General features: G+C 41.4%; 190 protein-coding genes, 2 pseudogenes, 1 riboswitch and 4 other annotated features. Of the genes and pseudogenes, 143 read left to right on the top strand and 49 right to left on the bottom strand.

Annotated features, from left to right (window positions below):
• Positions 1–252 precede the first annotated feature (252 nt).
• The 6 genes from DRW41_RS11080 to DRW41_RS11055 all read left to right on the top strand — a co-directional run bounded on the left by DRW41_RS11080 (position 253) and on the right by DRW41_RS11055 (position 5,008).
• Positions 253–603, top strand: a complete 351-nt coding sequence (locus DRW41_RS11080; RefSeq protein ID WP_115452044.1) for a DUF805 domain-containing protein — start codon at positions 253–255, stop codon at positions 601–603.
• A gap of 203 nt (positions 604–806) precedes the next feature.
• Positions 807–1,041 (top strand) — a binding site (T-box leader).
• A 75-nt stretch (positions 1,042–1,116) separates the two neighbouring features.
• A complete protein-coding gene (locus DRW41_RS11075; RefSeq protein WP_115452043.1) occupies positions 1,117–2,787 on the top strand; it encodes a glutamine--tRNA ligase/YqeY domain fusion protein in 1,671 nt (556 codons plus the stop codon).
• A 258-nt stretch (positions 2,788–3,045) separates the two neighbouring features.
• Complete coding sequence (locus DRW41_RS11070; protein WP_115452042.1) at positions 3,046–3,450, top strand: hypothetical protein; 405 nt, start codon at positions 3,046–3,048, stop codon at positions 3,448–3,450.
• 210 nt (positions 3,451–3,660) lie between these two features.
• Positions 3,661–3,939 carry an ArsR/SmtB family transcription factor gene (locus DRW41_RS11065; protein WP_115452071.1) on the top strand — a complete coding sequence of 93 codons (279 nt, stop codon included), beginning with the start codon at positions 3,661–3,663 and terminating at the stop codon, positions 3,937–3,939.
• Between the two features lie 68 nt (positions 3,940–4,007).
• On the top strand, positions 4,008–4,391 hold the full coding sequence (locus DRW41_RS11060; protein ID WP_115452041.1) for a VOC family protein: 384 nt from the start codon (positions 4,008–4,010) through the stop codon (positions 4,389–4,391).
• Between the two features lie 119 nt (positions 4,392–4,510).
• Positions 4,511–5,008, top strand: a complete 498-nt coding sequence (locus DRW41_RS11055) for a GNAT family N-acetyltransferase (RefSeq protein WP_115452040.1) — start codon at positions 4,511–4,513, stop codon at positions 5,006–5,008.
• 657 nt (positions 5,009–5,665) lie between these two features.
• Here the strand turns inward: DRW41_RS11055 and DRW41_RS11050 are convergent.
• Together DRW41_RS11050 and DRW41_RS11045 are read right to left on the bottom strand one after the other, a co-directional pair.
• Complete coding sequence (locus DRW41_RS11050) at positions 5,666–6,124, bottom strand: hypothetical protein (RefSeq protein WP_115452039.1); 459 nt, start codon at positions 6,122–6,124, stop codon at positions 5,666–5,668.
• A gap of 2 nt (positions 6,125–6,126) precedes the next feature.
• Positions 6,127–6,915: a hypothetical protein gene (locus DRW41_RS11045; protein WP_115452038.1), complete on the bottom strand. Its 789-nt coding sequence runs from the start codon at positions 6,913–6,915 to the stop codon at positions 6,127–6,129.
• Positions 6,916–7,174: 259 nt separating this feature from the next.
• On the opposite strand from DRW41_RS11045, the gene lepB reads away from it, so the two are divergent.
• Positions 7,175–7,714 (top strand): signal peptidase I, encoded by a 540-nt coding sequence (gene lepB, locus DRW41_RS11040; RefSeq protein ID WP_115452037.1) that lies wholly within the window; start codon positions 7,175–7,177, stop codon positions 7,712–7,714.
• 113 nt (positions 7,715–7,827) lie between these two features.
• Here the strand turns inward: lepB and DRW41_RS11035 are convergent, their stop codons facing one another.
• Positions 7,828–8,679 carry an STAS domain-containing protein gene (locus tag DRW41_RS11035; protein ID WP_115452036.1) on the bottom strand — a complete coding sequence of 284 codons (852 nt, stop codon included), beginning with the start codon at positions 8,677–8,679 and terminating at the stop codon, positions 7,828–7,830.
• A gap of 263 nt (positions 8,680–8,942) precedes the next feature.
• Here DRW41_RS11035 and DRW41_RS11030 point away from each other — a divergent pair, with 263 nt between their 5' ends.
• From DRW41_RS11030 to DRW41_RS10965, 14 genes are all read left to right on the top strand, one after another.
• Complete coding sequence (locus DRW41_RS11030) at positions 8,943–9,461, top strand: nucleotidyltransferase domain-containing protein (protein WP_115452035.1); 519 nt, start codon at positions 8,943–8,945, stop codon at positions 9,459–9,461.
• A 230-nt stretch (positions 9,462–9,691) separates the two neighbouring features.
• A complete protein-coding gene (locus DRW41_RS11025; RefSeq protein ID WP_115452034.1) occupies positions 9,692–10,024 on the top strand; it encodes a metalloregulator ArsR/SmtB family transcription factor in 333 nt (110 codons plus the stop codon).
• Complete coding sequence (locus tag DRW41_RS11020) at positions 10,011–10,709, top strand: SRPBCC domain-containing protein (RefSeq protein ID WP_181884511.1); 699 nt, start codon at positions 10,011–10,013, stop codon at positions 10,707–10,709. Before DRW41_RS11025 ends, DRW41_RS11020 begins: the two co-directional genes overlap by 14 nt.
• Positions 10,710–10,995: 286 nt before the next feature.
• Positions 10,996–11,676 (top strand): response regulator transcription factor, encoded by a 681-nt coding sequence (locus tag DRW41_RS11015; RefSeq protein WP_115452032.1) that lies wholly within the window; start codon positions 10,996–10,998, stop codon positions 11,674–11,676.
• A gap of 94 nt (positions 11,677–11,770) precedes the next feature.
• Positions 11,771–12,688 (top strand): ATP-binding cassette domain-containing protein, encoded by a 918-nt coding sequence (locus tag DRW41_RS11010; protein ID WP_115452031.1) that lies wholly within the window; start codon positions 11,771–11,773, stop codon positions 12,686–12,688.
• Positions 12,681–13,427, top strand: a complete 747-nt coding sequence (locus tag DRW41_RS11005) for an ABC transporter permease (RefSeq protein ID WP_115452030.1) — start codon at positions 12,681–12,683, stop codon at positions 13,425–13,427. Before DRW41_RS11010 ends, DRW41_RS11005 begins: the two co-directional genes overlap by 8 nt.
• Before the next feature lie 20 nt (positions 13,428–13,447).
• Positions 13,448–14,356 carry a sensor histidine kinase gene (locus DRW41_RS11000; RefSeq protein WP_115452029.1) on the top strand — a complete coding sequence of 303 codons (909 nt, stop codon included), beginning with the start codon at positions 13,448–13,450 and terminating at the stop codon, positions 14,354–14,356.
• A gap of 348 nt (positions 14,357–14,704) precedes the next feature.
• Complete coding sequence (locus tag DRW41_RS10995; protein ID WP_142752224.1) at positions 14,705–15,082, top strand: prenyltransferase/squalene oxidase repeat-containing protein; 378 nt, start codon at positions 14,705–14,707, stop codon at positions 15,080–15,082.
• Between the two features lie 83 nt (positions 15,083–15,165).
• On the top strand, positions 15,166–15,513 hold the full coding sequence (locus tag DRW41_RS10990) for a hypothetical protein (RefSeq protein WP_142752223.1): 348 nt from the start codon (positions 15,166–15,168) through the stop codon (positions 15,511–15,513).
• A gap of 18 nt (positions 15,514–15,531) precedes the next feature.
• Positions 15,532–16,524, top strand: a complete 993-nt coding sequence (locus tag DRW41_RS10985) for a prenyltransferase/squalene oxidase repeat-containing protein (RefSeq protein ID WP_181884510.1) — start codon at positions 15,532–15,534, stop codon at positions 16,522–16,524.
• A 5-nt stretch (positions 16,525–16,529) separates the two neighbouring features.
• Complete coding sequence (locus DRW41_RS10980) at positions 16,530–16,895, top strand: DNA ligase LigA-related protein (protein WP_115452026.1); 366 nt, start codon at positions 16,530–16,532, stop codon at positions 16,893–16,895.
• A 100-nt stretch (positions 16,896–16,995) separates the two neighbouring features.
• Positions 16,996–17,234: a binding site (T-box leader), on the top strand.
• Between the two features lie 40 nt (positions 17,235–17,274).
• Positions 17,275–18,939 carry a glutamate--tRNA ligase gene (gene gltX / locus DRW41_RS10975; protein ID WP_115452025.1) on the top strand — a complete coding sequence of 555 codons (1,665 nt, stop codon included), beginning with the start codon at positions 17,275–17,277 and terminating at the stop codon, positions 18,937–18,939.
• 236 nt (positions 18,940–19,175) lie between these two features.
• The gene (locus DRW41_RS10970) at positions 19,176–19,607 is read left to right on the top strand and encodes a DUF2185 domain-containing protein (RefSeq protein WP_222928843.1); all 432 of its coding nucleotides are present in this window, start codon (positions 19,176–19,178) and stop codon (positions 19,605–19,607) included.
• Positions 19,608–19,967: 360 nt separating this feature from the next.
• Positions 19,968–20,183, top strand: a complete 216-nt coding sequence (locus DRW41_RS10965; RefSeq protein ID WP_115452023.1) for a hypothetical protein — start codon at positions 19,968–19,970, stop codon at positions 20,181–20,183.
• 43 nt (positions 20,184–20,226) lie between these two features.
• On the opposite strand, the gene DRW41_RS10960 is transcribed toward DRW41_RS10965, so the two are convergent.
• Positions 20,227–20,811, bottom strand: coding sequence for a YitT family protein (locus DRW41_RS10960; protein ID WP_115452022.1), 585 nt, complete (start codon positions 20,809–20,811; stop codon positions 20,227–20,229).
• A gap of 262 nt (positions 20,812–21,073) precedes the next feature.
• Here DRW41_RS10960 and DRW41_RS10955 point away from each other — a divergent pair, with 262 nt between their 5' ends.
• The 14 genes from DRW41_RS10955 (at position 21,074) to DRW41_RS10890 (ending at position 29,871) form a co-directional block, all read left to right on the top strand.
• On the top strand, positions 21,074–21,460 hold the full coding sequence (locus tag DRW41_RS10955; RefSeq protein WP_115452021.1) for a MerR family transcriptional regulator: 387 nt from the start codon (positions 21,074–21,076) through the stop codon (positions 21,458–21,460).
• An 87-nt stretch (positions 21,461–21,547) separates the two neighbouring features.
• Positions 21,548–22,843 carry a hemolysin family protein gene (locus tag DRW41_RS10950; protein WP_115452020.1) on the top strand — a complete coding sequence of 432 codons (1,296 nt, stop codon included), beginning with the start codon at positions 21,548–21,550 and terminating at the stop codon, positions 22,841–22,843.
• A 231-nt stretch (positions 22,844–23,074) separates the two neighbouring features.
• Positions 23,075–23,737: a GNAT family N-acetyltransferase gene (locus DRW41_RS10945; RefSeq protein WP_115452019.1), complete on the top strand. Its 663-nt coding sequence runs from the start codon at positions 23,075–23,077 to the stop codon at positions 23,735–23,737.
• Positions 23,738–23,794: 57 nt separating this feature from the next.
• Positions 23,795–24,319: a GrpB family protein gene (locus DRW41_RS10940; protein WP_115452018.1), complete on the top strand. Its 525-nt coding sequence runs from the start codon at positions 23,795–23,797 to the stop codon at positions 24,317–24,319.
• A 77-nt stretch (positions 24,320–24,396) separates the two neighbouring features.
• Entirely contained in the window at positions 24,397–24,630 is a 234-nt protein-coding gene (locus tag DRW41_RS10935; RefSeq protein WP_115452017.1) for a YczI family protein, read from the top strand.
• 70 nt (positions 24,631–24,700) lie between these two features.
• A complete protein-coding gene (locus DRW41_RS10930) occupies positions 24,701–24,946 on the top strand; it encodes a hypothetical protein (protein ID WP_115452016.1) in 246 nt (81 codons plus the stop codon).
• 181 nt (positions 24,947–25,127) lie between these two features.
• Positions 25,128–25,625 (top strand): DinB family protein, encoded by a 498-nt coding sequence (locus DRW41_RS10925; protein WP_115452015.1) that lies wholly within the window; start codon positions 25,128–25,130, stop codon positions 25,623–25,625.
• A 56-nt stretch (positions 25,626–25,681) separates the two neighbouring features.
• Positions 25,682–26,206 carry a GNAT family N-acetyltransferase gene (locus DRW41_RS10920; protein WP_115452014.1) on the top strand — a complete coding sequence of 175 codons (525 nt, stop codon included), beginning with the start codon at positions 25,682–25,684 and terminating at the stop codon, positions 26,204–26,206.
• A gap of 155 nt (positions 26,207–26,361) precedes the next feature.
• On the top strand, positions 26,362–26,676 hold the full coding sequence (locus tag DRW41_RS10915) for a putative quinol monooxygenase (RefSeq protein WP_115452013.1): 315 nt from the start codon (positions 26,362–26,364) through the stop codon (positions 26,674–26,676).
• A gap of 57 nt (positions 26,677–26,733) precedes the next feature.
• Positions 26,734–26,982: a binding site (T-box leader), on the top strand.
• Positions 26,983–27,037: 55 nt separating this feature from the next.
• Entirely contained in the window at positions 27,038–28,036 is a 999-nt protein-coding gene (locus DRW41_RS10910; RefSeq protein WP_115452012.1) for a tryptophan--tRNA ligase, read from the top strand.
• Between the two features lie 62 nt (positions 28,037–28,098).
• The gene (locus DRW41_RS10905; protein WP_115452011.1) at positions 28,099–28,551 is read left to right on the top strand and encodes a hypothetical protein; all 453 of its coding nucleotides are present in this window, start codon (positions 28,099–28,101) and stop codon (positions 28,549–28,551) included.
• A 67-nt stretch (positions 28,552–28,618) separates the two neighbouring features.
• A complete protein-coding gene (locus tag DRW41_RS10900) occupies positions 28,619–28,894 on the top strand; it encodes a hypothetical protein (RefSeq protein ID WP_245959408.1) in 276 nt (91 codons plus the stop codon).
• 56 nt (positions 28,895–28,950) lie between these two features.
• A complete protein-coding gene (locus DRW41_RS10895) occupies positions 28,951–29,358 on the top strand; it encodes a DUF4830 domain-containing protein (RefSeq protein WP_115452009.1) in 408 nt (135 codons plus the stop codon).
• A 45-nt stretch (positions 29,359–29,403) separates the two neighbouring features.
• Positions 29,404–29,871, top strand: a complete 468-nt coding sequence (locus DRW41_RS10890; RefSeq protein WP_115452008.1) for a VOC family protein — start codon at positions 29,404–29,406, stop codon at positions 29,869–29,871.
• Between the two features lie 18 nt (positions 29,872–29,889).
• Here the strand turns inward: DRW41_RS10890 and DRW41_RS10885 are convergent, their stop codons facing one another.
• A complete protein-coding gene (locus tag DRW41_RS10885) occupies positions 29,890–30,429 on the bottom strand; it encodes an HXXEE domain-containing protein (protein WP_115452007.1) in 540 nt (179 codons plus the stop codon).
• Positions 30,430–30,561: 132 nt separating this feature from the next.
• The gene (gene shc / locus DRW41_RS10880; protein ID WP_115452006.1) at positions 30,562–32,466 is read right to left on the bottom strand and encodes a squalene--hopene cyclase; all 1,905 of its coding nucleotides are present in this window, start codon (positions 32,464–32,466) and stop codon (positions 30,562–30,564) included.
• Positions 32,467–32,576: 110 nt separating this feature from the next.
• Here shc and DRW41_RS10875 point away from each other — a divergent pair, with 110 nt between their 5' ends.
• The 15 genes from DRW41_RS10875 to opuFB all read left to right on the top strand — a co-directional run bounded on the left by DRW41_RS10875 (position 32,577) and on the right by opuFB (position 44,115).
• Positions 32,577–33,713, top strand: coding sequence for a DUF2515 family protein (locus DRW41_RS10875; RefSeq protein WP_115452005.1), 1,137 nt, complete (start codon positions 32,577–32,579; stop codon positions 33,711–33,713).
• Between the two features lie 125 nt (positions 33,714–33,838).
• Positions 33,839–34,267 carry a hypothetical protein gene (locus tag DRW41_RS10870; protein ID WP_115452004.1) on the top strand — a complete coding sequence of 143 codons (429 nt, stop codon included), beginning with the start codon at positions 33,839–33,841 and terminating at the stop codon, positions 34,265–34,267.
• 77 nt (positions 34,268–34,344) lie between these two features.
• Entirely contained in the window at positions 34,345–34,797 is a 453-nt protein-coding gene (locus tag DRW41_RS10865) for a hypothetical protein (RefSeq protein WP_115452003.1), read from the top strand.
• A 125-nt stretch (positions 34,798–34,922) separates the two neighbouring features.
• Complete coding sequence (locus tag DRW41_RS10860; protein ID WP_115452002.1) at positions 34,923–35,405, top strand: GNAT family N-acetyltransferase; 483 nt, start codon at positions 34,923–34,925, stop codon at positions 35,403–35,405.
• Between the two features lie 224 nt (positions 35,406–35,629).
• The gene (locus DRW41_RS10855; protein WP_115452001.1) at positions 35,630–35,965 is read left to right on the top strand and encodes a 2Fe-2S iron-sulfur cluster-binding protein; all 336 of its coding nucleotides are present in this window, start codon (positions 35,630–35,632) and stop codon (positions 35,963–35,965) included.
• Between the two features lie 201 nt (positions 35,966–36,166).
• Positions 36,167–36,604 carry a MarR family winged helix-turn-helix transcriptional regulator gene (locus DRW41_RS10850; RefSeq protein WP_115452000.1) on the top strand — a complete coding sequence of 146 codons (438 nt, stop codon included), beginning with the start codon at positions 36,167–36,169 and terminating at the stop codon, positions 36,602–36,604.
• 55 nt (positions 36,605–36,659) lie between these two features.
• Positions 36,660–37,601, top strand: coding sequence for a ring-cleaving dioxygenase (locus DRW41_RS10845; RefSeq protein ID WP_115451999.1), 942 nt, complete (start codon positions 36,660–36,662; stop codon positions 37,599–37,601).
• Positions 37,602–37,625: 24 nt separating this feature from the next.
• Positions 37,626–38,639, top strand: a complete 1,014-nt coding sequence (locus DRW41_RS10840; RefSeq protein ID WP_115451998.1) for a pirin family protein — start codon at positions 37,626–37,628, stop codon at positions 38,637–38,639.
• A 242-nt stretch (positions 38,640–38,881) separates the two neighbouring features.
• Positions 38,882–39,346, top strand: a complete 465-nt coding sequence (locus DRW41_RS10835; protein WP_142752221.1) for a hypothetical protein — start codon at positions 38,882–38,884, stop codon at positions 39,344–39,346.
• 66 nt (positions 39,347–39,412) lie between these two features.
• Positions 39,413–39,898: a tetratricopeptide repeat protein gene (locus tag DRW41_RS10830; protein WP_115451996.1), complete on the top strand. Its 486-nt coding sequence runs from the start codon at positions 39,413–39,415 to the stop codon at positions 39,896–39,898.
• Between the two features lie 48 nt (positions 39,899–39,946).
• Complete coding sequence (locus DRW41_RS10825; protein WP_115451995.1) at positions 39,947–40,228, top strand: CPCC family cysteine-rich protein; 282 nt, start codon at positions 39,947–39,949, stop codon at positions 40,226–40,228.
• A 124-nt stretch (positions 40,229–40,352) separates the two neighbouring features.
• Positions 40,353–40,781, top strand: coding sequence for an NUDIX hydrolase (locus DRW41_RS10820; protein ID WP_115451994.1), 429 nt, complete (start codon positions 40,353–40,355; stop codon positions 40,779–40,781).
• Positions 40,782–40,815: 34 nt separating this feature from the next.
• Positions 40,816–41,292 (top strand): DinB family protein, encoded by a 477-nt coding sequence (locus DRW41_RS10815; protein WP_115451993.1) that lies wholly within the window; start codon positions 40,816–40,818, stop codon positions 41,290–41,292.
• 350 nt (positions 41,293–41,642) lie between these two features.
• Entirely contained in the window at positions 41,643–42,602 is a 960-nt protein-coding gene (opuFA, locus tag DRW41_RS10810) for an osmoprotectant update ABC transporter ATP-binding subunit OpuFA (protein ID WP_115451992.1), read from the top strand.
• Positions 42,595–44,115 (top strand): osmoprotectant update ABC transporter permease/substrate-binding subunit OpuFB, encoded by a 1,521-nt coding sequence (gene opuFB, locus DRW41_RS10805; protein WP_115451991.1) that lies wholly within the window; start codon positions 42,595–42,597, stop codon positions 44,113–44,115. The genes opuFA and opuFB overlap by 8 nt, the downstream gene beginning before the upstream one ends.
• Positions 44,116–44,536: 421 nt before the next feature.
• Here the strand turns inward: opuFB and DRW41_RS23615 are convergent, their stop codons facing one another.
• From DRW41_RS23615 to DRW41_RS10785, 4 genes and pseudogenes are all read right to left on the bottom strand, one after another.
• Positions 44,537–44,764 (bottom strand): superoxide dismutase family protein, encoded by a 228-nt coding sequence (locus DRW41_RS23615; RefSeq protein WP_181884509.1) that lies wholly within the window; start codon positions 44,762–44,764, stop codon positions 44,537–44,539.
• Entirely contained in the window at positions 44,721–45,173 is a 453-nt protein-coding gene (locus DRW41_RS23610) for a superoxide dismutase family protein (protein WP_115451989.1), read from the bottom strand. The genes DRW41_RS23615 and DRW41_RS23610 overlap by 44 nt, the downstream gene beginning before the upstream one ends.
• 639 nt (positions 45,174–45,812) lie before the next feature.
• The gene (locus DRW41_RS10790; RefSeq protein WP_115451988.1) at positions 45,813–47,360 is read right to left on the bottom strand and encodes an erythromycin esterase family protein; all 1,548 of its coding nucleotides are present in this window, start codon (positions 47,358–47,360) and stop codon (positions 45,813–45,815) included.
• Between the two features lie 245 nt (positions 47,361–47,605).
• A pseudogene (locus DRW41_RS10785) lies at positions 47,606–47,748 on the bottom strand (GMP reductase); the annotation flags it as partial.
• Positions 47,749–48,018: 270 nt separating this feature from the next.
• On the opposite strand from DRW41_RS10785, the gene DRW41_RS10780 reads away from it, so the two are divergent.
• Entirely contained in the window at positions 48,019–48,474 is a 456-nt protein-coding gene (locus tag DRW41_RS10780; RefSeq protein WP_115451987.1) for a GNAT family N-acetyltransferase, read from the top strand.
• Between the two features lie 96 nt (positions 48,475–48,570).
• Here DRW41_RS10780 and DRW41_RS22975 read toward each other — a convergent pair whose 3' ends face one another.
• Both DRW41_RS22975 and DRW41_RS10775 read right to left on the bottom strand, forming a co-directional pair.
• The gene (locus DRW41_RS22975) at positions 48,571–48,729 is read right to left on the bottom strand and encodes a hypothetical protein (RefSeq protein ID WP_181884508.1); all 159 of its coding nucleotides are present in this window, start codon (positions 48,727–48,729) and stop codon (positions 48,571–48,573) included.
• On the bottom strand, positions 48,726–49,355 hold the full coding sequence (locus DRW41_RS10775; protein ID WP_115451986.1) for a DUF2269 domain-containing protein: 630 nt from the start codon (positions 49,353–49,355) through the stop codon (positions 48,726–48,728). The genes DRW41_RS22975 and DRW41_RS10775 overlap by 4 nt, the downstream gene beginning before the upstream one ends.
• A gap of 188 nt (positions 49,356–49,543) precedes the next feature.
• On the opposite strand from DRW41_RS10775, the gene DRW41_RS10770 reads away from it, so the two are divergent.
• The 3 genes from DRW41_RS10770 (at position 49,544) to DRW41_RS10760 (ending at position 51,191) form a co-directional block, all read left to right on the top strand.
• Positions 49,544–50,023, top strand: a complete 480-nt coding sequence (locus DRW41_RS10770) for a MarR family transcriptional regulator (RefSeq protein ID WP_115451985.1) — start codon at positions 49,544–49,546, stop codon at positions 50,021–50,023.
• A gap of 76 nt (positions 50,024–50,099) precedes the next feature.
• On the top strand, positions 50,100–50,645 hold the full coding sequence (locus tag DRW41_RS10765) for a DUF1697 domain-containing protein (RefSeq protein WP_115451984.1): 546 nt from the start codon (positions 50,100–50,102) through the stop codon (positions 50,643–50,645).
• Positions 50,646–50,768: 123 nt separating this feature from the next.
• Positions 50,769–51,191, top strand: coding sequence for a VOC family protein (locus DRW41_RS10760; protein ID WP_115451983.1), 423 nt, complete (start codon positions 50,769–50,771; stop codon positions 51,189–51,191).
• A 789-nt stretch (positions 51,192–51,980) separates the two neighbouring features.
• Here the strand turns inward: DRW41_RS10760 and DRW41_RS10755 are convergent.
• The gene (locus DRW41_RS10755; RefSeq protein WP_115451982.1) at positions 51,981–52,259 is read right to left on the bottom strand and encodes a hypothetical protein; all 279 of its coding nucleotides are present in this window, start codon (positions 52,257–52,259) and stop codon (positions 51,981–51,983) included.
• A gap of 60 nt (positions 52,260–52,319) precedes the next feature.
• Complete coding sequence (locus DRW41_RS10750; RefSeq protein ID WP_115451981.1) at positions 52,320–52,754, bottom strand: hypothetical protein; 435 nt, start codon at positions 52,752–52,754, stop codon at positions 52,320–52,322.
• A 273-nt stretch (positions 52,755–53,027) separates the two neighbouring features.
• Here DRW41_RS10750 and DRW41_RS10745 point away from each other — a divergent pair, with 273 nt between their 5' ends.
• From DRW41_RS10745 to DRW41_RS10735, 3 genes are all read left to right on the top strand, one after another.
• Positions 53,028–53,243, top strand: coding sequence for a hypothetical protein (locus DRW41_RS10745; protein ID WP_115451980.1), 216 nt, complete (start codon positions 53,028–53,030; stop codon positions 53,241–53,243).
• A gap of 279 nt (positions 53,244–53,522) precedes the next feature.
• The gene (locus tag DRW41_RS10740; protein ID WP_115451979.1) at positions 53,523–53,999 is read left to right on the top strand and encodes a GNAT family N-acetyltransferase; all 477 of its coding nucleotides are present in this window, start codon (positions 53,523–53,525) and stop codon (positions 53,997–53,999) included.
• Positions 54,000–54,140: 141 nt separating this feature from the next.
• On the top strand, positions 54,141–54,494 hold the full coding sequence (locus DRW41_RS10735) for an acylphosphatase (RefSeq protein WP_115451978.1): 354 nt from the start codon (positions 54,141–54,143) through the stop codon (positions 54,492–54,494).
• 197 nt (positions 54,495–54,691) lie between these two features.
• On the opposite strand, the gene DRW41_RS10730 is transcribed toward DRW41_RS10735, so the two are convergent.
• The 3 genes from DRW41_RS10730 to DRW41_RS10720 are packed head-to-tail and all read right to left on the bottom strand — an operon-like array spanning position 54,692 to position 58,446.
• Positions 54,692–55,450: an ABC transporter ATP-binding protein gene (locus DRW41_RS10730; protein WP_115451977.1), complete on the bottom strand. Its 759-nt coding sequence runs from the start codon at positions 55,448–55,450 to the stop codon at positions 54,692–54,694.
• A gap of 5 nt (positions 55,451–55,455) precedes the next feature.
• Positions 55,456–57,759, bottom strand: coding sequence for an ABC transporter permease (locus tag DRW41_RS10725; protein WP_115451976.1), 2,304 nt, complete (start codon positions 57,757–57,759; stop codon positions 55,456–55,458).
• Between the two features lie 54 nt (positions 57,760–57,813).
• A complete protein-coding gene (locus tag DRW41_RS10720; protein WP_115451975.1) occupies positions 57,814–58,446 on the bottom strand; it encodes a TetR/AcrR family transcriptional regulator in 633 nt (210 codons plus the stop codon).
• 293 nt (positions 58,447–58,739) lie between these two features.
• Here DRW41_RS10720 and DRW41_RS10715 point away from each other — a divergent pair, with 293 nt between their 5' ends.
• The 3 genes from DRW41_RS10715 to tyrS all read left to right on the top strand — a co-directional run bounded on the left by DRW41_RS10715 (position 58,740) and on the right by tyrS (position 62,120).
• Positions 58,740–59,237, top strand: coding sequence for a DinB family protein (locus tag DRW41_RS10715; protein WP_115451974.1), 498 nt, complete (start codon positions 58,740–58,742; stop codon positions 59,235–59,237).
• 353 nt (positions 59,238–59,590) lie between these two features.
• A complete protein-coding gene (locus tag DRW41_RS10710) occupies positions 59,591–60,454 on the top strand; it encodes an aminoglycoside phosphotransferase family protein (protein WP_115451973.1) in 864 nt (287 codons plus the stop codon).
• Positions 60,455–60,613: 159 nt separating this feature from the next.
• Positions 60,614–60,855: a binding site (T-box leader), on the top strand.
• Positions 60,856–60,905: 50 nt separating this feature from the next.
• A complete protein-coding gene (tyrS, locus tag DRW41_RS10705) occupies positions 60,906–62,120 on the top strand; it encodes a tyrosine--tRNA ligase (RefSeq protein WP_115451972.1) in 1,215 nt (404 codons plus the stop codon).
• A gap of 60 nt (positions 62,121–62,180) precedes the next feature.
• On the opposite strand, the gene DRW41_RS10700 is transcribed toward tyrS, so the two are convergent.
• A complete protein-coding gene (locus DRW41_RS10700) occupies positions 62,181–62,813 on the bottom strand; it encodes a LysE family translocator (RefSeq protein WP_115451971.1) in 633 nt (210 codons plus the stop codon).
• 291 nt (positions 62,814–63,104) lie between these two features.
• Between DRW41_RS10700 and DRW41_RS10695 the strand changes: the two genes are divergently transcribed.
• From DRW41_RS10695 to DRW41_RS10680, 4 genes are all read left to right on the top strand, one after another.
• On the top strand, positions 63,105–64,553 hold the full coding sequence (locus DRW41_RS10695) for a right-handed parallel beta-helix repeat-containing protein (protein WP_181884507.1): 1,449 nt from the start codon (positions 63,105–63,107) through the stop codon (positions 64,551–64,553).
• A 207-nt stretch (positions 64,554–64,760) separates the two neighbouring features.
• Positions 64,761–65,555: a helix-turn-helix transcriptional regulator gene (locus tag DRW41_RS10690; RefSeq protein ID WP_115451969.1), complete on the top strand. Its 795-nt coding sequence runs from the start codon at positions 64,761–64,763 to the stop codon at positions 65,553–65,555.
• A 167-nt stretch (positions 65,556–65,722) separates the two neighbouring features.
• Positions 65,723–66,103 carry a VOC family protein gene (locus DRW41_RS10685; RefSeq protein ID WP_115451968.1) on the top strand — a complete coding sequence of 127 codons (381 nt, stop codon included), beginning with the start codon at positions 65,723–65,725 and terminating at the stop codon, positions 66,101–66,103.
• Positions 66,104–66,124: 21 nt separating this feature from the next.
• Positions 66,125–66,538 (top strand): VOC family protein, encoded by a 414-nt coding sequence (locus tag DRW41_RS10680; protein ID WP_115451967.1) that lies wholly within the window; start codon positions 66,125–66,127, stop codon positions 66,536–66,538.
• Positions 66,539–66,683: 145 nt separating this feature from the next.
• On the opposite strand, the gene DRW41_RS10675 is transcribed toward DRW41_RS10680, so the two are convergent.
• From DRW41_RS10675 to DRW41_RS10660, 4 genes are all read right to left on the bottom strand, one after another.
• The gene (locus tag DRW41_RS10675; RefSeq protein ID WP_115451966.1) at positions 66,684–67,376 is read right to left on the bottom strand and encodes a hypothetical protein; all 693 of its coding nucleotides are present in this window, start codon (positions 67,374–67,376) and stop codon (positions 66,684–66,686) included.
• Positions 67,377–67,580: 204 nt separating this feature from the next.
• Positions 67,581–68,219: a hypothetical protein gene (locus DRW41_RS10670; protein ID WP_115451965.1), complete on the bottom strand. Its 639-nt coding sequence runs from the start codon at positions 68,217–68,219 to the stop codon at positions 67,581–67,583.
• A 634-nt stretch (positions 68,220–68,853) separates the two neighbouring features.
• A complete protein-coding gene (locus DRW41_RS10665) occupies positions 68,854–70,104 on the bottom strand; it encodes a glycosyltransferase family 2 protein (RefSeq protein ID WP_181884506.1) in 1,251 nt (416 codons plus the stop codon).
• Positions 70,104–70,871 (bottom strand): WecB/TagA/CpsF family glycosyltransferase, encoded by a 768-nt coding sequence (locus DRW41_RS10660; protein WP_115451963.1) that lies wholly within the window; start codon positions 70,869–70,871, stop codon positions 70,104–70,106. Before DRW41_RS10660 ends, DRW41_RS10665 begins: the two co-directional genes overlap by 1 nt.
• A 394-nt stretch (positions 70,872–71,265) precedes the next feature.
• Between DRW41_RS10660 and wecB the strand changes: the two genes are divergently transcribed.
• From wecB to DRW41_RS10545, 23 genes are all read left to right on the top strand, one after another.
• Entirely contained in the window at positions 71,266–72,414 is a 1,149-nt protein-coding gene (gene wecB / locus DRW41_RS10655) for a non-hydrolyzing UDP-N-acetylglucosamine 2-epimerase (RefSeq protein ID WP_439330867.1), read from the top strand.
• Between the two features lie 288 nt (positions 72,415–72,702).
• Positions 72,703–74,343: a glycosyl hydrolase gene (locus DRW41_RS10650; RefSeq protein WP_115451962.1), complete on the top strand. Its 1,641-nt coding sequence runs from the start codon at positions 72,703–72,705 to the stop codon at positions 74,341–74,343.
• 706 nt (positions 74,344–75,049) lie between these two features.
• The gene (locus tag DRW41_RS10645) at positions 75,050–75,796 is read left to right on the top strand and encodes a YveK family protein (protein ID WP_115451961.1); all 747 of its coding nucleotides are present in this window, start codon (positions 75,050–75,052) and stop codon (positions 75,794–75,796) included.
• Positions 75,786–76,493: a CpsD/CapB family tyrosine-protein kinase gene (locus DRW41_RS10640; protein ID WP_439330866.1), complete on the top strand. Its 708-nt coding sequence runs from the start codon at positions 75,786–75,788 to the stop codon at positions 76,491–76,493. The genes DRW41_RS10645 and DRW41_RS10640 overlap by 11 nt, the downstream gene beginning before the upstream one ends.
• A gap of 97 nt (positions 76,494–76,590) precedes the next feature.
• The gene (locus tag DRW41_RS10635) at positions 76,591–77,355 is read left to right on the top strand and encodes a tyrosine-protein phosphatase (RefSeq protein WP_115451960.1); all 765 of its coding nucleotides are present in this window, start codon (positions 76,591–76,593) and stop codon (positions 77,353–77,355) included.
• Between the two features lie 345 nt (positions 77,356–77,700).
• The gene (locus DRW41_RS10630) at positions 77,701–79,521 is read left to right on the top strand and encodes a polysaccharide biosynthesis protein (protein ID WP_115451959.1); all 1,821 of its coding nucleotides are present in this window, start codon (positions 77,701–77,703) and stop codon (positions 79,519–79,521) included.
• A 327-nt stretch (positions 79,522–79,848) separates the two neighbouring features.
• On the top strand, positions 79,849–80,964 hold the full coding sequence (locus DRW41_RS10625) for a DegT/DnrJ/EryC1/StrS family aminotransferase (RefSeq protein ID WP_115452067.1): 1,116 nt from the start codon (positions 79,849–79,851) through the stop codon (positions 80,962–80,964).
• The gene (locus DRW41_RS10620; RefSeq protein WP_115451958.1) at positions 80,964–81,662 is read left to right on the top strand and encodes a sugar transferase; all 699 of its coding nucleotides are present in this window, start codon (positions 80,964–80,966) and stop codon (positions 81,660–81,662) included. The genes DRW41_RS10625 and DRW41_RS10620 overlap by 1 nt, the downstream gene beginning before the upstream one ends.
• A gap of 19 nt (positions 81,663–81,681) precedes the next feature.
• Positions 81,682–82,518 (top strand): hypothetical protein, encoded by an 837-nt coding sequence (locus DRW41_RS10615; protein WP_115451957.1) that lies wholly within the window; start codon positions 81,682–81,684, stop codon positions 82,516–82,518.
• A gap of 57 nt (positions 82,519–82,575) precedes the next feature.
• Positions 82,576–83,313, top strand: a complete 738-nt coding sequence (locus DRW41_RS10610) for a glycosyltransferase family 2 protein (RefSeq protein ID WP_115451956.1) — start codon at positions 82,576–82,578, stop codon at positions 83,311–83,313.
• Positions 83,314–83,349: 36 nt separating this feature from the next.
• Positions 83,350–84,516 (top strand): nucleotide sugar dehydrogenase, encoded by a 1,167-nt coding sequence (locus tag DRW41_RS10605; RefSeq protein WP_115451955.1) that lies wholly within the window; start codon positions 83,350–83,352, stop codon positions 84,514–84,516.
• A 58-nt stretch (positions 84,517–84,574) separates the two neighbouring features.
• Positions 84,575–85,615: a glycosyltransferase family 4 protein gene (locus DRW41_RS10600; RefSeq protein WP_115451954.1), complete on the top strand. Its 1,041-nt coding sequence runs from the start codon at positions 84,575–84,577 to the stop codon at positions 85,613–85,615.
• Positions 85,616–85,713: 98 nt separating this feature from the next.
• Positions 85,714–86,793 carry a glycosyltransferase gene (locus DRW41_RS10595; protein ID WP_115451953.1) on the top strand — a complete coding sequence of 360 codons (1,080 nt, stop codon included), beginning with the start codon at positions 85,714–85,716 and terminating at the stop codon, positions 86,791–86,793.
• Between the two features lie 20 nt (positions 86,794–86,813).
• Positions 86,814–88,064: an O-antigen ligase family protein gene (locus DRW41_RS10590; RefSeq protein WP_181884505.1), complete on the top strand. Its 1,251-nt coding sequence runs from the start codon at positions 86,814–86,816 to the stop codon at positions 88,062–88,064.
• 10 nt (positions 88,065–88,074) lie between these two features.
• Positions 88,075–89,085 carry a glycosyltransferase family 2 protein gene (locus tag DRW41_RS10585; RefSeq protein WP_181884504.1) on the top strand — a complete coding sequence of 337 codons (1,011 nt, stop codon included), beginning with the start codon at positions 88,075–88,077 and terminating at the stop codon, positions 89,083–89,085.
• Positions 89,086–89,749: 664 nt separating this feature from the next.
• Positions 89,750–90,838, top strand: a complete 1,089-nt coding sequence (locus tag DRW41_RS10580) for a polysaccharide pyruvyl transferase family protein (RefSeq protein ID WP_115451950.1) — start codon at positions 89,750–89,752, stop codon at positions 90,836–90,838.
• Positions 90,839–90,892: 54 nt separating this feature from the next.
• Positions 90,893–92,416, top strand: coding sequence for a lipopolysaccharide biosynthesis protein (locus DRW41_RS10575; protein WP_115451949.1), 1,524 nt, complete (start codon positions 90,893–90,895; stop codon positions 92,414–92,416).
• 84 nt (positions 92,417–92,500) lie between these two features.
• Positions 92,501–93,847, top strand: coding sequence for a glycosyltransferase family 2 protein (locus DRW41_RS10570; protein WP_115451948.1), 1,347 nt, complete (start codon positions 92,501–92,503; stop codon positions 93,845–93,847).
• 523 nt (positions 93,848–94,370) lie between these two features.
• A complete protein-coding gene (galE, locus tag DRW41_RS10565) occupies positions 94,371–95,414 on the top strand; it encodes a UDP-glucose 4-epimerase GalE (protein WP_115451947.1) in 1,044 nt (347 codons plus the stop codon).
• Between the two features lie 675 nt (positions 95,415–96,089).
• Complete coding sequence (locus DRW41_RS10560) at positions 96,090–96,908, top strand: alpha/beta fold hydrolase (RefSeq protein ID WP_115451946.1); 819 nt, start codon at positions 96,090–96,092, stop codon at positions 96,906–96,908.
• Positions 96,909–97,186: 278 nt separating this feature from the next.
• Positions 97,187–98,203 (top strand): asparaginase, encoded by a 1,017-nt coding sequence (locus DRW41_RS10555; RefSeq protein ID WP_115451945.1) that lies wholly within the window; start codon positions 97,187–97,189, stop codon positions 98,201–98,203.
• A 74-nt stretch (positions 98,204–98,277) separates the two neighbouring features.
• Entirely contained in the window at positions 98,278–98,622 is a 345-nt protein-coding gene (locus tag DRW41_RS10550; RefSeq protein WP_115451944.1) for an ASCH domain-containing protein, read from the top strand.
• A gap of 3 nt (positions 98,623–98,625) precedes the next feature.
• Positions 98,626–99,066 carry a hypothetical protein gene (locus DRW41_RS10545; protein ID WP_115451943.1) on the top strand — a complete coding sequence of 147 codons (441 nt, stop codon included), beginning with the start codon at positions 98,626–98,628 and terminating at the stop codon, positions 99,064–99,066.
• Positions 99,067–99,501: 435 nt separating this feature from the next.
• Here the strand turns inward: DRW41_RS10545 and DRW41_RS22970 are convergent, their stop codons facing one another.
• A complete protein-coding gene (locus tag DRW41_RS22970; protein ID WP_181884503.1) occupies positions 99,502–99,642 on the bottom strand; it encodes a hypothetical protein in 141 nt (46 codons plus the stop codon).
• Positions 99,643–99,800: 158 nt separating this feature from the next.
• On the opposite strand from DRW41_RS22970, the gene DRW41_RS10540 reads away from it, so the two are divergent.
• From DRW41_RS10540 to DRW41_RS10520, 4 genes are all read left to right on the top strand, one after another.
• Positions 99,801–100,784, top strand: coding sequence for a restriction endonuclease (locus DRW41_RS10540; protein ID WP_115451942.1), 984 nt, complete (start codon positions 99,801–99,803; stop codon positions 100,782–100,784).
• Positions 100,785–100,870: 86 nt separating this feature from the next.
• Positions 100,871–103,444: an AAA family ATPase gene (locus DRW41_RS10535; protein ID WP_181884502.1), complete on the top strand. Its 2,574-nt coding sequence runs from the start codon at positions 100,871–100,873 to the stop codon at positions 103,442–103,444.
• 13 nt (positions 103,445–103,457) lie between these two features.
• The gene (locus DRW41_RS10530; RefSeq protein ID WP_181884501.1) at positions 103,458–104,489 is read left to right on the top strand and encodes a 5-methylcytosine restriction system specificity protein McrC; all 1,032 of its coding nucleotides are present in this window, start codon (positions 103,458–103,460) and stop codon (positions 104,487–104,489) included.
• Between the two features lie 553 nt (positions 104,490–105,042).
• Positions 105,043–107,226, top strand: coding sequence for a beta-propeller domain-containing protein (locus DRW41_RS10520; RefSeq protein ID WP_115451938.1), 2,184 nt, complete (start codon positions 105,043–105,045; stop codon positions 107,224–107,226).
• A gap of 175 nt (positions 107,227–107,401) precedes the next feature.
• On the opposite strand, the gene DRW41_RS10515 is transcribed toward DRW41_RS10520, so the two are convergent.
• Positions 107,402–107,719, bottom strand: a complete 318-nt coding sequence (locus tag DRW41_RS10515; RefSeq protein WP_115451937.1) for a hypothetical protein — start codon at positions 107,717–107,719, stop codon at positions 107,402–107,404.
• Positions 107,720–108,355: 636 nt separating this feature from the next.
• Here DRW41_RS10515 and DRW41_RS10510 point away from each other — a divergent pair.
• From DRW41_RS10510 to DRW41_RS10495, 3 genes are all read left to right on the top strand, one after another.
• A complete protein-coding gene (locus DRW41_RS10510) occupies positions 108,356–112,108 on the top strand; it encodes a PDDEXK-like endonuclease domain-containing protein (RefSeq protein WP_115451936.1) in 3,753 nt (1,250 codons plus the stop codon).
• A gap of 838 nt (positions 112,109–112,946) precedes the next feature.
• Positions 112,947–113,372 (top strand): GNAT family N-acetyltransferase, encoded by a 426-nt coding sequence (locus DRW41_RS10500; protein WP_115451934.1) that lies wholly within the window; start codon positions 112,947–112,949, stop codon positions 113,370–113,372.
• 83 nt (positions 113,373–113,455) lie between these two features.
• Entirely contained in the window at positions 113,456–114,664 is a 1,209-nt protein-coding gene (locus DRW41_RS10495) for a CAP domain-containing protein (RefSeq protein ID WP_115451933.1), read from the top strand.
• A gap of 485 nt (positions 114,665–115,149) precedes the next feature.
• Here the strand turns inward: DRW41_RS10495 and DRW41_RS10490 are convergent, their stop codons facing one another.
• Positions 115,150–116,046, bottom strand: a complete 897-nt coding sequence (locus tag DRW41_RS10490; protein WP_115452066.1) for a glycerophosphodiester phosphodiesterase — start codon at positions 116,044–116,046, stop codon at positions 115,150–115,152.
• An 855-nt stretch (positions 116,047–116,901) separates the two neighbouring features.
• Here DRW41_RS10490 and DRW41_RS10485 point away from each other — a divergent pair.
• From DRW41_RS10485 to DRW41_RS10465, 5 genes are all read left to right on the top strand, one after another.
• A complete protein-coding gene (locus DRW41_RS10485) occupies positions 116,902–118,602 on the top strand; it encodes a sensor histidine kinase (RefSeq protein ID WP_115451932.1) in 1,701 nt (566 codons plus the stop codon).
• The gene (locus DRW41_RS10480) at positions 118,565–119,317 is read left to right on the top strand and encodes a response regulator transcription factor (protein WP_115451931.1); all 753 of its coding nucleotides are present in this window, start codon (positions 118,565–118,567) and stop codon (positions 119,315–119,317) included. The genes DRW41_RS10485 and DRW41_RS10480 overlap by 38 nt, the downstream gene beginning before the upstream one ends.
• Positions 119,318–119,454: 137 nt before the next feature.
• Positions 119,455–120,708 carry an ABC transporter substrate-binding protein gene (locus tag DRW41_RS10475; protein WP_115451930.1) on the top strand — a complete coding sequence of 418 codons (1,254 nt, stop codon included), beginning with the start codon at positions 119,455–119,457 and terminating at the stop codon, positions 120,706–120,708.
• A 68-nt stretch (positions 120,709–120,776) separates the two neighbouring features.
• Positions 120,777–121,724, top strand: a complete 948-nt coding sequence (locus tag DRW41_RS10470) for a carbohydrate ABC transporter permease (RefSeq protein ID WP_115451929.1) — start codon at positions 120,777–120,779, stop codon at positions 121,722–121,724.
• A gap of 17 nt (positions 121,725–121,741) precedes the next feature.
• Positions 121,742–122,569 carry a carbohydrate ABC transporter permease gene (locus DRW41_RS10465; RefSeq protein WP_115451928.1) on the top strand — a complete coding sequence of 276 codons (828 nt, stop codon included), beginning with the start codon at positions 121,742–121,744 and terminating at the stop codon, positions 122,567–122,569.
• A gap of 123 nt (positions 122,570–122,692) precedes the next feature.
• Here the strand turns inward: DRW41_RS10465 and DRW41_RS22960 are convergent, their stop codons facing one another.
• Entirely contained in the window at positions 122,693–122,881 is a 189-nt protein-coding gene (locus DRW41_RS22960) for a hypothetical protein (protein WP_181884500.1), read from the bottom strand.
• Positions 122,882–123,426: 545 nt separating this feature from the next.
• Here DRW41_RS22960 and DRW41_RS10460 point away from each other — a divergent pair.
• Positions 123,427–125,151 carry an amylo-alpha-1,6-glucosidase gene (locus DRW41_RS10460; RefSeq protein WP_115451927.1) on the top strand — a complete coding sequence of 575 codons (1,725 nt, stop codon included), beginning with the start codon at positions 123,427–123,429 and terminating at the stop codon, positions 125,149–125,151.
• 418 nt (positions 125,152–125,569) lie between these two features.
• Entirely contained in the window at positions 125,570–125,764 is a 195-nt protein-coding gene (locus DRW41_RS10455) for a hypothetical protein (RefSeq protein ID WP_115451926.1), read from the top strand.
• A gap of 156 nt (positions 125,765–125,920) precedes the next feature.
• Here DRW41_RS10455 and DRW41_RS10450 read toward each other — a convergent pair whose 3' ends face one another.
• A complete protein-coding gene (locus DRW41_RS10450; RefSeq protein ID WP_115451925.1) occupies positions 125,921–127,330 on the bottom strand; it encodes a sigma-54 interaction domain-containing protein in 1,410 nt (469 codons plus the stop codon).
• A 405-nt stretch (positions 127,331–127,735) separates the two neighbouring features.
• On the opposite strand from DRW41_RS10450, the gene DRW41_RS10445 reads away from it, so the two are divergent.
• The 7 genes from DRW41_RS10445 (at position 127,736) to ebgA (ending at position 138,056) form a co-directional block, all read left to right on the top strand.
• Complete coding sequence (locus DRW41_RS10445) at positions 127,736–128,515, top strand: SDR family NAD(P)-dependent oxidoreductase (RefSeq protein WP_115451924.1); 780 nt, start codon at positions 127,736–127,738, stop codon at positions 128,513–128,515.
• 25 nt (positions 128,516–128,540) lie between these two features.
• Positions 128,541–129,926 (top strand): aminomethyl-transferring glycine dehydrogenase subunit GcvPA, encoded by a 1,386-nt coding sequence (gcvPA, locus tag DRW41_RS10440; RefSeq protein ID WP_115451923.1) that lies wholly within the window; start codon positions 128,541–128,543, stop codon positions 129,924–129,926.
• Between the two features lie 72 nt (positions 129,927–129,998).
• Positions 129,999–131,567 carry an aminomethyl-transferring glycine dehydrogenase subunit GcvPB gene (gene gcvPB, locus DRW41_RS10435; protein ID WP_439330865.1) on the top strand — a complete coding sequence of 523 codons (1,569 nt, stop codon included), beginning with the start codon at positions 129,999–130,001 and terminating at the stop codon, positions 131,565–131,567.
• 284 nt (positions 131,568–131,851) lie between these two features.
• Positions 131,852–133,144 carry an ABC transporter substrate-binding protein gene (locus tag DRW41_RS10430; protein ID WP_115451922.1) on the top strand — a complete coding sequence of 431 codons (1,293 nt, stop codon included), beginning with the start codon at positions 131,852–131,854 and terminating at the stop codon, positions 133,142–133,144.
• A gap of 76 nt (positions 133,145–133,220) precedes the next feature.
• Positions 133,221–134,147, top strand: a complete 927-nt coding sequence (locus DRW41_RS10425) for a carbohydrate ABC transporter permease (protein ID WP_115451921.1) — start codon at positions 133,221–133,223, stop codon at positions 134,145–134,147.
• Positions 134,144–134,974, top strand: a complete 831-nt coding sequence (locus DRW41_RS10420) for a carbohydrate ABC transporter permease (protein ID WP_115451920.1) — start codon at positions 134,144–134,146, stop codon at positions 134,972–134,974. Before DRW41_RS10425 ends, DRW41_RS10420 begins: the two co-directional genes overlap by 4 nt.
• Positions 134,975–134,993: 19 nt before the next feature.
• The gene (gene ebgA, locus DRW41_RS10415; protein WP_115451919.1) at positions 134,994–138,056 is read left to right on the top strand and encodes a beta-galactosidase subunit alpha; all 3,063 of its coding nucleotides are present in this window, start codon (positions 134,994–134,996) and stop codon (positions 138,054–138,056) included.
• Between the two features lie 177 nt (positions 138,057–138,233).
• Here the strand turns inward: ebgA and DRW41_RS10410 are convergent, their stop codons facing one another.
• Positions 138,234–138,878 carry a 2OG-Fe(II) oxygenase gene (locus tag DRW41_RS10410; protein WP_115451918.1) on the bottom strand — a complete coding sequence of 215 codons (645 nt, stop codon included), beginning with the start codon at positions 138,876–138,878 and terminating at the stop codon, positions 138,234–138,236.
• Positions 138,879–139,473: 595 nt separating this feature from the next.
• Here DRW41_RS10410 and DRW41_RS23925 point away from each other — a divergent pair.
• The 10 genes from DRW41_RS23925 (at position 139,474) to DRW41_RS10365 (ending at position 150,822) form a co-directional block, all read left to right on the top strand.
• Positions 139,474–139,632 (top strand): ADP-ribosylglycohydrolase family protein, encoded by a 159-nt coding sequence (locus DRW41_RS23925; protein WP_281272302.1) that lies wholly within the window; start codon positions 139,474–139,476, stop codon positions 139,630–139,632.
• Positions 139,623–140,324 (top strand): ADP-ribosylglycohydrolase family protein, encoded by a 702-nt coding sequence (locus DRW41_RS10405; protein ID WP_281272301.1) that lies wholly within the window; start codon positions 139,623–139,625, stop codon positions 140,322–140,324. Before DRW41_RS23925 ends, DRW41_RS10405 begins: the two co-directional genes overlap by 10 nt.
• A 111-nt stretch (positions 140,325–140,435) precedes the next feature.
• Entirely contained in the window at positions 140,436–141,257 is an 822-nt protein-coding gene (locus DRW41_RS10400) for a hypothetical protein (RefSeq protein WP_115451917.1), read from the top strand.
• Positions 141,244–141,867 (top strand): hypothetical protein, encoded by a 624-nt coding sequence (locus DRW41_RS10395; RefSeq protein ID WP_115451916.1) that lies wholly within the window; start codon positions 141,244–141,246, stop codon positions 141,865–141,867. The genes DRW41_RS10400 and DRW41_RS10395 overlap by 14 nt, the downstream gene beginning before the upstream one ends.
• 313 nt (positions 141,868–142,180) lie before the next feature.
• Positions 142,181–143,956, top strand: a complete 1,776-nt coding sequence (locus DRW41_RS10390; RefSeq protein WP_181884499.1) for a J domain-containing protein — start codon at positions 142,181–142,183, stop codon at positions 143,954–143,956.
• Positions 143,941–145,422 carry an AAA family ATPase gene (locus DRW41_RS10385; protein ID WP_115451914.1) on the top strand — a complete coding sequence of 494 codons (1,482 nt, stop codon included), beginning with the start codon at positions 143,941–143,943 and terminating at the stop codon, positions 145,420–145,422. Before DRW41_RS10390 ends, DRW41_RS10385 begins: the two co-directional genes overlap by 16 nt.
• A gap of 22 nt (positions 145,423–145,444) precedes the next feature.
• Positions 145,445–146,509: a nucleotide exchange factor GrpE gene (gene grpE / locus DRW41_RS10380; protein ID WP_115451913.1), complete on the top strand. Its 1,065-nt coding sequence runs from the start codon at positions 145,445–145,447 to the stop codon at positions 146,507–146,509.
• Positions 146,510–146,529: 20 nt separating this feature from the next.
• Positions 146,530–148,266 carry an Hsp70 family protein gene (locus DRW41_RS10375; RefSeq protein WP_115451912.1) on the top strand — a complete coding sequence of 579 codons (1,737 nt, stop codon included), beginning with the start codon at positions 146,530–146,532 and terminating at the stop codon, positions 148,264–148,266.
• An 8-nt stretch (positions 148,267–148,274) separates the two neighbouring features.
• Positions 148,275–149,522, top strand: coding sequence for a tetratricopeptide repeat protein (locus DRW41_RS10370; RefSeq protein WP_115451911.1), 1,248 nt, complete (start codon positions 148,275–148,277; stop codon positions 149,520–149,522).
• A 139-nt stretch (positions 149,523–149,661) separates the two neighbouring features.
• Positions 149,662–150,822, top strand: a complete 1,161-nt coding sequence (locus DRW41_RS10365) for a J domain-containing protein (protein ID WP_181884497.1) — start codon at positions 149,662–149,664, stop codon at positions 150,820–150,822.
• Between the two features lie 246 nt (positions 150,823–151,068).
• Here the strand turns inward: DRW41_RS10365 and DRW41_RS10360 are convergent, their stop codons facing one another.
• Entirely contained in the window at positions 151,069–152,121 is a 1,053-nt protein-coding gene (locus tag DRW41_RS10360; protein ID WP_115451909.1) for an SEC-C metal-binding domain-containing protein, read from the bottom strand.
• Between the two features lie 292 nt (positions 152,122–152,413).
• Between DRW41_RS10360 and DRW41_RS10355 the strand changes: the two genes are divergently transcribed.
• The 6 genes from DRW41_RS10355 to DRW41_RS10330 all read left to right on the top strand — a co-directional run bounded on the left by DRW41_RS10355 (position 152,414) and on the right by DRW41_RS10330 (position 163,028).
• Positions 152,414–155,629 (top strand): TcaA NTF2-like domain-containing protein, encoded by a 3,216-nt coding sequence (locus DRW41_RS10355; RefSeq protein ID WP_115451908.1) that lies wholly within the window; start codon positions 152,414–152,416, stop codon positions 155,627–155,629.
• Positions 155,630–155,641: 12 nt separating this feature from the next.
• Positions 155,642–157,591: a dynamin family protein gene (locus tag DRW41_RS10350; RefSeq protein WP_115451907.1), complete on the top strand. Its 1,950-nt coding sequence runs from the start codon at positions 155,642–155,644 to the stop codon at positions 157,589–157,591.
• On the top strand, positions 157,588–159,369 hold the full coding sequence (locus DRW41_RS10345) for a dynamin family protein (RefSeq protein ID WP_115451906.1): 1,782 nt from the start codon (positions 157,588–157,590) through the stop codon (positions 159,367–159,369). The genes DRW41_RS10350 and DRW41_RS10345 overlap by 4 nt, the downstream gene beginning before the upstream one ends.
• A complete protein-coding gene (locus tag DRW41_RS10340) occupies positions 159,369–159,788 on the top strand; it encodes a hypothetical protein (RefSeq protein WP_115451905.1) in 420 nt (139 codons plus the stop codon). The genes DRW41_RS10345 and DRW41_RS10340 overlap by 1 nt, the downstream gene beginning before the upstream one ends.
• 255 nt (positions 159,789–160,043) lie before the next feature.
• A complete protein-coding gene (locus DRW41_RS10335) occupies positions 160,044–160,952 on the top strand; it encodes a nuclease-related domain-containing protein (RefSeq protein ID WP_115451904.1) in 909 nt (302 codons plus the stop codon).
• Positions 160,953–161,759: 807 nt separating this feature from the next.
• Positions 161,760–163,028 carry a LysM peptidoglycan-binding domain-containing protein gene (locus tag DRW41_RS10330; protein WP_115451903.1) on the top strand — a complete coding sequence of 423 codons (1,269 nt, stop codon included), beginning with the start codon at positions 161,760–161,762 and terminating at the stop codon, positions 163,026–163,028.
• A gap of 141 nt (positions 163,029–163,169) precedes the next feature.
• Here the strand turns inward: DRW41_RS10330 and DRW41_RS10325 are convergent, their stop codons facing one another.
• Positions 163,170–164,378 carry a hypothetical protein gene (locus DRW41_RS10325; RefSeq protein ID WP_115451902.1) on the bottom strand — a complete coding sequence of 403 codons (1,209 nt, stop codon included), beginning with the start codon at positions 164,376–164,378 and terminating at the stop codon, positions 163,170–163,172.
• Positions 164,379–164,588: 210 nt separating this feature from the next.
• Here DRW41_RS10325 and DRW41_RS10320 point away from each other — a divergent pair, with 210 nt between their 5' ends.
• Together DRW41_RS10320 and DRW41_RS10315 are read left to right on the top strand one after the other, a co-directional pair.
• Positions 164,589–165,794, top strand: a complete 1,206-nt coding sequence (locus DRW41_RS10320; protein WP_115451901.1) for a hypothetical protein — start codon at positions 164,589–164,591, stop codon at positions 165,792–165,794.
• A 389-nt stretch (positions 165,795–166,183) separates the two neighbouring features.
• A complete protein-coding gene (locus DRW41_RS10315) occupies positions 166,184–167,248 on the top strand; it encodes an SLC41A family transporter (RefSeq protein ID WP_181884496.1) in 1,065 nt (354 codons plus the stop codon).
• 197 nt (positions 167,249–167,445) lie between these two features.
• Here DRW41_RS10315 and DRW41_RS10310 read toward each other — a convergent pair whose 3' ends face one another.
• The 3 genes from DRW41_RS10310 to DRW41_RS22665 all read right to left on the bottom strand — a co-directional run bounded on the left by DRW41_RS10310 (position 167,446) and on the right by DRW41_RS22665 (position 169,240).
• Positions 167,446–167,841: a secondary thiamine-phosphate synthase enzyme YjbQ gene (locus tag DRW41_RS10310; RefSeq protein WP_115451899.1), complete on the bottom strand. Its 396-nt coding sequence runs from the start codon at positions 167,839–167,841 to the stop codon at positions 167,446–167,448.
• A gap of 96 nt (positions 167,842–167,937) precedes the next feature.
• Entirely contained in the window at positions 167,938–168,798 is an 861-nt protein-coding gene (locus DRW41_RS10305) for a DMT family transporter (protein WP_115451898.1), read from the bottom strand.
• A gap of 133 nt (positions 168,799–168,931) precedes the next feature.
• Positions 168,932–169,240 (bottom strand): hypothetical protein, encoded by a 309-nt coding sequence (locus tag DRW41_RS22665; RefSeq protein ID WP_142752218.1) that lies wholly within the window; start codon positions 169,238–169,240, stop codon positions 168,932–168,934.
• 38 nt (positions 169,241–169,278) lie between these two features.
• Between DRW41_RS22665 and DRW41_RS10300 the strand changes: the two genes are divergently transcribed.
• The 6 genes from DRW41_RS10300 to DRW41_RS10275 all read left to right on the top strand — a co-directional run bounded on the left by DRW41_RS10300 (position 169,279) and on the right by DRW41_RS10275 (position 175,892).
• Positions 169,279–170,919 (top strand): helix-turn-helix domain-containing protein, encoded by a 1,641-nt coding sequence (locus DRW41_RS10300; protein WP_115451897.1) that lies wholly within the window; start codon positions 169,279–169,281, stop codon positions 170,917–170,919.
• An 85-nt stretch (positions 170,920–171,004) separates the two neighbouring features.
• Entirely contained in the window at positions 171,005–172,456 is a 1,452-nt protein-coding gene (locus tag DRW41_RS10295) for an aldehyde dehydrogenase family protein (protein WP_115451896.1), read from the top strand.
• Between the two features lie 27 nt (positions 172,457–172,483).
• A complete protein-coding gene (locus DRW41_RS10290) occupies positions 172,484–173,362 on the top strand; it encodes an NAD(P)-dependent oxidoreductase (protein WP_115451895.1) in 879 nt (292 codons plus the stop codon).
• 16 nt (positions 173,363–173,378) lie between these two features.
• On the top strand, positions 173,379–174,572 hold the full coding sequence (locus tag DRW41_RS10285; RefSeq protein WP_115451894.1) for a M20 family metallopeptidase: 1,194 nt from the start codon (positions 173,379–173,381) through the stop codon (positions 174,570–174,572).
• Positions 174,573–174,611: 39 nt separating this feature from the next.
• A complete protein-coding gene (locus DRW41_RS10280; protein ID WP_115451893.1) occupies positions 174,612–175,430 on the top strand; it encodes a DUF3100 domain-containing protein in 819 nt (272 codons plus the stop codon).
• Between the two features lie 6 nt (positions 175,431–175,436).
• Complete coding sequence (locus DRW41_RS10275; RefSeq protein ID WP_115451892.1) at positions 175,437–175,892, top strand: hypothetical protein; 456 nt, start codon at positions 175,437–175,439, stop codon at positions 175,890–175,892.
• 916 nt (positions 175,893–176,808) lie between these two features.
• On the opposite strand, the gene DRW41_RS10265 is transcribed toward DRW41_RS10275, so the two are convergent.
• From DRW41_RS10265 to DRW41_RS10235, 7 genes are all read right to left on the bottom strand, one after another.
• Positions 176,809–177,885, bottom strand: coding sequence for a Ger(x)C family spore germination protein (locus tag DRW41_RS10265; protein WP_115451890.1), 1,077 nt, complete (start codon positions 177,883–177,885; stop codon positions 176,809–176,811).
• On the bottom strand, positions 177,872–178,951 hold the full coding sequence (locus tag DRW41_RS10260) for a GerAB/ArcD/ProY family transporter (protein ID WP_181884495.1): 1,080 nt from the start codon (positions 178,949–178,951) through the stop codon (positions 177,872–177,874). Before DRW41_RS10260 ends, DRW41_RS10265 begins: the two co-directional genes overlap by 14 nt.
• Complete coding sequence (locus DRW41_RS10255) at positions 178,944–180,248, bottom strand: spore germination protein (protein WP_115451888.1); 1,305 nt, start codon at positions 180,246–180,248, stop codon at positions 178,944–178,946. Before DRW41_RS10255 ends, DRW41_RS10260 begins: the two co-directional genes overlap by 8 nt.
• Positions 180,249–180,486: 238 nt before the next feature.
• A complete protein-coding gene (locus DRW41_RS10250; protein WP_439330864.1) occupies positions 180,487–181,899 on the bottom strand; it encodes a PQQ-dependent sugar dehydrogenase in 1,413 nt (470 codons plus the stop codon).
• Between the two features lie 313 nt (positions 181,900–182,212).
• Positions 182,213–182,929, bottom strand: coding sequence for a hypothetical protein (locus DRW41_RS10245; RefSeq protein WP_115451887.1), 717 nt, complete (start codon positions 182,927–182,929; stop codon positions 182,213–182,215).
• A gap of 144 nt (positions 182,930–183,073) precedes the next feature.
• Entirely contained in the window at positions 183,074–183,814 is a 741-nt protein-coding gene (gene tatC / locus DRW41_RS10240; RefSeq protein WP_115451886.1) for a twin-arginine translocase subunit TatC, read from the bottom strand.
• Positions 183,815–183,894: 80 nt separating this feature from the next.
• Positions 183,895–184,095: a twin-arginine translocase TatA/TatE family subunit gene (locus DRW41_RS10235; protein WP_115451885.1), complete on the bottom strand. Its 201-nt coding sequence runs from the start codon at positions 184,093–184,095 to the stop codon at positions 183,895–183,897.
• 415 nt (positions 184,096–184,510) lie between these two features.
• Here DRW41_RS10235 and DRW41_RS10230 point away from each other — a divergent pair, with 415 nt between their 5' ends.
• Positions 184,511–185,956 (top strand): alkaline phosphatase PhoX, encoded by a 1,446-nt coding sequence (locus DRW41_RS10230; protein ID WP_115451884.1) that lies wholly within the window; start codon positions 184,511–184,513, stop codon positions 185,954–185,956.
• An 84-nt stretch (positions 185,957–186,040) separates the two neighbouring features.
• Here the strand turns inward: DRW41_RS10230 and DRW41_RS10225 are convergent, their stop codons facing one another.
• Positions 186,041–186,220 carry a hypothetical protein gene (locus DRW41_RS10225; protein ID WP_115451883.1) on the bottom strand — a complete coding sequence of 60 codons (180 nt, stop codon included), beginning with the start codon at positions 186,218–186,220 and terminating at the stop codon, positions 186,041–186,043.
• Between the two features lie 652 nt (positions 186,221–186,872).
• Here DRW41_RS10225 and DRW41_RS10220 point away from each other — a divergent pair.
• Entirely contained in the window at positions 186,873–187,700 is an 828-nt protein-coding gene (locus DRW41_RS10220; RefSeq protein ID WP_115451882.1) for a histidinol-phosphatase, read from the top strand.
• 113 nt (positions 187,701–187,813) lie between these two features.
• Here the strand turns inward: DRW41_RS10220 and DRW41_RS10215 are convergent, their stop codons facing one another.
• Positions 187,814–188,842, bottom strand: a complete 1,029-nt coding sequence (locus tag DRW41_RS10215; RefSeq protein ID WP_115451881.1) for a PTS sugar transporter subunit IIC — start codon at positions 188,840–188,842, stop codon at positions 187,814–187,816.
• Positions 188,843–189,163: 321 nt separating this feature from the next.
• Positions 189,164–191,763: pseudogene (locus tag DRW41_RS10210) on the bottom strand (cation-translocating P-type ATPase).
• An 85-nt stretch (positions 191,764–191,848) separates the two neighbouring features.
• A riboswitch (yybP-ykoY riboswitch) is annotated at positions 191,849–192,014 on the bottom strand.
• A 441-nt stretch (positions 192,015–192,455) separates the two neighbouring features.
• Between DRW41_RS10210 and DRW41_RS10205 the strand changes: the two are divergent.
• From DRW41_RS10205 to DRW41_RS10165, 8 genes are all read left to right on the top strand, one after another.
• Positions 192,456–193,661: a quaternary amine ABC transporter ATP-binding protein gene (locus tag DRW41_RS10205; RefSeq protein ID WP_115451880.1), complete on the top strand. Its 1,206-nt coding sequence runs from the start codon at positions 192,456–192,458 to the stop codon at positions 193,659–193,661.
• A gap of 4 nt (positions 193,662–193,665) precedes the next feature.
• Positions 193,666–195,393: a glycine betaine ABC transporter substrate-binding protein gene (locus tag DRW41_RS10200; protein WP_115451879.1), complete on the top strand. Its 1,728-nt coding sequence runs from the start codon at positions 193,666–193,668 to the stop codon at positions 195,391–195,393.
• Positions 195,394–195,809: 416 nt separating this feature from the next.
• Entirely contained in the window at positions 195,810–196,781 is a 972-nt protein-coding gene (locus tag DRW41_RS10195) for an ABC transporter ATP-binding protein (protein ID WP_115451878.1), read from the top strand.
• A gap of 13 nt (positions 196,782–196,794) precedes the next feature.
• The gene (locus DRW41_RS10190; RefSeq protein WP_115451877.1) at positions 196,795–197,796 is read left to right on the top strand and encodes an ABC transporter ATP-binding protein; all 1,002 of its coding nucleotides are present in this window, start codon (positions 196,795–196,797) and stop codon (positions 197,794–197,796) included.
• Between the two features lie 132 nt (positions 197,797–197,928).
• Positions 197,929–199,647 (top strand): peptide-binding protein, encoded by a 1,719-nt coding sequence (locus DRW41_RS10185; protein ID WP_245959406.1) that lies wholly within the window; start codon positions 197,929–197,931, stop codon positions 199,645–199,647.
• 153 nt (positions 199,648–199,800) lie between these two features.
• Positions 199,801–200,766, top strand: a complete 966-nt coding sequence (locus DRW41_RS10180) for an ABC transporter permease (protein WP_115451875.1) — start codon at positions 199,801–199,803, stop codon at positions 200,764–200,766.
• 112 nt (positions 200,767–200,878) lie between these two features.
• Complete coding sequence (gene opp4C / locus DRW41_RS10175; protein ID WP_115452063.1) at positions 200,879–201,697, top strand: oligopeptide ABC transporter permease; 819 nt, start codon at positions 200,879–200,881, stop codon at positions 201,695–201,697.
• Between the two features lie 836 nt (positions 201,698–202,533).
• Positions 202,534–203,079 (top strand): competence protein ComK, encoded by a 546-nt coding sequence (locus DRW41_RS10165; protein WP_115451873.1) that lies wholly within the window; start codon positions 202,534–202,536, stop codon positions 203,077–203,079.
• Positions 203,080–203,209: 130 nt separating this feature from the next.
• Here the strand turns inward: DRW41_RS10165 and DRW41_RS10160 are convergent, their stop codons facing one another.
• From DRW41_RS10160 to DRW41_RS10150, 3 genes are all read right to left on the bottom strand, one after another.
• On the bottom strand, positions 203,210–204,382 hold the full coding sequence (locus tag DRW41_RS10160) for a hypothetical protein (RefSeq protein ID WP_115451872.1): 1,173 nt from the start codon (positions 204,380–204,382) through the stop codon (positions 203,210–203,212).
• A 12-nt stretch (positions 204,383–204,394) separates the two neighbouring features.
• Positions 204,395–205,258, bottom strand: a complete 864-nt coding sequence (locus DRW41_RS10155) for a hypothetical protein (RefSeq protein WP_115451871.1) — start codon at positions 205,256–205,258, stop codon at positions 204,395–204,397.
• Between the two features lie 301 nt (positions 205,259–205,559).
• Positions 205,560–206,492, bottom strand: coding sequence for a DUF3298 and DUF4163 domain-containing protein (locus tag DRW41_RS10150; RefSeq protein ID WP_115451870.1), 933 nt, complete (start codon positions 206,490–206,492; stop codon positions 205,560–205,562).
• Positions 206,493–207,023: 531 nt separating this feature from the next.
• On the opposite strand from DRW41_RS10150, the gene DRW41_RS10145 reads away from it, so the two are divergent.
• The gene (locus tag DRW41_RS10145) at positions 207,024–208,115 is read left to right on the top strand and encodes a transglutaminase domain-containing protein (RefSeq protein ID WP_115451869.1); all 1,092 of its coding nucleotides are present in this window, start codon (positions 207,024–207,026) and stop codon (positions 208,113–208,115) included.
• 232 nt (positions 208,116–208,347) lie between these two features.
• Here the strand turns inward: DRW41_RS10145 and DRW41_RS10140 are convergent, their stop codons facing one another.
• The 3 genes from DRW41_RS10140 to DRW41_RS10130 all read right to left on the bottom strand — a co-directional run bounded on the left by DRW41_RS10140 (position 208,348) and on the right by DRW41_RS10130 (position 209,883).
• On the bottom strand, positions 208,348–208,797 hold the full coding sequence (locus tag DRW41_RS10140) for a GNAT family N-acetyltransferase (RefSeq protein ID WP_245959405.1): 450 nt from the start codon (positions 208,795–208,797) through the stop codon (positions 208,348–208,350).
• 78 nt (positions 208,798–208,875) lie between these two features.
• On the bottom strand, positions 208,876–209,379 hold the full coding sequence (locus DRW41_RS10135; protein WP_115451868.1) for a DinB family protein: 504 nt from the start codon (positions 209,377–209,379) through the stop codon (positions 208,876–208,878).
• Positions 209,380–209,502: 123 nt separating this feature from the next.
• Positions 209,503–209,883, bottom strand: coding sequence for a hypothetical protein (locus tag DRW41_RS10130; protein ID WP_115451867.1), 381 nt, complete (start codon positions 209,881–209,883; stop codon positions 209,503–209,505).
• Positions 209,884–210,095: the final 212 nt, after the last annotated feature.

The following is a 210,095-nucleotide window of genomic DNA, read 5'->3' as shown; positions in this document are numbered from 1 at the left end:
TTTTTTTTAAAATTTGATCTATTACTTATTCCGGAAGGATGATCACCTCGAAACCTATAAACCTCCCGAATGGGGATTTGTTAATCAATTCATGGCATTATGATACATAGAAATACGAATGCAAAATAAGGGACTATGGATTGGCTATTAAAGCCCCATTTTTTTAAAACTTTTCCAACAGTTCCCGTATATTCGAGTTAATCGTAGGATGGTATGCTATGTGGTATTGATATAGAAAAGGGTGGAGAAAAGATGGAATGGTTCTTGAAGGTTCTAAAAGACTATGCGGTGTTCAAGGGAAGGGCGAGAAGAAAGGAATACTGGATGTTTACCCTGATAAGCACAATCATCGTTATTGTTCTTTCGGTGATTGAAGAGCTTCTAGGCTTGGGTGGTATCCTTTCAGGCCTGTTCTCACTTGCTATCATTATCCCGTCCCTTGCTGTAACGGCAAGAAGGCTGCACGATACTGGCAGAAGCGGCTGGATGATGCTACTTGCACTTATCCCGTTAATTGGTGGCATCATTCTTCTTGTTTTCGCAGCACAGGACAGCAAGCCTGGTACAAACCAGTACGGTCCAAATCCAAAGGAATTTGCATAAGATTTAGGGTAACGCGATTCATGCGTTGCCCTTTTTTAACGTTTAATCAAGTAGCATTCCAATATTAAAGAATATTTGCGAAAGCAAATTATTTTTCGAGAATCGGGAACTTTAAAGAGAAAATGTGTAAGATAATAAATAGTTAATCTTTACAAAAACAACGGCCCTTGCTATTATATTGGATAATTTATAAACCAAATACGGTAATCGCGATGACGAGAAGAGTAGATAATACGGATTCTTCACAGAGAGCTCCGGGCGCTGAAAAGGAGTAAGAATTGTTTATCGAACCAAGACTCTGAGCATTCACATTGGTGACAGGAGCTCCTGTTATAGAGCTAGGGTATACGTATCGAATGATGCCGTACCCGAAGAGGATAATATGGAGACATATTATCGAACTGGGGTGGCACCGCGAATCGTAATCTCGCCCCCAAGGCTGAATGGTCTTGGGGGTGGGATTTTTTTATTTGAAAAAAACAAAGTTTAACTTTTTAAAACGGAGGGATACCAATGAATAACGATCAAACCTACAATAGCCTTGAAAAAATTGTGGACGAAGATGTTCGGAATGGTGCGTATAACAGGAATGTTTGCACAAGGTTTCCGCCCGAGCCAAATGGTTATCTTCATATTGGAAGTGCCTATGCAATCAATATGAACTATGCGATTGCTAAACGATTTAATGGGGAATTCAACCTTCGCTTTGATGATACGAATCCTTTAAAAGAAGACATCGAATATGTGAATTCAATTATTGAGGATATCAATTGGCTGGGCTATTCCCCAGGCAATCGAATATTCTATGGCTCGGATTATTCGGATGAGTTATTTAACGCGGCAATTCAGTTGATTGAAAAGGGCAAAGCCTACGTTTGTGAATTATCCCCCGAAGAAATAAAGGATTTCCGAGGGACTTTAACTGAGCCAGGTAAAAACAGCCCGTATCGAAACCGGCCAATTGAGGAAAATCTTGATCTATTTTTAAAAATGAAAAATGGGGAATTTCCGACCGGTTCAAAAGTGTTAAGGGCAAAAATCGATATGGGTTCGCCAAATATGAACTTAAGGGATCCGATTCTTTATCGGATCATACACGCAAGCCACTATAGAACAGGGACCGATTGGTGCATCTATCCGATGTATGATTTTGCCCATCCAATACAGGATGCGATTGAAGGCGTTACCCATTCATTGTGTTCCATTGAGTTCAAGGACCATCGCCCGCTATACGAATGGGTTCTAAACGAACTAGGAGCAGAGGAACCACCAAAACAAAGGGAATTCGGGAGAGTGAATATAACGGGTGTTGTCACAAGTAAACGGTATTTGCGGGAGCTTGTAGCGGGAAATTTCGTTGATGGTTGGGATGACCCAAGGCTGCCAACCTTAAGGGGCCTTAGAAGGAGAGGCTTCACGCCGGAAAGCATCCAATCTTTTGTCAATGACATCGGCTTTGTGAGGCACCAGAGCACAGTCGACTTTGCGATGCTTGAAAGCATCCTGCGCAGCCAGCTAAAAACGGTGAAAAGTGTAATGGCTGTCCTAAATCCCCTTAAAGTTACGATTACAAATTATAATGAAACTCAGGCCGAACTTTTACCGATTGAAAACAATGGAGAGAATCCTGAACTGGGCAGAAGGGACGTTCCTTTTACAAAAGTACTTTATATTGAAAAAGACGACTTCATGGAAGTTCCTGCAAAAGGTTATAAAAGATTGTCTCCAAATGAGGAAGTTCGCTTAAAAGGCGCCTACATTATTAAGTGCAACGAAGTGATCAAGGATGAGGATACAGGGGAAGTAATTGAACTTCTTTGTACGTACGATCCAATAACGAAGAGCGGAACTGGTTTTAAAGGAAGGAAAGTGAAGGGAACGATCCACTGGGTATCAGCCGAAAATTGCGTTTCCGCTGAAGTAAATTTGTTCGATCAATTATTTGAAAATGAAGAGATCGTAAAGGATCCCGAAAAAACGTGGAATGAAAAAATGAATCCAATGTCAAAGGTTGTCCTGAAAACTTGCAAAATAGAATCCTCTATCCTAAACGCAACTATGGAGGAAAGGTATCAGTTTTTCCGGCACGGTTACTTTTGTTTAGATAAGGACTCAACGGACACCAAGTTAATTTTTAATCGAATCGTCTCACTGAAGGATTCCTGGAAGGGAAAACAAGGGTAAAAAGGTGCACTGAGCAATGAAGCAGGGGACATATCCTCTGCTTCCTTTTTTTACTGGATTTACCGACCCTTGCTTCGTTAATGATGCGCCAAAAGGACTAACGCTTCCTTTTGTTGAACTAATAGAGGAGAGACAAGTCGATAAATGAGGAAGCGGAGGTGAACCCCCTTTTTTGGCTGCTATGGATACAGGAGATCCTTAACAGGAAATTGAATTGCCAAGTTTAATTTTAGACAATAACGAAAGTGAGGTTTTACAATGCTTGAATTACAGAACCGTTTAAAGGAATTCACCGAAGTGCATGATCAATTTATCAGTGATTGGAACCATGCGATGAGTTCAGGTGATACGACTGCAGTAAATAGAATGACTGACGATTATTATGTTGCTTTTTTTAGAATTGGAAATGAAAAACCGATTATATTTTCCAAACAAGATGCTGTAAATGGTATGGAACAATCGGTTAAACACTTTTTTGGTGCAAATAAAAGGTTTGAAAACAGGGTTATTCGACTCAAGGATAACGAAAATGCCGCCGTTTTTTACGAACAGCTTATTGTAAAAAATAAGGAAGTATTGGCAAGACTGTTTACCATTGAAAATTGGCAACTAATTAACGGAAAATGGATGATAATAAGGGAAACGGAAGAACAAATTAAATAGTTTTGCATCAATCAATGTTATCGCTAGAAAGCCAAGCCGCCGACCACCTTATCGAAGCAGAGAAAATACATTGTCATACAAGAGGGGGGCAGAAATTTGCTGCCCTTTTCAATGAGAAGCGGGGGTTCTCCGCTTTTTTTCTTTCCTAACTTGCAACCATACAGTTGCCTGTGATTGACACGCAACCTTCAAGTTGCTTATACTCAATATATGAATAGGGATAAAGACGCTGTATTCAAAGCACTTGGAGACTCAACACGTCGGCTTATTTTAGACGAATTATCCGAACGCAACGAGTTGACGTTGTATGAACTGACGGTACGTCTTATTATGAAGCATGGCCTTTCCATTTCTCGGCAAGCGATAGCCAAACATCTTTCTGTATTGGAAGAGGCTGGGCTCGTAAAATCAAAGCGAAAGGGAAAATATCGAGTCATACTCTTTAACAACGAACCACTTAAAGATTTGCTGAAGGGATGGGTAGAATAATTCCAACAGGACTTCTACAGTAGGGAGACTTATGTCATTTCGTCACAACTCAAAGGAGGCAACAAAGTATGAAAATCATTGTTACAAGCATTTTCGTCCAAGATCAAGACAAGGCCCTGGAGTTTTATACAGAAAAGCTTGGGTTTGTTAAAAAGACGGATGTTCCCGCCGGCAAATATAGATGGATCACACTCGTTTCTCCAGATGATCAAGATGGTACCGAGCTTTTACTCGAACCGAACGAACATCCAGCCGCCAAGGAGTTTCAAAAAAAGATATTCGCCGATGGCATCCCGGCAACAATGTTTGGGGTAGCCGATGTTCGCAAGGAATACGCTCGATTAACGGAAAAAGGCGTGAAGTTTACAATGGAACCCACAGAAATGGGGCCAGTCACAATCGCTGTCCTGGACGACACATGCGGCAATCTTATCCAGATCGCCCAAAAATAAATCATTTTTCATTAAACCAACTGGCTGTCCTTAGGACGGCTTTTTTTGTGCTGCTTAGTTGAACAACCAGCTTTTGAAAAGGATAATAAACTTATCGATAGGAAAGGGGTTTATGCCGAATGATTTCCTTAAGAAATGTTCAACCTACAGATTTAGAGCAGCTTTTAACTATTGAGAACGAAGGGTTTTCAAAAGAGGAAGCGGCCACGAAAGATGCATTTGTTGAGAGGATTCGGTTGATACCTGATACATTTATTGTCGCTGAAAGGGAAGGGGAAATCCTTGGATATATTAATGGCCCCATAATCAATCAACCTTACATAACCGACGACCTTTTTGAAAAAATCACAGGGAATCCGAAAAGAGGAGGCTTTTTGAGCGTTTTAGGATTAGCTGTTTCCAAACAGGCAAGGAACCAAGGCATTGCAAAAATCTTGATTAATAAAATGGAAGAGCTTGTAGAAGAAAATGAACGAGAAGGAATCACGTTAACATGCAAACAGGATTTGGTTCCGTTTTACGAAAGATATGGATTTGTTAACCAGGGCCTGTCCGAATCACAGCATGGAGGAGTACGCTGGTTCAACATGGTCAAATTAAGGGAGAATGGGGATTGATGGTTACTCCTGGGTAGTAAAGCAAGGGACAATCAAAGGTCAAAATCGGGTTTGGTTATCAGAAAAAGCTTAGATATGTGACAACCGCAAGCCAAAATCGGGTTTGGTTGTCAGGTAAAGCCCTGATATCTGACAAGCGGATGCGAAAATCGGGTTCAGTTGTCAGATAAACCTCTGATATCTGACAAGCGGATGCGAAAATCGGGTTCAGTTGTCAGATAAACCTNCAGAAAAAGCTTAGATATGTGACAACCGCAAGCCAAAATCGGGTTTGGTTGTCAGGTAAAGCCCTGATATCTGACAAGCGGATGCGAAAATCGGGTTCAGTTGTCAGATAAACCTCTGATATCTGACAAGCGGATGCGAAAATCGGGTTCAGTTGTCAGAATAAACCCGGATATGTGACAACCGAAAGCCAAAATCCGGGTTGGGTTGTCAGAATAAACCCGGATATGTGACAACCGAAAGCTAAAATTCGGGTTGGGTTGTCAGAATAAACCAGGATATATGACAACCGCAGGCGAAAATCAGGTTGGGTTGTCAGAATAAGCCGGGAAATGTGACAATCGCAAGCCAAAAACGGATTTGGTTGTCAGAATAAGCCAGGATATGTGACAACCGCAATCCAAAATCGGGTTTGTTTGTCAGATTAAACCCTCATTTTACTTTCGCCACCCCCATGGCAAAGTGGCTAAACAAAATATTCTCCACCATCTCTCCTTGAGATTCTTCACAGTCAACGATCAAAATGATTTCGGAATGGAACCCTTTCAGCAGCCTGCGTCTCTTTTTTATAATTAATTCCGTAAAAAGTCGGATTGCAAACCCAATCAAAAATCCAACAGCCGCGCCGATCAGCCCCCAGTAGATAGGCCCCCAGGCCAGCTTGAACCCAATACTGGCGCCGACTACGGAAAATGCAGTAGCAAGTGCGGCTCCAATATCAATCAATGATGTCCCATCCGAACGGTGCAGATTATCAAAAACCTTCCGCTCCTCTTTCCTGTTATCTAGAGGGACTACAAATATGTTTTCCTGTTTTATCCCTTTCTTCTCTAAAGTGGCAAGAGCCATTTCAATATGGACGGTATGCTCAAATGTAGAAAAAAGCTGCATTGTTAGTTCACCTTTAGTCCTTTTAAAACTCGAAAAGATGGCGACTGATATTTCTCTCTAAAAAAGCCTCTTTGCTCTTTATCGTATAACTTGTTGTTCTCAACTGTGTTGATATATGCGTCGAAAAGCGCAAACCCATATAGTGAAGGAAAAAATAAAAGCCACTCAGGATTTACAACTGCTGTAGCTTTGTCTATTTCGCCTAAAAATAAAAGGGAAATCGCCTCTAGGCCGCGCGAATAGTAAAAAAAGACAACAGTCCAAATAATGACAAAAAAAGATGCCACAATCCGATGTATATAAAGCTGTCCCAAACCCGGAACAAAAAGTGACCAAACAACAGCCATGACAGGGTTCCTTTTATCCAAGTAATTAATTTCCATTGCACCAATGCTAAAGGAATTAAATTTATGTTCCTCACGATCTGCCAATACAAACACTTTATTCAAATCAACAGTCGTTCGATAGCTATCCCAGATTCCGAATATATAGACCGGGATATAAATCAGCAGCCATCGTGTATCCAAAACATCTTTAGCTTTGTCAATTTCACCTTGAAAAGAGTACACCATTGCAAAATTAAGATTCGATTGTAAATTAATCACGACTTCCCAAACAAATAAAACGAATCCCCGCAAGTATTTTGACAAAAGAAGATGGCCAAAACCGGGGAACGCAGCACTCCACCAAGCCACAATATACGGGTTTCTAAGATGGATTTGGGTTGTCCCAAGAATGCTAACGTGAGCCCGATACCGTCTTGCCGTGTTGTCATTGCTATAATTATTCATCATTTCCACCTTGATACTTCATTGGATATGATTAGTATTCAACATAATGTCTAGGTTAATACTTCAGGGATTACTTATAGTAACGCGTTATTCCTATGGCCGCGACTGGTCCTGGGAAAAGAGTTATTACACGGTATCCGAAGAATTTTAAGGAACTATTGAATGGGACTAAAAACTTATCACTGGTTTAATGAATTTTCTGTATTTTATGGTAAAATTAAGTTACTGATTCAAGCAAAAAAGTAAGGGAGGATGAAAAATGCCTAAGAAGAAGAGTGGAGCGTATGAATGGATTAAATCGATACTAGTCGCACTTTTGATAGCTTTTATTGTCCGGTCTTTTTTCTTTACCCCCATTATCGTAGACGGGGCTTCGATGAACCCTACCTTACAAGATAAGGATCGTATGATTGTAACAAAAATTGCGGAACCAAAAAGATTCGATATCGTAGTGTTTCACGCTCCTGACGGCAGGGAGTATATTAAACGTGTCATAGGGCTTCCTGGAGACAGGATTGAGTACAAAAATGATGTTTTGTATATAAACGGGAAGGCGTATAAAGAACCTTACTTAGAAAAATTTAAGAAAGAAATAATTGGAGCAAGCCTGACAGATTCTTTCACTTTAAAGGAAACAGCTGTAGAGGCCGATACGGTCCCAAAAGGCCATTTGTTTGTAATGGGAGACAACAGAAGGTACAGCACTGACAGCCGCAGCATTGGTGCGATTCCGATGGAAAAGGTGGTAGGAACAACAAAACTTGTTTTCTATCCGGAAATTAAGATTATAAAGAACTAAATTAACCCATTTAAATAATCGGGGCTTTGATCCAAAAGGATTAAAGCCCTTTATTAAATTTTTACATTGAAATTGAATAGGGCCCAACTCTGGGCCCATTCTCCTTGCTACCTCTATTGCCTGACCAACTGTAATTCCTTAAATGCTTGATGCAGATTGGATTTAACCGTTAATTGATTAAGACTTAACCCCAGACTCACAATCGTTTGGGCTACCTCTGGGCGTATCCCGGTAAGGATCGTTTTTACGCCGATAAGCGATAAAGCACTTATTACCCTTAGCAATTGATCGGCCACCATCGTATCAATAATTAGTACCCCTGACACATCCAATATTAAATGCTGTAAATTTAATTTGTTTGCCTGTTCCAGTGTCTTTTCCATCAACAGTGCAGCTCTTTCCGTATCGATATTGCCGATCAGTGGAAGGACGCCTACTCCTGGTATGAGTGGAACAATTGGGACTGACAACTCCATAAAGGCCTTTTTGGCATTGTTTAAGGATTGTTGGAAATGATGGACGAAAGTTAAGCTGAAGTAATAGACTGCATGATCAAGTAAAGGGTCTATAATCGAAATGATTTTAAAAATACAGTCAGCGGACAGGTCCATGTCTGAGTTGGATTCCTGTATAAATTTCCAAATAACTTTCCTGTAATCGCTGGAGTCTTTTAACGCCTCGTCCAAAGGCGCCCCAAGATTAAAAATAAAACTACCCGCTCTTTCTCCCCATTCCTTTACCCGATCAATGGATAATTGTTCATCATTGTTATCAATAAGGGCTCGTCCAAAAATCTCGATAAAGTCTGCCCTGACCTGCATAATTTGCTGTTCAATCTTTTGAAATTCTCTTTTTTGTTCAGGAGTCAGCTGTAACTTTGAAAATCTTATATTATGTACTTCTTCAGCGATGTCATATTTATTATTAACAATGGCCTCTCCCAAAAGTGCTAAACGATCGCTCATGTCTTCCCCCTATAAAATAATCTGGAAATAATCTGATTTTTATTATTGCATATCAAGCTTAATTTTACGAATATAAAGAAAGTGGGAATCTTGTTAATGAAGTATCTCGATTTATGGTAATCCTTAACCAACGGATGTTGGTTTCAGGAAGGATCAGGCATCAATTTTGTTGAATTCCTTATTGAACAAACAGGGAGGTTAGAGGAATAAGAAACGTACTGGTGCAGACCCATAAATGAAAAAAATAGGAGCAGGGGGTTCAAATGACAACAGATCAACATTTAAAGATATTGGCTGAGATTAGTGGAATTTCTGAGGCAATCGGAATTGAATTTTGGTTGCGTGGAGGATGGGCTATTGATTTTTTACTTGGTAAGATAACTCGTCCACACGATGATATTGATTTAGTAACGTGGATAAAAAATCGACAACGTTTAGAAGATGAACTTGTAAAAGCTGGTTATGAGAAGACATTCGTAAAAGAGGAATTTCGTGATAGGCAGTCTGATTTTCGAAAGGAAAATGTTGAAATATCCTTTTGTTATTTATCCCGTTCGGAAGATGGAAATCTTATTATGAATGGCTTACCCGAATGGATATGGAGACCAGACTCATTGCTGCCACAAACATTTATTTTAAACGGAATATCAGCTCACGTATTGAATCCAAAACAGCTTTTGGAAGAAAAAGTGGTCTATGAACAAATTGGTCGAACACCACGAAAAAAAGACGCAGAAAGCAAAAAGATTTTACACCGAATAATAGATGGAAAATATATTTAATTTAAGAATACGGAAATGTAAAGTAATGGGGTGCTTAATCCAAGGGGGAGTAGGCACTTTTTTATTTTCTTAAAAATCATGCTGTTAAAATACAACCTTTTGCTTATTCGGCTAACGGAAGGGAGGTTAGAAAGAATAATTTTCAATATTTTATAAAAAAAGTATTGAAAACGGTAACAAATAAGTTTATATTTTATATAACCCTTAGGTTATATGTTGGGAGGGAGGGAATGATGATGCCAGATGTCTATCGTGCTTTAGGAGATCCTACCCGCCGTCGTATAGTAAGCATGCTTAAACAAGGAAGCAAAACCCAAAAGGAGATAGTTGAAGCATTCGATATCTCTCAACCAGCCATTAAGAAGCATTTAACCATTCTGTTGGAGGAAAAAATTATTTCGGAGAGATTAAAAGGGAAGTACCGTATCTATTCGCTAAACACCAATTCTTTGCAAATAGCCTACCAGGATATGCTTCAATACATCGCAGAACTGCTCGATGATCAGCTCGTAAGTCTAAAAGATTATGTTGAAAGAGGAGAGATTCGAGATGAACAAGATTAAGGATTCCGTCAAAAGAGAAATCGTTATTAATGCTACTTTAAAGGAAGTATGGGATGCTTTGACTCAACCTGAGCATTTAAACCGTTGGTATACAAAAAATGCGGAAATAGATTTTCGTATAGGTGGAAGAGGTTACATGAACCATGGTTGGGGAGCAACAACGGATGGGGTATTCACGGAAATTGATGCCATGAAACGCTTTGTAATTCAAAGTATGGATGGTGATTTTACTACTATCACAACATTAGAGGAAGTTGAAAATGGTGTTAAGGTGAGTATTGAATATCAAGCTTCCTATTTAGGTGAAATGTCCCAAGCTATAAAAGAAAATATGTTGTTTGGTACAGGTCAATTCTTAGAAAATCTGAAGAGTGTCTATGAAACAGGTGAGGATATACGTGCAAAGTTGTGGACAGGATGGATTGGTATTACACACACAACTAACGAGGGTGCTGCAGGGACAAAAGTATTAAAGGTAAAGGAAGGTTCAGTAGCTGCAGCTGCTGGGATTGAACCTGAAGACATTATAAAGGAAGTCGATAGAGAAGAAATCACAGGGTATGAATCATTTGAAAGGGTATTAAACAAAAAAGCTGTTAATCAAACTGTTACCTTAACCATAGAAAGAAAAAGTGAAAAATTACAATTAAGCTGCCTTGTGGATGCTTATCCTGTACCTTATTAACATACCATGAAGTCATAGATAAACATTTTCTTCAAGTATCGAGTGCGTTAATCTTAGGATTAACGCCTTTTTGTTGAAGATATTATTCGCAGGATTTCAACTAACTTGAAAGGATAGATTGTTGGACATAACACGAAACAAAAGGGGGAATGGGGATTCGTGTCCCAATGCCCCTTTTTTTAGGTTGTTGCAAGCAAGAGAAAATTAAGTGGCTACTAAGCTATAATTATTTATAATCAATAAAAATAGTACAAAACGCTACTTATTTAAAAAATGGGTGATAAATATGTATGAAGGTAAACGGATTTTAATTATTGAAGACGATCAAGAGATTAGTAGACTGCTAAGTGTAATTTTGGCAAGATCGCGTATGGAACCGGTCGCGGCTTATTCGGGTACAGAAGGTTTGTTGCAGCTGCAAACTAATACGTTTGATTTAATTTTATTGGATTTGATGCTGCCGGGCAAAAGCGGGGAGGAACTGATAAAAGAAATCCGAGAAAAGAGTTCCATCCCGATTATTGTCATTTCAGCCAAAGTCGATCTTGAGAATAAAGTGAACGTATTGAAAATGGGTGCGGATGATTATATAACCAAACCGTTTCATCAGGAAGAAGTGATGGCCCGGATAGAAGTCCAATTACGAAAAGCAAGTTCCCAACCGGAGCAGTTAGCGGAAATAGGATGGCGTGAGCTTAAGATCAATACGGAAAAACGCACTATAACGTTAAAAGAGAAAGAGCTGCAGCTAACAAATGCCGAGTTTGATATTTTAACTTTTTTCATGAACAATCCCGAGCGTGCGCTTTCGAAAAAGGATATCTATGAAAGCATCTGGAAAGGGACGTATTATGGAGATGATAACACGATAAGCGTTCACGTTTCTAACCTCCGTAAGAAAATTTCCGAAATTACGGCTGAAGAATATATTAAGACCATTTGGGGAGTAGGTTTTATGCTAATCTGACTTCTTTACGTATTCTTTATGTTTTGCTTAAAGGATTTTAACGACTTCTAAGCTACACTGGAAATAACAAGGGATTAGCGAAGGAGTCGAAAAGATGAATACGATTATTCAGACGTATCAATTGACGAAAAAGTTTAAAGAAGATGAGGTCCTAAAACCACTTGATTTTTCAGTTAAAAAGGGAGAAATCTGTGCGCTGATTGGAAAAAATGGCGCGGGTAAATCAACGTTATTCAAAATTCTTGCAGGCCAACTATTCCCGACAACTGGAGAGATTCAGCTTTTCGGGAAATCTAGTAAAGAGAGCGAGAATGAGAAAAAAAGAATGGGTTTTATGATTGAAACACCTGCATTTTTCCCGGACTTTACCGCAGTTCAAAATCTGGAATATTTCCGGATTCAACGGGGGGTCGTTGAAAAGAAACGGATTTATGAAGTCCTGGAAATTGTCGGTTTGGCAAATGAAAAGAAAAAACAATTTAAAGATTATTCCATGGGGATGAAACAGCGGTTAGGCATAGCCCTTTGTCTCTTAAGCAACCCCGATTGTTTAGTTCTTGATGAGCCAATCAATGGGTTGGATGTCGAGGGGATTATGGAAATCCGCAGATTATTGCTGAAGCTCAATCAGGAAAAAAATATAACGATCGTCATTTCCAGTCATATTTTAACGGAATTGAAGTTGTTGGCGACTCGGTTTGTTTTTATTAAAGATGGTGTAATCGTCGATGATTTAAGCAAGGAGGCTCTGGAAGAGAAGAGCAGGAAACAAATTCTCCTAACGGTTGATGATTCAGTGAAAGCGGCACAATTATTGGAACGAGCCTATGCAGATATCCAGTTCAAAGTCCTTCCTAATCAAGCCATCACGATCCAAAATCATGTAGAGAGCAGTGGAAAGATCAACCGCCTTTTAGTTGATAATGGTGTGATGGTGAAGGAGTTTCGGATTGAAGCTCTAAATCTAGAGGAATACTTCTTAGGATTAGTGGAGGGGAATAAACATGATTAATTATCTGAAAAGCGAAAGTTATAGACTGCTGCGTAAAAAAGGCCCGCATCTAACAAGTATAATATGTTTCGCTCTGATTGCCGCTGCAGCCGCCGTGCTTTATTTTTCTGGACAGGCGGATCCGAATTTTCGTTACGCAACCAGTAAATTTTTCTATTCAAATGCGATAGGTGCCGGAATAATGATTATAATCGTAGGGCTAGTTTATAATTCATTTCTTACTGGCAAAGATTTGACTCTAATGAAGCAATCGATTTCTTTCGGTATTTCTCGAAATACTATCTTCTGGTCTAAGTTAATCCTGACGTTAAGTTATTTTCTGCTCATCTGTGTCGTTGGGATAATTTTGATGGCAGCATTAGGTGAGAACTTATTTGCTGGGGATAATCAGGCGATAAGAAATTTTCTACTCGCGTGTGTCAATATGGCACCACTTGTCCTGAGTGGATTTTTCCTAACGCATACGTTGAAGATGCTAAGGGTTGGAGATGTTTACATTATTATCGTGCTGTTCTTTATTTTTGTACTATCAGGGAACATGCTGCGGGTTTTCCAGCCAATTTCAGGCTTAAACGAGTTATATAAATATGCACCGAATACATTGTTAAATGATAACTTAATGGGTTTTTTAGATGACACTGTCCGATTCGATTACAAATATTGGTGTGTAGGCATCGTAATTTCAGTGATTTCTTTACTCATTGGAGCAAAAAAGTTCGCAAATAAAAACATCGATTGATGGAGAAGGGATGACTGAAAGTGAGCAGCTGGCTGATTATCATGATTTTGGTTTCCCTACTGATTGTTGCCGTCAGCATGCTTCTGCTTTTCCATTGGGATGTCAAAAGGATGACAAAACAATTAGAGGAAATCAGTAAAAATTTCGGGACCAATGAATTAGTTCGTACAAATACTCATAATAAAAACTTGGCACGATTTGCTTCGAAAATCAACCAGCTGATTCACTTATTCAAACAGAACCAGCAGTCCGTCGAAAGAAGAGAAATGGAACTCAAGCAAGAAATCACAAATATCTCCCATGATTTACGAACGCCTTTAACATCGATCAAAGGATTTTCAGAGCTATTAACAGATCCGTCCATATCTGAAGCCGAAAAGAAAGAGTTTTTAGATATTATTCAGAAAAAAATCGATAACCTCACGATGATTGTAGATTTATTTTATGAACTCTCACAGCTCGATTCCTCGGACAAGAAATTAACCATTGAAAAGCAGTTTCTAGATCAAATTGTTGTGGAAACTATGCTAATGTTCTATGAAGAATTTGAGAAAGGGCAGTTAGAGGTACAAATGGATGAAGGCACTGTACCTGCTGTCCTTGCTGACAACAAAGCAACCGTTCGGATCGTAACCAACATTATTCAAAATGCTTTAACGTATGCCAAAAGTTATTTGAAAATTAGTTTTGAAGAGAGAGAAGAATATATTTGGTTAAGGGCAGTAAATGATGTTGAGGCCATTAATGCAACGAAACTCGAACGGATTTTTAATAGGACTTTCAGGTTGGATTCCAGTCGATCTGGTACTCATCTTGGATTAGGGCTTCATATTGTTCAGCAACTTGTTACCAAACAAGGAGGAAAAGTGGCTGCGAATGTCCATGAAAATGAATTTATTTTAGAAGTGTCGTTTAGAAAGTGGGATTAGGCAGGTTTTGATAAACAGATTTTAACTAAGGAGCGCTTTAGTCCACGAAGGATTAAGGCCTTTTTTATTAAAAATGGGAAAGTTATTGGAGATATGCGAAACAAAGGGGAAAGCGGGATTCAAGTCTACTGCTAGGCATATGAGTCCAAAGATGCCTTATGTTTGGACAGCCTAACCGGATTTTGGCCTTCGGTTGTCAGATATCCGTGCTTATTTGCAATCAAGTGGAAATCAAAAGGAAATCACCGCTTTTTGTCGAATTACCCTTGATAACAAATAAATTAAAGGAAATGAATTATGGTCCAAACCTTATCATTTGATAATTTTCAAAAAGCCAAAAGTTATTTAATGAATCACGGAAGAGATTTGGAACAGGAGCTGTTCCGTTTTCATTTTGAGAATGGAAATCGCCAAAATGTAATCGAACTAGTACAGAGGTACCAAGGTGAAAACGGCGGTTTCAGGAACATGGGTGAAGGCCATTCGACGATTCCGAATGGAATGGATACAAACATGGCATATCAGTACCTTAGCGATGTTGGCGCTACAACGAGTGACGAGGTTGTCCAAAAAGGCATTCAGTACATAATCGATTCATATGATCATGAACTGGGCTGCTGGCATCCGAGGCCTAACGCGAGAAGTAAGGGGTGGACGGATAATCCGTGTGCCGAGCTAGCAGGCTTCCTGTATGAGTACCGTGAATTGGTTCCTGAGGATTTTTAAGTGTTGTAACCGAAAACGCCATTGCCAATATGAGCACCATCCAAACCTCGGAAGAACCGAGGCAATTTTACTTCCTCGAAGCCATGAGTTTACTACGCTTGGCATTAAGAATAGATGAACCATTCAAGTCCATTATTTTGGAAAAATTAAACCAGGATATCATAGAAATCATCGAAACAGATTCAAGTAAATGGTCAACTGTCTATTGCGCGAAACCCTTCTTCTTTGCTTATTCACCTAAGAGCCCTTTGTTTCTCTCAATTAAAGATTATGTTATCAGAAGCTTGGAAAATGAAATCAACAACCAAGCAGATGACGGGCATTTCATTTTGAATTGGAATGCTGATGAAGACTCCGCGAAAATTTGGAAAAGCATTTGGACAATGGATGTTTTGAAAGCTTTGAAAAATCATAAATTGATAGACTTGTAAAAGGAGAGGTTTTCAAAAGTGAGTACATTACTTGAAACCAGTTTTGAAAAAGCAAAAGTTTTCATAAACTCAAAAGCACGGGGGCTAGAACGTTCCCGTTTTGAATTTATATTTGAAAATGGCCGCAAGGAAAACGTCCTGACGGAACTAAAAAAATTTCAAAATGAAGACGGCGGCTTCGGACATGGCATTGAACCCGACTTTTGGCTTCCGAACTCATCTCCAATGGCAACTTGGGCAGCGGGCCAGATTTTGATGGAAATTGGCGCGGATAAAAATAAACCAATCGTTCAGTCGATGGTTTCGTATTTAGCCAATTCAATTGATAACGAAACTGGAATGTGGCGTTCAGTTCTCCCCGAAAATAATGAATATCCCCACGCACCCTGGTGGCATTGGCATGAGGGAGTCCAAGAAAATTGGTCATTTAATCCAAGTGCCGAACTCGCAGCGTTTCTTGTCCATTGGTCGGATGAGGAAAGTGAAGCGGCGGAACTCGGATGGCGTGTTATTAGAAAAGCAATAGACCATTTAATGGGCAAAAGTGAAATGGACAGGCATGAAATCAACAACTACCAGGCGTTGGTGGAAATAATGAAACCCCGTCTGGCCACTTTTGAGTCGAAAATCAACCATTCCTTGAATGAAGTATCCGAGCAAGTGATGGTCCTAGCAGAGAAATGTGTTAACAAGGATGTATCTACATGGACCGAGGGCTATCAACCACTGCCGCTGGACTTTATCAATGATCCATCTGACCGTCTATGTGAACGGTTAGGCACACTGGTTGAAGAGAATTTTGACTTCTATAAAAGGCAAGCTTCCGACGAAGGGATATGGGACATCTCATGGAACTGGGGGAGCTATCCTGAAGAATATGAAATCGCACGGGGATTTTGGAAAGGGATTCTAGCTGTTAACAGGTATAAGCAATTTAAGGCGTTTGGTTATTTAAAGCCGATGGATTCCAAGAGAGAAATACTTTTTATCAAACCAGGAAGGATAAGGTGAAGTAGATGAAGATTTCGACGGTTGCCATAAAGCATGAAACCCCTATAGAGACGCTTCATCGCTATCAAAGAAGTTTTCTAGTCCATTCCTTTCTATACTATAAACTTGATGAATCAATCATTTCTGATAAGGATTATGATACGAGATGCCGTGTAATGAATGGGATTATGCACAATTATCCTGATCTTGCGGAAATAAGTGATTACTGCGAGTTATGCAAGCCGTGTGCGGCAACGGGAAGTGGGTACTACATTAAGGACTATCCGCCCGAGACAATTGAAAGGGCTTTCCAGCTTTTATTTCAGATTAAAAAGCCGAATATGAGCTATTCTCAATTTGTTTCAAAATGGGGGTATCAAGTCATTGGCTGAAAACACAGCAAAGACCGCAACGATAAATGTAAATTCGGATGCAAATATTGACAATTTGAATATAGTGTATTAATGTATCACTAATTAAAACCACATATTGTAAAACGCGATGAAGAGGAAGAGTAATTAATCACTCGATTAGTAGAGAGCCCATGCTGCTGGAATTGGGTATTCGAGCTTAATGAAAGAAGCCTTGGAGCAGTTGGCCGAAAGAATGGAGTAGGCCTGCCGGGAATTTCCCGTTAAAGAAGTGAGCAGCAGGAAATGAATTGCTGCATAATGAGCGGGTTTTTTAACCAATTTAGGTGGTATCGCGGAAGCAAGCCTTTCGTCCTTTATAAGGATGAAGGGCTTTTTATTTTTTTGAGGGGGATTTACTATGTCAAATAAGAGCATGGCAGAACTGTTATTTCCAGATGTCCAACAGCTTCCTGCGGATATATTCTCACAGTATCCGAAAAGAAATTTGTCTTCATCTGCTATGGTAACACGCTTTGCACCAAGCCCAACAGGTTCATTGAATATTGGCGGGCTTTATGCAACATTAATTTCCGAAAGATTAGCCCACCAAAGCAATGGAGTCTTCTTCCTTCGAATTGAGGACACGGATAAAAAGCGTGAGATAGAAGGCAGCATGGAAAACATCATTAATTCTTTGGCGTATGCCGGGATTGATTTCGATGAAGGTCCCGTCCTTTCCGGTGGCGAAAAGGGGACTTACGGACCGTATAAACAAAGCTCCCGGATTCAAATCTACAAGGTATTTATTAAGCATTTAGTCCGAAATGGATTAGCCTATCCTTGCTTTTGTGATGCAGACGATTTACAAAAAATTAGAATAAGCCAGCAGAACTTAAAAGTAACAACAGGCTATTATGGCGAATGGGCTAAACATCGGGACATTTCTTTTGACCAGGCAAAAGAGGAGATGGTAAATGGAAAACCGTTTGTTATCAGGCTTAAATCTCCCGGTTCATCAGAAAGGCGAATTACATATCACGATTTGGTGAAAGGCCCGATTGAATTCCCTGAAAATGACCAAGATATTGTCATCATGAAAACAGATGGATTACCAACCTATCACTTCGCCCATGCCATAGATGATTATCTGATGGGCACAACCCATGTCATAAGAGGCGATGAATGGCTTTCTTCAGTGCCGATCCATCTTCAACTGTTTGAATTCCTGGGTTTTAAAACACCGGAGTACGGACATATTGCTCCTATTATGAAGCAAGTCGGAGCTTCAAAACGGAAATTCAGTAAACGGAAGGATCTGGACGGCACCGCTGAGTTTTACAAAGAACAAGGGTACCCAGGAATCGCTATAAGTGAATACTTCATGAACCTTATTAATTCTAGCTTTGAAGAATGGAGGATGGCAAAACCACATAAATCATTCAAAGACTTTAGTATCTCTACCAATAAAATGAATGCCAGCGGCGCCTTATTTGACATGGATAAACTAAACGACATCAGCAAGGATGTGATTTCCAGGCTGACGGGCAGCCAGGTATTTGACCATATATACACGTGGTCAAAGAAATTTGATCCTGAATTTTATACTGTAATTGGCGAAAATGAGGAGTACACTGTAAACATTCTCAATATAGGCCGAACAACCGATAAGCCAAGAAAAGATTATTCAAAGTGGTCAGATGTGAAGCAACTGATTGCTTTCTTTTACGACGAATTGTTTGAAAAGGATATACAGAGTGGCTATAAGGTACCCGCAAATGTAACTGTAAAGGCTGCGAAAGAAATCGTACGGGGTTTCATTAAAACTTACAAGTTCAATAATGAAAAGGACGCCTGGTTCCATGGAATAAAGGAACTTGCCTTGGAGCTCGGATACGCAAAGGATATGAAACAATATAAAGCCAGTCCTGACAATTTCAAAGGGCATGTTGGCGATGTAGCAATGGTTATCAGGGTAGCTCTAACTAACAGAACCAATACTCCTGATTTGTTTGATATTATGAAAATAATGGGAGAAAAAAGGGTCCTTTTAAGAATGCGGAGGTTTTTAGGCGAATCCATTTAATAGTGTCCAAATTTCCAAAATGAAAGGATACATTAATGGCAAGTAAGTCCCAAGCTGACTCATGTTTGGACAGCAAAGTGAATTTTTCAGGAATGTGTGTCCAAAGATACCCGATGTTTGGACAGCAAAGTGAATTTCCACGGGATGTAGGTCCAAAGTTGCCACATGTTTGGACAAAGAATCTAAAATTCATAGCATCTAATTCCAAAGCAGTTCCGTTCCATTATTTTTGCAGAGTGAAACCAGCCATCGATTGCCGGAGGACAGGCAGGCTGAACATAAACTTAAACGAAAGGGTAAACCAAATGTCCGGTTTTAAAAAGAAATACTTTATACCTGGGGAAAAAATTGAAAGGTTAATTGAATCCAACGAAGGCTGTATTGCTACCGACAGAATTACGGTGGACGGGTGCAAAGTTGGTTTCATGTACAGGGAAGAGCCTTACCAGAATGGAAATCCGGATAGCGGATGGAGATTCATGGCCGGGGATGAAAGTGACGAGTATATGGATAATCCCGAATACCATGCGGTTTATCAACTGAACACGATTTGTAATTTCGACCGGGAAATAATACCATTGCTGAAATCAGCTACAGGGACGGCTTATATCCGAGATGAAAACGGGAAGCTTGCCCTTGATGATGAGTGGGAAGGAATAGAAGAATAATCTTTCTATGCCACGAAGGGAGGAGCTCCTCTGAAAATAGGAAGGGTCTTTGTACTGTTTTTATTATCAATTTCACTGATTGGTTGTGAGAGAAAAGAACAAAGTTTTAAGAAAGCAATTCCGGATGAAAGAATTGATTTTATCGTTCATCACGAGAAAGTTGCACATGGAAAAGTTCTGTTTTATGTACCCAATTTAAAGGGAGACCAGCCCGCCAAGGCGAGCTTTGAAGCGATATTTATTAAAAAAACCCTTTTTGGATGGGAGCCGACCTTTGATAGAGGCGGCACATCTGGAACTTTAGAGCAAAATCTATATAGCCAATATCTTCAGAAGGACAGTCCCAAATCTCCATTCCCGATGTTATTTGGAGAAATAACGGATCCGAAAATTGAAAAGCTTAAGATTGAAAACGGGAATGGTCTAAGTATTTTAGAGCCTAAAATAGTCACGAAAAATGATAAAACATTCTGGTTTGTGTTTGTGGAAGAACCGCATGAGACAGAAACCTACATTATTAAGGGATACACTGCAGATGGTCAATTAGTTGAGACTGTCACACAAGAATTAGATTAGGAAGCCGCACTTCAGCCCGCCTGAAGTGCCTTTTTTCATAAATTCACGGATTTACCATCCCGCTGTTTTTCCAGGTACAAAGACTTGTAGACAGTCCCACGAATATGATTGTTACACAGGATAACAAAAAGGTATCTTTTGAGATTAATAGTCCACCCAAAGAAATGACAAGGGAATCGATGAGAAAGATCATAATTCCAACGTTGATGTTAAACAACTTGGACAAAAATTGAGCCAGCAAATCTGTACCCCCTGTGCTTGTCTCATAGCGGAGCATAATTCCTATACCTGCCCCGACAAAAATCCCTCCAACGATCGAACTTAACACAGGATGGATAAATGGTGGGCGAGAAGCAGAAAACAAATCGATAATAAACGATGAGAAGAGCATCCCGTGAAGGCTATTATAAAAATAACTTCTGTTCATGAACCATGCCAGTGTAAAAATGGGAATGCTTAGAATAATGATAGAAAAGCCCGCGTCAGTCCCAGTCAAATATTTAATAATGAGCCCAATTCCAATGATTCCTCCATCAAGCAATTCAAACGGGACAAGGAAAAAATTGATTCCGATAGATAAACAGCAACTCCCAATAAAGATCACGACCATTTTTTTAAAAAAGTACATAATAAGCCATCTCCAACTTTGGACATGTACATATTATATGTTCCTTCATCCTAATTCTTTCTTGAATTGAAACCTGCAGTTGCTGAAATAAATGATCCTATCACATAACAGAATGCAATCTTTAAAGATTTCGTGGGGATTAGGTTAAGCAATTCCGCTAAAAGTTGTTTTTAATTGCTGGCATAAGTTCTTCCGTGTATAATCAACCCATAACCATAACGTTATAGTTTGGAGGGTTTAGCTTGGGGCCGAGAAATTAAAGATTGGTGAATTAGCTCAATTAACAAATGTTACTAAAAGAACCATCGATTATTATACAAACATGGGCCTTTTAAAAGCAGAACGTTCCAGTTCGAATTATCGATACTACGACCGTAATACAATTGGACGAATTGAGCTTATTGAACAGCGGAAAAAGCAAGGTATGTCACTCGATGAAATTAAGAAGGAAATTATAAGCAAGTACTCTGAGGAAGTTGACATCCTTGAACTTCGATTAAAAATTAAGCACCTGGACGAAGATGTAACAAAGGTTATTTCTCAGCTTCAGGAATCCGATGAAGTTAAGCCCGAGGATATAAAAAAGAGCCTATCCAAAGAAAGCATTTCTTTAATGCAGTCGTTGCTCTTATTGCTCAATATCACTTAATGGGCAATCATGCCATGCCTGGCATTAGGCCAAAGTATATTCAAGTACATTAGGAGGTGTATGTCTTACTTCTTGTAAGACTTTTCGTTGACGACAATTAACTTACTGCTCATTGTTTTATTGATTGCTTTAACCGCATTCTTCGTTGCCACGGAATTCGCTATTGTAAAGGTAAGATCATCTAGGATTGACCAGCTCATTGCCGAGGGCCGCAAAGGTGCTACAGCAGCAAAAAGGGTGACAACCCATCTTGATGAGTATTTATCCGCCTGCCAATTGGGAATTACCATCACAGCGTTGGGACTCGGCTGGCTTGGGGAACCGACTGTGGAAAAAATATTGCACCCCGTTTTCGAGTATTTCCATCTAAACGAGGCCATCACCGGGATTTTATCTTTTGCAATTGCCTTTGCGCTTGTTACGTTCTTGCACGTAGTTGTTGGAGAACTTGCCCCTAAAACGGTGGCCATTCAAAAGGCCGAAACAGTCACTCTTGCATTTGCCGTGCCAATCATTTGGTTCTACAAAATCATGTATCCGTTTATCTGGGTATTGAACGGTTCGGCCCGTGTCATTATCGGTATATTCGGCTTGAAGCCGGCATCTGGAGATGAAACCGCCCATTCAGAGGAAGAGCTCAGAATTTTATTGTCCGAAAGCTATAAAAGCGGTGAAATTAACAAAAATGAATTGAAATACATGAACAACATCTTTGAATTTGATGAAAGACTTGCTAAAGAAATCATGGTGCCCCGAACGGAAATAGTGACAATATCGGTTGAGGACTCTTTTGAGGACATAAAGAATATTATCCAAACCGAAAATTACACACGCTATCCCGTCGTTGATGGGGACAAGGACCATATCCTGGGTTTCATTAACGTGAAGGAATTTTTAACAGCAAACTTCACAAAGCAACTAAATCCAAAGCAAATGAACCTTAATATGTTCATAAACCCAGTCATATACGCCATTGATACTATACCGATCCATAACTTGCTCATAAAAATGCAAAAGCAGCGAACGCACATTGCCATTCTTATCGATGAATACGGCGGTACATCAGGGCTTGTCACGTTTGAGGACATTATTGAAGAAATTGTGGGAGAAATCAGGGACGAGTTTGATGAAGATGAAATTCCAAACATTCGAAAACTAAGCGAGGATCATTACATTTTTGATGCCAAGCTTTTAATAGAAGATGTGAACAAACTGCTGCTTACAAACTTTTCTCATGAAGACGTTGATACCATTGGAGGCTTGTTCTTGTCACAAGATGCCGACACAGAAATCGGAAGTGAAATTGAAGCTGAAGGATTCAATTTCAAGGTTATAGAGATGGATGGCCATCAACTTCGCTATCTGGAAGTTGTGAAAATATAGGTAAATAGCCGGTTGGACAGCGTAAATCAACAACATTACGCTGTCTTTTTTATGATTAAGGAAACTCCGCCCAACACATATTTGCCTCGTGTGATTTCCCGAAGAAAGCGCGGATACTTTAGATTTCTACTTTAAAGCTCATTCAACATGTGATTCGTCTTAAGAAGGATAAAGTCAATTTTTGTTGAAATCCTTATAAAGCTAAAGAACGGCTGGACGGAGAGAAGAATAATGAGGACAACTGATTTTCCCAATGTTTACAATAAAAACAATTTAAACCTGATTCAATTTGATAAAGGTGATACCCCTGGATTAATTGCATTATCCGCATCTGTAGGATGGGATTATGATGAATATGAAATTGGGACAGTTATGACATCTGGCAAAATATTTGGCCATAAAAATGGTAAAGGGGAAATTGTTTCTAGTTCCGCAATTATCCCATATGATAATAAGTTGGCTTCAATTGGGATGGTAATAGTTAATAAAGAATATCGAGGACTCGGTTTGGGAAAGGATGCAACACAAAAATCCATCGATTCCGTTTCACCGGACAGTTCCATCATGTTAATTGCAACTGAAGAAGGACAACCCCTTTATGAAAAAATGGGCTTTAGAACAGTCGGACATGTTCAAAAATTTTTGTGTGATAACTACGTAACTCCGAAATCTTTAAAACCCAATGGTGTTACCATTGTAGATTACGATGAAAATGACTTTAGTGAGGTCTTAAATTTAGATAAAGCCGCTTTCGGGGATATAAGAAGCAACTTTCTTCATCACAGGATCCATCAATCTAAACAATGTCTAGTAGCGAAAGATAACAAAGGAACCATTGTAGGTTATGGAATATCTATTTTGGGGTCAGTAAATAGCAAAAGCCAGGTTTGTTGAAGAAAGTTTTTATTTTGCTATCTAGAATTTATCATCGTTTGGATAGGTGGGACATATATGGATAAGCCGACGGTGCATCTTAGTGTTTATAATCCAAATTGGGAAAAAGAGTATCAATACGAGAAAAATAGAATCCTCAATGTGTTAGGTGATACGGTTCTTGGAATCGAACATATTGGAAGCACTTCTATTATGGGATTAGACGCCAAGCCGATAATAGATATAATGGCAGGAGTACAAGATTTGGCGGAAGTATCTGACTTTATTAAGCCTTTGAGTGAAATAGAATATGAATATGTCCCTAAACCGGAGTTTAAAGATAGAAGGTTTTTTAGGAAAGGATTATGGGGGCAAGGCACTTGCCATCTGCATATCTGTGAATTCAATCGCAGTGAATGGATTGAAAAATTGTTATTCCGTGATTACCTAAGGTTACACCCGAAAGTGGCCGAGGAGTATGCCATATTAAAAAAAGAACTCGCCTCCAAATATAAGTTCGATAGACCAACTTATACAAAGAGAAAAGAACCGTTTATAAAAACGATCATCGAAATAGCCAGGCATGAATTACATAGTATATAAAAAGCAAGTAAAGGGAGCTGGAGAAGTTCAACCAAATAAAAGTGGTTCCAAGGCATCTTAAGTTAGGGGGATTTAAGTTGTTAAAACTTTTGAGAATTATTTTTTCAGTCATCGTTATTTCACTCGCGGGCTATGGATTGATTAACGAAAATTTTGAGTTTCAACCAGTTATGATGTTGTTTTTAAGTTTAGTGATGTTGTTAATGGGAATAGAAGAATTTCAAAAAGGGAAAAAGGGTACTGGATGGTTAAGTATTGGTGTATTTATATTTATTTTATTTGTTTCAATGAAGGGTTTTATATTGAATTAGCGGCTGCGATGTTCCAGGCTGGACATCCACCTTTTTTTTGAATTCCTTATTGAATGAAGGGGTGAACCCATTGAAAAAATTAAACTTATTGGATATTGCAGCTTGGATTTCTACAGGAGCTTTTGTCATTCTAACGGTTTTATACAGTACGAACTTTCCTGAACTTTTGCCATTCTGGAGAATTGCCCTCATACTTTCTTTCGCTTTAGTTGGCATTAGGAACTACAAAAATAAGAATAAGAATGGACTAATCATGATAGTTATCTGTTTCGTTTTATATGTTTTAATGGACTGGGTTTTCGGGGTTTTTAAATAATTACTTATTCAACGGTTGCTTTTGTCCAAGAAGGATTTAGGCGCTTTTTTGTTTAGTTCCTAACTCAACGTTGCAAGAAACTTGAAGAAGGTAATTGTAATCGAAAATTGAATAATTAAATACATAAACAAAAAATGTAATAGTTTTGATTTGGGTTAATTAATACAAAGGAGAAATTAATTTGAGGGAACTTAAATTGATTAATACTTACAAAAACGAGCTTCAAAAATACTCTTTGGAACAGCTAAGATATAAATCTGAAGAAGCGGTTTGGTCTATTGGACAAATGTATGACCATTTAATCCTCGTTGCCCATGAGTATCTAGACAATATGGAAACATGTGCCACGTTAAATGAAGAACAGCCCCACGGGAAAACGGAGTTTGGTGAGCATTTATTTATGATTAGAGGGTTTCCACCAATTAAAATTAAGTTGCCGGATGAACTAAATACTCCGCCCAATAATTCAGATAGCAATGACGTTCTTATCAGCAGATTGGATCAAGTAATTCTTAGGTTGAATCAATGGGAATCGAAAGTGGATCATATAAACCCAAATTATAAAGTCGAACATGGAGGGTTTGGATGGCTGAATGCAAGGGAATGGTATGATTTGGTTGGTATGCATTTTCGTCATCACTTGCGCCAAAAAGATGAGTTAGAACAAAGTCTTGTTTAGTTTTGTTTTTAAGTTGAAAATTAACGCATTTGAATGCTGGTTTAAGGAGTGGTGGAATGTTTCCTTTACTTGTGACGAAACGATTAGTGTTAAGGGAATTAGTTGAAAATGACGCTCCAGCAATCTTAAAGTGTTTTTCGAATGAAGATGTATTACGTTATTATGGCCAGAAACCGCTAACAAGTATAGAGCAGGTAAAACAAGTCATTAAAAATTTCGCAGGTCAATTCAAAGATAAAAGTGGTGTGAAATGGGGCATTGAACTGAAAGAAACAGGTGATATCATTGGTACGATTGGTTTACAGGAGTGGTCTATTGAACATAAAAGAGCGAACATAAGCTATGCACTTTTCCCTGAAAATTGGGGTAATGGATATGCTAGTGAAGCTGTTGAAAAAGTGATTTCCTATGGGTTTCAAGAACTTGGATTAGAGCGGATAGGTGCAGTTGTTTTTGTTGAAAATAAAGTTTCGAGTAAGTTATTGATAAAATTAGGTTTTGAAAAGGAAGGTACGCTCAAAAAGTATATGTATCAAAATGATATACCATATGATACGGATGTTTACTCACTGTTAAAGTGAAAAAACAAGAAGTAAATTATTTAGTTATTGACCTAAACCAGGCTAGGAAGAAAACTATTGGGTAGCTTTAGTCCAAGAAGGATTAAGGCGTTTTTTTGTTGAATTCCTTATTAGCTACGGCCCAGGATTCCGTGACAAAATTAAGGAGGACCATAATGAGTAAATTCAGCTTGTTTGGTAAGTTTACCGTGCGAGAAGGCGAACGTGACACAATGGTTGATATTTTGTTGGAAGCAGCAGAATCAATGAAGAAACTAGAGGAATGCGAGATCTATCTTGTGAATATTTCTGAAAGTGAACCAAATTGTGTGTATGTTTACGAGGTGTGGAGCGATGAAAATGCCCATCAAGAGTCCCTAAAGCTTGAAGCTACCCAGACACTAATAAGTCGTGCGAAGCCACTTATTACTGGAATGGAGAGAATTATCACATTGATTACAAAAGGTGGGAAGGGAATTTCATCTAATTAGAATTTAATCTTGCCTTGACCTTTTTTTATCCATATTTTAGAATAAATTTAATTAAATATGTAAGCGATGAAGAAGAAGAGTAAGCATTAAGAACGGTTCAGAGAGCTGATGGTTGGTGAGAATCAGTGCGGAATTATTGCTGAATGGGCTTCTGAGCTTCTGAACTGAAACATATAGTAGGTTTAGCGGAATGTCTTACCGTTAAAAGAGACTAAGTATCGAGACACATTGACTGTTTCAGTACGGATAAGCGCGTTTGCATTTGCAAACGAATAAAGGTGGCACCACGGGTTACTCGTCCTTGTTTTTGGGGACGGGTAACCCTTTTTGTTTTTAAATTCATTCATAAGTGGAGGTTCTTATGAGAAAAACAATTTTGACTGGAATAAAACCAACAGGACAAATTCATCTAGGAAATTACATTGGGGCAATCAAGCCAGCATTGGAACTAGCCAAGCTAGAGGATTATAAAGCAGCATACTTTGTTGCCGATTATCATGGGCTTACTAAAATTCATAATGCTGAGGAGTTCAGGCATTTATCATATGGCATAGCAGCAACATGGTTGGCCTTGGGACTTGATCCCGACAAGGTAATCTTTTATAGACAGTCTGATGTTCCCGAGATTTTTGAATTGAACTGGATATTGAGCTGTTTTACATCCAAGGGTTTAATGAACAGGGCTCATGCATATAAATCGATTGTTGACAGCAATAAAAAGTCGGAAAAAGACATGGATTTTGGTGTGAATATGGGTTTATTTAATTACCCAATTCTAATGGCCTCTGATATTTTGATGTTTAAAACCGAAGTGGTTCCTGTAGGGAAAGACCAAGTTCAGCATGTGGAAATCGCCAGGGATATTGCCGAAAGTTTTAACAATAACTATGGTGAAACATTCGTGTTGCCAGAGTACAAAATACAAGAAGAAACGGCTGTATTACCTGGATTAGACGGCCGGAAAATGAGTAAAAGCTATAACAATACAATCCCGCTTTTCGAAGAACCGAAAAAATTACAAAAACTGATAAATAAAATCAAAACGGATTCATTGCCGCCGGAGGCTCCTAAAGATCCAGATACATCTGTTCTATTTATGCTATATAAAGAATTCGCTTCTTCGGTTGAGGTTGAAAAGATGAAAGAGCAATATGAAAAAGGCATTGGGTGGGGTGAAGCAAAAAAGGAATTGTTTAACGTAATGAATCGATTCATTGAAGAACCACGGGAGAAATATAATGAACTAATGTCCTCTCCAGAAACTATAGATAAAATATTGAAGGAGGGGGCTGAAAAGGCGAGGTCAATTAGTGCTCCATTCTTAAAAGAAATTAAGAGTAAAATTGGGATTTATGCATAGAGATAGAATAATGCAGTTTGAAAGAACGAAATTTTAAAAACCATTTTTTTGGGTGAGATACTATGATTTTGACCTGGCAACCAAACTGGTATGAATTAGACCAAACTGTAATTATAGGTGACATTGATTACTTCTATCTAAATAAAGAGGAAAAAACATTTGCAAATGATTTGATTTCCTCTGCAGACAAAGAAGTTCGCGGGGAAATTATACAGATTACTCATCGTGAGCTAGGAGAATTGTTGGGGGTACTAACGATTGGCTTAAGCTATAAATTCTTTTTAAAAGATGGCACATTCATTCATGTGGATGCGGAAGAGAATATAGGTGAGATTGAGTATCCAAAAGATATTAAAGTAAATGATTGGATATTAAAAGTGGAATTAAATGTTCTTGAGGCGACAGGTTTGTCATCCCTGGAGAGAGCAAAGAGAACAATGAAACACAAACAATTAAGGCTGGAAAAGGAAAGAAGAGAAAGGTATAAACTCTTATTGAACATTGATTATTTATAATACTTTTTCAAAACGGATGCGGTGGTCCATGAAGGATTACCGCATATTTTGTTGAACTTCTTATTATATGTTTGCTAAAAAAGTAACTATGGCAAAGGGGGATGAAATGAACCTAAAAACGTTTTTACTTAATTTTGTTTTTGTTTATGTATTAATCAGTCTTCCTTCCATAGTAGGTATAGGCTATGTGATTGATTGGGTTCCAGAGGCAACTTTATTTAAACAGTTCAAGGGATATGTTATAGACGGACTTCTAAATAATTTTGTTATAAAAAATGTTATAGCGATTATTGTAGGTTTTGTTGTTACTTTGATTATTTTTAAGAGGCAACAAACAAAATGAATTGAAATTTTGGATTTGGTTATTTGGCTTCAGGTAATTTTAGGAGGTGAGCTGTAATGAGAATTATTAAATTTATAATGATAGTTATTGGATTGTTTGTAATTTCTGGTTGTGGTCAAGAAAGTGTTAATGAACAACATCAACAATATTTATCAAACAAAGGGTGGAAAATTAAAAAAATTATCGAAGTAGATACCTTTATTTTAGATACTCCAACTGAACTTCTAACTAATTTTGAAGCAAGTGGTATTACTTTTTTAAATGAATATCTGGGTGAGGAAGTTACACAATATACATACGAATTAAAGGAAAAGGATATTGAAGGAGAACGTTTGAAAGCAATAATATATGAAACAAAAGAAGAGATTATTGGAGGTTATGGAGTGCTTCCCAGTTGGACACCAGGTATATTTAATTTGGATGATAAACAACGTCTAATAAATGAAGAAATGGTTAAACAGTAATAAAATTCTAGGTTGGTAGTTTTTCGTAACAAGGGGGTTTTGTTTTTGATTAAAGGGTTATATGAAGCACATTTACCTGTTAGTAATCTTGAAAACTCTATTGAGTTTTATAAAAAATTAGATTTAGAAATTGCATACGAACAAGAAAACTTAGTATTTTTTTGGATTGAAAAAGGAAGAAGTTGGTTGGGGTTGTGGGAGACAGATAAAGTTAATACACCTTACCATCCTTCATTAAGACATGTAGCTTTACAAATTGATAGAGAAGATTTGGAAAATATAAAGGGATGGTTAGAAGAAAGAGGAATAGCTGTCTCTACTAACTTTGGATTCCCTCCCGAAAACCAACCCTTAGTATTACCTAATAATCCACAAGCTCATGCAGCAATTTATTTTAAAGATCCTGATGGTAATAGTATTGAATTGATTGCTCCTTTAAGGTTAGATTTTCAAGAAGAATTTAAAATGATGACTTTAGAGGAATGGGAACAAAAAACCAAGCATGAGAAGTAAGGTACTTAACTTTAGGTGTTACCGAATAAAATAACGGCCCAAAAGATTACCAACCAGGAAAACCAGGATCATGATTAAACTGACCGGAAGACTAATAAATATCAAATGCCAGTCCAACTGTCCAGACTCGACTAAAGAAGAATAGGTAACGAGGCAGTAAGGGATGAGGAGGAACAGGGAAGTTATGATGCCCGGCGTGTAGCCCCTGAACATAATGGTTTGAACAATATGCATGAATGACTGCAAAACAAATAAATTAAGAATGGCTGTAAATAAAAGAAAACCCCCTCCGCTAGATGAGGAATGGGCGGTCATCACTGCAGTGAATGAGATAATCAGTAAAATCCATGTAGCCGAAACAGCAAGCTGGGCAGCGGTCGAGCCTAGTTTTTCTCTCATTTTTAATGTTCGTTGGACGAAGTTCGCTTTCGAATCTTTGTGTGCAGCCATGGAAGATTCGATGGTTATGATCTCTTCTAAGTCATGGAAAATAAAAAAAATGGGAAACAGCCAGATTAATGTTTTAAGATCCAATAGTTGGTGGAGTACCCCTAGCATCTTTAGCCAGCCTCCTTTGCGAAAATTCCTTTTTCTCCAAGGCTACCGTCTGTTGTGGTTTGTTCATTTTACGGGACAGGATCGTAAAATATGCCAAAGGCCACTCAAGAGATTCTTTGAATCCACACATCTTTATTTAAAATCCTTATGCGGCTTTTCCGTTAAGAGCTGCCCGTCAGCTAATTTTTGATAATGGGCCAGGGAAAGCAATGGAAAAACATATTCATAACAATGATAATTGAGATAAAAGGATCCTGCCATTCCCCTTCCTTTTGGATAGGTTGCCGTCCAGTCTTTTTCCTTCTTATCCACTAAAAAAGCTGCGCCGTTTTCAATTTCAGGCGTAACTCCAGTTGCGGCCGAGATGAGTGTGTCGAGGGCCCAAGCGGTATGAGTGCGGGTGCTTTCGCCCAACGGCACATAACAATTTTTGATATCACTTTTACAGGATTCTCCCCAACCCCCATCGGGATTTTGAATGCTCCGCAACCAAGCTAGAGCCTTTTGAATAGCTGGATGATTCGGTGAAACCCCAACTGCAATCAGTCCCGTTACGGCCGCCCATGTGCCATAAATATATACGCCCCAACGCCCAACCCAGGAACCATCTGAATTTTGATGCCGCAACAGCCAACGAATCCCATCTTTCACCATGGGATGGTGAAGATCCAAATGGGTATAGTTTCCGAAGAACTCCAAAGTCCTTCCCGTTAAATCAACTGTCGACGGGTCGATCAATAAATCTTTACCACCCTCTATCGGTAACAAATTCAAAATTTTCTTATCCACATTCTTTTCGAATGCCGCCCAGCCTCCGTCCTTGTTTTGCATGGAAATGAGCCAGTTTACTCCACGATCCCACGCCTGCCGGTACTCCGCTTGCTCCGTGGCCAAAGTACGAATCGCCCTCAGTGCAGCTGTTGTGTCGTCAATATCCGGGTGGATTGTGTTCAGGTCCGCAAACCCCCAACCTCCCGGTAACAGGTCCGGTTCATGAATGACCCAATCCCCATATTTTAGATGCTGGCGGGAGAGAATGTATTGATTTGCCTTTTGAATCGTTTTGGATGAATAGGGAACTCCTGATTCTTGCATGGCGTAACTAAGTAAAGTCGTATTCCAGACGGTAGCCGTCGTGTACTGGCAGTGAAGTTCCCCGTCGATCCGGCAGGCCATTGCTTTTAAACCTTGTACGGCACGAGTAATCACCGGATGTGTAGTCGGATACCCCCTCGCCAGTAAGGCAAAAATCATTAGAAAAGTAGTGCTGAAATAATTTAAATAAGTGCCGTCCGGCTCGATTCGGTCCAGCATATATTTTTCCGCCCGATACAATGTCAATTCGCGCAGGTTTCCATGGTATTTCAAACCTTGAATCCCTTGTTTTATCCATTTGATCACCGAGCGGGCCTCTTCTGATTGCTCCTCTGTGAAAAAACGGACATCTTTTCTTTGAAACAAATCGGACAGATTGGGCGATCGTTTCGTCCTTTTACGAAAATTAGTATTGGCGAGAATTAAAAAAGGGATGATGTTCGCTCTTCCGTATACGGAGAGGTCAAAAAGATTGATAGGAAAGGAGTCTGGTAAAAGCATCACTTCAATGTTAATGGGGAAGTGCGGCCACTGGCATTGCCCTGTCATGGCCAACATGAGTTTCAAAAACATATGCACTTCCGTAGCGCCTCCATTGGCCATAATGAACCTTCTTGCTGCCTGGATTTCCTTATCCTTTCGATCCCGGTAACCAGAATAAAGAAGGGCATAATAAGCTTCCACTGTGGCTGTCAGATTTCCTTTTTCCTCATCATGAAACAGCTTCCATGACCCATCTTTCTGCTGTTTTCCGGCGATACGCTTCACCAATTCTTTTATGAAATCCTCATCACTTATTTCCAATGTCCGTAATAAGATAATCATACTACAGTCCGATGCGATTCCGGTCTCGAAAGGATAACGCCAGGCCCCGTCCTCTGATTGGTCCAGGACGATCTGATTGGCGATTCTGTTCATTTCCTTATATACCCGATGCCTCATAGTACCCGTCCTCTCCCAACGATTCATCTTTGTATTCATATTCAGTGAACAATATGAATATGAATTCCGTGGGATGACCGTACACTCAACATGATTTTTGATAAAGGGTGATGCCGTTTTTGCTGGACTCTTTCTCAGATGTAAAAAAAGAATTAAAAAAGAAGATGAAAAAGGAATCTTCCGGCCTTCTGCCCTTTTTATCGGAAAATGATAAACAATGTATTCACCTTATAAGAGAGCAGACAAGACAACTTAACCAAAACAATGTAACACGGACGCAAGCTTATTTTCAGTTTTACCTTCAGCACCCTGAAATCCATTGGGCCTTACTCGGTCATATGGTATCGCGAAACGTCGGATGGAACATGACCGATTTAAAAGGGGAATTGCTGACAAAACTGCTGCCTGAAAAAGATCAAAAAGCTATTTTTTTCTTTTTGGAACGCGGCAGTTGGTTGATTTTTCAAGATGTGTTTCCTCAATTTTTGGTTTATGACCTGAGTTTGAGGAGAGGGCGAGACATGTTTCATCTCTTACCTTTTCTTCATACTTCCACCTTCATGGAAACGATGTGGCGTTATTTTTGGCGCAGTGGGGATAGCTATACATTGGCAATTGGGACGGTAATAAATGAACAAAGCTATTTGGAAAAAAGATTGATTCAAAATACTCATTTCCAAAATACCGTAACAGGTACGGTTAGTTTTAAAATGTATGACTTTTTACGGCTCAATAACATTCTATTTCCCTACTGCTTAGGGGAGAAAAGGGAGAAAGCTTCACTTACGGGTGCCACCTCACGTTATTTCACCTCGCTCCACGAAAGAATTTTATTCGGAAAAGAATTGTATTCCCTTCTTTTTCAGCGTGAAAGGATTCTGGAGGGGGTCTTAAAATGGACGCTTGAGCACCCTCACACGGGTTCACGGAAAGATTATTGGCCAGATTTGTTTAATGATGTAAAAGAATCTTCTCCCCGATCCATTTATAAACGGCGGGTCAAGAATTGCGAGTTGAGAAAGGGTGCCGAGCGGCTGTACAGCCCGCCTTTAAAATACGCCTGGCCGAATATCCCTCATGAAGATGCGACGAGCGGAGATTGGTATGAGGATTGGCATGTGCTGGATTATATTCATAAAGAAGTCAGTTTGGATGGAGAGATTTTATCTAATTACTGCAAAACCCTTGAAACAATTGAACTTGCGGTTATGGCGAAAGAAGCCATTCTATTCAGAGAAGAAGAATAACCAATACGTTACGAAACAGATGCGGTGATCCATGAAGGATTACCGCATATTTTGTTGAACTACTTATTTAACAAAAAACAAAGGGTTTAATTTGTGAAGTATGAAAACATGGGGAGGAAGTTTTCGTGCACCCAATAAGCGTAATAGAAGTTTCATTGTCATTTATTTTTGTCATTGTAACTTTTGGTATTGCGCTTTTATTCCCAAAAAAGTATAAGAAATTAACCTTAATGATCGCATCCCTTTTATCTGTACTTTTGCTTTTATACTTCACTATTCGTCCTTTTTGGATTGATTATCAAGTTTCAAAAAAGATGGACCTGCTAAATCAATATCTAAGAGAAGAATATCCCGACCAAGAATGGTCCATTACCCGGAGGGAAGGCAGACAGTATAACCCCTATCATTTGGACGTCGAATTTATGAACGAAAAAGGTTGGGTATACACCTATTCATTGGTAAATGAAAAGAATATTTGCCAAAGTGCTTGGGCCCCTCAAAATGGTAAGTTACCCAGAGAAGGGAAGCATTTTGAAAGTAAACCTTGTGAATAGTAGATATTTATATTCCTACATTACTAATTTTAGTGTTTGGGAAATCCGTTAGGTATAGAAAAATTAGGTGGTGTACTATGATTTTGACTTGGAAACCGAACTGGTATGAATTGGACCAACCTGTAATCATTGGTGATATAGATTACTTCTATCTGGATAAAGGTGAAAAAATGTTCGTAAATGATTTGGTTTCCTCTGAAGACAAAGAGGTTTGCGGGGAAATCATCCAGATCACTCATCGTGAGCTAGGCGAACTGTTGGGGATACTGACGATTGGCTTAAGCTATAAATTCTTTTTAAAAGATGGTACATTCTTTCAGGTAGATGCGGAAGAAAATCCAGGTCAGATTGAGCATCCAAATAATATTAAAGTAAATGATTGGATATTTAATGTGGAGTTAAATGTATATGAGGAGACGGGTTTGTCATCTCTGGAGAGAACGAAAAGAACAATGAAACACGAACGATTAAGGCTTGAAAAGGAAAGAAGAGAAAAGTATAAACGCTTATTGAACATTGATTATTTATAATGCTTGTTCAAAACGGCTGCGGTGATCCAAGAAGGATTACCGCCTATTTTGTTGAACTTCTTATTAAACGGGTTGTAGATGAAGGGTCCCAATCAATTATCCATTCTTCATTGGGAGGGGAATGTATGAATGGTATAACCTTGCAAAAATTTGATTCAACTGATTTTAATAATTACTTCCTGCTTGTCTCGAATGAACAAGTAATGAGTATGATTACGGAACGTTCAATCCCATTGGAAGAAGCGCAAGGAAAATTTCAAAAGATACTAAAGCGAAATGAAAACTATAAAACATTCGGCTCTTATAAGGTTTATAACCACACAAATGAATTCATTGGACTTGGCAGTTTAATTTTGAATGAAGAAAAGAATGATGAAGCGGAAATAGGATACATGCTACTTCCACAGTATTGGGGAAAAGGTTACGGTAGTGTGATTGCAGAGGCATTAATAAATAAAGCCAAAAATACAGATGTGAATCGTTTAACAGCAATCATAGATCCTAAAAATAAATCCTCAAGAAAAATATTATTAAAAAGTGGATTTCATTCAGAAAAAATATGTGAGATAGAAGGATTACCAGGGGAAATATTGAGTCGGGCAATATAACCAAAAGTGAGGCAAAGGTTAACGGCTGCTTTGATCCCGGAAGAATCGAGGAGCCCAATAATATTATTGGTATGGTTGGTAACTTGGAAAACGGATAGGATATTGATATAAATTAGGTTGCCCGTTCGGGTGGTCTTTTTTAATGAAAGATTTATTTATAAGACCCCTTTTTAGGGGGCATATTAATAAGCATTAATTTACCATATTAAATATGGAGGTATATGATGCCCTATGTAACGGTATTAGGTAAAGGGAAGTTTGAAGTCGAGACGGGAAAAAAGTTAGTTTTGGCTCTGGAGGAAAATGGTATACATATACTTCACCGCTGTGGAGGAAAAGCAAAATGTACAACTTGCAGAGTAGAAATTTCATCAGGTGAATATTTGGAAGTAACCGAAATTGAAAAAGAAGCCTTTGCCAAAAAAGATATTGACTATCAATTGATAGATGATTGTTTACGGTTATCGTGTCAAATCCGTGTGATAAGCGATATTACGGTTCGCCCCATCATGACAGTTGACAATTCCGGACTTGACGCAGGTCCGAGACCGAATGACTGAATCCAGGAACTCTAGTTATATGCAGCCATTAAGAGTTTGGAAAGAGAATCGGTTAACAAACTGGTTCTCTTTTCTGTTATTAAAAGAAGGTCTTCATCAGGAAATCCTGCGATTTCAACAATGTCTCGAATTCAGGATATTTTTCTTGTGTTTTTATCACTTGATGTGTAAACTGATGGAGACGAGAGGAAGTGAGTCATATTGAGAAAAAGTACCCTTGGTTCACTCATTTGGTTGCGGATTGCCCGTTTTACCCATCAAAGTAATTTACTATCAAATGATTTCTTAAAACAGTTCGGGATAACGGCTGCACAGTTCGATGTATTAAACCAGATTTCGACTTATCAGCCGATCACCCAAAGTCAGCTGGCTGTAAAATCGACTGTATCGGAGGGTGGAATTTCACGGATGCTCACCCGCCTTGAGCAAGAGGGGTATATACAGCGTAAGCAGGACTGGAAAACCAAATGGATTACCCTTTCTTCAAAAGGGGAAGCGAAAATGCATGAAGTATTTGAACATCAGCTTGCCTTCCAAACTTCGATTGTCAATGAATGCTTGACAGAGGAAGAGCAGAAAACACTCTATATGCTGATGACAAAATTACAAAAACATACCGAAAATAAAATAGGAAATTAGGAAATTTTTTTAGTCTATCGCTTGATTAGTAAACAGAAAAAAAGGAGGAATAGCTTTGTATAAAATCCCAGGACACCATCACATTTCAATGATTACAAAGAACGCAAGTAAAAATAATCATTTTTACCGGCATGTGCTTGGCATGCGTCGTGTAAAACTAACAGTGAACCAAGATGAGCCATCGATGTATCACTTATTTTACGGAGATAAAACAGGCAGCCCGGGTACTGAACTATCATTCTTTGAAATCCCGCCAGCTGGCCGTACACACCGGGGAACAAATGCCATTACTAAAATCGGTTTACTTGTACCATCGGAAGCTAGTTTATCCTATTGGAAAGCACGTTTTGAGGAACATGGTGTGTACCATGGTGAGGTTACAACGTATGCCAATCATCGAGCTTTACACTTTGAGGATCCTGAAGGTTTACGTATGGTCCTTCTTGTTTCAAACGGTGCAAAGGTTGAGCACTGGGAAACATGGGAGAAATCCGATGTCCCTGCCGAGCATCAAATCCAGGGAATGGGTTCAGTGGAAATAACGGTACGAAGACTTGAAAAATTGGCAAGCACACTTACTGACATGTTTGGCTATACCGAAATTAGCCGCACCGATGACGAAGCGATTTTTCAATCAGTCAAAGGAGAGATTTTCGGAGAAATCGTCGTGAAGTATTTGGATGGCCCTTCTGAACGGCCAGGCCGAGGCAGTATTCATCATTTGGCGATTCGTGTAAAAAATGATGGGGAGCTCGAATTTTGGGCAGACCAAGTACGGGCGCGCGGATTCCATTCATCCGGCATCGTGGATCGCTACTACTTTAAGAGCCTCTATTTCCGTGAATCAAATGGAATTCTATTTGAAATCGCAACCGATGGACCAGGCTTCACAATTGATGGAGACATCGAAACACTGGGTGAAAAATTGGATTTACCGCCATTTTTAGAAGAGCGTAGAGCTGAAATTGAAGAAAGTCTACAACCCATTGAAGATTAACTTTTTAAAGGGAGTGAAATAAAAGTGACTAGCAAAATCATGAAAATACAAAAATTAGGATTTCCGTGGGAAACAGAAGATCCGTTCCTTATGACAGTCCATCATAAAGATGCATATCCTCCAGGAAATGAAGAGCAGGGCCCTAACGTTTCATTGGAAGGCAGAAATCTTGGCCAGGACTTTACGTTGCAAGATGGTTTTAGAATGTACCATGGCACAACCGTTCCGGGATTCCCTGCGCATCCCCATAGAGGTTTTGAAACCGTAACTGTCACTTTTGAAGGTTTAATTGATCATTTTGATTCGTATGGGTCCACAGGACGATTCGGGAACGGCGATGTTCAATGGATGACAGCCGGAAAGGGCTGCCAGCATACTGAAATGTTTCCTCTCGTCAATCAGGACAAAGGCAATCCACTTGAATTCTTTCAGATTTGGCTGAATCTGCCCTCAAAAAATAAATTCGCCGAACCTGAATATAAAATGTTATGGGCTGAGGATATACCCGAAGTACAATCGGCTTCTGCCAATGGACAGAAAACGACTGTTAGAGTAATTGCCGGAAAAATGATGGGCAAGTCCAGTTTAGAACCAAATTCTGCTTCCTGGGCAAACGATAAAAATAACCATGTGGGGATTTATGTTATTCGTATGGAGCCGGAGGCAGACTTCACCCTGCCGTCCGTTTCAGCGACAATGACCAGAAATCTATACTATTATAAGGGAGATAAACTTCATATAGACGATACAACTGTTGAAACATACCATCGTGTAAAACTTGCGGGTGACCAGGAAATCACGATTACAAATGGATCATCCGAGAGCTATATGCTGCTCCTAGAGGGTGAGCCGATACAGGAACCTGTCGTTTCTTATGGACCGTTTGTAATGAATACCGAGCAGGAAATCCGCGACGCATTCAACGAGTATCAAAAAACACAATTTGGAGGCTGGCCGTGGGGCCGTCCGGATCCAGTGAATAGGCGTGACTCAGGAAGATTCGCACGCCATGCCGATGGAAGAGTTGAAAAAAGGTAACCAATTAAATAATTGATTCCCTACCACTACGTTTATAGAGTAAGCATCCAAATGAACCGTTTGGATGCTTTTTTCATTCTATACTTATAGTAATTAACTCCAGTAAGGTCGATTCTTTCCAAGATTGTAATCATTGCGCGGTCTTTTTTTCCTTGTTAAATAAACCGATTTTGCTGAAGAAGGACTTTAATAATAGATTGGAGAAGAAAACGTATATGGTTATTTGGCGAAGAGGTGAAAATTTGAGTATTACTAAAAGAACATCTATTGTTTATCCATTACTAGTAATCTTTTTATTGTTTGGTTGTTCCAACGATAGTTCCCTTGAGGATAAAATCGTGAAAATTCTTAAGGAAAGTGATAATAGGGATTATGAAAGAGTTATCGATTATGACATCAAAGGGGATTTTATTGTTGTAGTCTATAAGAGTAAAGGCCATGAACAATTAAATATCGGATTTATCAAGATGAACAACGGTAACTTCGATTGGGAGATAGGTATGAGCGGTCCAAAATTAACAGGTGGTGATATTCATATCTCAGACCCAATCGTAGTGAGTGTTATTATCCCAAAAGAAACTGGCATTAATCATGTAAAAGTTTTTGGGGAATATACAAAACAAATAAAGTACTCCAAAGAAATTAGTTATTGGATCGCATATACGAATAAATCACCAAGCAGCTTAGACGTTGAATATATAAAATAGCTGCAATCTTATTAACGTGTGAGTTTAGAAGACCAAACAGACAAAAAGCATTGGAGAGAAGAATGAATGGAAATGGAATTAGAAAAGGCTGTTGCTTTACGGAATAGTGGACATCATAAAGAATCCAATGAATTACTTGTGAAATTGGTGCAGGAGTTCCCTAATGATGCAACAATTAACTATCAATGCGCATGGAGTTTTGATTTATTGGGAGAAGAAGCGAAGGCCGTACCCTTTTATGAAAAAGCGATCCAATCAGGGCTGCCTTCAAAGGAATTGGAAGGAGCGTTATTAGGGTTAGGGAGTACATATCGGACATTAGGCGAATATGAAAAGTCAAATAGTATATTTCTAAAGGGAATTGAAGCATTCCCAGAAAACAGGGCCATTCAGGTATTCTATTCGATGACCTTATACAATTTAAATGAACACAGCAAAGCAATGGAGCTGTTGCTGAAATGCCTCATTGAAACAACAAACGATGAAGAAATCACAAAATATAAAAGAGCACTTGATTTCTATTTAGATAAATTAGATGAGATTTGGAAGTAATTTGTGAGTACTTAAGCTTTAGAAGAATAATTCAAAAGGGAGTGCGGTATGAAATATACTTGTCCTTGCTGCGGATATAAAACATTAGACGAAGAGCCGCCTGGAACATATGACATTTGCGGCATTTGTTTTTGGGAAGATGATGGCGTTCAGTTCAATGACCCGGATTATGAGGGAGGAGCAAATGATGTTTCATTAAGACAGGCACAACAAAATTACACTAAATTCGGGGCGTGCCAAGAAGACTGTATTCAATTTGTTAGAAAGCCGACCAAGAAAGATGTAAGAGACTCCAATTGGAAACCATTAATTTATCGTACTTTTTATTAAGCTTAGGATAAGATTGTGATATTTTCCTGTAAACTCTCTGTGCTTTAGTCCAGGAAGGATAAAGAACCTTTTTGTTGAATTTCTTTAAAAGCTCAAATTTGCTTTTAAAAGGTGGAGGTATTGAATGAAGAAAGGACAGATTCGTCCAATTGCTATTTGTGTGTTCAGAAAAGAGGATTCAATACTGGTTTGTGAGGGCTTCGATGAGGTAAAAAAAGAATATTATTATCGACCAATTGGAGGAGGCATCGAGTACGGCGAAACAAGTTCTAATGCATTGAAGAGAGAAGTGCTTGAAGAGATTGGGGCAAGCATTACAAACATCAACTTCCTCGGGACAGTGGAAAATATATTTACGTTTAACGGTGACCTTGGACACGAAATAGTCTTTGTATATAATTCCGAATTTGTTGAAAAGTCCTTTTATGAGAAATCTTCTTTTGTAGGCTACGAGGATAATGGGGCAGCCTTCTCATTGTATTGGAAGCCAATAAGCGATTTTACAAAACATAAATTAAGGCTGGTTCCAGAGGGATTATTGCCTTTACTCTAGATTGCATAATTTGGTGTGAAAGGAGTGTAAAAAAGTGGATGTATTCTTAACTCAGTATGACTGGATCAAAAGGACAAGGGAATCATTATTTCGTTATTGTGAAACCTTACCGCCATCAGATTATGTTAAAGAGCTCGATAACTTTGGGGGAGATTCTATTCGAAATCTACATTCTCATGTAGCCGATTGTTATCGGGTATGGTTGGGGAGCCGTGCTCTTGGTAAATCACATCAAAAAATTAAACCAGAATCTATTAACAACGTACTGGAAATGCGCGAGGTTTTTAGGAAAATTGATATCCTGGTTGGGGAATACCTTAATGAATTTAAAGGTAAATGGGATCAAACTATTCCTGTATCCTTTCACAGTGGTGACAGCGCTGAGATAACCGCATTATGGCTTTTTACGCACACGATCACACACGAGTTTCATCATAAAGGACAAATTGTAAAAATAGGCCGACAACTGGGGTATATACCGCCGGATACGGATCTTATTGAAGCATTTTGAGTAAAGGTAAGTAGCTTCCTTTTGTTCAAAATAAATGCTAAAGTTGAAGATCAAGCTGTCATTTCGGCAGCTTCCAGAAGGATTAATGCTTATTTTTTAATTACAAACGGGAGCGTAGTTTTAGAAAAATTACGGTCCTTTTTTGTTGAACTTCTTTTTGAAGAAGTGGTAGGTTTGTGAAAGTAGGACTACATAAAATAGAACACTCTTTATGCCAAATTGAAATGGAGTTAGGGAGAAACTATCTATTAGTGAAAAAACAGCTGTCTTATTGTATCCCCAATTCAGCGAATCGAAGACCCTGAGGATCTAAGACAGCTACATAAGGCATACCTACAAGGAGAAATAAGATGATTCGATTTGAACAGGTTTCAAAAGAATATACCAATGGAACGTATGCAGTGAATTCCTTGGATTTCGAGATAAGAAAAGGCGAATTTTTTGTTCTCATTGGCCCGAGCGGATCAGGGAAAACCACTACCTTAAAGATGATTAATCGGCTCATTAGCCTGACAAGAGGAACGGTTTGGATCCATGACAAGAAAATCAGTGATTATGATATTAATGAGCTCCGCTGGAATATTGGATACGTGCTTCAAGAGATTGGCCTGTTCCCGCACATGTCAATTGCCGAAAATATCGCAGTCGTTCCAGAGCTATTGCATTGGGATAAACAGAGAATCGCAAATCGTGTGGATGAGTTGCTTACTTTAGTAGGGCTTGACCCTGGCTCCTATCGAAACCGAAAACCGAGTGAACTATCAGGCGGTCAGCAGCAACGAATTGGAGTAGTACGGGCCTTGGCGGGAGACCCGGAGATTCTTTTAATGGATGAACCGTTCAGTGCCCTTGACCCCTTTAGCAGGGAAAAACTTCAGGACGATCTGCTTAACATACAGCGTAAAATTAAGAAAACGATTGTTTTCGTTACCCATGATATGCGAGAAGCTTTAAAATTGGGCGATCGCATTTGTGTGATGAAGGAGGGGGAAATTGTCCAAATCAGCACACCAAACGAACTTTTAACCAACCCAGTGAATGATTTTGTAAGAGAATTTGTAGGAAGCGGACGTAACTTGACAATTAAGCTAGAAGATTTGATCATACCTATTTCGCAATGGGCCGAAACACAATCTGACGAGAACGCGATTTCCATTTCCGCTGATTTAGATGAGGTGCTGGAGGAATTGATGAATACCGATTCTTTGCCAGTAAAACACAATGGAGAAGTAATTGGAATAGTAAACAGACAGCATGTGCTGAAATATTTAGCGGATTATGTGAGGAAAGGCGGGCGGGAACATGAATAATTTAATGCACGCTTTTACCGAACGGAAGGGGCAGCTTTTACATGCTTTGCTTCAGCATATTGAAATATCGCTGATTGCCCTGTTTTTCGCTATATTGATCGCTCTGCCATTAGGGATTTATCTAACCCGAAAACCAAAAATTGCCGAATATATTATCGGTTTTACCGGCGTCTTACAAACGATCCCTTCCCTGGCCCTCTTGGGATTGCTCATTCCGGTGTTTGGAATCGGCACAATACCTGCCATTTTCGCATTAGTCGCTTACGCATTACTACCATTATTACGAAACACTTATACAGGAATTAAAGAGGTAGATCCATCTATACGCGAGGCAGCACGTGCAATGGGAATGAATAGACGAAAAAGCCTTCTTAAAGTCGAAATTCCATTGGCTATGCCGGTCATCATGGCAGGTATTCGCACGGCGACCGTATTAATCATAGGTACTGCAACAATTGCCGCTTTAATTGGAGCGGGTGGATTGGGCGATATTATCCTTCTTGGAATTGACCGAAATGATTATTCACTTATTGTTTTAGGTGCAATCCCTTCTGCATTATTGGCTATCCTATTTGATGGCTTGCTTCGTCAATTTGAAAGACTTTCTTTTAAAAAATTAGTGGCCGGGGTCGGTACTTTTGCTTTGGTAGCCTTGCTTATCATAGCATCAACATTCTTTAAAGGAGGAGAACAAAAAGATCTCGTCATTGCTGGTAAATTAGGGTCAGAACCTGAAATATTAATCAATATTTACAAGCTGCTCATCGAGAATGATACAGACTTGCATGTTGAATTAAAGCCGGGACTTGGCGGTACATCTTTTGTATTTAACGCATTAAAATCCAAAAGTATTGATATCTACCCTGAATTCTCCGGAACAGTCATCGCCGAGTTTCTAAAAGAGCAGCCAGTAAGTACGGATAGTAAAGAAGTATACCAACAAGCCAAAGACGGGGTTTCGAAAAAGCTGAATATGTCGTTGCTGGAGCCGACTCAATATAATAATACCTATGCACTGGCAGTTCCTGAACAATTTGCGGAGCAATATAATTTGCAAAAGATTTCTGACCTGGTTAAAGCCCAGGAGCAAATCAAAGCCGGATTCACTCGCGAGTTTACGGACAGAGAAGACGGATATCCCGGTCTAATGAAAAAATACAACGTAAAATTCAACTCTTTGACTACCATGGAGCCCAAGTTGAGATACAATGCCGTCAAAAGCGGCCAAATCAATCTTGTAGACGCCTATTCTACTGACAGTGAGCTGGAACAATACAATCTCAGGGTTCTTGAGGATGATAAACATTTCTTCCCGCCCTATCAAGGAGCACCTTTATTACGAAAAGAAACGGCAGACCAATATCCTGAGATTGTAACAGCACTAAATAAGCTTGCCGGAAAGATAACCGACGATGAAATGCGGAAAATGAATTATGATGTAGCTGTAAAGGGGATGAAACCTAGCAGTGTAGCAAGGAACTTCCTGAAAAAAGAAAACCTAATAAAAGAATAAGTGTAAATCTGATTACTTTTGCATTGTTTAGGAGTCTGTTTCTGCAGACTCCCTTTTTTATGACACCAGTCGCGAAAGAAGAAATGATAAATTATGTAGGGGAGTGAAAAAAGGAAATAGGGGTTGGAGAAGTGTTGTAATAAACGGCAGTCTTTTTTCAGCTTTAGGAATACCAATCTATCTTATCGTTCGAGCCATTTTGATTATAAAGTTATCGGGTATCTGATTTGTGTTGTTTTTATCAATACTGGTTCATTTGAATGTTTGAAGACATCACCGCACACTTGACCAGAAAATTTTACCATTTCGCCTTTCCCAAGGAGGAAAATATCGGTTGCGGAGTTTTGTGAACAAGAAAAAAACTGGTTGAAATTAGAGAAACCCTACACAACTTAGTATAGGGTTCTTTTACTATACTTTATTATTTGTTATCTTCATCTGTACTCAAAATTACTCCACATGCTTGTCTGTCCCCTGCATCCCCAGTTTTCAACGTTGCTTCATCAGGACCAGGTTTTCCGTCTGTTTGATAGCGATCAGGTATATTGCCGAAGTTATCAGGATTTGCATGGACGATTACAGCCAGTTTTTCTTTTTTCAGTTGATCAATGGTTAGGCGATCGAACGTTGGAATATGAAGCAGTACCATCCTCGTTAACATAAAGGGAAGGCATATCCCCAGCATGTCCGGAGTGCATTTTGTCATCTGGATTAAAGTGTCCGCCGGCTGTTGTGAACGGACCTTCCTTGGCATCGCGTTCACAGATACCCTTTTCATGGATATGAAAACCATGGTGCCCCGGCTCTAGACCGTCTATATTGGCGACAATCTGAACATGATTGTCATGAGCAATAAAGCTTACTGTACCAACAGTTTTATTTTCAACATCTTTTAGTTCTGCTTTAGCTTGTGGTTGTTCCTCTGTGCTTACGCTCTTCTCAGTTTTACCTCCAGTATTTGTCTTTCGTTCTCCATCCGATTTTTCTCCTGCAGCACATCCATTCAGCACCATCATCACAGAAATTGTTAGTAAAAGCTTCGTCCAAAATTTACTCATTTTATGCTCCCTTCTGTATTTATTGAATGTTCCAACTATACTATCAGGAGTAAATAGTTATATAAAGTGAAGTGCTGTGAAAATTAAAGAATTCATTCTTTTGGTCTAGAAGGTCACAATTTTTATGAACCTTCCTTCCTGCTCATCTAGATAGTAATGTTGAATGGCACCTAAAAACTCAATTTAAAATGAATTTATTGCCACTAAACTAGATGCTTTTTATTCCAGTGCATTAATGAGGGGAATCGACCAAAAAATATATTTCGAAAAAATTGATTGTGCCAATAGAGGCGACGAAGAAGCTACGAAAGAATTTTTTGCAACTACTATGAAGCCAGTGAAATTTGAAGAGAACACTGTGTTTGTCTTAGGAGATAACTGGGGAAGAAGCATCGATAGTACAAATTAAGGGTATTGCCGCTGGATAATTTTGAAGGTATTTCACTTATCTGGCTAGCCAGTACTTAAATATCCGCCATAAGAAACAATCGAGTGTTTAGATTTTAGAAGAATTAAGGCAGCTTTTGTTGAATTTCGTATTAAGCTAAAAGGTGCTTTATCCATGAAGGATTAAGCACCTTTCTGTTGAATTTCGTATTGAGCTTAAGTGGCAGGTTTTTGAAACGCGTTCAAGACACTTTATGAGACTTTACTGTAATGATCACTTTTACTCTTATTATGTTTTATTTTTACCCTCCAAAAAATCAATGCGGCCGAAATAAGGGTGATAAATAATCCAATAGCTATTAAATACGCATTATCGCCAAGTAAAGACTTTACTTCAGATTCAGCAGCTTCGCCCGCAGGTAAAGGTATAGGTTGTACTATAGGCAAATCACTTTTATAGATGGTTTCAGCAGCATTCGTATCCTCAATATTAATGATCCCATCGTAGAATTCTTTGGGAATGACCTTGGTAAGTTCTTGAGTTTTGTATAACATAGCCCCGATTAAATGCATTGAATGTTCTGTCGATAACCAACTTTCTAAATTACGATCTGTTGATGCGGTATTAAAATCTAAGAAACCTATAGGATAGCCTGTTTCCTTGAACCAAGAACTGAATATCTTCTCTTTCGGCTCAGCCAATTCTATTATACCTAGGTCCCTTCCCCAACTAGTCTCCCCAACTGTAACGAGACTACCTTTATAAAAGTCGAAGCCTAAGGAATAGTATTCCTTTTTAAATTCATCTTTAAGCAGGCTTCCCATATTGGAGATATTGGCCATTTGAAAGTGATTACTGATATGCCCGTTGTGAGCCCAGAGCATTATTTTATCATTCTTATAATATTCCTTTTCATAATTATGGATCCACTTTACATTGTCCGCCATACTAGCGTCCCGAAGACTAAATGATTTACGAAAGGTTTCCCCTGATACGTCAATATCTTTATTCTCAATAGGTGAAGAGATTTCATCAAGATGAAGGTTTTGATAAATGATTTCTAATTCCCTGCGGATAATTTCATATTCTTCTTTAGAGGACCGGGAAACGTAAGTATCTTTATTGGTTTCAAAGGCGTTAACCAGTTTTTCTAATAAAGGTTCTGTATATGACTTTTCATATCGAGGGTATAGATAACTGAAATCGGATGGAAGTTCACTCGTAGGATCGACTTTTTCTAGATACGCCTGAATATTAGGAACAGTACTGTTAACGCCTTGCATGTCAAATCCATAAAATCGGATCTTTTCGATATTAGCAGGATTTTGATTATACTCCTTCATCCAATCGATCATATCCGCGACTTCTTGAGTTGACCAGGTCCAAAATCTCATTGCGGAAATAACTTCTTCCATGCTGCCAGTACCGGTTAAAATGTAATTATTTATTACTTTATGGATTCCAAATTCGGCCTCAATCGCAAACGCTCGATAACCCAATTCTTCTACTAAGAATTCGTACATTCTGTGCTTCATTTGAAAAAATTCCTTAGTACCATGAGTGGCCTCGCCCATACCCAGGATTTTAACGTCCTTTAATATTTTCTTTAACGGCTGCAAATCTTCAAAGCCATTCCCAGCTTGAGTGGTCTTCAAAGGAATAAGTATTTCTTTCAGTTTTGGGCTAATAGAATTTGGATCAAAGACAGATTCAGCTTTTGAAATAGTAGGATGAAATGATCCCGCAAAAAAAACTACTATAGCCAATAATGATGAAAATAGCTTATTGAAAATTTTCATACCATTCCCCCATGGATAAGATTAATTTCTTCTATACGTCTTAACTCTATATTACCAAATTCCTGTATTTGTAAAAATAGATATTATTTGTAATTTTCGAGGTTCTTGATCACTATTTTCACAGCATATTGGGATTTAGTTATTTGACCGCTTTGTAATGAATAAGGGTAACAGGGTGATTAATAAATACAGATAGATACAGAAAAGCAGTGGATTCAAATCGCATCCACTGCTTACTATTTTCCTTAATAGACTCTATCACCATTAAAAATCGAATATTCTTTACAATCGCATAGTCGACATTTCGGATGGCGGATAGCTTGTTGCCTCCAGCATACGAAATCGATGATTGAAGGTCTTGCTCCATCTCAACGAGAGTGTCCTTGATCCCTCATTGACATTAAAAAATACGAAATCCGTTCCAATTTTTCAGTCATCTTCAAAGTAAATGATGTAGAGAACATGGATAATAAGGAATTTTATAAAAAATAATAGTATAATTAAAAGGTCTAAAACTTATCGTTATTTTTAGGCAATAGTTTTTAGAGGAGGCGTTCCATTATGGAAAACAATAGAACTTTAATAAGAAACGATTTTAAGGGGATAACGACTAATTAAAATGTATTTAGCGTTTCCCCGAATTTGAAAGGGGAAAAATATGAGTACAGAAAATGTGAGAATCGTAGAATTAAATTCAGAAAACTGGTATGACTGTTGTAAATTAGAGGTATCAATAGAACAAAAAGAATTCCTTGAACCCAATGCTATATCAATAGCCCAGTCAAAGTTTGAGCCTACATTAAGGCCATATGCTATTTATTCTGGAGAGAAAGTAGTGGGCTTTTTGATGTACAATTCTGTTGAAGAAGAACTTGATGCTTATTGGGTGTATAGAATAATGGTGGATAAGGAATTCCAAGGTAAGGGTATCGGTAAAGCTGCAACAAAGTTAATGATTTCAGAGATGGCTAAATTACCGAATGCGAAAAAAATAGTTGTAGGTTATCATCCTGAAAATTTGGGAGCACATAATTTATACTTGAGTTTAGGATTTATTGATCACGGTGATAGGTTTGGCAAGGAAATGGAAGTAATAAAAAATATTACCAAGTGATAAGTTGCTAAAATATTTCAAGGACCATTTTACAGAAGAAACGTATCTAATTAACAGAGCTCCCAGTTTGTTAGAGGAAAAACCAGGAGCTTTGTTTTAATTCTCAATCGTTTTATTCTTTTGTAATAGTGATAATACTATTATGAAAATTAATCCGAAACCTGATCCTATGATAACTCCTGGAGCAGGATTATCTAGGGACAAACCAACACCAAACCCAATTAATAAACAAGCAATAAATGACCAAAATTTCATCTTTTTTCTCCTCCCTCTTGTTTAAGAAAAGGTTTTTGCACTTCTTTTATTTTCCCCCACGGCTTTAAATATGAAATTATTACTAAAAATATAATGAAGGAAAAAGAGATTGCGATACCAATGAATAACATTCCACGACTGTTGAGGTATAAAGGATTATTTAAAGGATGGATAGTGTTAACGAAAATATCTCCTGCCGTTTCATGAATCCAAATGCGCATATACGTTGAACCAAACAAAATGGCTATAAAAGTAACTCCAAGTTTAGCCATAATCCAATAGTATTTTGTCACCCCCCAATGTGTACGAACTGCTAACCAAATTCCGGTGAAAAAGGAGCCGATTCCACCTGGAATGATTAAAAACCAATCAAAGAATTCTATAAACAAATGTGCTGCATATATATGTTCTCTTTTAGTGATAAAATTGGTTGACATAGCCAATAATGTAGTCCCAAGCATACCCCCTATAAAAATAACTACAAAGAAAATATGTGATATTAACCACCAATTTTTTTGATTCATATTTAATTTATTACTCTTCTTTTTTCCAATCCAAATTGGGATAATAATAAGCAATACAAGCAATAATGTTGTCCCTAAAAATACACCTGCATCTTTACTCACGTTCAACTTCCTCTCATGTGTATTTGATAAGATTGGACCTATCTTTGCTTTAGAATCCTCATAACCAATATGAAAACTAAACTTTATTTTCGAAATAAGTTAATGGAATCTTTTTTGATTGATGATAAAATATAATTAAATTTAATTTATCTCGCGAGATAAGATAATTATAATTGGGGGTAGAAAATATGTCAACAACCAATGAAACATCACGAAAGAAATTAGTAAATGCTCTAAATGAAGAATTGAGAAATAATAGTTCAGCTACAATTTTGTTTCATCAATCAATTGCCAACAAGTTAGGACTAAACCCAACTGATCATAAATGTCTAGAAGTTATATTGAAGAATCAACCAATAACAGCTGGAGAGCTTGCTGAGATAACGGGTTTAACGACAGGGACAATTACTGGAGTGATAAATAGGCTTGAAGGAGCAGGGTATGCTTTCAGGGATAACGATCCACAAGATAAGAGGCGTGTAATTATTAGTGTAAATCAAGATAAAGCAAAGGAAGAAATAGTTCCTCTATTCAGTTCTTTTAGTGGAGAAATCTATAAAATGTTATCTGAATATACGGATCAGGAACTTCAATTAATTCTTGATTTTATAAAAAGTAGTAATCGGGTTCTTCTCGAAATGAAAGAGCGTATGTCGAACACCTACTGATGACCTTGACCACGAAATAGTCTTTGTATGATAAGGATTGTTGCTTTATAAGTTAAAAGGCGAAAGGAAGATGGCTATGGTCTATATCGCCCTTCTTCGGGGAATTAATGTGGGTGGAAAAAATAAAATTGACATGAAGTTGCTTAAACAAACGTTTGAACAAGCAGGAATGACCGAAGTCGTAACATACATCAATACGGGGAATATTATTTTTTCATACAAAGGCCAATCAAAGACGGAGCTATCACGTATTTTGGAAGAAGCGATACATGTTGATTTCGGATTGCAAATTAAAGTATTAGTTCTTAGCATCGCTGATGTAAGAGGGATTATTAACGCTATTCCCGACACGTGGAAAAATGACAAAGATATGAGAAGCGATGTCATGTTTTTATGGGATGAAATTGATGATGAAACTGTACTTGAGAATTTAGTCATCACCCCGAATATTGACAAGGTGATGTATGTACCCGGCGCGATTCTATGGTCCTGTGACAAGGAAAATGTTACAAAAAGCGGAATGGCCAAGATAATCGGATCAAAGTTTTACAAACAAGTTACTGTCCGGAATGTTAATACTGCTCGTAAGATATATGAACTCATGCAGTCTCAAAACAGTTAGATTGCTGATGAAAACATATGGGAACTAAACTTGACCTTAAAATTAGTGAATAGGATAGTTTAAATTTTTTATGTGTCAGCTAATTGAAGAAGGCTTTTTATACTATTTTAGTGGGAGGGGAATATGAAACCACGAATTTCGGTAATTACATTGGGTGTGGATGATTTGGAAAGGTCATTGAAATTTTATCAAGAAGGACTTGGGCTATCAACACAAGGTATTGTAGGTAAAGAATTTGAACATGGTGCTGTCGCCTTTTTTGACTTACAAGCAGGTTTAAAGCTAGCTCTTTGGAATAGAAAAGATATTGCCCATGATACTAAGCTTAATCAGACTTTGCCAAGCCCAACGGATTTTACTATAGGTCACAATGTAAGTAGCAAACAGGAAGTAGATACGGTTATGGAACAAGCAAAGAAAGCTGGTGCTACTATTACAATACCCGCAACTAAAACTTTTTGGGGTGGTTATTCAGGCTATTTCCAAGACCCGGATGGGCATTTGTGGGAAGTAGTTTGGAACCCAGAATGGGAGATTAAAGATTAGGTTCTGAGGAATTTTATATTTCAGAGAAAGGTGAGGGTATTTAGTGAGGCATAGGAAAATCACTCCGGAGGAATGGGAGAAGAATCGGGAAGCTCATTTTCGAGCTTTTATGATTCGGTTTAAGAAAAGAAGCCGGCGGGCTCATTTGTCGGTTGTGCGGGATAATGCAGATATTAAAATTGCAAGCAAAGGACAAGAAGAAAAATAAATCTTTTTGAGGTTAAAGGAATTTTGACAACCCAATCGGATTTTCGCCCGCGGTTGTCAGATATGTAGGCTTATTCTGACAACCCAACTGGATTTTCGCCCGTGGTTGTCAGATATCCAAGCTTATTCTGACAACCCAACCGGATTTACGCCTGCGGTTGTCAGATATCCGGGCTTATTCTGACAAGCCAACCGGATTTTCGCCCGCGGTTGTCAGATATCCAAGCTTAATCTGACAACCCAATCGGATTTTCGCCCGCGGTTGTCAGATATCCAAGCTTATTCTGACAAGCCAACCGGATTTACGCCCACGGTTGTCAGATATCCAGGCTTATTCTGACAACCCGCCCGGATTTTTGCCCGCGTTTGTCAGATATCCAGGCTTATTCTGACAACCCAACCGGATTTTCGCACACGGTTGTCAGATATCCAGGTTTTATTGATAAACGGGAAACGCCAAATCATTATAAAAATGATTGGTCCTATCCAGTTTGTTGGTGGAACGGTAAAAATGGATTAAATCGAGAAGCATTTATGATACTATTTCCTAATGCAGTAAAATAAATCACGCCTGTTTACCACTCAAAATAAAAATACTCTTATTAATACAGCTATTACCCAATATGGAATTAGGAAAATTCCGTACGTCATCAATAGCTCTTTATAACTAAATTGATTTTTAAAACAGTGAATGAGCATGGGTATGGAAGCAACGGTGTTAAATACAAAGGAACCCATAACAGCACTTTCCAACCAGTCATTTTTATCAGAAGACATGTAAAACCCCAATGCCATCGCACCCCATAAAAGTAAATGCAAGGGTAAAAAATTCTTATTATAGCTGTAAAGATGGTTAACCATGGGTTCCCTCCCCTCGAAGAAACCTTCCCCATGCGACTGCCTCACGCATATATAATTGAATTACTCCTCGAATTCCACATCATTTTGAATAACATCTGCTTTTCCCTTTGTCTCTAGAAATTCAGTCAATTCCTTCACAGAGGATTTGGACAGCTTAAACATCCCGCCATCGGCAGCATCCAAACTCTCCATATAGCTTTTCCCGTCGGAAGTGATCCATAATTCGTAGCCCTTATAATCTCCCTCTTTTGACATGATATTGATTGTCAAAGACGGCTTAGTCCGTATTAGTTTATCTTCATCCATTTTCTTTGCATCATGAACGGCATCGACAAAAACACGTTTGTCTTCTTTGTGCAACAACACGTCAACTTGTTGGTTTTTTACTCCGTTTTCCCAATAGTTAACATCGACCTCTACAACATTGTCAACTCCGCTGGTGAAAACTGCAAACAAAAATGTAACGATACGTAATAAAAAGAAAAAGTGTAACATAAAACTCTCTCCTTAACAGCGCTGCTTTAATTGTGTGCGTTCTGGTTGAGATAAATCATTATCTCAATACCCTAATTATTGGACAAGATATCATTCATACTTTTTGAAGGTTTATTTCCAAAATGGTGCTCGTGGATAGTTAAATGAATTGTAAGTCGAACAAGTTCTGCTACTTCCTCCTTGTAAATTTTCCACTTTGGGACAAAATATGGTACGGGACAGTGCTGGTAAAAATTTTGCGCTTTCCTATAAAAAGTGAGGGAGTGAAATACAGTGGCTGATAACAACGAGGACAAACGTAAGACTAATGATAGCGGGTCAATCGCATTTAATGTAGGCGTGGTTCCCGGGGATACAATGGCTGCCGCACTTGATCCATTTGGTTCCGTTGCAGGTGCTCCTACAGGCCAATCGCTGGAAAACAGGTCAGGTGTAGGTATTGTTGACGCAAACGAGGATGGCTCCAAAACACAAAATACTAATGAATAAAGCCATCCTTTAACCGAGCGGCTATAGCAGACTGTGGACTTCCAAATTGGGAGTCCATTTATTTTATAAATATTTTATTAATTCCAGTATTATTTAAAGTATCGAATTTCATATTGAAATCAGCTAAGGATTCAATAGTAAAGCTCAACACGGGCGTCGATCCAAGAAGGATTAACGGCCTTTTTTGTTGAATTCCTTAATGAACAAACTGGAGAATACTTCATAAATGTTTAAATTAATCGGTGGTTTGAAAAAATTTGTACCTTAATGAGGTGTAAAATGGAAATCGTGATGTTGCGTGACGTAATCGAGGAGGACCTGGAGATTTTTTTTGAACAGCAGATGGACACGACCGCTAATTTCATGGCCGCCTTTACTACAATGGACCCGTCTGACAATGTCGCTTTTAAGGCACATTGGGAGAAGATTTTAAACAATGAGGCGATTATAAAAAAGACGGTCATGTATGGCGGAAAAGTGGCAGGATATGTCTCAAGCTTTGAACAGTTCGGTGAACGGGAAGTCAGCTATTGGATTGGACGAGAATACTGGGGGAAAGGTGTAGCGACAGAGGCACTCTCTCAATTTCTGGATTGTATAACCATTCGCCCTCTTTATGCACGTGCGGCGAAGGATAACATTGCTTCCATTCGCGTATTAGAAAAGTGTGGATTTGAAATAAAAGGAGAAGACAAGGGATACTCCAATTCAAGATCTGAGGAAGTTGAAGAATTTATCCTGAAATTGTCTCAATAAAAAGCAGTTGTGGGTTCAACAAACGGAGACCTTAGCTCAGATAACCGCCCCCCTTAGAAGGCGGTTATCTTTATACTTAGAATCAACCTAATGGTTAAATAGCCAAAAGCTTCAAAATCGGCCATAAAAGGATGGGGAAAGATGAAAGTTTTAAAAAAACTAAGAGATGGATATGTAATTAGGCATGCAAATAATGTTAAGTTACCGCAATTTCCTTCAGGTAATAGGATCAGAAAGAGAATAGTTTTTTCGGGAAGAGTGCAAAAAGTAGGATTTCGCCTGGAATTATTTCGTATTGCCGAAAGATTGGACTTAACCGGGTGGGTAAAAAATTTAGAAGATGGAAGTGTGGAAGCTGAATTACAGGGGGAAGAATCGAAAATTCAGTTCTTGGTAAATTGCATGCAGTCATTGAAACGTGCATCAGTCAAGAAAGTGAATATAATTGATGTGCCTGTTAATGAAGATGAAGAAAACTTTACAATAGTGAGATAAGGTTTGGCTCTTTCTCGTCAGACATCAACCACTCTTTGACATTCTACCGGAATCTTCTTGATTTGAAGAGACATTCGTTTTCGGGATAAAGGAGAACCAGAACTTATTGAACACCGGCACGGGAACTCAATGAATAAATATACGCATACAAAAAGATGTTTGTGGTTCAATGAAGACTACAAACATCTTTTAAAAGGTTATATTCCTATTTCCAACATTTTTGAAGTTACCTTCTCGACCCTGTCCTCTATATCCAAACCATTAAACTTCGGCAGTTTCATTTCGCTTACGATTTTTCCGTCACGCATAAACAGTATACGTTCCGTCCTAGCTGCCACCTTTGCGTCATGGGTTACAATCATAACTGCAGTACCTTCTGTGTTAATTTCCGATAAAATATCCATAATCTCTTGCGCGGACTTTGAGTTGAGCGCCCCTGTAGGCTCATCCCCGAAGATGATTTTCGGATTGTTCATTAGCGCTCTGCATATTCCCGCACGCTGAAGCTGTCCTCCCGAAACTTGGGTGATATCACGCTTTTCAAGCTCTGAAATGCCTACTCTTTTCATAAGGCTTTTTGCCTTCTGCGCAATTGTTTCGGTGTTCTTTCTATTATCCTTTATTGACGGTAGGATGATATTATCAAGAATGTTCAAGTTTTTTAACATCGTCGGCTGTTGAAAAATAAATCCCATTTCTGTTCGGCGTATATCTGAAAGTTGCTTCTCTCCGATGGCCGATAAATCTTTGTTGTCAAAAACGACTGTTCCGCTATCAATACGATCCATCCCACTGAGTGCAAACATTAGCGTCGATTTTCCAGAGCCAGAAGATCCCATAATAGAAACGAACTCGCCCTCGTTAATTTCTACAGACACTCCGTCGAGGACATTGCGCTGCTCAACTCCCTCTCCGAAGGACTTTACAATAGAATCCCCATTAATAATCTTGTTCATATCTCCTACTCCTTTATATTTTCGGATATGTTTATTTGCCCTGTTCGTGTTGTGCCAATCACTGTTGCAAAAAGCACCACGCATATCATCATCAATGGACTTATCAGATACGCAGATAGCGGATTGACTTCGAAGTTAAACGTTGATGCCCCAAACGAGGAGATTACTGCACCCGCAAGCATTTCTCCAAGTGTGTTTGCCAAAAGTGTGCCAAGGAAAATTCCGATGATCAAAACGAAAACCGAGCGGGATACATATTGCACCTTAATATCCGAGTTTGTAAAACCGAACGCCTTCATGACGGCAATGGAATACCTGTCCTTTGCAATAAGCATTTTCATAAACAACAAGGTAACCAGAACCGTAATAACCAGCGCAACAGCAATTGCAGCGTAGGAAGCCATTTCGACGGAACTTATTGTCGAGCCGAAAGTCTGTAGAACAAATTCATCAATATCGGATGTCTTAGCAAAATCAAATTTTTCCGAGTATCCTAAAACCTTGCTGTCAATGAGGGATTTATCTGAAAGTTCAACACAAACGATGGTCCATATGACGTTCGCCGAATTGTCGGTGAATACAGCCTTTGCGGTTTTGCCACCGTTCGTTACATCGGAGTATATTCCTGTAACCGTGAGATTTTTCTCTTTCCCTTCAATCACCAGCGTAATGACATCACCGACCTTTTTACCCATCTCATCAGCATATATAGTCGACAGTGAGATTTCGTTTTCTGCAGCCGGTGCTCTCCCCTCAGAATACTCGATAGGAAATGCCGAATGGTCACCGAGTTCGACTTTCATGTTTTCCTCTGACCCATTGGTTTTTACTTTAAAAGTCTTAGTTGTCATAACGACATATTTTGAAACGTCACTGTCGCTTTCAATCGCCTTTACAATTTCATCGGTTTTGTCAGCTATACTGGTCTGAATCCGCAAATCATAGTTCCCAATCCCCATATATTCGATGAAGTTTTTAGACGAAATCGTGTTGTACAGGTTCTGAGGAACAATAATAATAAATGCTGAAATCACCAGGACTACAAGCATTGTGGCATAAAGTCTTTTTCTTGCGAGAACATCCTTAATTCCGAGAAAAACATTCGTGCTAAACAGTCTGTTTCCAGTTAAAGTAAAACGCTTGGCACCAGCTCTCTTTTCCTGGGAAGTACCAAAACGTATAGCTTCAGCAGCGGATATTTTCCGAAAACGTCTTAAGACTAGGTTTACATAAGTAACAATTGCAAGAAATACAAGGAATATGCCAATGACTCCCAAAACCATGGCAAAAGAAGAATTTTCGCTTTCGCCCATATAAAGCCGTATATTCTCAAGAAGCATACCTTGGAAAATAAGCGAAAGAATAAACCCAAGAATGCTGCCTGCCGCGGCAATTGCTGCATATTTCGCAAGATATATCTTCTTTATATCGGAAAGGCGGAGCCCAATTGCTTTCATCACGCCAATTTCACGATAGTCGTCTTCAATTTTTGCAAGGAGCGTAAAGCGTATGCTCATAAATGCAATTGCAATGACAAGTGCGCTTACAAGAAGGATAACCGAAATCATCATCCCGTCTGAAATGGCGTTCATCGTTTTGAAAAGCGAATAGGTAACCGTGGGTCCGTTCGCTTCAAGGCCTGCTGAAGCATAAGCTGTTTCAAATTCCCCTATCGCCGAGAAATCCTTTAATCGGAACTCAATCAGGTATTCGATACTGCCAAGGTCTTTGATTTCCGCAAAATCATTTTTGCTTACAAGAAATCTCTTTGATGCGGAGAGTGATGAATTCATAGTCGAATCACGGAGAAATCCCGCAACGGTAAATTCCTTCCCGCTTATTACGGCCTTGTCACCGATCTTTGTAGTTTTGTCCTTCATATAAGCTACTGGAACATAGATCTTGCCGTCAGATACGTTGATGATGTTCCCATTAAGATCAAGTAGATAGTCGAACTTTTCGTTCTGTATGCTGAAGCCGTTATCCTGAACACTATTCGCAAGCGAATGATCGCCTAAAATAATCTGCGAGCCATCCATGCCTAGAAACTCAACTACCTGATATTCTTCGACGCTGTTATTTTGCTCAGCAAAGGATGCAAGCCGATCCATATCGATTTCACCCGAGTGCATCTGCATAAAATGTGGCGTTTCCGCCTTTTCCATAAGAGTATCCAGCGCTCCCGTTAGATTGATTACGAGAATCGCTGCGAGTGAAACAAGCATAGCTGCTGCTGCGACAAATATCATGGTAGTCAGGGTAATCGCTTTACTCTTTAACATGTCGTTACGAATTATTCTGTAATACATAAGCCACCTCTGTTTTAAGCTATTTGCCCATTAACAATAAGAGTATTCTGAGTTCTATTCTTCGCCGCCAAACATCTTCAAAACTTCCATCAAACTCCCATTTTCAGCTCCAAGAAGCCTTTCTGCATTGAAAATAAACGCATGTATGCGCGAAGCACGCTGCTCGGCGGTCATTTCAACCATATCGTCGTCAAAAACAGTATTCATGTAGGTCACAATCATTTCCATGCACTCGTATGGGTACGGTGTTTGGAAAATCCCCTGTTCAATGCCATCTTGGATAATTTCGGCCATAATAGGCGTAATGCCGTTAATAATGAACTTTTTTATTTTCTGATGCATAAGAGCGTTCTGTGGCTTATGAATGTGATCCATTATTTCCTTGCTGCTTCCACCCTTTAGGTTCATGGAAATTACGACACGAATGATCCGTTCGATTATGGGGATGCGTTTGTCCTTGGAAGTTTCCTTTGCTACACCTAAAAGATGGTTACTATAGCGGTCGATCAGCGCATCCATAAGATCCTCTTTCGACTTAAAATGATAGTAAAGCGTCCCGCGGGCAATTCCAACCTTATCGAGAATATCCTTTGTTGTTGTCCCGTCAAACCCCTTTTTACCGAAAAGCTCATCCGCTGCATCCAGTATTTCGTTCCTGCGTTCCTCGGCCTTTTTAACAACTCTCATCCTCATGCCCCCTAATTATTGACCGACTGTCAGTCGATTTAAGAATAGCATTCTATTTTAATTAGAAGTGTTAAAAATGTGTAAAATTTTATCAATTTTACAGAAAAATACCTTACATTCGAAATGAATACTTGACCATTTTCCTTTGCCCAAGAAGGATTAAGGCAGCTTTTTGTTGAATTATTTTTAGTTAAAGTGGAGTATTAGTCAAAACTGTCAATTCCGAAAAACTTAATAGTATCGAAAAATCAAAGATTTGAAAGATTACACTAAACAGTGAGGAGATTGATCGTATGCAAGTTGTAACCAAAATGTTTTTAGAACATCTCGACATGCATTTTCATGAGAATGAGTGGTTTGCATCCATGGATCAGGCGCTTCATGGAGTCACCGCAGCTGAGGCAGCATGGACAAGTTCGGGAACCAGCAATTCGATTTGGCAGATTGTCAATCACCTGATATTTTGGAATGAAGACGCAATCCACCGAATTAAAGGCACAGAGAACCCGCATAAGCCAGAAGACAATGAAGAAACTTTTGGAAATCCGGGGAATCCAGAAGACGAAAACGGGTGGGCTCAGACAGTGCAGCGCCTTAACGAAGTCATGAACAAAATGAAAACGGTCATTGCGGACCTTGACGATGAAAAATTAAAAGCTCCTTATGCAGCTAACAGGTACTCGATTGAGCGTTTACTCAGCAATATCATGATGCACGATACGTATCATCTCGGCCAAATTGTTCTGTTGAGAAAGCTGCAATCCTCTTGGGGTGGCGTAGATTGGTCCTAAAGCACAGCGGCCTTCCCCGCCTTAATTGGGAAAAATGCAAAGACCGTTAAGAAATGTAATTATCCAATTACTGAAAGCGTTGATCTTAGAAGGATTAACGCTTTTATGTTTTTCCCGCCAGGACAAAAAGGAAAAAACAAGTTGTTTATCGAATAAAGGGAAGGATGAGGAAATTAATAGGAGATATCGATTGCCATAGGATTATCCTATTAAGCAACTCCAGGCGCCAAAGTGCTCATCGTTTTTTTGAAAGGGAAGGATACGACGGCTGCGTAAGTAAGGGGTTTAAAAAATATTTATAATGAGCTATTTAGGTTGGATGCTAGCTTCATTAAAAGATAGGGAGAGTTTTAATGCTAAATCGCGTCATTCAACAATTCAAATTACATATTCAATCAATAAACGAAGTAGAAGATTCCCATAGTTCCACAGTCTATAAATGTAATTTGCCAAAAGGTGAAACTGTTTTTGTGAAAATTCCCTATACGAAATTAAAATTTCAGCGTGAGTTAGAGGCCTATGAAATTTTGAGGGGAAGGGTTTCGATACCGGAATTACTCGACGTTTGGCCTGGTGATGGGGAGTGTCCGGGCGCCTTTTTATTGTCCGAGTTAAAAGGAAAACCGTTGATACCTGATACTTCGCACACCGTAGCCTATCAAGTTGGGGTCCTTCAAGCAGGGATGCATTCGGTACAGCCGCCTGTCGGGAAAGAGTTGACCGGTATAAAAAACGAATTTACCGACTGGTCTAACTTCATTGAACGGCAATTTTACAGTTTTGCCGCAGATGTAAAGGACGTATTGGATTCGCGACTATACGAACAAGCCATTACTAAATTTGAAAAAATCAAGGGCCAGCTACCGTCTCCGGATGGACCAAGTTTTGTACATATGGATTTCCGGCCTGCCAATATCATTGTTGATGGCGATAAGGTTTCCGGAATCATCGATTTTGAGAGTGTCCGGTTTGGCTCGACAGAAATTGATTTCACAAAACTGTATCGTGATTATTTGAGCTTCGATTCTGACTTGTATAAGTCTTATCAAGAAGGATATAACAGTGTCAGGCCATTGATTGATTTGGAAATCGTGCTGCCTTTTTATCAATTCACAGATGCTTTCAATAGTATCGGCTGGTGCAAACGCCGGGGGATTGAGAAACATGCTGTGTTTTTGGAAAAGAATTTATCGCTTTTAAAGGGTTTTTTACAATAAATCACCAGTGGGCAGGCTAGTCTACTCTACTCAAAAAGTACCTTGATTCAAAAATATCAGTGGGACGTAATATTATCTAAGACTTCCTTAAAGGGTAAGAAATAACCTTTTGACATTTTAAGGTATTACGTTATAATGATGATAATTTAACTGAAAACTTTAAAAGCGATGATAAGAAAGAGTAACATAAGCAGAAGCAAACAGAAAGCTGCCGGATGATGAGAGGCGCGTGCGGAGTTTATGCGAATACGTCTTTGAGCTGTGTACCGAATCTTAGTAGGCTACACCGGGGTTGCTGCCGTCATCACAGCAAGGGTATCGCGAATCGCCGTACCAATCGAGGGTAACTGTGTGAGCAGCTATTAAATAAAGGTGGTAACACGTATATAAGCGTCCTTTAGGTTTTTTACCTAAAGGGCGTTTTTTATTTGATTTTAAAGGAGAGATAGGGATGTTTCTAGTACCGGAAGAGCAATTGCCAATCATTTTAAAGGGAGTTCAAACAGTCGTTGATGAAAGAGAATTAAAGGATAAATTACAATACTCTTACGATACCCGCAAGCCGCTTATTGTAAAATTGGGACTGGATCCTTCTGCTCCCGATATACATTTGGGGCATGCAGTGGTACTTCGCAAAATGAAACAATTGCAAGATTTAGGGCATCAAATTGTTATTATTATCGGGGATTTCACTGGGCGCATAGGTGATCCAACGGGCAAATCGAAAGGCCGTGCCGCACTTTCAAGTGAACAAGTAAAGGAAAATGCAAAAACGTACTATAATCAAATTTTTAAAATATTGGATGAAAATAAAACCATTGTTCGTTTTAATAGCGAATGGCTTTCAGCATTAAACTTTGAGGACGTTATTCAGTTAGCAAGTTCTATTTCTGTTGCCCGGATGTTAGAACGGGATGACTTCCAAAAGCGCTACAAAAATGAAGTACCAATTAGTTTGCATGAATTCTTTTATCCGCTCATGCAAGGATATGATTCGGTTGAAATAAAAGCGGATATTGAGTTGGGCGGTACAGACCAAACGTTCAATATTTTAATGGGGCGCCAACTTCAGAAGCATTTTGGCCTCGAAAAGCAAATTGCTTTGTTTATGCCATTGCTAGAGGGGCTTGATGGTATTGAAAAAATGAGCAAGTCTTTAGGCAATTACATTGGCGTAAATGAAGCACCGGAAGTGATGTTTAAAAAGGTCATGGAGGTGCCGGACTCATTAATCATTAAATACTTTGAACTGGCGACAGATGAGCATCCATCCAGGATTGGGAAGACCCAAGAGCGTTTAGAACAAGGTGAAAATCCACGGGATATTAAGCTTGAACTTGCAGAGATTATTACGACACTATACCACGGAGAGGAGGAGGCGGAAAAAGCGTTTGATTTTTTTAAAACTGCATTCCAAAAAAGAGAAATTCCAGAAAACATACCAATGCTGACATTAACTTTAGAACATCAGACACTTGAACAAGTAATTCCGTTATTAATTGAAAATCAGCTTGTTAAAAGCAAAAGCGAGTTCATCCGTTTAATTTCACAAAATGGGGTTTCGCTTAATCAGCAGAAACTTCGAAAAGAAGACCTGGTAAATGTGATTCAATCAAAAGACGTTTTGCAAATAGGAAAGAAGCGATTTATACAATTTATGAGATAAGATGTCCTCAAACAAAAAAGCCCCTTGATTCGGGAAAATTCAAAGGGGCTTACTTATACATTAATTGTGCGCTTTCTCCAAGGCCAGTTTAATGCCAAAGCCAATCAAGATGGTGCCTGTAATGCCTTCAATGATACTTTGCGTTTTGGGCTTTTTCATGAAAACACTGATATGATTAATCAAAGTGACATAAATCAAGAACCATACGGCGGTCAAGACAGTGTATGTTATGCCCATGATTAAAAACGGAATAAAGGTGCCGCTGCCTGGATGAACGAATTGCGGCAAAAGGGTCAGGAACAGGACAGCCACTTTTGGATTGAGGATATCCGTCAGGAACCCTTGCTTAAAACACGATTTGTTCTCATACCTAGTGTTGGTGACCGCTTCAAGACTGGCTGTTTCATCCTTTTTCCTCAAGGACCATAATGCTTTGACGCCCAGGTAAATTAAATAAACCGCGCCGACGTATTTGAGAATCGAAAACAAAATGGCCGATTTCATAATGAGTGCTGAAAGCCCCAAGATTGCGGCGGAAGTGTGGATGAGAAGGGCGACACAAGTGCCGGTAGCCGTCTTAAGCCCGCCGACTTTCCCCGCAGTAATCGTATTTTTCGTCACAACCGCAATATCCGGACCAGGCAAAACAATCAAAAACAAACTCATAATCAAAAACAGAAAGAAATTATCCACGAAATCAACCCCGATCCATATAAAATCTTACTCCGTATTATATAGGAATCGCGTACAGTGTGGAAGCCTGAAACAGGGGACGTCCCCGCCGTTTCACACCAAAGTATTTACATAAAGAAACAAGTAAATCCACTTCCAAATCACCTTGAAGGATTTAATCGTTCGTCCAAATACCAAAAACATTATATAATATTCTAATTGGTCGGAATCTGCCGTGATAAAAGCGAAATAAAGATTCTCCAAAAATTTTTTACAAGGATTAAAATGGGTTCGTTAAAAAGGAGTAAGAAGGTGCAGCAACTAAAAGTTCAGTTTTCAAGAATGGGTATTCTTTTCATGCTTTTCTTCTTGATTGTTCCCACTGTTTTAACCGGGACTAGTGATCCCGCTTTGGAAAATAATAAGAATGGATTAAATCATCTTTGGAAAAAGAAAATACCGGATCTTGATAATAGCGAAATGATATATGTTGTGGCTGATAAAAATAAGGCTAAAACTGATAGGACCAAACAACTAAAAAAGGCTTTAAAGCTTGGAGCTGGAAAAGTCATCGTTTTGCCACCTGGCAGCTCATTTAAAATCAGCGGTTTAGTCGTACCCGACAATACTACGATAATTGGGTATGGGTCAAAACTATACAACGATAAAAAACATCAACCCCTTTTGACAATTGGCAATGGGGTAAAGTTATACGGGATTGAGCTCCAGGGGGCGGGCAATACAAAAGCCGATCCAAAAGGAGTCGGTATAAGGATTCGGGGAGCAAATGCATCCAACTATGTCAAAAACATTGTTATAGAAGATTGCTTTATTCATGATATTGGTTTCTATGGTATTCTTGCTAAATTTGCAGATAATGTAAGGATTTCAAATACAGTTATCCGTGATATTGGTTTTGCTGGAGTGGGCGGATTGTCTGTCAGTAATATGCATATTAACAAGAGCCATATAAAATCTATCTCACCAGGGAACAAAGGAAATGCATACGGAGTCTTTTATTCACGAAAGGGTGCAGAGAACAACGTAAAGGCACACCCCAGAAGCACAAATAGTTCGGTGACGAATAGCATCATTGAGGACATTCCGTTGTGGGAGGCACTTGACACCCATGGCGGAGAAAATATTACGTTCAACAATAATACGATACGAAATACGAAGGTTGGCATTGCATTTGTTAACGCAACAGGGAAAGGTGGGAAAGAGCTATTTGGTTCCCAAAAATGCACGGCTAAAGGCAATCGAATTGAAGGAATTGGCAAGGGATATGGGATCGTTGTGGCTGGAACGCCATCTGATCACAGTAGCGGCTGTACCATCGAAGGAAACCGTTTACTAAAGACGGGCCAGCAGGGGAATGGCAGCTCTGGTGCAATCCAGGCTTCCTATACGAAGGGTTTGGTTATAAAAAAGAATACATTGGTAAATTCATACGCAAATGGTGTCCACCTTTATACTCATAATCAGCAGTTTTCAGTTACTGAAAACAGGGTGGAGGATGTACAGGATAATTTGTATAAGACGCCTTCTGCCATTGCCTTACGTTCTGGCCATAATTCCGGTACAATTGCCGGCAATAATCTTATCAAAAAAAATCCAAAATTAAACCGCTTCGTATCCATTCGTGGAATCAATATAACCACAAAAACAAATATGAACCTCGTCATAGCCAGGAATACAAATAACTATGTTCTTCCTATAGCAGGAGGAACAGGTGACCATGTACAATACTTGTCAGAATAAACTCTTTATCAGGTTACAGTTAAAAGCCAGTCTATATAGGGAGTTGCCTTAAAAAGGCAGCTCCTTTTCTATTCCCAGTGAGTAAGTATTACAAGCGGTTTATTCCTCTTTTTGTTTTTTCCCAATAACACTAGGAGGATAGTTCAAATGAATAACGAATACTTCTTTTAGGAGATATTTAACGCCATATCCAAAAGTGAGGTAGTGATGACTAGGCAAATTGAAATTACTGAGGCAATCAACTATATTCAAACGCACCTGTATGATGAAATAACCCTCGATAAATTGGCCAGCCATGTGGCGTATAGTCCCTTTCATTTCAGCAGGATTTTTAAACAGGAAACGGGCTTGCCGCCTTTGTATTTTGTTTCCTCGATGCGCTTGCAGCGGGCAAAGGAGTTATTGCTTAACACAAATATGTGTGTCCGCGATATTGCCCTGGAGATCGGGCAGCAAAGTTTAGGGACATTTACGACCCGGTTTACGAACAGCGTCGGGGTAACGCCAGCCAATTTCCGCAATACCCAGGAGGAAGCGGAAACCCTTCTGAACTCGCTCCAGCAGCTGGGTGGAACAACAGGCTTTCAACATAGTGCGAAAAATCCCTTATCTGTAAAAGGAACCGTCTTTACGGATGAGGAGTTTGAAGGGGTCATCCTGGTAGGCTTATTTCCAAAGCCCATCCCGGAAGGCATGCCGCTTTACGGCACTCTTTTGTTTTCGCTTGGTGAATTCCAGTTTAAAAACGTAAAACCCGGCCTATATTATTTGTTCGCCACATCTGTTTCATGGGGAATGAATGCGCGGTCCGTCCTGATTCCCCACACAACGTTAAGGTACAAGCCGACAGGTTCCATACAGGTCAACGGGAATGAGCAAGTCCCGCACCAGGATCTACACCTCCGAGCAGCCCAACTAGACGATCCCCCAATTCTCATCTCGATTCCCAGATTGATGAATAACTTCCTTCAACGAACTAAGACAGCAATCCATGAGAAATAAAAACATATTGACAGTGATAATATTGGTATAAGATTGTCCAAAATGAAAACGAAAGGTGGCCAATATGTATAGTTAATGCCTTTGAAAATGTCGCATGATGTGAAGGGGAAGGCAGTTTGACTCAAAAAATCCAAATTAAAAACATTTAAGGAAAGAGGTTGAAAAATATGTTTAACACGGTTGGCCAGATCATGCTGTATGTAAATGACCAGGATGGAGCGGTGAAATTCTGGACCGAAAAGGCGGGATTTGTCGTAAAAGCAGACGAAACGAACGGCCCAATGAGATGGATTGAAATTGCTCCAGCGGAAGACGTCCAAACAACAATTGTCCTCCACAACAAGGAACTTATCGCCAAAATGGAGCCTGAATTAAATCTTGGCACACCTTCATTAATGTTCTTTACTGATAATCTGGACAACTTATATGAGAACCTATCATCGAAGAACGTTACCGTAGGGGAAATCGTAAAAATGCCTTCAGGCAGGGTATTCAACTTTGCGGATGATGAAAGCAATTATTTCGCGGTAATGGAAAAAACCAAATAAAAAATAATGGAGGGATAAAAAGTGGGAGTCCAATCAAACCAAATCTTTGTCAACCTGCCAGTAAAAGACCTGAACAGATCAATCGAGTTCTACAAGCAAATCGGCTATGAATTCAATCCTCAATTCACCGATGAAAAAGCAACCTGCATGATAATCGGCGAGAACATCTATGCAATGCTTCTCGTCCAGCCATTCTTTCAGTCGTTTACGAAAAAGGAGCTGCCAGATCCAAACGAAACGACAGGGGTGATCATTGCCCTTTCAACTGAAAGCAGGGAGCAAGTAAACGAAATAGTCGACAAAGCTGTAGCGGCCGGTGGTAAAGAAGTAAGCGAGCCGCATGACCAGGGATTCATGTATTACCGAAGCTATCAGGACCCGGACGGACACTATTGGGAAATCATGTATATGGAATCACATGCAGTGAACGATTAAAAAGGGGACAATGAAGGAGTGAAGCAGGGGACGGACCTCTAATGCTTCACTCCTTTTTTACTTCGTAATAATGGTAATCCTTTAAATCAGGCCTTACGTAATGCCCTATATTTCATTTCGAATCGGTCCACAATTAAATTCCGGTTTAAAAATCCGCATTAGAGTGAATTAAGTAGCATATTTCTTTTGACTTTTCTATAACTTGGATTTCCCCCTCCAATTTTTCTATTAAGTCATTAATTTCCTCAAAAAATGAAGCAATGTATTTTCCTATAGTGTATTTTGAGGCTTTTCCAAGTACAAAACCTATGGGCCCTCCTCCTAATATTGCGATATTTGCAACATCTAGTGATTTCTTTTCTTTTCTTAACAAATTTTCTTTTTCATTTCTAAGATTGTCTAAACTCTGCTTTAAACTATTTACTTCTAAATTCAAACTGGAAATACAACGCGCAATCCAATAATGGAAATCTTCTTTGCTCTTCAATGATAACCAGCAATAACCGATAAATAACTCAACTATTGCTTTTTCATTTTGTCTTTTTGAACCATTCAATGTTCCAGCTTCAATTATCCCTAGAGCGTCAATAAAACATCTCATGGCACTTTTTATATTTTCTTCTCTTTCTCTCTCTGTTCGATGATCTTTAACCGCATCACTTAGATAGATATTGGCACTGTACAGAGGACCCTTTTGTAAGGCATCAATGCCCTTTTCCAATTCATTTAATTTTTCTAAATTTGCAGCTAGGGCTGAGTTTAAAAGTTCGAACTGCCTATCTCCATTTAATTTTCGAATAAGAGCGGCAAATAGTGAAAAAATCATTGTTGGCTCCATAATACAAGGTGTCCCCCCTTATCCCTCGTGATTAACAATATATTAAATATCGTCATAATAATATTTGTTGTTTAATGTATCTCAAGAATACGAAATGATAGGTGTATTGGTATGCCTTTTGTAATTTTCAAATTCAACTGACATATCGAATCTCCATTATTAAAGGATATTTTGGACAAAAAAAGAGGGGTATCTCCCTCTCGTTTACTCTGTATCGATTTCAAGTTTTGCTTTTTTGAATGCTTCATCCTCTGGAATCATGACATTCAGCTTCTCCCAAATGGATGAAAATTCAACTGCATTATCTCTAAGTGACTTACTAAATGAATCAAGTGAACCGGATGGGTCCTCGGCCATTTCGGTGTGGGCCTTATAAACTGTGTACATATCTAAAAGCATATCATGAAGCTTTTCGTATTTTTTTGGAGGGTCATTTAGTTTTTTCATCAATCCTTTAACATGTTCATCATTTACGATCAACCCTGCTATTTCAGCTGCATGGTGCTTTCTTGCGGCAGCCAGCGATATATTGAAGTCAGATGAATAATTGACTTTTCCATCCAGGACATATTGATCATCATAGATCGTATCTCGCCATACCGATACGTAAGTGTTTGTCACTTCTTCGGCAGTAGCCCCGCCACTGATCATTGAGTAAGCGGCATCCCAATAATTCTTGGCGTAAGCAAATTCGTCTTTTTCTTTTGCGGAAGCCTGGTACGAGTTGTACCCAAAAAAACCTCCTGCAATCACAACAAGCGCTAATATTGCCAGCAGAATGATGGATTTTGATTTGCTTTTCTTTGGTTCCGTGCTTTCCTGGAGCATAGATTCAGTTTCCATGATGTGTTAACCCCCACCTACTCTTTCTTTTTAAATGCGATTTAAATATTAACATAAATGGAAAGAAGTGCTTGACGAAATTTGTCGAATTTTAAAAAGGTAAAATTTTCCGGTGTAATCAAATTCAATATCGTTTAGTAGGGAACTCGTTAAGACATCGCCGTACTCCTAATGACTCGTTACCAAAGATGAAATACTCGACGGCCGCCAGCAGGCTTAGTGGAGCTCCCGTCATTAATAAAATTTACGTTTCAGATTCAGATTGATGAAGTTCCACTTCAAGTCCGCTCATGTCCTGGGCTATGCCAGTCCCTGGAGAAATACAATTGACTAGTTCGTATAATTGCCATTTCTCATGAAGAATCTCAAGTGCAAGCGGAAGGACTTCATTCTTTTTTTCATCCAGGAAATGGATATTTCCAGAACCCAGCCTTAAAACCCTTCAGTTTGCCCGAAACCTTTATCGATTAGAGCAAAAATCCACTTTCTAACTCAAGACTAAATAGACTATCCAAGCCTAACTGCCTGTGCTCTGTTCAATTCCAAATAAAAAACCCCACTCCGGCCAATCGGCCAAAGTGGGGTTCCTTTAAAAAATATTCTCACGCAAGCATCAAAGCCGGAACCGTAAAACCTACATCCCAGCCCCAGGCGCCTGCATATCATCAAGCTCAATCCCGCGTGAATGCTTCGTCGGATTCCAGCTCTTGTTCTTGAACGTAAGCAAGCTCCACACGAACAACGGAATATAGCTCAAATTAAACAGGATCATACTCACAAAACTGCGAACAAAACTCACCTTCTGCAGCGAATCCTTCACAATCGTAAACGCCACATAGTAGAACTGGAACACAAGCATCGTCAGCCAGATATACCAAGGCATAATCGGATTGAACCAGCCAGCGTCCATAAAGATCGACATATAAATCACAGCCGCCGTCACCGTATTCAGCACAATCTTACCAGGGTTCAACAAATACAGCACCCCGTCAAACGCCTTAATATCGAGACGTGACAAACTCCTCCACAAAAGCTTCGGCGTATACTTGAAGCACACATCCCAGTGGCCTCTGGCCCAGCGCAAACGCTGCACACATGAAGCAATAAAGCTTTGAGGCTTCTCATCAAACACCCTCGCGAAGTGGCACCAATGCGCTTTTTCACCTCGTAATAGGCACTGCATCGTAAACTCCAGATCTTCCGTCAACGAACGCGCTGACCAGCCAACCTCGTTAAAAAGCTTCGTTTCGACAACGAAACCAGTCCCGCCGACCGCATTTCCAAGGCCGATGTGGCTTTTTGCCAACTGCCAGGCCCGGTTCATATAGAAATAACTCGCCGCATACGACAGGCTCACCCAGTTATCGTTCGGATTTTTCGAATCCAAGTAACACTGGATCAATCGGTGGCCCGCATGCAAATGATTATTCATTTCCTTCAAAAAGTTCGGGGACACCAGATTATCCGCATCAAAGAACGAAACCCCGTCAAAATCAGTCACCAAACGATCGCCATACGTATCCACCGCATACTTAATCGCATACGGCTTCCCCTTAGGCTCGCCAGGCAAATACGTGTGCTCAAGCACCGTCGCGCCCAACTCCCGCGCAATCTTCGCTGTATTATCATCACAATTATCCGCAATCACACAAACCTCGTACAACTCTTTCGGATAATCAAGCGACTTCAAATTCTTCACAAGCTGCCCAATCACGCTCTCCTCATTATGAGCGGCAACCAGCAACAAGAAACGCTTCTTTGGGGCGAACTCCTTCAGCTTCTTCGGTTTCTTGAACCCCCAGAAGCTGATCACCAGCCAATACGTCCAGAAAAACAACAACACATACTGTAAAGTATCAATAATAACAGGAACCGCTGTCTCCATCATGAACCCCTCTCAACTGTATTCTTTTCTATATCTGTATCCTCATTCCTAAAAAACGCGCCCAAAACCCGCAGCCCAAACCAGGCGACAGGCACCAGCTTGTGCAGCCGCGAAGGATTCGAAAGCATCCGGTACCCCCACTCAAGCCCAAGCCTTTGCACCCAAACAGGAGCACGCCGCTCTCTCCCCGCAATCACATCAAAACTCCCGCCAACACCCATCACCACACGCGCACCCAACCGGCGCTTATACCGCTGAATAAACAAATCCTGCCGCGGAAACCCAAGCCCAACCAACAATAGGTCCGGACCGAAAGCACGAATCCGCTCGACAACTTCGTTTTCTTCATTTTTGGAAAAAAACCCATGGTGATAGGCGAACGACACAAGCGGAAATTCCGCTTGGAGCCTCGCCGCCGCGTCCTGGATGGCAGATTCCCGCGAACCGAGCAGGAACACCCGTATCCTCCGGTGCTCGTTTTCGCGAAGAAGCGCCCAAATCAGGTCATAGCCAGTGACACGCTCCGTTAGCACGCCGCCGGCCACCTTGCCGGCAAGCAAAATCCCCACTCCGTCCGGGGTTAAAAAATCCGCACCGTCCGCAATCTCTTGCAGCTCCGGGTCCCGGAGGATTTTCCCGGCAATTTCGGCGTTCACCGTCATCACATGGAACGGCCCGCCGTCGGGGGCCGCGAGTTTTTCGGATAATAGTTCAGTCGTCTCGGAAAAATCCTTGTCGGAGAATTCCAAAGAAAAAATCCGCGTCATCAAGCGGACCCCCTTTCCAATCTATTTTTTGTTTTGAAGATTCAAACGAATTAGGTCTATCGTCTGACAAACCACATATTAAATTATATTACGATATTATTACAAACACGATTGTGTTTATTTCCTATCAAGGAAATTGTTGTATAAATAAAGCGATTTTAAGGAATTTGGAAAAATGTTTCAGTATTAACATTGTAAATTTTGTTATATTTTAAAAATAATAAAATAGGAAATAGGGCTCATATGCCTCCCGCCATGAAAACAGGTGGAAAAGTATGAGGGATGCCGGTTCAGTTGAAACTACAACTAACCTGCCGAGATCTTTTGCCCGGCATTTAAGGTGAATAGAACATTGAGTGGAGAGATGGAGTTGTCAAACGAGAAGTTGAAGATCATGACTGTATTTGGAACAAGGCCGGAAGCGATTAAAATGGCGCCACTGGTGAAGGAGCTCGAAAGAACAGCGGAAATTGAATCGATTGTTACCGTTACCGCCCAGCACAGGCAAATGCTCGACCAGGTGCTGGACATTTTTCAAATAACCCCCGACCATGACCTGAATATAATGAAGGAACGTCAAACGCTTGCCGGCGTCACTGTAAGGGCGCTTGAGGGGCTGGACAGCGTCTTTAAGGAAACGAAGCCGGACATGGTGCTCGTTCACGGCGACACTTCCACGACTTTCGTCGCGAGCCTAGCCGCTTTTTACAACCAAATCCCGATCGGCCATGTCGAAGCGGGCCTCCGCACGTGGGACAAGTATTCCCCGTACCCTGAAGAAATGAACAGGCAGTTGACCGGAGTAATGGCCGATCTGCATTTCTCGCCGACAAGCCAGTCCCGGCAAAACCTGACCGAGGAAAACAAGAAAACCGATACCATTTTCGTAACCGGCAATACAGCGATTGACGCGCTTAAAACGACTGTGAAAGAAACGTACGCCCATCCAGTCCTTGAAAAGCTCGGCACTGACAGGCTCGTCCTTATGACTGCGCATCGCCGCGAAAACCTTGGCGACCCGATGGAAAACATGTTCCGCGCCATCAGCAGGCTCGTTGCCGAACACAGTGACATCCAGGTTGTATACCCGGTACATATGAACCCGGTCGTCCGCGAAACCGCCAACCGGATCCTCGGGGACAACCCGCGCATCCATTTGATCGAGCCGCTTGATGTAATCGATTTCCACAACTTCGCGGCTCGCGCGCACCTGATCCTGACGGATTCAGGTGGCGTGCAGGAAGAGGCGCCGTCATTGGGTGTGCCCGTCCTCGTGCTGCGCGACACGACCGAGCGGCCGGAAGGAGTGAAGGCCGGTACTTTGAAGCTAGCTGGAACGGACGAAATGACCATTTACCGAATGGCAAACGAACTGCTTTCCGACGAAGCGGCCCACGAGCAAATGGCAAAAGCATCAAACCCGTACGGCGACGGACACGCCTCCGCCCGGATTGTCGAATCAATACTGTATTACTTCGGTCTCAGAAACAAACGCCCGGAAGACTTCCAAGTGGAAACTGGAGTCCAGCATATTCAGCAATAGAGATTTAAGGTTAATCATGGAGCAATCGGTCAATAGGGTCGTTCTAAGGAAGGATTGCCAGGTTCAAAATGGAGGAATAGGTTAATAGGAGTAAGCTGTCCAAACTCCGGCAGTTCCGCACAATGGGGCGTGTTCATAAAATCAGAAATCGGTTTATAAATTTCGAAACCGGTTCAAAAAAGCATTAACCCGGTTCATAAATTCACAAAATCGGTTCATAAAAGCTAGCACCTGCTAGCATAATCACTAAAAAATATAGAGAAACCACATCTGGGGAGAGCACTACGCATGAAGAAACTACTGATCATATTGGTATGCCTCTCTGTGCTTGGCGGCGGCGCTTACTGGTTCGTTTCGCAACCGAATAATGCCCAAAACATACGGGAACAGGCATCAATTCAAGCTACAGCAAAGCCAGCGAAAGAAAAGCCGTATGTGGAAGAGTTTACCGGCGGGGATTTTTATGTTCTTTGGAAAAATGAGCAGAAAAGCCGGTCGCTCCACCCGGACAATGTAACCACGCTAACTACAAGCGAAACGACTGCCACCTATACAAACAATTGGAACGGCTTTCAGTTGAGCTTCCCGAAGGAGTGGGAAATCGACAGCCGCCAGGCACCCAATTACACAAGGCTGTTTACGAAAGATTTCCGGATTGACCTGACCGTGCAAAACGTTGACAAAGCGTGGACCTCGCCGGTTGGCTACATCACAAAGACTATTGAAACGCTCAAGCCGAACATTACCGCCGACAAACGGTGGTGGAAGCAAGGCTTTGCCGCGAGACAAATCGATTATGCCAGGCCGGCCATTCAGGGAATCGACCATGACATGAACCGGTACAGTTATCTGTTCTTAACAAGAGGGAACCGGGTGTTCACTTTTCAGCTCAAAACGGACGAGAAGCATTTCGAACCGATGAAGGCCGCGCTCATCCAAATGGCATCAACCTTAAAAACTGTTTCTCCAACCCAGATGGACCTGAATACGGTGATCAAAGCGAACCCACCCAACCCGGAAGTCAGGCTCAAACACAAATATGATTCGCTCATCATCCCGAAAAACCATTTCGTCATGGGCGCGTACATGCCAAAATCGAGGGACATTGACGCCCTGAACGAATACCTTGAAAACCCGCTCGGAGCGCAAATGTTTTATAAACCGATCGACAGCAGCTATGACGAATACACGAAAGAGCTGCTCGACGGAGACAAACTCCCAATCGTTACCATTTTATTTGAAAAAGCAAATTCAAGCACAAATGCCGATGTCGTCGAAAATATCATCAATGGCTCCTTTGATAAAAACCTGCTCACCTGGGCGAAAACCGTCAAGAGCCTAAAGGGGCCGGTCCTGTTCAGGCTCGGCAACGAAATGAATGGTGACTGGTCCGCGTGGTCCCACAAGAACACATACAACGACCCGGACCTATACAAGCTCACCTTCAGGCATATCGTCGAACTGTTTAAAAAGAACGGAACGGACAATGCTTACTTTGTCTGGAACCCGAACCATGTGTCATCCCCGTACTTCGAATGGAACGAAGCGCACATGTACTTCCCGGGTGACAAATACGTCGATTTCGTCGGCATGACATCGTACAACTTCGGCAAAACCCAATGGAACAACTACCAATACATCGACACGCTTTACGGCGACCTGTACTGGGAATACTCCCGTTCCTATTACGGTAAACCGCTCATGATAGGGGAGTTCGGAACAGTCGAAACCGGCGGCAACAAAGCCGAATGGATCACAACTGCATTCGAAGAAATCCCACGCACTTACCCAAATATAAAAATCGCTGTCTGGTTTGACCAGGCACATGGCCCATTCGATTTCCGCATCCGCACATCGCCTGCAAGCGCAGAAGCATTTAAAAAAGGAATGGCCCAGCCGGCGGTGGTGAAGGGGCTAAATTACAAATAGGTTAGTTGGTATCAAAAAAAACTGCCCAGACACGATGCTGGGCAGTTTTTGTATAGTCCGCTAATTCACTCTATACCGGCTCGAATAGCTCTTTATAGATAAAAATCGGCGAATCCATGAATCTTTTATTTACTGATAAAAGGGTTCTGTTTGCTGATAAAGACTTTCCGAATACTGATAAAAGGGGCTCATCCGCTGATAAACAATCTGCATCCGCTCGTACACAGTCAGTTTTGTGCTTCGAAGGTTTTGCTTGCAAGCCAACACGGCCCTTGGTTAATCAACTGCAAGCGCAATTTGGAATCATCTGATCAAATACAGCCAAGTACATACCGTTTAGGGGTGCGATTGGCTCTGCTCTTCGGGGGTCCAAGGACACCCTGAATTAACAAATATCCTGGTAGTCATATAAGGACAATTTACCGATACAATATAGTAACGCCAAAAAAACCCGCTATCGCTCGCGGGTTTTTGCATGCTTAAAAACCTATAAAATTTTTTATCACCCCATTTTCAAAAAATAAAACACCCAAAATCTAGAAAAGTATAAAATTTCCTACATTTTTTGGCAGAATTGTGGTTTAATAGTCTCAATGGAAACTTTTCAAATAAGTAGAAAATCCACCATTTTAAGACATTAGTCACATATTTATACCGATTTGGTTTATATAATGAAGAAAGTTTTACAAGAAAGCAGGAGGACTTCATGGAAGAAACAATTAGTTTGAAAGAATTGCTTGAAACATTAAAAAAACGACTTGGGCTAATCCTGACCATAACTTGCATAGCCGCCATTATCAGCGGTATAGTCTCATTCTTTATCCTGACGCCCATTTACCAGGCCTCTACCCAAATCCTCGTAAACCAGAATAAAAGTGAACAGGCAGTCTACAATTATAGCGAAGTGCAGACGAACCTTCAGCTTATTAATACGTACAACGTCATCATTAAAAGCCCTGCAATTCTCGACATTGTCAAAGACAATCTTAAACTCGGTGAAACGGTGAACTTGAATGAAAAAATCACTGTCGGCAGCGAAAAAGATTCCCAAGTCGTCAACGTGTCCGTCCAGGATCCAGATCCGGTGGTGGCTGCGAGAATCGCCAATGAAACCGCCTCTGTGTTTAAAGAAGAAATCGTAAAAATTATGAACGTCGATAACGTCAACATTCTCGCGAAGGCTGAAGTAAAAGAGAACCCGGAACCAATTAAGCCGCGTCCACTCCTCAATATTGCAATCGCAATTGTCGTAGGTTTAATGGCAGGCGTTGGCCTTGCGTTCCTTCTGGAGTATTTCGACAACACTATTAAAACCGAACAGGACATTGACCGTATCCTCGGTTTGCCAGTGCTTGGCGTGATTGCGACGATCGATAATGACAAAATTATCGAGATGAAAACAAAGCGGACTGAGCGGAGAACAAGAGCAAGAGGTGAAAAAGTTGGCATTTAGAAAAAAACACAAAACATTGGCGGCGCCCAATCGGGTCATGCTTGTCACCTTATTTGACCCGAAATCAACTATTTCCGAACAATACCGGACAATCCGGACAAATATACAGTTTTCATCAGTCGACCGCGAAGTACGGTCGCTGATGGTCACGTCATCTGGACCTTCCGAAGGGAAGTCAACAACGGCGTCGAACCTTGCTGTCGTTTTCGCGCAGCAAGGGAAAAAGGTCCTGCTTGTCGACGCCGATATGAGGAGACCGACTGTGCATTACACGTTTAACCTGCCAAATACATTTGGAATGACAAACGTCCTGACAAAGCAGATTTCGTTTTCTGAAGCTGTCCGGAATACTGATGTGGAAGACTTGTATGTCCTCTCTAGCGGCCCTATCCCGCCCAACCCCGCGGAACTATTAGGCGCGGCAACAATGGGACAGCTTTTTGAAGAGGCGCTTGAAATGTTCGACTTGGTCATTTTCGACACGCCTCCGGTCTTAGCGGTAACCGACGCACAAATTCTCGCCAATAAGTGTGATGGCACCCTGCTTGTCATATACAGTGGGAAGACTCAAATCGAGCTTATTACGAAGGCAAAAGAATTGCTCGATGCAGCACAAGGCAAGCTACTGGGAACAGTCCTAAATCATAAGGAAATCAAGTCTAATGACTATTACTATCAATACTATGGAGGCAAATAACACCTTTCGACAAAAACTCCCCCTTTACGCTTTAACGTAGTGCTGATAGTATTAAAAGCACACAGATTGGTAAAATTTTGGGAAGATGGTGGGTACAATGGTGGATGTTCATTGTCATATTATACCGGATGTCGATGACGGTGCTAAGGGTTTACAAGAGTCCATTGCAATGGCAAAAGCCGCGCTAGGACAGGGCATCAGGAAAATCATCGCTACCCCCCATCACCTTAACAGCCACGATGTAAATCCAAAGAACTCCATCCTCGAAAAAACACACCAGCTAAATGATGCGCTTCAAAAAGAAGGAATCGATCTGAAGGTACTACCCGGGCAGGAAGTCCGGATTTATGGGGAACTACTAGATGGAATTGAGAACGGGGAAATCCAGCCATTGGCTGGTTCGGAGTATATATTGATAGAATTCCCTGCAAACCATGTGCCTGCTTATACGGAAAAGTTGTTTTTTGACTTGCAGTTAAAAGGATACGTGCCGGTAATAGCACATCCTGAGCGGAACCAGGAACTGATCGAACGCCCGGAAGTTCTTTACCAGCTAATTAAAAAAGGTGCGCTTTCCCAGATTACAGCCGCAAGCGCTGCTGGTTCATTCGGCAAAAAAATTCAGAAATTCTCCCTCCAGCTGTTGGAGTCTAATCTTACTCATTTTGTCGCTTCCGATGCGCATAACTCAACAAACCGTGGCTTCATGATGGACAAGGCATATAGCACCATCAAGACTGCTTACGGAATGGATATAGTTTTCATGTTAAGGGAAAACGCCGAACTTCTGGCTGAAGGCAAGCACCCCCACCGCGAAATTCCGGTACGGATAAAACAGAAAAAATTCTTTGGTTTATTTTAATTAACGTCAGACATAGGCTTCTAATATGGTCCATACTTTCTGCCGGGGCCAGCGTGTCCCGGCCGGCGAGGCTTTCCTGTCCGTTATACCTGGAGGCACTCGGCCATGCAGTGGGAGGACTTCCCTCCTTAGACGCATGTCGTCAATTGCATGGTGTGAGGGCGGGTTAGATGCCCACTTATTTATATTGTATCGGTAGATGTCTAATGAAAGGATAGGGTAGTTAACACTGTTTACACTATTTTTTCATTAGATATTTATTTTTTAAGCTTACTTGGAAAAATTTACTAAAATTACATACTTTCGTATAAAGAGAAATAATTTAGTTCGAAAGGGGAAAATGACGTGGCCTTTAAATCCCGCCTTGCATTGCTGGTCCTGATTGATTCCATCCTAGTCCTGTCAGCCGTTTACGTAAGCTATATCCCGCTCCATCCGTCGCTTGGCATAACTTCATTCGGGATCGTGTCCACAAGTGCAATCACCATGCTAATCTGCCATCATATCTTTTCTTTTTATTACGGTCTTTACCAAAAGGCATGGGAATACGCCAGCATCGGGGAACTGCTTGCGATTGTAAAAGCGGTCACCTTTTCTGTTGTGGTGACAGGTCTGACTGAACATTTTGTCTACAACGGGGTCATGTTTAGGGGATTGGTAAGCACATGGATGGTCTACATCTTGTCCATAGGCGGTTCACGCTTTGTATGGCGGACGTTCCGTGATGCCTACTTCCACCGGAATAAAGGGAAGAAAAAGGCATTGATTGTTGGCGCTGGATCAGCGGGGCGAATGGTCGCCAGGCAGCTCCAAAAGAGCCAGGAGGCGGAACTGTGCCCGGTCGCGTTCATTGATGATGATCTTAGGAAACAGAAACTTCACTACCTTAATATCCCGGTAATTGGCGGAATACATTGCATCGAAAGTACTGTCACAAAATTGGGTATCGACAATATCATTATCGCGATTCCTTCATTAAGCAAGGCAGAACTGAACAAAATTTTCACCGAATGTTCCAAGACGAAAGCGAAAACGCAAATCCTTCCGAAGCTTGAGGATTTAGTGACTGGGAAAATCTCAGTTAGCCACGTAAGGGACGTAGAAGTTGAGGACCTGCTTGGCCGCGAGCCTGTAAAGCTGGATATGGAGAAAATCTCAAGTGATATTTCTGGTAAAACTGTCCTTGTTACAGGTGCCGGCGGTTCGATTGGTTCGGAAATCTGCCGTCAGATTTCCAGCTTTTCCCCTGCTAAAATTGTCCTCCTTGGCCACGGGGAGAACAGTATCTACCTAATTGATATGGAATTGCGGAGTAGCTACGGTGAGAAAATTGAAATCGTCCCGGTCATCGGTGACATCCAGGATCGGAATAGGATGTTCAAGGTAATGGAAGTACATAAACCAGATGTTGTTTATCATGCTGCGGCACATAAACATGTACCGTTAATGGAGTACAACCCTCGGGAAGCAGTCAAAAACAATGTCTTTGGTACTAAAAATGTTGCCGAGGCGGCAGACACATTCGGGGTAAAAACATTCGTCCTTATTTCTTCCGATAAAGCGGTCAATCCAACAAATGTTATGGGATCAACAAAGCGGATTGCGGAAATGGTCATTCAAAAGCTTGACCAGGAAAGTGAAACAAAGTTTGTGGCTGTCCGGTTTGGAAACGTACTCGGCAGCCGTGGAAGCGTTATCCCTTTGTTCAAAAAACAAATCCAAGCAGGCGGCCCGGTAACTGTTACCCATGAGGACATGACTCGTTATTTCATGACCATCCCGGAAGCCTCCCGCCTTGTTATCCAGGCAGGAGCTCTTGCTAAGGGTGGAGAGATATTTGTCCTGGACATGGGTGAACCGGTAAAGATTGTAGACCTTGCCAAAAACCTGATCAAACTGTCGGGCTATACTATAGAAGAAATCGGGATTAAATTCTCTGGAATCCGTCCAGGGGAAAAGATGTTTGAGGAGCTTCTTAATGAAAAAGAGGTATATCCAGAGCCGATTTATCCAAAGATTTTTATTGGGAAAGCTTTATTGGAGCAAGAAGAGGAAATTCAGTACCTTCTTGAACGGTTTAACCACTTCACATCTAATGAAATAAAAGCCTTTGTAATCAATCTCGCCAACAGGAAAAAGAACAGAATTTTTACGATAGCGAAATAGCTGCTTTTTAAAACACATCTCTCACTCAAAACCTATAGGTGGGAGATGTGTTTTTGTGTATAGGCCTTATTGTAAATTTTTAAGGCGGATTGAAAAAGTTTTACATAAATAGGAAGAAACTCGGTTAAGAATGGTTCTCTGGTGTTTATTTATCTTGTATTTACTTGGTAAGTTGAATTGGTATTACGAGGGATGTATAAGAAATAGATAACAATTTTGGTGGTTTAGAAGTTAGTAGGAATTAGAAATGAATATTCCAAGTAAGTTCTAATCTTCTAAAATATTTACAAACACGGGAAGGAAGTCTAGAAGATGGAGTCGACAAAAGTGAAGGAAAAAATATTCCTCTCCTCACCTCATATGAGTGATGAAGGTTATGAGATGCAATATATAAAGGAAGCTTTTGATACAAACTGGATTGCACCTCTTGGTGAAAACGTAAATGGTTTCGAAAGAGAACTGGTTGAGAAAGTTGGCTCGAAAGCGGCTGCGGCACTATCTTCAGGAACGGCTGCTATTCATTTAGCGCTCAAAGCAGCAGGAGTTGGGGAAGGGGATATTGTTTTCTGCCCAACACTTACTTTCTCTGCTACTGCAAACCCAATCATCTATCAAAATGCAGTTCCTGTTTTTATAGATAGCGATTATGAAACTTGGAACATGAGTCCTAAAGCTTTGGAAGAGGCATTTAAGAAGTATCCAGAAGTAAAGGCAGTTATTATTGTTCATCTATATGGCTTGTCCGCTGATATAGATAAGATTATGGATATTTGTAAGAAACATAATGTAGCGGTTATAGAAGATGCTGCTGAGTCATTGGGTACTTACTATAAAGGTAAGCATACTGGGACATTTGGTGATTATGGCATCTTCTCTTTTAATGGAAACAAGATTATCACTACTTCCGGTGGCGGAATGCTTGTTTCAAATAATGAAGAGAGAATTGCGAAGGTAAGATTTTGGTCTACCCAATCTAGAGATCAAGCAAGACATTATCAACATAGTGAATTAGGTTTTAACTACAGGATGAGTAATGTTGTTGCTGGGATTGGCAGAGGGCAGCTTAAGGTTCTAGGTCAAAGAGTAATTAAAAAGAATTACTTATTTGAGTTTTACAAGAGAGAGTTAAGCGAGCTTGATGGTGTTGAGTTCATGCCAAGCAATGATTGGAATGAGCCTAATTATTGGTTAAGTACAATGACTTTGACCGGTAGAGTGAGACCTATTGATGTATTTGAAGCATTGGAAGCTGAGAATATTGAGTCAAGGCCATTTTGGAAGCCAATGCATATGCAGCCGTTCTTTGAGAAGTATGATTTTGTTGGAACTGATATAGCAGAGAAATTATTTGAGAATGGTGTTTGTTTGCCGTCTGATACGAAAATGACGGATGAGGATTTAGTGAGGGTTTGTAGGATTATTAAGGGGTTGTGGTTACAGTAATGAAGAATTTAAAAGGTGGTATTTATAGAAGATTTATAAAGAGACCGATGGATTTTATCTTATCTTTAATTGCTATCGTTATTCTTAGTCCGTTCTTCTTAGTTGTTACTATTCTTGTGAGAATGAAATTAGGGAGTCCAGTGATTTTTAAGCAAAAAAGGCCGGGGTTAAATGAGACAATCTTCACAATGTATAAGTTTCGAACGATGACGGATGAGAGAAATGAGAATGGAGAATTGCTTCCTGATAGTGTTAGGTTGACAAAGTTTGGCAGATTTTTACGTTCTACTTCTCTTGATGAACTACCGGAATTATTTAATATTGTTAAAGGTGATATGTCAATAGTAGGGCCTAGACCACAACTTGTACGGGATATGCTGTTTATGAATTACAAACAGAGAGAGAGACACAGTGTATTACCAGGCTTAACTGGATGGGCACAAGTTAATGGTCGTAATGGTATTGCTTGGGAGAAAAAAATAGCTTTGGATCTTGATTATGTAAATAGAATTACATTTTTAAGAGATTGCCAGATTATATTTATGACAGTAAGTAAAGTATTTAAAAGAGATGGGATTAGTGCAGAAGGATTGGATACTGCAGAAGATTTTGGTGATTATTTACTTAGGAAGAAGAGGATTACTAAGGATGAGTATTCAGCTGCCATGGAAATGAGTAGGAAAATAAGCATCAGTTAAGGTAAGGTGAGATATCAGTATGAATGGTTGGAAGTATTATAATCATGCAATAATTTCATCAAACCCACCACATGTAAACCCGGATATTAAATACATTAATGATGGTGTTATATGGAAAACAGGTGAAGGTCTGTCTTTGTTTGCACGTTGGACAACGGATTTTGATTGCGGGTATGAAACTGAATGGTGGTACTGTATAAAAGATGACGAGATGGATATTAGTAAACTAAACAAAAAAAGAAGGTATGAAATAATTAGCGGCTTGAAAAATTTTGATGTAAGAGTAATTTCACCAAGAGAGTTTTCAGAAGAATTATTTTCAGTGTATCTTAATGCTTTTAACAACTATGTTAATGCAGGAAGAGCAATGACTAAAGAGCTTTTTTTATCACAGTGCATTAAAGATGATGACAATCCTAAAGTGGAATACTATGGTGCTTTTGATAAAGAAGAAGGTAGTTTAGCAGCTTATGCTTTGAATCATGTATATGATGACTATGTTAATTTAACAACAATGAAATTTGCGCCTAAATATTTGTCTAAAAAGGTATCCGCTGCTTTAGTTTACACAATGCTTTATAACTATCTAAATACTCAAAAAAAGAAATATGTTAATGATGGAGAACGGAGCATCCGTCACATTACAAATTTTCAAGAATATCTGGTTAAATATTTTGGATTTCGTAAGGCATATTGTAAATTACATGTTCAGTATAGAAACACATTTAAAATGGCTATTTATTTACTTTACCCTTGGAGAAACCTAATAAAAAAAATGGCAGTTAGTTCAGTAATCAACAACATCAGTGCAATTTTGGAAATAGAAAAAATAAGAAGAAGTTTCAGTGGGGAATGAAATATCAAACATATTTATGAAAACATATAGAAAGTTTTGGAGTGGGGAGAATAAACAATGGATGATTTAGTATCAATAATTACTCCAGTATATAATTCTGAAAAATATATTGCAGACACGGTAAAGAGTGTTGTAGCTCAAACTTATTCTAAATGGGAACTGCTGATTGTTGATGACTGTTCCACTGATAATACAAGAGAAGTAGTTAACGATTTTAAAGATCAACGAATTAAGTATTTAAAATTAAACATCAACTCGGGGGCGGCTGCCGCAAGAAATGAAGCACTTCAAAGAGCAAAAGGGAAATATATAGCCTTTTTAGATGCTGATGATATGTGGAAACCAAATAAATTAGAAAAACAGTTAAAATTTATGATTGAAAATAAAATCGGATTTTCATTTACAGGATACGAAATATTAAGAGAAAAAGAAAATAAAGTCATTAAGGTTCCATCTACGCTTAACTATAGTCAATTTATGAAAAATACTATTATTGGAACACTAACAGTAATGATAAACACTGAGTTAGTTGGTGAAGTTAGATTAGTTAATGTTAAAAAAGATCATGATTCAATGACATGGGCGAAACTTCTCAGAGACGGGCACTTGGCATATGGATTAAATGAAAGTTTAGCATATTATAGAAAAGTTGTAGGTTCTATTTCAAATGATAAATTTAAAGCTGCTAAGAATCATTGGAATAATTGCAGAAACATTGAGAAATTATCCTTACTGAGATGCATATACTTTTTCTTTTTCTATGGAATAAATGCAGTTAAGAAACATTATCTCTAGGCATTTCTGGCTTAAGATAAGATGGAGGAAGTTTTTGTGAAAATTACAATCACAGGAATTGGGTATGTAGGCTTATCTAATGCAATTTTATTATCTCAACATAATGAGGTCATTGCCCTTGATATTAATAAAGAAAAAGTAGATATGATTAACAATAAAAGATCTCCAATAATAGATAATGAGATTGAAGAATATTTAGCCACAAAGGAACTGAACCTAACAGCAACAATAGATAATTATAAGGCATACAAAGATGCAGAGTATGTAATCATATCAACCCCAACAAATTATGATCCGAAAAAAAATAATTTTAATACTAGAACAGTTGAAGATGTTATTGCCGATGTATTATCAATTAATCCAGAAGCTGTTATGGTAATTAAGTCAACCGTTCCAGTAGGTTATACAGAGAAAATAAAGGAAAAGTTTGAAACAAAAAACATTATTTTTTCACCAGAGTTTTTAAGAGAAGGAAAAGCGCTTTATGATAACTTGTATCCTTCAAGAATTGTAATTGGCGAACAATCATATAGAGCTAAAGTGTTTGCAAATTTATTAGTAAAAGGAGCTATCAAAGAAGATATTCCCATCCTATTTACAAATTCGACGGAAGCAGAAGCAATTAAACTGTTTGCAAATACCTATCTTGCCATGAGAGTCGCCTTTTTTAATGAGCTAGATTCATATGCGGAGGTTAGAGGATTAAATACTAAACAAATTATTGATGGTGTTGGACTCGATCCTCGAATAGGTAATCATTATAATAATCCTTCTTTTGGTTATGGAGGCTACTGTCTTCCCAAAGATACAAAGCAGTTATTAGCTAATTATGCAAATGTACCAAATAATATAATGACTGCAATTGTTGAGGCAAATAGAACTAGAAAAGATCATATTGCTGAGATGATTATAAACAGGAACCCTAAGGTTGTTGGTATTTATAGACTTACTATGAAAACAGACTCTGATAATTTTAGGCAGTCAGCAATTCAAGGTGTAATGAAACGTATTAAAGCAAAGGGAATAGAAGTAATAGTGTATGAGCCGACTCTATGCACAGATAAATTCTATAATTCCTGGGTAATAAACGATCTTGATGAGTTTAAGACAGTTTCAGATGTGATTATAGCGAATAGATTTACCCCCGAGATGGAAGATATTGCTGATAAGGTATATACAAGGGATTTGTTTGGAAGGGATTAATTTTAAGCTAGTTTAGTTCGTATTTTATTAATAAAATAATGGGGGTTTTTATGTTTCTATGTACAAAATAGGAGTGTGCGGTCATTTTGGTAATGAAAAAAATCTCCTTAATGGTCAGACAATTAAGACTAAATTGATAACTGAAGAATTGAAAAGACATTTTGGAAGTCATAAACTAAAGACGATTGATTCTCATGGTTGGAAGCGTAATCCAATTAAATTAATAATAAAGAGTTTTTTATTAATGGTAAATTGTCAAAATATTATAATTATGCCGGCAAATAATGGATTAAAGGTTTTTGCACCTTTATTTTTTCTGTTTAAAAAATTCTTTAATAACAAGAAATTGCATTATGTGGTAATAGGAGGCTGGTTACCTGAACTGTTGGAGAAGAACCCCAGTTTAAAAAATATATTACAAAAATTTGATACCATTTTTGTTGAAACGTATAAAATGATTGAGGATTTAGATAAATTGGGTTTGAAAAATATTGAATACCTTCCAAATTTTAAAAGGTTAGAAATTCTTGAAGAAAACGAATTAGAATATAACCTTGAGGAACCATATAAACTTTGTACCTTTTCAAGAGTTATAAAAGAAAAAGGTATTGAAGATGCGATTGAAGCAGTAAAAAAATTAAATAGAATATTTGATAGAGAAATTTTCATATTGGACATTTATGGTCAAATAGATGAAAAATATATGGAAAGGTTCGAAAAACTAGAGGAGAATTTTCCAAGTTATATCTCATATAAAGGTATGGTAAATTTTAATGACACTGTAGATATTTTAAAAAAATATTTTGTATTGTTATTTCCAACACATTTTAGAACAGAGGGGATTCCTGGTACTATCATTGATGCTTACGCTGCTGGAATACCGGTTATTGCTTCAAATTGGAATTCTGCGGAAGAAATAATAATTCAAGATCAAACTGGTTATATTTATAATTTTATGCAAACCACAGAATTGGAAGAAATCCTTTATCAAATTGCTAAAGAACCTTTACGGACTAATAGTATGAAAAAAAAATGTTTAAAAAGAGCTAAACAATATTCATCTAAAAAAGTAATCGGAGAGTTTGTCAAACATTTATAATTAAAACAATATAAAGTGTGCCCTTTGCTATAGTACACGTAGTAGATTTTCCATATCAGAATAAAATAGAAATATTGTTGTAGAAAGGTGTACTTTTTATGGAATCGAAAAAAAGAGTGATACAAATAATACCTTATTTAGGTCTTGGTGGTGCAGAGATAATGGTAGAGCATCTGTCAGTTGCACTAGCATCAAATAAAATGGATATATTGGTTGTTAGCCTATATGAATACCACTCTGCTATTACAGAAAGATTAGAAGATCAAAAAATACCTATTCTTTTTTTAAACAAGAAAAAAGGTTTTGATTTCAAGGTCTTTTTTAGACTATATAAGTTATTGAAGGAAAAAAAACCTGACGCCATTCATACGCACCTTTTTACAATGCCCTACGCAATTCCTGCAGCATTTTTTGCGAAGGTACCAATAAAAGTTCATACGGTACATAATATTGCAAAGGAAGAGGTTGGAAAATTCGGAAGGAAAATTAATTGGTTTTGTTATAAATTTATGAAAGTTATTCCAGTCTCTATAAGTCCTATTATAAAAAATTCCATAATCCAGGAATATCGACTATCGGATAATCAAGTACCCATGATTTATAACGGAATAAATTTAGAAGAGTGTATTGAAAAAAATGAATATGGAGAAAATAATCGTTTGATTAAAATCCTTCATATCGGTCGCTTCTCAGAGCAAAAAAATCATATAGGATTGATTAATAGTTTCAAACTTGTCCATGAAAAAGCACCTAACACTGTATTAAAATTGATAGGTACAGGAGAATTAGAAAAACGGATTAGGGTGAGAGTAAAAGAATTAAATTTAGAATCCAGTGTTGAATTTTTAGGTTCAATTTCAAATGTTTACCCGTATTTAAACGAGGCGGATATCTTTGTCCTTCCATCTCTTTGGGAAGGTATGCCAATTTCATTGATAGAGGCAATGGGTACGGGGGTTCCGATAGTTGCTACTGCAGTAGGTGGTATCCCAGATATGATAGAGGATAATAAGACAGGATTACTGGTTGGTATAAACGATGGCAAAATTTCAGAAGCATTACTAAAATTAATTTATGACATTACTCTTCAAGAAAAATTGGGAATTGCTGCAAAGGTAGCATCAAGTAGGTTTTCATCAAAAAAAATGGCTATCAAATATGAAATGTTATATAAATAAAATCTATTATGCCTACCATAGTGAAAAATAAAGATGAGAATGATTGGGGTGATCTCACTATGATAAAAGCATATCGAATATACTCAACGAAGAATAACGGAATGGATAAAAACAATAAAATTAGTATTAGAACTCAGTTGTTAGCATTTTATCTTTTCCTTGCACCGCTAGACTTCCTATCGGTAGTACCAGGAGTATCTTTAGCAAGAATATTAATTTTTCTACCTTTGGTAGGTTCATTAATATACCTCAAATATGTAAAAATTAGAATAGATCGATTTTTTGCAGTACCGTTATTTTATTTAATAATAATTACCTTAACAAGTTACTACAGTTATGATGTTGCATTTACTCAGCAAAGAATAATTACTATTGTTTTAAATATTACAGTTATTCTAATTTTATCTATGTTTACCTATAACCATAGAGAACTTGCACTAATAAAAAAGTCTTTTGCTTTTAGCGGGTGGCTTACCGTAGTATTGATGTTATTTTACGCAGATAGAAACATTATTGGAGGAGAAAGGCTTACTATAGCAATTAATGGTGTCTATCAGGATCCAAACTATTTAACTGGTTTCTTTATATTTCCTATTATATATTATTTAGATGATTTTACGAAAAAAAAGAATAAACTATCAATAATAAAAATGATTGTCTTTCTAGTTTTTGTTCTTCTAACAGGTTCGCGCGGAGGGTTAATGGCAATTATTGTTTCTATTTTATTCTATAGTTTAATGCGGATGAAAGATGTAAAAAAAAGATTTTCATCAATAGCAATCTTATCGGTACTTATTTCAATCTTAGGGTTAATCTTTAATTTTGTTTTAAATATGATGCCGGAATCAGTTGCAAATAGATATGATATCGCTTTTACTCTAAGGGATGGAGGAGCGGACAGATGGGAAATTTGGGAAAGCGTTATTAATAACTACCGGCAATCTCCAATTTTTAATCAAATTTTTGGATGGGGTGCAGGAACAATTCGTTATTTCACATATAACGGAAATGTTGCTCATAACATTTGGGTAGAATCATTAATGGAGATTGGAATTTTTGGAGTCTTCATTTTATTTGTATTTTATTTATTATATTTTAAAAAGTCATATAATCTAGGAGCGTATGTTGTTGCTTCAAGCTTTTTAGGATATATGATTATGGGTTTGTCTATGTCTTTATACTCTTATAAACCAATTTGGAATATCTTACTGCTTATTATCATTTTAAAAAATAGCGGTTTTAAAAAAGACACATTACAAACTGATAAATAGAGGTGTTTCAGTGAAGGTTAGCATAATTATCCCGGTATTTAACGTTGAAAAATATCTTAAGAAATGCATAGATAGTGTGATAAAACAAAGTTATAAAGAAATCGAAATAATATTAGTTAATGATGGATCCACCGATGCAAGTGGAGAAATATGTGATGAGTATGCTTTAAAAGATAGAAGAATAATTGTAATCCATAAAAAAAATGAAGGTGTATCTTCCGCAAGAAATACAGGTTTAGAAATTTCAAGTGGTCAATATATAATGTTTATTGATAGTGATGATTATATAGATTTAAAAATGGTTGAAATACTACTTTCTTCAATTTTGAAAGATAATTCAGATTTAGTAATGTGTGGCTATATTATAGTTAGTTATGGAAAATTCACAAAAATTGAATGCAAAGAAAAATTATTGAAAAATAAGCAATTAATTTGTGAATATATTGCAGAAAATTATTTGCCTGGTTGTGTTAACTCCCCTTGTAATAAATTATATAAACGAAATTTAATAACTCATTATTTTGAAGAAAATCAGTTTTTAGGCGAAGATTTATTATTCAATTTAGATTATTTAAAATCATCTAATACCATGAGTTGTATTGATGAATGCTTATATTATTATAGGAGAGAAAACTATGAATCGCTTTCACTTCGTTTTCAAGAGGATTTATTAATGACAACACAGCAGCTCCATAGTCGATTAATTTGTTTCCTAAAGGAAAGTGCCAACAAAGAAATTAATTATGACGCTATTAATATTTATCTGTTTAAAACAACAATAAGCTATTTGGTTGGCCTAGTGAATATCTCCCAGAATTCATTTGAATATAAAATTAAATTAATTAAGAATGTATGTTTAAACAATGGATTACGAGATACTATGATGTCAATAAACAAAATGTCTAAAAAGTACTTATTTCTTAGACTGCTTATTTATAAGCAGTTGCCCATTTCAATATTTTCTATAGTAAAGTTATGGGGATTATTTAAAAAAAGTGAATTTAAAACCCCAAGTTTTTAAAAACTTATTATTATTGAATCAGTTTCATAATTGTCTTTCATTAAAACGTGTATGACAACACCTGGTATTAAATAGTGTTTTTGGAAATATTGAGTTGGTTATACATTAAATTTTACCTAAAATTAAGTAATGGGCATAAAATGCTATTGTGTAACTTCCGATTTTAAAAAAGAAAAGGTAAATATTTCTGGTAGGTGGAGTCGTTACACAAAAGCGGGCCCAAATTAATATGGAGCTTCGCTTTTTTATTAGGGCGTTACCTAAGACTGTTCATTTTGAAAACTCTTTATATTGGCCGTCACTCGTCAACAGCAGGTTCTTTCTGTATAAAAGGATTTCTACTTTCCAGTCCTTTGCCGGTGATAATCTTATATTCGGCATAGGGATTTTCCGCTTTCTCAAGTCGTAAAAGTTTGTTTGACCATTTATTATTTCGACATTTTGGAAGTTACTATTATCTATGCCTTATAGGCTTGAGTTGAAATTAATGATGTTAATTAATTTAACACTATTTAAATTGAAATGGGCATTTGATGTAACTACCTAGGACATAAAAAAATATAGAATGTAAATTAACGTTAGTAATTATAAATATAGAAAAAATATATTGAGTATGCTAATAAATATGTTAATTTTTTTATATAGTAATTAAAGGGCTGATACTATGAAGAAGGTTATGGTGTATGCATATACCACCTTTAATTTGGGTGATGATTTATTCATAAAGATTTTATGTCAAAGGTATCCCAATACCAATTTTGTTTTATATGCTCCAAGAGACTATAAACTCTTATTTAAAGACGTAAATAATTTAACTATTTTCCCAAATGATTCTCTTATGGTTAGAGGAATTAACTTCGCCGTAAATGCAGTATGTAGAAGTGATTTTTTTGTTCGTAAAGTTATCGCCAAAAGTTGTGATATTGGTGTTTTCATTGGTGGGTCCTTATTTATTCAGGGAGAGAACTGGAGAGAAGGCTTAAAAAATATAAAAAATATGAGAATTGAAAATAAACCATTTTTCCTTTTAGGGGCAAACTTTGGGCCTTATAAGGAAAAGGATTATTTTTTAGAATATAAGGCCGTTTTCGAGGAATTCACTGACATATGCTTTAGAGAAAAGCATTCATATAAAATGTTTGACCAATTAAGTAATGTTAGGATGGGAGATGACATCATATTCCAGTTGAAGAGGGAGGAAACTGAAAAGCAAGATAATAATATTTTAATTTCGGTTATAAAGCCCTCTGTCAGAAAATATTTAGCCAATTATGATGAGATATATTATAAAAAAGTAAAAGATATAGCAGTTTATTTTATTGAAAAAGGATATAGAGTTACTCTAATGTCCTTTTGTGAACTTGAGGGGGATAATGAAGCAGTCAAAACAGTAATGAATTTAATTCCAAAGACTTATTTAAAAAATATAACTACCTTTTTGTATAAGTTAGATATTGAAAAAGCATTAAAAGTTATAGCAAATTCAAGTTTTATTGTTGCGACAAGATTCCATTCTATGATCCTAGGTTGGATTTATAAGAAGCCAGTATATCCAATTGTTTATAGTGAGAAAATGACAAATGTTATGAAGGATATTGGATTTAAAGGTTTGTTTACGGACTTTGAAAACATATATAGTCTTGAGCCAAAGCAAGTTTTTGAATCTATGAAAACAAATTTAATAGATGTTTCAAACCAAGTTATTAATTCAGAAAGACATTTTGAAAAGTTGGATAAATACTTAAAAAAATAAAAAATAGCTTTAATAAGTTTTCCGTTATGTTTTGACCCTCTAAAGGAGTTTTTCATGAGAGCTAAACGAAGTTTTCTCAATTTATTTACCGGTATAGGAAGTCAGATTATTACAATAAGCCTAGGGATTTTTATCCCTAGGCTTTTATTGGTTAACTTTGGGTCGGAAGTAAATGGGTTGGTCGTATCAATTAGTCAAATAATAGTCTATTTTTCTTTATTGGAAGCAGGTGTCGGTGCTGCATCTTTACAAGCATTATATAAACCTGCTGCAGATGGGGATAAAAACAGTATAAATGAAATATTAGCTGCAACTTCTAGTTATTATAAAAAAACAGGGATTTTTTATTTTTTTGCTGTTATATTACTGTCTGCAATATACCCAATGGTAATTCATTCTAATATAAATAAGGCTACCGTAATGTTGGTTATATTGTTCACTGGATTGGGTGGAGCGTTTAACTACTATTTTCAAGGTAAATACAAAATTCTACTTATGTCTGAAGGAAAAAATTATATAATTACTTCTATATCTACAATAATAAATATACTAAGTAACTTAGCGAAAATTGTATTATTATTATTGGGATTCAATATGATTGCAGTTCAAGCCTCTTTCTTTATTTTAACATTAGTACAAATTTTAATTTTCATTATGTATATTAATAGAAATTATAATTGGATTAATCTATCTGCAACTCCAAACTTTAAAGCAATTTCACATAAAAATTCTGCTCTAATTCACCAAATTTCATCATTAGTTTTTAGTAATACTGATGTTCTCATTCTCACTCTGTTTAGTAATTTAAGAATTGTAAGTGTTTATGTATTATATAATATGGTTTTTACTATGGTTGAAACAATAGCAAGTACGGTAAATGGAAGTATTACCTTTTTATTAGGCCAATCTTATCAAAATAATAAAAGTAAGTTTATGAGGTTATTTAACACATATGAAGTTTATTATATGGCGTTTGTATTTTCTTTATTTACTATCACCTATATTTTAATTTTGCCATTTATGAAATTATATACTTCTGGAATAGATGATATAAATTATATCGATAAATGGTTACCTGTTTTATTTATTTCAATAAAATTATTAATAAACGCCCGCTCAGCTTGTAATAATATTATAAATATAGCAGGACATTTTAAACAAACTCAAATTCGTTCTATAAGTGAAACTATAATTAATATAGTTCTTTCTATTGTATTTGTAAATTTACTGGGTATATATGGGGTTTTGTTAGGGACCCTTGTAGCGGTAATTTATCGAACAATTGATATTATTATTTATACAAATAAATATATATTAGGGAGAAACCCATGGGTAACTGTTAGAAGATGGTTAACTAATGTTGGGTGTTTCATAGTTTTAATTAATATTAGTAATGGAATCAATATAAATCCCACTTCATATAAAACTTTCATTATCTTTGCAGTCATCTTAACTGTAATATTACTACCCATCTATTTTATATTTATTTCAATATTTGAAAGAGAAAGTTTCAGGTATACAAAAAGTTTTTTTTATAAGCGTTTAATTAAAAATAATGTACAGTCATTAAAACATTAGATCTCTTGTTTTGAAAGGGGTAACGATTAACTAATAAGTTTAAAAAATTTAATTTTTAAACTTATTTTACTTGGAGGCAATTATATGAAGCTAGGTAGAGATAGTGAACATGCATATTGTTACTCACTATTTAATTTATTGAATGAAAATATAAATAATTTTAAAATGGAAACATTTGAATATGAAAAATTAGTGGAAATAATTACTGATTTTTTCAATAAGTGTGACGTTCATAGAAAAGGTGAAAATAAATATTTAAAAACCCTATCACAATTAATTTTTCAATTTCTCGAAGGAAAAGTTTCAGAAGATGTTCTTAGATTTTATTTAGAAAAACAATTTGATATAAGAAAAAGTAAAGAATTAGATAATTTAATAATAAATATTAAACATGTCCTTAAGAAAAAAGGTCAAGTATATACGAAAATGACCTTTTCTAACACTTTTAATTACCCAAAGGTCAGTATAATTATTACTACTTATAATAGAAAAAATTATCTTGTTCAAGCATTAAATAGCTTGTTGTCTCAAGACTACCCAAATTTGGAGATTATTATTATTGACGACAATTCTTTGGATGGTACTGAATTAATGGTGAAAGAGTATTTTTGTAATGAACCTCGTGTTATTTATATAAAAAAAGAAAAAAATTGCGGACCAGGCAATAATCGAAGAGAAGCTTTTGAATTATTTGGAAATGGTGAGTATATATTATTCTTGGATGATGATGATTATTTAGTGGATATGAACTATATAAGTAAAGCAATAAAATTTCATATTGATCATCCTGAAGTATCCTTTGTTGCAGCCAATGTTTTTCTTGAACGCACTATAAAAAAACAATTAGAGATATCGATTTTAGGCTTGGGTAAAATAGTTAATAAAAATAACTATCTATTAAATTTTGAGAAGAAAGGTTATCCTAAACCTGCTTCAACTTTAACTACTGTCTTTAAACGAGATTGTCTCGTTGAGATGGGTATATTAAATATGAATATGGTAAACGATGCATCAATCTATTTACGTTCATTATTAGTAGGACATGCGGGTTTTATTGATTCGATTGTTGGAGTATATAGAATTCATGGGGAAAATATTACTTTTAATCTTAGTAGAGAGTTTTTAATTCAAAATTTAAATGAAAAAATCATTATAAAAAATATGGCAGTTGATCAATATGGTTATGATTTAAAAGACATGAATGATTGGTTAGATTTTAATGCATATAAAACTATTTCATATTATTTATCAAATTCTGCAAAAAGAACTGACGACTTTAAGTATATATATAATTGGGTAAGAGAAAATCGCCCTGGGATTTATGGGAAATTAAAACGTGAATTTCAGTTAGTCCCTTTTAAAAAATTTTTATTAAGATTTAAATTAGTAATAAGAATGAGAAAGAAGTTAAATATTTTCTTTGAAAATTAAGTGGTAAGGTTTTGGATTTACCTTATTTAGGTATATTGTTTTTGGCTGGAGGGCAACGCTTGAGTAGTAATGTTTCAAAGAGGTGTTTCAAGATTAGATTAGCCTGTCATCCTATAGGATTAAATCGAATAAAATTGACTTTATTTAGATTAATAATTAATCACTAGTGTTGAAACAAATAGTTTACAGTTTAATAATTTATTCTTGTTTTTAGTCAAAAAAATAAAAATCTAATCATAGGTGGTTCTTTCGATATTGGAAAATATATACAACTATCCCTGTGCAACAACGACGATTGTTGTATAGTAATAGAAGGAGAGGGTGGTTCCAAAGGTTGGTTTATGGGCAAAAATCTAAGAGTGAATCAACAACCTTCGCTTCCACATGTAAAAAGTACCAGGATCTAACCTAAGACGCCTAGAAAAAAGCCTACAGAAGTAAGTGGGTTGCTAGGTTTAATATAATTATTATAAAAAGGAAGAAGACATGGTCTTCTTCCTTTTCACGTAAAGGCGGTATTTTTATGGCTATACTCATTACTGGTGGTGCAGGGTATATCGGCAGCCATACAGCTTTGGAATTGTTGCAAGCAGGTCAGGATATTGTTATTGTTGATAATTTTTCAAATAGCAAAATAACCTCTCTTTATGAAGTAAGAAATTTAACGGAGAGAGAATTTAAATTCTATGAGGTTGACCTTCTTAACAGGGGCGATTTAGAGGCCGTATTTCAAGAGAATCAAATAGATGCAGTTATTCATTTTGCGGGATTGAAAGCAGTGGGGGAATCTGTTTCCATCCCGCTTTTTTATTATCAAAATAATATAACGGCTACGCTTAATCTTTGTGATGTTATGAAGAAGAATGGAGTAAAAAAACTTGTTTTTAGCTCATCTGCTACGGTTTACGGGATTCCGGAAAGAAACCCAATTACCGAAGAATGTTTGCTTGGAGCAATGAACCCATATGGCCGGACGAAGTTGATGATTGAAGAGATTCTCCGTGATATATATATTTCTGATCCTAGTTGGAGTATTTCTTTGTTGAGATATTTTAATCCGATTGGAGCCCATGAGAGTGGCCGACTTGGTGAGGATCCTAACGGAATTCCAAATAACCTAATGCCGTATATCACTCAAGTTGCTATTGGTAAGTTGCAGGAGCTGCAGATATTCGGGAATGACTATCCGACAGTAGATGGTACAGGTGTCAGGGACTATATCCATGTAGTCGATCTAGCTTTGGGACATTTGAGGGCTTTAGGACAAGTAATGGAAACAACGGGTATCGAGGCATACAATTTAGGAACCGGTAAGGGTTACAGTGTCCTTGAGCTTATTTACGCTTTTGAGAAAGTCACAGGGGTTCATATCCCTTATAAAATAGTCGATAGAAGGCCTGGTGATGTTGCGGTCTGTTATGCTGACCCAACTAAAGCTCGAGTTGAACTTGGATGGAAGGCAGTCAAGGGAATTGAGGACATGTGCCGTGATGCCTGGATGTGGCAGCAAATGAATCCAAATGGGTATAAGTTAACTGAGAAAAAAGAATTGATCAAGAAATTTTAAGAAGGTAAGTTTATGCTAAGTCTTATTTCCTGATAAGCTATTCGAGAAACAGGATTTCTAACTCCTTTTTGGCCCGGACACAACGGCTAAACAATTCGATGATTACGCCCTTGGCTAGGAGTGATCAACCTATATGCAGTTACGCGAATACTATTCGCGGGAGAAAATAAATGTATTGAATATGGTGGGGAATATCATATGCTTGATTGTGACTTCAGGAAAAGAAAGCTAAGTGGATCACTATTAAAGGATATGTATGCATCTTCGGACAGAAGTCGTTTTGCATTGAATATACTCACTCCATTAATTGAAAGCGTTGTAAGTAAACGTGAGTTTATTAAAATTCCTTCTGACACTCAAATCAACCATTCACTGAGGGCAGTATTTGGGTAAACAGCAGTAATTAGATGCGGTAAAAAATGCATGTTAGTCCGTGAAATCAAATAGGGACTACACTTCTCTAATAGACAGAGTTCAGGTGATTTTTTCAAAAAAGAAATGAACGGTGCGAATTCGTTCCAATCGAATTTATCGCTTCCCTAATAGGAGATTGCTTCAGTCAGGCGGGCTATGCCTTCCAATTCATCAAGGGTTTCAGAGGCGGCCTGGGAATTTTTTGATATAACGAGTAATAGGATGATGGTAGGTAAGAACTTAATATGGAGGGATAAACCAATGGCTGATCGTTATATCGAGGTTGGGCCCGGGGTGGAATTGTTTGTGCAGGATACAGGGAATGGGGATCCGATTGTCTGCATTCCAGGTTTCACGTTTACGACTGAAGTCTTTTCAAAACAAGTGGCCCATTTTTCAAAAACAAACAGGGTGATTGTTCTTGATCCGAGAAGCCATGGCCGTTCGACGGTTTCCCTTCATGGCAATGATTATGTTACCCATGGAGAGGATTTGGCGAAGGTATTGGATGCGCTGGACCTGGAACTTAAAAATGTGACGCTCATGGGCTGGTCGTTCGGGTGTCTGGCAGTCTGGGAATATATCAGGCAGAAGGGGACGGATAACATCAAGGCCATGATATTTGTGGATATGCCTCCGAAATCCCTGTCCATTCATGAGAATGAAGAGTGGGTGGAGGGCAAGCTTGACGATCTGGCAGCGGCGTACAATACATTTTTGCGGACTCCTGCAGGGCAAAGGGAGTTCATCACTGGTTATACGACTGGCGTGATGGTCCAAAGAGAGCTGAACGAGGAAGAATTGACCTGGATTGTGGAGCAATCGATGAAGACTCCATACTATATTGCGGCTAATTTGTTTGCAAGCGGAGTGTTTTCCGATTACCGGGAGGAAGCAAGGCAGGCGGGAATGTCCGTGCCTACGCTCATGGTTGTGGCAGAACACTGGGGGGAAACGGCGAGGGCATATATGAACAAGCTCGCTCCTGCTACAGAGGTACAGGTCCTGGGCGGGCACATGATGTTCTGGGAGCATAGTGAAACATTTAACGCACTTGTTGATGAGTTTTTGAAAAAATGAAAAAGGAAGCTTTCAAGATATCCATCTGACCTGGTAGGAGCCCCCGCCAGAACCGCTGTATAGGTTCTGACGGGGGCGTTTTGGTGTGCAGGGAGAACGGCGTGTATTTGAAGTTTGTCTATGGAAGGCGGGCATGGTGTATGGGCCAATTTTTCCCCAAAAAAGCCCTTAAAAAATGAGGGGGAATTTACATGTTTTCCATTATAATAGAGTTGGGTTTTTTATACCGTACATATTGAATTCGAAAAAGTTCTTTAAGTAAGAGGAGATGTAGGAAGATGAAGGCAGAAATCTTAGTGGAAGAATCAAGGGCAGGGTTACTTGAAAATGTTCATATCGGAATGATTTGCGGGGTAAACGAAAGGCTTGAAACGATTTTCCATGTAGGGGATGATCATCACTATACTTATTACCGGTCTGCTGCCAAGCCCATTCAAGCATTGCCTGTGTTTTTATCAGACATTATAACGAAATATGGGTTGACGCGGGAAGAAGCTGCTTTGTTTACAGCATCGCACAGAGGGGAACCTTACCATATTGCTGCCCTTGAATCGATGTTAAAGAAGTTGCCTGTTTCTGAGGATGAACTATTTTGTCCTTGTTCTTATCCCTTAAATACTGCGCCAAGGGAAGAAATGATTTGGGCAAATAAGGGGAAGAGGAGACTTTACCATAACTGTGCGGGTAAGCATATGGGGTTTGTTGCCGCTTGCCGTGAGCTTGGCTACCCGGTTGAAGGGTATTGGGAAGTGGGCCATCCCCTTCAACAGCAGATTATGTTGATCCTCTCTGCCTTATCGGAAATACCCGTTTCTGAGATTGTTGTTGGAAAAGATGGCTGCGGGGTACCTGTTTTTGCAGTCCCGCTAAAAAATATGGCTGCCACTTATTTGAAATTAGCATGCCCTGATTTAATTGAGGATCCTTTGTTGCAAAAAGCTGTGAGGGATATGACCCCGGCGATGAACGAATACCCTCATATGGTTGCTTCAGAGAAATTTATTTGCTCCGTCCTGCTGCAAGATCAAAACATTGTTGCGAAGGGGGGAGCGCAGGGTGTCTACTGCTTTGGTTTGAAAAATCAAAGAATTGGATTTGCCTTAAAAGTTTTAAATGGTTCAGAAGAGGTTTGGCCAACTATTGTTGCATCTATCCTTGAGCAAATTGAGTACGACAATAAAGATACCATCGCGAGATTAAGAAGCTTGAAACCGTCTGTGGTTATGAATGATTCAGGTGAAGCGGTCGGGGAAGTTAAAGAAAGGTTTTCACTGATTCCAGCAAAAAGTTTTTAAAGAACCGTCCCTGTGGAACTTCTTTTTCAATCTATGATACATTATAGATTAGCTAAAGGATGGGAGTTTTTAAAATGACAGAACAGAACAATGCTTTGCCGCCAAAAACGTGTGAGATTGAGCGTCTTATCACAATGGAAGATGACATCAATAAAGTGCTGGAAGGCAAAAAAACGGCTACGCGCCGTAACGGCCGTTATGCTGATGTAGGCGAAATCATGGAGTTAAAAGGAAAGAAATTCGTTGTGGATAATGTCTATTCCCAATCACTTGGAGAATTGACAGACGCGGATGCCGAGCGCGAAGGCTTTGAAAATGTAGAAGCGTACAAGCAGTCGATCCTATCTTATCATCCGGGAATGCCATGGCTTCCGCAAATGCGCGTCTGGGTGCATGAATTCAGTCCTGTTGAAGAATAAGAAATGGATTTAGTGTACCGAATCATTATTTATCTTCACGTCGCAAGTGTGATTGCGTCAATTGGGCCGTTCTTTATTTTGCTGCCCATTGTGAAAAAACTTCCTGATGCTGTGGGGAAAGAGCTGGAGGCCTATTTGGCTTTGTTGAAGTCAGTCGTGCGGCTGTCCAAGCACGCCGGCCATGTACTGATTGGAACAGGAGTGCTGCTCGTCATCCTCGGCCCCTGGACATGGAAGACGCCGTGGATTGTTGGAACCCTGGGGCTGCTGTTCGCCTCCCTCTTTTTCCTGGGACGGGCATTCTCGCCAACACTTCGGAAATTTGCCGAAGAAGGTGCAAATAAACGAGCACTTGCCGCAAAACTGAAGCGCACCATCTGGATCTACATCATTTTATTAATGGCGATGCTCTGGTTCATGGTCGTGAAGCCGAAGTTGTGGTGAACCGTACATTTGTCAATTCTTGTTTCACACCATACTAATAGTGACAGGCAGCATTTGCCTGTCACTTCAGACTGTAGATAAACTCAGATTTTCGAGTTTTTCTATAGTCTTTTTTTATTTAACATATAAATTGAAGTAACAGTGCGTCCGGATTTCCACTCCGGGTGGACGCTTTCCGCGGGCGGGGCCGAGCCGCTTCCCTCGCTACGCTCAGTCCAGGGTCTCGGCTATCCCGCTATTCCCGCAGGAGTCGCCACCCTCCGTTCCAATCAACTTACATTCCCTTTATATTATAGAACACTATATATCAGGTGATGAGCCATGATGACTAAACACCAAGCCAATGAACCTGCACAATTTGAAGTGTTATGTAACGGATGAGCGAACTAAACAATTTGTCTATGGTTCATTGATTGTGCACTTAGCACTTCACCATTAAACCGCTCCTGCCTCCGCTGTTTTTGCGAAAAGAAACACGGCGGCATTCCGTCCAAATCCTCCAGCTTCTCCAAAGGTCATTTCCAATCCTGGCTGCAAAGAGATAAGTGAACAACTCGGCGAAACCCGGATCTTCATTTATCATGTAGGCTATCATGTCCGTGATAACATCTTCCCTGTAAAAACTGTTTAATAATCAAAAATTGAAGGGTTTTCCATGAAAGAAATAGAAGTTATGATGATTGAAGTTTTTTGTGAAATGTTGATAGATTTACTTAATTGAAGAGGTGAATAATTTGAAAAAGTGGTGGATGGTTCGCGCAGGGGATTACAATGAACTTATTCCTACATGGAAAGAGCAGGGGCTGGCTTCGATTGGATGGCCTCAATTAGGGAACCCAAGATTATTTTCTTCTAAGGAAGATTTGGAAAGAAAAGCTCAAAAGATTTATTCAGATTCTAAGCCAAACTCGATAAGAAGTTGGGTAGGCCAGGTGTGGAGGTTTAGCAGAGAAATTCGTCCAGGTGATAGAGTAATTACTTACTCCAAAGAGAAAAGAGAGTATCTGATTGGTTCTGTCCTAGAGGGGCACTTTTTTGACAATCAAATAGGGGATCCGGATTATCCAAATCATCTAAGGATAAAATGGGAGAATCAAACTGTTTCAAGAGATTTACTTTCCCAAGCGGCTAGGAATAGCTTGGGTTCGGTGCTAACTGTCTTTAGGGTTGATGATTGGGGCAGCGAATTAGAAAAGTTGTTAAGAAATCCTTCATTGACTCCCGACTTAACCCCGGATGATGAAGAAACAGAAGAAATAGTAGAGGATTTACTTAGCAAGGCACTGGTAATGGTGCAGGATAAAGTGGATCAGTTAGATCCATGGGAAATGCAGGAGTTAGTTGGAGGATTACTAGTTTCAATGGGTTATAACGTAAAAGTAAGTCCCAAAGGACCAGATGGCGGGGTTGACATATTAGCCTTTAAAGATGCATTTGGATTTGAAAAGCCGATTATAAAAGTGCAGGTTAAACATCGAAAAAGTACTGCATCTGCTCCTGAAATCCAACAGCTCCTTGGAGCAAATCCAATTGATGCAAATAGCCTTTTCGTTTCAACTGGCGGGTTTACTTCTCATGCTGAAGCGGTGGCGAAGCACAATTCAGTAAGACTGGTAGATTTGGAAGAGTTGGTGAATTTGATTGTCATTTGGTATGAAAAAATGCCGAGTGAGACAAAGGCCCTTTTACCATTAAAGAAGATGTATGTGCCTGAGTAATATTATGTATCCTCCATGGAAGATGTGCTGTACTTTTTAAATAGATTGGAATTGAGGGGCAAAAGGATGGGAGTGTCGTGGAATCTATGAATATCGAAGATCTGCAAAGAACACTTTTGAGAGACAATTACCTGGCTATTTCCTTCAAGAAATATCTGGCCTTTAAGGAAACGGAACAGTATGACGAGGCATATAAACTTGAAATCCTTTCCCGGTTGAATGAAGTGATGAAACCCCAGGAAATAACGGAACGGAATGTTGCCGAAATGGCCAGGAAGATTCAGAAGGAAAATCCGCCCGCAGGAAGTTTCGTTCATTGGAGCAATACGGGGGATTTGGTTAAGTATGCCGAAGAGCGTCCTGAGGAAGTGGCTGAGCTTTGGAATCATCTATATAAATCCCCACATTCTCTTGAAGAACGGATTGAGGCATTCCGAGAGGCCGGAAAAGCATTTAATTCTCAACTTTCGCTGGGTGCGCCGTTATTTGGCTATCTGTTGGCAGCCATGGATTTGGAGAAATATCCTCTTTATAAGCAGGAAGTTTTTACGGATTTAAAGAGAAGCTTCGGGATTGAATTGAAACTTGGGACTGTGGGGAGCAATTATGAAACCTATTACACTGTTTGCCAGATTGCCTTAGAGCACCTTCAACCTGTGTATCCTGGGTTAAGCATGCTTGATATCCAGGATTTTTTCTTCTGTAGCACCCAATACCATAAGATTAAAGTGGAAAGTGCTGTTGAGTACTTGTATGGGCTAGCTGCAGACTTAGCAATGTTCAAACAGAGTCCCGAAAAAATGCTTGATGCGATTTCCAACCTTGATTCCAGTACATTGCAAGCCTTAAGGAACGTGTATCAAAAATCTGAAAAGGTAAATTTAATTAAGTTTAAAGCGATTGAGAAAATAATAGAATTCGGCCATTTGTCCATCGAGGAACTGGAGGATATAAAAGAGGATGTAAAGCAGAGGTATGACACAAATATCCTGCAATCATGGAACAATTTTACGATTTTGTTCCAACTCTATTATTTTGATAAGAAAAAGAAAGTAACTGAAGAACAAAGGAAGATTCACGGGGCGATCCGTCAGCTGGAAGAGGCTAACGGCTTAAACTTTGTTGAAGACAAGGTTTTGAATGGCTACAGCTGGAACCAGAACTTTGGCGGGTCGGAATGTTGGCTGGCTGTATATGAAAAGGGGCATGCCACCCATCGGACGGCTCCGCAGTTTTTCGTTTCAATTGATGAGAATGGGATTCGCTATGGCCTTTTATATGGCGACCAGCACGCCAAAAGGGGTGAGGACTCATTATTTATCACAGATAATGAATCTTTTACCTACGAAGAGTTTAGTCACAATATGAGAACTTTGCTTATACAGTATAAGGAACAACTGGAGGGAGATGTACCCTCTAAAGTGAATGAAGATAAACAAATTTATGCTTTTCCTTCTTCAATCACTGCGGAAACTTGGGCTGAACTGCTTCACGATGAGACGGTAGTTAAGAAGAGTGATATGGAGTATCTTATAAAAATGCTTGAGTTGGGTGGCGGGGCAACAGCAACCCAATTGGCTCAAGCACTGGACAAGCATTTCAGTTCCTTTAATACTCCTGTCGTACAACTGGCGAAAAGAGTTATTGCAAGTACTGGAGTTCCTGTCCCGCATAGGGAAAATGGTGAACCGATTTATTGGGCTATTTTATTTGATGGGGAGTATACAGACGAACATCATTTTAAATGGATACTAAAGCCTGCACTTAAGGAGGCTCTCGAAAAAGGGAGGGAGGAATTTACTCTCGAGGCAACTAAGGAGCCATATTCCAAAGATGATTTCCTGAAAGAAGTCTTTATGGATGAGGAAAAATACAATACCATTGCAAATTTGCTCCGTTATAAGAAGAACATGATTCTCCAGGGACCTCCGGGTGTCGGTAAAACATTCGTTTCAAAACGGCTTGCCTATTCGCTTATGGGTGAGAAAGATGATTCAAGGGTGCAGGTGGTCCAATTCCATCAAAGCTATGCATACGAAGATTTTGTTATGGGCTACCGTCCGGATGAGAATGGATTCTCTTTACAAACCGGGATCTTCTATGATTTTTGCCAGAGCGCTCTTGAAAACCCTGATAAAGATTATTATTTTATCATAGATGAAATCAACCGCGGGAACCTTTCCAAAATTTTTGGTGAGTTGTTTATGCTGATTGAGGGTGACAAACGCGATGAATACGTGACAATGGGATATTCAAAAAGAAAGTTTACTGTGCCCGCAAATGTCTATTTAATTGGTACGATGAATACCGCTGACCGTTCTCTTGCACAATTGGAGGTAGCATTAAGGAGAAGGTTTGCATTTGTTTCGATTGAACCAGCCTTTAATGAAAAATGGAAGCTTGCTCTTGACCAACAAGGAGTTTCTGCCCGTATGATTGAAAGAATCCTTTATACGGTTGAAAAGATTAACCGTGAAATCGTTGAGGATTATCAGTTGGGGGCAGGATATGCTATCGGTCATTCATTCTTTGGATTTAAACCGGCTGAAATGGATGAAAACGAATGGTTTCAGGGAATCATTTCATTTGAAATCAGCCCGCTTCTAGAGGAGTACTTCTACGACCGGCCTGAAGTAGCACGTGGCCTTTTGGAAGGATGATGAGATGGATGGATTGTTTAAGGTACCTATTCGCAACCTTTTCTGCCTATTGAGTTATGCCAATGAAATGCCGGAACTTATCAACAGTTTGAATGCAGTTGATCAGGATTTAATCACTTATGACTTCCTTGCAAGCCAGTTTCTAAAAGAAGCGGAGACTTTGATCCATCATCGGCTTGTTAAAGACTATGTTACACGGGTATCACCGACGAAAAACCTAGGCGGCAGAATGGTAATGACTGAATCAATGCCGTATATCATATTCAAGATGCCAGTGGTCGTTTGTGAGAAGGATCAGTATTCAGCGAATATTATGCTCAATCAGGTAATGAAATCGACATTAAAGAACATTCATGTTAATCGGCTTATAAGAGAGGATATAAGGAAGAAAAGTTTTATCCTGTTGGAAGCAATGAACGAAACAGAGGCAATGAAGCTTACCAGGGGAATATTTTCTCGTATACAATTCGGAAGACATACAGTCCATTACAAGCGGATGATCCATCTTGCCAGACTACTGCACGAACTTGTGCTGTTATCCCATAAACAAGGCGACTGGAGTCTCTTTTCAGCTGAACTGGATGAGAGATCCTTAAATCATCTTTTTGAAAAGTTTCTTTTCAACTTTTATCGGATTGAGCAAAACGAGTATCGAGTGGCCTCGGAAATCTTGCACTGGCGTCTAGTCGGCAACAAGGAGTTATTGCCATCGATGCAAACGGATGTCTCACTTACACATAAAAACGGCCATGAAAAGATTATTATCGATGCCAAGTTCTATAAGTATATTTTTCAGGAGAATTATGGGAAGTCCTCCTTTCGTAGTCACAACCTGTATCAACTCTTCACCTATCTTATGCACCAACCGTCCTACCCGCAGATAAGAGGGGTGTTGATTTACCCTTACAATGGTAAGGAAGTAGATGAGGTATATCAATGGGATGAACGGATAAAAATGCAGGTTGTCACTATTAATCTTGAGGATTCATGGAATAGGATATATGAGAATTTATTAAAAATAGTAATGTTGGATAAAGCTAGATAGAAGGCATGGCATGTCTATCCGCAAAAAACCAAGAAAAAATTCTTGGTTTTTTGTGTTTTTTATATTGAAGTATCCGAACAAATTTCAGATTAAATGCCTGACTTATATGTTGATTGGAGGGGAAGGCGCGCAGACTCTTTCGAAAATGCGTCGCAGTTTCTCCTGCGATGCTTTTCGAGGAAGATTATTCAACGTCCTGGCGGGAAAAGCTGGCCAGGGGAGACCCCGCAGGCATGGGTTTCGCCGAGGAGGCTCCATTGTGCTCCTGCGCCAAAGATTATTCAAGGATGATTAACTTCAGCTCGTCGCAAAGCTACACGAAGCTTTTCACAGATGCTATTCTTGGAGTATTTTCAGGTAGCAGCTTTACTGCCCGCGGAAAGCGAAGCGCCTGGAGCGTAAATCAAAATATATGCGAAAACCACTTTTTGTGATGAAGAACCGAAAAAGATGCATTAATGTATTGTTCGCAAGCGGGGCCGGGCACTTTTTTTCCTAAAGCCATGACACAAGATCGGCAATGCTCCCGTCTAATCTTACAGGAGGGGTAAATATGAAAAAATGGATCATTTTAGGCGGGATTTCGCTGCTGTTGATTGCCGGTCTTTCTTACTATTTTTCAACGCAGTTCAAAGTGGCCAATGCGTGGGATGGAGAAGGAGAGGCCATTGTCATGGCGAATAAGGTTTGGAGCATTCAGTTTACCGAAAAAGTCGCGAAAGAAAGTCTTCATTCTGATTCAATTTATGTTTTGGATGATCAAGGCAAGAAATTCAAAACAAAACTGTCTCTTAGCGATGATCAAAAAACCATCTATGTTGACCCTCCTGGAGGCGGGTATCCTCATGACGCAAGATTTTACACACTGAATTTTACTAAAGGCCTTGAATCCTCGGCAGGGAGAAGCTTGGGAGGGGTTAAATCCTGGAAGTTTGTTGTAAAAGAAAGCCTTCCTGTCATCGGATCGAAGGAAAAGTTGAATGGTTATTTTAAAAATATTTTGAAGCAAGAAAAAACTTCGGGCGGCTGGTGGTTTAAGGGTGGTGCAGAAGAGTCGTCAAAGAGCGACGGAAAATCAGCCGCTGATACAGCTAACGGGGGGGCAGGCTACTCCGAAACGAACAATCAAGTCCAGGGAGTCGACGAAGCGGACCTTGTCAAAACAGACGGAAAGCATATTTTTCAGGCTGAAGAAAATGAAGTTCGCATCATTCACGCTGCGCCAGAAGAGGAAATGAAGCTTCTGTCGAAGATTTCATATAACAGGGAGTTCATGCCGTACCAGCTTTTTTTACACGAAGGGAAATTGGTCGTCATCGGCCATCAGTATCACAATATTCCGCAGCCATATGAACAAGTCGTTAAGGATGCTAAGATTGCCCCGATTATGCATTCGGCAAAGGCCATCATCTATGATGTGAAAAATCCGGCAAAACCAGTCCAGGTAAGGGAGGTTGAACTGGAGGGAGGCTATGTGTCGGCGCGGAAAGTGGAAGGGATTGTGTATCTGGTCACGAGACACCATCCTGAATACTGGCTGCTGCGCGAAAACGAAGCCATTGATATTCGTCCGAAGTATTCAGATACAGCATCAAAGCCATCGGAACAAATCGTCAGTTATGATGAGATCAATTATTTCCCGGAATCAAAAGAGCCTAATTATACAATGATTGCAGCAATCGACCTCAATCATCATGGAAAAAAAGCCGCTGTCACCACCTACCTTGGAAGCGGGGAACAACTGTACATGTCAAAGGAAAATCTGTATCTCGCGATTGCGAATTGGGCCGAGCGTCCGCGGGGGGATTGGAATCGGCTGACGGCACCGGATACGACGATCCATAAGTTTTCGATCAAAGGGATGGACGTGGAATTTCAGGGGTCGGCATTAGTCCAAGGCACCGTGCTCAATCAGTTTTCCATGGACGAACATGATGGCTATTTCCGAATCGTGACGACAAAGGGATATGCCTGGGACGATAACAGTCCATCCTCCAATGCCCTCTATATCTTGGATAAAAATCTAAAGCCCGCCGGAAAGCTTGAATCACTGGCGCGGGGTGAGAGGATTTATTCCGCGAGATTCATGGGCGATCGCATCTATATGGTTACCTTCAAGGAAACGGATCCGCTTTTCGTCATTGAGGCAAGCAATCCTGCAAAACCAAAAGTGCTGGGGGAACTGAAGATTCCAGGGTTCAGCAACTACCTGCATCCTTATGATGAAAATCATATAATCGGATTCGGGCATGATACGAAATTCGTGGCGGCGAAAGAAGCAGGTGCTCAGCCGATCATCCTGACTGACGGCGTCAAAATTTCGCTGTTCGATGTCAGTGACATGAGCAATCCAAAAGAGAAATTTACAAAAATCATCGGCGGGAGAGGGACGCATTCACCGCTGAATCATGACCATAAAGCACTGCTGTTCAACAAAGATAAAGGTCTGTTTGCCTTCCCGATTTCCGTATATCAAAACAACAAGGCAAATGAATACGATCAAATTTTCGAATACCAGGGAGCTTATGTATACAGCATCGATCCGGAAAAAGGATTCACGCTTCAGTCGAAAATTACTCATATGGACAGCGAGAAGCCATCTATTTATGAGGAATACAATACAGAGATCAAGCGGCTCTTGTATATCGGTGATACCCTTTTCGCCGTATCACCGGAAAAAATCACAAGCCATGACCTGAAATCGTACAGACAGATCGGGGCTCTTGGGTTGAGGTGATCATGCCATGGTGCCATTGGGACGGTTCGAGTGGCTTATTGATGCCAGAAGAACCGTCCCCGTGGTTTTCCCGGTGGCTTCATTGGTGGGACTCATTTGAAAGCAGAGAACTGTTGGTATTGCTTATGGAGAATGAAAAGAGGAAGGCATACATAGCAGGGCCTTCCTCTTTTATCTAGATAACAAACGTCCCAGCCACTAACGTACTGAACAGCAAACCTATAATTGTGGCAAACATGGCACAGGCCATAAGAATTGCACCGTGCGTCCTGTTATAGTCAAAAAAGGTATTTGCCCCAATGTACAAGGCCATCCCGCCGAAAATGATTGGCAGGTACACCACCGCAAGTGCAGCAAAGATCCACCCCATCACTACATACATTAGCCCCTTTTTTTCCACTGGTTTTTCCTTAACCACAAACGCAGCCTGCCCGCAGTGTTGGCATACATTCGCTTCCATCCCCATCTTCCCTTCATTATAGATTTGTTTCATGGTTTCCACTATCCAGATGTTAATAACTATATGAATATAACAATTTGTATATTTTTATTATATTATAATTTTCAGAAAAAAGACACACAATAGACACAAAAAGTTCAAAAAGTAGTAAGTTTTTGGGGTTGAAAGATTAACGCCCCCGTCAGAACTGCTTTTCGCGGTTCTGACGGGGGCGTTTTGGGGTGCACGGTGGACGGATTGTATTGGAAGTCTGCTGTGGGAATGGGGCTTAGTGTATGGGGAAATTTCCCTTAAAATCTCTTTAATGGCTTTCATTCGTTCTTTTAATAGAAGGAATATGGACAATGCCCATTAGAAATACACTCAATCATACTCAGGAACCCACGTTGTTCTTCCTTTATGGTGTGTGGGAAGCCATACGAACATGGGGACGGTTTTCCACAAAAGCAGTCTTAAAATTAGCAAAGCCCTGGACAGCAATTCACTTTTGATGTCCAGGGCTTTTTATTCTGCAGGAATACATCCTCTGCAGAACCAATATATTTATACAACGTAATGGTAAATTTCCAATTTTTGATATAATGAAGGATGTATAACAACATCGAATATTGTAGGAATGTGCGATATTATGAAGAGATAAATGACCATAACGAAAGAGGACCTAAAGCAATGAAAGAAAACTTAATCCACATGAGGGACAAATTGAATGACATCAGCCGCCGCAATCGGTCGATCCGGCTTTTAAAGCTATATAACAAATGGAGCTTTGATTTGGCTGAGTTGGATAAGGTGGCAAATGGCCCTGATTGCCAATCCATTGTAGAGAAGATCATTAAGCAGTCAAAGAGTGATATTACGATATTGAAACCCACCCTCGACGATGAGCACTCTATGGCTCTATCGAAGGGTCTAACAGATTTGGCGAGGAACATGAAGGGGATTGAGGAAGAGACGGGTGTCCATGACTTTTACCTTGGCTTCCCTTTTCTTTCGGGAACTTTAATAGATGGAACGTTTTTTCAAGCACCTTTATTTCTTTATCCACTGCGTATTGAGAAGAGCAATGTTGGTTCGCAGAAATGGCTGTTAAAGGTGGAAGAAGGTGGTCCTCAGATTAACCGGACCTTGTTCCTGGCGTTTAGAAAATTGAATAATACCTCTTATTCGGAAGAGTTTTTTGAAAAAGCCGCTGAAATGGCAAAGAATTTTGATTATGATGCCTGGCTGTCATTTTTACAGGAAAATGAAATGAAAGTTTCGTTTACAAAGACAGGGATCACAAGGCTTATACAATATAAAACGAATGAAGTTCCGGAAGTAGCGAATATGACAATGCTGGAAAATGCCGTTATCGGTAATTTTCCTCAAGGGAGTTCTTCTCTTGTGAAAGATTATGATGAGCTTATCTCGCTTTCGGAAGAAGACAGCCGCCTCGGTTTGGTGGGTACGTTGATTTCTCAACTTGATTCTGAAAGTGGAGAAGAACTTGAAGATGAGGAAGTAGGGGAAGAGTCCAATCAGCCTGTCGAGATTCTTAATCTTCTTCAGGCAGACGGCTCACAGGAAGAGATTATTAAGGAAGCACGTTATAAGAAGGGAATAGTTGTGCATGGCCCTCCTGGAACAGGGAAGTCACAGGTTATCGTCAACCTGATTACAGATGGATTGAACAGAGGGAAGAAGATTCTTGTTGTCTGCCAGAAGCGTGCTGCACTTGATGTCGTTTATCAAAGGTTGGATGGCCTTGGCTTAAGTAATAATGTCGCGCTTATCCATGATGAGAAAAATGACCGGAAGCGGCTTTATGCTAAGGTTGCTACTGTTCTTGAGCACAATATGATCTCTTACCAGGAAGCAGTTCAGTTCCTGGCTTCTGTTTCAAAGAAGCTTGCAGCCCATGAGGACCTGCTGAATAAAATTGCAAAGGCGTTATATGAGTATCAAAATTTTGGCTTCAGGCTCTATGATTTATATGGCCGTGCGAAACCGGTAGAGGAAACTAGCCAGATTATTGATTTATTTGCGGTGCTATCGAATTTAAATCGGGATAACCTGGATGATATTGCGGGGAAGGTCTACACCTATGCGGAATGGTACGAACGCTTCGGCTATGAGGAGTATCATTTGAAGCCTCGAAAATCATTTGCTTCTTTTAGCATCAAAGACAAGCTCGAAGCTGTTGAACTGCTAGAGAAGGCTATTCAAAAAGCAAAGCAATCTGCAGAATACCTGGAGTCCTTGGACTATAAAAAGATTACGCCGGCCTATACGTGGTTAGTCGAAAATAAACTCGAGAAAATTTATCCTGACCTTGAAGATGGAAACAAGAAGACACTTCAAGGACTCAGGCTCTGGTGGTGGACTTCTTTTTCCGGAAAGTCGATCATTGAAGAGTTGCTCGAAGGGGAGAAGTTTAAGGGGACCAACTCGACTGAGTGGTTGAAAATTAAACAGTCCCTCATCACGATGCATCAGCTTGGAAAAGTAACGAAAGAAATGGCGGATGAGATTGAGAAGCTCAAGAGATATTTCAATGATGATGTGGTAGACAAATTCAAGAAGCGGATCTCTGAAGGGGATATTCCTTTAAAAGACTTGGATAAAATGCTTGAGTATGTCCACAGGGACTTTGAGGACCTTCAGCAAATGGATAGTTATTGGAACGCACTTTCTGAAGTGGAGAAAAACATCATTGAAAAATTGCAGGCCAAAAAAGGGACGGGGGCTGACCTGCCGGAACTTTGGAAAGACCTGTTCATCAACTCTGCGTTCGTCCAATGGATTGAGCAGACAGAGAGGAAGCATCCTGAGGTGCAAAAGATTTCTACAAATGAATTCAACAGGATTCGTACCGCATTTGCACAGCTCATTGAGGAAAAGCGGAAGGTTGCTACTCAGTACCTGATCCATTCATTAACGAAGAATGTGGATGCTGCTCAACGCCAATTTCCTAAGAACTTGAAAGAGCTCAAACATCAGGTGGGGAAGAAGAGGCAGATTTGGCCAGTTAGAAGGGTGGTAAACAATTTTGCCAGCAACGGTCTCGTTGACATCCTGCCTGTATGGCTTGCATCACCGGAAATCGTTTCTTCAATTTTTCCGCTTCAAGAGGGCTTGTTTGACCTGGTAATCTTTGACGAGGCCTCACAGTGTACGGTTGAAAGCGGGATTCCATCCGTTTACCGCGCCAAACAGCTGATTGTTGCGGGAGATGAAAAACAGCTGCCTCCGTTTACCATGTTCCAGTCTTCGATTGTGAACGATGACGAGGATGAGGAGGGAGAGTATGAAACGGATGAATCTGTGAGCCTGCTGAACCTGGCGAAAAGGCGATTCCCGGAGAAAATTCTTCAATGGCATTACCGTTCTCTATATGAGGAGCTGATTAATTTCTCCAACCATGCTTTTTATAATGGTTATGTGCAGATTGCTCCGAACGTCATTCCGTTCAAGAATCCTCCTGCCTTGCAGTGGAAAATGGCCGATGGAAGATGGATCAATCAGTGTAATGAAGTTGAGGCGGAAGAAGTCGTTCGTACCTTGAAGGACATTTTGATCAAGCAGCCTGGGAAGACGGTTGGAATCATCACCTTCAACGCCAAGCAGCAGACAAAGATTTTGGATTTGATCGAAAAACGCGCTGCGGAAGACGAAGAGTTCAACGCGGTCTATAGCCAAAAAATGTCCCGCGACCTGGATGAGCGTGTCTTTGTAAAGAACATCGAGAATGTCCAGGGGGACGAACGGGATATCATCCTGTTTTCCATCGCCTATGCGAAAAATGAAGAAGGCAAAGTCTACAACCGATTTGGTATGCTCAACAAAAAAGGCGGGGAAAACTACCTCAACGTTGCCATCACCCGCGCTAAAGAGGGCATTGTTGTCGTATCAAGCGTCGAGCCGGAAGAACTCAACGTTGCCAACGCATCCCATGTCGGTCCAAAGCTGTTGAAGTCCTATCTGAAATATGTAAAAGCCATCTCAACCCAGCAGCGCGACCAGATTAGCGCCGTGATTCAAGAGATTAACGAAAACGTAAACACCCATGTTCAGAAACTGGATTTGCATTTCGACTCTCCGTTTGAGGAGCAAGTGTATAAACAGTTGCGAAACCTCGGATATGAAGTAGCAACTCAAGTCGGGATGTCCGGGTACCGCATCGATATGGCCATTGTCCATCCAAACGATTCCTCCAGATATATTCTGGGAGTCGAATGCGACGGAGCCATGTACCACAGTTCCGCCAATGCAAAGGAACGGGACATCTACCGGCAGAGATTCCTCGAAAACCGCGGCTGGACGATCGAAAGGATCTGGAGCCGCAACTGGTGGAAGAATCCTTCCGTGGAGATAGAGAGAATTGATCAGAGGGTGAAGGAGCTGCTGAAGAAGGAGCGGGATTTGGAGAAGGTTGTTAATTAATAGTATTGTGTGGCGGTCTGGACTTTGTTCAGGCCGTTATTATGTGTAATTTTATCAAGTAGTAGGTGAGTCGAATCCCTTTTTTCGGCTTTATAGCGGTAGTTATGTAATTTCTGTCGAACCCAACAGGGTCTTATAGCGGCGATAACCGTGTGTTTATCACCATTTTTTTATGCAGGTTAATATAACAATTGGATGGTTAAACTCAATTTATGCCCTAAAAGCATTCTTGCTTTTAGGGTATTTTTCTTGAATTTAAAATGTAAGCTTCTGTAAATATAGGGATTTAGATATAATGGAATATATTAGTGTATAAAGGAAAATGTATGAAAGAAGGTAAATTATGCAAATTGATTTTAGTCCTTTAAAGCCTTTTATGAATGATTTGCTTCTGAATCTTTTTCTGGTATTGTTTCCTCCTTTTGTCCTTGCTCTTTTCTTAAAATTACTACTAATAAAAATGAGAGTACCGAGAAGGGCTTCGGGATCAATTGCTAGTCTTGCAATGCTATATGGAATCTATAAAATGTTTATGTTTGTAACTTGGTAATGGATTTTTTGTGAAAAAAGTAGAATGGCGCCCCCTTTTAAGCTGCAGCTGCGGTTTAAGGGGGGCGTTTTCTCTTTTAGTTTTGCTTGTTCGGCGTGTGGCGTGTAGAAGGATGGCAAATGGCGGGTATTTTCTGTCTGGCTGTGAAAGCGTAGGCATGGTGTATGGGCCAATTTTTCCCCAAAGAATAATGTTGTAAATTGTACTTATATGCAGAATTATCCACTTTCTGTATAATGTGATTAGTTCGTATTAGAAAAATATTACAATCGATTTAGGGGGAGAAATATGGAAGGTATTACGATTAAAGATGGATTGAAAAATATGGATTTTGAAAAGGTTACTGAAATGCTTTCAAATGCATTTTGGTGTAAGGGAATAAAAGTTGACGAAGTAATAAAAGGTGCTGAGAATTCGGCATTGGTTGTTGGGGTTTTTATTGACACTAATCAGATAGGTTATGCAAGGGTGATTTCTGATAAAACAAGATTTGCCTATATTCTTGATGTGTATGTTGATGAAAGCTTTAGAAGAAAAGGACTTGGCCAAAAAATGATCCAATATATACTTGGTCATGAAGAATTAACGGACGTATATCAATGGCTATTAATTACGAAGGATGCTCATGGGGTTTATAGTAAAGTTGGTTTTGATCCTGTTTCACGTCCTTTGGATTGGATGGAGATAAGAAAGGACAGACCAAAACGCATATAGAAACCAGATACATATTTTACTTATTTCATATATGAAGCATATTTTTTATATAAAAAGATAAAGCATTAGGGGGAACTATTGGAATGAAATTGAAGAAGTGTGTGGCGATTGCGCTGGCTCTAACGACGGCTTTAGGGGTATCGAACTTCACGCCGGCTATTTCGCAACCAAACAAAGTTGAAGCGGCGGAGAACGCATTTACCAAAGACCAAATTGATAGTTTAAACTATCTAAACAGTATCCGCAGAGCGATGGGGATTCCGGAGGTAAAACTCAACCCATTGCTTAACAAAGCCTCGGCCAATCATGCGAATTACCTGAAGCTGAATCATGAATCCGGGCATAGAGAGGAAGCAGGAAAACCGGGGTACACTGGCAGCGGATTGCTGGAAAGAATGCTGGCAGCTGGAATGACCGATAATGTTAGTTTAGGAGAAGTGATTGCATACTCTCCAAGGGGTGTAAAAGTTAACATTGATCAGCTAGTGAATACCGCGTACCACAGAAGTATTATTTTGAGTCCGGATATAAAGGAGATCGGTCTTTCGTACAATGGTTCTTCGTATGTGTTAAATACCGCGGGTTACACGTTTGAAGATGACTATTACGCTTCTGAGGCTAGTGTTTATCCATATGACGGACAAAAAGATGTTGAGATCGGTTTCTACGGTTTCGAAAACCCGAACCCTATCGCGCCGTTTGGTGTAGCCAAAACGGGATACATTATTTCTTACTACACTCCGGGCAAACAGTGGGCGGAAGGCATGACCCTTACACTTAAAGATCCTAAAGGCACGATTCTCCCTGTATTCCAGGAAACAAATGCGGTTGGCGACTCCTACTTCTTCCCGAAACAGGAGTTGAAGTATAACACTACATACACTGCAACAGTATCCTACTTTGATGGCAATGCGGAGGAAAACCGCAGCAAAACCTGGTCTTTCACCACGAAAGCAGACCCTTATCCTGCTTCGCCGCCACCAGCCAAGACAACACCTAAGGCGCCTATCTGTCCGAAGCCGCCTGTGAAGGTCATGTGGAAGGGGCTAGAGTTGAAGAAAGGCCAGTTAGGATTAGCAACCATTAAAAGCGACACAACCTTATATAAACTTAAGGATAATAAGCTAATTTTTTCCCGCATCCTTAAAAAAGGGGATGTGTACCGGATTTACGCCTTTAAAGGAACCAAGTTACTCGGGTTGGGTGGCGGCTACTATGTTGACCGTGACAGCCGGGTAACCTACGAGACTCCTTCCAAAGAGAAGATTGCTTTGGCGAATTGTAATAAATAAACAAGTGGTTCAGCTAAGGAAAAAAATGAATGCTGTAGGAGGGGCGGGAAATAATATTCTCGCTCCTTTTTAGTATGGGATTTAGTATTTTCTACTTTTTTAAAAAGTAAATTTAGTATTGTTTGGATTTGGGAGAGGCCATACGCAGAAGAGATTCATTAAATTGGGGGGGAGGCGGCTTGGGGGCCGCCTCTGTTTGACCAAATTACCATTGAAGAAAAGAATTGGTGTTTGTCCGAACAAAGATCATAGCCCCGACAAAAATTTTAATTAATGCCGAAACCAGAGCGTGTATTGATCAGAAAACGCCGTCTGCAATTATTAGTATAGGCTTTAATTATTAAGCTTGTTTTAACAGATTATGAAATTTCGTAGTAAAAAGATTAATTAATTATGAAAACAGTGTAGGTCCTATGGCAACATTCATATATGGCTTTTTCCAAAAGCATCCGAAAGCCGGACCCATTTGCTGCGTGTGAACAGGCTTATTTTGAGTTGCGCTTTTGCAGGACTTCCTGGAGGCGATCCGGGAAGTTGGTGAACATGCCTGTTACGCCCCAATCAAGCAGTTTTTCCATATCAGCAGTTTCGTTGACTGTATATGGATGAATCAGAAGGCCGCTATCACGGACTTTTTGTACATAGGCTTCATCGATTGCGCCATAATTCATGCCAAGCCCGATGCTATAAGATTTGTACTCTTCCAGTTCTTCATCGGTCAAAGTCGCAGGCTGATCGTACCAGAGCAGTTGGACCAATGGGATGGTTGGATCCATTTCGTGGACGATTTTCAGGCTGTCCGCGCTGAACGATTGAACGATGACTTTGCTGGAAGGTACATTTTTCCCTGTCAAGTTATACTCGTTCAGGATTTCCACAAGTTTTTCTTCCATGCCAGGGTACACTTCAGGAGATTTTGTTTCGATGTAATAGCGGGCACCGGTACCGAATGTTTCAATGACTTCCTGCAATGTCGGAACTTTAAGGCCCGCGTACTCAGGCTTTGCATACTCCGGATATTTCTCATTGAACCAGGAACCTGCATCAAGCTGTTTGATTTCCGCAAGCGTAAAGTCTTTTACATTGCCGGTTCCGTTGGTTGTGCGGTCCAGCGTTTCATCATGCATGGCAATCAGTTCGCCATCTTTTGTCATTTGGAGATCGATTTCTATGTAGTCACCTTTCATTTGCTGGCCAAGCCCGTAAGCAGGAATCGTATGCTCAGGAGCATAACCGGATGCACCGCGATGCGCAACATTCATGATTTTGTTCGGATTCAGAGAAGGCTCAATCGTTTCCGCCGCCTGTACCTGGCTGACTGCCCCAGCCCCAATACCGATGAATGCTGCCGACATCATCACATTTCTGAACAAATTTTTCATCAACATTTAAAATCCCTCCATTCATTAGTCTACTAGAGTTTAATAAACGTAAATGAATAGAGTGTGAAGCGCGAATAACAATGTAGTTACAATATTGTAAATAGTGAATATGATGTTTTTTGCATTGATGTGGATTCATATGGTTGAGTTTGGCTAGCCGGCAAAATTGGCAATTCTACTAATTCGTAGGCGGATATCTGACAACCAAGGGTGATAATCTGGGTTTGGTTGTCAGAATAAGAGCGGATATCTGACAACCAAGGGCGATAATCTGGGTTTGGTTGTCAGAAAAGAGTGGATATCTGACAAGCGGGGGCGAAAATCCGGGGAGAGTTGTCAAAATAAGAGGGGGTATCTGGCAAGCAAGGGCAAAAATCCGGTTTGGTTGTCAGAATAAGAGTGGATATCTGACAACCCAGGGAGAAAATCTGGGTTTGGTTGTCAGAATAAGAGGGGATATCTGACAACCAAGGGAGAAAATCCGGTATGGCTGTCAGAATAAGAGCGGAGATCTGACAACCAAGGGTGAAAATCTGGGTTTGGGTGTCAGAATAAGAGTGGATATCTGACAACCAAGGGAGAAAACCCGGTATGGTTGTCAGAATAAGAGCGGATATCTGACAAGCAAGGACCAAAATCCGATTTGGTTGTCAGAATAATTGTCCTGAAGGGTTTTTTATCAAAATAAAAGGCAGCCGCCACGACTTGATTACACCAACGAACCTAATTGCCGCCATACGGCTATATTATCAAATCTATCCCTGATTCCTTTTTTAGCACCTTCCACAAGTATTTTCCCACTTTTCAAAAAAAGGTCAATCTAGTATTGTTTTGATAAGGGGACGGGTGAAGTCGATGCTTAATCTTAGTACGCAGAAGAGATTGTTTATCATGTTTTTGGTGGTTGCGTTGATTCCGTTGCTGACGCTGGGGATCATTTCGTATGATCAGTCTTCCAAAGTGGTGAATGGGAAGCTATCAAATTATAACCATTTTGCTGGCGAAAAGATTAAAACGCAGCTGGATCAAATATTGGAAGATATGTATTTTAGCGCAGCCGAAATTAAGCAGTATTTAATGGATGATACTTCTGTTAATTTACATAATGAGGTGCCTCGAACCTATGAGGACTTTAAAGAAGTGGATAATTTGCAGAGGCTTCTGCAGGCGCATAAAAAGTCGAACATCCGTGGCATCTATATCATTACTTCGTCCGGCTATTACTACGGTGATTACGATTTTTTAATGAAGGAATTTAAGATGCAGGATATTTGGAAAAGGACAATTAGGAGCGGCGACTCGGAAATAGGGATATATCAGCCGAACCATCTTAAAGACAATCAAGTCGATCATGTCCTTGGCTTAATTGTGCCATTGAAGTTTTCCTACGGCGTACTAAATAATAGCTATCTCTTAATCGAAACAGATATCGACGACTTGTATATCTTGATGGAGGTGCTGGAGAAGGATCTCCAATCCAGGATCACGATTCGAAATGAATTGGGCCAAGCACTCTATCACTCGAAAAGTGAGGAGGCGGACTTGGTCGACGATATTTTAACGAAGGAAAATACGAACATTAATAATTGGGAAGTTGAGATTCGCGTACCCCGCGACAAGTTCTATCAATCTTCACAAGTCATCTTGAAAATGGTTTCGATTGGCATTTTGATCGCATTTATCCTTGCCCTCATCCTTTCGTATGTTTTTTCAACTCAATTTTCGAAACGGATATTCAAACTGAAAATGGCTATTGATGAAGTAAGCAAGGGGATTTTCGACACAAAATTATTGGCGGACGGCCAGAAGGATGAAATCGGCAAACTTGGCGGCCATTTTAACCGGATGGTTGAGAAAATTAAGCAATTGATGGAAGAGGTTAGGGAGAAAGAAGCAACCAAGCGCGAGGCAGAAATGAAAGCGATTCATTATCAAATTAATCCGCATCTTCTTTTTAACACATTAAATACGATCCAATGGAAGGCCCGGATGGATGGGAATGTGGAAATTGGAAAGATGCTCATGCATCTGATTAAAGTGCTTGAAAAGAACTTGGATTCTACGATTGAGCTGATTCCGTTAAAAGAAGAGCTTCAGGCGCTTCAGCATTTCTTTGCCATTCAGGAGATGCGGTATGGGAAAAACTTCACCTTTACATTGAAAATGGATGAGCAGCTTGAAAAAGGGCTGATCCCAAGAATGACCCTGCAGCCGATGCTCGAAAATATTTTTTTCCATGCATTCGAGGATGGGGAGGGGACAATCAGCCTCGAGCTTTCAGAGACCCTTTCTTATTTCCGGCTCGTTTTAAAGGATAATGGAAAAGGGATTCCACAGGAAAAGCTGGAAGGGTTATTTACACGGCCGAATGAAAAAAAGCGCGGCGGGGTTGGCTTATATAATGTAAGGCAAAAGTTTTCTATTCATTATGGGACTGATTTTCATATCGACATGGATTCAGTGGCTGGCGAAGGAACCACGATAAAGATAACTTGGCCAAAAAGGTGGGTGGATCAGGATGAACAGGGCAGCAATAAAAGTGTTAATAGTCGATGATGATACGATTGTGCGACGGGGATTGAAGGCGACGGTCGATTGGGAACGGTTTGGGATGGCCGTGGTTGGCGATGCGCCGAATGGCAAACGGGGCTGGGAAGAATTTTTGCGCCACGAACCGGATGTGGTCATTACCGATATCGTCATGCCGGAGGAGAATGGACTGGAATTTTCACAAAAAGTAAAAGCCTTCAGGCCGCGGACGAAAATTCTGCTGCTCAGCTGCCATAAGGATTTTGAGTATGCCCAAGCAGGCTTAAAGCTGGGGGCATCGGGCTATTTATTGAAAACGGATTTTGATGACAAGGAACTTAACCAATTTCTGGCCGCTTTTCAAAATGAGCTTTCAGAAATCTCCTTAAAGGAAGAACCAGACTTTTCATGCCATCCAAAGGCCATTCAACAAGCGATCGAGTATATTGACACGAATATATCAGAACCGATGACCGTAGAGGACATTGCCGATTGCGTAGGAATGAGCAGAAGCCATTTAAGCACGTTATTTAAGAAAAAATTGGGCTGCAGCCTCCATTCTTTTATTGAAGATAAACGTCTTCAGCTAGCAAAACAGCTATTAAAGGGGACTAACGTGAATATTCAAGAGGTTGGGGAGCAAATTGGCATCCTGGACGCCAAATATTTCAGTAAATGGTTTAAAAGATGCACCGGCATCCCGCCATCTGATTTCCGAATCCAACAAAAAGACGACACCTAGCTAACAAAAAGACGATTTTCAAACGAAAATTGCACGAAAATTCAAACAAATAGAAGTGTTTAACCGCTTTCGTTAAAGATACAATGAAAGCGGTTACTTTTTTAATAGTTATAAAAACTATCGAAAAGAGGGGTCTTATGAAAAAAAGAAATTTAGTGTTTTCCCTGCTGGTTGCATTTGCTCTTTTGTTGAGCGCGTGCAGTTCGAACACTTCTTCCGGGGCTGAAAAAAAGGACGGAAAAACAGTTTTGCGCTTTGCCACTTGGGATGCGGGAGATACCCTGAAAATCCAGGAGGATATCGCAAAAGCTTTTGAAAAAGAAAATAAAGATGTAAAGGTGCAGGTTGAGGCTTACGGAGATGGGTTTGATCAAAAAATCGCCGCCTCATTCGGGGCAAAAAACCCCCCGGATGTAATGTATATGTGGGATTTTACGACGTACCACCAATCGCTTGAACCGCTTGATGGATATGCGGAGCAAGATTCCGATATCAACATGGATGATTTTTACGAAGGGCTTTTCAACTATTCAAAAGTGGATGGAAAACTATATGGAATGCCGGCTGGATTCTCCACGATGGTAGTCTATTATAATAAAAAGCTGTTTGACGAAGCGGGGATTCCTTATCCGCAGGAAGGCTGGACTTGGGATGAATTCAAAGATATTGCCAAGAAGCTAACCGATAAAAGCAAGAAACAATATGGATTTGCGGTAACGTCCGAGCCAGATACGTATGATTTGCAAGGTTTGGTTTGGAGCAACGGCGGAAGTTTCATCTCGGATGACGGCACGAAAATTGATGGAGTCATGAATAGCAAAGAAACGGTTGATGCATTGCAAATGTACGGCGATATGGTAAAGGAAGGAATTGCTGTTTCGACGGGCGGGGCGAATCAACAAAGCGCAAGCGAGATTTTCAAGGCCAACAAACTTGGAATGCTCGTCAATGGTATTTGGTCGATTCAAGGCTATAAAGATGCAAAAGTAGACTTTGGAACAGTGATGATGCCGGCGTTTGATTCCAAGCCTGTAAAAGGATTAATTAACTCGTCATCGATTTCAATCGCGAAAGATTCAAAGAAAAAGGATTTAGCCTGGAAGTTTGTGAAATTCTTTTCCTCTGATCAGGCAATCAAGATGAGAACAGCAGACCTTCCTGTCCGCAAAAGTGTCGTGGAAGAAACGAAAGTAACGGAAGATCCATTGTATAAGCCTTTCTACACGATGCTTGAAAAAGCGGATAATTCACCGGCGTTCCTATTGAATAAAAATTGGAACGAGGTAAACCGCAACCTGTCCGCCGCCCTAAATGCGGCCATGATTGGACAGGATGCAAAGCCATTGCTCGATAAAGCCGTGAAAGATTCGGAGAAATATTTATCTAAATAAATTGGCAAAAGGCTCCACAACCACCAGAGTGTTGTGGGGCCTTTACAAAAAGCAGGAGGAGGCATCCGATGAAATCCAGCTTAAGTATTAATACTGCACCCTCGGCACTTCCGCTTAAGAGGAAAAGGAAATGGGGCCAATTGGTCCCCTATCTGTTTATTGCACCGTGGATCATAGGCTTTGTTGTGTTTACCATTGGACCGCTATTGTTTTCACTTGTGATTAGTTTTTATGATTGGCCGATAGTCGGGGAAGTTGAATTTGTCGGACTTTCCAACTACATAACGATGTTTACGGATGACCCGCTGTTTTGGCATTCCCTATGGATTACGGTGAAGTATGCGATGATCTTTGTTCCGTTGAATATTATTTTAGCTTTGCTGCTGGCGGTTTTGCTGAACCAAAAGGTAAAGGGAAGCTCGCTTTTCCGCACGTTTTTCTATGTTCCTTCCGTTATTTCCGGCGTTGCGCTGGCGATGATTTGGGGGACGGTTTTCGATGGCGAATACGGAATATTGAACTACTTGCTTTCTTTCATAGGCATTGAGGGGCCGAGATGGCTGAATGACACAAACTGGGCGCTTGTTGCGATGGTGATTGCCAGTTTATGGGGACAAGGGACGATGATGCTGATTTTCCTGGCGGGTTTGAAAAATATTCCGTTGGATTTATACGAGGCGGCGGAAATTGATGGGGCCGGGAAGCTCTATAAATTTTTCAAAATAACGATTCCCTTATTGTCGCCAACAATTCTTTTCAATTTGATTATGACGATTATCGGGGCGTTCCAAACCTTGACGCTCGCACTTGTGCTGACAGGCGGCGGCCCGATGCAGTCGACCTATTTCTATGCAATGTATGTGTACGAAAATGCGTTCAAATACTTCAAAATGGGCTATTCATCCGCCAACGCGTGGGTCATGTTCATTATTGTGCTGTCTTTAACGATGCTTGTCTTTAAATCATCGAGCATGTGGGTGTTTTACGAAAGTGAAGTTAAAAATAAAGAAAAGTAAGGAGGTGCCGATTCCGGATGAAAGGGAAAATGCGTATCCAGAAAATCATTGTTTATGGTTTGTTGATTGCCCTGTCACTCTTATTTCTTTTGCCGTTTTTTTGGATGGTGATGACCGCGCTGAAAGGGCCGGAAGAGCTTAGCCTTTATCCGCCGAAATTCTTTCCTTCCACATGGCACTTCGAGAACTTTGCCAAAGCGTGGAACAGCCAGCCATTTAATACTTTCCTGGTGAATAGTTTAGTGGTCACGTTCATGACGACCCTTGGACAGATTATTTCATCCACCCTTGTTGCGTACGGGTTCGCGCGGTTCCAATTTAAAGGGCGGGATACGCTGTTCATTATTTTGCTTGCGACAATGATGATTCCATGGGAAGTAACGATGATCCCGCAATATATGGAATTTAATATGTTTGGCTGGATCAACACACTGAAGGCATTGATTGTTCCTTCCTGGTTCGGTTCCGCGTTTTATATTTTCCTATTGCGGCAATTCATTATGTCGATTCCGAAAGAACTGGATGAAGCGGCAAAAATGGACGGGGCGAATGTGTTCCAAATCTATTACAAAATCTATTTGCCGCTCGTGTGGCCGGTCATTGTACTGATTGCGGTGTTCAATATATTGGGCAGCTGGAATGATTATTTAGGCCCGCTGATTTTCCTGAATGACCAGAGCAAATATACGTTGACGCTTGGCCTGGCTTCGTTTAAAGGGGTTCATAATGTTGATACGAACGGCATCATGGCGGTTACGTTCCTGATCAGTATTTTCCCGCTTATTTTGTTCTTTTTCGCGCAAAAGAAAATCGTCGAGGGTGTGCAGACTACTGGGTTGAAATAAGAGATTGTGCAGACTACTTGGTAAAAATAATAGATTGTGTGGATGAATCTTGGTTCATCCATTTTTTTAAATAGGTTGTATCAAGAATCTTATATTTTCATGTAACCATGCGGTTGATTTGCGCTACAGGCGCTTCGCTTTCCGCGGGCAGTCCGGGAGCCTCCTCGGCGAAACCCATGCCTGCGGGGTCTCCCCTGGCCAGCTTTTCCCGCAGGAGTCTTCGCGCCTTCCGCTCCAATCAACTTGCTCTGAAAACAAAGAGCGTAAAAGTTTTTTCAACCTAGCTAGCAACTTTGGTGAACCTTTTTTCATTTCGTTCCCCCCAAGGATCAGCTTTAGCTAGAAAAAGTGACCGAAATCCTTAGGCTGTGGCAATATCCATGCCTCACTTGGACTCGTAGCTTATTAAAACTCACGACCGTGTCCAAACATGAGGCTGCTTTGGACACGCAACCTATGAAAAGTTACTTTTGTTTCCAAACATAAGTCAGCTTTGAACACGCAGGCTTAGAAAACTCAGTTCTGTGTCCAAACATGAGTTAGTTTTGGACACGCAGGCTTAGAAAACTCACTTCTGTGTCCAAACATGCGTTAGCTTTGGACACACAGGCTTAGAAAACTCAATTATGTGTAGAAACATGAGGCAACTTTAGACACGCAGGCTTTGAAAACTCAGTTCTGTGTCCAAACATGAGTCAGCTTTGGACACGCAGGCTTTGAAAACCCACTTTTGTGTCCAAACATGAGTTAGCTTTGGGCACCAGGACAAAAGTTTGGAGATCTACCTCAAGGTTCTATTAGACTATACAATTTTGGGCAATCTACATAATTTTTTTGAAAATAAAGGAAGTGGGTTAATGTTTGATGTTAAGAAAATCCCTTTTAGCCGATATGGTTCTTTTATTACGATTTCACCGAAGCATAGACGGGGCGGCGAGGATGGGGCGCTTTATATTCGGAACATCCGGAACGGGGACAATAATTTTGGCGAGGTGTTCCGGATTGAGTTGATTCGGGATGGCGAGCCCGTGTCCTATCAGCCTGAAATGTCTCCGAGTTTGCTGCGCCTAGAAACGGACGGCGGATTTGCGGAATTTTGCATTACGGAAGCGCGGGTTTTGCAAATATGGAGCGTAGGTGTCGGGGTTAGGCTGACGGGGATTACCGGTGCCTATGATTATGCTGCCCTTGTTGGCGAGAACCGCTGGGAAGTGAATCATTCGTCTCAGGAAATGCGTTATATGCTTACGGCGGTAAAGGGGCGGATTGAGATGGATGCCCCGTTCAAGGAGCAACGCTGTGAAAAAATCATCGTGAATCTTCTTCCTGGACCGTCGACGGAGATGGAATGCGTGATGGAAGAGTATACGACTGTGTATCGGCCGAGATCCTATGTTTCTTTTTCAAAAGGGCAAGAGCTCGTTGAAAAGGAGTACGAGTTGTGGATTCAGCGTGTTCTTTCGGTGCCTGGGGAGTATGCGGGGGGCCGGGAGCTGGCGGGTTATATTACGTGGTCGTGCGTCGTTTCGCCGGAGGGGATGTTGACGCGGCCGGCGATGTACATGTCGAAGAACTGGATGACGAACATTTGGAGCTGGGATCATTGTTTCAATGCGATGGCGCTTGCGAAGCATTCACCGGAGCTTGCGTGGGACCAGTTTATGATTTTTTTCGACCTGCAGGATGAGTCGGGGATGCTTCCGGATTTCGTAAATAATCGGTTTGCGTTGTGGAATTTTACGAAGCCGCCAATCCATGGCTGGACGTTGAGGCGGATTTGGGAACAGACCGATTATGTGAGTGCGGAGAGATTGCGGGAAGTGTACGGGCCGTTGGCTAGTTGGACGCGTTGGTGGCTGACGTACCAAGATAGTGATGGGGATGGGATTCCGCAATATAACCACGGGAATGACAGTGGCTGGGACAACAGCACGATTTTTCGAAAGGGAACTCCGGTGGAAAGTCCGGACCTGTCATCGTTCCTGGTCCTGCAAATGGACGTGCTGGCGGAAATCGCTGAGAAGCTGGGCCTTGCGGGCGAGGCTGATAGGTGGAGGCGGGAATCCGAGGGGCTATTGACGAACATGATTGATCATTTCTGGGATGGCGAGCGGTTTGTGGCGAAGAAATCCGGGACGCATGAAGTGATTGAATCGGATAGCCTAGTCCTCTATATTCCTATTATTCTTGGAAAAAGGCTTCCGGATGGGATTCGGGAGAAGTTGGTAGACGGGATTAAAAATAAGGGTTTTTTAACAGAGAATGGCCTGGCGACAGAGCTGCCGTCCAGCCAGTTCTATAAGGAAGATGGCTACTGGCGGGGACCTATTTGGGCGCCGACGACGATGCTCGTGGTGGATGGACTACTGTCAGCGGGGGAAGAAGAGCTGGCGCTTGAGATTGCGAGAAGGTTTTGTCGCATGGCGTCAACGTCGGGGATGGCGGAAAATTTCAATGCTCTGTCGGGGGATGGCTTGCGTGATCCGGCGTTTACGTGGACATCGAGCGTGTTTTTGATGCTTGGGCATTTGTTGGAGGAGAATGAGGGGGCTAAGTCAGGGTTGAGAGTGACGCTTTTATAACGTGCGCGTGTTTGCTAATAAGAGGGTCCCGTTTGCTGATAAAGGAGTTTCGTTTGTTGATAAGAGGGTTTCGTTTACTGATAAAAGGGGTTTACTTACTGATAAGAGAGCACTGGCATGCATCATTTCTGCCAACCATGAGATCACCTCATTTAAACTTTCTAGTAATCCTATCTAATCACAGGCTTTCAATCAGTAGCGTTTTTCAGATGGGAGAAACGTTTTCTGATTCTGCAAAGTCTTGTTTCAGACAGGAGTTTTGATTAATGCACCTGGGGAGGGGTAAATTAGTATAGAGGTGAAATAAATGAAAGTGACAATATCGAATGATGCAAAACAGCAGCTTATTCATGTGTTTGGCGCGGAACAGACCATAAAGATTAATCAGGTCCGCACAACCGGTTGAGGTGCCACCTTTGTGTACGAACTTGCTCAGGCTGAGCAAATAAAAGATGAAGAAGTATTTAAGGTAGATGAAATCACGATTCTTATTGACCCGCAGGTTGTGGGCGATTTGGATGGAGATATCGTAATCGACCATAAGAATAATTATGGGTTTATCCTTAAGAATAGTTTTGAAATCCTGACATTTGGGATGAAAGTGAATAAGTAGATTTTTTGTATGTACGACGCAAAGGAGGAGCGGGCAATAATCCCAGCTCCTCTTTTTGCATGGTTCACTAAGCCGATTTTGGGACAACGGCCATACGTTTGGTGGGTGGCTGCTTTTGTTAGGAAAAAAGAGTTGCGCCGATTGCTTTCTCGCCATTTAAATATGAATTTCAAGTTTCTCCATTTTCCTGTACAATGTCCGGATGCTGATCCCTAAGTCCTTTGCCGCCTTTTGTTTTCCGGTATAGCTGTTTTCGTACGCCTGCAATTTCTGGATAATTACGTCGCGTTCTGCTTCTGCGAGGCCCGGTTTTGGGCTGGTCGATTTACCTGCCAGGATGGGTCGGCTCACTGCTGAATTGGCTAGATAAGGCGGCAAGGAATCCGTTGTCAAAACATTGTTTGACTCGATGTTCATGCTGTACTCGATGACATTTTCCAGCTCGCGTAAATTCCCCGGCCAGTGATAGGCGGAGAGGACGCCCATGTATTCCTCTGAGCAGGAATCAATCAATTTTCCGGTGCGCTCTTTCAATTTTTTTATAAAGTGAAGGGCCAGAAGCGCTAAATCTTCCATTCTTTCGCGAAGTGGCGGAATGGTGATCGGAATGACATTCAAACGGTAATACAAATCAGAGCGGAACCGTTTTTCATCCAATAGCTCGTTAAATGGCTGATTGGTTGCCGAAATTAGCCGGACGTCTACTTTTTTGGAACTGGTACCGCCAACGCGCATGATCATCCCATCCTGCAGCACTTTTAAAAGTTTCGGCTGCAGGTTCAAAGGCAAATCGGCAATTTCATCCATGAACAATGTGCCGTGATCGGCCAGTTCAAAGTAGCCCTTTTTCCCGCTCTTCTTCGCGTTCGTAAACGCGCCTTCTTCATAGCCGAATATTTCGCTTTCAAATAAGCTTTCCGGAATGGCAGCGCAGTTCAGTTCGACGAACGGCCCTTTGCTCACAAGGCTCATTTCGTGAATATACTGGGCAAGCAAACTCTTTCCTGTACCGGTTTCACCAGTAATTAAAATCGACGAGGTGCTATTGCGGATACCCTTTATCAATTTCCGAATATCCGTAAGCGCTTTACTTTTACCGAAAATATAATTTTCCAAGGCAAAATAGCGATTGTCAGCCGCCTTAAACACATCGGTATCCCGCAAAATGGAAATAATGATTTCTTTTAAACGGGAAAGCCATTCAATATAGTACTGTTTATTTTCAATCAGTTTGACTTCGTTTTCCGGCGAGAAACTGACGAATGACAGATAGCCATATTTTTTCCCATTGATGATCATGTCCTGAACGAGTTCCGCTTTGGACGGGCAATGATTGATAAAATGGCAGCCTACACACGATTGCATTTTGCCTGGTTCATGAAGGAATGTAATGTGGTGCCCATACAAATTGTTGAAAAACGGAACATGGACCTTTGTCCCTTTCCGTAAAATATATTCCTCTGTCGCGGCAATCAGTTCACCTTTCGGATTAAAGCAAGCAATTTCGACATGAAGCAATTTTGAAAAGGCCTGGATGACTTTAGAAATAGAGTTTAATAGCGGCATTCATTATCCTCCAATGGGCTGCATCTTTTAGAAAAAACGGCGGGGAATTCACTAGTTATTTGTGAAGATTACTAGTGAGCGTCTGGCACGTACTATTTTTAATAAAAAAGGCCAGCCGAGTTTATAGGTTGATAATAAAAGTTCGAAAATCAACACCAAAGTATTATTGGAATCTATATACTATCATCTTAACTTATTATTACTAATATTCAAATTAGTAGTGTCACTTCTGACTGCAATTTGTCATTTCTGACACATGGCAGGAGTGTTTTCTCGAAAAAGAAAATGAAAACGCTTTATTGATAGTATTTTCAGAAGAATCAAAAGTTGGCACGGTACTTGCATGGTTAATTAAGTGAAAGATGGTTTTTCTATCGAACCAAATTTTGAAGGGATGGGAATGCAGTGAATTATGAAGAACTATTGGGAATCAAAGATAAGGTTGCGGTGATAACCGGCGGCGCTTCCGGAATCGGGCTCGCTACTGCCGAGTTGTTTGCCGAGGCGGGAGCAGCCGTTGCGGTGCTCGATATTAATGAAGAGCGCGGCGGCGAGGCCGCCAAGGAATTGCGTGACAGAGGATATAAAGCGGAGTTCTTCAAATGTGATGTTACTTCGGCGGCGGATTGTGAACGGGCAGCCTCCGAGGTTGAGCAGCAATTTGGCAAAATTGACGTTTTATTTAATAATGCTGGTTTGATTCGCAGGAAAACGGTCGTTGAGCATACTGAAGAGGATTGGGATTTGGTTATCAATGTTTCTCTAAAAGGCGCTTTTTTACTATCAAAATATGTGATTCCAATCATGGAGAAAAACGGCGGGGGCAGCATTGTCAACACAGGTTCAGGCTGGGGCTTAAAAGGCGGCGATCAGGCAGCCTCCTATTGTGCGGCAAAGGCCGCAGTTGTGAATTTGACGAAAGCAATGGCGATCGACCATGGAAACCAAAACATTCGTGTGAACTGCGTTTGCCCGGGTGATACGGACACGCCTCTTCTACGGGACGAAGCTAAGCAGTTACAGTTGGATGAAGCTAAGTTCCTGTCCTCCTCTGCTGTTGGACGGCCGCTGGAGAGAATTGGAACGCCGCGTGATATTGCAAAAGGCGTGTTATTTTTGGCAAGCGATATGTCTTCCTGGGTGACAGGGACCGTATTGACAGTTGACGGCGGCGGCTTGGCTTAAATCAAATGTAAAAGGAGAGAAAATGATGAAAAAAACAGCACATCCATACATACCGAATACCGTTCCTGAAGTGCAGGAGGAAATGCTAAGGGAAATCGGGGTTGAATCGATTGAAGAGCTCTTTGTCGGCATCCCGGAGGAACTGCATTTTAAAGGAAAAATGAATATTCCGGAGGCGCTACCGGAATACGAGCTTCGAAAATATGTAGACGGAATTTTAAACAAAAATAAAACAGCCCATGAGTATTTGAATTTCCTTGGGGCAGGTTGCTGGAACCATTTTGTGCCGGCTGTTTGCGATGAAGTGAACCAGCGCGCTGAGTTTGTGACCGGCTATGCGGGGGACCCGTATGAGGACCACGGCCGATTCCAGGCATTGTTTGAGTATCAAAGCTTGATGGCCGAATTGGTCGATATGGATGTCGTGAATGTCCCGACTTTTGATTGGGCGCAGGCTGCGGCGACTTCGATCCGGATGGCGCACCGCATTACCGGAAGGCCCGAGGTGCTGCTTCCGAAAACCATTTCACCTGACCGGTTGAAGATTATTGAAAATTACTGCTCGCCGCAAGTTGCATGCATTCTCGTAGATTACGAGGAAGATTCAGGACAAATCAGCTTAAGCGACCTGGAAACGAAACTTTCGGAGAATACCGCGGCAGTCTATTTTGAAAATCCATCGTACCTTGGCTTTATCGAAACGAAGGGCCAGAAGATTAGCAATCTAGCGAAAAACGTTGGGGCGATTACGATTGTCGGGGTCGACCCAAGTTCGCTCGGCGTCCTTGAGCCGCCAAGCCATTACGGCGCCGATATTGTGTGCGGCGACCTGCAGCCGCTTGGCATGCATATGAATTATGGCGGAGGCCAGGCCGGCTTTATTGCAACACATGATGATCTTACTTTTATTAAGGAATATCCATCACGGCTATTTGGGATTGCGCCGACTGTTGTTGAGGGTGAGTACGGCTTTGGCGATGTGTTTTACGACCGGACATCCTTTGCGCAAAGGGAAAAAGGAAAGGAATCGGTCGGGACGCAAACAGCCCTATGGGGGATTACAGCCGGAGTTTACCTGGCGCTGCTTGGCCCGGATGGCATGTATGAGCTTGGGAAATCGATCATGCAAAAATCGCAATACGCGATGGGCGAAATCGGGAACATCCCGAATGTCGTCGCCTCCCGTTTTGAATCAGCGAACTTTAAGGAGTTCGTGGTTGATTTTAACCGGACTGGAAAAACGGTCAAGGAAATCAATCAATATTTGCTGGACAATGGAATTTTCGGAGGGAAGGATTTATCGGAAGAATTCCCTGAGTTTGGCCAGTGCGCGCTTTTCTGCATCACGGAAATACATACACAGGCTGATATCGACCGCCTGGTCCAGACGATGAAAGATTTCTTGAGCTGATATCGACTATTTAGCACAGACAATTAAAGACTTCTTGTGAATAAACAAGCCGAAAAGAAAGGGATGGTGTACGTGGAAAGGATTAAACGTGGGAAAGTCAGGCAGTTCCATCAGGCAAAATGGGATGAGCCCGTAATATTTGAACTTCATCAAAGCGGCGAACGCGGCGTCCAATTGCCGCGGGTTGAAAGCGCAATTGAAGAAAAAGTAGGTGACGGGGTGTCTTTCATTCCTCGAGAAATGGTAAGGAAGAGAAAACCGAATCTCCCGGAAATTTCCCAAAACCGGGTATTGCGCCACTATTTGCGGTTATCGCAGGAAGTGTTGGGCTCTGCGTTTAACGTGGAAATTGGCCAGGGCACCTGTACGATTAAATACTCGCCGGAAATCAATGAGGCAATCGCAGCGTCAGCAAAAATGACCGAGCTTCATCCGTTGCAGGATGTGAGTACGGTCCAAGGAGTTCTCGAAATTACCCACAAATTGGACCTCGCGTTGCGTGAGGTTTCGGGGATGGACTACTTCTCGTTCCAACCGGGGAGCGGCACCCAGGCGTTGTTCGCGATGGCGTCGATCGTCCGCGCATATCATGAAGCGAATGGCGAGGCTGACCAGCGCGATGAAATCATCACGACGATTTTTTCCCATCCTTCACAAGCGGCTACTGCAGCCGTAAAAGGTTATAAAATCATTACGCTTTATCCGGACGAGGACGGGTTCCCTGATCTTGAGAAGCTGAAAGCGGCCGTTTCCGAACGGACAGCAGGATTTGTCGTGGCAAACCCTGAAGATACCGGAATTTATAACCCGCGGATTAAGGAATTTACACGGATTGTCCATGAAGCGGGCGGAATTTGCTATTATGACCAGGCGAATGCGAACGGGCTTCTAGGAATTACACGTGCGAAGGAAGCCGGGTTTGATATGTGCTTCATGAACCTCCACAAAACCTTTTCGACGCCGCATGCGTGCGGAGGCCCGGCGACTGGAGCGCTCGGCGTGGTTGACAGGCTGAAGGAATTTTTGCCGGGGCCGATTGTCGAAAAAGACGGCGACCAGTATGTGCTGAATGATAATATGAAGCACAGCATCGGCAAGGTCCGTTCCTTCCAGGGCGTTCCGCAGCACGTCCTTCGTGCGTATGCCTGGATTCGTGCCCTTGGGCCGGAAGGACTGAAGGATGTCGCTCAGGTTGCCGTGCTTAACAATAATTATTTGTACCATAAGGTGCTGAAAATTAAGGGAGCGAGCGCGCCATATATCAAAGGGCAACGGTTGGAGCAGGTTCGCTACAGCTGGGAACAGCTTAAGAAAGACACTGGGGTGGATACGGATGACGTTTCGCGCCGGATGGCTGACTTCGCCCATCATTATTGGACGAGCCATCATCCATATGTCGTGCCGGAGCCGTTCACGCTCGAACCGACGGAAACGCCATCAAAGGCAGACCTGGATGAGTATATCGCATCCTTGACCCATATTTCCGAAGAAGCCTATACCAATCCGGAAATCGTCAAGTCCGCGCCGCACAACAGCACGAATCATCTTATCAAAGACCATGACGATTTCGATAACCCAGAAAAATGGGCCATCACCTGGCGTTCTTATCTGAAAAAAACACAAGCATCGGAGAAGGTTTAGATGCTAGATTAAAACAAGTTCTTCTTTATAAGTGCTAGTTTTATAGAAGTTTTTTTAATAAGTTGATTGGAGCGAAAGGCGCGAAGACTCCTGCGGGAAAAGCTGGCCAGGGGAGACCCCGCAGGCATGGGTTTCGCCGAGGAGGCTCCCGGACTGCCCGCGGAAAGCGAAGCGCCTGAAGCGTAAATCAACACATTAATTCTGTGAAGAACAAAAACAAAAAGCGGAATCTGTTACTTTTTTTTAAAAAAACAAAAAAACATTACGAGAATGGGGAATGAAAGATGAAAAAGTACATGTCCATTATGCTAGTCATGCTTTTGCTTCTGCTTGCAGCCTGTTCCAATAAATCAAGCGGCGATGAAGGTGCATCCGCCGACAGCAAAAATCCGAAAGGCATCATTACCGTTTGGGGCTGGGATGTAGCTGCCGCGACACTGGAAGCATCGGTTAAGAGCTTCCAGGAAAAATATCCTGATGTAAAAGTGAAAGTAGAGGATTTTAATAGCGGGGATCTCTACTCAAAGTTAACAGTTGGCCTCGCAGCGCGCGGTTCCGGCCTCCCGGATGTTGTTTTAATGGAAGATGAGCGGATTCCGGGGTATGTTCATCAGTTTCCACAAGGATTTCTCAATTTAGGTGAGCTTGGCTACGACAAACATAAAGATTTATTTAATGAAGCGAAAATAGCGTCTGTCAAAGATCAGGATGGAAACCTCATTGCCGCCCCTTGGGATATCGGCCCGGCTGGTGTGTTCTATCGTGTCGACCTTTTCAAACAGGCGAATGTTGATCCAAATTCCATCGAAACATGGGAGGATTATATTGCCGCTGGCGAGAAAATTAAAGCCGCGACCGGCGTCGAGCTGCTGCCAATCGATGTTCCGAATTATGATGGCGTGTTTGCGATGATGATGCAGCAGCAGGGCAAGTCCTATTTTAACGAAGACAATACAGTCAATTTGCAATCTCCTGAGGCAATTAGGGCAATGAAGCTGATCAAGGAAATGTATGACAAGGGATTGGTCCTGCAAAACAATGGCTGGGATGGGATTGTTACGGCGACAGTAAACGGATCAGTAGCGACCGTACCATACGGAGTTTGGTATGCCGGAACGATCATGGACCAGGCGCCGGATTTGAAAGGGCAATGGGATGTATTTTATCTTCCAGGCTTTAAAGAAGGCGGAACCCGATATGCAAACGTGGGGGGCTCCTCGTTATTGATTCCAGCGTCAACCAAAAACCAGGCTGCCGCCTATGCATTCGTGGATTTCTTTACAACTGACAAAGACGCGCAGCTTCTAGGGTTTGAAAAATATGGTCTGTTCCCATCTTTGAAGGACACATATGACGCGCCGCAATTCACGGAAAACAACGAGTACTTCAACAACAGCCCGATCTTCAAAAAATTTGCTGATATTGTAGACCAGGTGCCAACAGTTTATGTGAACGAAAATCTTGCGAAGGCGAGCAAAGTGACAAGTGACGCACAGGCCGCTATTCTGTTGGAAAATAAATCAGTTGAAGCGACTTTGAAAAGCGCCCAAAAGCAGTTGGAAAACGAAATTAAATAATCATCATGTTGGAGAAATGGGAGAAGGATGTTTCTTCTCTCATTTCTATCATTTTTTAGGAAGGGGACCCTGGGGGATGAAAGTATCGATAGACAAGTCCGTCAAAACAGGGGCAGCAGTGCATGCTAAACCAAGAAGAAAATTAATCACTCCTAAAAGTGCCCCGTATCTTTTTATTGGCCCGGCGTTTCTTTTAACATTGATATTCACCGTTTATCCGATCATATCGTCGTTTATCTTAAGCTTTCAAGAGGTACGCGGAGTCGAAAAAACGTTTGTTGGATTTGCAAACTATGCCCGGCTTTTCCATGATCCGGTTTTTTATAAAGCGCTGTTAAATACAGCGGAAATTCTGATTATCCAGGTTCCGATCATGCTGTTTATCGCCTTGTTAGTCGCGGTCGGTCTTCATTCGTCCATGGTCAAAGCAAAGGCGTTTTTCCGAATCTCCTATTTCATGCCGTCAATTACCGCGCTTGTTGCGGCATCGATTGTCTTCATGATTTTGCTGGACGAACGTTTTGGATTGGTCAACTATGCCCTGTCATTCATGGGGATTAAGTCCATCCCCTGGCTGACATCGCCTATGTGGGCCAAGATTTCAGTCATTCTTGTTATGACATGGAGATGGACCGGTTACAATATGGTCATTTTTCTTGCCGGCCTGCAAAACATTCCCCATGAATTGTATGAAGCGGCGAGCATTGACGGTGCCGGGAAAATAAGGCAATTCTTTATGATTACGATTCCTCAATTAAAGCCTGTATTCATTTTCACGGTCGTGATGTCGACAATCGGCACTTTGCAGCTTTTTGATGAGCCGTTCATTCTGACAAATGGCGGCCCAAACAGCGCCACGATGACAATTACCCTTTATTTGTACAATGTCGGCTTTAAGTATTTTGAATTTGGATATGCCTCGGCCATCGCCTATGTCCTTGTGCTCATCACGGCGATTATTTCGCTGATTCAGATGAAATTGGTAGGTGACTTCAAAGAATGATCCAGTCAAAAAACACTTCGAAAAAATTTGTCATTTATCTTTTGCTGTTGATTGGCGTGATTTTATCGATTGCCCCGTTCTATTGGATGGTAATTGGTTCAACGGTTCAGTCAGGCGAGATTTTTCGTGTTCCGCCTAAACTTGTACCCGGTGATTATCTATTGAAGAACTTTCAATCGTTGAACGAGGCCTTGGGCATTGGGAGAATATTTTGGAACTCTCTATTTATTGCCCTTGTGTACACATTCGCGAGTACGCTGATTGCTGCAATGGCGGGGTATGCATTCGCAAAATTCGATTTTAAAGGAAAGAACCCATTCTTCTTTGTTATTTTTTGCTCACTGATGATCCCGGGGCAAGTGACTCTGATTCCGATGTTTGAGATGATGGTGTCGCTTGATTGGCTAAATACATATCAGGCAATCATTTTGCCAGGCCTAGCCGCGCCTTTTTCCATTTACTTAATGAGGCAGAATATGAGGGCGGTGCCAAGTTCCCTAATTGAGGCTGCAAGGGTGGATGGAGCAGGAGAGCTGAAAATCTTTTTTAGCGTTATCTTGCCCGTTACACGGCCTGCGCTGGCAGCGGTCGCCATCTTCCAATTCATGTCGCAATGGAACAGTTTATTATGGCCGCTGATTACCTTGAATTCAAAAGAAATGTTCACATTGCCTGTCGCCCTTTCCAGTATTATTGGGATGGCGCGAATTGATTATGGGCAGTTGATGCTCGGAACAACGTTATCGACGATTCCGATCATGATTTTCTTTCTGATCCTGCAAAAACAATTTATTTCCGGCATTCTTGGCGGATCCGTGAAAGAATAGCCTTTGAAAGGAGAAAAGGATGAAAAACTTAAAAAGATGGGAAGACATTAAGACTGATGGGATTAACCGGCTGCCTGCTCGGGCGCATTTCTTCAGTTATCCGAATATGGAAGCAGCTGTTACGAATGAACCGGAATCAAGCCGTTTTTACCAGAAGCTGAACGGTACATGGAAGTTTTTATTCCTGGACGCGCCTGAATATTCTCCGGAAGGTTTCTTTTTGGATGAATTTGATTCAAGTGCCTGGGATAAGATTGCTGTTCCCGGCAACTGGCAGCTGCAAGGGTATGGGAAAATGCATTATTCCGACCTATGGTACAATTTCCCGATAATACCGCCGCGTGTGCCAACGGATAACCCGACCGGAATCTACCGCCGGGGGTTCGAGGTGCCTGAGGATTTGAACGGGGAACAACTCCTTCTCCGCTTCAATGGTGTCGATTCCGCCTATGAAGTGTATGTGAACGGTGAGTTTGCCGGATACAGCAAGGGCGCAAGGATTCAGGCGGAATTCGATGTCACGGATCTTTGCCGCCCGGGGAGCAACAGTTTGGTGGTCCGGGTGTTTCAGTGGTCGGACGGGACGTATTTGGAAGATCAGGATATGTGGTGGCTAAGCGGGATTTTCCGCGATGTTGAACTTTATACCCGGCCAGTTGCAGGGATTTATGATTTTTACGTGACCACCGAATTGGACGGCGATAATCAGGATGCGGTATTGTCTGTCTCTGTAAAACTTACGGAACATAGCGGCCAGACGATAACGTATGAATTGGTGGATTCCGCTGGCGAACGGGTATTTTTAGAAGAGAAAAAAGCTGATGAAGCTTTGAGCCGGTTGGTTGAAGCCCCATCAAAGTGGAGTGCCGAAATACCTAACCTTTATCATCTTTATATGACTGTAAGGGACAGTGCCGGCAAGACGATTGAGGTGATCCGCCAGCAAGTCGGATTTCGGTCAATTGTCGTTTCCGGGGAAACATTCCTGGTCAATGGGGTTGCAATCAAGCTCAAGGGGGTCAATCGCCATGATTATAACCCGAAGACGGGCCGGGTTGTGGCAAAAGAAGAAATTGAACGTGATATTATAACGATGAAGCGCCACAATATCAATGCGGTCCGGACGGCCCATTATCCAAACGCTTATTACCTGTATGATCTTTGTGACGAATACGGTATGTATGTCATCGATGAAACGGATCTGGAATGCCATGGCTTTGAACTGACCGGGAAATATGATTGGATCAGCGATGATCCAGAGTGGGAATTGGCTCATGTGTCGCGGATGGAACGGATGATTGCGCGCGACAAAAACCATCCTTGCATTATTATGTGGTCGCTTGGAAATGAATCCTCTTTTGGGCATAACTTCCGGGCGATGGCAAAGCTGGCGAAGGAAATGGATCCAACCCGCCTTGTCCATTATGAAGGAGACCGTGAAGCGGAGGTCACCGATGTTTATAGCACCATGTATACTTGGCTCGAGCGGAACGATGACAGGCTGACGATGGATAAAATCATTGAAAACTCGAAGAAGCCGCATATTCTCTGTGAGTACGCCCATGCGATGGGGAACGGACCCGGCAATATGAAGGAATATCAGGACTTATTTTATAAACACGAGAAGCTTCAAGGCGGGTTTGTTTGGGAATGGTTCGATCATGGAATTGAAACGGTTGGTGAGGATGGCTCTGTGTACTATCGCTACGGAGGCGATTTTGGCGATGATCCAACCAACGGAAATTTCTGCATTGACGGGCTGATCATGCCGGATGGAACCCCATCACCAAGCCTGCTTGAGTATAAAAAGGTGATTGAACCGGTTCAGACGGAGTGCCTGGATATTGAAAAAGGGCTGTTCAGGCTGATCAACCGGTATGACTTCATTGGATTAGATTATCTTGAGTTAACCTGCTCAGTTTTCGAGGATGATAGACTTCTAGACTCATTTGCAGTGGAACTCCCCGAGGCTGGCGGGCGTGAAGCAGTGGAAATCCTCCTCCCTTTAATGAAGGAATTTGAAAAAGTCAACGGTGCAAAGTATTATTTGATCTTTTCCTATAAACTTAAAGCGGACACGCCATGGGCCCCAAAAGGACATGAGCTGGCGAATGCCTCGTTTGAGCTTCCGGGAAAAAACAAGCTTCCCAAGGTGCATGAAGAAGGTGGCGCCGACCTCAACGTAAATAAGGAAGGTGCGTTCGTAACCGTAAGCGGCAATGGCTTTTCTGTAACCTTCGATTGTGTAAAAGGGGCCATCAAAGAGGTTGTCCGCAATGGGGAGGTTCAGATTGAACGAGGGCCGCAATTCCAGTTCTGGCGCGCTCCTATTGATAACGATATGTATTTGCTGCCCGATTACCGAACGAAATACTTCATGCATTTGGGCCATGAAATCGTCGAAGAAGTCCGTTACGAGTTAAAGGACGGCGTATTCGAGTGGCATACGCATGCTTTGTTTGGGACGACAAACAGTTCGTGGCATTATAAACTTCACTATTTTTACAGAATCCATGCGGACGGAGATATTGAATTCCGGATTAATGGGATTGCTTCTGGTATGAAAGAAAATGCCCCAGCCATGATTCCGCGGCTTGGTGTTAAAATGATCTTGAATAACAAGTTTGCTTTTGCAAAGTGGCGCGGCAGAGGGCCGGGAGAAAGCTATGCCGATTCCAAGGAAGCGAATCTCTTTGGGGTTTATCAAAAAACGGTGGATGAGTTGTTCACCAATTATGTAAAGCCGCAGGAAAATGGCAACCGCTCCGACTGTGATTGGGTAAGCTTCACCGGCCAAAATAAGGATGGAATCATTTTTACCACGAATGATAAATTTGATTTCAGTGCATCACGGTATGAAATCATCGACCTTGAGCATGCGAAACATACGGTTGATTTGAAGCCCCGCGACTATGTCGTCCTCAATCTGGACTACAAGCAAAACGGTTTAGGCAGCAATTCCTGCGGCCAGAACCAGCTGAAAAAATATCAATGCACCTTCGAAGACTTTACACTAGCGTTCCGAATAACATTATTTAATGAGGAAGAAATCACGGCTGTCGAGCTGGGACGGCTGGGGTAATTAAGGTAGATGTCTGTGACTGCCCGATTCTTCATGACATTTCCACACTCTATGTGTAGGCAAATGGCCCCAGTTGGTTGATAAATAGTAGGAAACCCGCCAGGCAGTTATTGCACTGGCGGGTTTTTGTAGTTGTAGAGGATTTAAAATGACGAAAACTTTATTCGTGACTTTGCTTTATGGAACTAATTTTTTTCTTCTGACCCACTGTGTGGCGACCCATTTTTCTCCCCTTATGACAGGCATTCCGCTATGGAGTGTTAACTCGTTTAACGCCTGTTCTTCATAAAAATATTCAAAGTAAACGGCCATTCCTTTTTTAGGTGTAACGGAAAGGTTCAGGCGGGGGAAGACTGTTTCGCCGCCTTCTTCCACATCGTTCAAATACATGACGAGTGTGCTGATACGGTTATTTTCCGCTGCTCTGCTTTTAGATGAAAAATAATCAAAATGTGATTTGTACTCTTGCCCAGGGAGATAATGTAGAACTTGAATTTCCTCACCATGTTCGACAGGAATACACATAATCTCTGAAACTCTTCTTTCGATTTTTGCGACCAGTTGGTTTTCCATTTTATCGAAAAACATGCCACTGCTCGTTCGGATCTCATTTTCAATATGATTCTCACTAATTTTTGAACGCTTCATTCGATCTTTGGCTATTACAATCAACTCATCACATTCTTCACTATCCAACACATTATCAAGGACCACTATCAATGGTTCCTCTATTTTTGCAATGATGTTTATGGCTCTATCTTCCGTATTAATGGTACTTTTTTTGTGATTAAAAATCGTTTGTTCTTTGGCTAAGTTCGACATATTGTAATCACCCTAGTTATACCAATTTATAACTATTATACTATAAAAGTTTAAATTTATCGAAAATTTAGAATAGGGGTTCATTTCCGATTTGTTGCGGCTCTTAAGGAGGACCATGGGGACGGTTCCGAAGGCTTATATATTAGAAGAACCTCCCGGTGGCGTTAACCGTTAGCGCGGTTATCGCGGGGGCTTTTTGCGTGAGAGGATCGCGAATATAGTTATTAGCCCGAAATGGCGGGCTATGCGTATAAGCCAATTTTCGCGAAATGGTAGTATCTGTAATATTTTGAATAATTTGAAGGAAAATAGAACCATTTATTGAATTAGTTGTATAAGAGGAGCAGGGGTTAGGACCGTATGCGCTTCTTGAAGAAGGCGGGGCAGGAAGCCTTTTGAATAAGGTGAAGAGAAAGCACCTGTTCTTCTAATGGAGTCCTTCCAAGAAAAGTGGAAGTTGTTCTAGTGTTCATTATGCCTCCAGTGTTCGAAGGTTACCGAATGAAGAAATGGATTCTTTGGATATCTGATGTTGATAGTTTTAAAAAATCATTAGTGGGGAGCGATGGCGGTGCTGGAAAAAATCAAAGGGGGTTTGATTGGGTTAGCAGTAGGTGATGCTGCGGGCGTGGCTACAGAATTTATGAGCCCGGACGAGATTGAACGGAAATACGGTTCAGTTAAGGAGATACTTGGCGGGGCATTTTTGGATTTAAACGCGGCGAGACTTCGGATGATACGGCCATGGCCATAGCAGTAGCAAGGGGCATCATTGCGAACTCCGCCAATCCAATTGAGGAAATAGGAAAGGAATTTCTGGCCTGGCAGGCAAAGAAGCCAAAGGATATCGGAATCACGATTTCAACGGCTTTCCACCATTATGAGGGGGACTGGTTTGCGGCGGCAGAGGCTGCACATTGGCAACTAGGAGAAAGTGGCGGAAACGGATCACTAATGAGGTGCCTGCCAATCGCTTTCGCCTATTCGGACCTTACCAAAATCGAGGAAGTATCTGCTTTACAGTCGAAAATGACCCATTATGACGATACGGCATCTGAAGCGTGCATCATCTACAACCGTATCGCTAGAAGGCTCCTTCTCGGTGAGGAGTTAACGGCTTCGATTTTAACCGAAATAAAAGGTACCCGCTATGACATGGATTACAGCAGAGAACCTGATTGCCCGCCAAGCGGCTATGTTGTCCATACGCTGAAATGGGTATTCTACTGGCTGATTAACCGAAAAAGTTACGATGATGTCATTTTTGGAGCCGTAAACTTAGGGGATGACAGCGACACAATCGCGGCCATCGCCGGCGGGCTGAAGGGCATCGAAGTTGGAAGCGGGCGCATCCCATCCAAGCTAACCATTGTCCTTAAGGAACGGGAATACCTTGAGGAATTGGCCGAAAATCTTTATCAAATTAGGGACAGAGAGGGAGTGTAGGAAAACCAGGAAATGTATCTCGAGGAGTTGACTCACCGTGGAAAGGGACTGGAGTATACCGAAGCACAGCCTTAACTGTGCTAGAAGATTGAATATTCAAAGGAGGTCAGTATGTTAAAGGCATTTGTACATGGCAAAGTACCATCAGAGCTTGAGAATCGTGAAGATATACTAACGTCAAACGTATTTGGAACGTTAAATTATCTTTCAAATGGGAGCTTGATATGCTCACTTTTAAGAAACAGTTTGAATGTTAACAACCAGACTTTACATATTGAAGGGGAGAATCCCCATGTAAGGATGTGGTTTTGGCCCCGGTTAGAACGATCAGAACCCGATTTACTACTATCATTAAAAACAGATAGCCAGACCTATTTATTCTTAATTGAAGTGAAATATTTTAGCGGCAAATCTGGTGAGGATCCGGAAGGGATAGAAGCCGAAAACATTCTGAACCAGAAATTTTATGACCAGCTGGCACGTGAATACTGGGATCTCCATTCTGGCTCTTTATACGAAAAGATAGGAACTGAATATAAAACTGCAAAAAAAGCATTGATTTATTTAACCTTAAATCATGTATTTCCTAAGAAAGACATTGAAAACTCACTGCGGACGATTAGAGAAAAAACTGATTTTCAGAATCCAAAACTCTATTGGTTATCATGGCTTACTTTTCACAATGAGATGTCAGTATGGTCTCCTTCTAGCGGAGGAGACAGTAGGATTAAGGAAGATTTATTAAGGTATTTGGAACGGAAGGGGATCAAGAGTTTTGGAGGTTTTCAATTGGTTGATGAAGAATTGTTAAATTGGAAATTTCATTCTCAAGCTATATTGATTCCAGAAAAGTCGTATTTCTCCGGATTAAAAGATGTGCAGAAGATGGGAGCTTTTTATAACAGGGAGGTAATGATTTATGGGAACATCTGAAAAAGCAATGATTACAATTAAGAACACGTTGGAAATAGTAAATAACTCAATTTTGATTTTAAAAGATTTAGATCAACTTTTTGAGAAAGAGGGTTTTTTTCCAACCGATACAAAGATTGGCTGTGAGCCTAGTAAAAATATTAATCAAAATTCTAATTCCTATTTAAGGTTTTTTCCACTATTTATGTCAAGGTATTACTATAACGGCAAAGTAGACGAGGGAGAGAAACAAGATCAATATGTGTTTGGAGTTAATATTCAGTTTTATCACAGGCAGGAAAACCTTGAACTGATTCCTTCATTAAGTGCAACCTTGATAAAGCTCACCAGATCGTTTTCCAAAATGCCCAGACCAGAATCCTGGTGGATAAAATATATACTCTTTGAAGACCAGGACAGACTTGCAGGGGAGAATTTTCAGCATCAAGACGACTTTATATTGGATGGCCGTAAATATACGTTTACAAATAGGAAGCATAACAAAATAAATAATCATACTTTTACTTTCTGGGGTTATGAACTAATGGACGTCAAAAATGTTGAATTTCTCCAAGATAAGTATGTCAGTAGATTAATTGAGGAATACAACAGCGTGAGCATGGAAATGTAGGAGTATTTTTAACCGACGGGAAGCGAATCGCAATAAATTACTTTACATGATTTTAAATATATGTTGGCCCCTTTAATAACCTCTTCCGCGGTTATAACGGGGGCTTTTTTACGTGGGGACTGATAATGTTGGGTATTTACTACCGGTTGTCCTGTCTCGGACCCTACATTACTAACAGGAATAATTTGATAACATTTGCTTATTTTCGACAAAATTCGCCAATTTTATCAAAAGAAATTTAGTACTATAGTCTTAATGTAAATGAATTAAATGTAAAGTAAGTAAAATCCTGTTTTGCAAGGATGTGAGTAGGTTGCAAGATAATTTTTATAGTGTTTTGGGGTTAACAGAGGAATGTGCCCCAAACGAAATAAGAAAAGCATACATAAAAAAGATTAGAGAATATCCGATTGAGAAATATCCGGAGGAATTCAAAAAAATCCGGAAAGCCTATGAAATTCTTAGTGATCCCGACTCCCGAAAAGAATACGATACGATGTCGAAATACGGTGATGAGATCCGACAGTTGGAGGCCGAGGGCTTTTCCGCAATGGATGAAGAGGATTTTCAGAAGGCTATTACGAGTTTTAAAAAGATTTTGATTATCGAGCCGAGTTTGCATAACATTCGGAATCAACTAGGCCTGGCTCTATGCTATGACGGGGAATTGGATAAGGCGATTGCCCAATTCCGGAAACTAATTGAAATGCAGCCTGAAAATGCTGTTTATCAATCAAACCTGGCATTTGCTTGTGAAAAATCAGGATTTGTAGAAGAAGCTGTTTTCCATTTAAATGAGGCATTTCGGCTAGACCCGAATGATATCAATATTATGTATTCCCTTTATGAGCTACATATTCGAAACGAGCAATATTCCCAGGCAAGAAACGCGATTGAGAATGCCATTCTATCAAAAGATAATGAAGGTTTCCATAAGTTCTATTATCTTTTTAAACTAGTTGAAATTGATATCCATGAACGGGATAAATCCAGCATTGAGCGTTCTTTTGCAAGGATTGAGGAGCTCCTCGAAAACCATCCTGAAGAAAAGGCATATGTTGCAAGGGAGTATGCAAAACTCGCTTACGAATTAAATGAGGTAATGATGTATGACTGGTCAAAGAGACTTACGGAGCGGGCAATCCAACTTGATCCCTCTAATGAAGATATCGGGGAACTTCACAATTACACAAGCGGCAATGAAGAACTAATACGTGAAAATAACTCACTTAGTAAGGACCAAAAGGTATTGGATCCATTAAGGCATGCCGCGGGCCTTTATATATATGGGAGCAGTATGGATGAAGCCGAGTTTGATGAATCAGTAGAAGTCATGTTACATAATTGCAGGTATATTGCTAAAAATCAACCTGAAGAAACGATTTCCTCCATCAAAAGGCTGATGATTAAATATCCTGCCATTTATGAGGCCCGCAAGGATTTGTTCAGTGATGTGATGGACCAGGCAATGGTTTCAAAGAGAGAGCATGAGCAATATGATCAAATGAAAAATGATTCATTAATCACCAACTCATTGAAGCGATTAATCGCCCTCTATTTATCGGATTTTGAACAGGATGAACGGGAGCGTTATTTTGACGATATTCTTGATGAGATGTCCTATGAGCAGCCTAACAAGGTGAAACAAGGGATTGATCGACTCAAGCAAAAATATCCTGATTTATATGAACTGAACCCGAATTTTTTGTCTGAAATAAAAAAAAAGTTGAATGATGCACGACCGTCATCCAATACATCATCCTATAACACCAGCTCGCAAAGTTCCAATTCAAGTTCGTGTTTTGTGGCAACCGCCGCGTTCGGGTCTCCACTTGCCATGGAACTCGACAGCTTAAGGTTTTGGCGGGATGTTTATTTAAAAAAGACACTGGCTGGCCGGTTATTTGTACGCTTCTACTATAAGGTGGGGCCATTTGCAGCGGGATTGGTCAAACGGTCTCCTCTAATGAAGGTACTTGTTAGAAAGATTGTTTGGCGCATACTCGAAAAATTGGAAGCGAAATACTCTATTAACACGAACTTGGCATTAAAACGCAAAGGGGATATAAATCGGTGGAAGAACGTTTAAAGATGATTTATGACTCTTTTGCCGATCTTGAAGAAGATATGCAGGCAGCCTTTTCCTCAAAGGATAAAGAGCTGATTAAGAGTCATTTTTTCCGGTCACATCGCCTTGTTTTTAAGATAATGGATCACATTGAAAGAAAAATCCAAACCCGGGAATACTCGGTTCTTGGAGATTACTTTCATTGTATGAATGTGTTGAAAAAGAAAATCGGTTCTTGGTACGAAGACCTTGCCCAACTATATGAAGAGGAAAACCAAGAGGAATGGGCTGAGCGCGAATGGTTTTCAGGGATTACCGAATCGACAGACAGCATCGAACGGTTTATACAATATGCCCATGCGACTTTAAAGGTACATAATTTATACGTAAGCAAAGACATCAAAGTGAATCTTGAAAGGATATCGGCAGCAAATGTAATAGATATAACTTCCAGTTTAAAAAGGGTGAGGCTTGTAATTAATTCAGCGGTCAGCGAACACGGTGCGGTTGAACAGGCCAACTACATCCTTGCCTGGGTGGATGAACTTCAAAAGGCAATTTCTAACCGAGAGGACCTAACCTTGGCACTTGATAAAGTCCCGGAAGAAGTATCACTTGAAAAAGCGATTGGAGAACTCGAGCAGCTCATAGGCCTTGACGAGGTAAAAAGGAAAATTAAAGACATTACCAATTGGGTATCCTTTAACAAACTAAGGCAGGAGCAAGGCTTTAAAACGGAAAAGATTAGCCTGCACATGGTTTTCTCCGGGAATCCTGGGACGGGAAAAACGACCGTGGCAAGACTTGTCGCGAATATCCTTAAAGCCATTGGAGTTCTTTCAAAGGGACATCTCGTCGAGGTAGGCCGTTCAGATTTAGTCGCAGAATATGTAGGCCAGACCGCAATCAAAACGATGAACAAAATAAAGGAAGCAAAAGGCGGAGTTTTGTTTATTGATGAGGCTTACTCCCTAGTCAGAGGAAGCGCGTCCAGCGATTTCGGGATTGAAGCCATTGATACTTTGGTCAAATCGATGGAAGACGACCGCAACAACATGGTCGTGATTTTGGCGGGTTATCCGAATGAAATGAAAACCTTCATTGATTCCAATCCCGGCCTTCAGTCAAGATTCAAAAATCAAATCGAATTTCCGGATTATAGCCTCGATGAGTTAATGGAAATCACAAATTTGCTCTTGCATCAGCGGGATTACATAATGACTCCATCCGCCTCAACTACTTTCAGGCGGATGGTAGGCAAGACGACTCTAAGATACCCTGAAACGCATGGAAATGGAAGGCTTGTCCGGAATATGATCGAGGATGCCATCATGGCAAAGGCGAGCTTTGTGATGGAACAAAAAGCCAGGAACCTGCCTGGCGGTGACTTGGATCTCCTGGATGAAACGATTATGGGCATTGTGGAAAAGAATCGGCCGCTGGCTGGCAAGAAGTTGGCCGGGATTAATGGGATGAACAGGCTATGAGTGGGGCAGGGGAGGTAAAAGCATGGACTCGGATGAAAGAAAAAGATCCCCCAGGATAATAAGGCCATTCCTGAGCAACTCGGATAGAAATGCCGTTGAGGAAATTGGGCCAGCAGACAATGGGCCCAACATTTTTATACATAGCAGGCCAGAGCCATTCTCCACACAGCGATTCGATCAACCGTTGCCATCCGATATTGAGCAGGGCCCTAAAGCAGTAACATCTTTTGAGCCAGAAAGTCTTGATGATTTTGTTACGTATCAGGATATCCATCAGGGAATTGCTGTCGTGAACCGCCAAATTAAACTAGTAGGCTGGATTGCGGCTTTAGATACTTTGCTTTTTTTCTTGGATGATGTTAGTCAGATACGCTCATTCTTTTTTAAAAATGGAGACTCTCCTTGGCAGGAAGAACTAGCAAGACTTGCTAAACTATTAAAACTTAAAATGCTGGATTTTATAGACGGAGGAGACATTGAATTGGAAAAATCGCTGCAAGAGGAATTTATTGAGGAGTTACTGAATCTGCCGAAGCTTGAGCAATTTTATGTGCATGAGGGGGAAAGCGTTGAGATGGATGAATCCCTCGTTTCCCTAATCGAAGCAATTAAAGTGGATGTTAAAAAAGGAAACCGGGCTAATTTCAAGGGATTGCAGGAGCTGGAAATGAAGTTCGATCAATTTGTCGATCAAATCCAGGCCGACAAACAAGGGGAAATTCATAAAGCGGTACAGGAAATGAAAGACCGCAATAAGAAGGGAAAAATGCTCGCTCTTGAAATGTTCGATCAAATCGACTCTGTTTTTCAGGCTGTTCAACAACTTGGGAATGACGCTGTTACAAAGCAGGTGGAAATGATTATTAACCGTTCACTGGAGGCACTCGAATCATACGGATTTGAGGAAATCAAAGTGCTTGGTGAGCCTATAGATGGGAAAACGATGATTAGCCTTGGGAATGTATCAAGGCAGCAATATGCTCCAGACCTCGAACAATATCATGTCTATTCCGTCCATAAACGCGGCTTTAGAGATAAGGAAACGAATGAAATCATAAGAAAAGCAACGGTCATTACAGTAGATTAAAGAAAAGGGGACAACCAATTATGACGATTATAGGGATCGATTTAGGAACAACAAATTCAGCCGTGGCTTATTTGAAAAATGGAAAGCCAGAAATTCTTGTGAATAAAATGGGCGGGAGAACGACCCCTTCCGTGTTTCAAATTAACCAAAACGGAGAAATGGTGATTGGCCAGGAGGCAAAAGATGCGTATCCAACACTCGTAACCCAGACAGTCATGGAAGTAAAACGGCTAATGGGAACAGATGAAAAGGTAACCGTTAAAGGAAAAGAATACCCTCCAGAAGAAATTTCCGCCTATATTTTGAAATATTTAAAGACTTCCGCGGAGGAAATCCTGGGGGAGCCTGTGACAGAGGCCGTAATTACCGTACCAGCTTACTTCTCCGACTCACAGCGCAAGGCGACAAAAATTGCAGGGGAAATTGCAGGTTTAAAGGTAGACCGGATTATCAATGAGCCTACCGCAGCGGCGATTGCCTTTGGGTTTGAAAATATGGAGAAGGACCAGCATATCCTTGTTTATGACCTTGGCGGAGGTACTTTCGATGTATCGGTCGTAGAAATGTTTGATGGTGTGATTGAGGTAAAAGCGAGTGCCGGTAACAACCACCTTGGCGGGATGGATTTTGATAACGCGGTTGTGGCTTGGATTGAAAAAAGGTTCCAGGAGAAGAATGCGTACAACATTTACGTGAATGCTGATGAGACCGACAAATTGAGGAGGAATGCCATTTTAAAAGAAGCGGCTGAAAAAGCGAAGAAACTACTCTCCTCCCAAATGTCTACCAGAATAGACATTCCATTCCTTGGAATCTATAATAACTTGCCTATTAGTGTTGATTTTGAATTGACAAGAAGTGAATTTGAAAATTTGATCCGTGATATGGCGAATTCAACTTTACATGAAGTTGATAAAGCCTTACAGGATGCGGGGTTAACTGAAAGAGATATACGAGAAGTGCTCCTGATTGGGGGTTCGACAAGAATTCCGCTTATCCAAGAACTGGTTGAAAGGAAATTCGGAAAAACACCACGGAAAGACATTAATCCGGATGAAGCCGTTGCCCTTGGTGCGGCCGTACAAGGCGGCATAAAAAGTGGGGAAATAGATTCAAAGAGTGGATTGATGGTAATCGATCTTTGTCCATATACACTTGGGATGGAAGTGGTTAAAAACATCGGAGGACAGATAGTGCCGGGTTATTTTGACCCAATAATTCCACGTAATAGCACCATTCCAATTTCTGAAACAAAAATGTATTACACTGCTTCTGATCATCAGGAGGCTGTAGACATTAAGGTTTATCAAGGAGAAAGCCACTTGGTTAGCGGAAATATTCTCCTGTCGGATGATATAACTCTTGACGGTATTCCGCCAAAGCCAGCTGGTGAAGAAAAAATCGAAGTGACCTTTACCTATGATATTAATGGCACTCTGCAGGTTAGGGCAAAGGTTTTAAGTACAGGAAAAGTAGTGGAGGACATAATCCGTTCACAAAAAGGTGTCCTTTCCGATGAGCAAGTGGCAGCCGCCAAGGAAAAGGTCCACCAGGATTGGGACAAGTCCGAACTTTATCAGGAAGTAAAAAATGTCATTTATCGAGCTGAAAAAATGAGGAATGACGCCAGTCCTTCTGATAAACAAAAAATTGAGGAACTTCTTTCCGAGCTTAAAAGGGAGTTAGCCGCCAACAATACCAATGGAGTAAAGCGGGTTGAAGAAGAACTGACTGATTTATTAATCGAGCTTGTGTAGGGGTGGCCATGAACGAAAACCTTTTAAACTATAACAAAGCAATAACCTTCATCCAAAAAGGCAATTATTCAGAAGCGGAGAGTCTTTTGAGAACCTTGTCCCAAACTGGCCATGGATTATCGCACTGGGCATTGGGGCTCATCTATGCTGCTACCGGGAGGCCATTTGAAGCCCTTGCACAGTGGGAAAAGGTTTCACCTGATGAAGTTGCGGCTGTACCGGAAAAGATAGGACGGCTACGGGATACTCTTCCGACCTATGAAAGAATTATCACCTTATATAACGAAGCGGTTGAAAAAGCGAGGCTAAAAGACTTTGCTTCGCTGCCCCAACTATTCTTGGATCTGTTCGAACAAGGCAAGGGAATCTCCCTCCCCATTGAAATTTATAAGGGATGGTTTTTGTCCTTACTCGTTTGCGGAGATATCAATCAATTTAACAAGGCACTTGAAGAAGTTCCCGAGTATGTAAGGAATAATCCATCAATCAAGTCGATTTCCGTGAAAGTGAAGGAAATCGACTTAGAATCCGCAGCAAACCTTTTAGATGATAAAACCGTTCGTAAAAAGCCGCGTTTTTTGAAGGGGGCTTTGATGGCGGGAGCAGCAATCCTGATGTTATCAACCGGTATAGCCGTGGAAAGATTTTTGGATAATGACGGTGCGAAGCCTGTTTCATCAAAAGAAAAGCCCGAACTATCTAGCTTAGAAGGTGTGAATCAGGAAAAAGCATTAAAGGAACAGATTGCATCACTTGAAAAGGAAAATTCCGCCCTTCAGTCAGAAATGGACAATCAATCAGCTGAACTGCAGCAAAAGAGTGAAACTGTTGGCCTCCTGGAATTAGCAGATGTGAACATAGAGGACATCAAGGTGAATGGTGCTTTCAAGCAGTATCGAAGCGGGTTGGACAATTATAGAAGCGGCCAGTACCAAACGGCGGTAGAAAAGCTGGGGAAGAGCATATCCCTTTCAAAAACTCCCTATTTCGCAGATGATGCCCATTTTTTCCTTATTCAATCGGCCATAAAGTCCGGGGATGATCAAAGAGCTATTACTGAAATGGATTCATTTTTAAAGGAATCCGACGCAAATTCTGATTCCTATAGTCAATCCCCTTATCTTGATGATGTAATGCTATTGCGAGCGGAAAGGTATTTGGAGTCCGGGGATCAAGAAAACGCAATAAACTGGCTAAACCGAATCGCAAATGAATTCCCTCATGAATGGACTGCGAAAAAGGCAAAATCATTATGAGTAAAGTAAATGAAATAACAAATGGGGCTGCTTGTTAGGGGGAAACCCACTTACAGTAATGAATGCAGTAGATAAAAGGGCATATTAAGGAGTCATATGGGAAATGGTGCAATCTACTAAAACAATAAGTTATTATGAATTGCTTGATATTGATGAAAAAGCTTCGAGTAATGAGATTAAAAAGGCATATTACCTAAAAATCCGTGAATACCCGAATGAAACACATCCTGTTGAGTTTCAGGAGCTGACAAAAGCGTATAAGGTTTTATCCAATCAAGAATCAAGAGCAAAATATGACCATGAATCAAAAGATGATGGTGCCTATTCAAAGCTATTAACCAATGCAATTGAATCCATGAATAAAGAACAGTATGATAGCGCCTTAATTTCTTTGGAGAAAATGCTTAAAACCTATCCCAATGATTTAGCAGTTCAGCAAAATATCGCCATTTGCTATATAAGTCTTGAAAAATTTGAGGATGCCAAGAGAGTATTGTTACAGATAGAGGTTATGCACCCAAATGATGAAATGACGCTATCATTATTAGGGGAAACCTTTTTAAATTTGGAGATGTATGACTTTGCAAGGAAATATTATAAAAAATTAGTCTCGCTAAATCCGGGGGAAAGCAACTATTGCATATTTCTGGCGAGGGCGTATGCAAATTTAGGCAATTTTCATACAGCCTTTATTACACTTGAAGAAAAGATAAAACAACAAGGGAAAGAAACCATTTATGATTTTCCATTGCTCCAAGAATTGTTCTTTCTTACAATGGCTGCCGATAAACTTAATTACCATAAAAGGGTAATATTGAGGATTCAGGAGTTACCGAAAACAAGTGATGAAAAAATCATTCTCTTAAGAATGATCATGAATTTATGCGAAAGTCTAGACAATCGTAATAATGGATTTAAAGAACTGGTTTATTTAGTAAAAGATATTAATGGAAATGAATTCGCAGAAGTAAATGAGTGGCTAAAAGAAGCCGAATCTTATATTAGAAGCGATTTAATTTACTATGGAGATTCGCAGCCTGCTAATCAATCAACAAATTCACATTCAGGAACTTCTGGATCAAATGTATCTGCAGACGTTCAGTATCAGGAAGAAAGAGGATCCATCCTGGTTTCTGTTGTTTTGGGTATTATTGCATCATTTATTTTTACTCCGATTGTAGGAATTATTGTCGGGTTTATTTGGTACTTCAAAGCAGGCAGTATAAAAACCATACTGTCTTGTCTCGGTTGTCTTGTAGTAGTGCTCCTTGTTATTGGATTTTTCTTATCAGGTTTGTAGCCAAGGGGCTGTTTGGCTGCTCCATAAGTATGGATGGAATGATAAAGCCCTCTTTATAACTGCTTGCGCTGTTATAAAGGGGGCGTCTTTTTCGTGATGACGGCGAATGGTGTGTATTCGCTGGCGGCTTGCTAAAAGGTCAGGCCAGGTGTAAGGGCCAATTTTTCCAAAAACCTGCATGCAAAAAAGCGAAAGGCACAACACGGAGTTAGTGAAAAAATCTCTTGTTGTGCCTTTATCATTGCTTTATGCTGAGGTGGTTATTGCCTCTACCTCCTTGAGTTCGTCTACGAGGGCTTTTTTCATGTCCCGGTATTTGCTGGAGATGCTGCCGGCGGAAGTTCCAAAAGCTTCAGCCAGTTGCTTTTGGGAAATTGCAACTGGAACCTGGCTATGTGACAGAATCAAATAGATGAGTGCGGCTGTATAAATTTGTGGATTCCGGATGGCGGGGTTTGCCTTGGCGCTGTATTGGGACCAAAGGGTGAGGCCGAGGTTGGCCAGCTTCTTGGAATCGTCAATTTCTTTTATGTATTCCTGGTATGCTTCCGCAACTTCACGGTGTTTTTGCGAAGGCCATTCCCAACCTTCCAATAGGGTGACGGGTTCCGGGAACATAAAGCGTTCAAGTACGAGAAGAAAGGATTCTTTCATGAAGGATATTGGATTTCCACTTCCGGTATCTTTATATAATGCGAGAATTTCTCGTTCAATTTCGTCCGCAAAGTTGGCGGGGATGTTGAAAAAGGTCCCAAAAAACACTGCGGGCTCTGAAGAAAGGACAGTTGCCATCAAGAGATCCCCTTGTTCCGGCAGATATTCCCGTTCAAGTAATTTTACTTGGGATGTTTCGTTTGTGAAAATATCTTCAACTATTATGAACTTGCCATTGTCCAAGCTGACTGCCCGGAAGACAGAAGGGTAGCTGTTTCTCCAAGCCTCGGCCATTTCTTTTACCTTTGGCCTGGATATGGTTTTTGAATGGGCGTCGAGGTATTCATCCATAACCGTTTTTCCGTTTTTGGCATGGGACGTGGCAAACCAGGTCAGTGCGCAAAATTCAAACACTTCTTTTGCTTCGTCCGGAATGGCGAAGTTTTTGTCGTGCTCCTGTAAATAATCTTCAATTTCACTTTCATAGTGACTCCATGTATATCGTATTATATCGCCCTGGAGCTCTTTCAATTCCTTGTCGAGCAGCTCGTCCAACTGCACAACCGCCCCCTTGCCGCAGCATTTCTTGTACTTCTTGCCGCTCCCGCATGGGCATTTTTCATTTCGGCCTATCGTTGTTGACACTACTTGCTCATCCTTTCACTTGCTTTGTAACTCTACTATCATATCATAACGAAAATACAGGCGGGGCCCATCAAGGATGGCAATCATTGGGGGGTTTAGCACTGTTTTGAAGTTTTTCATTATCTGGAGCCTCTTAATTTAGTTGAGGTGGTTTCAGAGCGGCTGAGCAAATGTAAAATTTTTTAATTTTTCGGAAAAATAAACCAAGTCTGCATTACTTGATATACTATAGGAATACATAAACTTCATTTTATACAAAAATATGACAATATGCGACTAGAGGTGTCGGCAGTTGGGTTGGAAAGATCAAATGGATGGGGCTCTTGCCAATTGGATGGATTTAAGCGATGGCGATCCAGCTTTTAATAGTATAAAGAAGAACCTATTCGAACTTAGGGAAGACTGTAAGGATGAACTGACTGTTTTAATTACTGGGGAATTTAATGCGGGAAAGTCCACATTTATAAATGCGTTGCTTGGGGAGAAGGTCCTTTCGTCGAACGTAACTCCGGAAACGGCCATGATTACGAAGCTGACATACGGAGTGCAGAAGAAGATCACTGCCCACTATAAAGACACAACAAAAAAGGTTTTTGAAGAAAAATGGCTTGAGCAGCTTACGGCTGAAAGGGACGGCGAATTTAAAGAGATTCGAAAACAGCTTTCTTATGTGGAAATTCAGCTGCCTATTGAACTGTTGAAGTCCATTGCAATCGTGGATACGCCCGGGCTTAATGCCAAGGATGAATTTGACCATACTGCGACAACGGAAGAATTTATGGGCAGGGCGGACCAGGTGCTCTTTCTATTCCATGCCATGAATGTAGGGACAGCAACCGAGATTAAGTGGCTTAAAAAGTACAATGGACTCGGGCTGAAACCCTTTGGGATCATAAATCGGATTGATGAATTGGATGATGAGGAAGATGAGCTCGACGATTTAATTGAGTTTAATATACCCCGATTCGGTCCGCTGCTCCAGAAACTGATTGGCGTATCGGCGAAGGAAGCGCTTGATTCGAAATTGTCGAAGAATGATTCGATGTTTGAGTGGAGCAATTGGCGTGCTATTGACAAGCTGATTGAAGAGTTCAAAAACCAGCCGGAAAGAAAGAAGGAAATGACGTTCCGGAGGGTGTCCTTTATGCTTAGGCAATTGGACGGTGAATTGCTGGAGAAAAAGAAAGCTTTGCCTTTATTTAAACTGAAAGAGTACAGTTCCAGCGAGTCTTCTTTAAAAGTAGAATTCGAGGAGCTGGAATCGGTAAAAGAAAAGGTTGAAGAAACGAGGGTAACGTATAAATCAGCCGTTGATAACTGGAATTTTATTTTGCACGATACAATCGAATCGGTCGAAACCATTGAGAAATTTTTAGGGAAATTTACAATTCATTCAAGGAATGTCAAGGCCAAAACTTCTTCCCAAAACAGCCCTTCACGTCTATGGGAGGAAACAAGGGAACTCCAATTCAATCCGTACATGATTGCGAGAGGTAAAAATCAGGATGAAATTGCCGAGCTAATCAATATGGAAGAAGAGTTAAAAGAAAGTTGGGAGCTTATCCGTGCCAGCAAGTCGATTTTTAAACTAAAGAAAATCGAATACCATCGGGAAAGGCTGGACGCTTACCACAAAGAACGGGATCGTCTTGCTAAAAAACAACATGAACTGGATACTCAAAAAAAGCTAATAGAAAAACGGATAAAATTAATTGTAAACGAAGTAAAAAGCGTTGCGAAAGAGGATGTATCGAAATACTCAATTAGTGAGAAGAAGAGTACGGATGGCTTTAACCAGAAGCTGGACACAGTCAAACAAAGACTAACTAACTTATCCAATCATGAATTGGCGGAAACCGGATTATTCCTTAACTGGCTAAACAGTTTTAAGGTCAGTGTGGCTGTTCCTTTGCTGGAAACGAGTTTTGGCCCCGAGAATGCCCTTGTTTATGAGGAAGTCCGGTATTTACTTAGAAATATTGCGGGTTTGGCCAAAGATATCCCATCAGAAACCTTCTTGTCCCAGTTCAAATTTTTCAAAGGGATTAAAAAGGAAACAGCCAGGGATTATCTACTTGCTAACCCTCCCCTTAAAATGTCCCAACTATTTGCATACAAGACTTATAAATCGCTGCCTGGCGTGATCAACCAAGGATTGACCAAGGAAATTACTGCTTTTAAAAAGAAGCGGGCCAAATGGATTGGGGCTGGTACCGCGGCGGCATTGTTTGTGTCAGCGGCAATTGTAGTTGATCTATTCGATCTTAAATTTACCAAGGATGCATTTGAAGAGGCGGAAGCGGTTGCCAGTACTGGCACAATAGAAGAATCGGGAGATGCTGAAGGGGAACAGGAACAGGTACAAACCGAACAACAAAAAAATATCAGCGACGATGATATATGGGATTTTTTCCGGGAGTTATATGGGGACAGGTACGGGTACGGATATGAGGATCCTGATTATCTTTCTGCTTTTTTTACGATGGATGGCTGGAATCAATTCATTCCTTATTTAAATGACATAACCGGAAAAGAACGGACCGGCCTTGAAATCATTAAGATTGAAAATCTCTATGGCAGGGGCATGCAGGTTTCGGTTATTGAAACATTCAGGCGGGGATACAGCAAGGAATTTCAAACGAAATATAGATTGGTATTTTCCGATGATGGCAACTTGCAAATCACCTCGTTTGGTTACGAGATTTCCGGCGGTGAAGGCGTTGAAGTTGCGGATGGGGAAATAGAGAACTTTCTTAGTTTGTTCCGGCAATCTTATATGCAGGCCTTAAATACCGGCAACAGCACCCTGATTGATGACTTCTTTTTGGAGAAAAATCAGGAATATAGTGAACTGCGTGATAATATTTCTTCCATTTCCGGCAAGGGTTATACGTTCAATGAAGAGGAGTTTGCTGTTCTCTCCATTACAAAGGACGAGGCGAACAAGTATACCGTTTCAACCCGGGAGAAGTTTTCGTTTATTGATGACTATCAAAATACAACGAAATACGACCGCCTCAAGGATTATATTTTGATTGTGGACTCTTTGGGAGGGTTCACGATTGACGATATTATTATTAAAGAGACTTCTAAACAAATTGTCGCTCAGCCTACCGTCCAGCTTGTATCGGTAGAAGAGGTGTCTGACTATATAAAAAGATATTATGTTGACTTTGTGGAGGCATTCAATGGCAATGGCTTTCCCACAGTCCAGGGGTATTATGACCCTGAAGGTCCCGCTTATTCAAGCATAGCCAGCTATCTGGAGCTTGTGATTAGAGAGAATATGTGGATGGAAAATTTGGAGTTTACCATTGAGTCGATCACCCAATCGGGAGATAACCACTATCTTATCAATGTTTATTTGGTCGACGAGTACCATTACCAGGATGGAACCGGTGATCGGAAAAGAGTTGACGCGGAATTTAAAGTGCGTATCTCAGACCTTGGAGAAATGATGATTTCCGATAATCCGAGTATCAACATTATTGAAAAAACGGAGTTCTAGGGAGAGTGTGTAATGAGTTTTTCGTTGGATGTTTACACAGCAAATAAACGGCGGCTGGTCGACCAGCTTTACCGGCTTCAGGTAATCCTCCATGACATTGGGAATCAAAACGATTTAAAGAAAGTGGAGGACTTGCGAAACCAAATTAAAGAGGACCAATTCCAGATTGTTGTTGTCGGTGAGTTTTCCCGCGGGAAATCGACTTTCATTAATGCATTGCTGGGGAAGAAGCTCCTGCCCTCGTCGGCGCGGCCAACAACAACGTTATTGAATGTGATCACCCACAGCACAGATCCCTTTATTAAACTTCACTACAGAAATAAAAAGCAGGAATACGTGACGGAAGAACGATTTAACTCACTTGTGGCCCCGAAGGAACCGTTTGCGGGTGATACCGAGGGGGAAGCGCTGTACGAGAAGCAAGTAGAAATAATAAGGAGCATCGAGTACGCCGAAATTGGCCATCCTTTGAATTTTTGCAAGGATGGGGTCAAGGTTATCGACACTCCGGGAACGAATGATTTGGACCCTGCCCGGGAACAGCTGACAAACAGCATCATCCCTCAATCAGATGCGGCGATCCTTATCCTATCGGCGATTAAGATTTTATCAGAATCAGAGTTAAGTTTTTTACGGGATCGGATTCTTGGAAGTGACATCCAGAAAATCTTTATTGTCGTAAATCAGATGGACCTTTTGGAATCTCCGGAAGAGGTAGAAAAAATCAGGATGTTTGCTTATGACAATTTACAGGGGATTCTGCATGAACCGAAAATCTTTATGGTTGCCGCCAAGGATGCCTTGAATGCCCGGCGCAAGGCTGCTGGCGAGGAAATGGTTACAAAGAGGGGGAAGCCGATTCCCGTTAAGCCAATCGAAGAGTCAGGTTTTTTGGAGCTTGAGTCGGCGTTGGCGGATTTTCTTCAATTCGAAAGAGGAGCTGTAAAACTGCAAAAGCCGATTCAACGGACGGATAAACTGATTTCCGACGTTTTGGAGAAACAAATTCACTTTCAATATAACACCCTGAATCAGCAAAGGGACGGCCTTGAAGAAAAGGTATCTTCGTTCAAGCCCCGGGTACAAATGGTCAGGAAAACCGGGAAAGAATCCCTGAAGAAAATTGTGATGCAGTTAAAGATGGAAGAAACACAAATTACGAAATGGTACGAGGCTGAATCAAGGAACATAACGCAAAAAGGTTTGGAAACCTTCGAATCTAATCGAATGAAACATATAAGTGACATTGGCAGAATAGTTGAAACTGCGATAGCACCGCTTGAACGGCGGCTCCATGAGGAAAAAAAGACAAGAATGACGAAAACATCTAAAAAGGTCATTCAGGATATGAGCAAGCAGTTAAATAATGAATGGTTCAAATTGGAGGGAGATTTATTATCCATATCCTCCAAAAGCGGACAAGATGACTGGGAAGGTACTGGGCTGCAGCTGGAACCTGAATGGGAGTATTCATTGTTTGATTCCATTGTTGATGAGCTTGATGCAGCCTGGGAAAATAGCAATAGCTTCATCGGGAAATTAGCGATTGGAACGGGTTTTTTGATTGCCGGAGCAGTGAATGTCGCATCCATTTTGATTGGCGGCTTTGTTTCCTGGCTGACTGGAGAAGAAGATGAAAAGACCAAGTTCCGCAGAAAGCTCAATTCGCAGCTTGATAACTCTGAAAAGCGCCGGAACCTTCAGTTTAAAAATGAGTGGGATGGGATGGTGAATGCCATCCAAACTCAATATGAGCAAATTATTAACGATAAAGTCCAAGAGCTGGAGGGCCAATTAAATCAATTATTGGAGAATACCCTTTTGGAAGAAAAAGAAATCGAAATTAAAATGGAAGTCCTGCATCGCAGGGAAGCCGCACTACAGCAAATTAAAGACGAGCTTAGCGACTTATATCAGGAGCTGACAAATCCACCTAGGGAAAAGGCAGGGATCCATTCATGAATTATGTGAAGGAAAAGGAACTATTGCAACAGAAAGCTGCCGCGCTTAAAACAAGAGCGTCTGATCTTATGCCGGAAAGCTCGCAATTGAGTGCGCTTGGTGAGCTGCTTGAGGATTTGGAACGGGATTATTATACCCTCATGGTTGTTGGGGAGTTCAAACATGGCAAATCGACATTCGTAAACGCCCTTCTTGGACAGGACATCATGCCGAGGGATGTTACTCCGACGACGGCCACAATCAATGCGGTCTTCCATTCGGAGACTCCAGGACTGGAAATTTTAAAAATGGATGGGACGGTTGAAACGAAAGAGTTGTCAGTGGATGCCTTGAATCAATATACGGCGTCGGCCGACTTCAATCCCGATGAGATCAAATATTTGAAGCTATTTTTAAACGCCCCGCTGCTCGAAAATCGGGTCGTCCTCATTGATACGCCGGGGGTGAACGATCTTAATCAGCAACGGTCGGATATTACCTTTCAATTCCTTCCGAGGGCGGATGTCATCATCTTTTTAACATCGCTGGATTCGGCCTTTAAGCAGACGGAAAAGACGTTTATCCAGGAATTTTTAATGAAAAATGGCCTGGAAAACATCATCTTCGCGGCAAACTTCATGGACCGGGTCGATGAGGAAGAACTCGATGAGACAATTGAATTTGCGGAAAGCAGAGTCCAATCTATTTTAGGCGGGGAAAAAACCGCGGTGTTCCCATTATCCGCCAAGGACGCCCTTGATGGGAAGCTGAACGGTGATGAAGCAGCGCTTCGCTATTCCGGTTTTCCTGAGCTGGAAAAAGAGATTGTCAGGAGAATCGAAAGTGGTTCGAGGAGTTTGGAAAAGCTGGAGCGCTTCCAATGGAGGCTTAAGGCAATCGCCGAACTTGTAAAAAGTGAAATACGGACAGCAGAAGAGTTGTCTTCCCACTCCCTTGAGGATTTGGAGTCCCAGCTTGAAGGCGTGGCGAAATGGTTTGCCAATCAGGATACTTGGCGGGGACAAATAAAGTCCTATTTATCGGACCGCCGAAGCGAAATTAACTATATGGTCGCCAAATCGATCCAGCATTTTGGCACAAACGTCAAGGAAGATATCGAGAACCGGATCAGGTTGTTCCATGGCGCCGATATTAAAAATTTGGTGGAGGCGCAAATCCCGATCGCGGTTAAGTCCCACTTCAATACGTGGGCCAATCAATACAGTGATTATATCCATGAATTGCTGCACAAAACACAAGCAGAAGTAACCAAAGGACTGATTGCCGCTTTTAACGAGAATGTAACGATCCATGCGGTAAAAAGCAACGACCTTCAACTACATGAACCGATTCCAATCCTGAATGCGAAATCGGGAAACGCGGCTGTAAAGGCTGGGGTGGTTCTTGGTGGCGTGAGCACGGTTGCGGTGCTGCTGGGAGGGCCTTTTTTCCTGCCGATTGTCGGGATGGCCGGACTTCCGTACCTTTCGCAAAAGCTGGCAGAGAAGCAGCTGGAGAACATTAAACCAGAACTTATCATTGCCGCCAACAGCCAGATTGGGCAGCTCATTACGAATTTCGAAGACAAAATCGTTGATTACGTCCATACAACAATCAATAAAATCCAGGAAGAATCCCTTGAAGAGTTCACGCGCCTGTTACGGTCCTATGAAACGATGATAAAAAGGGAAATTTCAAGCAAACAAAGGGAAGCCGCCACCATCCAGGTATATAGAACGAAGCTGGCTGAACTTGAAAGGTTAATAGAAAGTGAATATTTAGAGGGGGTAAGCGCATAATGGCAGACCAGTTCCAGTTGTCGAATTCCTTTGATCATGATTTTGGCCAACAGAATGAATTAACTACTAATAATCACCACGACCATGGTGGTCACCACGATCATCTTGGGCATCACAACGACCATCTTGGGCATCACAGTCATATTAACGGGAATAACTTTTCGGACCATGGCTTCCTGGATTACCAGGATCCTTTAAAGCACGCTTACAAGCATCAGTTCCAGCCGTTGAATCTTGATTTGGGCAATATTCACTTTGTAAAACCCCACCACGTTGACGGGTATTTTAGATCCGATGGTACGTATGTTGAAGGATACTACCGTGATGGGGATGGCAACACTGCGATTAACCGTCCCCTTGAAGCAGGCGGTGGTTACTTAAGAAGCGATCCTGATGGCAATCCCTTTAACAATTTATAATAATTTTTCCGAAGCAGGCGGTTTGGGCCGCCTGCTACACTTTAAGGCTCGGTTGTAACTGCTACGCGCGGTTATGGCGGGGCCTTTTTTGATGGCGAATTGCGGGTATTTGGCGGTTTGGTGCTGATGGGCGGTACTTGGTGTATGGGCCAATTTTCCCAAAAAAAGTTAGTCGAATTTTCATATTTGTTTGCTGGTTATAATAACGGAAATCTGTAAAATTAAGGTTAGAACATGTGAAAGGAAGCTGAGTTTATGAACCTGAAGGAACGAACGGAGTCTGCGGTGCTGCGTTGCCTGCGGTCTTTGAATGCGCGTATGGAACTGTCTGAGAGCGAAAAGTTTTACTTGTCGAATCTGGAAGCGGGGTTCGAGGGGGAGGTGGCGTTCGACAAGCTATCCGCTAAGCTTAAGGAAGAAAGGTATATTTTGAATGATATGTTGCTTGAGGCGAACCGCTCTGATTTCCAAATTGATTCGATTATTATTTCCGAGGGAATCATTGACGCGATTGATGTGAAGTATTTCAAGGGCGATTATGTTTGGAAAGATGGAGAGATTTACACGAGGCAGAACGGCTATAAATGCAAGAATCCTTTCGAGCAGCTAAAAAGAAGCAATTATCTTTTCAATCAATACCTCCGCGAGAACAAGCTGAATTTCCTCGTTCGATCCACTCTGGTCTTCAACCATCCTGAATTCACCTTATACAATGCTCCCGAAGACGATTCTATTATTCTCCCGACCCAGGTAAACCGGTTCATGGCCGAAATGGACAGCCGTCCTTCCAAACTGCATGATGGCCATAAGAAACTGGCTAATATTTTATTAACATCCAATAAGGATGGCAGCAACTATTCCAAGTTGCCGGCGTATACGTATGAGGGGATTAAGAAGGGGATATTTTGTGAGAAGTGCCTGTGTAAAATGAATACTTTGAACAAGTATTTTTTGATTTGCGGTAATTGCGGTGGGCAGGAAAGGATTGAGAATGCCATTGTAAGGAGCGCGAATGAATTTAAATTGCTCTTTCCTCAACGAATATTGACTACCCAGAGCATTATGGACTGGTGCCAGGTGAACTTCAGCAGCCGCACTTATTTAAGGGCTTTGCAAAGGCATTTTAAAGCAGTGGGGAAAACTAAGAATACTTATTATGTATAATAGGAACCTGGACACGATGTGTATTTTAATGGGGAGTTTTGTGGCGAATAATATTTATGGCTCTTATTGTGACAAACGCAGGTGAAAATCCTGTATGGTTGTCAGAATAAGAGTGAATTTCTGACAACCGAGGTTGAAAATTATGTGGGGTTGTCAGAATAAGAGTGGATTTCTGACAACCGAGGGTGGAAATCCTGTGTGGTTGTTAGAATAAGAGTGGATTACTGACAACCGAGGGTGGAAATCCTGTGTGGTTGTTAGAATAAGAGTGGATTACTGACAACCGAGGGTGGAAATCCTGTGTGGTTGTTAGAATAAGAGTGGATTACTGACAACCGAGGGCGAAAATCCTGTATGGTTGTCAGAATAAAAGTGGATTTCTGACAACCGAGGTGCAAAAATTCTGTATGGTTGTCAGAATAAGAGTGGATTTCTGACAACCGAGGGCGAAAATCCTGTATGGTTGTCAGAATAAAAGGGGATTTCTGACAACCGAGGTGCAAAAATTCTGTATGGTTGTCAGAATAAGAGAGGATTTCTGACAACCGAGGGTGGAAATCCTGAGTGGTTGTCAGAATAAGAGCGGATTTCTGACAACCGAGGGTGGAAATCCTGTGAGGTTGTCAGAGTGAGAGCGGATTTCTGACAACCGAGGGGCGATAACCCGGTATGGTTGTCAAAATAAGCTTGGTACGTACCTAGTGATCACTCTGGTTTCAGATTACATGAAGCAATTAATCTGCAGCCCCTTCCCTCGCTTCATATGGCTGGATGTTCGTTCATATGATGGTATGAGGGGGTGGGGGGATGAGTGTCTATGTTGTGAAGGCTGGCGATACTATGTGGCGGATTGCGGGGAGGTATGGGGTTTCGATTGAATCGATTGTTGGCGTGAATGGTCTGGCATCCGCGTCGGAGATTGTTCCGGGGCTTGCCCTTTATATACCGGAGGCTGGCCTCGCTTCCCGAGTTTATCAGGTTAAGGCGGGGGATGTACTTTGGAAAATCGCGCAGAGCTTCCGCACGACGATTCCAGAAATTGCTGCTGCGAATCCCGGCCTTGATATCCATCGGCTTCGAATTGGCCAGGTTCTTACCGTCCCCTCCCCGATCAAGCTGGAGATGGAGACTTTGGGATTCCTAGTTCCGTCTGGAACATCGGCGGACCTGGTGGTTATCAATTCCCTGGCAAATCAGTTAACTTATGCGGCGATTGTCAACTACTCCTTTACGGCGCAGGGTTATACGTATGCCGAGCGGGACGACTCGACTATTGTCTCAAGGTGCAATCAGCTAAACATTGTCCCGTTGTTGATGATCCGGAATATGACAGCGAGCGGGTTCAGTGCTGAGCTAGTGGGGAGTGTGCTTGAAAATCCTGCTTTACGGGAAAACTTGGTGGCGAGCATCGCCAATTTGGCTGTGACCCGCGGGTTTGGGGGAGTGAGCCTTGATCTGGAGTTTATTCCTCCAGCTAGGCGGAATGATTTTTCCTTGTTCCTGCGCGATTTAAAGCGGCGATTGGGGAATCTTCTGCTGCATGTGAATGTCCACGCGAAGACTGCGGATTTGCCCACGAATCGGATTGTCGGGGCGTATGACTATGCCGCTATTGGAAGCATTGCCGACATGATGGCGGTGATGACGATTGATTATGGCTATCCCGGCGGCCCGCCTGATCCGGTTTCTCCAATTAATTGGATTGAGCAGGTAATGAATTATGCAATTCGATTGGTGAATCCGCGGAAATTGATGATGGCGATGCCGCTCTATGGCTATGACAAGGTGGTCACGACAAACACAGCCAAGGGATTGTCCGCCCTGGCCGCGCAAAACCAGGCAATCTCAGTAGGCGCATTGATCCAATTTGATTCCACCGCCCAATCGCCATGGTATCGGTATTGGAAAGGGGCGGAAGAGCATATCGTGTGGTTCGAGGACATCCGAAGCTTTATCAAAAAATATGAATTAATAGACCGATTTAATCTAGCAGGGACAACTTACTGGCACGTCGGCCTCCCCGCCCCGCAAAATTGGGCTTATGTAACCAGTGAAATCACCGTCATAAAGCGGTGAAATCATAGGCATAATCTCCAAATCACCGTCATAAAGCACTGAAATAACCATCATAAACCAATAAAATGACAATCGTAATTTTAATTTCGAAATCCTAATCCTGATAGTTCTCCAAAGAGAAATAGACTGGGATAACCCAGCCTATAAAGAAAAGTATTTTTTCCAATCTTGAACTAATTGTTCTTCTGTGACGCCAAAGGCCTTTGAAACTGAATCTGGAGTGGTTAGTGTTTTATGGTATTCTATAAAATCGAGTAGTTTACCATGGCCATATTGATTCTCAATAAAATAAATAATCGAGGCATAGATGCTGTAATCCGAATGAAGTTCTAGGTCCTTTGGCAATTTTGACATAGTGGACACATCTACTTTATCAACCAAAAACGACCGGTCATTAATCCATTTCGTGTATTTAGCTTTATCTGGCGTATCAATAATGATGTGGTCTTCAGGAAAATTATACTTTGTATAGTCAATGTAGTGGTCTTGGATATACATTCCAGTACCTTCCGTTACCCAAAACACCCCAGGCTTTCCATTGCGATCAATTATGCTTACACCTAAATCCTGAACCGCATGGGCAATTTCATGTGCGAGACAATTTACGAACGGGATTTTATTGGAGTGATTTACTGGGAAAAACTTCGAACCCCTAATTAGTACTCGATCGGAAATATTTTTATACTCTGACCCAGTCGTGCCGGTAACATTTTCATCCATCCATACATAAATTTCAAATTTGGATTTGATTTCAGTATTGAAGTATTTTGAAATATCGGCAACCAGCAGGTCAGTAGAATCCAGGATATAGGAATACTGTTCGAAAGCCGGCAACGTCATATAAATGGACGTTCGGTTTGTATTGAATTTGTACCATTTAATATTTGTACCGGGTTGCAATGTTTCGTTCGTATAAACGATTGAAGCTGTTTTTAGTTTGTTAGCCTTTTCCTGTTCCTCGAGTTGCCCTTTTAATTTTTCTAATTCCGCTTCCTTTTCATCAATAATCCTATCCTTGCTGTCAATGAGTGCATCTTTATTGTTCAATTGTTTGCTCAAATTGGACTTTTCGGTTTTCAATTTTTCTGTTTCTTTCGTTTTGGCGGTAAGTTTAGCAGATAAATCCTTTGCTTCTTTTGTTTTGGTGGCAAGTTTGGTTGATACATCCTTCGCTTCTTTTGTTTTCGCGCTTAATTTACCTGTTAAATCTTTTACCTGTTTTGTTAAAGCAGTTATTTTCTTTTGCAGTTCCCCGATTGTTGGGCCTTTGGCCATGCTGGTTGGTAAAGGCATAGCGAGTGTAAAGAGCAGTACGAAAATCAAGATTAAGGCTAAGTATTTTTGCTTCATATTATCCTCCATTAACACTACTTTTCTGATTATTAAGATAACATAAGTGGATAATTTGGTCTAGAAAATATTGGAAGAGGATTTTGGGCAGTCCAAGAGTGTTAGTGGGAAGGATTGAAGTGATATTTTTATACAATTTTTACCTCCCTTATATTCCTAGTTCCATACCAACTGTGTTATATTGTGGTAAAAAGGGGGACGAGAGCCATAATGGGGAGTAAAAAAAGCAAATTAATCATTTTCTGCCTAGCTTGTTTGCTAGTAATTTCGATTTCCACTCCGGTTTTAGGGGCATCGAAACTGACCAAGGCGCAGCTGGAGGCAAAGGTGGCGCAGCTGACCAAACAGGTTCATTCTTTAACAGGCCAAGTGAAGAGCCTGTCAGACAAGGTAAAAGCAAAGGATAAAGAAATCGCAGGTTTAAAATCAAGCATTTCTGCAAAAGACAAAATAGTTTCAAGCCAGAAGTCGCAGCTTGGCAAAAAGGACAAAGAGATAAAATCATTAAAAGTTCAAATCGATGGCCAACAAACAGAACTAGAAAAAGCCAGCACAACCATAGATAATCAAAAAGACTTGATCAAACAGCTTCAGGATGAACTTAAAAAAACTGAGATGAAAAATGCAAAAGTGGTTTACACCGACTATGACACGAAGAATATGTCGGACAGCGGCGGCCAAATGAAGTGGTATGAATTTAAAACGAAATATGCCACGTTATATTTCACAGAACAATCCTACACAAGATACTCTTACCTCGTCGATATTTCGGATGATCTCCTAAAAGATGTCGCTTCTTACTATGGATTCAGCAATACATCAAACATCTCGGCATTTATTGCATACAATGAGCCAATCAGCATGATTAGAAATGGCGCTGGTGAATACCAAAGCCAGACCAAAACGGTTATGGTTTACGGTTCCTTGGCTTACCCTAATTCGTATGGGCCAATTGATGAATCAGTTCCTGTCATTTATGCCCATGAAATGGCACATGCTTTTGATGATGCATCCATTCGATTGGCCTATAGTGTCAGCCCAGGTGCAAAGATACGATGGTTATCTGAGGGCATGGCGACTTATGTTAGCCGAGACCTGATTGATTACTCAAAATATGAGATTCCAAAAGAACATATGCCGCCACTTAATAATGATTTTAAATACAGGATAAGCGAAGCACTTAAGGAAGGGGCGTCTATGGTGGGATCGTTGGATTTGATTCCAGGCGATAACCATAGACATTATGGAATCTATGAATCTCTTATCCATTACGTGGAAAAGACTTATGGCCATCAGAAGCTTTTGAATTTCATGCAGGAATTGAAGTCCAAAGAGATGAATCCGGCCATGCAATCGACTTTTGGGGTAAGTGAGGATCAATTCATGAGGGATTGGAAAAAGTACTATAATTTATAAAAACAAACGCCCACGAAATTGCCGCTGTTGCGGTTTTGCCGGGGCGTTTTTAATTTGGTTTGTTTTTTGTCCGGTAGAGGCGTGCAGGTGGACGCCGAAATGCTGCCCGGATGTCGGTAGAGAGGCCGTGTGTATGGGCCAATTTTCCCGAAAAGGGGCTGGGATAATTTAACTGAAATAGGAGATAGTAAGGTTATGATGATAACTGATGGGGTGTGGAGTTGAATAGCCTATTTTCGAATGATATACGTCGTCCTAGAGCCCACACATCGCCATACATTTTCAACTATATTTATGAGCGGAATCCATTACAGATCATTTGGTGGTCGGCTGCGTTTCCCGGAGCTGGGCATATGGCTTTATGCAAATATTTTTCCGGGGCACTCCTAATGGCTTGGGAGTTTTTTATAAATGTTAAGGCACATATTAATGAAGCGATTTTTTACTCTATGTTGGGGAATTTCCAATTGGCGGCGGAGGTCCTCGACACTCGTTGGTTTTTCCTTTATATGGGCATTTACGTTTTTGCGATGTGGGACAGTTATGTTACCGCCATCGATTTGAATAAATTCTCGCGCTTGGCCGATCGCTATGATTCTCCGATTATGCCGTTTAGAATTGGGGCATTGGAAGTAAATTATCTGGATTATCGAAAACCTTGGAGTGGGGTGTTTTGGACCCTTATGACCCCCGGTTTGGGCGCGGTTTACGCGAATAGGCTTCCGACAGGATTTTTTGTAACGATATGTTTTGTTTTGACTGTTTATCAATCAAATGTATTGCCTGCTGTTCTTTTGACATTTGAAGGCGAAATGGAGCTTGCGGGCAAGGCAATTAATCCTCAGTGGTTTTTAAATTTCCCGTCAATCCTTTTAACCTCTGTAAGCAGTGCGTATACCGACATATTATTCACCAATTCTTTATTTAAGAGTGAACAATCCAGGTATTTAAAGAAGAACTTCCAGCCAAAGGAATTTATCATGCCGAGTAAAAGGAGAGGGACTAACTCCATGCATTTTATTTCAGCATTTCAGCATAGCGCTTTTTTGGAGCTGGCACTTAGCGACCTCGAGCAAAACGGTATTTCAAAGGAAAATATTTTTGTTGCACCTTTGGGTGAAAATTCGCCTGACTTTCCTGAACTTAAGAATACACATACCGAAGCCTCAAGTAAATATGAATTGGCGTTCATTTTGGGCTGCGTCTTTATGCTGCTTGGCAGTATTTACGGGTTTATTTGGAGTTGGGGACCGATCATTTGGGCGCTCATCGGGCTTGTGTTTGGGGCGATTCTTGGTTTAGTTCTTTCCTTTATCTTTTTAAGGAGAAAATGGTTCAGAAACAGGACTCAGACCGAAGTTGTTTTGATTATCGAGTGCGATAAGAATCAATCAGAGCTTGTGGAAAGAGTGCTTTGGGGCCATAAAGCATTAGGGGTAATGAAAACTTCTTGAAAAAGAACCGGATTAGGCCAAGAGGTATTCCAGTCAAAACCAGTTTTGTAGGATTAAGCCTGCATGAACGAGCTGGATTTTAATAGAAGCCGCCCGGGAAGGCCCGGACGGCAGTTTTGAGTTTTGGAGCGGGGACGTACCTCACGAGTTACAGTGGCGAAAGTTTGAAGCGGCAACTCGGTCCGGACTTCACTGCTTTATAGGATTTTTACGAAAAAATGGCGGTTCCTGGGCCCGTCGAATTCGCAGAAATAGATACCCTGCCACGTCCCGAGCAACAACTGGCCGTCATTGACGATTACATGCTGGGAGGGCCCTACCGTGCTAGCTTTCATATGTGCAGCAGTATTTCCTTCCGCATGCCTGTCTGCTTTATGATGCCACGGAAAGACTTCATCAAAGCGGCGGATCATGTCGCGCTTTACGTCGGGATCTGCATTTTCATTAATGGTTATGCCGGCTGTCGTGTGAGGGCAATAGACGATGACCGAGCCTTCCTCCAAGCCATGGGCAGACACGAAGTTCTGAATAAGTTCGGTTACCTCAACCATTTCGTCACGGTGATTCGTTTGCAGCGTGAATTTTTTTATCATGGAAACCTCCCCTTTCTCTTAGTGTCTACTTTACTACAATCGTGCGGAGACTGTCTTTTTTTAGTTGGGTCGGTTGTTTGCGGGAAGTAATTAAGGTTATTTCCGTGTTATGAGGGCGAGGCTTCCCAATATAATGAACAGGCCGGCGATCATTCCGTCGGTAATCTGTTCATGCAGGACAATGGCTCCCCATACCATGCCAAATGGCGGGATTAAAAATGTCACTGTTACAGTTTTCGTTGGGCCGACATGCTCAATCAAAAAGTAATAAAGGAGATACCCAAAGGCTGTTGAGAAAACAGCGACACCAAGAACAGAGTATAAGACGACAGGTGTCATGTTAATCGTTTGCCCTTGGGAACCGGCCAAGGTTATCGGAATCAATAGCAGTGTGGCGCCCATCAGCTGGCCAAAGGCAACCGACAATGGAGAGCAGTTATTAAAGGTTTTTTTCGCAAAAACACCACCGAACGCATAGGAAACAGTCGAGAGAAGTGAACACAAACTCGCCAGAAGAACCTCCAAGCTCGGCTCCACTGGACTCCAGCCCACGGTAATGACAACACCAATTAACCCAAGTATAATCCCCAGGCCTTTAGAAAAAATAAGTCTTTCCTTCATCCAGACCCAGACTGCGATTGCTGTGAAAAAGGGAGTCATGGCATTGATGATTGCTAATATAGACGCATTCAAATGAAGAGCCGCCAGGGAAACGAGCGTAAAAGGGATTGCGGAATTCAATGCCCCGATGATGAAATACTGTTTCCATCGCTTCCTGAGATGGACTGGTTTTTTGAAAAAAAGAGCGATCGCCAATAAAGCCAGAGCCGCAAAGGTGACCCGCCCCTGCGAGGTAAGGAATGGCCCAATCACCGGGGAGGCAATCCGCACGAATAAGAAGGATGACCCAAACAAAGCCGCCAGTGCAAACAAAACCGCAAGTTCCTTAAGTTTCACACGCTTCGCCTCTTGTTCTTTTACTGACTCCTTTTTTTAATGTATTCCTACCGGGAAAAACGGTGAGGCGGGCTTGCTGGCAAAATAGATGGGTGCAGGTTTTTGGGGAGTCCGGGGAATGGCGGCGATTCCGTTAGACCGTTGAGCGACAAAGATTTGCCCCAAAGCCCAGCAGGTGTCGCAAAAATCCTGTTGTAACTGGGCGTTTTCTTATTGGCTTGCTTTTGTCCGGGGGAACGGCGAATAGGGTGTATTTGATGTCTGCCTGCTGCAAGGGCTCTTTGTGGTATGGGCCAATTTTAACAAAAAAATTAAGGTGAAATTTCAAAAATGGTGCCTTGGGTTGGAAAGAGTTCATGAATTCAGGAAGGATTCTCACGCTTCTTGTTGAACCTGTTACTAAAGTGTACCCATCAAAGACAATTCGCGCTGATTGTTTCAAAGTGCGCAGTATCCTCATATAAGAAAGGAGGCTTCCCCATGACCTTCCAGCAAACCGAAGCCTTTTCTCTCGATTTACATAAGGCAATGAAGCTATTGGAAATAAACAAGTTGCTCACGCAATCGTTGGATTTAAAGGAAGTGCTTCAGAATTTAATTACAGCGGCTAGTGAATTGGTGAGCACTACCGACACTTTTATTATTTATTTGTTTGATGAGTCGACCCGGAAGCTTAAGTTTGTGGAAGGAAAAGGAGTCGATGCAGAAGCATTGCGGGATATTGCTTTTTCCCCGGGTGAATCGATTTCGGGGCGTGTATTTACAGAAAAGCAGGCGATTCTTTTTAAATCAGAGCTGGAAATCGATGATTCGATGAGTACCATGTCATCTGATAACTATCATGCTTACTTGAAAGGGGTATATGGCAGGAAAGTCAAAAGTGCTTTCTGTGTCCCGATCATTTACAAGGATTGCTGTTTTGGGGTGCTGGTCGTTGATAATTTTAATCATGATGGGCTTTTTTCCATGGAGGATATGGAAGTGATTAAAATTATCGCGGATCAAAGTGCGATTGCGATTGAACATTCAAGGGTTTATAACGATTTGCTAATGCAACATAAACTGCTTATGGATTCTATCTCAATCCATAAAAAATTCTACCAGGTTATTATCGAAGGGAATGGAATTGAATCCATTCTTTCTTTACTGGAGGATTTGATTCTATCTACGGTTGTTTATCACGAAACAACTATTTATGAGAAAAGAGAAAGGTATTTTCCAATCGTCCGCGGTCATGAGATTTTAGGTGTCCTTGAATTGGAAAAGCATTTTGCTGAATTTCCCGAGAATGAACAAATGATTATTGAGCATGCAAGCCTGGCAATGGCGCTTGAAATCACAAAGGATAGCGCCTTAATCGAACAGGAGCTGCATTTTCGCAATGAGGTTTTTAACCAATTAATTAATGAGCAGAAGCATTATGACGTTAATCGTCTCCTGCATTTTCTGAAATGGGAACGGACGAATGACATCCAGTGTGTGATTGTCGAAGGTGCGGACAAGCCTTTATGGGAAAATAATAAACTGAAGGAAAAGCAAAGGATTTTCCTTTCGCTTGAGAAAATGCTTGATAGTATTTGTAAAAATAGTTTTGTGGTCACGCATACGTTCCAGCTTATCCTTTTGCTTCCCGGCGGCGTGACAGAGGACATTTTGCAAAAAGTTATAAAAGAAGTGGACTGGGTCTTAAACGGGCGGAACATTTTAATCGGGATTGGCAGGCAAACAGCGATCCCGCAATTGGCCACGTCGTATCAAGAAGCGCTCCGGTCAATCAGCTATGCAAAAACATCTAAGACATCAAATGTAGTCGAATATTCAAAGTTAGGCATGGAGCGGCTTTTCCATGAAATTGAACCGCAAACCATCAACATGTACATTCAAGACAAAATTGGAAAATTGCTGCAGTCTGACCCGGTTTTATTAAAAACATTGCTATGTTTTATCCGAAACAATAAAAACCATAAGACCACTGCAGCTGAAATGCATATCCATGGAAACACGTTGTATTACCGGTTGAAAAAGATTGAAGACGTGCTTCAGTTAAGCCTGAACAATGAAAAAGAATGGGTTGATCTCATGATTGCAACCCAATTATATGTGGCAAACCATAATGTTTGAGTGAAAACTTTATGGGTTGCCACATTTTTATTTATTATTTAGAATATTATAATAAATTTTAATCAAGAGATGAGGTGAGGAAGAAATGGCTCAAACGTACTTTAACTACATCAATGGCGAATGGGTGCCCGCTCAATCCGGAGAGGTATATGCGAGTGTCAACCCGGCCAATACGGAAGAAGTGCTGGGGATTTTCCAAAAGTCCGATCAACGTGATGTAGAGGACGCGATTACAGTCGCGGAACAGGCTTTTAAGACATGGTCACAGGTTGCTGTCCCGGAGCGGGGGGACGTATTGTTCACATTGATTTACTTGCTGGAAGAGCAAAAAGAGGAATTGGCAGCGATTATTACAAAGGAAGTCGGGAAGACGTATAAAAACTCTTTAGCGGAAGTAAACATCACGATTGATGCGATGAAGCAATTTAGTGGTGAGGCAACACGTTTAAAAGGGGAAACCGTCCCCTCCAAGAATGCTGACATTTTTGGATACACTGTCAGGGAACCACTAGGCGTCGTTGGGGTCATTGCTCCTTATAACTTTCCGCTTGGTATTGGAATATGGAAGATAGCCCCTGCCATCGTTGCCGGGAATACGGTGATTTTTAAGCCCGCGAGCAACACATCGTTGATTAGTGTGAAAATCATCGAGCTTTTTGAAAAAGCGGGTGTTCCAAAGGGGATTGTGAATATGGTGACGGGCCCTGGCGGCGTGATTGGCGGTGCGATCGGCGATCATCCGAAAATAAAAGCCGTTTCGTTTACTGGTTCAACAGAAGTCGGCCTTGCGCTAGGAAGAGCGGTAACAGTCCGCGGCGGAAAAATGCAGGCTGAAATGGGCGGAAAGAACGCCTCGATCATCCTTGAGGATGCGAATCTCGATGAAACAATCCGGAATGTTGTCATCAGTGGATTTTTTGATAATGGGCAGCGCTGTACCGGAACGAGCCGGTTGATTGTGCCAAAAAGCATTTCAAAAGAGGTTATTAGTAGATTGGTTGACGCTGCGAATGCTTTACATATTGCCGACGGCTTTGATCAAAAGGCGGACAACGGCCCGGTTATTGATGAAAGCCAAATGAACCTTTATTTAAAACATATCGATCTCGCGGTGGAAGAGGGAGCCGTCCTTGAATGCGGCGGAAAGCGGCTGACCGATAAAGGCAGGGACAAAGGCTATTTTGTCGCTCCGACTGTCTTCAGCGGCGTCACGACTGAGATGACAATTTTCAAAGAGGAAATCTTCGCGCCCGTCATCGCGGTTATTGAAGTCGATTCCTATGAGGAAGCTTTGGAAGTAGCAAATGACAGCGAATTTGGCCTGTCGTCTACCATTTATACAAAAGACCTGGAGAAGGCGATGCATTTTGTGAAGCACATTCAAACAGGCGTCACACACGTGAATATCCCATCGAATTATTTTGAAAACCAATACCCGTTCGGCGGCAAAAAAGCATCGAGCCTCGGTCCAAGAGAACAAGGCTCGACAGCCCTCGAATTTTGGACAGAATATAAGACCGTTTATATTAAAGCGTAAAAAATTTAATGAGGAGGGAGTGGGAGTATGGCCAAGGTTGGTGTAATTGGATGCGGACTGATGGGAAAAGGAATCGCTAAAAACTTACTTAAGCATCACTACCAGGTGTTAGTCTATGATATTAATCCGGATGCCGTAAAGGAATTAACCAGTCTTGGAGCGATTTCCTGTACAAGTCCTGACGAAATGGCAAGCGAGGTTGACTATTTAATTTTATCCCTTGCCTCACCCGAGGTCATTCGCGATACTCTTTTGCATGACCAAAAAGGCGTTCTTTTTAAAATGAAAAAAGGATCGTTCATTTTGGACATGAGTACGAATGACGTAAAACTGACAAGCGAACTCCATAGGATTGCTGCTGGGATGGGTGTTTTGTTTTTCGACTGTCCTCTGAGCGGAGGCCCAGAAGGAGCTGCGAATGGGACATTAACGATTATGGTTGGCGGGAATGAAGAGGATTATCCCGGGATTTTGCCGGTTTTGCAATCAGTCGGAAGGCATATCGAATATGTTGGGAAGAGCGGAGCGGGACAAACCGTTAAGCTATGCCACAATATGGTGGTGGCAGGTGTCATTGCTTTATTAAGTGAAGCCTTTTTAACTGGGGAAAGGTCGGGGGTTACAAAGGAAAAGCTTGCCGGTATCCTCCAAAAAGGATCGGGGCAGACGCGGGCGATGGATGTATTTGGCGTCAATATATTGGGCGAATCGTTTAATCAAGTAAAATTCTCACTTGCAAATATGGCGAAGGATATCCACTTGTATCGACAATTGGCAGAGGATTCGAACATTCCCACTTTTGTCAGTGATATGACGCATCAGCTGTTCCATTTGGGAAGGAACAAAGGAAAGGGCCAGGAGGACTCATCGGCGGTTTATAGTGTTTTGAAAGAGATGATGGAATAACCGGGAGGAATCTTGTATGAAGGATTTTTTTGAAAAGCTGGATGAAATATATGATGAACTAGTTTGCATTCGCAGATATTTGCATGAATATCCGGAGTTATCTTTCGAGGAAGTAAAAACAGCCGAATACATTGCCGATTACCATCGCGGACTAGGTCACGAAGTCCGGACAGGTGTAGGTGGCAATGGGGTTGTTGCCTATTTAAAGGGAGACCGTCCGGGACCAACTGTAGCATTGCGGGCAGATTTTGATGCACTTCCGATTGTTGAACAAACAGATTTGCCATTTAAATCGAAAAATGCCGGGGTGATGCATGCTTGCGGCCATGACGGCCATACTGCCACATTACTCGGCCTGGCTAAGGTTTTGAATGGGATGAAGTCAGAGTTGGACGGTACGGTTGTCTTTATCCATCAGCATGCGGAGGAATTGCCTCCAGGCGGTGCGATTTCGATGATTGAAGATGGCTGCCTGGATGGGGTCGATGTGATTTTCGGTACGCATTTACAGGCACAGATGCCTCTTGGTGAAATCGGCTATCGGGTGGGCGCTATTCAAGCTGCTCCCGACCGGTTTGATATTAAAATCCAAGGGCGGGGAGGCCATGGCGCCTATCCGCATCAAACGATTGATAGCATCGTAGTCGGAGGCCAGCTCATTAACAATCTCCAGCAAATTGTTAGCCGGAAGATAGACCCTTTGGATTCTGCGGTTGTATCGGTAACTTCATTCGAAGCTAAAAATCCGTACAATGTCATTGCGGATACTGCCGAAATGATCGGTACGGTTCGGACTTTTAAAGAAGAGACGCGCACTTTTATTGAAAAAGAAATGGAAAGAGTTGTTCGCGGAACTTGTGAAGTGAATGGTGCCGACTATGAGTTTACGTATACGCGCGGCTACCCAACCCTGATCAATCATATGGAAGAAACAGAATTTGTTGCAAAGCTGGCAGAAAATGTTCCCGGTGTGGAGAAGGTTGCCGAAACGGAACCAGTCATGGGCGGGGAGGATTATGCTTACTACCTTCAGCATGTAAAAGGTACTTTCTTTTTTACAGGAGCAGAGAACCCGGAGTGGAAGGACTCATACCCACATCATCACCCTAAATTCGATATTGATGAGCGTTCACTGTTAATTGCAGCTAAAATACTTGGAAAAGCAACGTTGGAATATATGAAAATTCACGCAAAAGAGGCGGTAGGCTGATTTGTTTTGTAATAAAAATTTGAAAAGGGGGAAGGGAACATGAGTGAAAATGCTGCGAATCTATGGAAGGATTGGCGCTTGCATCTTACCGTACTCGCCATTGTCGTTATTGCTGAACTTATTGGCACACATAAAATTCCAGTTGGAGCAGGGGTTATTTTATTGTTGCCGATGCTGTATGCCGTCATCATCGGAATTGCCGTCTATTTTACGCCGGCTGTTAGCAAAAAACAGTCCGAGAATGCTGAAAATCTCGTGTTTATTACCCTAACTCTATTAATCGCAAAATTCGGGGTTCAAGCAGGCCCTGCTCTACCCTTGCTAATAGAAGCAGGTCCGGCACTCATTCTCCAGGAGATTGGAAACCTGGGTACAATTATACTCGCTTTACCGATAGCCGTTTTACTAGGTTTAAAGAGAGAAAGTATTGGGATGACACATTCAATTGGCCGTGAACCCAACCTGGCGCTTATCACGGATAAATACGGTCTTTCTTCTCCAGAGGGACGCGGGGTAATGGCCATTTATATTTTCGGTACAGTCTTTGGATCGATCTTCTTAGGGCTCATTTCAGGGTTTTTAGCGACAGCCACGCCTCTTCATCCCTACTCATTTGGGATGGCATCCGGTATAGGAAGCGGCAGTATGGCTGCTGCTTCACTTGGGCCGCTAGTAGCAGCTTATCCGGAAATGGCGGACGAAATTGCTGCCTTTTCCGGAGCAAGCAACCTTTTAACATCAGTTACTGGATTATACGCGAGTATTTTAATCGGTTTGCCGTTAACTGAAAAACTGTATAATGTTCTATCGAGAATGAAAAGCAAAAAAGAAGTTGAAGCGAACACTAAGGGGGCATAATATCCAATGTTAAAAAGCATACAAGAATGGGTCGTATTATTCATCATTGTTTCATTATTAGTTCTTGTAGGGAACTGGATTGGTTATGAGGTTATGCCGCTTGCCGCACTTCCGGGACTGCTTGTATTAGTAGGACTCGGTTTGATAGGATTGATTATTCATAAAGCCCTGCCGTTTAAAAAGATTCCGAGCGTTGCCTACATCGGAATTCTCGGATTTATTATCACCATTCCAGGCATGCCGTTTCAAGAAAAGATTGTGGAGTGGACGGCACAAGTAAATCTGTTAGCCATCGCTACACCAATTCTTGCCTATGCAGGCATCTCCATTGGCCGCTCTTGGACAGACTTCGCAAAGCTCGGCTGGAAAACAATCATCATCGGCATGTGTGTCCTAATAGGCAGCTATCTTGGATCTGCGATTATTGCAGAAATTATTTTGCGGATACAAGGGGTTATTTAGATTTAGTACCTGAAGGTGGGGACGGTTCCAGTGTTTCATTCGGGGTTCGAATGAAGCGGCAGAACCGTCCTATTGCTTATTTCCATTATTTTGATGTGTGGTCCCATAGATATACACTTAGAGTGACAAAGATTGGGCGTATTCCGGAATAGGTGTCACTCAAATCCTGTTAAGTGACATTGTACGGGCAAAATCCGGAAAGGAAGTCTCTCAAATTCCGTTGAGTGACATTGTACGGCAAAATCCGGAATAGGTGTCACTCAAATCCCGCTGAGTGACAATGCCCATCGACCAATACTTACTCAAAGGAAAAACCTATATTGGTTGGATTAAAAAATTGTATATTCTTCAGGAACATTGTGGTTGATTTCCGCTCCTTGCACACGCTTTCCACGGGGCGTCAAAGCAACTGCATAGAATTTACACCATGAATAAAACTTCTCGAAAAACATCAAGGGCTTTTCGACGAGCTGAAGAAAACAGCTTCGAATATTCTTTGGCGCAGGAGCAGTTAGGAGCTTCCTCGGCGCTAGCGCCTGTGGGGTCTCCACCTCGCCTCTGCATCCCGCAGGACAAACAGCTTCCCTGAATAAGCTTTCCACGAAGGAGATGCGATAGCACAAAGGAAGGCTTCATTGAACTTACCTCGCACGAAATTATGCGTTAGCATAATTGAGGATTTTCGAGGAGTAGGTGCCCTCCGCTCCAATCAACTAACTTTCCAAACCAATTGTGTGAAAATTTATTTCAACCTACATAACTAGCAAATACCCTCCCGCCACGCAAAACCTTGGCCCCGGTAGGAACTTGCCTTTGTCCAAGCTTTCGCAAAAACGACTCCATAAATATACCCCGCTCAACTCAACTCCCACAAATCCCGCCAGACAGCCCCCAAGCAAATCAAATCAAATCCTCCTTATTCCGACGTAGTCTTGAGATTCCCGATGTTCTGAATTTCGCTCTTGATTTCATAGTTAACCTTTAGCAAAGAGTAGTAGTGGCTTTTCCACCGCTTTAATTCGTCGTACGATAGTTTGCTCCTGAAAAAGTTGCCAAGCCCTAACGGATCAACCTGCTTTGCCTGCGATTTCTTGGTCAGTTTGTAGAACCGCGCTGTCAATACATCTTCAAGTTCCTTATTTATAAAAGTTTTTGAGGGTTTATCTTTGACTTCCTGAACAACAATTTTATATTTGATCGTAACGTTCAGATACGGAATTCCATTCTTCATCCGGGCCTTGGTGTAGACCTTATTGCTGACAATCATGACGTTTGCATGGTTCATGACTTCGATGTTTCCGGAGACGCTTTGCCGGTGGATGGCATTCACCAGGAAGGTTTCCTTCGGGTTTAGTGTTGTGACCAATTTCCCATTTTTAAGCAGTGCCGCGCCCTTGTATTCAAGTGTTGAGCTCTCTCCGCTCCTGACTTTTGGCAAAAGAATATCCTCGGTATAACTTTGGAGGCTCCGATAGACATCGGATAACCGTGTTAGCGGAAGCTTGGGGGTCCAACCCGCATACTTTTCGAAAAAGTCATATAAGGCTGTTCCTTTTTCTTTAATATTTCGATTAAGTGATTCAAAAAAAGCATCCATATCTTCATCGCAATACACAACCAATGTTTTGTTTGAAACATCCCTGTTCCGTAAAAAGGTCGAAATCGGTTCCCTTATTCCTTCCTTTACCATCCTTTTATCGAAAACAAGTACCCTCAGGTGAAGAAGGTCGAGGCTGGCTTCCGTATTATTCCGAATATCCTCGAGTGCTTTTGAAATGGTTTTTCCGCGTCCTTTTATGGTGACTTGTTTCCTCATGCCTTGGGTCGGGATGGGGATTTCCAGCATGACTCTAAAGTGGTCCCCTTCTTTCGAAATCCCCATAATGACCGGCAGTGATCGATGGTTGATGTCTTTAATTTGCCAGCAACCCGCCAAGGAAATGATCATGGCGATACTAATCAATCCATGAAAAAATATCCTACATTTTTTCATCCAGTCTTTTCTTCCTCCTTCCAAGCAAAATGAGGGCAATCGGAATGCTTATCCCTACATAAAACCTTAACGGGGCTTTCGATAACAGCAGTCGATCAACCGCATCCCAGTTGGGAATGGCCATAGCCCCGAAGAAAAGGGCTGCTGAAAAACCAATATACGTCCAAAGATGATTTTGCCTGATCCGTTTCACATAAATATGTGCGACCTGTATAGTACTCCAAGCTATTAGCGAAATTAAAATGACGACGAATGTGTAAAGGAATAACAGAAAAAAAACCGTGACCCTATCGAATACAAGCCAATCCACCTGGATGGAATCGAGTTTAGAGATATAAGGGTACATGAGTTTCCGGCTCGTTTCCTGTCCAAATCCCATGAGCGGAATATAAACGGATAAGATGAAAAAAGGTATGAGCAATAAAGCTGAAAAAAACAGCCTCTTTTTTTGGAATTGGACCGAAGGCGGAAGAAAACCGAGAAAGATAAACCCTATGATATAGGCAAAGGTACTTGAGTAAAAAGAAGCCGATTTTAGAAATCCCCAGTCCATGCCTTGTAATGGGAATGCATAGTAAACATTGCTGTCCTTAAAGGAAAGGGCAAACATGACCAGTATGAGCGGCAGAAAGATAATTGAAAGCAGGGAAGTTGTCCTTAGGATGGTTTCAATCCCGTTATAGGCAAGAAACAAAGGGATGAGCGTCAGCAAAAGAATGATGGCCCATACTGGGGTGGTCCCTAAAAAGACAATTGTTGCGATTTCAGAATACGCCCTTAGAAGGATCAGCGTCGATCCAATGAAATATATGGCGGCAGGGGGGAGGATGATCAGAGCCACCAACTTGCTGCTTCCTAAAAAAATCCTGGTCACATCCTGATTCGGGAAATAGGAAAGCCCGATTAAATACAGCGCGAGAACCAGGTAGTGGAACAGCACCCCTATCAAAATCGGCAGCCAGTGCCCTTCATTCGTAGAACCGATAATTTTTTCAGGGTAGACGAAAAAAATGAGAGCCAAATTTGTTATAAGATAGGCCAGTGTAACCTGAAGGGTCTTATCCATTTTTCGCTCCGCCTTTAATGCCTGATACATATGGGATTCCAAATGTCGACTTGCTTGAGAGATAGCCGCAAATAAAGACCAGGGCCATCATGATGCCCAGGATTCCGTAAACTGCGGCAATAAGCATGACGACGTATTTTAAAACCCGCAGTGTATACATGTTCTGGGCACCTGTCACGGTCGAGTTTGCGATGACGGTTGCCGAAATAATTATGATAAGGATATTGCTGACAAGCCTTGCCTGGACGATTGCCTGGCCAATGATAATCCCTCCTACCATGGTGATGGTCGGACCGATTGTCTTCGGAAGGCGGATGATTGCTTCTTGGATCAACTCAAGAATCAGAAGCATGATAAAGATCTCGACGAAAGCGGGATAAGGCACACCTATCCTGCTCTTTGCAATGGAAAGGGCGAGTTCAATCTTCAGTGCTTCCGGATTCACGGATACCAATGCCACATATAATCCCGGCAGCGTCAGAGTGGTAAGGGCACCGGCAATACGGATCAGTCGAACGACATTCATCGTGATGAACGAATGGTTTAAATCATTGATATGAGCAAACATATCAATGAATAAATGAGGGATGATTACCGCAAAGGGAAACCCTTCCATAAAGAGGGCCACCCTTCCGTTATTAAGGGAGCTTACCGTCTCCGTTGGCATCTCGACAATATGATAATGGGACAACAAATTGAATTTGCCTACGTCCAAGACTTTATTAAGATCCTGGACAAAATTAATGTCCTTGTCCTTGCTTTTCTCTAAACTGGCAATGATTTTCCCAACCAGTTTCGGATCCGCCGTTTCCTTCCGATAGAGGACAGAAACTCTTTTTACCTGTGTTTTGCCAAAGGTAAAGCCCCGGATAACAAGGTCCCCGGCAACAAGCTTTTCTCGGATGATGCCAAGATTGGTCCGCATATCCTCAATAAATGCATCTTGCGAGCCCATCACTGTATTTTCGGTTACCGGATTGGATACAGAACGTACTAGTTGTTTTCGCACAGCTTTAAACGAAGTAAAACCCTTATTATCTGCCGAGCAAATGATCAGTTTTCCTTCAAGAATTTCCAAAGCCGCCTTAGTTGCAGCAGCTTCATAGTCCTTGGTTTTTGTAAACTCCAGTACACTATTTTCGCCAAACTCCACTATCGCCTCTTTTGTTTTCAAAAGATCGACGATGGAATTAAGGCCAATAAGATAAACCTTGTTGTTCCCCAGCATAAAAGGTTCCTTGAAAAAATCCCGATTCTCTTGAAACCTTTCCGATAGCTCCGTTAAAAAATTTCTCATCCAAACCAAAACCTTTCATTGGCGTATATGTATTTTGTTTCTGATTTGGAAATTTATGCTGAAGCCTGTCGGGCCCGTTCTTTTGGGAAAAGGGGACAACGCCCAAAGAGTGGGCCATGGGATTATTCGGAACTTTACGCTTTAATAAGCAAAAAACTCCTCTAAAACGGCGATGATCGCCTGTTTTGGAAGAGTTTTTTGATAAGTGGATATGCTTTGGTCTTAAGAGGAATGTCTATCAGGAAAGAATTTCAAAAATGGTGCCCTGGTTTAAATTCATCACGCTCATCGATCGATAAGCCCCTAAATACAGCCGGGTATGGTTAAGGTTCGTTCCGAGGCTGACATAGTGAGCGGGCTGGGAGCCAAAAGGATTATCCGTTTCAATGACAGTATACTCATTTAGTTTCCCGTCGGTTCTTGGAGGGGAATAAGCTAAAACGCCTCGAACAGGCGAGGTTTTCTTGCGGGCCAGGTCGATAAACACGACCCTTCCGGTTAAAGCGGGGATCGCAGTCCCCATATAGGCTTGCACGCCGGTGAGTGCGGTCCCGGCGAATTTATCAGGGCGGGCATCATCGTGGAGATAAGTGACTAAAGGCGGGATACGCCTCTCGGATGTTGTTACTGCATCGCTGTAATAGGCGAATGTATGCATGTTGGAGCCGGGATTCCCGGGGCAGCCCTTTATCACCGGGGTTGGAAACGCGCCTTCCCATCCGCGCCAGCCGAAGTTAATTAGCCTGCTTTGGCCGATCTCAGTGTTCGTTTGGGTGGCTTCAACGAGCCGGGTGACCGGGATTGGCTGATACTGAACGAATGAAAAGATGGATTCCGCGAAATCCTGTCCGACATTACCGACATATTTGATAAACTGCTGCCCGATCCGCTGATATGAAATGCCTGGTATATTCCGGACCCCTTTGGCGATTACTGTTAGCGTTTCCTGTATTGGCCGCGGCAGTTCATTGAAGCGCGTGACGACAGGTGGGTTGGTGACGGGTGTGGTTTTACTTACATCGATTTCAATGATTTTACCGGCGATTTCCATGTCGTCCTGGGCGAGATTGAATGGGTCATAGCCTGCGCCGCCATCCCCGGTTGTGAAGACAAGTTTGCCTGTTTCGGGCGAAAAGTTCAGGCTGTTGACGCCATTGTGATTGAAAAAAGGCCTCCGTATATTCAGTAAAGTGCGCCGTTTCTGCGGCATGCCATTCGCTGGCACCATCCATTCTTCAACGGTATCAATATGGTCAAAGCGCGTTTCTCTGTTTGTCCATCTTAGGTTCAACGTCCCCGGGTTGCATGGATCGGGATGAAATTCTTCAGTAAGCGCGCCGGGCCCTTGTGTGCCGGCTGCTGAATAGTGAAGATAAAAGAGGCCATTGGTGCGAAATTGGGGATGAAACGCGAGCCCCACCAGCCCCCGCTCGTCATACTCGCCACCCTTATGGCCCAGCTTAATAATGCGCTGGCGGATGTCTAAAAACGTCCGTAAGCCTCCGTCTCCTATGTAAAAAATCTCCCCCACCTGGGTGGCGATGAATAATCGTTCAACGGAGTCACCTGGTAAGAACGCAGTTTTCAACACAGTCGGTAAATTAATATTCCTTACAAGCGGCTGCAGCCTTACCCTAATTTTTGCCAACATAGTTACCCCCTTTCTTACTGTTTCCTTATCATAAGAATATGGAAAGGAGCGGATTGTTAGTACCGGGTTCGCTGCCAGGGAAAGGTGGGTATATTGAGTCAAACCAGCATGATAGGCAAATTCAGTAATGAAACATTTTTAGCCAAAAAAAACAAAACATTTTATTCAAGAATGGAAATAGTGAGACAAAGCAATGGGTCCACGACAACTTATAGTGATGCTCAAAATACGTAAAAAATGCCTGTTCCAGTTTGCGTAATGCAAAAGGGCAGGCATTTTTAACGTCTAAAACGATTGGATCCGTAGTTCCTTCTTAGTTTTTATCCAGCCCTAAAGTTTGTTTCACCTTGGAAAGGGCTTGGTCAAGTGCGACGTCATGCACGATTGTTTCATCGGTGTCCCATTGTTCCCCTTGAGGCAATTCAAATTGGAATTTTTCCGCATAGGGGGCAGGGCGTCCCATGATATACTCAACAATTTCCTTTGCGATGAACTCCCTCGCTTCTTGTGGGGTCCGTTTTCCTGTAACAATTTCGTGCATCATGTTCAAAGACAATGTATTTGCGCCTTCGTTGTCGCAGTGGACGGAAACTTCGCCTTTTGTCCGGTCGATTACAATGCTCCCTTCCAGCTGGGCGACCAGGCCTACCTTATCGGCTGGCACATGATAATCGATGAATTGTTCAAGCACGTCGGTGTGCGGTTCTGGAAAATCATGAGGGACCTCGTCGCGGTAGGCAATTGTCCGTTTCCAAGGTCCGTTCTTATACCAGATTAATTTGCTTGGAGTTGCTTCGTTTGGGGGCCCATAAAAGTCCATTGTGTTTTGGGCGGCCATTTTTGATGTGGCTGGCCATTGTTCAATGATTTTCTTTGCGGTTTCCTGGTCAACGGTAGTTGTCGAACCCTTTTCCCCGCCATTTTTGGTTGCATGGAGTTTCATATTGCTGGCCATGGCGGTAGCGGCCAGTTTTAATCGGGCTTCTGCTGGAGCTTTACTTGCACCAGTTTCCTGTGAGCGGTTTTCCATCAGATAATCCCTCCTGAAAAGTTGATACATAGTCCTCTTCCCGTTGGCATTATCATTAAACGTACAATTAGGCATAAGCTATTTTAGCGGAAAATTGAAATCGGATTTCAAGGCATTCCACTTCATTTAAGCAGGCAAAACAGGTCAGCTATCCAATTGGACCTGCATAGCTGTTTCAGCCTTGATTCTTTTTTTATAAATTAAATTGGAAAGAGATACACTGATTTCGTAAAGCGTTAGTAAGGGAACAATGACTAAAAAATCCGAGACGATATCTGGCGGCGTTATCAGAATGGACAAGACGACCAAAGCAAAATAGGAAACTTTTCGGGCTTTCTTTAGCCTTGCCGGATTCAGGATTCCTAATCTCGTTAAAAACATGACCACGAGCGGCATTTCAAATATAAACCCGAACGGGAGTGTTAGGTTAATCATAAACGCGAAGTATTTTTCAGCTGTAAACATTGTTTCGAATTCCCCAGCAGAGAGGCTTGTAAGGAAACCCAACACGATTGGAAAGAGAACGAAATATCCAAAGCAAATCCCCAGAATAAATAATATAAATAAACCTGGGATAAACCTAAGCGTGACTTGTTTCTCTTCGTTTTTCAATGCGGGGGCAACGAATTTCCAAGTTTGATAGGCAGCCAGGGGAATGGTACATGCAATGGCAAACACACCGGATAAGGTCATGTAAACCCATAAAATATCACTTGGGCCCAAAATCGCGAGCTTTCCATCAAGATCCCTGATTAGCCAGCGATACAAATCAGACACAAAAATCATTGCTACGATTAAAAACAAGATAAAGCCGCATATTATTATGATGATACGTCGGCGTAGTTCTTCCAAATGCCCAATAAGATGGATATCTTTTTCTTGCATTTCCACTGCCTCCTCCTGTTAATGCACCAGTAAAAAGAAGATGTAAGCACAAATTGTCGCTTACATCTTCTTTATTTCGGCTAAATGCTTTTTTCTTCAGGTAACATTTTCTTCTCTTTTGTTTGTTCTTCGTCAGCGACCAACTCACGGGTAGATTTTTTAAATTCCTTTAAGGTCGATCCAACCGCTCTCCCTAATTCAGGCAATTTAGATGGTCCAAAAATAATTAAAGCAATTACAAGAACCAGTATTAATCCTGGGATACCGATGTTTTGAAGCAAGGACTACACCTCCAATTAATTATTAGTAAGTCTTGGGAGCAAATGCGTTCCTTTTTTAATAAAGGCTTTTTGTCCCTTTTGAAGTTGGTTATGTAAACACCTTGATTATAGTGAAATGACAGGCAAATGTTTATAAAACGAGTGTAAAGAATAGTAAAAATAGTATTAAAATTGTTACAACAATATAGTGAAAACTAGGGTTTTTCTGTGATTTTCACGCGAAAAAGAGGAGCTTCCGAGAATACTAAACGTTGGTATATTAACGTTATTCGTGCTTTGCAACCCTCGCAAACCTAGTTTACAGATCTTAATAATTTTTTACTGAACCCTTACAAGGTTGTCACCATCTGTTCAAATACGCAGATTATTCTAAACTTGAGTTTCAAAATATATTTGCAAAGGAGATACATATTCGATGGATACTAATCAAACTACCAAAAATGGCTTGAACAGACGGGATTTTCTGAAGGCTGGAGGAATGGGGACACTTGCTTTGACTCTTGGATCAACGGGTGTTCTCACACTTGGTTCAAAAGTTTTGGCGGATAAAACCGAGAATACTGTCAGCGGCTTTGGCGGCTATGGTCCTCTTGTTCCAGACCCAAATGGGATTCTTGATCTTCCAAAAGGCTTCCAATACAAAATTATTTCCAAGGAAGGCGAACGGATGACAGACGGAAGCAAAATCCCTGGAGCATTTGATGGAATGGCTGCTTTTGAAGGACCAAATGATACAACCATTCTCGTTCGCAACCATGAATTGGGGACAAGTGCAAAACATCCTGTAGTTGGAAAAAATCCTTATGATCCACTGGCTGCAGGCGGCACAACGGCTCTCGTTGTAGACGTGAATCGTGATGTAATCAAAGAATATGTGACATCTTCCGGGACAATCCGGAATTGTGCTGGCGGGGCGACCCCATGGGGAACGTGGCTGACTTGTGAAGAAACGCGTTCGGCAACACATGGTTATGTATTTGAGGTTGACCCAGCACAGCCGGAGAACGAATTGTCCAGAACTCCAATCAAGGAAATGGGCCGTTTCTCACACGAAGCATGTGCCATCGACCCATCGACTGGGTATGTATACTTAACTGAAGATGCCAGCCCAAGCTACTTATACCGTTTCATTCCAAATGACACAAGCCAAACAGTCGGCTCCTTGCATAAAGGCGGTAAGCTTTATGCGGCGGCGATTGAAGCAGTAACAGATCCATCGGCTAGTACGTTTAAAACAGGGCAAACATTCCAAATCGTTTGGAAAGAAGTTAATCCTCATCTCTGCCGCGAGGATGCAAAGGCGCAAAACTGCATTGAATTCTCCAGACTAGAAGGAGCGTTCTTCCAAAGCGGAGTTTTCTGGTTCGATGATACATCAGCCGGCGAGAAAAAACTTGGACGCGTGTACCGTTATATTCCTCACACAAATACATTGGAACTGTTCTATGAAGGAAATGACGCCAAGGACATGGAATATCCAGATAATATCTGCATGACTCCGTGGGGCGACCTTTGGATCGCGGAAGATGGTTCCGGACAAGACCGGCTGCTTGGAATTACCCCGGAAGGAAACGTCTATGTTTTTGCTGCCAACCGCTTAAGTGATTCTGAATTGGCTGGCCCAACCTTCTCTCCGGATGGAAATACACTTTTCCTCAATATTCAGGATCCAGGAAAAACCTTTGCAATCTGGGGACCGTTCGAGCGTAGAAACTCTGCGCGCGCAAGGGAAATGTCCTATGCTGCTCCTGCGAAACTTGCCCCGCAAGTTTCAGAAAAAGTGGCTAAGGCTGCCGAGGCGCAAGGTATGTCCATCCTGGAAGCTGCAGCATTCTCACGCGCTGGAGTGGATATCGGTTAAGGCAAGCGGTACTGCTTAATTGGAAAGTGAAAAGGGACGGTTCCCGGTTAGCCAAGGCAACCAGGGACCGTCCCTTATTCTTCATTAATAAGATGAGCTCAGTCGTGTGTATTCATATGTAAATGGCTGTGAAAGTTCGAGGGTGGCAATATCGGCGTCAATATGGGCGTACCCATTCCTTTGTTGTGCGAGCAGGGCTCTCTTTAGTTGAAGTATGCTCATCCCTGGGCGTTTTTTTAGCATCTCGTGCAATGTCGTTTCCATGCGAAGCATCCTTTCGCTCTTTGTTACCACTATTATCACATTGTTTTCATGGTAAATGTTGCTTTAATTGTTGCGGGATGATGTCTAAGTCGTGTCGGATTTTTGTATTTTAGGGGAGAAGGCGACTGGTCGTGTAGGTGGACTGATTGGGGCTGGATGCTTGATGGCATGGGCCAATTTTTCCAAAAAAAAAGAACCGCACCAAGGTACGGCATTTCTCAATGTCATTCGTCTATTCAAATTTCATCTTGTTCGTGAAAAGCTTCAGGGGAAGTCCTTTCACTGCAATCCCAACAGTAGCTTCTTGTGCTTTCCCATATGTTCAGTTGTTCCCCGCAATAAATGCATTCATTTGGATCAGTGTATCTCATCAACTGTTCCTCCTTCCGCATTTTTTTCCATAAGTGAAGTTGATTACGTCCGGACTAATTCTATAACCCTGGGCTTTTAGGTTAGAGTTTTCCCTTTACCCATTTTTATTTCGTTTTAAACCTTTTAATGATAAAAAAATTGTGCGCTTCCTTTTTTTCATGAAACTGGACAGGTGACGAAATTAGGGGAATTATAGATAAAGGGATATCTCTTTGGTTTTTTGGGGAAAAGGAAATAGGGCTTTGTTTTGGCTTTTAAACGATATTAGGGGGATTTTGCTGTGAGTGAATCAAGACCTTCCGTACTATTCGATTTACATACGCACCACGACCGCTGTGGCCATGCGCGCGGGAATATTCAAAGCTATATTGAAGCGGCAATTGAAAAAGGACTGACAGCGGTTGGAATTTCCGATCATTCCCCTTATTTCGCGGAAGAGGAGGACCGGCCATATCCGGGAATCACGATGGGGAAGAGCGAGTTTGAGGGTTACGTTCGGGAAGTTTTGCAGTTAAAAGAGAAATACGCTGGGAAAATTGATGTATTGTTGGGAGTGGAAGCAGACTTTTTTCCAAAACATTTGGAAGTTTACAGAAGCTTTTTAAACAAATATCCTTTCGATTATATTATCGGTTCGGTTCATTATGTGGAGGATGTGAGCATTTTTAAAAAGGACCGGTGGGATGGACTTTCAAAAAGTGAAAAAGTACGGGTGAAGGAAGCCTATTATTCATTGATTGAACAATCGGCACGTAGCGGCCTTTTCCAAATCCTTGGGCACATCGACGCCATGAAGGGATTTTATCCATCTTTTTCATCCATCGAGACGAATGCCATTGAAAAAACTCTCAAAATCATTGGCGAAGAGGATGTCGCCATTGAAATTAACACTTCCGGAAAAACAAAGGATTGCGGCGGCTGGTATCCTTCCGACAAAATATTGGAAGTCGCCAGGCATTATGGTGTGGCGGTCACGTTTGGCTCAGACGCCCACGATCCCGAACGGGTAGGGGACGAATTTGAATTCGTGCGGAAACGTTTGAAGGAAATCGGCTTTACGGAGTGGGTTTATTTTAAAGAGAAGAAGAGGATTGCGGTACCGCTGTAGCGGGTTGGCGTGCTCCAGTACTCTTTATACTGTATTTTTCAAAAAAAGGGGCGGTTCCGGTTTGCTTATCGGCAAACAAGAACCGTCCCTTTTTGCATGGGTGGAAACGGCCACTATTGCAATTCCATCTTTAAGTCGGCAGCTTTTGCCCAACCTTTTAGGCTAATTAGTTTATAAATCGCCAGTGAAATAATGATTGGCAGGATAACGCCAACCGCAATATAGATTGCCAGGACGACCGGGCCTTGCTCCGCCAAAATGTTAATCGGCGCAATCAAGGAATTCAAGCCAAGGCCAGCCAGTTTATAAGACACTTTAAAATCAAAAATGACTGTTGCGATCGGGGCGCAAATGATGGCCGCGATAAATGGAGGAATCGCCAATCGCGGGTTTTTAACCAGGTTAGGGAATTGAACCTTTGGTGTAATCAGCGATTGTGCGATATTCGCTCCAACATCATTTTGTTTGTACGACATTGCCGTGAACGCGGCAAACTGAACGGTACAGCCGATTAACGCGGCAGCGCTGGAAACTGGGTCAAGTTGCAGCGCGATTGCAATCGCCGCGGACGATGCAGGTGACATAAGGAAAATGCTCCAGATAAGCGAAATGACCATTGGCCCTAAAATAGGCGAACCTTCAACCGATGAGGCAATTTGCGCGCTTAGCCAGTTAATCAGCGGAGTTGTGATGATTGCGAGGAATACTCCGGAAACCCCACCAACAAATACAGCAGAAAATGGAATGGCCATCATGTCGAGTTTTGTTTTCCCTGTTACTTTTTTTCCTACCCATGTAGCAATGACGGCGGCTAAAACAGCACTCAGCGGCTGCCCGGTTACGAGCGTAACCCCGCCATCTTCCGTAAGCTGAACGGCACTGGCCCCGATTGTACTTGAAGCCATCGCGCTGAAGATGACAAGTGTATTGCCTCCAAGCTGGTAGGCGATCCCTGCGCCAAGTGCCGGGGCAAGCATGAGCTGTGTTGCTTTTCCGATTGTATAAAACCCTTCCCAGCCGGTAAAGGTTCCTAACGATTCAATGAGCAGACCGATTCCGAGTGTAACGAGGACCGCGTTGGCAAGCCCTTGTGAAGCTTTGTACATTCGGTCGATCAAGTATTTCTTTGTTGATGGTTTCATTGGTGATTTTGCCTCCTAAATGCGTTTGTTGAAATTTTCTGAAAATTTCACTTTCAAAAGTGCTAAATTGTATAGCTGGTACTAATAGCTGCTAAAAATAACTGACAATTGTTATTATAATATAATTTATCCTCGATATAGTCAAATGATATTTGTTTATTCAGAAAACTCTAAAGCGCTTTCATCATAAAGTTTTTATCTAAATCGGTTTTGGTGAACGTTAAAATAAAATTACATTAAGATAGGAATGAAGCAGGGACGGTTCCGCGCTTCATTCAGGAATCGAATGAAGTGAAGGTCCGTCCCTTTGGATTATTTGCGTCAATTTGATCCTTGTACTTTATTTCGAATGACTTTGAAGATTTCCATTAGAACGACTGACGCGGCTGCAAGGCCAGCTGCGACTAGAAAGTCATTCCAGCCGAATTGTGCCGGGATTGCAAAGATTTCTCTTGTAAATGGAAGGACTGTGAATCCGTAAAGGACGAATCCCAACAGGACTGCGGCAATGACCGGTTTGTTGCTAAAGAACCCGGCTCCAATCGCGGTTTGGGTATTGGAACGGGCAGCAAAAGTTTGCAGCTTGAGTGCTGCAAGCCGATATAGAAGGAAGAGATAACCGCTGCCCCGATCAAGATGCCCCGGATAGCTACTGCCTGTAATGTCCCCCCTGCAAACAGCCCTTCATTCGGATCGCGCGGTTTCTTTTTCATCACATTTGGTTCAGGTTTTTCCGTGCCCAGCGCAATCGCGGGAAGTGAATCATTCACAAGGTTGATAAAAAGCAATTGGATTGCAGTGAATGGATTCGGCAGATTGAAGACGACTGCGTAAAGAATCGCGATGATGGCGCCAAGGTTGCCCGCGAATAAGTAGCTGATCGCTTTTTTAATATTTTCATAAACCGTCCGGCCGACGCCGACAGCCTTAACTATGGATGCAAAGTTATCGTCGGTGAGGATCATGGACGAAGCATCCTTTGCGACATCCGTACCGCTCCCCATCGCCACGCCAATATCCGCCTGTTTTAATGCCGGAGCGTCGTTTACACCGTCGCCGGTCATGGCAGTGACGTTATCTTTTCTCTGCCAAGCACGGACGATCCTGATTTTATTTTCAGGCGAAACGCGGGCATAGACCGATACGCGTTCCAGTTCCTTATCAAGTTCTTCGTCGGACATGGCGTCAAGTTCTTGTCCTGATAGGGCTATATCCCCTTCATCCATTAAGCCGATGTCCCGGCCAATCGCCTGGGCCGTCGTTTTATGGTCCCCTGTAATCATAACCGTTTTGATGCCGGCACTCTTCGCATTTCGAATCGCTTCATACACTTCATCGCGTGGAGGGTCGATCATCGCTGTCAATCCGACGAGCACAAGATTGTTTTCATCGCTTTCGTCAATGTCGGTTTTGCCGTCTCCCAATTCCCTGTAGCCATATGCCAAAACACGTAAAGCCTGGTTGGAGAAATGTTCGTTAGCCTGTATAAATTGCTTCAGCCTCTCATCTGTCAATTGCATTTCTGTGCCATCGATAAGCACATGGCTTGCGCGGCCAAACATCACATCCGGTCCGCCTTTTGTCAAAATCAGCTGTCGGCCGTTAATTTTATGGACCGTTGACATCAATTTTCGGTCTGAATCAAACGGCATTTCGGCAAGACGCGGATAGGTGCGGCGAAGCTCATCATAGTCCTGATTGTTATTATTGGCGAACTGAATGAGCGCTGCCTCTGTTGGGTCGCCGACTTCCTTGCCGTCATCATTGATGTATGAGTCATTGCATAATGCGGCGATATTGACGAGCATTCGTTCCGAATCATTCCATTCCTGGGGATTTTCCTTCAGTGGTTTCGCGGAAGTTCCCGGAATGAAGTGATCCGTGACTGTCATTTTGTTTTTAGTCAGCGTTCCGGTTTTATCCGTTGCGATGACACTTGCGGACCCAAGCGTTTCAACAGCCGGCAGTTTGCGGATAATCGCATGCTGTTTTGCCATTTTATTCGTTCCGACAGAAAGGACGATTGTGACAATGGCTGATAATGCTTCCGGAATGGCGGCGACGGCAACAGCAACTGCGAACATTAACGCATTAAGCAGGGCGGTACCAGTATCGACAGCTTCATCGCCTAGCCAAATCCGGACGGCCTGCAAGGCAAAAATAAAGATAGATAAAAATAGAATCGCAATGCCAAGCTTTTTGCTGAAAGCGTCCAGCTTTCGTTGAAGCGGCGTTTGTTTTGCTTCGGCAGTGGCAAGCATGTCTGCGATTTTCCCGATTTCGGTCCTTTCAGCTGTCCCGGTGACAACGAGCTGTCCATGGCCATAAACAACAAGAGAACTGCTAAATACCATATTTTTTCGATCCCCTAGAGGTGCCTCTTCAGGTATGGAGTCTGTATGTTTTTCGACTGCTTCGGATTCCCCTGTCAGCATTCCTTCATTTACTTTCAATGATGCACTGGCCAAAATACGCCCGTCTGCTGGAACGTAATCACCGGCTTCGAGTAAGACGATATCGCCTTGGACAAGTTCCCTTGCGGGGATTGTTTGCTTTATTCCATCCCGGATGACTTTTGCTTCAGGTGCAGACATATTGCGAAGAGCCTCAAGCGACCCTTCCGCTTTTTTCGTTTGGACGACGCTAATAATCGAATTCAAGACCAGGACAAGCAGGATGATGAGAGATTCGACGATTTCGCCAAGAATTACTTGTACACCCGCGGCAATTAGCAAAACAATGACCATTGGGTCTTTAAATGTTTCGAGGAAAAGTTTCCATGTCGGAACCTTTTCCTTATCCTTAATTTCGTTATAGCCGTCTCTTTCAAGACGGGTTCGGACTTTCTCTTTCGTTAACCCGTCCCCCGAAGATTGGACGGACTTCAGTACTTCTTCCTTACTCTGTTGATAATAGTTCATGATTGTACTCCTTTCTGGATTCGTCCCTTTTATTTTTGGGCCTTCAAAGATGGTTTTTCTATAGATCTGCTGCCAATTGCTAATCAGAATTGGCGCGGGCTACACAAAAAAAAGCGAGACCCCTGCCATAAAGGCAAAGGTCTCGCTAGCAATCAGTTGAATGCCAATAAAGCCGATGATTAGATAATCATGGAATGACGACTTTATTGAAATTGGATGTCCAATTCAAGCTACTCCCCTTTGACACTGCGTCAAAGAAAGTTATTAATATAATTTATTGTAACATACTTCACATTCTATTTGGGGTTTACCCGCTCGAAGTTCATTCTAAACAACATAATGGGGCGGCTCATAGAAAATTATCCCGCGGGTATATTTTGCCTCCGTAAATGTACGGAAATTCCGTCAGGCGTCGCTGATGGCGGATTTTCTGAACACAATCTGTTTTGAGACTGTAGCCATCAATTTAAGGGTTTTATCGATATTAATTATGCGTAGTACGTGATATTTCATTTCATCTCGTGTATAGTAGTATAGGTCTTTCCAAGGTAACAACTCTTTGTCCCCAAATAAGTTGCCGCTTAATAACAATTCCCCTTAATTGGAGTTATTTTACCTAACCCAGGCAATAAAACGATAAAAATTGGCAAAACTGAATGTGATATGGGCAATTTTGCAGAATGAGGTGACGTATGAATCCCATAGTAGAAGTAAGGAATGTTTCCAAGATTTTCGGAAAATCGCCTAAAGCAGCAATTGAGTTATTGAAGCAAGGCAAAACAAAGAAAGAAATTTTAAAACAGACAGGCCAGACGGTTGGCGTGAATAATGTCAATTTCGAAATATACCCTGGCGAAATATTTGTGATCATGGGGTTGTCGGGAAGCGGGAAATCGACGTTGATCCGAATGTTCAACAGGCTGATCGACCCGTCGCTTGGCGAGATTTTAATCGACGGTGAGGACATCGTCAAGATGAATGCAGCCCGGTTGAGGGAAGTCAGGCAGAAAAAAATCAGCATGGTGTTTCAAAATTTCGCCCTGTTCCCGCATAAGACGATTTTGGAGAATGCGGAGTATGGCCTGGAAATCAAGAATGTCCCTGTCGAGGAACGGCGCGAAAAAGCAATGAAGGCACTGGCGAGTGTCGGGTTGAAGGGCTACGAAAACCAGTTTCCATCACAGCTGAGCGGCGGGATGCAGCAGCGGGTCGGCCTTGCCCGCGCGCTTGCGAGTGATACGGATATTATTTTAATGGATGAAGCCTTCAGTGCCCTTGACCCATTGATCCGAAAAGATATGCAGGATGAGCTGATTGAAATTCAGGATCAATACAAGAAAACGATCATTTTTATTACACATGATCTGGATGAGGCGTTAAGGATCGGGGACCGGATTGCGTTAATGAAAGACGGCAGTGTCATTCAGCTGGGGACTCCGGAACAAATCATGATGCAGCCTGCCAATGAATTTGTTGAAAAATTCGTTGAGGATGTCGATTTGTCGAAGGTATTGACGGCTTCGCATGTGATGAAGCGGCCGGAGAGAATCAGTGTCGACCGGGGGCCGCGTGTTGCCCTTGAAATTATGCGGAAGCAAGGGTATTCCAGCATATTTGTCGTGGACCGCCACCGAAAACTGCTTGGGGCATTGACCGCGGAACAAGCGCGGCAGGCAATCGACCAGAACCAGCCGATTGCGGACGTGATGACAACCGATATTCCAACGGTTGCCGAAGATACATTATTGGCCGATTTGATGGACACGATGGCAACTTCAAGCCTGCCACTTTCCGTCGTCGATGAAGAGAATAGAATCAAGGGGATTATTGTCCGGGGAGCTGTCATTGGCGCTTTAGCCGGAAATAAGGACTCCTTGAACGAAATGGAGGGGGAATAACCACATGAATATGCCGAAAATTCCCCTTGGAAAATGGATCGATTCACTAGTTGAATGGATTACTGTAGCGTTTGCGGGTTTGTTTACATTCATTACGGCTACAATCGATGGGTTATTGGATTTTATCGTTGGGGTATTGAGCGCTGGACCACCAATCGTGGTCATCCTTGTATTGGCGCTTTTAGTCGCCTATACGAGCAGATGGCCGTTAGGAATTTTTACATTGGTGAGTTTGCTTCTGATTGATAATCTCGGGTACTGGGATTCAGCGATCCAGACACTTGCGATTGTGTTGGTGTCGGGATTTCTGACAATCCTGATCGGTATCCCGATTGGAATATGGTGCGCCCAAAGTAAAACTGTGCAAAGGATCGTTACGCCTGTTTTGGATTTCATGCAAACAATGCCGGCGTTCGTTTATTTGATTCCTTCGATCTTGTTTTTTGGAATCGGGGTCGTGCCGGGCATTATCGCGTCGTTTATTTTCGCGATTGCGCCAACGATCCGGATGACAAACCTTGGGATTCAGGAAGTGCCGAGGGATCTGATTGAAGCATCGGATGCGTTTGGTTCATCAAGGAGCCAAAAATTGCTGAAAGTCCAGCTCCCATTGGCCACACCGACGATGTTGGCCGGCGTTAACCAAAGCATAATGCTCGCTTTGTCGATGGTTGTTACGGCTTCGTTGGTTGGGGCACCGGGCCTTGGCGCGGATGTATACCGTGCTGTCAGCCAAATTAACGTAGGGCAAGGGTTCGAGGCTGGATTATCAATTGTTTTTATCGCAATTATCCTTGACCGGTTCACGCAAAATCTGCGCAAGCCGGCATACGGGCATATCGTGAAGGGAAGATACGTTGCTGCGCTAGTAGCCTTGCTGGTTGTTGGCACTTTGCTTGTGCAAGCTTTTACCAAGGAAGAGGCGGCGCCAGGGAATGCGAATGGGATCGGCGCCCAAACCAATTATAAAATTACCGGGATTGAACCGGGGGCTGGCATCATGGCGCAGGCGAGCAATGCGGTTAATGAATATAAACTGGACAATTGGAAAGTTGTTGAAGGTTCATCGGCTGCAATGGTTGCTGAATTGCAGAAAGCATATAAGAATAAGAAGCCGATTATTATTACAGGCTGGTCACCGCATTGGATGTTTTCAAAGTTTGACTTAAAATATCTGGATGACCCGAAAGGCGTATTCGGTGGATCTGAAGGAATCCATACAATCGTTAGAAAAGGCCTCGAGCAGGACGCTCCGGGCGCCTATAAAATCCTGGATCAATTTTCCTGGGAAACGAGCGATATGGAAGCAGTCATGGTTTCTATCGAAGAAGGAATGGGTCCTGAAGAAGCAGCCGAAAAATGGATCGCTGAAAATCCGGATAAAGTAGCGGAGTGGACAAATGGGGCACAGAAAGGCAATGGCGAAAAAATCAACCTTGTCTATGTGGCTTGGGATACAGAAATCGCCAGCACGAATGTCATCGGCAAGGTGCTCGAACAGAATGGCTACAGCGTAAGGCTTAGCCAAGTCGAAGTCGGTCCAATGTTTGCCGGGGTAGCCAATGGCAGTTCCGATGCGATGGTCGCAGCCTGGCTGCCAAGCACCCATAAGGAATACTATAATACCTACAAGGACGACGTTGTTGACCTTGGGTTAAACCTTAAAGGAACAAAAAATGGTTTGGTCGTTCCGGAATATGTTGATATTGATTCGATTGAGGATTTGAAATAGCAAAGAAGGAGGCAGGGAACCCTGCTTCCTTTTTTGCGTTTTATGGAGCCGATAAATTCTTTTGTATGGCGATTTGAGGGGGAGGTTGGAGGACTCGCAATTCAGCGATTTTTAGGTAAAAACGAGCCAAATATGTGTGGTTTTAAGTTGCTCCATAGATGAATATCCACGAGGAAAATAGTCCAGATGACAAAAAAATTTAATGAAATTTTAACACAAAATTCGTAAAATTGTTTATTTTGTGATAATTTAGTAATACAATTATGATAATTTATTATTCAGAAAATTGTGCGTATTTATTATTGCAATTAAATACAACGACTCTTTTTTTGAAAATTTATTAGGTATATCAGGCAGGAGGGCTCTTTTTTCTGAGGGTACCTAACTATTACTTAACTAAAGTCGGGGTGAAGCGAATGGCTGAAAATGCATTATTAGAGGTGAAAAATCTAAAGACTTATTTTTATTTAGAAGACAAGAGGATAGCAAAAGCAGTAGATGGGGTTGATTTTTTCATCGCGCCAGGAGAAACAGTTGCTCTAGTTGGGGAGTCTGGGAGTGGAAAAAGCATCACCTCTTTATCGATTATGAAGCTAATAGGAAAACCGGGAAAGATTGAAGATGGAATAATCCATTTTTCAGGTAAGGATTTGGTTCAGCTTTCAGATAAACAAATGGCAACGGTTCGCGGAAGGGAGATCGGGATGATTTTCCAGGAACCTATGACAGCGCTGAATCCGGTATTTACAATTGGCAATCAAATCATGGAAACGATCATGAAACATAAAAAAATATCGAAGCGGCAGGCATACATAAAGGCTGTGGAGCTTCTAAAAATCGTTGGATTCCCGAGGGCTGAAGAAACGATGGACGAATACCCGCACCAGTTATCCGGAGGGATGAGGCAAAGGGCGATGATTGCCATAGCTATCTCATGCGACCCGAAATTACTCATTGCGGATGAACCAACTACGGCTCTTGATGTGACAATCCAAGCGCAAATCCTCGATCTTTTGGATGAAATGAAACGGAAATTCAATATGTCTGTATTGCTGATTACGCATGATCTAGGGGTTGTAGCAGAGTATGCCGATCGCGTCATGGTCATGTATGGAGGACAGATTGTCGAGGAAACAACAGTTGATGAGCTCTTTTTAAAGCCAAAACATCCTTACACGGTTGGATTGCTGGATAGCTTGCCAAGCCTTGAAAAAGAGGTTGAGCGGCTTGGGGCGATCAGAGGGACCGTTCCTCCCGCGCACAGTTTTCCAGTTGGGTGCCGATTTGCTGACCGGTGTCCGCATACAATGCCAAAATGCAGGGAACGGAATCCCGAGTTAGTAAGTGTGGAACTTGGACATAACGTCCGCTGCTATTTGTACGAATAAGGAGGCTGAAGCGGTGTCTGTGATTGAGAAGGCAGAAACAAAGATTGGCCAGGATTATATATTGCAAGCCAAAAATATAAAAAAGTACTTTCCGATTAAGGGCGGCATTTTAAGAAAAACAGTAGGATATGTAAAGGCCGTGGATGATGTTTCCTTGAATGTCCTGCGAGGTGAAACGCTTGGGGTAGTTGGAGAGTCCGGCTCAGGGAAGTCAACCTTAGGCCGAGTTCTTTTAAGGCTGCTTGCTCCGACAGAAGGGGAAATCCTTTTTGAAAATCAGGATATATCAACGCTGGGAAATAGACAGCTTCGCCCAATCCGCCGTGATATGCAAATCGTTTTCCAGGATCCCTACGCATCTTTAAATTCTAAAATGAGTGTCCAAGAACTAATTGAAGAGCCGTTAGTCGTCCAAACAAAATTATCAAGGGCCGAACGGCGGGACAAAGCGATCGATCTTTTAGAAAAAGTCGGTTTACGCCCGGATGACCGCTTAAAATATCCGCATGAGTTTTCAGGCGGCCAGCGCCAGAGGATAAGCATTGCACGGGCATTGTCCCTTAATCCGAAATTTGTTATTTGCGACGAGCCGGTTTCGGCGCTAGATGTTTCCATCCAGGCGCAGGTGTTGAATTTAATGGCCGACCTGCAGGATGAATTTAATTTAACCTACTTGTTTATTGCCCATGATTTAAGTGTCGTAAAGCATATTAGTGACAGGGTTGCTGTTATGTATTTAGGCCGTATAGCTGAAATTGCTCCTAAGAAATCCATCTATGAAAAGCCGCTCCATCCTTATACACAAGCATTATTATCTTCCGTTCCGTCTACAGATGTCCGGCATAAAAGACAAAAAATAATTTTAAAGGGAGACTTGCCAAGCCCCTCCAATCCGCCTTCCGGCTGTTCATTCCGGACCAGATGCCCGAAAGCACATGAACGTTGTGAACTGGTTCGTCCGGAGTTAACCGAGGTTGGAAATGGGCATTATGTGGCCTGCCATTTGTACGAATAAGTATATGGAATCGTGTTTTGAATAGTGCGGTTCCTTATAGGGGGTGGTGCTCCTAATCGTGCTTCCGTTTGATCAGGTTTTTAAAAAAATAAAGGGGTGGTTGGATTGAAGAGGAGGAAAAGTTGGCTGCTTTTGCTAAGTTTTGTACTTGTGTTGGGAGTCCTTGCCGCTTGTTCAGGGAAAAAGCCCGCATCTGGTGATGATGACAAGTCAAAGGGCGAACCGAAAAAAGGCGGGACGATTACTGGAGTTATGGATACCGCGCCTACCGGTTTATTTAACCCTATTTTCTACACAGAAGCGTATGAAAGTAATATCCTTTCCTTTACACATGAAGGTTTGCTTTCTCAAGATGAAAATCTTGGATTCATTCCAAACCTGGCAAAAGAGTGGGAATTCAACGATGATCAGACGGAAGTTACATTTAAGTTGGAAGAAGGGGTAAAGTGGCACGATGGTGAACCATTCACGGCTAATGACGTCGTGTTCACGTATAAGACACTTGCCAGCCCTGGCTACGTAGAAGCAGGTGGCGTGCGTGTAAACTACGTTGAAAGATTATTGGGCTACGAGGAATTCTCGACGGGTAAAACCCAGGAATTCCAAGGTGTGGTGGCAGGTGATGAACATACTGTAACATTTAAATTTGCCCAGCCGAACGTGATGGCCCTTCCGGATGCAGCTTTTCCAATTATTCCTGAGCACGTTTTCAAAGATATCCCAATTGCGGACATTCCACAAGCTCCAGCCTCACGTAATCCAAATGAGGTTGTTGGCACCGGTCCATTCAAATTTACCGAAATGGTTGAAGGGGAGCAATATGTACTTTCAAAGCATGCTGACTACTGGAAAGGGGAGCCTAAACTAGATCGTGTCGTTTGGAAAATTGTTGACCAAGCGGTTATCTTGGGATTACTGGAAAAAGGTGAAATTGATTTTGTAGCCGATCCGAACGGAGTACAGCCAGCCGACTATGAAACAGTAGCTGATATGGAACATGTAAAATTGATTGAACAGCCGGATTTTGGATATCAAATTATGGGAATGATGATGAACCACCGCGCGAAGGGTGATACTGCAGTAGATCCTTCAAAATGGACTGAAAATAAGAAGCTGTCAAATCAGAAAGTGCGCCAAGCAATTGCTTACGCTGTTGATCGCCAAGGTATCATCGATGGTTTGCTTTACGGGCGCGGTTCTGTGCAAAATTCACCAATCGCCACACAGTTCTGGGCTTATGACGGAGAAACGCCAAACCAATATAAATTCGATCCCGAAAAAGCGAAAGAGTTACTTGATGAAGCAGGATATGTGGATAAGGACGGAGATGGCTTCCGTGAAGATCCACAAGGGAATAAATGGGTCCTTAATATGAACTACCCAACCGGCAACCAAATTCGTGAGCGGTCTGCCCCGATTATTGTTGAGTTCCTTGAGGAAGTTGGTATCGATATCGAGCTCCGCCAGCCTAAGGAAACAGCAGCTTACTTTGAGGACCTTGAAAATAATAGCCAGGACTGGGATCTTTACCTGATGGGCTGGAGCTTGAGCAGTACGGATCCGGATCCGAGCGGTTTGTGGGCTTCAACTTCCGGATACAACTATCAGCGCTGGATCAATCCGGATTCCGATAAGTTATTAAAAGAAGCGGTTAAGCCACCTGATGCGTTTGAGCAGGATTACAGGAAGAAAGTATACAGTGACTGGCAAGTATTATTCGGAGAAGATATGCCGTCTCTCCTCCTGTATGCACAAAATAGCATCTGGGCACATAATAAGCGCCTGCAAGGCATCAGTGTATTGCCATCTACATTCATAAATGATCCTCATTTATGGTATGTAACAGAGTAAGTAGATTGACAGGAAGAGCGTTCGGGCTAACGCCGAACGCTTTTCTTTTCAATAAGTGGAAGCGCGGACGAGGATGTATGGACATACTCTTTCATGAAGTACGCCGTAGCTGAACTATTCTAATGCAATACCCAATAGAATGGAGGGGGAATAGTGTACAAATATATCATTCGACGAATTCTTATATTTATCCCGATGCTCATCGCCCTGACCATTATTGTATTTGGACTAATTAAGGCCGCGCCAGGTGATCCTCTTACAGGCAGGTTAATGAATCCTGACATCGACCCGGAAGTGTTTGAAAGGCAAAGGGAAGCTTTGGGGTTAAATGATCCGGTACCGGTTCAATATTTCCATTGGTTGACAAACGTCGTTCAGGGGGATTTTGGAGAGTCGTTTATTTATAGAGGGCGTGATGTATCGGCATTGATTGGCGATCGGCTCGCAAATACGTTTTACCTCGGTATTTTTACTCTTTTTATTACAATTATTGTTTCAATACCGATTGGCATATATTCTGCGCGAAATCCATATTCGCCATTTGACTATGCCGCGACTACCTTTGGATTTTTTGGCCTGGCCGTTCCGAACTTCTTCTTTGGGCTAGTGGCTATTTACCTGTTTTCTATAAAACTCGGCTGGCTTCCTTCACATGGGTCGGTTTCACAGCCTGGCTTGGAGGGCTTCGAGTTATTCAAAGATAAACTGAGCCATTTAATTTTGCCAGGATTAACGCTTGGGTTGGGTGGAACGGCTTCATATATGCGCTTTATGCGTTCTGAAGTGCTTGATGTTTTATCAAGCGATTATATTCGAACAGCAAGAGCAAAGGGAATGACCGAACAAAATGTCCTTTACAAACATACCCTCCGCAATGCTTTAATTCCGATCATTACCCTTTTAGGCTTTGAAATTGGTGCTTTATTAAGCGGGGCTGTTATTACCGAAGGAGTGTTCCAATACCAGGGTATAGGTACTTTATTTATCAATTCAATTGGAAACCGTGATTACCCGGTTATTATGGCTATTAATCTCCTGCTTGGGTTTACAATATTAGTAGGAAATTTATTGGCCGATATTTTTTATAGTATTGTAGATCCACGAATCCGCTACGATTGAGGTGATAACGTTGCAACCGAATACTGAGGAAACTTTGGAAACTCCCTTGACCGATGTACCGAAAACAGTGGAATCAGGGAAAAGCCCTTTTAAAATTGCCTTACGGCGTTTTATGAAAAATAAGCTTGCCGTAGCAGGGGTGATCATCCTTTTTCTAATCGTAGTGGCCGTATCCGCAGCACCCCTCTTAACCGACCATAGCCCGACAAAATCGAATCTATTATTGATTGAAAGACCGCCAAGCGCCGACCATCCATTAGGGAATGATAGTTCCGGCCGTGATATCCTATCCCGTTTATTGTATGGAGGCCGAATCTCCCTTATTGTTGGATTTAGTGCGATGATTTTTACTCTTATCATTGGTGTAACGTTAGGCTCGATTGCGGGATACTATGGCGGTAAAATAGACGCTGTCATCATGCGGTTTACAGACATGATGTTAATGTTGCCTTTCCTTGTTCTATGTTTAACCATTGTCGCTCTACTTGAAAGGGTGACAATCGGGATATTTGTTACAATCATTGCCCTTACGGCTTGGCCAAATCTAACGAGGATTATTCGGGGAACCTTCCTTTCCTTAAGGGAACAGGAATTTGTGCTCGGAGCGAGGGCAATCGGCGCCAGTGATATGAGAATCATTTTAAGGCACTTTATCCCTAATGCCATTGGGCCGATTGTGGTAAATGCAACGTTAATGATGGCTACTTACATCATTATTGAATCAGGACTTAGCTTTATTGGCTTTGGGATTCCCCAGCCAACACCTACATGGGGGAATATGATTTCCGAAGCACAAAGCTTACGTATTTTACGAAATAGCCCAAGTGCATGGATACCGCCCGGTCTGTTGATTCTTTTAACGGTATTATGCATTAATTTTATTGGTGACGGGCTCCGCGATGCCCTTGACCCGAAAAGTAATAAGAGATAACAAAAGATGGTGCGGTGATGCACCATCTTTTTCTGTTAAGGTGTCTAAAGCGCGGGTCAGGTTTGTGCGCCAAATACGCTGTGACGGGGGCGTAGGTGCTTTTTTTGCGGTGTGGCGGCAGGGTGCGTTGGCCAATTTTTCCAAAAAGAACGAAATAGATTGAACATTTTGTGAAGATGACAAAATATTGTAATAATCGACTTTTTGTTCTTTAAAGATAATTATTTGTGCTTTTTAGAGTAGATATATAGGACTGAAGGGCTTTGGGGTGGTTGGGTTGCCAGGGAGCTTGACCTTTTTGGGGATTAAAGGTAATAGTATACAGATATCATGAGTTATTGGCAATAGTTGGTTTTTCTAGGATATTAACCCATGTAATGCGAATAGTTGTTTACCACAGAATTAGGAAAAAATTGAATTTACTTGAAATTTATTTTAACCGATAATAATGGTGGGGAGGAGGGATGCTTTTCGGCTGACCTTCTGTTCCATAAAGGAAATGACACGCTCATATGCTGAAGCAGATAGCATCTTTGATTTGAAGAACCTCGATGACTCCGAAAGACAGACACCAGGCGGCAGGTTCCCCTCACTCATACAGACACCAAGAAAACGGCATGATCGTTCCTTTTCCATTTTGGACGGTAGGGCAGCGCGTTGGATTCATGGTGTCTTTTACATATTCGGGGAAATTGTAAATGACATAGTTTTGGCAAGACAAAACCCGCGGGAGAATGTCTGGGGAGACTGTCCCGAGGGCTTATGCGGTTGGGTATACCAACTATTAGTTAGTATACCCCTTTTGGAAAATAATGCAACTAATAGGGGGAGTTTGATTGGTTATTTGGCCTGAGTATCGGATTTATGCGAAGACGGTTGGATTTTATGAAGAGTATTATGAGGATGGGAGAAAGGGGACCTGGGTACTTGATGGGAAGAAGAAATTGTTTATTGCCCAGCCCCCGCATAAAATCATTGATTCGACGTTGGTTGGTCTTGGATCCAGCCTGGTTGGTGCAATCCGCGGGTCGAAGTTGCTGCTTGGGAAGGGATGCAAGATGCTGCCGCTTACGATCAATGCTCAGTTCGGGATTTTCCTTTTGCCGACGAAGGCGTATGGCCGGCATGATTGTTTGTGGCTGTCACTGATGCATATTGAGAAAACCGAGCCGTTGAATGGAGACGGCACACGGGTTTACATGAGTTATGGGCATGTTTTCGATTTGGAGATTAAGCATTGTTTGTTTCTTAGGAAGATGGACAAGGCGCGGCGGCTCAGGGAAATTGTTACACGGAATGCCCAGCAGCCATTTACCTTCCGCCTTGAGCCTAAAGCGGGTCTAACCATTGTTGAGGAGGAAGGCGAGTATCGGTTGAAGTAAAGCGGTGAAGCAGGGGAGCAATGGACGGATCTGGTGGTTCACTGCGTACAGGAGTGGTCGTTTAAGGGTAACGGTATGTATAATTTAAAAAATACCCGCCAATCTACTTTGGCGGGTATACCTTTTTTACTTAGTCCAGTTCATCAATCGCTTCATTTACATACATTAAATGGGTAACAAATGCCTGATTCAGTGACCTGAAGTGTTCGAGGGAAATATTTTCGAAGTAGCCCTTTTCCCATTCTTTAAGGGCGGCTGCTACAATGTTTTCTCCAACTTCCTCCATGTACAAAGAAATACTTCTATACCCAAGTGAAGGCATTTTGTAAGTATATAATTGTTGGATAAAATATTGATAATAGCGGTTGATGGCTTCCTTTGCTTCGGCCTGCCTTTTCTCAATTGCCTTTTCCTTTGTTAAAATTCCAGTTGCTATCGTCACGATTGCGGCAAAAACTGCTAATGGCGGAAAAACGGTTAACATAGCGTAGGTCAGTGTGTGCCAGCCCGCTGCCAGGCTAGCCACCCCAATAATAGCAGCCCCGATACTTGTTGCTAAAACCTGTTCGGTTGCTCCAAGCTGAAAGTTCAATTTTAAAGCTGAAATGGAAGAGTGGGCAAGTGAAAATGCGGAAAGCCTTTTTAAGTTTGGTCTTGATGCCATTATTTTTTCAGACCATTTTTTTTCATAAGATTTTGAGGCTCTTGTAAAAATTTCGCCAATATCTTTGGAAACTTCTTTATTGTCGAGATGTTTTGCCAATAGTCTTTCTACAATCGTCTGTGAGTCGACTTTGATATCGTCGCTGAAAATTTCTTTTTTATTGAATTCTTTCGTTACTGTATTAATGCCTTTGATTGTAGCATTAATTAACGAACCTCCGCCTTTCTTCGCTGAATCCCTTAACCCGCTATACCAGGATCCATCTGTTTTGATTTCCGCGGAAATGACTTGTGCCTTTCTTGAAAAATACCTTCCGATCTCTGACTCAACCTCATCCATGAATTCATGGTAAACTTTCGGCTTGAACTCCAATAGGACAATCTTTTTTTGGTTGATTTCGTCGGTAATGGAAAGATACTGTGAGTTCTGTGCCTGAATAGTTGTTTGTTCTTTTAATAGAGCTAGGTGCAGCTCCGGGATTGAGTTCGCTTGTTCAATTAGTTGATGTGACTCGGCGACGCTCGCCCTAAGAGAAGCTTCGATATTATTCCCAACCTCGGGATTTACTTCCTTTAATTCTTTAAAAGTTTGTTCAAAAGCTTTAAGTGAAAGTATTTCATTTTTATATGAAAAGTCCATTTTTCACACCTCTTATAATGATAAAGATACTCTACGGAGTGTGGATGCAGCCGGTTTAATGATGGCATGCATCCGTTCGAAGGTCTTTTTCGGATCATCAATTGCATAATTGAGTGCCACTGCCGCAGCAACAGAAGCGATACAGCCAATCCATACAGGGCCGCCGACAATTCCTCCAACCAAAAGGGCGCCGCCGGATACGATCGCTCCCTTTCCGCCTTGGATCAAAGCAGCCTTCTTATCTTCCGCTTTGATGATAGAATAAACCAACCCTCCAGCCGCGATTGGAAAAAGAAAAGGGTTGCCGCTTGCCAGAGATGAACAAATATACGCGCCTGAAAGTTTTGATATGCGGGACGGATCGAGTTTTTTCCCCAGGATGACGGAGGATAATATCGCCATTATCCCACCCAACAATTCCGGGCCATTCACTGTCAAGGCGTCTGCAAGAAATGGCTTTGAAATTCCAAAGGATTGAGCAATCTCGGCGAGCTTATCGAATTGCTCCCCTGTTAACGAAAAGAATGGGTTAATGCCTGATACTGACATTGTATCCCTAAATAAATGTTCCCCTGCTTCAAGAATCTCCCTAACGAAAGAATCATCAGCCTTAACTTGGCCTGCTGCCCTGAACGCGCCCAAAATGTCATGTTGCCCGTCCAACAAGTGATGATAGTGCGAACCGCCAACGTGGGTTTGATTATAAACCGAGTCAATAGCTTTATCATATTCATCAAAGTTATGGTTGAATTTATCCGCCATCCATTGGGAAAGAGGGTGGCTGCCGGTCACCAATCCAGCATCAAGAGAAATCGGTACTACTCCATTTCCTGATAAACCTATTTTAATGTTCTTTAATCTAGTATCGTGTTCCAAGTGAAATCCCCCAATTAATCTCAATGTGGATATTTATTACAATAACAGATTTGGTGAAGTCTTAGTATAAAGATTGAGAAAAAAACTACTTTTTTAGAAACAGGGAGAGGAACTGCTGTTTCTGTTTTGAGCAATTGGTGGGATGATCATTTTGGGTGAAGAATTCAATGGCGGCAGTGTTCAGAATTCCTGTTTCTCCGCATGGAGAAGGATTTTATTTTACCAGAAGGGTGCTTTGCGGTTTCACGAGGGTAATCAAGAATCGTAAAAAATCTCTCGGAGGGCCGGGGGATTTTTTGGGTTATTTGAAAATTTTGTATGGTACAGCTACCTCAGGCATTCCGGCCGCATAGGCTGCTACTTCGTATTGCTGGAATTTCAGTGTGATGCCGCCGGGAGTGAAGTAGAAGGCGGTGTTGTTGCTAAGATTTAAGGTGGTTGGTTTGAAAGTATACTCACTTTTGTTCAATTCGTTTAAAGCGTATTTGCTGATTTTGGAGAGTGCGGCTTTATTTCCGGCTGCTTGCTCCAGGTGAATTTGTTCGCCAGTTACCGCATTGAAGTTGTAGCTTTTTACACCGGTTATGCCATGGGCGCCGCCTGTGTACATGTAGTCGTACATGAGGATGCTCAATTGGTTGTTTTCGTTGTACTTGACTTCATAGGATACGTGGTATTCGTAGCTGTACCAGTGGTTTTCCTCTGGGGGAACTGGTTTGCCGTGCTGTTCCAGGTAGGCTTGGCGGTCTTCCTGTTCTTGTTTTTCCAGTTCCACATAGCCTTTGTACGAGTTGCGGACGTGCTTCTGGAGTGCGGCGTTGATTTTTCCCTGTGCTTCTTTGCTGATTAAATTGGCGACCTGGGGATAGTCGAGAATGCCCTGGTATTTGTGTTTGTTGATTTGAACGCCAAGCGCCTGCAGTTTTTCTTTGGATGGGGTTTGGTAGGTGATTTTGTCATCACGGTTGATGAATAATCCCGCGCCCACGCCCAGTCTTCCTGGCGCAAATGAATAATTCCGGTATACCTCGCCTGGTTTCAATGCTCGGACTATCGTGATTTTTCCATCGGTTTCTTTGAGCAGGTTTGTTTGCTTGACGACGGTTAATAGTCCGATTTGCCCCTTTTTCAGTTCGCTCCCGTTCCACATTACCTTCGCTGAAGTGGGATGAGGGGAGGTAATGCCGAAAAGAAGTGCCGATGACAATGCCAGTGTGGCTAAACGTTTTTTCATAGTTGCCTCCTAAAATGTGCTGTTTGGATATGATAACATAGTCTGGAGGAGTAGGGTAAGGTTTACATGTGAGAAAGGGTAGGGGCTATTGTTGAAAAATTGCTAGCAACTATCCGAAATTAGACCCCGATTCTTGCTTTAAGCTGGGAATTCAATTTGGAATGAGTTGCATAGACATTGATTGAAAGGAAGTACCAGTTATAGAAAACCCCCAGACGGTTTTAGACTTACGATTAGTATCTTATTGTGATAAGCATAAAAGTATTCGTGAGAAAAGATGAATTACATTGCATTGAAAACCCCTCCTCCTGTGCTATAAAATCGGCACCCTTTGAAGGAACTTCTGAATTACCCTGGAATTTCTCCTCAACTAAATTCTCTCCTTTTTGGATGATAAGCAACGGATCCGTCCCTGTTTAATTTTATGTAATTTCCAATATTTTCTTTATTGGATTTTACTATTATAATTGATGTAAGTATATATATTAGAGAAGAGACGGATTGGCAATGTAAGGGATCGGGGGGCCTGGCATGCTTAGGAAACTGGCGAGGGTTGCTATTGTTGTGGTGGTTTTGGCTGCGGTGTGTTTAAGTTTTTCCGGGGGGAGAGTGAAGGCTGCAGTGAAGCCGGTGGATTATATGGGAGTCCGGGTGGTTGCCCATACGCCCCTTGAGCAGAAACTTGCGCTGAATCTGCTAGCAGGGAATACAAAGTTTTCTCTCACTGAATTCAAGGAAATTAAGGATATGGCGTATCTCGGTGACCGTGTGAACAAGGTTATTGCGCAAAACCCGTTGATTCTAGGGGTGATCAACTTCGGTTATCAATATTCTTCCAAGTCAAAAGTAATGACTGTGCAATATACAGAAAATGCCACCCGGATGAAGAAAAAGCAACAGGCAGTTGTCGGCCAGTCGAAAAAGATTTTGGACTCGGTGATTAAGCCGAGGATGACGGATAGGCAGAAGTTCAAGGCGATTTATGATTATTTGGATGCAAATGCGCAATACGATTTTGACGCTTTTAATGAGGGAAGTGTGACGTTGCGTGATACCACCCCGAAGTATTGGACGGCTTATAATCCGTATGGGGTGCTTGTCGAGAAGAATGGGGTTTGCCAAAGCTATTCCAGCAGTTTTCAACTGTTGAGCACGATGCTTGGGTTGAATTCGATTGTTGTGACGGGGACGATGGATGGCGGCGCGCATAGTTGGAACAAGGTAAAGCTGAATGGTCAGTGGGTCCACATCGACCCGACGAGCAACAGGACGAACAACGGAATCCCGTATATGCTGTACGAAGCAAACGATACTTTTGCTAAGTCGATAGGGTACGAGGAAGACAAGGCTTTTTGGACAGACAAGGAGATTGGGATGTTCGCTTCGAAGGGCAAGTTGAATGATTACTATACTCAGAATAAGCTCGTTGCCGTTAGTTTGGGAGAGTTGAAGGATAAAATCGCGGAAGCAAAAAGTCGGAACGTGGACTACGCATACATACGTACCGAGCAAAAATTTGCCCCTAACGAGGTGTTCGCTTTGTTGAGGGAAGTAACTCTGCTTGGCAAAGTAAGCATGACCACTTCGGGGAATGGGAAATATCTCGCGTTGAGTTTGAAGTGATGCGGATGAGGAATGGAGCAGGGAGAGCCCCTGTTCCATTTTGCGTTTTGTAGGTTTCATCATGCGATTAAGAGGTTTTCCAGGCAATCTGGGTCTATTTTGGCCAACCTGTTGGAAATACGCGTTTTCCCTATTCTGTTGCCGGATCGAGGTTATGATTTGCCTCCATTTTTGCCAAACTGGGTGTGTGCAGTTTTATTCTGGGGCATGGGCCGATTTTTCCAAAAAGGGATTAACCGTCTTGAAGGTCCTTTTCGAGGATGATTTTGTGGCGGCCGTTTTTGTCGGTGTAGGTTTCGACGATGTTGAAACCATTTTTAATGTTGAGAATTAGCATGCCGCGCCATTTGTTCATGGTTTTGGTTTGGACGGACGTGAAGCCGTATTGTTTAAGAAAGTAGTGCTGCTGGTGCATGAGGGTTGAGGCGATTCCTAGGTTCCTGTATTCCGGGTGGACGCCGCCCAGCCAGCTGTAAAATTTGGTTTGGCTTAAGCCGTAGCCGATTTTGTAGCCGACGGGCTTTTGGCCGTCTAGTGCAAGGTTGAAGAGTAGTGTCGGCTTGCCGTCCATTTTTGCAAGCAGGTCGTCGTTGCCTCCGAAGATGGAATTGTGCAGGTGTTGGATGGCTTCCATTATTTCAGGGCTTGGGATGTTTTCGGTTGTGAGATAGGTGAGGTTCAAGAGATTTCTCCTTTAATTTTTTTCAAAGAGCCAGCCTCCACGTCGATGTGAAGGCTGGTTTTGGTTTTCACACACAGTTTACAGCGCAGGGGGTTCCATGCCGAATTCCTGCCACTCCTCGCGGGAAGGGCCGTAGACGCCTGGTACACGGAGGCCGGCCTGGCGCATGAGGATGGTCATTTGCCCGCGGTGGTGGGCTTGGTGGCTGGCCAAAATGGACAGGGTCAGTCCGTTTGGCCACTGTTCGCCGTACATATCTTTCACTTCTTTTAACGTTTCGTCCGTCCATTGTTCCTGGAGTGCATCAACCATTGCGCTGCTTGCCTGGCGGTAGCCGTCTGCGATTTCCTTTGCGGTCGAAGGCGCCTTGCTTTCGTGCTCGGGCGCTTCAAATTCCAGGCCAGTGCGGGACATCATTTCGTGCAGCGATGTTACGACGTGCCAAGCGATCTGGCCGAGTGTCCGGTGGTCCTGGGCGACTTGCTGTTTCAATGATTCGTCTGTGAGTGTGTCCATGATTTTTTGGGTGGACTGGCCTTCGTGCTGCCATGTTTGGATGAAGCTTTGAATTGTTGTGAACATATGTATTCCTCCTTGTTTTTGGTTTCTTTTTAAGGATTCGCCTTTTGCAGGGAAAATCCTTTGAGAAAAAAAGTGATTCTTTTGTCGAAGTGGAAGGATAAGGTAGGGGACGTACCTAATGCTTCACTGCTTAGTTCCAAAATACTCATTGATGTCAATCTTACTGTTGATGTAGAATTCCTCCGTTAATATATTTCCTGTATCAATAAAAAGGCCCAATGCCAGTTTTTCATCATTTTTTTCGAAAAGAAGCATGCCATCCGGTCCTCTTTCAAATTCTATTTCAGGTGCATTTTTTCGGTTGCCTTCATTAATTAAATCAGTTAGTTCTTTTATTTTCTTTTTATCCGTAAGCGTGGCGATTTTTTCGTGTTTATTATCGGCAGTTATTTTATATAAGGTGACGCGGTCGTACTCCTGTTCAACTATTTTTGGCTCGGAGCATGAAACGAGCAGAGAACCGGCTATAAGCATTAGCGCTAAAAGGAACAGGTTTTTTTTCAATAAGGCTTCCCCCTTTCAACATCCTTCTAAAAACTACTGACGAAACCAATAAAGGATTGGTTTCGTCAGCAAACCGCAATTTTCCCAACTACTAGGGCTTAAAAAAATTACACTGAAATGGTGGGTGAAAAATACGAACAGTGCCTGTCACTCCCCGAAAAATCTTGTTTCACAAGAGTGTTTCACGGGGACCATCTAATCCCGCGATACTA

Origin of the sequence: Neobacillus piezotolerans, assembly GCF_003362805.1 — a bacterium.
Lineage (GTDB): Bacteria > Bacillota > Bacilli > Bacillales > Cytobacillaceae > Bacillus_D > Bacillus_D piezotolerans.
Note: the sequence above shows the minus strand (reverse complement) of the source record. Positions and strands in the feature narration are given on the sequence as shown.

What these genes read in the sequence shown, in the direction of transcription:
- DRW41_RS11080 (WP_115452044.1), top strand. Translation starts at nt 253, where the DNA reads ATGGAATGGTTCTTGAAGGTTCTAAAAGACTATGCGGTGTTCAAGGGA.
- DRW41_RS11075 (WP_115452043.1), top strand. Translation starts at nt 1,117, where the DNA reads ATGAATAACGATCAAACCTACAATAGCCTTGAAAAAATTGTGGACGAA.
- DRW41_RS11070 (WP_115452042.1), top strand. Translation starts at nt 3,046, where the DNA reads ATGCTTGAATTACAGAACCGTTTAAAGGAATTCACCGAAGTGCATGAT.
- DRW41_RS11065 (WP_115452071.1), top strand. Translation starts at nt 3,661, where the DNA reads ATGAATAGGGATAAAGACGCTGTATTCAAAGCACTTGGAGACTCAACA.
- DRW41_RS11060 (WP_115452041.1), top strand. Translation starts at nt 4,008, where the DNA reads ATGAAAATCATTGTTACAAGCATTTTCGTCCAAGATCAAGACAAGGCC.
- DRW41_RS11055 (WP_115452040.1), top strand. Translation starts at nt 4,511, where the DNA reads ATGATTTCCTTAAGAAATGTTCAACCTACAGATTTAGAGCAGCTTTTA.
- DRW41_RS11050 (WP_115452039.1), bottom strand. Translation starts at nt 6,124, where the DNA reads ATGCAGCTTTTTTCTACATTTGAGCATACCGTCCATATTGAAATGGCT.
- DRW41_RS11045 (WP_115452038.1), bottom strand. Translation starts at nt 6,915, where the DNA reads ATGAATAATTATAGCAATGACAACACGGCAAGACGGTATCGGGCTCAC.
- lepB (WP_115452037.1), top strand. Translation starts at nt 7,175, where the DNA reads ATGCCTAAGAAGAAGAGTGGAGCGTATGAATGGATTAAATCGATACTA.
- DRW41_RS11035 (WP_115452036.1), bottom strand. Translation starts at nt 8,679, where the DNA reads ATGAGCGATCGTTTAGCACTTTTGGGAGAGGCCATTGTTAATAATAAA.
- DRW41_RS11030 (WP_115452035.1), top strand. Translation starts at nt 8,943, where the DNA reads ATGACAACAGATCAACATTTAAAGATATTGGCTGAGATTAGTGGAATT.
- DRW41_RS11025 (WP_115452034.1), top strand. Translation starts at nt 9,692, where the DNA reads ATGATGATGCCAGATGTCTATCGTGCTTTAGGAGATCCTACCCGCCGT.
- DRW41_RS11020 (WP_181884511.1), top strand. Translation starts at nt 10,011, where the DNA reads ATGAACAAGATTAAGGATTCCGTCAAAAGAGAAATCGTTATTAATGCT.
- DRW41_RS11015 (WP_115452032.1), top strand. Translation starts at nt 10,996, where the DNA reads ATGTATGAAGGTAAACGGATTTTAATTATTGAAGACGATCAAGAGATT.
- DRW41_RS11010 (WP_115452031.1), top strand. Translation starts at nt 11,771, where the DNA reads ATGAATACGATTATTCAGACGTATCAATTGACGAAAAAGTTTAAAGAA.
- DRW41_RS11005 (WP_115452030.1), top strand. Translation starts at nt 12,681, where the DNA reads ATGATTAATTATCTGAAAAGCGAAAGTTATAGACTGCTGCGTAAAAAA.
- DRW41_RS10995 (WP_142752224.1), top strand. Translation starts at nt 14,705, where the DNA reads ATGAATCACGGAAGAGATTTGGAACAGGAGCTGTTCCGTTTTCATTTT.
- DRW41_RS10990 (WP_142752223.1), top strand. Translation starts at nt 15,166, where the DNA reads ATGAGTTTACTACGCTTGGCATTAAGAATAGATGAACCATTCAAGTCC.
- DRW41_RS10980 (WP_115452026.1), top strand. Translation starts at nt 16,530, where the DNA reads ATGAAGATTTCGACGGTTGCCATAAAGCATGAAACCCCTATAGAGACG.
- gltX (WP_115452025.1), top strand. Translation starts at nt 17,275, where the DNA reads ATGTCAAATAAGAGCATGGCAGAACTGTTATTTCCAGATGTCCAACAG.
- DRW41_RS10965 (WP_115452023.1), top strand. Translation starts at nt 19,968, where the DNA reads ATGTTATTTGGAGAAATAACGGATCCGAAAATTGAAAAGCTTAAGATT.
- DRW41_RS10960 (WP_115452022.1), bottom strand. Translation starts at nt 20,811, where the DNA reads ATGTACTTTTTTAAAAAAATGGTCGTGATCTTTATTGGGAGTTGCTGT.
- DRW41_RS10945 (WP_115452019.1), top strand. Translation starts at nt 23,075, where the DNA reads ATGAGGACAACTGATTTTCCCAATGTTTACAATAAAAACAATTTAAAC.
- DRW41_RS10940 (WP_115452018.1), top strand. Translation starts at nt 23,795, where the DNA reads ATGGATAAGCCGACGGTGCATCTTAGTGTTTATAATCCAAATTGGGAA.
- DRW41_RS10920 (WP_115452014.1), top strand. Translation starts at nt 25,682, where the DNA reads ATGTTTCCTTTACTTGTGACGAAACGATTAGTGTTAAGGGAATTAGTT.
- DRW41_RS10915 (WP_115452013.1), top strand. Translation starts at nt 26,362, where the DNA reads ATGAGTAAATTCAGCTTGTTTGGTAAGTTTACCGTGCGAGAAGGCGAA.
- DRW41_RS10910 (WP_115452012.1), top strand. Translation starts at nt 27,038, where the DNA reads ATGAGAAAAACAATTTTGACTGGAATAAAACCAACAGGACAAATTCAT.
- DRW41_RS10905 (WP_115452011.1), top strand. Translation starts at nt 28,099, where the DNA reads ATGATTTTGACCTGGCAACCAAACTGGTATGAATTAGACCAAACTGTA.
- DRW41_RS10900 (WP_245959408.1), top strand. Translation starts at nt 28,619, where the DNA reads ATGTTTGCTAAAAAAGTAACTATGGCAAAGGGGGATGAAATGAACCTA.
- DRW41_RS10895 (WP_115452009.1), top strand. Translation starts at nt 28,951, where the DNA reads ATGAGAATTATTAAATTTATAATGATAGTTATTGGATTGTTTGTAATT.
- DRW41_RS10885 (WP_115452007.1), bottom strand. Translation starts at nt 30,429, where the DNA reads ATGCTAGGGGTACTCCACCAACTATTGGATCTTAAAACATTAATCTGG.
- shc (WP_115452006.1), bottom strand. Translation starts at nt 32,466, where the DNA reads ATGAGGCATCGGGTATATAAGGAAATGAACAGAATCGCCAATCAGATC.
- DRW41_RS10875 (WP_115452005.1), top strand. Translation starts at nt 32,577, where the DNA reads ATGCCGTTTTTGCTGGACTCTTTCTCAGATGTAAAAAAAGAATTAAAA.
- DRW41_RS10865 (WP_115452003.1), top strand. Translation starts at nt 34,345, where the DNA reads ATGATTTTGACTTGGAAACCGAACTGGTATGAATTGGACCAACCTGTA.
- DRW41_RS10860 (WP_115452002.1), top strand. Translation starts at nt 34,923, where the DNA reads ATGAATGGTATAACCTTGCAAAAATTTGATTCAACTGATTTTAATAAT.
- DRW41_RS10855 (WP_115452001.1), top strand. Translation starts at nt 35,630, where the DNA reads ATGCCCTATGTAACGGTATTAGGTAAAGGGAAGTTTGAAGTCGAGACG.
- DRW41_RS10830 (WP_115451996.1), top strand. Translation starts at nt 39,413, where the DNA reads ATGGAAATGGAATTAGAAAAGGCTGTTGCTTTACGGAATAGTGGACAT.
- DRW41_RS10825 (WP_115451995.1), top strand. Translation starts at nt 39,947, where the DNA reads ATGAAATATACTTGTCCTTGCTGCGGATATAAAACATTAGACGAAGAG.
- DRW41_RS10820 (WP_115451994.1), top strand. Translation starts at nt 40,353, where the DNA reads ATGAAGAAAGGACAGATTCGTCCAATTGCTATTTGTGTGTTCAGAAAA.
- opuFA (WP_115451992.1), top strand. Translation starts at nt 41,643, where the DNA reads ATGATTCGATTTGAACAGGTTTCAAAAGAATATACCAATGGAACGTAT.
- opuFB (WP_115451991.1), top strand. Translation starts at nt 42,595, where the DNA reads ATGAATAATTTAATGCACGCTTTTACCGAACGGAAGGGGCAGCTTTTA.
- DRW41_RS23615 (WP_181884509.1), bottom strand. Translation starts at nt 44,764, where the DNA reads ATGGTACTGCTTCATATTCCAACGTTCGATCGCCTAACCATTGATCAA.
- DRW41_RS23610 (WP_115451989.1), bottom strand. Translation starts at nt 45,173, where the DNA reads ATGAGTAAATTTTGGACGAAGCTTTTACTAACAATTTCTGTGATGATG.
- DRW41_RS10790 (WP_115451988.1), bottom strand. Translation starts at nt 47,360, where the DNA reads ATGAAAATTTTCAATAAGCTATTTTCATCATTATTGGCTATAGTAGTT.
- DRW41_RS10780 (WP_115451987.1), top strand. Translation starts at nt 48,019, where the DNA reads ATGAGTACAGAAAATGTGAGAATCGTAGAATTAAATTCAGAAAACTGG.
- DRW41_RS22975 (WP_181884508.1), bottom strand. Translation starts at nt 48,729, where the DNA reads ATGAAATTTTGGTCATTTATTGCTTGTTTATTAATTGGGTTTGGTGTT.
- DRW41_RS10770 (WP_115451985.1), top strand. Translation starts at nt 49,544, where the DNA reads ATGTCAACAACCAATGAAACATCACGAAAGAAATTAGTAAATGCTCTA.
- DRW41_RS10765 (WP_115451984.1), top strand. Translation starts at nt 50,100, where the DNA reads ATGGTCTATATCGCCCTTCTTCGGGGAATTAATGTGGGTGGAAAAAAT.
- DRW41_RS10760 (WP_115451983.1), top strand. Translation starts at nt 50,769, where the DNA reads ATGAAACCACGAATTTCGGTAATTACATTGGGTGTGGATGATTTGGAA.
- DRW41_RS10755 (WP_115451982.1), bottom strand. Translation starts at nt 52,259, where the DNA reads ATGGTTAACCATCTTTACAGCTATAATAAGAATTTTTTACCCTTGCAT.
- DRW41_RS10750 (WP_115451981.1), bottom strand. Translation starts at nt 52,754, where the DNA reads ATGTTACACTTTTTCTTTTTATTACGTATCGTTACATTTTTGTTTGCA.
- DRW41_RS10740 (WP_115451979.1), top strand. Translation starts at nt 53,523, where the DNA reads ATGGAAATCGTGATGTTGCGTGACGTAATCGAGGAGGACCTGGAGATT.
- DRW41_RS10735 (WP_115451978.1), top strand. Translation starts at nt 54,141, where the DNA reads ATGAAAGTTTTAAAAAAACTAAGAGATGGATATGTAATTAGGCATGCA.
- DRW41_RS10730 (WP_115451977.1), bottom strand. Translation starts at nt 55,450, where the DNA reads ATGAACAAGATTATTAATGGGGATTCTATTGTAAAGTCCTTCGGAGAG.
- DRW41_RS10725 (WP_115451976.1), bottom strand. Translation starts at nt 57,759, where the DNA reads ATGTATTACAGAATAATTCGTAACGACATGTTAAAGAGTAAAGCGATT.
- DRW41_RS10720 (WP_115451975.1), bottom strand. Translation starts at nt 58,446, where the DNA reads ATGAGAGTTGTTAAAAAGGCCGAGGAACGCAGGAACGAAATACTGGAT.
- DRW41_RS10715 (WP_115451974.1), top strand. Translation starts at nt 58,740, where the DNA reads ATGCAAGTTGTAACCAAAATGTTTTTAGAACATCTCGACATGCATTTT.
- DRW41_RS10710 (WP_115451973.1), top strand. Translation starts at nt 59,591, where the DNA reads ATGCTAAATCGCGTCATTCAACAATTCAAATTACATATTCAATCAATA.
- tyrS (WP_115451972.1), top strand. Translation starts at nt 60,906, where the DNA reads ATGTTTCTAGTACCGGAAGAGCAATTGCCAATCATTTTAAAGGGAGTT.
- DRW41_RS10690 (WP_115451969.1), top strand. Translation starts at nt 64,761, where the DNA reads ATGACTAGGCAAATTGAAATTACTGAGGCAATCAACTATATTCAAACG.
- DRW41_RS10685 (WP_115451968.1), top strand. Translation starts at nt 65,723, where the DNA reads ATGTTTAACACGGTTGGCCAGATCATGCTGTATGTAAATGACCAGGAT.
- DRW41_RS10675 (WP_115451966.1), bottom strand. Translation starts at nt 67,376, where the DNA reads ATGGAGCCAACAATGATTTTTTCACTATTTGCCGCTCTTATTCGAAAA.
- DRW41_RS10670 (WP_115451965.1), bottom strand. Translation starts at nt 68,219, where the DNA reads ATGGAAACTGAATCTATGCTCCAGGAAAGCACGGAACCAAAGAAAAGC.
- DRW41_RS10665 (WP_181884506.1), bottom strand. Translation starts at nt 70,104, where the DNA reads ATGGAGACAGCGGTTCCTGTTATTATTGATACTTTACAGTATGTGTTG.
- DRW41_RS10660 (WP_115451963.1), bottom strand. Translation starts at nt 70,871, where the DNA reads ATGACGCGGATTTTTTCTTTGGAATTCTCCGACAAGGATTTTTCCGAG.
- wecB (WP_439330867.1), top strand. Translation starts at nt 71,266, where the DNA reads ATGACTGTATTTGGAACAAGGCCGGAAGCGATTAAAATGGCGCCACTG.
- DRW41_RS10650 (WP_115451962.1), top strand. Translation starts at nt 72,703, where the DNA reads ATGAAGAAACTACTGATCATATTGGTATGCCTCTCTGTGCTTGGCGGC.
- DRW41_RS10645 (WP_115451961.1), top strand. Translation starts at nt 75,050, where the DNA reads ATGGAAGAAACAATTAGTTTGAAAGAATTGCTTGAAACATTAAAAAAA.
- DRW41_RS10635 (WP_115451960.1), top strand. Translation starts at nt 76,591, where the DNA reads ATGGTGGATGTTCATTGTCATATTATACCGGATGTCGATGACGGTGCT.
- DRW41_RS10620 (WP_115451958.1), top strand. Translation starts at nt 80,964, where the DNA reads ATGAAGAATTTAAAAGGTGGTATTTATAGAAGATTTATAAAGAGACCG.
- DRW41_RS10615 (WP_115451957.1), top strand. Translation starts at nt 81,682, where the DNA reads ATGAATGGTTGGAAGTATTATAATCATGCAATAATTTCATCAAACCCA.
- DRW41_RS10610 (WP_115451956.1), top strand. Translation starts at nt 82,576, where the DNA reads ATGGATGATTTAGTATCAATAATTACTCCAGTATATAATTCTGAAAAA.
- DRW41_RS10600 (WP_115451954.1), top strand. Translation starts at nt 84,575, where the DNA reads ATGTACAAAATAGGAGTGTGCGGTCATTTTGGTAATGAAAAAAATCTC.
- DRW41_RS10595 (WP_115451953.1), top strand. Translation starts at nt 85,714, where the DNA reads ATGGAATCGAAAAAAAGAGTGATACAAATAATACCTTATTTAGGTCTT.
- DRW41_RS10580 (WP_115451950.1), top strand. Translation starts at nt 89,750, where the DNA reads ATGAAGAAGGTTATGGTGTATGCATATACCACCTTTAATTTGGGTGAT.
- DRW41_RS10575 (WP_115451949.1), top strand. Translation starts at nt 90,893, where the DNA reads ATGAGAGCTAAACGAAGTTTTCTCAATTTATTTACCGGTATAGGAAGT.
- DRW41_RS10570 (WP_115451948.1), top strand. Translation starts at nt 92,501, where the DNA reads ATGAAGCTAGGTAGAGATAGTGAACATGCATATTGTTACTCACTATTT.
- galE (WP_115451947.1), top strand. Translation starts at nt 94,371, where the DNA reads ATGGCTATACTCATTACTGGTGGTGCAGGGTATATCGGCAGCCATACA.
- DRW41_RS10560 (WP_115451946.1), top strand. Translation starts at nt 96,090, where the DNA reads ATGGCTGATCGTTATATCGAGGTTGGGCCCGGGGTGGAATTGTTTGTG.
- DRW41_RS10555 (WP_115451945.1), top strand. Translation starts at nt 97,187, where the DNA reads ATGAAGGCAGAAATCTTAGTGGAAGAATCAAGGGCAGGGTTACTTGAA.
- DRW41_RS10550 (WP_115451944.1), top strand. Translation starts at nt 98,278, where the DNA reads ATGACAGAACAGAACAATGCTTTGCCGCCAAAAACGTGTGAGATTGAG.
- DRW41_RS10545 (WP_115451943.1), top strand. Translation starts at nt 98,626, where the DNA reads ATGGATTTAGTGTACCGAATCATTATTTATCTTCACGTCGCAAGTGTG.
- DRW41_RS22970 (WP_181884503.1), bottom strand. Translation starts at nt 99,642, where the DNA reads ATGAAGATCCGGGTTTCGCCGAGTTGTTCACTTATCTCTTTGCAGCCA.
- DRW41_RS10535 (WP_181884502.1), top strand. Translation starts at nt 100,871, where the DNA reads ATGAATATCGAAGATCTGCAAAGAACACTTTTGAGAGACAATTACCTG.
- DRW41_RS10520 (WP_115451938.1), top strand. Translation starts at nt 105,043, where the DNA reads ATGAAAAAATGGATCATTTTAGGCGGGATTTCGCTGCTGTTGATTGCC.
- DRW41_RS10515 (WP_115451937.1), bottom strand. Translation starts at nt 107,719, where the DNA reads ATGAAACAAATCTATAATGAAGGGAAGATGGGGATGGAAGCGAATGTA.
- DRW41_RS10510 (WP_115451936.1), top strand. Translation starts at nt 108,356, where the DNA reads ATGAAAGAAAACTTAATCCACATGAGGGACAAATTGAATGACATCAGC.
- DRW41_RS10500 (WP_115451934.1), top strand. Translation starts at nt 112,947, where the DNA reads ATGGAAGGTATTACGATTAAAGATGGATTGAAAAATATGGATTTTGAA.
- DRW41_RS10495 (WP_115451933.1), top strand. Translation starts at nt 113,456, where the DNA reads ATGAAATTGAAGAAGTGTGTGGCGATTGCGCTGGCTCTAACGACGGCT.
- DRW41_RS10490 (WP_115452066.1), bottom strand. Translation starts at nt 116,046, where the DNA reads ATGAAAAATTTGTTCAGAAATGTGATGATGTCGGCAGCATTCATCGGT.
- DRW41_RS10485 (WP_115451932.1), top strand. Translation starts at nt 116,902, where the DNA reads ATGCTTAATCTTAGTACGCAGAAGAGATTGTTTATCATGTTTTTGGTG.
- DRW41_RS10480 (WP_115451931.1), top strand. Translation starts at nt 118,565, where the DNA reads ATGAACAGGGCAGCAATAAAAGTGTTAATAGTCGATGATGATACGATT.
- DRW41_RS10475 (WP_115451930.1), top strand. Translation starts at nt 119,455, where the DNA reads ATGAAAAAAAGAAATTTAGTGTTTTCCCTGCTGGTTGCATTTGCTCTT.
- DRW41_RS10470 (WP_115451929.1), top strand. Translation starts at nt 120,777, where the DNA reads ATGAAATCCAGCTTAAGTATTAATACTGCACCCTCGGCACTTCCGCTT.
- DRW41_RS10465 (WP_115451928.1), top strand. Translation starts at nt 121,742, where the DNA reads ATGAAAGGGAAAATGCGTATCCAGAAAATCATTGTTTATGGTTTGTTG.
- DRW41_RS22960 (WP_181884500.1), bottom strand. Translation starts at nt 122,881, where the DNA reads ATGAAAAAAGGTTCACCAAAGTTGCTAGCTAGGTTGAAAAAACTTTTA.
- DRW41_RS10460 (WP_115451927.1), top strand. Translation starts at nt 123,427, where the DNA reads ATGTTTGATGTTAAGAAAATCCCTTTTAGCCGATATGGTTCTTTTATT.
- DRW41_RS10450 (WP_115451925.1), bottom strand. Translation starts at nt 127,330, where the DNA reads ATGCCGCTATTAAACTCTATTTCTAAAGTCATCCAGGCCTTTTCAAAA.
- gcvPA (WP_115451923.1), top strand. Translation starts at nt 128,541, where the DNA reads ATGAAAAAAACAGCACATCCATACATACCGAATACCGTTCCTGAAGTG.
- DRW41_RS10430 (WP_115451922.1), top strand. Translation starts at nt 131,852, where the DNA reads ATGAAAAAGTACATGTCCATTATGCTAGTCATGCTTTTGCTTCTGCTT.
- DRW41_RS10425 (WP_115451921.1), top strand. Translation starts at nt 133,221, where the DNA reads ATGAAAGTATCGATAGACAAGTCCGTCAAAACAGGGGCAGCAGTGCAT.
- DRW41_RS10420 (WP_115451920.1), top strand. Translation starts at nt 134,144, where the DNA reads ATGATCCAGTCAAAAAACACTTCGAAAAAATTTGTCATTTATCTTTTG.
- ebgA (WP_115451919.1), top strand. Translation starts at nt 134,994, where the DNA reads ATGAAAAACTTAAAAAGATGGGAAGACATTAAGACTGATGGGATTAAC.
- DRW41_RS10410 (WP_115451918.1), bottom strand. Translation starts at nt 138,878, where the DNA reads ATGTCGAACTTAGCCAAAGAACAAACGATTTTTAATCACAAAAAAAGT.
- DRW41_RS10405 (WP_281272301.1), top strand. Translation starts at nt 139,623, where the DNA reads ATGGCCATAGCAGTAGCAAGGGGCATCATTGCGAACTCCGCCAATCCA.
- DRW41_RS10400 (WP_115451917.1), top strand. Translation starts at nt 140,436, where the DNA reads ATGTTAAAGGCATTTGTACATGGCAAAGTACCATCAGAGCTTGAGAAT.
- DRW41_RS10395 (WP_115451916.1), top strand. Translation starts at nt 141,244, where the DNA reads ATGGGAACATCTGAAAAAGCAATGATTACAATTAAGAACACGTTGGAA.
- grpE (WP_115451913.1), top strand. Translation starts at nt 145,445, where the DNA reads ATGGACTCGGATGAAAGAAAAAGATCCCCCAGGATAATAAGGCCATTC.
- DRW41_RS10375 (WP_115451912.1), top strand. Translation starts at nt 146,530, where the DNA reads ATGACGATTATAGGGATCGATTTAGGAACAACAAATTCAGCCGTGGCT.
- DRW41_RS10370 (WP_115451911.1), top strand. Translation starts at nt 148,275, where the DNA reads ATGAACGAAAACCTTTTAAACTATAACAAAGCAATAACCTTCATCCAA.
- DRW41_RS10350 (WP_115451907.1), top strand. Translation starts at nt 155,642, where the DNA reads ATGAGTTTTTCGTTGGATGTTTACACAGCAAATAAACGGCGGCTGGTC.
- DRW41_RS10345 (WP_115451906.1), top strand. Translation starts at nt 157,588, where the DNA reads ATGAATTATGTGAAGGAAAAGGAACTATTGCAACAGAAAGCTGCCGCG.
- DRW41_RS10340 (WP_115451905.1), top strand. Translation starts at nt 159,369, where the DNA reads ATGGCAGACCAGTTCCAGTTGTCGAATTCCTTTGATCATGATTTTGGC.
- DRW41_RS10335 (WP_115451904.1), top strand. Translation starts at nt 160,044, where the DNA reads ATGAACCTGAAGGAACGAACGGAGTCTGCGGTGCTGCGTTGCCTGCGG.
- DRW41_RS10330 (WP_115451903.1), top strand. Translation starts at nt 161,760, where the DNA reads ATGAGTGTCTATGTTGTGAAGGCTGGCGATACTATGTGGCGGATTGCG.
- DRW41_RS10325 (WP_115451902.1), bottom strand. Translation starts at nt 164,378, where the DNA reads ATGAAGCAAAAATACTTAGCCTTAATCTTGATTTTCGTACTGCTCTTT.
- DRW41_RS10320 (WP_115451901.1), top strand. Translation starts at nt 164,589, where the DNA reads ATGGGGAGTAAAAAAAGCAAATTAATCATTTTCTGCCTAGCTTGTTTG.
- DRW41_RS10315 (WP_181884496.1), top strand. Translation starts at nt 166,184, where the DNA reads ATGGCTTGGGAGTTTTTTATAAATGTTAAGGCACATATTAATGAAGCG.
- DRW41_RS10310 (WP_115451899.1), bottom strand. Translation starts at nt 167,841, where the DNA reads ATGATAAAAAAATTCACGCTGCAAACGAATCACCGTGACGAAATGGTT.
- DRW41_RS10300 (WP_115451897.1), top strand. Translation starts at nt 169,279, where the DNA reads ATGACCTTCCAGCAAACCGAAGCCTTTTCTCTCGATTTACATAAGGCA.
- DRW41_RS10295 (WP_115451896.1), top strand. Translation starts at nt 171,005, where the DNA reads ATGGCTCAAACGTACTTTAACTACATCAATGGCGAATGGGTGCCCGCT.
- DRW41_RS10290 (WP_115451895.1), top strand. Translation starts at nt 172,484, where the DNA reads ATGGCCAAGGTTGGTGTAATTGGATGCGGACTGATGGGAAAAGGAATC.
- DRW41_RS10285 (WP_115451894.1), top strand. Translation starts at nt 173,379, where the DNA reads ATGAAGGATTTTTTTGAAAAGCTGGATGAAATATATGATGAACTAGTT.
- DRW41_RS10280 (WP_115451893.1), top strand. Translation starts at nt 174,612, where the DNA reads ATGAGTGAAAATGCTGCGAATCTATGGAAGGATTGGCGCTTGCATCTT.
- DRW41_RS10275 (WP_115451892.1), top strand. Translation starts at nt 175,437, where the DNA reads ATGTTAAAAAGCATACAAGAATGGGTCGTATTATTCATCATTGTTTCA.
- DRW41_RS10265 (WP_115451890.1), bottom strand. Translation starts at nt 177,885, where the DNA reads ATGAAAAAATGTAGGATATTTTTTCATGGATTGATTAGTATCGCCATG.
- DRW41_RS10260 (WP_181884495.1), bottom strand. Translation starts at nt 178,951, where the DNA reads ATGGATAAGACCCTTCAGGTTACACTGGCCTATCTTATAACAAATTTG.
- DRW41_RS10255 (WP_115451888.1), bottom strand. Translation starts at nt 180,248, where the DNA reads ATGAGAAATTTTTTAACGGAGCTATCGGAAAGGTTTCAAGAGAATCGG.
- DRW41_RS10250 (WP_439330864.1), bottom strand. Translation starts at nt 181,899, where the DNA reads ATGTTGGCAAAAATTAGGGTAAGGCTGCAGCCGCTTGTAAGGAATATT.
- DRW41_RS10245 (WP_115451887.1), bottom strand. Translation starts at nt 182,929, where the DNA reads ATGGAAAACCGCTCACAGGAAACTGGTGCAAGTAAAGCTCCAGCAGAA.
- tatC (WP_115451886.1), bottom strand. Translation starts at nt 183,814, where the DNA reads ATGCAAGAAAAAGATATCCATCTTATTGGGCATTTGGAAGAACTACGC.
- DRW41_RS10230 (WP_115451884.1), top strand. Translation starts at nt 184,511, where the DNA reads ATGGATACTAATCAAACTACCAAAAATGGCTTGAACAGACGGGATTTT.
- DRW41_RS10225 (WP_115451883.1), bottom strand. Translation starts at nt 186,220, where the DNA reads ATGGAAACGACATTGCACGAGATGCTAAAAAAACGCCCAGGGATGAGC.
- DRW41_RS10215 (WP_115451881.1), bottom strand. Translation starts at nt 188,842, where the DNA reads ATGAAACCATCAACAAAGAAATACTTGATCGACCGAATGTACAAAGCT.
- DRW41_RS10205 (WP_115451880.1), top strand. Translation starts at nt 192,456, where the DNA reads ATGAATCCCATAGTAGAAGTAAGGAATGTTTCCAAGATTTTCGGAAAA.
- DRW41_RS10200 (WP_115451879.1), top strand. Translation starts at nt 193,666, where the DNA reads ATGAATATGCCGAAAATTCCCCTTGGAAAATGGATCGATTCACTAGTT.
- DRW41_RS10195 (WP_115451878.1), top strand. Translation starts at nt 195,810, where the DNA reads ATGGCTGAAAATGCATTATTAGAGGTGAAAAATCTAAAGACTTATTTT.
- opp4C (WP_115452063.1), top strand. Translation starts at nt 200,879, where the DNA reads ATGAAAAATAAGCTTGCCGTAGCAGGGGTGATCATCCTTTTTCTAATC.
- DRW41_RS10160 (WP_115451872.1), bottom strand. Translation starts at nt 204,382, where the DNA reads ATGGACTTTTCATATAAAAATGAAATACTTTCACTTAAAGCTTTTGAA.
- DRW41_RS10150 (WP_115451870.1), bottom strand. Translation starts at nt 206,492, where the DNA reads ATGAAAAAACGTTTAGCCACACTGGCATTGTCATCGGCACTTCTTTTC.
- DRW41_RS10145 (WP_115451869.1), top strand. Translation starts at nt 207,024, where the DNA reads ATGCTTAGGAAACTGGCGAGGGTTGCTATTGTTGTGGTGGTTTTGGCT.
- DRW41_RS10135 (WP_115451868.1), bottom strand. Translation starts at nt 209,379, where the DNA reads ATGTTCACAACAATTCAAAGCTTCATCCAAACATGGCAGCACGAAGGC.